The organism is Bacillus sp. 0209A (assembly GCF_036765095.1).
Classification (GTDB): Bacteria; Bacillota; Bacilli; order Bacillales; family Bacillaceae; genus Bacillus; species Bacillus subtilis_G.
In genome coordinates, this window is sequence record NZ_JBAIZV010000002.1 from 345,431 (window position 1) to 576,116 (window position 230,686).

A 230,686-nucleotide genomic window follows, 5' to 3' on the forward strand; every position below is an offset into this window, starting at 1 on the left:
GGCTTCATCGGGCTCACGTTTACAAAGCTCATGCTGAAGGAAACGGATGCGCGCATTACCGTTTTAGATAAACTGACGTACGCCAGCCACTTGGAGGAAATGGAAAAATTAAAGGAAAACAGCCGATTTCGCTTTGTGAAAGGGGATATCAGTGTTCAGGAGGATATCGACCGCGCGTTTGATGAGACGTATGACGGCGTGATTCACTTCGCTGCGGAATCGCATGTAGACAGAAGCATTTCCCAAGCAGAGCCGTTTATCACCACAAATGTCATGGGAACATACCGATTGGCGGAAGCGGTTTTGCAGGGAAAAGCCAAGAAGCTGATTCATATTTCAACAGATGAGGTGTACGGGGATTTAGAAGCGGAAGATCCCGCGTTTACTGAAACGACGCCGCTTTCTCCTAATAACCCATATTCAGCCAGCAAGGCAAGCTCTGATTTGCTTGTGTTATCTTATGTCAAAACCCACAAGCTTCCGGCCATTATTACACGATGCAGCAACAATTACGGCCCTTACCAGCACAGCGAAAAAATGATTCCGACGATTATCCGCCATGCGAAGCAAGGACTTCCAGTTCCGCTGTACGGCGATGGGCTCCAGATCCGAGATTGGCTGTTTGCGGAGGATCATTGCCGCGCCATCAAGCTGATTTTAGAAAAAGGAACAGATGGTGAGGTGTATAACATCGGCGGCGGGAATGAACGCACAAATAAAGAGCTGGCGAGCATCATCATGAAGCATTTGGGCTGTGAGGAATTGTTCGCACACGTGGAAGACCGAAAAGGGCATGACCGGCGCTATGCGATCAATGCATCAAAGCTGAAAAACGAACTGGGCTGGCGGCAGGAAGTGCCGTTTGAAAAAGGCATTGCGCGTACGATTCGCTGGTATACCGACAATGACCGATGAGAAGGTGATCCGATTGACAAAGGTATTGGTGACTGGTGCGGGAGGACAGCTTGGCCGGGAACTGTGCCGCCAGCTGAAGCAAACTGGATATGAGGTCATTGCATTAACAAAGAAGATGATGAACATTGCTGACCAGCGCTCAGTACGGCATTCGTTTGGCCATTATCAGCCGGATATCGTGGTTAATGCGGCCGCGTTTACATCGGTTGATCAATGCGAGACAGAACTTGATAAAGCGTACTTGATTAACGGAATCGGCGCTTATTATACAGCTCTTGAGGCAACCCGCATCGGCGCTCAATATGTTCATATCAGCACGGACTATGTATTCGACGGGAAAGGAACCCAGCCATACAGGGAAGACGATCCTCCAAATCCAAATACCATCTACGGCAAAAGCAAAAAGCTCGGAGAAGAACTGATTCGATTAGCGACAAAAGACAGCACGATCATCAGAACGTCGTGGGTGTACGGACACGGCGGCAGCAATTTCGTTCAAACCATGCTGAAGCTTGCTGAAACGAAACAAGAGCTGCGGGTTGTAAGCGATCAAATGGGTTCGCCGACCTATACAAAGGATTTAGCGGAAGCGGTCATCAAGCTGTTCAGCCATCCGCCGGGCATTTATCATGTCAGCAATTCAGGCATATGCAGCTGGTATGAATTTGCGAAGGCCATTATGGAAGAAAGCGGGCTGGCCACAGTCATTTTGCCTGTCACGACTGAAGAATACGGAAACAAAACGCCCCGTCCGGCTTATTCTGTTCTGAGCCATCAGGCCATTGAAGAAGCCGGCATTCGCCCTCGCCATTGGCGAGAAGCGTTACGGGCATATTTGCGGGAAAGGAGCAGTGCACGTGATTGATGGAGTCAAGGTGAAAAAATTGACGAAGCACAGTGATGACAGAGGATTTTTTGCCGAGTTGGTTCGGGATGATGAGAACCTTCTTGAGCATTTCGGGCAGGCCTCTTGGTCGAAAAGCTATCCAGGTGTGATTAAGGCATTCCATTATCATGAGAAGCAAGATGATCTTTGGTTCTTCCCAACCGGCCATGCTCAGGTTGTCCTTTACGATCTTCGAGAGGACTCAAAGACAAAAGGAGAAACTGGCGTTTATTACATGGGCGAAGATAACCCGATGCTATTATTGATCCCTAAAGGGGTTGCCCACGGATACAGAGTGCTGGGAGAGAAGCCGCTGACGATTATCTACTTCACGACCATGTCGTATAACGCGGATCAACCTGATGAAAAAAGAATTCCGTGGAATGATGAGACGATCGGTTTTAACTGGAATACCGAATTCAGATAAAGATAGGAACGTGATCAATCGAAGAGCGGAGGCATCTTCGCTTTTTTTTGTCCTTTTTCAAAATAGGATAAAAGATAGAGATCAACAGGCGGGTGTAGCTAGAAAACGAGAGAAAAAATAGTCTGTAGGAACCTTGTATAAATAGGATGGAACTCACAAAAAAAACCAAGTTCTAATATTCCTGAAAAAGCATTTACTTCCATATGGATTGGTGTTAGATTAATTTTTAAGAAAAAGAATTGGAAATTCGCGAATGACAGAAACATACTTTTTCTGCAGAGGACGCTCTGGCCAAATATTAACTGTGATTTGAGGGGGAAATGTCATGTTAAAAAGAACTTCATTCGTATCTTCACTATTCATCAGTTCAGCTGTTTTACTATCAATCTTGCTTCCTTCAGGCCAAGCTCATGCGCAGTCTGCATCAATTGAAGCTAAAACGATCAACAGCACAAAAGAGTGGACCACTTCCGATATTGAAGTGACGTATAAACCAAACGCGGTACTTTCTCTAGGAGCGGTAGAATTCCGATTTCCTGACGGGTTCCATGCCACGACAAGAGATTCAGTGAATGGAAGAACACTGAAAGAAACACAGATTTTAAACGATGGAAAAACAGTTAGACTCCCGCTTACGCTTGATTTATTAGGCGCAACTGAATTTGACCTCGTCATGGTGCGCAAAACCCTTCCGCGCGCAGGCACTTACACGATTAAAGGCGATGTTGTGAACGGTTTGGGAATCGGCAGTTTTTACGCTGAAACGCAGCTGGTGATTGACCCTCGTTAACTCGTTAATGAATAGATGTGATCAGAGGCTGAGATATTTTCAGTCTCTTTTTTGTTGATTTAAAAAACTGGTACGGATCTTGCATGATGATAAGGGTGAATCCAATGAAGAAAGGAATTGACCGGCGGAAAATTTTTAAAGCGCTTACATTTTAAGCCGGTCAAAAAATAATGAGGTGAAAAAGATGTCAGAAAAGCAAGTCAAGAAAGACGAGGAAAAAGAAGCTCTTAATTTATTTCTGTCTACCCAAACGATCATTAAGGAAGCCCTGCGGAAGCTGGGCTATCCGGGCGATATGTATGAACTCATGAAAGAGCCGCAGAGAATGCTCACCGTCCGTATTCCGGTAAAAATGGATAACGGCAGTGTCAAAGTGTATACAGGCTACCGGTCGCAGCACAATGATGCTGTCGGTCCGACAAAGGGGGGCGTGCGTTTCCATCCTGAAGTCAGCGAAGAGGAGGTAAAGGCATTATCCATTTGGATGACGCTCAAGTGCGGGATTGCCAATCTTCCTTATGGCGGCGGAAAGGGCGGTATTATTTGTGATCCGCGGACAATGTCATTTGGAGAACTGGAAAGGCTGAGCAGGGGGTATGTCCGTGCCATCAGCCAGATCGTCGGCCCGACAAAGGATATTCCGGCTCCCGATGTGTACACCAACTCGCAAATTATGGCGTGGATGATGGATGAGTACAGCCGGCTCCGGGAATTCGATTCTCCAGGCTTTATTACAGGGAAACCAATCGTTTTAGGCGGATCGCAAGGCCGGGAAACGGCAACGGCACAGGGCGTCACGATTTGTATTGAAGAGGCGGTTAAGAAAAAAGGGATCAAGCTGCAAAACGCGCGCATCATCATACAGGGCTTTGGAAACGCGGGGAGCTTTCTGGCCAAATTCATGCATGATGCCGGCGCGAAGGTGATCGGGATTTCGGATGCCCACGGCGGGCTCTACAACCCGGACGGCCTTGATATCCCTTATTTGCTCGATAAGCGGGACAGCTTCGGCATGGTCACCAATTTATTTACAGATGTCATCACAAATGAGGAACTGCTTGAAAAGGATTGCGATATTTTAGTGCCCGCGGCGATCGCCAATCAAATCACAGCCAAAAACGCACATCACATTCAGGCGTCAATTGTCGTTGAAGCGGCGAATGGCCCGACAACCATTGATGCCACGAAGATCTTGAACGAAAGAGGCGTGCTCCTCGTGCCTGATATTCTGGCGAGTGCCGGCGGCGTCACGGTTTCTTATTTTGAATGGGTGCAAAACAACCAAGGATACTATTGGCCGGAAGAAGAGGTTGCGGAAAAACTGAGAAACGTCATGGTTAATTCGTTCGAAACGATTTATCAGACAGCGGCCGCACATAAAGTAGACATGCGTTTGGCGGCTTACATGACGGGCATCAGAAAATCGGCAGAAGCATCGCGATTCCGCGGGTGGGTGTGAATTCGGAAGGAGAATCTTTCAGATGCAAACAAATTTTGCATTTTACCCTTTTCGGAAAAGTAGAATGCGCAAAATAAATTTGCATTTCGTGATCGGAAAAAGAGCTAGGTGATCTCCTGTTAGACAAATTTCTGTACAATTCAACAAGTTTTTTCAGCAAAAGACAAGATATTGGTATGATTCTTGCATTTTTAATTTATGCCAAGGCATTTTTTAGGACATGAGGGGGATTACATATGACAGTTTCATACGCGCACGAACCATTTACTGATTTTACGGAGGCAAAGAATCGAACAGCATTTCAAGAATCATTGGCCTTTGTAAACACTCAGCTCGGCAAGCATTATCCGCTTGTCATCAATGGAGAAAAAATCGAAACAGACCGCAAAATGGTTTCAATAAACCCGGCCAATAAAGAAGAGGTCATTGGGTACGCGTCTACAGCGGATCAAGAGCTTGCTGAAAAAGCGATGCAAGCCGCATTGCAGGCATTTGTATCCTGGAAAAAACAAAGACCGGAGCACCGCGCCAATATCCTCTTTAAAGCAGCAACTATTTTACGCAGAAGAAAGCATGAATTTTCAGGCTATCTTGTAAAGGAAGCGGGAAAACCGTGGAAGGAAGCAGATGCGGACACGGCTGAAGCGATAGACTTTTTAGAGTTTTACGCGCGCCAAATGTTAAACCTTAAGGAAGGGGCTCCGGTAAAGAGCCGTGCTGGCGAATTCAATCAATATCATTACGAAGCGCTTGGCGTCGGCATCGTCATTTCTCCATTTAATTTCCCGCTTGCGATTATGGCAGGTACTGCGGCGGCAGCGATTGTGACAGGAAATACGATTCTCTTAAAACCGGCTGACGCGGCGCCGGTCGTGGCTGCAAAATTTGTTGAGGTCATGGAGGAAGCCGGTTTGCCAAACGGTGTGCTGAATTATATTCCGGGAGATGGAGCGGAGATCGGCGATTTCTTAGTAGAGCATCCGAAAACGCGGTTTGTCTCATTTACAGGTTCCCGAGCGGTTGGCTGCCGGATTTATGAGCGCGCCGCCAAAGTGCAGCCGGGCCAAAAATGGCTGAAACGGGTCATTGCAGAGATGGGCGGCAAAGACACGGTGCTAATCGACAAGGATGCTGATCTAGACCTTGCTGCATCCTCTATCGTGTATTCAGCGTTTGGATTTTCAGGACAGAAGTGTTCAGCAGGGTCTCGCGCAGTCATCCATCAGGATGTTTATGATGAAGTAGTGGAGAAAGCTGTGGCACTTACCAAAACGCTGACTGCCGGCAATCCGGAGGATCCTGATACGTATATGGGCCCAGTCATTCATGAAGCGTCCTACAACAAAGTCATGTCATATATTGGAATCGGCAAATCTGAAGGCAAACTGTTGACCGGCGGCGAAGGCGATGATTCAAAAGGCTACTTTATTCAGCCGACGATCTTTGCAGACGTTGATGAAAACGCGCGCCTGATGCAGGAAGAAATTTTCGGCCCGGTTGTTGCGATCTGCAAAGCGCGTGATTTCGATCATATGCTGGAGATTGCAAATAACACGGAATACGGATTAACAGGCGCACTGCTGACGAAAAACCGTGCGCACATTGAACGGGCGCGAGAAGATTTCCATGTCGGAAACTTATACTTCAACAGAGGCTGTACCGGAGCGATTGTCGGGTATCAGCCGTTCGGCGGTTTTAATATGTCCGGAACAGACTCAAAAGCAGGCGGCCCGGATTATTTAATTCTTCATATGCAAGCCAAAACAACGTCCGAAGCTTTTTGATTTGAGAGAAACAAAACCGTGCGTTCTGTAGCTGACCGCACGATTTAAACAGGCAGAGGCGCAATAGAAAAAGCTCTCCGGAGAATCGGAGAGCTTTTTTACGGTGTCGTCTGATCATCCGAGTAAACTAAATGCCATTGGCTTTCCATAAGTAGCGTTAACGTTTCTCGTAATTTTTAAATGAAATATTAAAATCTGTATTAAAATTTAAATGAAAACAATAAAAATAATAAAGATTACGTTCGAATTGTAAATTGCGAAAAAACAATGCTAAAATGAATTCAACTTTATGAAGATTATGGAAGAGGTGTTTGAGGGAGAATGAACAGTAAACAAAACAATGACATCAAAACAAAACATCATTTTCCGCTATTGTTAGCACTGGCTTTAACGATGGGGGTATTTGCGGCCGGATCTGAAGAACTTGTGATCTCACCGCTGCTGCCGGATTTAGCAAAAGCCTTCAACTCAGATGTCAGTGTCCTTGCGTTATCTATCAGTATTTACGGCGTGATGATTTTTATCGGTGCGCCGCTTCTGGTTCCTTTAGGCGATAAATATTCGAGAGAACTTAGTTTAATGGCAAGTCTTATCATTTTTATCATAGGAACAGTAATATGCGCTTTAGCCCAAAATATCTTATTCTTCTTTTTGGGCCGGGCGCTGTCGGGATTGGCTGCGGGAGCGTTTGTGCCGACCGCTTACGCAGTTGTCGGGGATCGTGTTCCTTATACATACCGGGGCAAGGTGATGGGACTGATCGTTTCAAGCTGGTCGCTGGCACTGATTTTCGGTGTGCCGCTCGGATCATTTATCGGCGGCGTCCTGCATTGGAGATGGACATTTTGGATATTCGCCTTAATGGGCGTTCTGGTTGTTTTGCTGACCCTTCTTGAAATACGCCGTCATGCCGAGCAAAAAAACAGCGGCAAGGAAGAAAAAGAAGAGCCGGCTGGAACATTCCGGGACGCGCTGAAAGTCCCGCGCGTACCCGTTTATATCACGATAACCTTTTGTAATATGATTGGTTTTTACGGTATGTATTCATTTTTAGGCTCCTATCTTCAGGACATTTTTACCGGAGGAAATACAGCTGCGGGCTTATTTATCATGATTTACGGCATTGGGTTTTCCATGAGTGTGATTACAGGAAAGATAGCCGACCGCATCGGAAAAATGCGCTCCCTGTTGATTGCGCTGGGGGTCATCAGCGTGCTGCTGGCCTGTTTAGCCTATGCGCCGGCTTCAATGATTCTGTTAATCGTCAGCCTATTTATTTGGGGGTTAATGCAAAGCTTGACGGTGACGCTGCTCAGCACCATTTTGAGTGACTGCTCAGAGCATCATCGCGGGAAAATCATGGTGTTTTACAGCCTTGCCTCGAATCTGGCTGTGACATTAGGATCTGCTTTGATGGGACCTGTATATGTGGGATACGGTTATGCAGCTGTCGGATTGATTTGCGCCGCCATCACCGTACTCGGATTTGTGCTCAGTGTATTCGCATATAAAAAGTACGGCAAACATGAGCAGAAAGCCGATCATTCCTTATGCCAATAAAGAAAGTTTCTAAATGCCTATAATAAAAAACCCTTTTTTAAGGGTTTTTCTGTTTGTACGGGAATAATTATCAGTATTTTCAAAAAATGTTGACAGTTCGATTTTCTCTGGATAAAATTTACTTAAAATTTTAAAAGATTGGTTGGTGCTCATGATAATATTGGATAATAGCATTCAGATAAAAAACAGAACTGATTCAATATCCAAATTGATTACAGTCAACACGCTCGGCCCTGAGGGGACAAGCAGTGAGTACGCAGCAAAGCATTTCATCTCCAATTTTACTCTTCTGCAGGGGCTGAACAGTAAATTGTCCTTGCATGATACATTTGAATCATGCATCGAAAGGACGCTTCAAAGCCCGCTGGAATATACCATCGTCCCACACGCTTACGACGGCATTAAGCATTTCTACATGAGGCCAGATTTGCAGCTTTTGCAAATCTTCAGGTGCGATACACCGATGTACGGCCTGGCTGTTCGTCCTGACTTTGAATTCAGCGACGATATGCTTGATTTATCTGTTATTGTTTCACATCCTTCACCCATTAATTTAATCAAATATTTTACCCGCAAAGAAGTACGTTTCAAATTGGTCAATTCGACCAGTCAAGCTGCAAGAAAAGTAAAAGAAGGCTTGTATGACATTGCTTTAACGAATGAGCTTGCACGGCAAAAGTACGGGCTTACATTTGTGAAAACATTTAAAAGCATTCCTATGAGTTGGTCATTATTCGGAAAAGGAGACGTTGATTATGAAAACTAAAGAAGATATGCAGGAGCTTTATTTCCCAACACCGAAATTAATAGAATGGGAAAACGGTGTGAGACAGTATTCAACCGTGCGCGGCGACACTGAGGTATTAATGTCTTACGTTCCGCCGCATACGAACGTTGAACCCCATCAGCATAAGGAAGTCCAAATCGGCATGGTCGTTTCAGGCGAGCTGATGATGACTGTCGGAGATGTGACGAGAAAAATGACGGCTTTGGAATCTGCCTACATCGCGCCGCCGGATGTGCCTCACGGGGCTAGAAACGACACAGACCAAGAAGTCATTGCGATTGATATCAAGCGGCTGAAAGCTGATGAAACATATACAAGTCCTGAGGACTATTTTTTGAATATTTTCAAAACAAGAGACCTATTGCCCGGCATGGAAGTCACGTTCTTTGTAGAGGACTGGGTGGAAATCATGCTGGCCAAAATCCCTGGAAACGGCGGAGAAATGCCTTTCCATAAACATCGGAATGAACAAATCGGCATCTGCATCGGCGGCGGTTACGACATGACGGTCGAAGGCTGCACGGTGGACATGAAATTCGGTACAGCCTATTTCTGTGAGCCTCGGGAAGATCACGGCGCCATCAACCGCTCAGAAAAAGAATCAAAATCCATTAACATCTTCTTCCCGCCGCGCTACAACAGGGCAAAAGCAAAAAAAATAAAGGCGGATGAGTGATTATGAACCTCACCGATAAAACCGTCCTTATAACAGGAGGCGCATCAGGCATTGGTTATGCTGCGGTTCAGGCTTTTTTGAACCAGCAGGCCAATGTGGTTGTGGCGGATATTGACGAGGCGCAGGGAGAAGCAATGGTCCGGAAAGAAAATCATGACAGGCTGCACTTTGTGCAAACGGACATCACAGACGAAGCTGCCTGTCAGCACGCTGTTCAATCGGCGGTCGATACATTTGGAGGGTTGGATGTATTGATTAATAACGCGGGAATCGAAATCGTGGCTCCCATTCACGAAATGGAGCTAAGCGATTGGAATAAGGTGCTTCAAGTCAATTTGACCGGCACGTTTTTAATGAGCAAGTACGCACTCAAGCATATGCTGGCTGCCGGCAAGGGCAACATTATTAATACATGCTCAGTCGGCGGACTCGTGGCATGGCCTGATATTCCTGCCTATAACGCCAGCAAAGGAGGCGTTTTGCAGCTGACGCGGTCAATGGCCGTTGATTATGCGAAACATCAAATTCGCGTCAACTGCGTATGCCCGGGGATTATCGACACACCGCTAAATGAAAAATCATTCCTTGAAAATAATGAAGGCACACTTGAAGAGATCAAAAAAGAAAAGGCAAAGGTAAATCCGCTGCTGAGGCTCGGGAAACCCGAAGAAATCGCAAACGTGATGCTGTTTTTAGCCTCAGATTTATCAAGCTATATGACCGGAAGCGCCCTCACCGCAGACGGAGGATACACCGCACAATAGATAAGGAGTGTTTTACATATGGAGAGAAAAACAGTATTGGTCATCGCTGATCTTGGAGGCTGCCCGCCGCACATGTTTTATAAAAGCGCTGCTGAAAAGTATAATCTGGTCAGCTTTATTCCAAGGCCTTTTGCAATTACAGCCTCTCATGCAGCACTGATTGAAAAATACTCGGTCGCGGTTATAAAAGATAAAGACTATTTTCAGAGCTTAGCTGATTTTGAGCATCCCGATTCAATTTATTGGGCGCATGAGGATCATGACAAGCCTGAAGAAGAGGTCGTCGAGCAAATCGTCAAGGTTGCCGAAATGTTTGAAGCGGATGCCATCACCACAAACAATGAATTATTCATTGCCCCGATGGCGAAAGCCTGTGAACGTCTGGGCCTAAGGGGCGCCGGAGTGCAGGCTGCCGAAAATGCCAGAGATAAAAATAAAATGAGAGACGCTTTTAATAAAGCGGGAGTGAAATCGATCAAAAACAAACGGGTCACAACTCTTGAAGATTTCCGTGCCGCACTTGAAGAGATCGGCACACCCCTTATTTTAAAGCCTACATACTTAGCGAGTTCAATCGGCGTAACGCTGATTACGGACACTGAGACGGCAGAAGCTGAATTTAACAGAGTCAATGACTACCTGAAATCGATTAACGTGCCGAAGGCGGTCACATTTGAAGCGCCGTTTATTGCTGAAGAATTTTTACAGGGTGAGTACGGAGACTGGTATCAAACAGAAGGCTACTCCGACTATATCAGCATAGAAGGCATCATGGCGGACGGTGAGTATTTCCCGATCGCCATTCATGACAAAACGCCGCAAATCGGATTTACAGAAACATCACATATTACGCCGTCCATTCTTGATGAAGAGGCGAAAAAGAAAATTGTTGAAGCCGCCAAAAAGGCAAATGAAGGGCTTGGACTGCAAAATTGCGCCACACATACAGAAATCAAGCTAATGAAAAATAGAGAACCAGGTTTAATAGAGTCGGCGGCCAGATTCGCCGGCTGGAATATGATTCCTAACATTAAAAAGGTTTTCGGTCTTGATATGGCGCAATTATTATTAGATGTTCTCTGTTTCGGAAAAGACGCCGATCTGCCGGACGGATTATTAGATCAAGAGCCTTACTATGTCGCTGACTGCCATTTATATCCTCAGCATTTCAAACAAAATGGCCAGATTCCTGAAACTGCAGAGGATTTGGTGATTGAAGCGATCGATATTCCGGACGGGCTATTGAAGGGTGATACAGAAATCGTTTCTTTTTCGGCTGCGGCACCAGGCACATCAGTTGATTTGACACTGTTTGAAGCCTTCAATTCCATTGTTGCCTTTGAACTGAGAGGCAGCAATTCACAGGATGTGGCTGATTCAATCAGACAAATTCAACTGTATGCGAAGCTGACGGCAAAGTATGTGCTGCCAGTATGAAACAGTTGAAGCCCAATTCTAAATACTTGCTTTACGGGCAGGCGCTATCGTTTATGGGAGACTATTGTGTTCTCCCGGCCCTGCTCATTTTGTCTACATATTATCATGACTATTGGGTGACGTCGGGGGTCATCGTGGTCAGAAGCATTCCGATGGTGTTCCAGCCGTTTTTGGGGGTTCTGGTCGACCGGTTAGACAGAATTAAGATCATGCTGTGGACGGATATCATCAGGGGTTTGATCTTTTTGGGGCTCATGTTTCTTCCAAAAGGCGAGTATCCGCTGATTTTTCTGGCCCTTCTGTTTATTTCTTATGGAAGCGGCGTGTTTTTTAATCCGGCCCGTCTCGCTGTCATGTCATCATTGGAATCAGATATTAAAAACATCAACACGTTATTCGCAAAAGCGACGACCATCTCCATTATCGTCGGGGCGGCTGCAGGAGGGCTTTTTCTGTTAGGCGGTTCTGTAGAGCTGGCTGTTGCCTTTAATGGTGTGACATACTTGATTTCGGCATTTTTTATCAGCCGCATCCAGCTGCAATATGTCCCGATTCAGTCGGAAAACGTAAGGGAAGCCTTTCAGTCGTTTAAAGAAGGCCTGAAAGAAATCAAAACAAACGCGTTCGTGTTAAACGCTATGTTTACGATGGTTACGATGGCGCTTTTATGGGGCATCGTCTACAGCTATTTTCCGATTGTCAGCCGCTTTCTGGGTGATGGGGAAATCGGCAACTTTATTCTCACGTTCTGCATCGGCTTCGGCGGCTTTATCGGAGCGGTGCTTGTCAGCAAGTGGGGTTTTAACAACAATAAAGGCCTGACGTACTTTACCGTACTATCCATTGTCTCGCTGGCGCTGTTTTTATTCACGCCGATTTTCGCTGTCTCTGTCATCGCCGCAATTCTCTTTTTCATCGCGATGGAATACGGGGAAGTGCTTGCAAAGGTGAAGGTTCAGGAGAACGCGGCGAACCAGATTCAGGGGCGCATTTTTTCGGTGGCGGAAGCGTCTATCGGATTATGCATTTCTGTTGGTTCAATGTTAATCAACGTCTTCAACGCTCCGGTCATTATGGGGCTGATTGTTGTTATGGTAAGCGGATTGTTTTTGCATACGAAGCTCGTCAACAAATCGTTTTTGGAACGGGATCACAAAACGGAGCAAAAAGGAGTCTATTAGATGGAAATAACACCGTCCGACGTCATCAAGACACTTCCAAGGCAAGAGTTTTCGCTCGTTTTTCAAAAGGTGAAGGAATTGGAAAAAACGGGGGCCCATATCATTAATCTCGGACAGGGAAACCCTGATCTTCCCACTCCGCCTCATATTGTGGAGGCTTTGCGGGAGGCGTCTCTGAATCCGTCGTTTCACGGATACGGCCCATTCAGAGGCTATCCTTTTTTGAAGGAAGCCATCGCTGCTTTCTATAAAAGAGAATACGGAGTCTCAATCAATCCTGAAACGGAAGTTGCGCTCTTCGGCGGCGGGAAAGCCGGCTTGTATGTGCTGACACAATGCCTGCTCAACCCGGGAGACATCGCTTTGGTCCCGAATCCAGGCTATCCTGAATACTTGTCAGGGATTACGATGGCGCGAGCTGAGCTGCACGAAATGCCGCTGTATGAAGAAAATGGCTATCTGCCCGATTTTGAAAAGATCGATCCCGCCGTGCTGGAAAAAGCGAAGCTCATGTTTTTAAACTATCCGAATAACCCGACGGGAGCCGTAGCCGATGCGGCTTTTTATGCAAAAGCGGCTGCTTTTGCGAAAGAGCACAAGATCCACTTGATCCATGATTTTGCGTACGGAGCGTTTGAATTTGATAACAAACCGGCCAGCTTTCTAGGGGCAGAAGATGCCAAAGCAGTCGGGGCGGAGCTTTATTCATTTTCAAAAACATTTAATATGGCCGGCTGGAGAATGGCGTTTGCGGTCGGGAATGAAAAGATCATTCAGGCCGTCAATGAATTTCAGGATCATGTATTTGTCGGCATGTTCGGCGGGCTGCAGCAGGCGGCAAGCGCGGCGCTTTCAGGAGATCCTGAGCAAACGGAATCCTTGAAAAGAATCTACGAGGAACGAATTGACTTTTTTACGGGGCTGTGTGAAAAGGAATTGGGCTGGAAGATGGAAAAGCCAAAAGGAACATTTTACGTATGGGCTGAGATTCCGAAAATGTTTGAGACATCTCACCAATTCTCTGATTACTTGTTGGAGCATGCCCATGTCGTTGTCACACCGGGCGAAATATTCGGAAGCAACGGAAAAAGGCATGTCAGAATATCAATGGTGTCAAAGCAGGAGGATCTGCGGGAATTTGTCATGCGGATTCAAAAGCTGAACCTGCCGTTTGCATCATTACAAGAAGTATCCCGCTAAAAAGCAGGATTTCAGCGTGTCGGCAAATCCTCGCATTCGTTGTCAGGCTTGCGCATCGGTGCTCACGAATGACGAAAGGAACAGCGGCTAAATGCTTAGGCGTCCTGCTTAAACGCCGCCGTCATCACATCCTGTGAAAGTCTGCTCCGATGCTCGTCCTTCCTAGACTTCAAAGGTTTTCAATCACGCTGAAAAGATGACAAAATCCTAAAACGAAAGTCGTTATAGGATTTTGTCAACAATCTGGTATCCCGCTAAAAAGCGGGATTTTTTATATGCTTTTCATGCTGCCTCCGTCCGCGGAAATTTGCTGTCCGGTGATATAGGAGGCTTCCTCAGATGCGAGAAACGCGGCGAGCGCTGCGGTTTCTTCTGCTGATCCGACACGTTTCATCGGAATTCCGCAAGCAATCTGTTCCTCTGCTTCCCGTTTGGATATGCTGTTTTTTTTCATTACATTTTCCACAAATTGATGGTAACGGTCTGTAGCGATAAAACCAGGATTCAGGCAGTTGACAGTAATGTTGTGAGGAGCAAGCTGGATGGAAATATTTTTACTGGCGTTAATTAGAGCGGCATTCAACATACTGTTTGTGAACATATTGGCGCCGGGTTCTTTCCACAAATTTCCGACAATGTTGATGATTCTGCCAAACTCGTTTTGCTTCATCAGTGAGGAGGCACGTTTGATCGCGTCAATATAAGCGACGGTTTTCTGTGTGAACGTGGCTGTCATATCCTCTATATGACAGTTATCAAATGTGTCAGGCGCGCCGCCCGGAATATTATTAATCAGAACATCAAGCCGACCGCATTGAGATTCGATTTTTTGGAAAATGCCGGCTCTCGTATGCTGGTCAGACATATCACCCGCCAAAACAATGACACTCGCTTCAGGATGTTTGGCCAAAATGTTTTCTTTGACAGGTTCAATATTATCCAAGTTTCGCGAATTAATGACGACGGAAAATTGCTGGTCTGCTAATTTCAGAGCGATTGCTTTTCCGATCCCTTGACTGGCTCCCATAATAAATGCGGTTCGTTTTGACAAATAACTGCACCCCTTTGAAAAAATTGGATTATTAACTACATCGTAAGAAAAAACAGAGAAAATAGCAAATTTTATTTAAATTCTGATAAGAGGGAATCAAAAAAACTCCCGCCGTCTAGGGCGGGAACAGATATTATACATATAGGAATTGAGGAAGTGTCTCAAGCGAAAGGCGATTGCCGACAAAGAATGAACCGAATTCTCCGTAGCGGGCACTGACTTCGTCAAAACGCATTTCATACACAAGCTTTTTGAATTGAAGCACATCATCACTGAATAATGTAACGCCCCACTCGTAATCGTCAAAGCCGACGGAGCCGGTGATGATTTGTTTGACTTTGCCCGCATAGCTGCGGCCGATTAAGCCGTGGCTTCTCATCAAGTTTCTGCGTTCTTCCATTGAAAGCATGTACCAGTTGTCATTGCCGGATCTTCTTTTATCCATTGGATAGAAGCATACATATTTAAATTCCGGCAGTTCAGGGTAAAGGCGCGCACGCACATGCGGATTTTCGTAAGGGTCGCCGTCGCCGCTTGCCAAGTAGTTGCTCAGCTCTACCACTGATACGTAGGAGTAAGCCGGAATAGTGAACTCAGCAAGTCTTGATTTGTTGAATTCGAGCTCAATTTCATTTAATTCTTCCATTGTAGGACGAAGAATCATCAGCATAAAATCAGCTTTTTGGCCGACGATGCTGTAAAGCGCTTGCGACCCTTTTCCTTCTTTTTGTGCCACGCCCCATTTTTCAAGCAATCCTGTGAATTCATGTATAATAGATTGGCGCTCATCACTGGACAGCAGCTTCCAGGAAGTCCAGTCCATTGTGCGGAAATCATGAAGCGCATACCAGCCGTCAAGCGTTTTCGCCGCTTCATTCGTCATTTGCTGTTCACTCATTTATCTTCACTCCTATTACCATTTCATGATTGCCTTCACTATACCATAGTTTATCCGTTTCTACTGTGGAGAAACCTTGAACATCCCTTTTGTATAAATCCATAAAAATAAGAGAAACTATAAGGGGAAAATGAGTCAGTTAAATTAGTTAGAAAAATAAGATTTTTTTGTGAAAGCGCTATAATGAAAGTTGGCTGTTTGAATTTGGTTGGAAGAAGAGTATGCTAGTAAAAGAAAGCGTTTTTGTAACTTTTTGAGGAGGTTTTATTGTGGCAGATTTATTTTCAACAGTGCAAGAAAAAGTAGCTGGAAAAGACGTTAAAATTGTATTTCCTGAAGGTTTAGACGAGCGTATTTTAGAAGCTGTCAGCAAGCTTGCAGGAAACAAGGTGCTGAATCCGATTGTGGTCGGCAATGAAAATGAAATTCAAGCAAAAGCGAAAGAACTGAATCTGGCACTGGATGGCGTTCAGATTTATGATCCACATACATATGAAGGCATGGAAGACCTTGTACAAGCATTCGTTGAACGCCGTAAAGGCAAAGCGACAGAAGAACAGGCTCGAAAAGCGTTATTAGACGAGAACTACTTCGGTACAATGCTGGTGTACAAAGGGCTTGCACACGGACTTGTTAGCGGAGCGGCTCATTCAACAGCCGACACTGTCCGCCCGGCTCTTCAAATCATCAAAACAAAAGAAGGCGTGAAAAAGACTTCCGGCGTCTTCATCATGGCTCGCGGAGAAGAGCAATACGTATTCGCGGATTGCGCGATCAACATTGCGCCTGACAGCCAAGATCTTGCCGAAATTGCGATCGAAAGTGCCAATACGGCAAAAATGTTCGACATTGAGCCTCGCGTGGCAATGCTCAGCTTCTCTACAAAAGGCTCAGCTAAATCTGATGAAACAGAAAAAGTAACGGATGCTGTGAAAATCGCCAAAGAAAAAGCGCCTGAGCTGACACTTGACGGCGAATTCCAATTTGATGCTGCATTTGTTCCATCTGTAGCTGAGAAAAAAGCGCCGGATTCCGAGATCAAAGGGGACGCTAACGTATTCGTATTCCCAAGTCTTGAAGCAGGCAACATCGGCTATAAAATCGCTCAGCGTTTGGGCAACTTTGAAGCGGTAGGGCCAATTCTGCAAGGCTTAAATATGCCTGTAAACGACCTTTCAAGAGGTTGTAACGCTGAAGATGTTTACAACCTCGCATTAATTACAGCTGTACAAGCACTGTAATAAATGAAGACGATGGCAGCTCTCTTCCGGAGGGCTGCTTTTTTTGCGCCTTCGCATAGCCTTCTTTACCAAGTCAGATGATATGAGTACAATAAAGAAAACTGATCATAACTATATATTTTATTAATGACAGGGGTGGGGTTTTTGTATTACGACGTACTAAAAACGTTTATAGCGGTAGTAGAAGAAAAAAACTTCACGAAAGCGGCGGAAAAGCTGATGATCTCCCAGCCCAGCGTCAGTCTGCATATCAAAAATCTTGAGAAAGAATTTCAAACGGCCCTCCTGAACCGGTCGCCAAAACACTTTACGACAACGCCGACAGGAGACATTTTGTATCAAAGAGCAAAGCAAATGGTATTTCTCTACGAGCAAGCCAAGGCCGAAATCTATGCGCATCACCATTACGTGAAAGGCGAATTGAGAATAGCTGCCAGCTTTACGATCGGAGAGTATATTCTTCCGCCGCTTCTGGCCCAGCTGCAAAAGTTGTATCCAGAGCTGAACCTCGATGTCATGATTGGCAATACAGAGGAGGTCAGCGAACGTGTGCGGATGCTTCAGGCTGATATCGGACTGATTGAAGGACATACAAACGAGAATGAACTGGAAATTGAACCGTTCATGGAGGATGAAATGTGCATTGCCGCGCCGAATCAGCACCCGTTGGCCGGACGGAGAGATATTTCAATCAGCGATTTGCAAAACGAAGCATGGGTGACAAGAGAGAAAGGCTCCGGGACAAGAGAATATCTCGATCATGTGCTCAGCTCAAACGGACTGCGGCCGAAGTCGATGTTCACCATCAGCAGCAATCAAGGGGTAAAAGAAGCGGTGATCAGCGGCATGGGTCTGTCGGTTTTATCCAGAAGCGTGCTGCATAAGGATTTGATCCACCGTGAAATTTCCATTCTCCATATGAAGGATCTCTCATTAAAGCGCAAGCTGTCTTATATTCATTCTCCTCTCATGGAGAATACGAAAAATAAGGAAATTTTTATTACGATGCTGAAAAGCAATTATCAATCACAGCGGCTGAAATGATATAATAGTTTTCGTTCATAAGCCTAAAATGAAAGGGTTTTACATAGATGGCAAACCAACCGATTGATTTACTGATGCAGCCGACATGGAGAATCATTGACCAATCCAGTCTCGGCCCTTTATTTGATGCGAAGCAGTCCTTCGCAATAGATGATACGCTGTGCATGTCCGTCGGAAAAGGCGTGTCGCCGGCGACAGCGCGCTCATGGGTGCACCATAATACGATTGTCCTTGGAATACAGGATACGCGTCTGCCGTTTTTGCAGGATGGCATCGCTCTGCTGGAGAACGAAGGGTACCGTGTGATCGTACGCAATTCCGGCGGTCTGGCAGTCGTTTTGGACGAAGGCGTTTTAAATATCTCTCTCATATTCGAGGACGAAAAGAAAGGCATCGATATAGACAAAGGATATGAAGCGATGGTTGAGTTGATGAGACGGATGCTAAACCCATACAACGCAAATATCGAAGCCTATGAAATTGAAGGATCATATTGCCCCGGCAGCTATGACCTCAGCATAAATGGAAAAAAATTCGCCGGCATCTCTCAAAGACGCGTTCGCGGCGGAGTCGCTGTTCAGATTTATCTTTGCGCGGATAAAAGCGGCAGTCAAAGAGCCGATTTGATCAGAAGGTTCTACCAAGCGGCGCTGAAGGACAAACGAAATGATAAAAAAGGCGTTTATCCGGAGATATGTCCGGAAACGATGGCGTCCTTAAGCGAGCTTCTGCAAACAGACATCTCCGTACAAGACTTAATGTTCGCTTTACTGACGGAATTAAAAGCGTTAAGCACACACCTTTACTCAGCCGGACTGTCCGTTGATGAGGAAATGGAATTTGAGAAAAACCTCGTTCGGATGACTGAGCGGAATGCAAAGGTATTTGGGTGAATGTTCTTCGCATGCCAGCCGTATCGGCTGGCATGCATTTTTTATTTCATCTTGTTTTCAGATAAATCATTCTTACATGCAGATAACCATGAACAAAAGAAAAACGATAAAATGAGATCAGCATCCATATACAAAGGGGAGAGGGCAGATGAAAGGGAATGTTTACAGCCTGTTTGTACTGATTGCGGCTTTTTTCTGGGGAACCACGGGAACCGTTCAGGCGATGGCTCCAGAAAGCTCCACACCGCTGGCATTCGGAGCATTCCGATTATTAATAGGAGGAAGTGCCATGCTGCTTGCGGTTTGGATCAGCCGGGAGCTTCTCGTGAAAAATTGGTCATGGCCGCTCGTGTTATCAGCAGCGGTTTGTATGGCGTGTTACCAGCCGCTGTTTTTTACTGCCGTTAAAGAAACGGGAATTGCTGTAGGGACTGTGATTGCGATCGGCAGTGCGCCTATCATTGCCGGAAGCCTAGAGTGGGCCGTTTTGAAAAAACGCCCGCGAAACGCCTGGTGGATCGCGACCGTGCTGGCCTTATCAGGCTGCTGGCTTCTGTTTTCCGACGGTTCCAATGTTCGGATTGATGTGGCTGGTGTTCTTATGGCCTTTGGAGCGGGTGCTTCTTTTGCTGGCTATACGCTCATCAGTAAAGCGATGGTGAAAAACCAGCCTCCGCTAGCAACTTCCGCCGTTGTTTTTATGATCAGCGCCATCTTGCTGACGCCGCTTTTATGGCAGTCGGATATCTCGTGGATACTGACCCCGAGAGGACTGGGAACGAGCCTTTACATCGGGTTAATTGCAACGTGCGCCGCATACTTTTTGTTTGTGAAAGGCCTTACCGGGGTTCCGGCCTCGGCGGCGGTCACGCTGTCTTTAGCTGAACCGCTGACGGCCTCATTGCTGGGCGTGTTTGTCATAGGGGAAATGCTTTCACTCTCCTCTTGGTTCGGCATTGCCCTTATGATGCTCGGGCTTCTGGTCATCTCCGCTTCGCCTCGAAAACAAAAAACGGCCGAGGCAGTTCACATGTCTTAATAGATTCACATAAGCTTAGCCTCATTTTACAAGAATAGCGGAGCCGGCTGCAAAATGATGAAATCCTCTTTTCTCAATGGAAAAGGAGATTTTGCACATGGCGAAAATCCCAAAACCATCTGCTGTTTTGGGATTTTTCCAACTTATTCTGCCATTTTTTCTAAATTGCCGTTCCGGTCCATTTTGAAGGATGGAGATGCATGTTCATCTTCTTCAAATAAAACTAGTTTTCTGGCTCTATTCATAATTTTCACTAAGGTTTCGTAATCTTCTTGGATCGTTTTTTGATCTTTTTCAAGCTTTTGAACTTCTGCCTCAAGCTGTTCCGTTTTGCTTTGCAATTCCTGATTTTCTTTCTTTAAACGTTCATTTTCCATTCTTAATGCCGATGACTGCTCGTTATTTCCTTCATAACTCTGCAGGAAGCGGATCACATCATTCATCGTCATCTCAGGCGCAGCTGCAGGCGTTTGAGGAGACAATAAGTGTGATAGACTAGCTAACTCTTCCTTAAAGCTTTCATCGACAAAAGGCATGTGTTCGCCTGACATTAAAGGCTGCAGCTCATTTTCGGCTGATGGCGCGTCTGTTTTAACCGTCTCCTCTGCATCGGTTTCTTGAATGATTTCAGGATCAACCGCGGGAGGCTGATATAATAGCCTTTTTTTCGCAGGCTGCCCGTTTCCGAGCGCTCTCATCCGCTGTTTTCGCTGTTTTTTCGCAAGCTGAAGCGCTTTTTCATATTGATGGCGGACGACCGCGTTCCATCTGAATCCGCAGGCTGCGGATGTCCGGTTTAATTGATCTCCGACTTCTTCAAAGGCGTTCAGCTGAGTGCTGCCCTCCCTCACATGCCGAAGCACTGTTTCGGCTAAAAGCAGATCATCTTCTTTTGACCAAGCGTCTTGTCGCTGTTTTGTCATTTATCTCAACTCCCATTTTCTTTTCATGGTATTAGAATGTCCAGTTTGGAAAATATTTATACAAATTGGCTGAAAGAATAGAAGATACGAAGGTTGGAGCAGCTTGCAGGAACAGTCGAATCCTTGTAAAATAAAGAGTGATGTGATTTTTTTGAAAAGCGTATTTTAGGTTTATTCACATAGATGAACATAGAAATGAAGGGAAGCGTACATCATGGCTAATGAATTTCGAGTGTGTGATGATTGCCAAGCCACTAATATCAAAACATTGCTGCCGCGTTTAAAAGAAGTGGACCCGGACGCAAAGGTTGAGGTAGGGTGCCAATCTTATTGCGGGCCCGGACGCAAAAAATCATTTGCTTTTGTGAACAATCGCCCGCTGTCAGCTCCGACAGAGGATGAGCTGATTGACAAAGTACAAAAGAAAATAAAAAAGTAAAAACATATTTTTCATAGCCTCGGCCCTCAGGTCAGGCTTTTTTGCTTCACAAGATCTGTTTTTCGTGAAGATGGAACAAATCGCCGGGCAAATTCAAGGATGTTTTCAAAGAATAGAGTCGATATAATAGAAACACGGCTAAAAAAAAGAGGGAATGACGATGGCGTATCCAAATGGAAAATTATCAGAAGAAAAAGTGTTTAAAGATCCGGTGCACCGCTATGTTCATGTTCGGGACAAGCTGATATGGGATTTGATCGGAACCCGCGAATTTCAGCGTCTCCGCAGAATTAAGCAGCTCGGCACGACGTATTTGACGTTCCATGGCGCTGAGCACAGCCGGTTCAACCATTCTCTCGGTGTCTATGAAATTGTCAGGAGAATGGTTGATGACGTCTTTAAAGGCCGCCCTGAATGGGATGACAGTGAGCGCGAACTCTGTTTGGCCGCGGCGCTGCTTCATGATCTCGGGCACGGACCATTCTCGCATTCATTTGAAAAAGTCTTTCACCTTGACCACGAAGATTTTACAAGAGATATCATTTTGGGAGACACAGAGGTCAATCAGGTGCTCAGAAAGGTGAGCCCGCGTTTCCCACAGGATGTTGCTGAAGTCATTGCCAAAACATATAAAAACAAGCAAGTGGTCAGCCTGATTTCGAGTCAGATTGACGCAGACCGCATGGATTACCTGCAGCGCGACGCTTATTATACGGGCGTCAGCTACGGCCATTTTGATATGGAGCGGATTCTTCGGGTGATGCGCCCGCGCGAGGATCAGATCGTCATTAAAGAAAGCGGGATGCACGCTGTCGAAGACTATATCATGAGCCGCTACCAAATGTACTGGCAGGTGTATTTCCATCCTGTGACAAGAAGCGCAGAGGTTATTTTAACGAAGATTCTTCACAGGGCGAAGCAGCTGCACGATGAAGGCTATGTCTTCACTCACGCCCCGGTTCATTTCTATTCTATTTTTGAAGGTAAATTGACACTGGAGGATTATGTGAAGCTGGATGAATCTATTATTTTGTATTACTTCCAGGCCTGGGAGGATGAAGAAGACGCGATTTTATCCGATTTGTGCCGCAGATTCATTAACCGCCAGCTGTTCCAATACGTTGAATTCAATCCGAATGAAGAAATGTCGGCTTATTTTGAGCTGACTTCATTGTTCAAAGAGGCGGGAATCGATCCGAGCTATTATTTGGTCGTTGATTCTTCTTCCGATCTTCCATACGATTTTTACCGTCCTGGAGAGGAAGAGGAGCGTCTGCCGATCCATCTCTTGACGCAAAACGGCCAAATTAAAGAGCTGTCCAGACAGTCGGCTATTGTGGAATCCATCTCCGGAAAACGGCGGACGGACCACAAGCTGTACTATCCGAAGGACCTGATTTGTGACGGCTCTGAACACCCGGAAGCGAAAATGAAAATCCGGCAGCTGCTGGGACTGACATAGAAATTGGAAAGAAGGAAAAAGGAGATGTCGGGAATTTGTTGAAAGAACATGCAAAACTGATGAAGGTGTTCTCGGATTCTGGAGAAATCATCGGGCGGAAGAAGATGCAGAAAATGATTTATATCGCAAAAAAAATGCAGTTTCCTTTCTATGAGAAATATGATTTTCACTTTTACGGACCGTATTCAGAGGAACTGACGCTCCAGATTGAAGAGCTGTGCAACCTTGGATTTCTGCATGAGGTGAAGGAAAAAAAGGGCGGCTACTTTCAATACCGTTATTCGCTGACTGAGACAGGCTCCGCATTTTTAGACCATGCTGATCTGGATATGCCAGACATTAAGGGCTATATCGACAGTGTGAACAGCCGTTCATCGCGGTTTTTAGAGCTGGTTTCCACGATCCTTTACTTTGACGGGCTTGAGGCCGAGGAAAAGAAAGAAAAAGTCTTTACAATCAAAAGCAAGCAAAAATATACAAATGAAGAATATGACGAAGCGCTTCAATACATAGAGGAATTGAAGCAGATTTGTTAACCATACAAAGCAAAAGAAATGATCCGTTTCTTTTGCTTTTTTTATTGACAAAAGCTGCTAAGGAATCTATTGTGGATATTAGTTATCTATAATTTATCGGGAGTGAATTGGATGAAAATGAAATCAGGGATGGAGCAGGCGGTTTCTGTGCTGCTGTTACTGTCAAGGCTGCCCGTACAGTCTTCTTTAACGTCAGAGGCAATCAGCCAGCGTTTGCGCGTGTCTCCGTCTTATTTGAAGAAGTTGATGAGGACATTGGTTCAGGCCGGTTTGGCAGAATCCATACCGGGGACGAAGGGCGGTTTTACCCTTACGAAGCCTTTGACAGACATTACGCTCTATGATGTTTATCAAGCGGTTGAAGGCAGAGGTTCGATCTATCAGGGGAAAGGCTTGCTGCAATCCGTATTCGAGGGTGAAAGCAGCTGTGTGCTGGAGACAGTCATGGGGGAAATCGAGGATAAATGGGCCAATCTCATGAGAGAAGAATCCTTGCAGCAGGTTATGGACAGAGTCGGGGAATTGTACGATCTTGAAAAAATAGATGATTGGGTAAACAAGCAAATGAAAGGGCAATTGCAATGAAAAACAGCGGATCTTTACAAAAGTCAGAATCATCAACTGGCATATCTGTACTGATCGTGCTCGCTCTCGGTTTTCTCATGGCTACTCTTGATGTAACCGTTGTGAATGTGGCGATGGCTGATATGAAAAGCGCTCTTTCGATGTCACTTTCAGGTGTGACGTGGGTTGTGGACGGGTACATCCTTACTTTTGCTTCGCTTCTGCTGGCGGGCGGAGCCTTGGCTGACCGTTTCGGCTCGAAGGCGATATATATACTCGGCTTGGCCGTTTTTGTCTTGGCCTCTAGTCTATGCGCTGTATCCATTAATGGCCAGATGTTGATTGCCGGACGCCTCATACAGGGAATTGGCGCGGCTTTGTTTATGCCGAGCTCACTCAGCCTTTTGGCTGCTTCTTACCCTGATGAGCGTGTGCGGGCGAGAATGTTTGGATTGTGGGCCGCTCTTGTTTCCGCCGCTTCTGGCCTTGGGCCCTTTATCGGCGGTGTGCTGGTACAGGCGGCAGGCTGGCAGAGTATTTTTCTGATCAATGTGCCGTTAGGGGCTGTTGCGCTCATTTCAGCTTATCGAATACTCGGCCGCGTGCCGGGAAAAAGCAGCTGCGTAAATATTACAGGGCATCTGCTTGGAGTGGCGGCTCTCGGATTTCTCTCCTTTGCATTGATACAGGGGCCTTCAGCTGGCTGGCGCTCGCCTGTGATTCTTGGTGCATTCGCGGCGGCGGTTTTGGCATTTGTGCTGTTTTTGCTGCGGGAAATCTCTGCGGAAACATCGATTCTGCCGGCGTCCTTATATAAAAACGGCCGATTCTCAGCTGCTCAATTCGTCGGGTTTTTGCTGAATTTTGCCCTTTTCGGCGGCATGTTTATGCTGAGCCTTTTTTTGCAGGAGGCAAGAGGCGCAAGCTCCTTTATGGCTGGAGTTGAGCTGCTGCCGATGATGGCGGTCTTCGTGATTGGCAATCTGTTGTTTGCCCGTCTGGTGAATCGGTTTGAAGCAGGACAGCTTATGTTTGTATCAATGGCGGTCGGCTGTATCGTTGCATTGCTGTTGTTTATGCTTGTTTCTCCGGATTTTCCTTATTGGCAGCTGGCGGTTTTGATGTCTGTCATGAACCTTGGCACCGGCATTACAGTTCCTGCCATGACAACTGTGATCATGCAGGCTGCCGGACAAAAGCATGCGAATATCGCCGGCGCGGCCTTGAATGCCAACCGGCAAATCGGAGCCTTGGTCGGCGTAGCGGTATCCGGGGTGATTATTCATCTGTCCGCCACTTGGTATGCAGGCGCCGGATTTACGTTTTTGATGATGGGAGCGGCGTACAGCCTCGCCGCATTGCTTGTATGGCTGTTTCTGGCTGTCCATAACGGCACTGCCGCGTCAGAAAAAATGTAAATCACTGATTGCGTTTTGTGGGAATATATAGTAAGATATAAAAAATTATTGAAACGACAGGCACTGATAAGGACATGAGATGCTTTTTACGGTTTCCAGAGAGGGAAGAACAGCTGAGATCTTCCTAACGCAGGGAAAGCAGCTTACCGCCTTTGAGCCGTATCGGAGAAATCAAGTATCTGATACCGTCATGCTGCGTTACAGCACCTTAAAGCCGATACACCATGTGTGTTGATCGGGAATTTGGGTGGAACCACGGATGATAAACACATTCGTCCCTTTTATAGGGATGAATGTGTTTTTTTATATGAATTGAATACATGCGAAGAAAAGGACATGAATGATCGTTACGGTTTTCAGAGAGGGAAGGAAAGGTGAGAGCTTCCCAGCTTAGGGCTGTCATTTACCGCCTTGGAGCAGCATTGGGGAACGAAAGTATCCAATGCCGTCTATGCTGCGTTACAGCACCAAGCCGACAAACAAATAGCGTTTGTCGGGAATTTGGGTGGAACCACGGGTTAATCACACACTCGTCCCTTTTATAGGGATGGGTGTGTTTTTTTATGAATTGAATACATGCGAAGAAAAGGACATGAATGGTCGTTACGGTTTTCAGAGAGGGAAGGAAAGGTGAGAGCTTCCCAGCTTAGGATGATCATTTACCGCCTTGGAGCAGCATTGGGGAACGAAAGTATCCAATGCCGTCTATGCTGCGTTACAGCACCAAGCCGACAACATAGCGTTTGTCGGGAATTTGGGTGGAACCACGGGTTAATCACACACTCGTCCCTTTCAGAGGGATGGGTGTGTTTTTTTATATACAACAATAATGAAGGAGTGTTTAAAAATGAGTAAACATGTACACATTCAGCATCCAGACGGACAGATCAAGGAATATCCGAAAGGCATTACAATCAAAGAAGCGGCTGGTTCTATCAGTTCCAGTCTGCAAAAGAAGGCGGCTGCGGGTCAGGTCAACGGCAAGCTCGTTGATCTCGGCTTCAAGCTGGAGGAGGATGCTGAGCTTTCGATTGTCACACTTGATTCACAAGAAGGCTTGCAAGTGCTCCGCCACACATCAGCGCACGTGCTGGCCCAAGCGGTGAAACGGCTGTATGGCGAAGTGTCATTGGGGGTGGGGCCTGTGATAGAAGACGGCTTCTACTATGACATGAAGCTGGAGCACAGTTTGACATCGGATGACTTAGAAGCCATCGAAAAAGAAATGAAGAACATTATAAATGAAAACCTTGAAATGAAAAGAATTGAGGTTTCTTACGAAGAGGCTGAAGAACTGTTTGCCAAAAAAGGCGAGCCGTTTAAGCTGGAGATTTTGAAGGATATTCCGCGCGGAGAGGATATCACGCTGTATCAGCAGGGAGAATTCGTTGACCTGTGCCGGGGGCCGCACCTTCCTTCTACAGGGATGATCAAGGCGTTCAAACTGACAAGAGTATCGGGCGCTTATTGGCGCGGAGACAATGAAAATGAAGTCCTGCAGCGGGTGTACGGGGTTGCGTTTCACAAGAAAAAAGATTTGGATGCGCATCTGCATATGCTGGAAGAAGCGGCAAAACGTGACCACCGCAAGCTTGGCAAACAGTTAGAGCTGTTTATGTTTTCTGAAGAAGCGCCGGGGATGCCGTTTTATTTGCCGAAAGGGCAGATTGTCCGCAATGAACTGGAACGCTTCTCGCGTGAGCTGCAAACAAATGCCGGCTATGATGAGGTGCGTACGCCGTTTATGATGAATCAGCGGTTATGGGAGCAGTCAGGCCACTGGGATCATTATCGCGACAATATGTATTTTTCAGAAGTGGATGAGACAAGATTCGCAATGAAGCCGATGAATTGTCCTGGACATATGCTCATATTTAAAAACAACCTGTATTCGTATCGTGATCTGCCGATTCGTATGGCGGAGTTCGGCCAGGTCCATCGCCATGAATACAGCGGCGCTTTAAATGGAATGCTTCGCGTCCGGACGTTCTGTCAGGATGACGCGCATATCTTCGTTCGGGAGGATCAGATTGAGAGCGAGATCAAAGAAGCGATTGGGCTGATTGACGAGGTATATCGTACATTTGGTTTTGAGTATTCGGTTGAGCTTTCGACTCGCCCGGAGGATTCATTGGGCGATGATAGCCTTTGGGAAGCATCGGAACGCGCCTTAGCACATGTCCTTGAGGAACTCGGCCTGCCTTATGAGGTGAATGAAGGCGATGGGGCGTTTTATGGACCGAAAATTGATTTTCACATAAAAGATGCCCTGAAACGAAGCCACCAATGTGCGACAATTCAGCTTGATTTTCAAATGCCGGAAAAATTCGATTTAACATATATCAATGAACACAATGAAAAGGTTCGTCCTGTTGTCATACACAGAGCGGTATTCGGCTCGATCGACCGTTTCTTTGGTATTTTGATCGAGCATTTCGGCGGGGCGTTCCCAGTCTGGCTCGCACCGATTCAGGTTCAAATCATACCGGTTTCACACGTTCACTTGGACTATTGCAGAAAGGTGCAGGCAGAGCTGAAACAGGTGGGGATAAGAGTCGGCATTGATGAGCGCAATGAGAAGCTTGGATACAAAATCAGAGAGTCGCAGGTACAGAAAATCCCATACGTGCTTGTGCTAGGAGATCATGAAGAGCAGCAGGATGCGGTAAACGTCCGCCAATTCGGGCATCAAGAGAATAAACACGTTCCTTTTCAAACTTTTAAAGATAAACTTGTCAAACAGGTGAAAAATCGAGGCATGTAGGAGAAAAGCTGCGGATTCTCATTTTGCTTTTTTGACTTTCCCTATCCGGAATCAGTAAAATAATAAGTAAATCATATCGTTCGTATGTTATGAATGCATCTCGAAATGGGGAAATTGACATGGACCATGACAAACTGGAAGCAAATTTGCTGGATCACGCACTTACAAAATACTTGAAAACCACGAAGCAAATAGATGAAGCTACCGTTCCGAAACACGTAAATAATATAAGAGGATTTATTCTGCGGATCATATACAGACATGGGAGCTGCACCATAAAGGATATACTAAAAGAGGTCACACTGTCTCCCTCTGCGACAACCACCGCCCTCAATCATTTAGAGCAGGAGGGTTTTATTGAGAGATCGAGAAATAAAAATGACCGCCGCACTGTATGGATTACGCTTTCCGAGTCGGGCCGGGGAGCGGCTGAGCAAATGATTGAAAACCGCCAGCAGCTGATTGACGGCATGTTTGAACGTGTAACAGCCGAAGAGAAAAAGACGTTCTTAGCGATTGTTGCGAAGCTGACCCAATAGGGATAGAAAAAGCCGGTGCGCGAAGCGCCGGCTTTATAGAGATTATTCCATATCGCTCAGACGTTTGCCTGCGACGGCATAATGGTCTTTTCTCATTTCTTCTATAAACACAACAATTTTTTCTTCAGAAGCACCGGTTGTTTCCTTTACCGCTTCTGTTACTTTCTCGACAAGATTGCGTTTTTGCTCGTCTGTACGGCCTTCGAGCATTTTGACGGTTACGTATGGCATGGGTGCTGAATCCTCCTTTATCTCGTTTCCTCTCTTTAGAAAAAGAGGCTTCTTATAGTATACTGAATAAAGTAAATTCTTGCATTTTTAGAAAGAGGGATATCTCACTTGGACCGTTTTTTATATTATCCGTTATCTTTAATGCCATACCTCGTCATCACGTTAATTGTGTCGTTTACGATACACGAGCTTGCCCATGCTTATGTCGCATACAAATTCGGTGACGATACGGCGAAAAGACAAGGAAGACTGACACTGAATCCTATTAAACACCTTGATCCGTTCGGAACCATTTTGATTCTGGTGGCCGGCTTCGGATGGGCGCGCCCTATTCCTGTCAATCGCCGCTTCTTTAAGAAACCTCGGCTTGCCGGCGTGCTCGTATCTATTGCCGGACCCGTCAGTAACCTGATTCTTGCGTTTATCGGTTTCTTTTTGTTAGTGTTGATGCATGCATACGGAATGGAGCAGCTTGCGGCATTCAGCACGGGACTTGATCAGTTCTTTTCCATTTGGATTCAGCTGAATCTTGTCTTGTTTTTATTTAATCTGCTGCCGCTGCCGCCGCTCGATGGCTATCGAATCATTGAAGATCTCGTCCCGCCGGGGGTTCGTGCCAAGATGACGCAGGCGGAGAGCTACGGCTTTATTGTCTTTTTGGTTCTGTTTGTGACACCGCTCGGATCTTACGTGCTTTGGCCGATGCTCAATGCCGGAAGAGATCAGATTTTAGAGCTGTTTTCAGCGATATTTCAACCGCTTTTGTAGGAGGTAGAACTTATGGAAGAAAAAAAGAAAAAATCAATCGGGTTTAATATTATTAAAAGTGATCCGACAGACGGACACGGCGGTTTTGGCGTAGGGGCACTCAGCTTAGATAACATTTCCCCCGTATTCGTCGATGTAGAGGAAAAAGAAGCGTTCGTTGACATCGGTGCTATGCACGCCCGCAGCACCGTTGAAAAAGGAATTAAATTTCTGCCGAACAAAGAAGAAGTTCCGAACGGCAAACCATACTGGCTTGTCTGGGTGACGATTGACAGAAGAGAAGAGGGGCCTTATTACGCTGGTGTGACAGCCTGTGAACTGACGGTCGACAGAAGCATCAGAAGAGGCTACAAATCGCTGCCTGAGCATGTGAATCTGATGGATAAATCCATGAAACGGAACATTATCATTGATAAAATGGACGACAGCTCGAAGCGTGTGCTCGGCGAGTTTCTGAAAAATCATGATCAGGGCCTATGGGACCGGTCACCAGATGAATTAAAAACAGGCCTGCTTCCGGAAGACCATTAGTTTGTGAACGTTCTGTGAACTTTTAGAAAATTTGTACTATTTTCCGTAAACTTTGAGTAAACTGGTGATACAGAAATAGGACATGGAAAATCCCGAGCCGAACCAAGACTCGGGGTTTTTCATTTTTAGGGTGATAGGATGTACGAAACCATTCGAGTCGGTGATTGGGTGATTAAAGCCGACGTGGAAGAAACGAGAAAGCAATATGAGAAAGAACTAGAGGATATGTGTGGATGCGGTAACTGTCTAAACTACTATGAAGCAGTGAATGAATTGCCGGTCAGAAAATCTCGTGTCTTAGAAGGTTTTGGTCTTATTCCGTCGAAATGCCCGGATATTAGTTATCATGGGATTAAAGATCATTTGCACTTTTATATAGCCAGTTATTTTATCGTTGGCCGTATTGTAGAAGGAAATCAAGAATTGAACCCGGAAAGGATTGATTTGTCGTGGCATGTTTCATTTTCAGTGCCCCAACACAAAATTTACATTCCTAAGGGGTTTCCAAAACCAATTATTCAACTCGATTGCGTTACGCTGCTTCCATGGATTATAGACGAACCATACGAATAACCCGGCCTCCGAGGAGCCGGGTTATTTTTAATGATTCCGCCCTAGCCATTTGTCCCACCACTTTTTAGGGGAAGCGGGGTTTTCTTTGGCTGGAAGCCGGTCTTTTGTTGGTTTTGCGGGTTTTGCCCCATAACACACGTTCGACGGTTCAGTGCCTTTCACAAAATACGTGTAGTGCTTGGCTGCGCAGCCGGGGCCGGACGTGTAGCCTGTTGCCGGATCAATGTACACGCCGGTTACGCCTTTTGGCGGTTTGAAAGCAGTTTCCGGTTCTCCTTTGAGCGCATCCTCCATGAAGTCAGCCCAAATCGTTTTGGCATAGCTTTTTTCTTCGACCGAGTCGATGGTGCTGTTTTTGTCATAGCCCGTCCAAACACCTGCGGCCAGCTGTGGATTAAAGCCGATCATCCAGCTGTCTGCGCTGGTGGTTCCTGATTTTCCCGCATACGTTCTTGTCAGGCGGTTGGCGATCGTCCGTCCGGTTACCGACGTATAGCCGTTTAAATCCGTATCAAACATGCCTGTCATCATACTTGCCGTGACAAAAGCGGCTTTTTCATCAAGCACCTGTTTATGCTGATTCGGGTTTTCGTATAGCACATGTCCCGCCGCGTCCGTGACCCTCGAAATAAAAGTCGGTTCGATTTGCTTCCCGCCATTTGCGAGCATGGCATAGGCGTTGACCATCTCAATCGGGCGCACGGGTTCGGTGCCGAGTGCCAGGGACGGCAGTTTTTGAAAATGAGCAGTGATGCCGAACTCATTTGCCGCCTGTACGAGCTTGTTCATGCCGAGAAAGAGATGTGTTTTCACAGCGTAAATGTTGTCGGAAAGCGCCAGCGCCTGCAGAAGCGTAATCGGCTTGTTGGCATAGTATCCGTTATAGTTGCTTGGAGAATACGTTTCTCCCTGTGCATCAATTTGAAACTCGGTTTCTTCGCTTTTCATTAAGGTGACTGGCGTAAATCCGCTCTGAATCGCTTTGTAGTACAGCAATGGCTTAATCGTCGAAGCAGGCTGGCGTTTCGCCTGTGTCGTCCGGTCAAACGGGCTTTTTTGATAATCCCTGCCGCCGACAAGGGCGAGAACACTTCCTGTGCGGGGATCAATGGCTGAAAACCCGACTTGAATGTCAGAGCCGGCGTTAACTGTTTCGGTAATGGTCTCCTCGGCGATGCGCTGCATCCGTTTATCTACCGTTGTATAGACGTTTAACCCGCTCGTTTCAATTTGCTCCCGCGTCATGCCGAGCTTTTTCTCCACTTCTCTCATCGCATTGTCATAGAAATAAGGGGCTTTTCTCTTGGAAACTTGTTTATTCAAAGGCTGATAGGAAAGAGGTTCCTTGATCAGTTCATTCGCTTTTTTCTGGCTGATCATCCGCTGCTTTTCCATCATTCGCACAATCGTTTTCTGGCGCTCCTTGGCCTTCGTTTCATTGATATACGGCGAATAGCCGGAAGGGCCTTTTGGGATCCCCGCCAATAAAGCGGCCTCCGCATCCGTCAGGTTTTTCGCATGCTTGCCGAAATACAGGCGGGAAGCGGCTTCAATGCCGTAGGCGCCGTGGCCGTAGTAAATCGTATTTAAATAGCCTTCTAAAATCTCTTCCTTAGAATAGTTCTGTTCCAAACGGATCGTGTAGAACGCCTCATTCCATTTTCGTTTCCACGTTTTATCGTGTTCAAGGTATAAATTTCTCGCATATTGCTGGGTGATGGTGCTTGCGCCCTGAACCTTGGCAAATGCTTTCAGATCAGCTAGCGCCGCACCGGCCATTCGTTTATAATCAAAGCCGTGATGATCGTAGAAATTCTGGTCTTCAACCGCCACTGTCGCTTTTACAATTGTCGGATTCATGTCCTTTAAGGGGACCCAATAGCGCTTTTCGCCGTAATTCGTTTCCCCGAGCTTTGAGCCGTCACTCGCATACAAAATCGTGGATTGCGGCACTTGCACGGAGGGAGCGCCTTGGTATTTGGCTATCAAAATGACAGTCATAAACACAGCAGCTGCCGCTAAGGCCGCAAGAGCCCCTAAAAAGATACAGGCGCGGACGGTTTTCAGCGTCAGTCTCAGCCGTTTATTTGTCATTGCATCCACAATGGGTTCCCCCTTTTTTTATGTTTCTACTATTATGAGGAAAAAAGACCGTTTTTAAACATCGCAGAACAGGACGCATCTTTACTTTTTTCCCGCCATCCTCTATACTTTTTCCTTAGGTGAAAAAGAGATTTCAACCGGGAATAAAAGCTGAAAAGACGCTTACAATACATGAATACAGCCTTGAAAGGGAGATGACAATTGAGCGAACTTTGGTACACAGAGAAGCAGACGAAAAACTTTGGCATTACGATGAAGGTTAATAAAACATTACATACAGAACAAACGGAGTTTCAGCATTTAGAAATGGTGGAAACGGAAGAGTTCGGCAACATGCTGTTTTTGGACGGCATGGTTATGACATCTGAAAAAGACGAATTCGTTTATCATGAAATGGTGGCGCATGTCCCATTATTTACGCACCCAAATCCGGAGCACGTTCTTGTTGTCGGCGGCGGTGACGGCGGCGTCATTAGAGAAATCCTGAAGCATCCGAGCGTGAAAAAAGCGACACTTGTTGATATTGACGGCAAGGTTATCGAATACTCTAAAAAGTTCCTTCCTTCTATCGCGGGCAAACTGGATGATCCGCGCGTTGACGTGCAGGTGGATGACGGATTTATGCACATTGCGAAATCTGAAAATCAATACGACGTGATCATGGTGGATTCAACTGAACCTGTCGGACCGGCTGTAAACCTGTTTACAAAAGGATTCTACGCAGGAATCGCAAAAGCGCTGAAAGAAGACGGAATTTTCGTCGCTCAGACGGACAACCCATGGTTTACGCCGGAATTAATCACAAATGTACAGCGCGACGTGAAGGAAATTTTCCCGATTACGAAGCTGTATACAGCGAACATTCCGACATATCCAAGCGGTTTGTGGACATTTACAATCGGATCGAAAAAATATGATCCGCTTGCAGTCGAAGACAGCCGTTTCTTCGAAATTGATACGAAATATTACACAAAAGATATTCATAAAGCGGCGTTTGTTCTGCCGAAATTTGTGAGTGACCTGATTAAATAATGAGGGTATGGCGCAGGAGCGAATCTTGCGCTTTTTTACAGGAAAGCGAGGGTATTATAGATGAGATTTGATGAAGCATATTCAGGAAAAGTATTTATCGCGAGCCGCCCCGAGTGGGAAGGGGCGGACGCCATCCTTTACGGCATGCCGATGGACTGGACGGTCAGCTATCGCCCGGGCTCACGCTTTGGCCCGAGCAGAATCCGCGAAGTGTCAATCGGCCTTGAAGAATACAGCCCGTATTTAGACCGTGATCTGGCTGATCTGAACTTCTTTGACGCCGGCGACATTCCGCTGCCGTTCGGAAATCCGCAGAAAAGCCTTGATATGATTGAGGAATATGTAGACAGCATTTTAGAAAAAGGGAAATTCCCAATGGGTATGGGCGGGGAGCACCTCGTGTCATGGCCTGTCATGAAAGCGATGTATAAGAAGTATCCAGACCTTGCGATTATCCATTTTGACGCACATACAGATCTTCGCGTTGATTATGAGGGAGAACCGCTTTCTCACTCCACGCCGATCCGCAAAGCGGCAGAATTGATCGGACCGCAAAATGTGTATTCTTTCGGAATCCGTTCCGGCATGAAGGAAGAGTTTGAATGGGCGAAAGAAAACGGCATGCACATCTCAAAATTTGAAGTGCTTGAACCGCTGAAGGAAGTGCTTCCGAAGCTTGCGGGCCGTCCGGTATATGTCACAATCGACATTGACGTATTAGACCCTGCGCACGCACCGGGAACAGGAACGGTTGACGCCGGCGGCATCACGTCTAAAGAACTGCTTGCATCCGTCCATGAAATCGCGCGTTCAGAGGTAAACGTGAAGGGCGCTGATTTAGTGGAAGTCGCACCGGTGTACGACCACTCAGAACAAACGGCAAACACAGCCAGTAAAGTCATCCGTGAAATGCTGCTTGGGTTTGTGAAATAACGAAGGGAAAAAACCGCCGATGGACGGCGGTTTTTTATCTTATATCATGGCTCGTTCAGCAATCTCGGTGTCATGTATAAACATGGATGTTACCCCACTCCAAAATAATGCAGCAGCACTTATTGTCAAACAACCGATTAGTAACTTATACTTCAATTTCATACAAATTCACTCCTCCTTGGATGTGCTGTCTGATATCTTCAACTTTCAAAAAATAAGCGGAGGCTTTTTTAAAATCCTCTAATTTATAGTAGTATTTAGCTGCATCAAGGGCTAAATCTTCCATATCAGCGTACATCAATTTACTTTCAAGGAAAAGAAAACATTTATTAATTTGTTCTTCATCAGGACCGGATAAGTGTAAAGATTTTAAAAATTCGAACTTGTGTAGATAAACAGTGTCCTCAGCTTTTAGAGAATGAGCCAATCCCCTATTATAATATTCTTCTGCTTTTAACACATTACCTAAATTATAATATATTTGTGTAATTAAGAAGTATGGCTGAGGAAGGGAATTTATGATTTCTGCATTCTCAAATACAGTTATAGCTCTTACCAAGTGATCCACAGCATTTTGAAAGTCTTTTTGGTTATTATGACAAAGCGCAACATTATATAGAGTTCTTCCCATTAATTGAGGCTGCTGTTCCGCATCAGCCATCGAGAAAGCTTTTTGAAAATGAGATATCGCATGTTCATATTGTTTTAGATCCAAGAAATTTGCTCCAAACAAGGAGTGACACTGAGTAAGCCTTATGTCATATGCAGTCTGATCATTATAAATTTCATACGCTTGTCTAGCATAATCCATTGATACATAAGTTTGTTTCATATAATAGTAAACCTCAGACATCTTAAAGAAAAACTCTGCCTTCTCTATTCGATCCTTAACGAATATCAACTTGCTTTCGGCCTTTTTGAAAAATTTAATGGCCGACAGATATTCCCGCTGGTCAAGCTCATACATGCCCCTGAAGAAATTAAAGTAATAATCAAGGACTCCAGTCAAACGAGCCTGTTTTTTATCAATCTCAACCAGCAAATCAGACAGCCGCGGCTGTTCCTCGATCCGCATTTTCTCTAGTGGTTCAAGGTACTCAAGCATCAGGTTGTGCCGGAATTCCATCAGTGAATAGTACAAATGAAGATCCTGATCTTCTTCCATTTGGTCCAGCTCTTGTTTGATTTCTCTTCGTAAATACTCTGCATCGGGTATGCTGAATCGGCGTATGTACATATACCATTCATTAATCTTTTCTCCGACGGAAGAAGAAGATATGACACCTGTCACGTTTGCAAATCCCTCCCTTCATTATTCTATATATGTCATATTTTATCATCATCATTCTTATGAGAAGCGCAAAAAAACCGCAATCTTTTCTTTCGTTACCCCGCATGTTGGGGATATATTTCAAAAAGAAGCTTTTATCCTCGGCAATTTGTACAAGCAAACACAACACCCTTCCATATTCTGTTATATCTGCGTGAGCAGTGTATTTCTAAAAAGGAAGTGAAGGTATGAGAAAAAACAAGCTTTCCTTTAAAGAAAAAGCAGGAGCCGCACAAGAAGAATGTTTATGTTTTTGTGAGGGAGAAACAAGCCGCGAAGCAATGTTTCAAGCACCGATTGAATTGCCTGAGGGGTTTATCGTTGATCCGGCTGAAGCTGTCGCCAATGTTACGTGGAATGCAGACAGCCTTTCTTGTGTCAGTGAACGTTGCTTAATTGAGAAGGGGCCTGAGCCTGATGAAATCGCTGTTCAATTTGCAGTACGCCTGCAGGGAACTGTTACGCTTCTTGTCAGTGTGTCGCCTGTGCGAAATCAATATGGACAAGGGGACGGGGCTGTTTCCGTCATTCACAATGCGGAGATCAACCAAATCGTCTATTACTCTGATGAACCGGAGGATTGCCCGGATTTCAGTGACATCACGATCGAGAACCTTGTTGTTGTTCCGCCCTTTTACGGCAGTCCTTTATCTGTGACGGGAACGATTGTGCTTGTACCGGAATCGGAACCCGAACCCGTTTATGCGTTTACAGCGAATCCAAGTGATCAATCAGTTTCTGTGATTGATACAAACACTCATACTGTTGTGACGACGATTGCTCTTCCGTACCGGCCGACAGGTATTGAAATAACTCCAGATAAAAGCTCTGTGTTTGTCTTACATCCCAACAATAATGTGATTTCTGTCATCGATTATGACACATTAACAGTAACAGCATCTATTTTGCTGGATCAGCCGCCTCGATCGATTAGATTTATCCCTAATCATGAATTTGCTTATGTTTTCGCCGGTACTGTGATTTATGTGATTGGAATTGATACGTTAGCTGTGGATAGGTCGATTCCTGTGGAAGGGTATGATGTTGCAATTGATCCCAATGGGTTATTCGCCTATGTTCTTGATTTTGGTATAGTGCAAAAAGTGGACCTATCCACCGGTGAACTCATAGGAACGATTGAACGAGAGCTTATCGTATCATCCATAGAAACAGATTCTCCGGAGCGGTATGCGTATGTATTAGAACAAGAATTCTTATTCAATTATCTGACGGTTATTGATTTAAATTCGTTTACGCTCAGCAATACCCAAGAGCTGGAGCCTGACGGCCAATATGTAATGTTTACGAGTGGATCAGAGGTGTATTTACATGACAGCTTCACTGGCAATTTATATTCTGTCAGTCCGAATGGAGCAGGCGTAATAGGAAATCTTCAGCAATCAGCAAGTGACTATGCGTTTACTCCGAATGGCGAATTTCTGTATGCAACTCATGTTTTAGAGCAGAGCATCACTGTTTACAACACGGATGATTACTCTGTGGAGACTGTCATATCTCTTGGGGTTTCACCGGGAGCTATTGCGATTTAATCAACTGCATGCTGTGCATTTCTAAAAGGACGTGAAATCATGAAAAAGAATGATCTTTCTGCTTTACAGGAAAATTGTTTCTGTTTTTGTGATGAGGAAATCAGCCGAGAAGCGCCGTTTCAAGTGCCGATTGACATTCCCGAGGGGTTCACTGTTGATTCTGCCGAAGCAGCTGCGGCGGTTACATGGAGTACAGATCATTTATCATGTATCAGTGAGCCTTGCTTAATCCAGACTGGACCGGAAACAGAAGATATCGGTGTTCGATATGCTGTGAGAATACAAGGGGCCGTTACGCTTCTTGTCAGTGTGTCGCCTGTACGAAATCAATATGGACAAGGGAATGGGTCGGTTTCTGTGATTCATACTGAAGAGATTGATCAGATTGTTTATTATGCAGCACAGTCTGACCGCTGTCCTGATTTCAGTCAAATGACAGTGGAAGATCTTCTCATTGTTCCGCCATTCTACGGTAGTCCGCTTACGGTGACCGGGACAATCGTTTTCCCACCATCGCCAGGTTCTCAATCGTATGTCTTTACAGCCAATTCAGGGGACAGCACAGTTTCGGTCATTGATGCGGCAGCAAACCTTGTTGTTGCAACTATTCCTTTTACGTCTGTGCCAACTGATCTGGGGGTCACGAAAGATAAAGCCTATACGTATGTCCTTCATGGCAATACCAATCTTATTTCTGTAGTTGATAATCAAACATTAACCGTGGCAAATACGATAACCGTCGGCACTGGGCCGAGAAAGATTCAATTTGATCCTGCAGGAGAATTGGCATATGTGATGGCTGCCGGCTCTATTTATACGATTGATCTTGCGCTTCAGGCAGTCAGTGATGTTTTTTCAGTACCCGACGCCGCAGACTTTGCCCTGGATCCGAACGGGCAATTTGTCTTTACTGCTAATACAATTTTCTGGTCAATTGATCAATATGATGTGAATACAGGCCAGCTTGTTGACAGCCTCGTGAATGAGTTTGAATATCCAAGTTTAATTGAAACGCCATATGCCGGAGACTTTGCGTATGTGATGACTGGTGAATTATGGCCGAAGGGTGTAGCGGAGATTAGTTTGTCACCCTTGAGCAGAGAAGGTGACTTTAATCGTTTATTTGAAACTTTGAGGACAATTGTATTTTCATTTGACAATACACGAGCTTATTTTCTAGAACCATATATTGATCCGTCTCTCATTCATAATCTCACTGTCGTCAATACAGCCACAAACGCAATTATTGCGAGTGTTTCTGTGCCCGGCGCCTTTGACCTCGCAGTAACGCCGGACAATCAGTATATTTATGCGGCACAGCCCAACGACAATACTGTGACTGTGTACCGCACGAGTGATTATGCAGCCGTGACGGTGATTCCGGTTGGTACGGGTCCGTCTGCGATTGCGATGTAGCTATTTTATAGATCAAGAGAAGCGGTGCTGCGATAAGAGAATCGGTTATAAATAAATGATCCGATCTGCTGAATCGCAGCCAGAATGATCAGAAACAACAGTTCACTTATGGTAAAACTGAGCATCCACCAAATCCCGGCTCCTGTCAGCACTCCCGCAAGCATTTTTCTGAACAGGGTGCCGTGCTGGAAAAGCTGCACCAAGTACGTTCGCATATAAAACAATAAATACAAAATCAGCAACACCGCAAGTCCTATTGAAACAGCGGGGGGCGTGTGAAGGCGGAAAGGGACGGCTTTGACGATTTCGAACATACAGCCGAATATGATGACTTGGCATAATACAGCAGCCATCACATATGTTTGGCGGACGTTTTTATAGCTGTCACGCAGCGTTTTGACATCTTCTGCATAGCGGCTGCACAATCTGTGATGCTGGAAGTCGCAGCAGCTTTGATGGGACTGTGTGAGTTTCTGAAAAGCTGCTGTCATGTTTTTTACGGATTGGGTGACATAGTGTAGATAGAGAAAAGCGGGCAGCATCAGGACGGAAGCGGTTAAAGCCAGCAGTCCGAGCCGCAAAGCATCATTGTCGATCATCTGTACATATTGGGCCGCGGCTTTGGCGAGGGCCTGAACCCAGCCGAAGGAATAAGCCGCCATACCTACGAGCAGCAACATCACGGTAAAGACAGTGCTTTTTTTCATTGTCCGATCGCCTCTTTCTGTGAAACGTGAATGATCGCTTTTTTAGAAGATGACAATGCATCAATGAGAGACAAGAAATCCTGACTATTCATATCGCGAATGATGCGGTAAACGTCGAGAAACGTGCAATCGCACCTGTCACACTCGGCCGCCCATTCGAAGCATTTACGCGCATAATCGCTGTCATAGATGATCGCATCCGTCAAAGAGCCCTTGCCGTATTGAAGCCAGGCCGCAATCTGTTCTTTCTGCTGTGTGACGTAGTAGGAAGCGACATCGATATAAGCTGAAGAATGAACCCCTTGACTGTGTAGCATCAAAAAACCGCCATCCTCATACAGGTGAGCCTCGGCTGACAAACGATTGATTTCCAGACGATACGTCTGCTGAATCTCTTGAAAAAACGGTGAATCTAATTGAAATAGAATTCGAGACGCAATGTCCCAATAAAGCTTTACCGTCAACAGATCGTTTTGCCCGGGAAGTGCGCCGATCTGCAAGCCGGTCCATGTGTCTTCCATCCGCTCCTCATCACCCAGCACCACTTTTTGTGAGAGGGTTGGAGGGCACGCGGGAATCATTTTCCTTTCTGCTTTATGAACTGGACGTTTTTTCAGCCCAAGGTGAGAAGGCAAAAGGTCTTCCGTATCTTCTGAGCCTCCAATCAAAAACAACGTCATCCGCTCGGGCTGGTAAGCGGCATTGTAGGCTTTCTGTAAATCACGGATGGTCATCGCCTCAATGTCCTCGATTCTGCCTGCGGGATAGACGGCAGCAGGTGAGGCGGGAGAAAGCATGCTGATCAGCTGATAACGGTAAGAGAGTTGATGATTGAGGTGTGCTGTTTCAATTTCGCTTGTAATCACAGCTTTTTCCTGAGTGACAATCCTCTTGTCAAATGAGTGGTTCCATAACGCATCAAGCAGGATGGGGACCGTCTGCGTGAGCCGATCCGGCAATGAGGTAAACATGAAATTAGTATCAGTGTAGGTGGTGAACGCATTTAAAAGCGCGCCGTGCGCAAAAAAATCACTGTACAGATTGCGGCCGTTATGCCAGAAGAGAAGATGCTCTAAAAAATGCGCTGTGCCATACGGGAGCAGCTTGTCGCCAGAATCTTCTTGTAAGCAGACATCACGGCTTCCAAAATCAATTTTCACATTGCACAGCCGCAGATGGGCGCGGGGGAATTTCAATCTGAATATTTTCAGCCCGCTGTCTGTGTATCTGATATCGGTTTGTTCATCCAGCTGTTGAAAGAATGCTTTCTTTTCCATCTCTTCATCCCCTTACTACATGAGCTCCGATATAATTGATATTTGCTATGAATTGTAATAGATCGCGGCACGTAACCGCGGAGATGCCATCCAGCAAGTCTTCTTTTTCACAGGAGAAGCGGCGCAGGATCTCCATATAGGCCAAGAGCCCTTCGGGAGAATCGAATTGCAGCAGCATTTCATTGCGTAAAAATTGTTTTGCCTGTTCCAGTTCCCGCTCATCCATTTGAAAATGTGAGACAGCTTCCAAAACGCGCGGGGGAATTTCTTTTTCATGAAGCTGGTTCGTACATATTGAAACAAGCAGCAGATTGTTCATGATGTCGTAACGGGTAATGACATGATAGACAGCCAGATCCTTCTCGCGGAAATGCTTGAATAAAGCGGAATGCCCGTACTTTCCGAGCAATCCGTCTAGCAGCTGAATGTTGATATAATCGCTCTTATCTTTCATCTCCCCGCAGTTAAATCCGAGTGTCAAGACGGAAGGACCTGCTGCGCTGCGTGTTTCTGTTTCAAAAACATGCCGGTTCACGGGTATTCTTCCGGCTGTCACGGCAGACGCTTGCGGGGCATGTCCCGGAATATCACAATCTTGTATATCTCCCAATATGTTCAGCTGTTTTTGCTGGGACAATAAATTAATGATGAAGTCCGTTGTGTCGAGAAACCGTTTAGGATGGATTGCCTGTATCTTGTCTTTCCTGCCAAACATGCCTGTGCCGTACATCGGGTTTCCGAAGGCCTCCTCGACCAAACGGGCCGCCGAGTAGGAGAAGGGATCTGCGAATTTATTTTCGATTTTCAGCAGCAGCTCACTCTTTGCCTTTTCAACGCCGGCGGCTGAAAGGGAAGAGGGGAGGGACATGTCTGCAAATGTTTTCAACAGGGCATCAACATGAAGATTCCTGTTATATAGCGGGTGAATGAAACGGGTTCCGCAGGTTTTCAGCTGCTGATCAAAAAAGAGATTTGCTGAATACATAAAGCGGCTTCCGGCAGCATAACCGAAAGCGTCAATGATTTGCTGCTTCAGGTGTCCGGCGGCGCCGTAAAAATAAATCGTTTCTTCTTCAGGTTCCGCCGCGCTTTCGATCGGTTTCAGAAAGCTTGCGGCGATTGAGATTGTTGAAAATTGATGAGTCTTCAGCAAATTAACTTCCAAGCCGTTCTCTTTTGCTTGTATCAAAGAAACCACCATCCTGTTTTTGCAGGTAATAGACTATGATCAGCCCGGCAATCGGAATGACCGCCAAGGAGACAGCGGTGCCGGCTAATGTGGCTAAGAAAAGGGGAAGACAAAATAGATAAGACCGGTATTTTGAGAATCCGCTCCAGAGCTGCTGCTCCGTTTGCCAGCCGAAGAACGGCCTTTTTTCATCAGCGGTTAACCGGATCAATGCTCCAGCTAGCAACAATTCAATACACTGCATAAAAGTGAGGGCTGAAATCGGGCGGCCGCTGATGAAGCCCACAATCATAGCGACAAGGAGAAATCCGCCTGCCAATAGGCCTGAGTAAAAGCGATATTTTGCCCAAAACATCGTTCTCCGTTTAATCGGAAGCGTGATCAGCAGCATCCGATCGTTTTTTTCAATAGAGTACAAAAGGGCGATCGGCGAGCAGATCAGCAGAAGGGCGGAAATCACAATATAAATCACCTGCTGATCGAAGATGCCGGTGTTCAACATCTGGAACGAAAAGAAGCCGCTGAACGCCGCCATCACCACGTAATTTAACAGCATTGCTTTAGTAGACATAAATCGGTTCCATTCTCTCTTGTAAAACGAAAATTCAGATCTCCGCATAAAAGAATGCATCTTGCTCTGTTGCGGAGGCGCCTGCAGAAAGACAGGAAAATCAATGATCACCGCCCATAGCATGTGAACCGCGCATAGCGGGATCGTGACGGCCGGCATAAAAGCGGCGCTGAGGCATACACAGGCGAATACCGCCGCATGCAGGAGAAACATCCAGTTCTTCTTTTTGACGAAATGGTTGCTCAGCACAACACCGAATAGAATCGAATAAACGGTAAAAAACGAAAATCTGCCGAGCCAAAACAATGTTTGCGCCCCTGACAGCGTTCCGTTTCCAAATAAGAACAGCGGTAAAATAAAAAAGAATAACGTTCTTCTCAAACAGGTGTCCACAAACAGAACGACACTCTGGGCGAGCCAAAAGCTTCGTGAAGAAATCGGCAGCAGGCAGCTCAGCTTCATATAAGATTCCTTCCATTGAGATGCCACGGAAAGAAACACCATATATGTGTTCATCAAGAGAAGCGCGAGTATGATATATGTTTTTTCCAATACCGATTCGTCAATACCGGCCTGGCGGATCAGCCCGATTTCAAACACAGCCAGAATCACAAGCCCTGCGGCAATGCGGATGACGTCCTTTTTCCCTTGCCGGCTATACAGCTGTTTGAACAGCAAAGACATGATGGGGAATATGTTATTCATGTCCGATCACCTCGAAAAATTCCCGCCGCAGATCGGTCTCCTCTCCAATCGGAATGACCTTTTGGATCTGTTTGTTGTGCAGAATGGCCGCATAATCACAAAATCTCTGCACAACATCGAGCAGATGGGAAGAAAACAAAATGGTTCCGCCTGCCTCACAGTACTCGCGCATTTTCTGATAAAAGACCTCTATCGATTCCACATCCAAACCGACGAGCGGCTCATCCAAAATAAACAGGGGAGCCCGCAGCAATAAGCCTGTCATCAACACAACCTTTTGCCTGTTCCCCAAGGACAGCTCCGAAATTCTCCTGTTGATGTATTTTGAAAAATGAAAGGCTTCAGCCAAATTGGTGAACTGCTGCTCTGAAAAATCCTTTTGATAAAGCGAATGGACGAAAGACACATAGTCCTTCGCCGTAATTTCTGTAAACAGCAGCGGATAATCGGCGGCGAAGTAACGGTGAATCTTCAGTTGATCTGATATTTTCTGCGGCATACCGGCCTCCGCTTCAATGCCGCACAGCGTAAAGCCCCCGCTGTAATTGCGGTTCACTCCTGTAAGTGTATTGATCAGTGTTGTTTTGCCGGCGCCGTTTACCCCAAGCAATCCGTAAACGGCGCCTTTTTCTAAGTGTAAATCCACGTGTTCTAAGATGACGTTGTCCCGTTCATACCAAACGGATACATCGTGTATATCCAAAATGCTCATCGCGAATCAGCCTTCCGCGCGCGCATCCCGAAAAGAATGGCAATCGCAATGAAGATCACCGTAAATAGATAATCGCTTTTGACAAAATAGACGACTGCGCCGATGACAAAGATAAATGAAAGGATATACAGTAAAATTCTTCTTTGTGCTGGTGACAAATCGTTTCCCTCCTAAATAAGCTGGACCACGTCTTCTAATTGTTCATTTTTCGCCCAAGAGCAAATGTTTTTCCGGTGATATTTGTTAGCGTTCAGCCCTTTTAAGTAACAGCCTCCGCAATAGCCGCTAAACGGGCATTTGTCTTTCATGCAATGCTCGCTGAACCGCGGCGCCTGCGCTTGCCACAGTTTATGGACGAGAGGGGAGTTAAAGATGCTTTCATATGAATCATGAAAAATATTTCCCAATGAAAATTCCTTCGGAAAGAGCGCGCACGGACGTACTTCTCCGAACGGGCTGATCACAATGGACTTCCAGCCAGCACCGCAATTTGCCGCTCGTTTTCTCTCATAAGGAATAATCGGAATCAGATCTTTAAACTCATCAATGACATGTTGCTCGTATTCCATAAATTTGCGGTGCTGCTCGGCATCTTTTGTGGGGTGGACAATATCTCTGCCTCTTCCGAAATCATCAACCCAATTGTAAGAAAACGCCTTCGCCCCGAGATCCCGAACCTTTTGGGCCATATCGTGGATTTCCCACATGTTTTTTTCGAAAACGGACATGGCGACTCTGACAAATATACCGTGGTCACTCAACAATTTTATCGTTTTACAAGTTTGGGCAAAAGAGCCTTTTCTCCCTCTAAAGGAGTCATGGACCTCGGAGTTCACACTATCGAGAGAAATGCCGACAATGATTTTTTGCTTATACGCTTTCAAAAGCTCGAGGCTTTCTTTTCGCATGAGTGTTCCGTTCGTTAAGACAGCGACCTTTTTGAACCTTTTGCACACATAGTCAAGGATCTCATTGGCGTTCGGATGGACAAAAATTTCTCCGCCCGTGATTTCGCATGTCAATACACCGTTGTCAAACAGCATATCAGCCGTTTTCTTGAATTGCTCAATCGACACGGTGCCGAGCGCTTCCGGAGAGCTTTCCAAATAACAGTGGGCGCATTTCAAATTACAGCGGTGCGTCAGCTCAAAGGTGGCGTGCAGCGGCATCGGAAATTCGTTGCTTCCGCTCGTGGTGATGGTTTGGCTGCTGGGCCGATTTCCAAGCTGGATGACTTGCTTATTGAGGAGCATGTTGAGCATGTCGTAATACCAGTCCTTATGGTCTTCCGGTGATTCATCGTACACTGCGCATTGATCAGCCAAAATCTGAGCAGCTGTTTTTTGCCCCTCCATTCGCATGCAAAGCTCGTAAGCTGTTTTGTTAAGATCCAAATATTCAAAGTCAGAAATGGAGACATTAGCCCGCAAGTAGTCGATTTCTAGCACGCCGCCCTCAGGAAGCTGGTGAACTCTTACACTTTCATTAATAAATGGAAACATTTGCTCTGTAAACAAAATACCATCCCCTATACATATGATTCAAATGAAAAACGATTGTGTATGTATAACTAAGAGGTAGATTTTAGTTAAAAATTGTAATTTACTTAAAAAGGGCATAGCAGAAAGACTATGCCCTTTTGGAGAACCTTATCCCCATAGACCGAATAGACCTGTAGCACCGGCAATTTCAAAATCAGGGATAGGACCGTCCACTAGACAAACGGCTCCGATCGAGCATGTCGCACAACCTTTGTTTTCTACAATGACTGCTTTTTTCATCATTGGATCCTCCCTTTTTGTTTTTCTAGCAGATCTATGTTGTGCTTTTATCATAAAACTAATAAATTACCAATTCAATACATATATATTGAAGAAAATGTGAAATAGAAACGGTAGATTTCGGAAAAGTGTAACATTTCCTGAAGGTAACTAATAATATGATTTTCTCTTCTATTAAGGAAATGCTTTTATGAGGTTTATCTTCAAATCTGATGAGCAATGATGGTAAGATAGAAGCAGTTGAAGTTTACAAACCGAATGATTATACTATTCAAGTCAAAGTGGAATGATGAAAAGGACGTGTCAAAATGAAGCAAGAGACACCGATAACACTCCATGTGAAGTCTGTGATCGGGGATGACGGAAACCAGGAAGTCATCGAATTCCGCACCGCCGGATTTTACTATGTTAAACAAAATAAAGTGTATCTATCTTATTATGAAGAACACGACTTAGGCAAAGTAAAAACGATTGTGAAAGTAAGCGAAGGCGAAGTGCTGGTCATGAGATCAGGCGCTGTTAAAATGAATCAGCGTTTCGTAACGGGAGCTTCCACAATTGCCAAATATAAAATGTCATTTGGTGAGCTTGAGCTGAAAACAAGCACAAAATCGATTGAATCTGATCTCGGTGAAGAAAAAGGCCGTATCAGCATCGCATATGACATGCATGTCGGAGACGAGCAGCAGCATTTACATCATATGACGATCACGTATGAGGGAGGAACTCACGCATGAACATTGCGGAACAAATGAAGGACGTGCTGAAAGAAGAAATCAAAGCGGCCGTTCTGAAAGCGGGGCTGGCTGAAGAAAGCCAGATTCCGAATGTCGTTTTAGAAACACCAAAAGATAAAACACACGGCGATTATTCAACAAATATGGCGATGCAGCTGGCGAGAGTCGCAAAAAAAGCGCCGCGCCAAATCGCTGAAGAGATTGTCGCTCATTTTGATAAAGGAAAGGCTTCGATTGAAAAACTGGATATCGCCGGCCCGGGTTTTATCAATTTCTATATGAACAATCACTATTTAACGAAGCTGATCCCGTCTGTGTTAAAAGCGGGAGAAGCGTACGGGGAAACGAATATCGGAAACGGTGAGCGAGTTCAGGTAGAATTCGTATCAGCGAATCCGACGGGAGACCTTCACCTTGGCCATGCGCGCGGTGCGGCTGTCGGCGATTCTTTGTGCAATGTGCTTTCAAAAGCGGGTTACGATGTGAGCCGCGAATACTACATTAACGATGCGGGAAACCAAATCAACAACCTTGCGCTTTCTGTTGAAGTCCGTTACTTTGAAGCGCTCGGCTTGGAAAAAACGATGCCGGAGGACGGCTACCGCGGCGAGGATATCATTGCGATCGGAAAGCGTCTCGCTGAGGAATACGGCGACCGTTTCGTCAACGAAGAGGAAAGCGAACGCCTCGCATTTTTCCGGGAATACGGCCTGAAATACGAGCTGGAAAAGCTTCGCAAGGACTTGGAAAACTTCCGTGTGCCGTTTGATGTGTGGTATTCCGAAACGTCACTGTACCAAAACGGAAAAATCGACAAGGCGCTTGAAGCGATCCGCGAAAAAGGCCATGTTTATGAAGAAGACGGCGCGACTTGGTTCCGCTCTACGACATTTGGCGATGATAAAGACCGCGTATTGATCAAGAAGGACGGCACGTACACGTACCTTCTGCCTGATATCGCATACCATAAGGACAAGCTTGATCGCGGCTTTGATAAGCTGATCAACGTTTGGGGCGCCGATCACCACGGCTATATCCCGCGTATGAAAGCGGCAATCGAAGCGCTGGGCTATGAAAAAGGTACGCTTGAAGTAGAAATCATTCAGCTCGTTCACCTTTACAAAAACGGCGAGAAAATGAAAATGAGCAAACGGACGGGTAAAGCGGTAACGATGCGCGACCTGATTGAAGAAGTCGGCTTGGATGCCGTGCGTTACTTCTTTGCGATGCGCAGTGCGGATACGCATATGGATTTTGACTTAGATCTTGCTGTATCAACATCTAACGAAAACCCTGTGTATTACGCGCAATACGCACATGCCCGTATTTGCAGCATGCTTCGCCAAGGGGAAGAGCAGGGACTAAAGCCGGCGACGGATCTGGATTTCAGCCATATTCAATCAGAAAAAGAATATGACCTGCTGAAAACGATCGGCGGCTTCCCAGAGGCAGTGGCGGAAGCGGCGGAAAAACGAATTCCGCACCGCGTCACAAATTATATTTATGATCTGGCTTCTGCTTTGCACAGTTTCTACAACGCGGAGAAAGTCATCGATCCTGAAAATGAAGAGAAAAGCCGCGAGCGCCTGGCATTAATGAAGGCCACGCAAATTACGCTGAACAATGCGCTTCAGCTGATCGGCGTATCGGCTCCGGAAAAAATGTAATCATGATGAAAAGACAAAGTCTTCGGGCTTTGTCTTTTTTTTATATGTAAAACGTGTGATGTAATTCACAATCTTGTTTGCCGAGTTTTTGTATGATAGGACTGATTATTGAATCATTGAAAGGAGCAAGCCGAATGTTCAACCGTCAACATATTCAATTATCGTTACAGTCATTAAGCTTGGTGGCAGGATTTATGGTTTGGGTGCTGATTTCATCACTCATTAGCCAAATCACATTAGATATTCATTTAAGCAAAGGCGAGATTTCTATAGTGACGGCGATTCCCGTGATCCTCGGGTCGCTTCTCCGCATTCCTTTAGGGTATTTAACGAACAGGTTTGGCGCGCGGCTGATGTTTATGATCAGCTTCATCCTGCTTTTGTTTCCGGTGTTTTGGATCAGTATCGCGGATTCTTTGTTTGATTTAATCGCAGGCGGTTTTTTCTTAGGGATCGGGGGGGCAGTATTCTCCATTGGGGTGACATCCCTTCCGAAGTATTATCCGAAAGAAAAGCACGGTTTCGTCAATGGAATTTACGGGGCCGGAAACATCGGAACCGCGATTACCACATTTGCGGCGCCGGTTATCGCCCAGACTGCGGGATGGAAAGCAACCGTGCAAATGTATATGGTTCTGCTGGCTGTTTTCGCGTTGCTGCACGTTTTGTTTGGCGATCGGCATGAGAAGAAAGTAAATGTTTCCGTAAAAGCTCAAATCAAAACCGTTTACCGAAATCACGTCCTCTGGTTTCTAAGCCTGTTTTATTTTATTACGTTTGGCGCCTTTGTCGCCTTCACCATCTATCTCCCGAACTTTCTGGTAGCGCACTTTGGTCTTAATCCTGCGGACGCCGGTTTGCGGACGGCCGGCTTTATTGCCGTCTCCACGCTGCTCAGGCCTGCGGGCGGATTCTTGGCTGACAAATTGAGCCCGCTCCGCATCCTGATGTTCGTTTTTGCGGGACTTACATTATCAGGCATTATCTTATCGTTCTCGCCGACGATCGGCCTTTATACGTTTGGGTCAATAACGGTGGCGGTCTGCTCAGGTATAGGAAACGGAACCGTTTTTAAACTGGTGCCTTTCTATTTTTCAAAGCAAGCGGGGATTGCCAATGGTATTGTGTCTGCCATGGGGGGATTAGGCGGTTTTTTCCCTCCGTTGATATTGGCGAGTGTATTTCAGGCAACAGGCCAATACGCGATCGGCTTTATGGCGCTTTCGGAAGTAGCGTTAGCCAGCTTTGTCCTTGTCATTTGGATGTATTGGCAAGAAAGAATGAAAATGCACACGGAGAGAAACAGCCAGAGCGTCAGCTAACACTGGTCATTCACAAGATTGTTAGTTTTTTCTCGATGGGTGCAAAACAATTCACGTTACAATAAACATACGCAACGTGACTTTCTTCGAGGTGAGCTCATGAATTTTCTCTCTGTCCGACCATCTGATAGTGATCTTCTTTCCAGCGATCTGCATGAATTGCTGGAATCGATCAGTACGAAAAGAAAAATGGAAAAACACACGTATTTGTTTCGGGAAGGAATGGATGCAGAAGAGCTATATCTTATTCAATCAGGACTCATTGAAATCGGCAAACTGACATCTGACGGAAAAGATCTGACCCTTAGAATCTGCCAAAAAAATGATATTGTCGGGGAATTAACACTTTTCACTGAAGAACCGAGATATATGCTCAGTGCAAAGGTGCTAGAGGATGGCGAGGTGCTCGTCATTAATAAAAACAAGCTGGAAAAGGAATTAATCCAAAACGGTGCTTTGACATTTGAATTTATGAAATGGATGAGCACCCACCTTCGGAAAATCCAGTCTAAAATCAGGGATCTGCTTCTTCACGGCAAAAAGGGGGCGCTCTACTCCACTCTTATCCGTTTATCGAACAGCTACGGGGTGGAACGAAGCGACGGCATTCTGATTAACATCGCGCTGACAAATCAAGACTTGGCAAAGTTTTGCGCGGCGGCAAGGGAAAGCGTCAATCGTATGCTCGGAGACCTCCGCAAACAAGGGGTGATTTCGATAGACGAATCCGGAAAAATTATTTTGCACAAGCGGGACTATTTACGATGCGAGATCGAGTGTGAAAATTGTCCGCTGGAGATTTGCAATATTGACTGAAAAAACCAAGGACCGCCGGCGGTCCTTGGTTTTTTATCTAGTGATAAACAAACACATAACAGCAAAAAAGAAGCAGGCATTCACGATTTCCAGAATGCCGATCGTTTTCGCGGGCCAATCCCTTCCGTGAAAAAACCATGCCCGCAAACTGCTTGGGATAAAAGCAAGAAATGCCCATCCTGCTCCGAGAAGAGCGGATAAAAAGGGGAGCAGCAGGTGATATCCCCATGAATAGTATGCAAAAAACCTGTTCTTTCTCTCCCGGATCACCGACTTTACATAAAAAGAACTCCCGATAAAAAATAAAGCAGATTGCAAGAAAATAAACCAAGCCCAGCCGTCAAGGGTTCCCGCCCCCAGCCAGCAGCTCGCAAGCCCGCCTGAACAAAAGAACAAGACACCCGCAATATCATTCACTAGGGCTCGTTCGTTTTTTCGGCGGGCATAATACGTATGAATGAGAAAAAGCGGAAATAGAGAAACGCCAACCCAGATGAGCGCAGGCTTATAAAAGACAGGGATCATCAAAAAGCAGCAGGCCGGAACACCGTAATAACATATCCACTTTTGATAGGATTTAATCTGTTTCTTCTTCATGGCGAGTGTGATGGGGCAGACCATCAAGTAAAGGAAAAGCAAGCCTAGGAAAAGCGGAAGATGCCAGAAAACGGGACCTCCCTTGACCATCCCAAGCAAAAATGGAATCAGCAGCATCGCCCATGCGCCGTGCTGCTTCGGAATCAGCGCCTTCATCGAAATCCTCCTTTTTTATTTCATTATAAATGCAGTCACTCTCCCGATAAGTGACATACATCATACAGGCTGTGAAATACATCACTGCCGTACAGGCTCAATCGAGCTACACTAAAGCTATCCTTAGCACAGGAGGCTTTCCTATGAATCAGTGTGACTATTTATTGTTTCTGAAACAACTCCCTATGTTTAATGAAGTGCCTCTATCCATTGTCGAAACTTTGCTGAAAAACGGGACGTTTATCGGCGGCTCATCTGATCATGCTTCATCCTTTCTTCATTCTCAATCCGTTTATATTGTATTAAAAGGCAGTGTCCGTTTGATGGACAGCAGGCTCCCTGAAGGATCGAAAACCGTTGCGCTGTGGGAAAAAGGCGATGTGTTTCCGATTGATGAAAAAGGCGGGCTGTATTTATCGCCTTTTATTTCAGTCAATGCCTCTTCGGACATTCTTATTCTCAAAATCCCTTTTTATATATTTAAAAAAATGATGACTTACAACCCACAGCTGCAAATGAATTTTTTGGCGGTACTTCAGCAAAATGTCTTTTGTTCCTATCAACTATTTTTGCGTTATCTGCATACATCACAAGATAAAAACGCCGAGCCCGGTTCTTAAATAGAACCGGTTTTTTTGATCTTTGAATGAAAAGCGGCTAATGACTCAGGTGTCCTGCCTGAACGCCGCCCTCATCACTTCCTGTGAAAGTCTGTTCCTTCTTCTCAGTGTGAACATTTTGTGAAAAAAGCAGAGTGTGTGACATAGTTCACAAGAAAACACGCTGTCTCTGTTTATAGTGAACTTAGCATCACCTGTGACTCGGAAGGAGTGAACGCTCATGAAGAAAAAGAAAATGAGTCCGTTGTTTAGGAGATTAAACTATTTCTCTCCTATTGAACACCATTCAAATAAACATAGCCAAACGACCCGCGAAGATCGCGATTGGGAGAATGTATACAGAAACAGATGGCAGTACGACAAAGTCGTGCGCTCCACCCACGGTGTCAACTGCACGGGGTCATGCAGCTGGAATATATATGTGAAAAACGGAATTGTCACGTGGGAAGGACAAAACTTGAATTATCCATCAACAGGCCCTGATATGCCTGATTTTGAACCGAGAGGCTGTCCGCGGGGGGCCAGTTTTTCTTGGTATATCTACAGCCCGCTCCGTGTGAAATATCCATACGTGCGCGGTGTGCTGATCAATTTATGGCGTGAAGCTCTGCAGGCTCATCAAAATCCATTGGAAGCCTGGAAATCAATCGTTGAAAACCCTGAAAAAGCGAAGTCTTATAAAAAAGCAAGAGGGAAAGGCGGTTTTGTGCGCGCTGAATGGCCGGAGGTACTGAAGCTGATTTCAGCCTCTCTGCTCTATACAGTCATGAAATACGGTCCAGATCGGAATGTCGGCTTTTCTCCGATTCCGGCCATGTCCATGCTCAGCCACGCCTCAGGCTCCCGATTTATGTCTTTAATCGGCGGCCCTATGCTCAGTTTTTATGATTGGTATGCGGATCTTCCTCCGGCATCCCCGCAAATTTGGGGTGACCAGACAGACGTTCCGGAAAGCAGTGATTGGTACAATTCAGGCTATATCATCACATGGGGCTCCAACGTTCCGTTAACAAGAACACCTGACGCGCATTTTTTGGCTGAGGCCCGCTATAAAGGCGCGAAGGTCATTTCGATCAGTCCGGATTTTGCGGAATCCTCAAAGTTCGCGGATGACTGGCTGAGTATCCGCCAAGGGACTGACGGGGCGCTTGCAATGGCCATGGGTCACGTCATTTTGCAGGAATTTTACGTGAACCAAGAGACGGAACGTTTCATTGACTATGCGAAGCAATACACGGATTTTCCATTTTTCGTCACCCTGTCGAAAGAAAATGGCGCATACACAGCGGGGCGGTTTCTGCATGCGAAGGACATTGGCCGCAAGACAGAGCATGACCAGTGGAAGCCTGCGGTCTGGAATGAACAGACAAACACATTTGCCATACCGCAAGGAACAATGGGCTCCCGCTGGGACGGGCAGCAGAAATGGAACCTGCACATGATCGATGAAGAAACCGGGGAACCGATAGAACCCCGTCTCTCTGTACTCGGAATAGAGGACGAAATCGGCACGGTGCGCATCCCGTATTTTTCAGATGACGGAAACAAAGTGCTTGAGCGGGATCTTCCTTTAAAAAAACTGAACCTGAACGGCGAAGAGGTTTGTGTCACGACCGTGTTTGACTTGATACTGGCCAACTATGGCGTGAACCGGGGCATCGGCGAACAATCAGCTGTCTCCTATGATGATCCTGAGCCTTTCACGCCTGCCTGGCAGGAAAAGATGACAGGAATCAAAAAAGAAGCCGTCATGAAGATTGCCAGAGAGTTTGCCCAAAATGCGATCGATACAGACGGCCGGTCCATGATTATCGTAGGAGCGGGGATTAACCACTGGTTCAACTCCGATACGATTTACCGGGCGGTGTTAAATCTTGTTTTACTGGTAGGCGCCCAAGGTGTAAACGGCGGAGGCTGGGCTCACTATGTGGGGCAGGAAAAGCTCCGCCCTGCTGAAGGGTGGCAGACGATTGCAAATGCAAAGGACTGGGAGGGCGTGCCCAAGCTGCAAAACGGCACCTCATTTTTCTACTTTGCAACAGACCAGTGGCGATACGAGGACCAGCCGATCAGTGACTTGGCTTCGCCGATCGCTGCGTCATCCCGCTACAAGCATCATGCCGATTACAATGTGCTGGCAGCGCGATTAGGGTGGCTGCCGTCTTATCCGACATTCAATCAAAACGGAATTGACCTATACAAAGAAGCTGAAAGAGCAGGAGCAGCAACACCTGAAGACGTTGGTGCGTACGTGGCCTCACAGCTTCAAGAGAAAAAGCTGAAATTCGCGATTGAAGATCCAGACAATGAAGCCAATTTCCCGAGGAATCTCTTCGTATGGCGGGCAAATCTGATTTCGAGTTCAGGAAAAGGGCATGAATATTTTCTCAAGCATCTGCTGGGGACGACAAATGGATTAATGAATGACGACAGCGACAGCATCCGCCCTGAAGAAATCAAATGGCGGGAGCAGGCACCGGAAGGTAAACTCGACTTGTTAATCAATCTCGATTTTCGAATGGCCGGTACGGCACTCTATTCCGATATCGTGCTTCCGGCGGCGACATGGTATGAAAAACATGATCTCAGCAGCACAGATATGCATCCGTTTATTCATCCTTTTGCTCCGGCCATCTCGGCCCCGTGGGAATCGAAGTCAGACTGGGATATTTTCAAAGCACTGTCAAAAGCCGTTTCCGATTTGGCAGAAGAAGTCGATATGGAGCCGGTGAAAGAAGTGGTCGCCACGCCGCTCCTTCACGACACCATGCAGGAACTGGCCCAGCCGTTCGGCAAAATCAAAGACTGGAGCAAGGGCGAATGCGAAGCCATTCCGGGAAAAACGATGCCGAACATCCATGTTGTTGAGCGGGACTATAAACAAATTTTCGCCAAAATGACAGCGCTGGGTCCTCAAGCCGCCCTAAAACCGAGCGGAACAAAAGGGATGAGCTGGTCGATAGCCGATGAATATGAATCACTCAAAAAGAGACTGGGAGAAATCACAACGGACAGCGTTGCCAAGGGATGTCCGAATATAAGTGAAGCGAAGCAGGCGGCAGAGGCAGTTTTAACCTTATCGTCCACTTCAAATGGAAAAGTCGCTGTGAAAGCCTGGGAATCACTTGAAAACATCACAAACCTGAAGCTGAAAGACCTGGCGGAAGAGCGGGAGGAAGAATGCTTTACGTTCGAACAAATTACAGCCCAGCCAAAAACAGTCATCACGTCTCCGGCATTTACCGGCTCGGAAAAAGGGGGACGCAGGTACTCGCCGTTTACGACGAACGTAGAAAAATTAATCCCGTGGCGAACACTGACCGGCAGACAATCTTATTATGTCGATCATGAACTGATGATGGAATTCGGTGAAACGATGGCAACATTTAAACCGATCCTCCAGCATCGTCCGTTTCTAAGCAAGCGGCCAGATCAAGAGGGCAAAGAAATCGTCCTTAATTATTTGACACCGCATAATAAATGGTCCGTCCACAGCATGTATTTCGATTCTTTACCGATGCTGACGCTGTTCCGCGGCGGGCCGACCGTGTGGATGAATAAAGATGATGCTGAGGACACGGATATCAAGGACAACGATTGGATTGAATGCTTCAACCGAAATGGCGTTGTCGTCGCGAGAGCGGTTCTGTCTCACCGGATTCCTAAAGGAATGGCGTTTATGCACCATGCCCAGGACCGCCACATCAACGTACCCGGCACAAAACTGACGAATAACCGCGGAGGCACCCACAACAGCCCGACAAGGATTCACGTCAAGCCGACACAGATGATCGGGGGCTATGCCCAGCTCAGCTACGGCTTTAACTATTACGGTCCAACAGGGAATCAGCGCGACCTGAACGTCGTCATCCGCAAGCTGAAGGAGGTCGATTGGCTTGAAGATTAAAGCGCAAATCGGTATGGTCATGAACTTGGATAAATGCATCGGCTGCCACACGTGCAGCGTCACCTGCAAAAACACGTGGACAAACCGTGCCGGTGCGGAATATATGTACTTCAATAATGTAGAAACAAAGCCGGGCATCGGCTACCCGAAGCAATGGGAGGATCAGGACAAATATAAAGGCGGCTGGACATTGAAAAAAGGAAAGCTCGAGCTGAAATCCGGCCCGAAAACGAATCGGCTTGCAGGCCTTTTCTATAACCCAAACCAGCCGTCGATTGATGATTACTATGAACCTTGGAACTATGATTATGAAACATTAACAAACAGCCCGCAGAAAAAACACCAGCCGGTGGCGCGCCCGAAATCGTCGCTGACGGGGGATTTCATGAATATCGAATGGGGCCCGAACTGGGAGGATGACCTCGCAGGCGGCCATATTACAGGGCTTGAAGATCCAAACGTGCAAAAGATGGAGGAATCAATCAAAACAGAATTCGATGAGGTCTTTATGATGTATCTGCCGCGTATTTGTGAGCACTGCATCAACCCGGCGTGCGTTTCCTCTTGTCCGTCAGGCGCCATGTACAAACGCGAGGAGGACGGCATTGTGCTTGTGGATCAAAACGCGTGCCGTTCATGGCGATATTGCGTCTCATCCTGCCCTTATAAAAAAGTCTATTTTAACTGGCAAACGAACAAAGCGGAAAAATGCACCCTCTGCTTTCCGCGTCTGGAGGCTGGACTGCCGACCATCTGCTCCGAGACGTGTGTAGGCAGAATCCGCTACCTCGGCGTCATGCTGTATGACGCGGACAAAGTGGAGGAAGCGGCATCTGTTGAAAATGAAAAGGATCTCTACCATTCCCAATTGGACGTTTTTCTTGATCCGAATGATCCTGAGGTTGCCAAGCTGGCAAAAGAACAAGGCATCCCGGCTGAATGGATAGAGGCTGCTCAGCAATCGCCGATCTATAAAATGATCATTGACTGGAAGATTGCGCTGCCGCTTCACCCTGAGTACCGCACACTGCCGATGGTTTGGTACATTCCGCCGCTGAGCCCGATTATGAATCTCTTTGAAGGAAAAGGCAGCCAGCAATCTGCGGAAGATATTTTTCCGGCTATCGACCAAATGAGAATTCCGATTGACTATTTGGCGCAGCTTTTAACGGCTGGTGATACGGATCATATTCGGTCAACGTTAAAGAAAATGTCTGTCATGCGCCAGTATATGAGAGCGGTCCAGACGAATAAATCCATCGACCCGGCACTGATCTCCAGCGTCGGCTTAACAGAACAGCAAATTGAAGACATGTATCGGCTGCTTGCGATTGCAAAATATGATGATCGCTTTGTGATTCCAAGCAGCCACCGAGAAGAAGTGTCTGATTTATACGCTGAACAAGGGAGCTGCGGCTTATCATTTTCAGGCGGCCCCGGCTCTTGTTTTTAATTTTTGATAAATGAGGTGTAACAAGATGAACACCACAGACCGGCAAATCACGTTCTCCGCTCTTTCCTGTCTTCTGTCTTATCCAGACGAAGAGTGGAGAGCCGAGCTTCCCGATTGGAAGGCTCTTACCCATGAAATCGGCAACCGGCAAATCCGGGAGCTGCTGCTGCACTTTTTCGAGGCGTCAGCCAGCTTTTCCCATAAAGCGCTGATTGAACACTATGTCTATACGTTCGACTTCGGGAAAAAAACGAATATGTACGTCACCTACTTTAACTCAGGCGAGCAAAGGGAACGCGGCATTGAATTGCTGCATTTAAAAAACACCTACCAGCAATCCGGTTTCCTGCCGACAGACAAAGAGCTGCCTGATTATCTCCCGCTTATGCTGGAATTTGCCGCGGTTGCGGAGATTGAAGCTGCGAATAGCGTGTTTGAAAAGTATTTGTCCAATGTGAGGGAACTGGCATCCCGCCTCGAAAAAAATGCCAGTATCTATGCGGAGCTGCTGCACGTGCTACTGGCCGCGCTGGAAAATATCGGCGTGCGTGAAAGCGTTGAAGGGGCTGTTCAGCCATGAGCGGGCAGATCCTGTGGGGCGTGATGCCATACATTGTCATGACGTTCTTCATCGGCGGCCATATTTACCGCTATCAGCATGACCAATTTGGCTGGACCGCGAAATCAAGCGAGCTGTTAGAAAAGAAAAAACTTGCGGCAGGCAGCACCCTTTTTCACTGGGGCATGCTGTGCGTTATCGGCGGGCATGTCATGGGCATTCTGATCCCGGAAGCCGTGTACGCTTCCATTGGCATTTCAGAGCATGTGTATCACAAAATGGCGATTGGCGCGGGCCTGCCTGCCGGAATCGCGGCATGTACCGGACTTTTCATCCTGACGTACAGAAGGCTGTTTGACAAAAGAATCCGCAAAACCAGCTCGCCATCGGATATCCTTACGCTTATTCTGCTGCTGTTTATGATGCTGTCGGGCCTTGCCGCCACATTTCTCAACATTGATTCGAAAGGATTTGACTACCGGACAACAGTCGGACCGTGGTTCAGGGAGATTTTTTTGTTCAGGCCTGACGCCTCTTTGATGGAGAATGTCCCGCTATGGTTTAAGCTTCATATCATAATCGGATACGTCGTTTTTATCCTGTGGCCGTTTACGAGACTGGTTCACGTGTTCAGTCTCCCACTCAAATATCTGACACGAAGCTATGTCGTGTATCGGAAACGCTCGTGAAAATCCCCCTTGCAAGAGGGGGATTTTTTGAAAACATAAGATATTTTCTGCCAAGGCAATGGCTGGGCGGCCGGGTATCCTGTTATGTTTGTAGGTGGAAATGACATCATCTAAAAAAGGAGAGTGAAGAATGAAACGAATTTTACTCATTTTAACTGCTTGTCTTATCACAAGCGCCGGAGTTCTGACACTCAGACATTCTCACGTATTAACCGGCGGCACAGCCGGATTGTCACTAAGCCTGTCATACTTGTTTCATTCCTCGTTTGCCATGATCTTCTTTCTGATCAATATTCCGTTTTATGTATTTTCTCTCATCAGAATGGGCATCACATTCACCTTATCCACTGTATTTGCAGTCACAGCGCTGACTCTGTTTACAAGCGCGGATCATTGGCTGCCGTCTGTCTCATTTTCACCGCTTGCCGGGGCGATTTGCGGCGGGACGCTGATCGGGTTTGGCTTGTCACTCATGTTTTATCATCAGGCATCGCTCGGGGGCGCCAATATTCTCGCTTTATTTCTGCAAAAGCGCTACGGATGGAATCCGGGTACAGTTAATTTTCTCTTCGATTTTGGCGTAGTGCTGGCCGGCATTTTCTCCGTCGGATTGCTGAAAGGCCTCTTCTCCCTAGTGTCGATTGCAGCGACGGGTTTGATCGTCGGCTTCTTCAAAAATAAAATCAAAAGCAGCTATTCACTCAAGCCCGGGTTACTCCGGAACATCACACCCGGCCAATCACAGGAAGCATCATCTTAAGCCTTTCCGCCTCGTGCGGAGGGGATTTTTTTGAAAGGTTTACAGACTAGGGAAAAGAGGTATAAGGAGGTAATTGAATCAGATTGGAGAGAGTGAGGATGCTGAAAAGGAAACTGGAATTTTTCTTTTTATATATCATGCTCATCGGGGCATATGTCATATGGTTTTTTCCGGTTTCCAGGCTTGAGTTTTACGGAGGATTGCTTTGCTATGTCAGCATTATTTTGTTTAGCATCTATTCGTTAATTCTTGAAAACCGCACCTCGCAGCACACGCTGTTATGGATCCACATTCTCGTCTTTTTTCCTATCATCGGCTACATGTTTTATCTGTTTTCCGGACAGCTTTATGTGAAGGGAAAGCTTTTTAAAACAAAACGAATGTACAACCGGGAAAAGCTCAGGAAGCTGTTTGACAGGGAGGAAACGCCTGAAGTGACAGGTCTTAAGGACAATCAGGAAAGGTTCTTTACGTATTCCATCAGGGCTGCCCATATGAATATCAATACGCAAAGCGATATCAAAGTGCTGAAAAACGGCGAAGAAACCTTTCCCGATATTTTCAAAGCGATGCGGAAAGCGGAATCTTATATACATATTGAATACTACATGTTCAAGTCGGACATGCTCGGCCGCGGCATGATGGACATTATGATGGAAAAAGCGCGTCAAGGTGTCGAGGTGCGGTTTTTATACGACGCCGCAGGAAGCATCAAGCTGGCAAGAAGAGATATCATGAAAATGAAACAAGCGGGAGTGGACATCGTTCCGTTTTCTCCGCTGAAATACGGGTTTTTCAACCAAAAATTGAATTTCAGAAATCACCGGAAAATCGTAGTCATCGACGGGAAAATCGGTTTTGTGGGCGGATTAAATGTCGGGAAGGAGTATATCAGCAGAGATCCGTATATCGGGTTTTGGAGAGACACTCACCTCCGGCTGGAAGGAGAAATTGTGCAAACGCTTCACGCCATCTTTATGTTGGATTGGGAATACGTCTCCAGTGAAGTGTTAATAGATCAAGAGAAGTACAATATGCCTGTTCCCGTGGAGGGAGGGGGCATATATCAAATTGTCGCGACAGGCCCCGACATGAAGGAAAGCATGAGCGACCTCTATTATGAAATGATTACTTCAGCCCAAAAATCAATCTGGATCGCCACGCCTTATTTTGTCCCGAATGAGTCCATTCGCACGGCGCTGAAAGCGGCGGCGACAAAAGGAGTAGAAGTAAGGGTCATGGTGCCGGAGACGAACGACAGCTTTTTGACGCAATACGCGTCGAGATCCTATTTCCCGGAGCTGCTTCTTGAGGGCATTGAAGTGTACTCCTACCAAAAAGGCTTCATGCATCAAAAGGTGATGATTGTTGATGGTGATCTCGCCTCGGTCGGCACAGCGAATATGGACATGCGCAGCTTCCAGCTCAACTTTGAAGTGAACGTGTTCTTCACGGATGCCGAAGCGATACGCACCCTTGAAGATCATTTTGAAGAGGATATGCTGGACAGTGAAAAACTCACCCCTGTCGCCTTTTACAAAAGAGGGGTGACCGACCGGACAAAAGAATCCTTTGCCCGTCTATTTTCAGGCGTTCTGTAAGAAAAAGAAATCTGATCTTTAAATACAGACAGTGTATAGTATAATTGAGAAAAATTATCAGTTATTTATGCATTGGAGGAAGATAGGGTGCTGCGGCAATTTTTTTCATACTATAAACCATATAAAACGTTGTTCTTTCTCGACTTTTTTTCGGCGATCGCGGGAGGCTTAATGGAGCTGAGTTTTCCTTTGATCGTCAATTATTTTATTGATACCTTGCTTCCGGGCAGGGACTGGGGCCTGATCATTGCAACTTCAATCGGATTATTTGCGGTGTACGCGCTCAGCTCGGCTCTCCAGTATATCGTGACATACTGGGGGCATATGCTCGGGATCAATATCGAGACCGATATGAGAAAATCGCTTTTTGACCATTTGCAAAAGCTCTCATTCAAATTTTACGACAACAACAAGACGGGAACGCTCATGTCGAAGCTGACGAACGATTTAATGTACATCGGCGAAGTTGCCCATCACGGCCCGGAAGATTTATTCATTGCCATCATGACCATTCTCGGGGCGTTCGGGGTGATGCTGTTTATTAACTGGCAGCTGGCATTACTAACGTTTATCATCATGCCGATTGTCATATGGCTCGCGCTTTATTTCAACAAAAAAATGACCAAAGCGTTTACCGCGCTGAACAAAGATATCGGAGCCTTCAGCGCGCGTGTGGAAAATAATATCGGCGGCATCCGGCTCGTGCAGGCGTTCGGCAATGAAGCGTTTGAAAAAGAACGCTTCGCCGTCAACAATCAGCGTTTCCGTATCACAAAGCTTTCCTCATACAAAATTATGGCGAAAAACGGTTCAATCAGCTACATGCTGACTCGGTTTGTCACATTGTTTGTCCTTTTGTGCGGAACGTGGTTTGTCATTCGCGGTTCCTTATCGTACGGGGAATTCGTGGCGTTTGTGCTCCTGACGAACGTGCTGTTCAGGCCTATTGACAAAATTAACGCCATTATCGAAATGTATCCAAGGGGAATCGCCGGTTTCAAAAGCTATATGGAACTGATGGAGACAGAGCCGGATATTCAGGATTCTCCTGATGCGAGAGATGTTTCCGCTCTGGGGGGCAATATCCGCTATGAACATGTTTCGTTTGGCTATGACGACCATCACAGTGTTTTCGATGACATAAACCTATCCATTCAAGCGGGGGAAACAGTTGCGTTCGTCGGTCCGTCAGGCGCGGGAAAATCAACGCTTTGCAGTCTGCTTCCGCGCTTTTATGAAGCATCAGGGGGCGACATTACGATCGACGGCATCAGCATAAAAGACATGACGCTGTCTTCACTGCGGGGGCAGATTGGCGTCGTGCAGCAGGATGTTTTCTTGTTCTCGGGCACGCTTAGAGAGAATATTGCATATGGCCGTCTGGACGCATCAGAAGAGGAAATCTGGCAGGCTGTGAAGCGGGCGCATCTGGAAGAGCTCGTCCATCACATGCCGGATGGATTGGATACCATCATCGGTGAAAGGGGCGTGAAGCTTTCCGGCGGGCAAAAGCAGCGTCTGTCAATTGCGCGGATGTTCTTGAAAAATCCGTCGATCTTGATTCTCGACGAAGCGACTTCTGCCCTTGATACAGAAACAGAAGCGGCGATCCAAAAGGCGCTGCAAGAATTGTCCGAGGGGCGCACCACGCTCGTGATCGCCCACAGGCTGGCGACGATCAAAGACGCGGACAGAATTGTGGTCGTCACAAAGAACGGAATTGAAGAGCAAGGGCGCCATCAAGACCTGATTGAAGCCGGCGGTCTTTACAGCAGGCTGCATCAGGCGCAATTCGGGCAAATGGTGCAGGGTTAGAAAATATTATTCCAGTCTAGGCATCCCGCTGTTTCACGAGTTAACATATGAAAAAAAGTTGCGGTTAAAAGGGCTGAAACAATTTGGACAGGCGGTTCAGCTTCATTATGTAAGATCATAAGAAAAAGGATAGACATCGACGTCTATCCTTTTTATATGTAAGTCAGAGCGCTTCTTTTTCAGCAGGTTCGATGATATTTTGAAACTTTTCAACCAGCTGGGACGCTTTTGTGCCTTCCACTACAATGAGATATTCTTTCTCATCATGAGCCATGCGGAACGTCTCAAGCTCAATTAAGTTTTTGATTTTGCACATCGTTTTCTTCGAATAAATATAGACCTCGTGGCTGCCGGAATGGCACATTTTATAAAGATGAATCAAATTTCTTAAAGTAAATGCCTGTGCGGCTACTTTTAGAGACTTGATATTTTTCATGTTCTTTCTCCTCCATCATTGTTGTCTTATATAGCGTATGTTCCCAGGGCGGACGAACCTTAAACCTGATAATGCACATTTATGATTTCCATTGCAGTGTGCCTCCGCCGATGCGTTTGACACCGCGGATGGAGCTTAATTCATCCATCAGGCGGAGAAGCGCTTTGTCTTTCTGTTTTGCTTCAATCATGAAATCAATATTGGTTTCCCATTGCCTAAAGCGTTCCAACAGCGGCAGCAAAAAGTTGGCGTCAACATAATCGGCATGGCTGCGTATGGCTTGCTCCGATTTTGGAGAGGACAGGTGAACTTTCGGCTGCAGCCCAATCCGCTCCCACGTTTTGATCATCCGGGGCAGTGCTTCATTCAGGTCAGCTTGATCATCTGGATTGGCGTAAAAATGATGAAAGTCAAAGACGAATGGAGCGTCCTCTTGTTCGCAAACCTGAAGCGTTTCTTCCGTCGTATATGTTTTATCGTCATTCTCAAGCGTCATCCGCTGTTTGATTTCCTTAGGCAGCTGCTTTATATTTTGATGAAATTGTGCAATGGCAGTTTCTTTATTTCCGTAAGCGCCGCCGATATGAATGTTGATAACAGAGCGGTCAGCAATGCCCATGGCATCAAGCATGCGGTAGTGATACGCCATATCGGTTACCGCATTTTTTGTGACATTTTCCTTCGGGCTAGTAAACAGGGTGAATTGGTTTGGATGGAAGCTTGTTCTCAGATGATGTGTTTTGACAAGCTCCCCGATCTCCCGAAACTCTTTTTGAAACGGTGTTACAAAATCCCACATGACATCGGGATGCGTGGCCAGCGGAACAATCGAACTGGAAAAACGGTACAAAGGAATGCTGTGGCCGATGATATAGTGAAGAGTTCTCAGTGTATTTTGCAAATTGGCTTTTGTTACGGACAGCAGGGCTTCTTGTCTTTCATCCTTTGCAAGCTTGGAATAACGCGCGAATGTCAGTGTTTTAGCGGGAGACGCATCCCAAAGGCTCATCGCGTTTGAAACGAACCCGAATCTGAAAATCATAGGAACTCTCCTTTATAAAAAATAAGATAATGCTCTGCCAAGCCATTCCGCCGGACGCTGCCTGAACGTGCGCTTTTTGAAATTTTCCTTTGTCAGCAGCTCCGACCTTTTCATATCCTCTTCAATCGTGGCATAGACTTCTTTTGTAAATGCCTCATTATCGATTTCAACATTCACTTCTTCATTTAAAAAAAAGCTTCGCTGATCAAAATTGGCGGTTCCGATGATACTGAAATGATCGTCAATGATCAGGGCTTTCACATGATAAAACCCCTGATAAAAACGGTAGATCAGGCAGCCGGCATCCAAGAGCTCCGAATAATAGGTATAAGCTGCTTCTCGGACCAGCGGATGATCTGATTTCATCGGCACGATGATCGTAACAGCTACACCGTTTTTTCTGGCTTTGACCAAGGCCTGCTGAAGCGGTTTTGTCGGAATATAATACGGTGTACAAATGGTAATGCGTTTTTTTGCCTGCACGATATTTGCCAAATACGTTTTTTCAAGAGAATAACCGTCAGTCGCATAAATCTTATGAGAGATATTCCCTTGCGGACGATCCGGGCAAACATCCGTGCCAAGTTCGATTCCGGTATTTCGTTTCAGATCGGAAGCGAAAAGCGTTTGAAGATCATGCACCCCTTCTCCTTTCATACGCAGATGATAATCCTCCCAATTGCCGAACTTCGCCTTCTTTCCAAGGTATTCCTCAGCGATGTTAAACCCGCCGATATAACCGATTTTTCCGTCTATCACAGCGATTTTCCGGTGATTCCGTTTCTGCATATGAAAAAAGAAAAAAGGAAAACGAGGTTTGTTCAGAAAATGCACATGAACCCCGGCATTTTTCATCGTCTCCAGCGCCGGTTTTTTGATTTTTTGGCAGCCGGACCAGTCCAGCAGCAAATAAACTGAAACACCGGCTTGGGCTTTTGTTTTCAGCAGCGTAAACATATTGTGGCTGACCTCATCGTTTTTCATAATAAAAAACATCACGTGAACAGAGGAAGCGGCCTGGCTGATATCTTTCATCATCCGTTCCACAAGATCAGCACCGCAGTGGATCAATTCGATATCACTCTTCTTTTTTGAAAAAACAGGCTCGTACGCGTTTTTTTTGTAAACGGCACGCCCCATGAAGATATCAAACAGTATGAAAGCCAATAGTATAATGCCAATGATAAGAATCACGAAAAATATCTTCATCCCGGCACTCCTTTCTGTAGTAAGGGTAGTGTGCCCTAACAGCGGGAATTTAATTATTGACTGAACACTCATTCATTATTTATCATAAAGGTAATCTTATACAGATTCGGAGGTAGGGGATCGCGGTCTTTATCAGTAAAAAGGGGGAATTGGAATGAGCGGCTTTCTCATCGCAAATGCATTGTTATTTCTGGTTGTAACCGCTTACGCTGTTTATTTGTTTGTCTACTTGGTCAAAACGAGACTGGCCTACATCGGACTCGGGCAGAAAGAACATTTTGATAATCGGATCAGGGAACGGCTTCGCGCCATATGGGTGAATGTATTCGGACAGAAAAAACTGCTGAAGGACAAGAAAAGCGGAATCATTCACGTCATGTTTTTCTACGGGTTTATATTGGTTCAGTTCGGAGCAATTGACTTTATTATTAAAGGACTGGCTCCCGATCGGAATCTGCCGCTTGGCCCTGTCTATCCCGCCTTCACCTTTTTTCAGGAAATCGTTACGTTTCTCATTTTAATCGCTGTGGTCTGGGCATTCTACAGACGTTATATTGAAAAACTCGTCAGGCTGAAACGCGGCTTCAAAGCAGGACTTGTTCTCATTTTTATCGGAGGATTAATGCTGACGGTTCTGCTTGGAAACGGGATGAATCTGATCTGGCATGGGCATGGGCTTTCATCGAGCGAGCCGATTGCATCAGGTATTGCGTTTTTGCTTGGCGGAGTAGGAGAAACAGGGGCGGCGGTGATTTTCTATATCGCATGGTGGATGCATCTTCTATTTTTGCTGAGTTTTTTGGTATACGTGCCGCAGTCAAAGCATGCCCATTTAATCGCCGGCCCTGCCAATGTCTTTTTCAATAGGATGGAATCTGCCGGAAAGCTTGAAAAAATAGATTTTACCGATGAAACGAAAGAAAGCTACGGCGCGGGAAAAATTGAAGATTTCAGGCAGTCCCAGCTGCTTGATCTGTACGCGTGTGTTGAGTGCGGCCGCTGTACCAATATGTGTCCGGCAACAGGCACCGGAAAAATGCTGTCGCCGATGGACTTGATTTTGCGTCTCAGGGATCATCTCACAGAAAAAGGCGCCGCCGTCACCTCACGCTCGCCATGGGTGCCCGCGGCAGCATTTCGGCATACGAAAGGCAATCAGCTGGCGGCGACCTCATCAGGAAGCGGATCGCAGGAAGCCGCCGCCGCGCTTGAATACCATCCGAGCTTGATCGGCGATGTCATCACAGAGGAAGAAATTTGGGCGTGCACGACTTGCAGAAACTGTGAGGATCAATGCCCGGTCATGAACGAACATGTGGATAAAATCATTGACCTCCGCCGCTACCTTGTGCTGACAGAAGGGAAAATGGACAGTGACGCACAGCGCGCTATGACCAGTATCGAGCGGCAGGGAAATCCGTGGGGACTCAACCGCAAGGAACGTGAAAATTGGCGTGACGCGGCGCCGGATACCGAGATTCCGACCGTAAAAGAAATGAAAAAAGAGGGAAAGGAATTTGAGTACCTTTTCTGGGTCGGTTCCATGGGGTCTTACGACAACAGAAGCCAGAAAATCGCGGTCTCCTTTGCCAAGCTGCTCAATCACGCGGGCGTGTCCTTCGCGATCCTCGGCAATAAAGAAAAAAATTCAGGGGATACGCCGCGCCGCCTCGGTAATGAATTTTTGTTCCAAGAGCTGGCTGAAAAGAATATCTCTGAATTTGAAAAAAATCATGTTAAAAAAATCGTTACGATTGACCCACACGCATACAATTTATTTAAAAACGAATATCCGGATTTCGGATTTGAAGGCGAGGTTTTTCATCATACAGAAGTATTGGCTGAGCTGGTGAAGAACGGGAAATTAAAACCGCAGCACCCTCTTCAAGAGACGATTACCTTCCATGATTCGTGCTACTTGGGACGGTACAACGAAGTCTATGATCCGCCGAGGGAGATTTTGAAAGCCATTCCGGGCGTGCAGCTGATTGAAATGGAGAGAAACCGGGAAACCGGCATGTGCTGCGGCGCCGGCGGAGGGTTAATGTGGATGGAGGAAGAAACGGGTAACAGGATTAACGTCGCCAGAACAGAGCAAGCGCTCGCGGTCACCCCATCGGTGATCAGCTCCGGCTGTCCGTACTGTCTCACGATGCTTGGGGACGGCACAAAGGCAAAAGAAGCCGAAGACCGGGTCAAAACGTATGATGTCGCAGAGCTTCTGGCCCAATCTGCCTTAGGCGCTGATAAGAAAATGGGGGAGAAGCAATGAATTTTTCATTGTCAGAAGAACACGAGATGATAAGGAAATTGGTGCGCGATTTTGCGAAGCATGAGGTGGCCCCGTCAGCAGCAGAACGCGACGAACAAGAACGCTTCGATCACGAGCTGTTTCGGGAGATGGCGAATTTAGGGCTGACGGGAATTCCATGGCCTGAAGAATACGGAGGAATCGGAAGTGACTATCTGGCCTACGTCATCGCGGTGGAGGAGCTGTCAAAAGTGTGCGCCTCCACCGGTGTGACGCTTTCCGCCCATATCTCTCTTTGCAGCTGGCCGATCTTTGCCTTTGGGACGGAAGAACAGAAGGCAGAGCACTTAACACAGCTGGCCCTCGGAGAGAAGATCGGCGCTTTCGCTTTGACTGAAGCGGGGTCCGGTTCTGACGCCGGCGGCATGAAAACAACTGCTGAACGAATCGGTGATGACTATGTGTTAAATGGCTCCAAAGTGTTTATTACAAACGGCGGGATCGCGGATATTTACATTGTTTTTGCAGTCACGGATCCCGTGAAAAAGAAAAAAGGCATCTCCGCTTTTATTGTAGAAAAGGATTTCGAAGGATTTTCTGCAGGCAAGAAAGAAAAGAAAATGGGCATCCGTTCGTCTACGACAACGGAAATCACATTCGAAGATTGTGTTGTGCCCGCAGCAAACCGTCTAGGAGAAGAAGGGGAAGGCTTCAAAATCGCCATGAAGACGCTTGACGGAGGCAGAAACGGCATTGCCGCTCAAGCCGTAGGCATCGCTCAGGGGGCGCTTGATGCGGCGGTTCAATATGCAAAAGAGAGAAAGCAATTCGGCAAATCAATCGCCGAGCATCAGGGCATCGCTTTTAAACTCGCGGATATGGCTACAATGACAGAAGCTTCAAGGCTATTGACCTATCAGGCGGCATGGCTTGAATCGTCAGGCCTTCCATATGGAAAAGCTTCCGCCATGTCCAAACTGCTGGCGGGGGATACGGCGATGAAGGTGACGACCGAAGCCGTGCAGATCTTCGGCGGCTACGGCTATACAAAAGATTATCCGGTTGAACGTTATATGCGTGATGCGAAGATCACGCAAATCTATGAAGGCACTCAAGAAATTCAAAGACTAGTCATCTCCAGAATGCTCGCGGATTGACGCAAAACATCTGTCAGGCGGATCACTCTTGTAAAATTATTTAAATTAACGCTGTTAAGGGTAGCATATTCTGTTTTATTTTGTTTATAATGAGAGGTATGGTTTGTATAAGAACGATACAAAAACGCTTTCATTATTGATAAAACAGATACATATAAGTAATAGAAAGGGAGTGTCCGACCTTGGGTATCAAACAATATTCACAGGAAGAGCTAAAGGAAATGGCTTTAGTCGAAATCGCTCACGAATTATTTGAAGAACATAAAAAACCAGTTCCTTTTCAGGAGCTTTTAAATGAAATTGCATCTTTGCTCGGCGTGACAAAAGAAGATCTTGGAGACCGCATCGCTCAATTTTATACAGATTTAAACATTGACGGCCGCTTCCTCGCGCTTTCTGACCAGACTTGGGGGCTTCGCAGCTGGTATCCGTATGATCAGCTTGACGAAGAAACGCAGCCGACCGTAAAAGCGAAAAAGAAAAAAGCGAAGAAAGCAGTCGAAGAAGATCTTGATCTTGACGAGTTTGAAGAGATCGACGAAGACGACATTGATTTGGATGAAGTCGAGGAACAACTTGATCTTGATACCGATGATTTTGACGATGAAGATCTTGATGAAGACGACGACGAACTTGAGATCGAAGAAGACCTGGTTGATGAAGATGAAGAAGACGAAGAAGACGACGACGATAAGGATCTCAAATCGTAAAAGCTCATCTTTAAAACAATCTTGACTTTCAAAGTCGAACTATGTAGTATGTATTTTGGGCTCTTCAAAAACGAAGAGAGAACATAGTGCGTTTATGCTCCCTTTCAAGAAATTGAAAGGGAGCTTTCTTATTTTCACCCCTCATTTTTCTTAATAAATCATTTAAAAGGCTAAATGATTTTCTATAAAACAGTACATTTTAAAAATGTAGCCAAGAGCGAAGAGAGGAGCAAACGAAATGACGAAATATATTTTTGTAACAGGGGGAGTCGTATCCTCACTTGGAAAGGGTATTGTAGCAGCTTCATTAGGACGTTTGCTGAAAAACCGCGGAATGAACGTGACAATTCAAAAATTCGATCCATACATCAACGTCGACCCGGGAACAATGAGCCCGTATCAGCACGGTGAAGTATTCGTAACGGATGACGGCGCTGAAACAGATCTGGACCTTGGTCACTATGAGCGTTTTATCGATATCAACCTGAATAAATTCAGCAACGTGACAACAGGTAAAATTTATTCAACAGTTCTTAAAAAAGAACGACGCGGAGACTACCTTGGCGGAACAGTACAAGTTATCCCGCACATCACAAACGAGCTGAAAGACCGTGTTTACCGCGCAGGGAAAGAAACAAACGCAGATGTCGTTATTACAGAAATCGGCGGAACTGTCGGGGACATCGAATCACTGCCATTCCTTGAAGCGATCCGCCAAATGAAGAGCGACATCGGCCGTGAAAATGTCATGTACATCCACTGTACGCTTGTACCTTACATTAAAGCTGCGGGCGAATTGAAAACAAAACCGACACAGCACAGTGTAAAAGAATTGCGCAGCTTGGGCATTCAGCCAAACATCATCGTCGTTCGTACAGAAATGCCGATTTCTCAAGATATGAAAGATAAAATCGCGCTATTCTGCGACATTGATACAAAAGCGGTTATCGAGTGTGAGGATGCGGACAACCTTTACTCCATTCCGCTTGAGCTTCAAAAACAAGGGCTTGATAAGCTTGTTTGCGAGCACATGCGATTGGAATGCAAAGAAGCGGAAATGTCCGAGTGGAAAGAGCTTGTTAACAAGGTCAGCAATCTGTCTCAAACGATCACGATCGGCCTTGTCGGTAAATACGTTGAGCTTCCTGACGCGTACATCTCTGTCGTTGAATCACTCCGCCATGCGGGCTATGCGTTCGACACAGATGTAAAAGTGAAATGGATCAACGCTGAAGAAGTAACAGAAAGCAACATTGAAGAGCTTACAAGCGGAACGGACGGCATCATCGTGCCGGGCGGATTCGGAGATCGCGGTGTTGAAGGCAAAATTGTCGCAACAAAATACGCGCGCGAAAACAACATTCCGTTCTTGGGCATTTGTCTGGGCATGCAGGTTGCGTCTATTGAATACGCGCGAAACGTATTGGGCTTAAAAGGCGCTCACTCAGCTGAAATTGATCCGTCAACTCAATACCCGATCATCGACCTTCTACCTGAACAGAAGGATGTTGAGGATCTCGGCGGAACGCTTCGTCTCGGCCTTTACCCTTGTAAGCTTGAAGAAGGCACAAAAGCCTTTGAAGTGTATCAGGATGAAGTGGTGTACGAGCGCCACCGTCACCGCTATGAATTCAACAACGAATTCAGACAGCAAATGGAAGAACAAGGCTTCGTTTTCTCAGGCACAAGCCCTGACGGACGTCTTGTTGAAATCATCGAGCTGAAAGACCACCCTTGGTTCGTGGCTTCTCAGTTCCACCCAGAGTTCAAATCAAGACCGACAAGACCTCAGCCTCTATTCAAAGGCTTTATCGGAGCGTCTGTCGAAGCTGCAAATCAGAAGTAATAAAAAAGACTTGCCGTTTTTATTAAAAGCGGGCAAGTCTTTTTTATTTGTTTCCTGCAAGATACAGCATGTACAATAAGGTATTATGCATACTCTTGCAAAATTTCTTTTAATGTAAACGATAAAGCATGGTAAACATACAGTGCCGTCATTAAAGAGGGAAATCCGTAACGGGTGCCGTTTTCATCGGGAACGAGCGGCATTTTTAATTTAGAATCAATATGCACATCACAATATTGTTCAATTCCCGCGCTGTCTTTAGCTGCCGGCGATACGCATACGATTCCCGCACCCTTTTCATAAAGCTCTTTCGCGAGCGCCTGCTCTTCGGCAGTGCCCGTCCCTGAGCAAAACATCAGCACCCTGTCGCTTTCTGTCACTTCATCAGCGCTTTCTGGAAAGGGTTTGACGGAAGGCAGCGGCTCTGTGCTTTCGGCAGCCTCATATAAGACGCCCTGAAGCTCATTTGCTCCGTATATATATATGGAATGCCCGCTGATCACCGCTTGAGCAAGCAGCCGTGCCCCATCTTCAATCGCGTCAGATTCCTTATCCTGAATGCGGGAAAAAATACCTGTTAACTGCGTCGTAAATATTTTCAACATAAGTGAATCCTCCTTTATAACGTACAATATCATTATACAACAAAAGAGAAAATGCTCAGAAAATGTCGTAAAGTAGACTATTATAATTAAAGGAAATAGGAAAATCAAACAGAATACATACACTACTGCTTACTTTTGACGAAAATCATAATATTGGGGTGTAAAATGATGAATGAAAAAATTTTAATCGTTGATGATCAATACGGCATACGTATTTTGCTTAACGAAGTATTCAATAAAGAAGGTTACCAGACGTTTCAGGCTGCAAACGGCCTGCAGGCGCTTGACATCGTGACAAAAGAACGGCCCGACCTTGTGCTTCTGGACATGAAAATTCCCGGCATGGACGGAATTGAAATTTTAAAACGGATGAAGGTCATTGACGAAAACATTCGGGTGATCATCATGACGGCATACGGAGAACTCGATATGATCCAGGAATCAAAGGAACTGGGCGCTTTGACGCATTTTGCGAAGCCTTTTGATATCGATGAAATCAGAGATGCCGTGAAAAAATATCTGCCCCTGAAGTCTAATTAACAAAGAAGATACAAATGAATGATGTCATTGTGTTGCCCATTTGTCGAAAAGTTGGTATTCTAGTTATGGAGAAAAAGCGATCTGAGTATTTACATATGACAGCAATATATGGGTCATGCTAGGGTGGAAAGCTTTTTTCGCTAGAAGACAATCAGGCTACATAAGGAGGACATTCGACATGCCTTTAGTTTCTATGACGGAAATGTTGAATACAGCTAAAGAAAAAGGGTACGCTGTAGGACAATTTAACTTAAACAACCTTGAGTTTACTCAAGCGATTTTACAAGCAGCTGAAGAAGAAAAATCTCCAGTGATCCTTGGTGTTTCCGAAGGTGCGGGACGCTACATGGGCGGCTTCAAAACAGTCGTAGCTATGGTAAAAGCACTTATGGAAGAGTACAAAGTGACAGTTCCTGTTGCGATTCACTTAGACCACGGTTCAAGCTTTGAATCTTGTGCGAAAGCGATTCATGCAGGTTTCACATCTGTCATGATCGACGCTTCTCACCATCCATTTGAAGAAAACGTTGAAACAACTTCTAAAGTTGTTGAGCTTGCTCATTTCCACGGAGTATCTGTAGAAGCTGAGCTTGGAACAGTCGGCGGACAAGAAGATGACGTTATCGCTGAAGGCGTAATCTACGCTGACCCTAAAGAGTGCCAAGAACTTGTTGAGCGCACTGGCATCGACTGCCTTGCACCTGCATTAGGTTCTGTTCACGGCCCTTACAAAGGCGAACCAAACCTTGGTTTCAAGGAAATGGAAGCTATCGGTAAAACAACTGGTCTGCCATTAGTTCTTCACGGCGGTACTGGAATTCCGACTGCTGACATCAAAAAATCAATTTCACTTGGTACAGCTAAAATCAACGTAAATACTGAAAACCAAATTTCTTCTGCAAAAGCTGTTCGCGATACATTGGCAGCTAAGCCTAACGAATACGATCCTCGTAAATACCTTGGACCTGCTCGTGAAGCGATTAAAGAAACAGTTATCGGTAAAATGCGTGAATTTGGTTCTTCAAACCAAGCTTAATTTAATTGGAACTTTTATAGCCGCCTGACAGCTTGACAGGCGGTTTTCCGTCTATCTTTAGAAAGCGCAATCATATACGCAATTCAGAAAAATTCTTACTCAAGGAGGCTTTTGAACATGTTATTTTTTATTGATACAGCCAATATCGATGAAATTAGAGAAGCGAATGAATTAGGAGTTCTTGCCGGTGTTACGACGAACCCTAGTTTAGTAGCAAAAGAAGCTAACGTATCATTCCACGACCGTCTTCGCGAGATTACAGACGTCGTGAAAGGTTCTGTAAGCGCTGAGGTTATTTCTTTAAAAGCTGAAGAGATGATCGAGGAAGGAAAAGAACTGGCGAAAATCGCTCCGAACATCACGGTGAAAATCCCGATGACGTCTGACGGTCTAAAAGCTGTAAGAGCCCTTACTGAATTAGGCATCAAAACAAACGTCACATTGATCTTCAATGCAAACCAGGCGCTTCTTGCTGCCAGAGCAGGGGCAACGTATGTATCTCCTTTCCTGGGACGTTTAGATGACATCGGCCACAACGGACTTGACCTGATTTCAGACGTCAAAGCCATTTTTGACATTCACGGTCTTGACACGCAAATCATTGCGGCGTCAATCCGCCATCCGCAACACGTGACAGAAGCCGCTCTAAGAGGGGCCCATATCGGCACCATGCCGCTGAAAGTCATTCATTCACTCACTAAGCATCCGTTAACAGACAAAGGAATCGAACAATTCCTGGCAGACTGGAATAAATAATTCAAAGGGCGGCAAACAGCTTATGCCTGTTTGCCGCAGCCTTTGTTTTTCACCGTCCTGATACAGCGGACCTTCAGATGCTGACGCCGCTTTACAGAGAAGGAATCATTGGGCTGCAGAAGCTGATATCGGAATGAAGTGTTTGCGTACTGCTTTTGCCGGATGACGACGTTGTTTCTCAAGCCGGCGGGTCTCTGTGCATTTTCGAAACCTGTGCCCCGCAAAGCTTCGCTATTTTCTTCCTGATATTTTACAATGTGTTGTATTCTTTCTCTTCGAATTGGCTAGATTTTGGACATGAGCTTTATTTGCAGAGACAGAATAAAATGACATTTTATTTAGCTCCGCAGCTATCTTCTTATGGAAGGAGACTATCATGGAAAAGTTGAATATTGCCGGCGGTGACTCGTTAAACGGTACAGTACATATCAGCGGCGCTAAAAACAGTGCCGTTGCATTAATACCTGCAACCATTTTGGCAAATTCCGAGGTGACAATTGAAGGGCTTCCAGAGATTTCAGATATTGAAACGCTGCGTGACCTGTTAAAGGAAATCGGCGGCAACGTGCATTTCGAGAATGGGGAGATGGTTGTTGACCCCACGTCGATGATCAGCATGCCGCTTCCTAACGGAAAAGTAAAAAAGCTTCGCGCGTCTTATTATTTAATGGGGGCGATGCTCGGCCGCTTCAAGCAGGCCGTCATCGGATTGCCCGGCGGCTGCCACTTGGGCCCCAGGCCGATTGATCAGCATATCAAAGGCTTTGAAGCGCTTGGAGCTGAAGTGACCAATGAACAAGGCGCCATTTATTTGCGTGCTGAAAGGCTGAGAGGCGCACGCATTTATTTAGATGTCGTGAGTGTAGGGGCAACCATTAACATTATGCTTGCCGCTGTCTTGGCAGAAGGGAAAACGCTCATCGAAAACGCTGCGAAGGAACCTGAGATTATTGATGTTGCGACACTGCTTACGAGCATGGGCGCCAAAATCAAAGGTGCGGGAACCAATGTGATCCGAATCGACGGCGTGAAGGAACTGCACGGCTGCAAACACACAATCATTCCGGACAGAATTGAGGCAGGTACATTTATGATTGCGGCTGCTGCAATGGGCAAGGAAGTCATGATCGATAATGTGATTCCCACTCATCTGGAGTCGTTAACAGCAAAGCTGAGAGAAATGGGCTATCATATTGAAACAAGCGATGACCAGCTTCTCATTGTCGGCGGGCAGAAGCACTTAAAGCCGGTTGATGTCAAAACCCTCGTATATCCGGGCTTTCCGACTGATTTGCAGCAGCCGATGACGGCGCTCCTGACAAGAGCAAAAGGGACAAGCGTCGTAACGGACACCATTTACTCGGCAAGATTCAAGCACATTGATGAGCTGAGACGGATGGGTGCCAATATGAAAGTAGAAGGCAGATCCGCCATCATCACAGGTCCTGTCGAGCTTCAAGGCGCAAAAGTCAAGGCGAGCGACCTGCGTGCCGGAGCCTGTCTGGTGGTAGCCGGCCTGATGGCTGACGGCGTCACGGAAATTACGGGCCTGGAGCACATTGACCGCGGATACAGCACCCTTGAGAAGAAGCTTGAGGGGCTTGGAGCGACAATCTGGCGTGAAAGAATGACAGACGAAGAAATAGAACAGCTTCAAAATTCATAATGGTTTCTTGTGAGAGGAGATCGTGTTGAAATGGAAAGAAGTTTATCAATGGAATTGGTACGTGTGACCGAAGCTGCGGCATTGGCATCTGCAAGATGGATGGGCCGGGGAAAAAAAGACGAGGCTGATGAAGCCGCAACAAGCGCAATGAGAGATGTTTTTGATACAGTTCCGATGAAAGGAACCGTTGTGATCGGTGAAGGGGAAATGGACGAAGCGCCGATGCTGTATATCGGGGAAAAACTCGGAAACGGGTACGGTCCTCGCGTGGATGTCGCAGTTGACCCTCTTGAAGGCACAAACATCTTGGCAAGCGGCGGCTGGAACGCGCTGACGGTTATTGCGGTCGCAGACCACGGCACGCTTCTGAACGCCCCTGACATGTATATGGAAAAAATCGCAGTCGGCCCGGAAGCGGTGGGCTGCATTGACATCGAAGCACCTGCCATTGATAACCTTAAAGCGGTGGCAAAAGCGAAAAACAAGGACGTTGAGGACGTTGTTGCCACTATCTTAAACCGTGAAAGACACTCGAAAATTATTTCTGAGCTTCGTGAGGCAGGCGCCAGAATCAAATTGATCAATGATGGCGATGTCGCAGGCGCCATCAATACGGCTTTCGACCACACGGGCGTTGACATCCTGTTCGGATCAGGCGGAGCTCCTGAGGGTGTGCTTTCTGCTGTTGCGCTAAAAGCGCTGGGCGGAGAAATAATTGGTAAACTCCTTCCGCAAAATGAAGAAGAAATCACGCGCTGCAACAAGATGGGCCTTGATTTAAGCAAAGTCCTTCGTATGGAAGACCTTGTGAAGGGTGATGACGCTATTTTTGCAGCTACCGGCGTAACTGACGGCGAGCTGTTAAAAGGTGTTCAATTTAAAGGTTCTGTCGGCACAACTGAAAGCATAGTGATCCGTGCAAAATCAGGTACTGTCCGCTTTGTTGACGGCAGACACAGCTTGAAAAAGAAACCAAATCTTGTAATCCGTCCATAACAAACAGAAAAAGCGGGTGTGAGCCTGCTTTTCTTTTGCAAAAAAGAGTCAACTCTATCAATTCAGTGTCAAAACCTTATTTCAGTTGAATAATTTTCTGAAATAAGGTAAAAATAAAGAGTGCTGCGAATTTTACTGCGTAATTCCTTCTTTTAAGCACTAGGAAAGTTTTAATTTCTACCGCATACAGACGATATAAGTATTGATCTTCTCATGTTTTTGTCCTCGCTTCCTTCAAAACTCATTAAGACAATCCTTTTAACAAAAGCGCCGATCATGGGTGGAAGTGTTACCGATAGAAGTTCCTTTATGTTAAAAAAAGAATGTGCTTTGGCGGATGTTGTGCAAAAGCAGCAGGTTATATGTACAGAGTAAGATATTGACTATGAAAAGCGTGGTGTTTTTATGAAAAACGTATCTATTTCCTCTTTGGAAAATATGAAATTGAAAGAGCTTTATGAACTTGCAAGACATTATAAAATCTCCTATTACAGCAAACTGACAAAAAAAGAACTCATTTTCGCCATTCTGAAAGCAAATGCAGAACAGGAAGATCTGCTGTTTATGGAAGGCGTTCTTGAGATCATCCAGTCTGAAGGTTTCGGCTTCCTGAGACCGATCAACTACTCTCCAAGCTCAGAAGACATTTACATCTCAGCTTCTCAAATCCGCCGTTTCGATTTGCGAAACGGAGACAAAGTATCAGGCAAGGTTCGTCCGCCAAAAGAAAATGAGCGTTACTATGGACTTTTGCACGTTGAAGCAGTAAACGGGGATGATCCTGAATCTGCAAAAGAGCGTGTGCATTTCCCGGCTCTTACACCTCTTTATCCAGACCGTCAAATGGTGCTAGAAACAAAACCTAACTTCTTGTCTACAAGAATTATGGACATGATGGCGCCGGTCGGATTTGGACAGCGCGGTTTGATTGTTGCACCGCCAAAAGCCGGAAAAACGATGCTGCTGAAGGAAATTGCCAACAGTATTACAGCGAACCAGCCAGAAGCAGAGCTCATCGTGCTTTTGATTGACGAAAGACCGGAAGAAGTAACTGATATCGAGCGTTCTGTGGCTGGGGATGTCGTCAGTTCAACGTTTGATGAAGTGCCGGAAAACCATATCAAAGTGGCCGAGCTTGTACTTGAGCGCGCGATGCGTCTTGTAGAACACAAAAAAGACGTCATCATTCTGATGGACAGCATCACACGCCTTGCCCGCGCCTACAACTTAGTGATTCCGCCGAGCGGAAGAACGCTTTCCGGGGGGATTGACCCTGCGGCGTTCCACCGTCCGAAACGCTTCTTCGGGGCTGCGAGAAATATCGAAGAGGGCGGCAGCTTAACTATCCTTGCTACGGCTCTGGTCGATACCGGCTCACGTATGGATGATGTTATTTATGAAGAATTCAAGGGAACAGGCAACATGGAGCTTCACCTTGACCGCTCTTTGGCCGAGCGCCGCATTTTCCCGGCCATCGATATCCGCCGTTCAGGAACGCGCAAGGAAGAGCTGCTTGTGCCTAAAGAGCATCTTGATCGTTTATGGTCGATCCGCAAAACGATGTCTGATTCACCTGATTTTGCGGAAAAATTCATGAGAAAAATGAAAAAAACCAAAACAAACCAGGAATTTTTCGACATTCTCAATCAAGAATGGAAACAGGCAAATCTATCATCTGCAAGAAGGTAAATAGTATTTGCAAAAGAAGTAAATCACTGATATAATTTTCTTATATGCGTTTCGGACAATGCTCCGAAATAATAACTCTGTTTCCACACTGGATTCAGGGCGGAAGGAGATGGATACAATGAAGGCAGGAATTCATCCTAATTTCAAAAAAGCAACAGTTAAATGCGCTTGTGGAAATGAATTTGAAACAGGCTCAGTAAAAGAAGAGGTACGCGTTGAGATTTGCTCTGAGTGCCACCCATTCTACACTGGCCGCCAAAAATTCGCTTCTGCTGATGGTCGTGTTGATCGCTTTAACAAAAAATACGGTCTTAAGTAATAATAGATTTTTCAACAGGCAAGCAATCTTGCCTGTTTTTTATATTGTCTAAAACACAGCTGGCAGAAAGAGGGGAACAGAGCCTATGTACATAATGAAACAAAGCGGTTGGCTTGAGCTGATTTGCGGCAGCATGTTCTCGGGGAAATCTGAAGAGCTGATCAGAAGAGTGAAGAGAGCGACTTACGCCAAGCAGGAAGTCAGGGTATTTAAGCCTGTGATTGATAATCGATACAGTGAAGATGCTGTTGTCTCCCATAATGGAACATCCATGAAGAGCTATGCCATTTCTTCTGCTGCAGATATTTGGGACCATATCAGTGAGCGTACGGATGTGATTGCGGTTGATGAAGTGCAGTTTTTTGACCAGGAAATTGTTGAGGTTTTATCATCCCTTGCCGATAAAGGCTACCGTGTGATTGCAGCCGGTCTTGATATGGATTTTAGAGGAGAGCCGTTCGGTGTCGTCCCGGATATTATGGCGATTGCGGAAAGTGTGACGAAGCTGCAAGCCGTCTGTTCCGTCTGCGGATCGCCGGCGAGCAGAACACAGCGCCTGATTGACGGCAAACCTGCTTCCTACGATGATCCGGTCATTTTGGTGGGCGCATCCGAATCGTATGAAGCGAGATGCAGACACCATCACGAAGTTCCAGGGAAATCTAAAAAATAGCCCGAAGCATGGGTATAAAGATAGAAAACACCGGCTAAAAACACCGGTGTTTTTTTTATATTCTGATAATAATTAATTAAAAAATTTAATTAAGTGTATTAAAAAATTAAGTAATTTTCTTCCCTTGAATTTTGATTTTCACAGGCATACAATAGCTTACGTAATGTAAATAGTTTTTAGACATTGTTCGAATAATTGTCATAAAGTCGCATAAAGATCATGATCGGATTTTCAAGATGGGTTATTACTTAACTTTGTTAACTATTTCAAGAAAGAAGGAGATTTGCTTGAATAACATAAAAAAAACGAAGGAAGGCCATTTAGAAACAACTCTTAGAGGAAAAGAAGTTTTATCTATTCCTACTTTAAATAAAGGTGTTGCTTTCTCATTAGAGGAAAGACAAGAACTTGGCTTAGAAGGACTTCTTCCGCCAACTGTACTTTCTCTAGATCAACAAGCAAAACGCGCATATGAGCAGTTTAAAGCTCAGCCAGACCGCCTCCGTCAAAATGTTTACTTAAATGATTTGGCAAACCGTAACGAAGTTCTTTTCTATAAATTGCTGAAAAACCATCTTCGCGAAATGCTTCCTGTTGTATACACACCGACAGTCGGCGAAGCGATTCAAGAATACAGCCATGAGTACAGAAGACCTCAAGGTATCTACTTGTCAATCGACAATATTGAGGGTATTGAAAAAGCTTTTGAAAACCTTCATGCGACAGCAGGCGATATTGATCTTATCGTTGCAACTGACTCTGAAAGCATCCTCGGAATCGGTGACTGGGGTGTAGGCGGTATTAACATCGCGATCGGTAAATTGGCTGTTTACACTGCAGCAGCTGGTATTGATCCAAGCCGTGTTATCCCGGTTGTGCTTGATGTCGGTACGAACAACGAAAAACTTTTAAATGATCCTTTATATATCGGTAACCATCATGAGCGTATTTCAGATGAACGTTATGAAGAATTCGTTGATGCGTATGTAAAAGCTGCGCTGAAATTCTTCCCTAAAGCACTTCTTCACTGGGAAGACTTTGGTAATAAAAACGCGCGTAATATCATGAAGAAATACAACAACGACATTCTGACATTCAACGATGATATTCAAGGTACAGGCGCGATTACACTTGCTGGTGTGCTTGCTGCTATGAAGAAAACAGGCGCATCTATTAAAGATCAGCGTGTTGTTGTCTTCGGTGCAGGTTCCGCAGGTATCGGAATCGCCGACCAAATCCGTGACACAATGGTGCTTGCGGGATTATCTGAAGAAGAAGCGAACAAACGCTTCTGCACAATTGATTACAGAGGCTTGCTGACTGAAGAAATCGAAGGCATCCTTGATTTCCAAAAACCTTACCTTCGCAGTGTAGATGAAGTGAAAGATTGGAAACGCGATGAAAAAGGCCAAATCCCATTCGATGAAGTGGTTCGCCAAGCGAAACCAACGATCTTAATCGGTACTTCAGGTGTATCAGGCGCGTTTACAGAGGAAATTATAAAAGAAATGGCATCTCACGTAGACCGTCCGGTAATCATGCCGATGTCAAACCCGACTCACCTTGCGGAAGCGACTCCTGAAGATCTATTCAAATGGACTGACGGAAAAGTGCTTGTAGCAACAGGAAGCCCGTTTGAAAATGTGGAATACAACGGTGTTTCTTATGAAATCGGACAATCTAACAACGCATTTGCATTCCCTGGTCTTGGACTTGGTTCAATTGTAGCTGAAGCGCGTGTGATTACGCCTGCTATGTTTGCTGCAACTGCTGATGCGATTGCTGAAATGGTTGATTTTGAAACACCTGGAGCAGGATTGCTTCCAAGCATTGATAAGCTTCAAGAAGTTTCTATTCAAGTTGCGATTGCCGTTGCTGAAGCAGCTATTAAAGAAGGCGTAGCAAATCGTCAGCCTGAAGATGTGAAACAAGCGGTTCTTGATGCCATGTGGACACCGGAATACAAAAAAGTCATCGCAAAATAATTAGCGATTAAATACATCGTCCGAGGGAAAGCTTTTTGGAAAGCTAAAGTATACGGACATAGGATTTGGAGGAGAATATTTTGAGCATCTTAGATATCTTAATCCTTCTGGCACCGATCTTCTTTGTTATCGTGCTGGGATGGTTTGCAGGACATTTTGGAAGTTATGATGCCAAGTCGGCAAAAGGGGTAAGTACGTTAGTAACGAAATACGCACTTCCAGCTCACTTTATCGCTGGTATTTTGACTACTTCCAGAAGTGAATTTTTATCTCAAATTCCGTTAATGGTTTCTTTAATTATTGGGATTGTTGGTTTCTATATTGTTATTTTATTGCTTTGCAGATTTGTGTTTAAATATAATTTAACGAACTCATCCATATTTTCTTTGAACTCTGCACAGCCGACATTCGCATTTATGGGTATTCCTGTACTGGGAAGCTTGTTCGGCGCGCAAGAGGTTGCGATTCCGATCGCGGTTACAGGTATCGTTGTTAATGCGATTCTTGATCCGCTTGCGATTATTGTCGCTACTGTCGGTGTGTCTTCTAAGAAAAACGAAGAGGGCGGCGACAGCTTCTGGAAGATGACAGGAAAATCAATCCTGCACGGTCTTTCTGAGCCGCTTGCAGCTGCTCCATTAATCAGTATGATCTTAGTGCTTTGCGGTGTGACTCTACCTGAGCTGGGTGTTAAAATGCTTGACCAGATTGGAAGCACAACATCTGGTGTGGCTCTCTTTGCTGTCGGTGTTACTGTTGGTATCCGCAGTATCAAACTCAGCGTACCAGCATTTGGTATTGCGCTGCTCAAAGTTGCGGTTCAGCCTGCGTTAATGTTCTTGATTGCTCTTGCAGTCGGACTTCCAGCTGACCAAATGACAAAAGCGATCCTTCTTGTTGCATTCCCTGGTTCTGCCGTAGCAGCCATGATTGCAACTCGTTTCGAAAAACAAGAGGAAGAAACTGCTTCTGCATTTGTAATCAGTGCGATTCTGTCATTGATTTCACTTCCAATTATTATTGCGCTTACTGCGTAAATCAAAAAAGCTCCCTTTACGGGGAGCTTTTTATATTAGGTTTGAAATTTGAACAGTGACAGCAGCGGTTTTTTTCTTGTTTTGTTTTTTTCGGAAGCGGCAGCGGTCTCGGGGATCGGCTGGGCGGTGAATTCTTTCATTTGTGAGGTCAGTGATTGCATGTCTGCAAGGATGTCATCAATTTCCCTGCGGTGCTGAAGCAGCTGATAAGATACACCCTCATCCGCTTTTTGCTTCAGCTGGCGTTCCAGTTCCTCGAACCTTGCCAGCAGTTCGTTTTCGTCCTGCTTTTGCAGTAATAGGGTGTTCAGCTTCTGTTCGAGCTGCTCGATTCTTCGTTCTGTGTCGCCATTTGTATTTTGGACAAGGAAGCCTGCGCGCTTTTTAGTGCTTTGAGGCACATGAATATCCTGAATCGCCTTGCCTTCAGAGATTTGTTTCTGTACAGATTTTAGAATCTTCACGTCTTCTGCCGTGAACGAATAGTGCCCGAGCTCATTGCGTTCGGCCGGAAGATTCAGCTGCTTCACCCACCGCTGCACCGTTTTTGCGGAGACGCCGAGTTCACTTGCTACCATATTTGTATTCATGATCCCATACCTCCTTTTTAGCTAGGTATTCGACCATAGAATGCGGTTCCCTTCCTGTTAGACAAAACAAGAAAAGATTCGGCAAAGAAAGTGGGTATCTTCTTTTTTTCTTCAAAAACCGTTATTGTTCATACAGTTCTAAAGGAAGCTGGTCAGGATCAAAAAAGAAGGTGAAACGCTTGCCAGTCAGTGGATCTGTTCTGATGGGCTCTGTTTCGATTCCTTTTTTATGAAGCTCCTGAACCGCTTCATCCAAGCTGCTGACTGTAAAGGCGAGATGGCGCAGGCCTGCCGCTTCAGGCTCGGTTTGGCGTGCGGGTGGATCGGGAAACGAAAACAGCTCAATAGCATACGTGCCGTTAAGTGACAAATCAAGCTTATAGGAGCCCCGCTCTTCTCGATACGTTTCTTGAATGACTTGAAGACCAAGCTTATGTACGTAGAAAGCTTTCGACTTTTCATAATCCGAACATATGATTGCAATATGATGTATGGATTTCAGCATGATGATCCCTCCTCGATTCCCAGTATAGCAGAGGAGGCATTTCCAACTCGGATTGAAATGCTTTTGACTGGGGTTAATCACTATACTATAATGAGAATGTTACGCACAGGAAAACAGAGGTGAAGACCGTGTTAGACCGATTAAAGTCAATCGAAGAACGATACGAAAAATTAAATGAGCTTTTAAGCGATCCAGAAGTAGTCAACGATCCGAAAAAGCTAAGAGAATATTCAAAAGAGCAATCTGATATACAAGAAACAGTTGACGTATATAGACAATACAGAGATGCGTCAGAACAGCTGACTGATGCAAAAGCGATGCTTGAAGAGAAGCTGGACGCTGAAATGCGCGAGATGGTGAAGGAAGAGATTTCTGAACTCCAGAAGGAAACGGAAACACTGTCTGAACGCCTCAAAGTGCTTCTGATCCCGAAAGATCCTAATGATGACAAAAACGTTATTATGGAGATCCGCGGAGCTGCGGGAGGCGAAGAAGCCGCTTTATTCGCGGGCAGCCTGTACAGAATGTATTCCCGTTACGCTGAGCTTCAAGGCTGGAAAACAGAGGTCATGGAAGCGAGTGTAACCGGAACGGGCGGCTACAAAGAGATCATCTTTATGATTACGGGGAGCGGCGCATATTCTAAACTCAAATATGAAAACGGCGCCCATCGCGTACAGCGTGTTCCGGAAACAGAATCAGGCGGCCGTATCCATACATCGACTGCAACAGTAGCGTGTCTTCCTGAGGCGGAAGAGGTAGAGGTTGACATCCATGAGAAGGATATCCGAGTTGATACGTTTGCTTCAAGCGGACCGGGCGGACAAAGCGTGAACACCACAATGTCTGCCGTTCGTCTGACGCACTTGCCGACAGGTGTTGTGGTATCATGCCAGGATGAAAAATCTCAAATCAAGAACAAAGAAAAAGCAATGAAGGTTCTCCGTGCCAGAATCTATGATAAATTTCAGCAGGAAGCCCAGGCTGAATATGATCAAACACGGAAATCAGCAGTTGGATCAGGTGATCGCTCTGAGCGTATCCGCACATACAACTTCCCGCAAAACCGTGTGACGGATCACAGAATCGGCCTGACGATTCAAAAGCTTGATCAGATTCTTGAAGGAAAACTTGACGAAGTGGTTGAAACACTGATCGTTGAAGATCAGGCAAGCAAGCTTCAACAGTCGGAAGGTTAAGATGAAGACGATATTTGAAGCCCTGAAATGGGCTTCTTCTTATTTAACCGAAGCGGGAAGAGAAGAAAACGCTGCCGAGCTTCTTTTGCTTTATGATACCGGAATGGACAGAAGCAAGCTGCTCGCCAGCTTACAGGAACCGATTGGCGAAGACGAACTGTATCGCTTTCAGCGTCACGTTGAGATGCATAAAGAGGGCGTGCCGGTTCAGTACATTATAGGAAAAGAGTTTTTTTACGGGCGGGAATTTATGGTGAATGATGATGTACTGATTCCGCGGCCGGAAACAGAAGAGGTTGTCTATCATTTGCTTGAAAAATATCGGCGTGTCTTTTCGGAAGACGGCCGGGTTGATGTCGTTGACGTCGGTACAGGGAGCGGTGCGATAGCCGTCACGCTTGCGCTTGAAAACAAAAATTTTTCTGTGTCGGCGGTCGATATTTCAAAAGAGGCGCTGCAAGTCGCCTCTGCTAATGCGGAAAAGCTTGGAGCTGATGTGCACTTTTATCAGGGCGATCTGCTAGAGCCTTTTATTATGGCTGGAAAAAAAGCGGATATTATCGTCTCGAATCCTCCTTATATTTCAGAAGAAGAGATGGCTGATCTATCAGAGATTGTCCGTTTTCATGAGCCGCTTCACGCTCTCACTGATGGCGGAGACGGGCTCAAATTTTATAAGCGGTTTATGGAAGACATCCCGCTTGTCATGAAGAATAAAGTGTTTGTCGTTTTTGAAATCGGATGGAATCAGGGAGCGGCGGTCAAAGAACTGATCCTCAAGACGTTTAAGGGTGCGGAAGTGGAAGTGCTGAAAGATATTAATGGAAAAGACAGAACCATATGCGCTGTGATTCATAAAAATATATAAGCAGCTTGCTGGCGAGTTGATGAATCAAGCTGTTTTAACACCAGCAAAGGGGATGTGAAAGATGAAAAAGGCCCTGGCAGCAGGAATCTTGCTCATTGCGATTGAAAGTATGATCGGCACCATTGTTCCGCAGGCACTTCCATTTGAGTCGATTTTTGGCATTGCGTCTCTTATTTTGATTGGGCTCGCGATCATCACATCGGGTTTGGCCGTAAGCGGAAGCGATCAGCGGGCAAACTACCATTCAGAAACGAAAGAAGGCCGTACATCCCGCATGAAAATGGCGGCAGCTTTCTTTGTTGCGGGGATACCCTCTATTCTTTGTTATTTGCTGACGATTTTGTTTTAATGAAAAAGGAAGCCCCCTAGGCTTCCTTTTTTTGCAGTAACACAGAATCCCATATCCAATAGACAAGAGCTGTTAATACAGCGAAAAGATAGAAGGCTTTATTTTGAAACAGGGATTGTCCCGAAGGCTGCAGCAAGCCGAAAATAATCGCGTTGGCAACAATAGACGCGGCAAAGTAATACAGCAGATACAAAGGGTTGAACCGCTTCGGCTTTTTATTCATCATGAACTGAAGCGGAAGTGCGAATATCAAATAAGGAAATAGAAAATAAAATGCCATCGTTACGAGAGCGGCAATGATAAATGAATGAATATAAATCATCGAATAAAGAACCGACATCGTGAATGCTGATAACAGCACTGTATAATTATATTTCATCTTAAACCTCCTAAAACACTATCGTACCATAAATAAGATTAACAGCTTGCTAGATTTTTTTCACCCTGCACGTTTACCCCAGGCTCTCCTTGTCCATAATAGGGCTAGAAACAAAGCACGGAGAGGAACGGTGGGGACCGATGAAAAAAACAGTAATCATTTGTATATATATCTTTCTTTTATTATCCGGTGCGCTTGTAGGGCTGGCAAAAGAAGAGACGGCACAGCAATCAGAAAATCAGCCGGTGGTCATTCCGGACGAGGCGATCCGCCTGAGAATATTGGCAAACAGCGATAGGGATCAGGACCAGCAATTAAAACGGCATATCAGAGACGCGGTCAATAAAGAAATCACGACTTGGGTAGAGGATATTACTTCTATAGAAGAAGCGCGGCGTGTGATTCGCTCAAAGCTGCCCGAAATCAAAGAAATTGCAAAGGAAACAATGGAGAAAGAAGGAGCGAACCAGTCGATTTCCGTTGATTTTGACAAAATCTCATTTCCGACAAAGCTTTATGGCAACATGGTATATCCTGCTGGTGAATATGAAGCGATTCTGATTACGCTTGGAAACGGCGACGGCGCCAATTGGTGGTGTGTGCTGTTCCCGCCGCTCTGTTTTCTCGATTTTTCTAACGGGGAAGCCGTAAAAGAACAAGAAGATAAAGAAGCTTCAAAAAAGCAGACTGAAAAAGTGCTTGAGGACGTAACCGCTAAAGCGGAAAAAGCCACAAAAGAAGAGAAAGAAGAGAAGGAAGACGGCGGCACAGAAGTGAAATTCTTTTTAGTCGAATGGATTTCCGGCCTTTTTTCCTAATCACCTGGTCTAAAAATAGATTTGCCTCATAGATTGGAAGAAAGAATGCAAAAACGGGGTGAACGGATGTTTTATCAACTGCGGGTGGCAAGGGAAAAAGACGGAGACGTGCTCGAGGAATTTTTAAAACAGGCGAAAACCAATCATGAAGGCGTGAAAGAAGGCTTCACCCAGTTTCTGATGCTGGAGGACAGTGAGAAAAACATTGCCGGCTGTCTCGGAATTGAAAAAATAAGCTGTGACCAAGGGCTGCTGCGATCACTTGTGATATCGGACAAGCTTCACCAAGGCCATATTGTGACGCTCTTTCAGAGTATGGAGCTGCTGTGTGAAAAGCATCAGATCAAAACAGTATATTTAATTGCGAATCAGCATTCTTCTGCCGATTTCCTGACGGCTATGGGGTTTGAACCAGCTGAAAGTGTACCTGAAGAGCTGTTTTCTTCCGACCATTTCCGTGAATCCCGGCAAACAGAAGGGGCTGTCTTGATGAAAAAAGCGTCTGGATAAATGTGATTTATACACATACTTATCCACTTCTTCATTAGCGTTGTCCACAATTTGTGGATAACGCTTGTTTTATTACAGGACATCTTTTATACTTTCAAAAGGATTACACGCGTAAAACAATCGTTTTATTGTTGTGAATAAGGAGTTTGGTCAGAAAATGAAAACGAAAAGATGGTTTGTGGACGCAACTGACGAGTTATCCACAAATGATCCACAAATTGCACAAGCAGCCGCTTTGCTCCGGGAAAATGAGGTCGTTGCGTTCCCGACAGAAACGGTATACGGCCTCGGCGCAAATGCGAAAGACACAGATGCTGTCAAAAAAATATATGAAGCAAAAGGGCGTCCAAGTGATAATCCCCTGATTGTCCACATTGCGGACATCAGCCAGCTAGACGATTTAACAGGACCGGCGCCAGAAAAGGCGAAAACACTGATGAACCGGTTTTGGCCGGGGGCACTTACGCTCATCCTGCCTTGCAAACCTAGTGCGCTCTCACCTCGTGTAACGGCAGGGCTTGAAACGGTTGCCATTAGGATGCCGGATCATCCGCTTGCCCTTGCATTGATTCGCGCGTCGGGGTTGCCGATTGCGGCACCGAGCGCCAATCTGTCAGGTAAGCCAAGTCCGACAAAGGCCGAGCATGTGGCTCACGACTTGGATGGCCGCATAGCTGGAATGATGGACGGAGGCCCTACCGGGATTGGGGTCGAATCGACCGTCCTTTCATGTGAGGGAGACATCCCCGTTCTCCTGCGCCCGGGCGGCATTACGAAAGAACAAATTGAAGCGGAGATTGGACCGATCCTTGTGGATAAAGGGCTCAGTGATCAAAATGAGAAGCCGATTTCTCCAGGGATGAAATATACACATTATGCGCCGACAGCGCCGCTTGCCATTTGCGAAGGCAGCCCTGAGCGCATTCAGCACCTCATTCAAGAATATCAACAGGACGGAAGACGAGTCGGTGTCCTGACGACAGAAGAAAATGCGGACGTGTATTCCGCTGATTACGTGAAGAGCTGCGGCAGACGGGCTCAGCTTGAGACTGTTGCGGCAGGGCTGTATGATGCTTTACGCAGCTTTGATGAGAAGAAGGTGGATTTTATTATCGCGGAATCCTTTCCGGACACGGGCGTCGGACTCGCCATTATGAACAGGCTGATGAAAGCCGCTGGAGGAAAAGTGATTCGCTGAACGCAGTCAGATGTTCTAACCCTTTTTGGACACGCATAGGCTAAAAAAGCGGGGCGTGTCCAAGGGGGTTATTCATGTATGTCGGATTTGTTTATAGGCGAACTGATTACATTAAGCATCATGGCGTTTGCTTTAGGGATGGATGCTTTTTCTGTCGGTCTCGGAATGGGCATGATCAAACTCACAAAAAAGCAGATATTCTATATTGGTTTCATCATCGGCCTCTTTCACGTCATCATGCCTCTCGGAGGGATGGCGGCCGGTAACATGCTGTCAGGGCTCCTCGGCGTGTTAGCGGTTTATATCGGGGGGGCGCTGCTTTTTGTTCTTGGTGTTCAAATGCTTATGTCTTCTTTTAAACAGTCAGAAGAACGACTCATGTCGCCGGCAGGACCGGGCTTATTGCTGTTTGCCGTCGGCGTCAGCCTTGACAGCTTCTCCGTCGGCTTGAGCTTGGGGATATACGGCTCGCATCCGCTCCTCACCATTACCCTGTTCGGGCTGTTCAGCATGATGTTGACATGGCTGGGCCTGCTGATCGGAAAACAAGTACAGTCGTGGCTTGGCACATACAGTGAAGCGCTCGGGGGCATCATATTAATCGCATTCGGTCTAAAGCTGCTTTTGCCAATTTAATATACCAATAAAAGAAACGAAGTCGCCGTTTCTTTTTTCTTCATATATAATAGAGAAAATAAGGGGTGACTGACATGAACATTATTTTTGTCTGTACTGGAAATACGTGCCGCAGCCCCATGGCTGAGGCGCTTTTTAAATCAATTGCAGAAACGGAAGGGCTGAATGTCAGTGTCCGCTCGGCAGGTGTGTTTGCTTCGCCTAATGGGAGAGCGACGCCTCATGCTGTCGAAGCGCTGTTTGAAAAACACATTGCCCTTAATCATTTGTCTTCTCCATTGACTGAAGAACATATGATATCGGCTGATTTGGTTCTGGCTATGACCCAGCAGCACAAACAGATCATTGCCAGCCAATTCGGACGTTATCGTGATAAAGTGTTTACGCTAAAAGAATATGTCACAGACAGCCGCGGGGATGTCATCGATCCGTTCGGCGGCACAATTGATATCTATAAACAAACGAGAGATGAGCTTGAAGAGCTTCTTCAGCAGCTGGCAAAACAACTGAAAAAAGACGGCAGGTAAGTTGTCAGAAAATCTGCAAACAGGTCATTTGCAAATCCTTCGTGAAGGAGTAGAATATAGTGAAAAGCACATCATATGGTGTGAATCTAAGAGCGGACAGGCTGCGCGGTCAACAAAGCGGGCGGGCGCCGCATCACACACACTGGGAGGAAAAGCTGATGAAAGTAGCCATAGCATCGGATCATGGCGGCGTTCACATTCGAAATGAAATCAAAGAGTTAATGGACGAATTGCAAATTGAATATATTGATATGGGCTGTGACTGCGGAAGCGGATCTGTCGATTATCCGGATTATGCTTTCCCGGTGGCCGAAAAAGTGGTTAGCGGCGAAGTTGACAGAGGCATTTTAATTTGCGGGACAGGCATCGGTATGAGTATTTCCGCTAATAAGGTCAAAGGCATTCGCTGCGCGCTGGCGCACGATACATTCAGCGCACAGGCAACGAGAGAGCATAATGACACAAACATCCTCGCGATGGGTGAACGGGTCATCGGCCCCGGTTTGGCGCGTGAAATCGCGAAAATCTGGCTGACCACTGAGTTTACCGGCGGAAGACATCAAACCCGTATTGGAAAAATCTCAGATTATGAAGGGAAAAACCTGTAGGGGTGCTGTTCAATGAATGAGATCAAGCAAACGTGGAATACGATGTTGTCTGAGTTTCAGGAACAAGCGGGATTGAAACAGGATCAGTTCTTTGTTCTTGGATGCAGCACGAGCGAAGTGGCCGGCAGCCGGATCGGAACATCGGGCAGTACAGACATCGCCGAAAGCATCTACAGCGGACTTGCCGAGCTTAAGGGAAAAACGGGAATCCATCTCGCGTTTCAATGCTGTGAGCATTTGAACAGAGCGCTTGTCGTCGAGGAAGAAACGGCCCGGCTGTTCAGGCTTCCAACTGTTTCTGCCGTACCCGTTTCAAAAGCGGGCGGGGCGATGGCTGCTTATGCGTTTAAGCAGATGAAGTCTCCTGTTCTTGTCGAAACCATTCAGGCTGATGCCGGAATAGACATCGGTGATACGTTTATCGGCATGCATCTGAAGCCGGTAGCTGTACCTGTGCGTGTGTCTCAAAACAGTCTCGGGGCAGCACATGTGACATTAGCGCATACGCGGCCGAAACTGATCGGCGGAGTGCGGGCGGTTTATGAGTGTGAATGAAAGGACTGCGTGGCCAGTCTTTTCTTTTATTTTTAAGACAGTAAAATAAATCCCGAACTTTAATTTAAATTTAAGTTATCAATATTCGTTTTTACCAATAAAAATTTTGATTTTTTAAAAATAATCTTTTACATCGGCCTAAAAAACCATGTACAATAGTGATGGTAAAAACAAAGAACAGGATACGGATAGGAGAGGATCTCGCTGATGAAACATTTACCTGCGCAAGACGAACACGTGTTTAACGCTATTAAAAATGAGCGTGAACGCCAACAGACTAAGATCGAATTGATTGCTTCTGAGAACTTTGTAAGTGAAGCGGTTATGGAAGCACAAGGATCTGTTTTGACAAATAAATACGCTGAAGGATATCCGGGCAAACGCTACTACGGCGGATGTGAGCACGTCGATGTCGTTGAAGATATCGCTCGTGACCGCGCGAAGGAGATCTTTGGAGCGGAGCATGTAAACGTTCAGCCACATTCAGGCGCACAAGCAAACATGGCAGTGTACTTCACGATTTTGGAGCAAGGCGATACTGTACTTGGGATGAACCTCTCCCACGGCGGCCATTTAACACACGGAAGTCCAGTCAACTTCAGCGGTGTTCAATATAACTTTGTTGAGTACGGCGTAGATAAAGAAACTCAATATATTGATTACGATGACGTGCGTGAAAAAGCCCTTGCTCATAAGCCGAAGCTTATCGTAGCAGGAGCAAGTGCGTATCCTCGTACAATCGACTTTAAGAAATTCCGTGAAATTGCTGATGAAGTCAGCGCTTACTTCATGGTGGATATGGCGCATATCGCAGGACTTGTTGCGGCAGGCCTTCATCCAAACCCGGTTCCTTACGCTGATTTCGTGACAACAACAACACATAAAACACTTCGCGGACCTCGCGGCGGTATGATCCTTTGCCGTGAAGAGTTCGGCAAGAAAATTGATAAATCGATCTTCCCTGGAATTCAAGGCGGCCCGCTGATGCACGTTATTGCCGCAAAAGCTGTTTCATTCGGCGAAGTATTGCAGGACGATTTCAAAACATATGCACAAAACGTCATTTCAAATGCAAAACGTCTGGCTGAAGCGTTAACGAAAGAGGGCATCCAGCTCGTTTCCGGCGGAACTGACAACCACCTGATCCTTGTTGACCTTCGTTCTCTCGGACTGACAGGTAAGGTTGCGGAGCACGTGCTTGATGAAATCGGTATTACGTCTAACAAAAACGCGATTCCATACGATCCGGAAAAACCTTTCGTGACAAGCGGTATCCGTCTTGGTACAGCTGCTGTGACAAGCCGCGGTTTTGACGGAGATGCATTGGATGAAGTCGGTTCCATCATTGCGCTTGCATTGAAGAACCACGAAGATGAAGGAAAACTTGAAGAAGCAAGACAGCGTATAGCTGCTCTGACTGATCAATTTCCTTTATATAAAGAATTAGATTACTAAGATCCTAAAAATCCGCTCGGCTTATGGCCGGCGGGTTTTTTGACGATGTTCTTGAAACTCAATGTCTTTTTTTGTAGAATCAATAGAAGTGTGTAATTGTTGATGGGACAATAAAAAAGGAGCTGAAACACAGTATGGGAAAGGTTTATGTATTTGATCATCCTTTAATTCAGCATAAGCTGACATATATACGGAATGAAAATACAGGTACGAAAGATTTTAGAGAGCTTGTAGACGAAGTAGCCACTCTTATGGCGTTTGAAATTACCCGCGATCTTCCTTTAGAAGAAGTGGATATCAATACACCGGTTCAGGCTGCGAAATCGAAAGTCATCTCAGGAAAAAAACTTGGAGTGGTTCCTATCCTCAGAGCGGGATTGGGAATGGTTGACGGCATTTTAAAGCTGATTCCTGCAGCGAAAGTGGGACATGTCGGCCTGTACCGTGATCCTGAAACCTTAAAACCCGTGGAATACTATGTCAAGCTTCCTTCTGACGTGGAAGAGCGTGAATTCATCGTGGTTGACCCGATGCTGGCTACAGGCGGCTCTGCTGTAGAAGCGATTCACAGCCTCAAAAAACGCGGTGCGAAAAATATCCGTTTCATGTGCCTTGTAGCGGCGCCGGAGGGTGTGGAAGAATTGCAGAAGCATCATGCGGACGTGGATATTTACATCGCGGCGCTTGATGAAAAATTAAATGAAAAAGGTTATATCGTTCCAGGTCTCGGAGACGCGGGAGACCGTATGTTTGGAACAAAATAAAAGGAATCCCGAAAGGGGTTTCCTTTTTTTATCCAGTTATTTGCTATTCGGTCAATTTGTATACAATTATAGGTGAAAATGTGAACATTCTGTGGAGGCTCACAGTATAAAAAGTTTTTTAACTTTAAACAGATTGACACTTGTTAGGGGCTATTGTATGCTAAACGAGGGTATTATGAGAAGGTTTTCATAGCTTTCATTATAGTCCTCATCCTCAATATAAATCCTCTCAGTAAACCCGTATTATGAGGATTTATTTAAGCGAATGAAACAGCATCCTTGCAAGGCTTGCGGATGAATGATTTTTTCGAACAGGCCCGTTTTGTCGGTCAAAAAAGGTCTTCTACTAGGGTTAACCGCTGATTTTGCCGTATCTAAGAAATACATTATTTTTTCATCAGGAGACAGATAGTTGATGGACGATCCCAAGCTTACATTTAGCAGACAACGAAAATATCTATTATGCATTTTGGCAGTGTATGTACTGGGTTATGGTTTAACAGCGTATAAAACCGTTTTTTTAGGCCTTATTCTGGGAACTGTTTTCAGTTTGTTTAATTTGTTACTGCTCATCAGAAGAATGAACGCTTTTGACAGAGCTGTTGAGAAAGGAAAGTCCATACGATCTCTGGGGAGCGCAGCGCGGTGGTGCAATGCGATTCTTGCTGTGGCTGTCGCCTATAAATATCCCGAGCATTTTCATATGGCAAGTACAATTATTGGATTAATGACAATATATCCTGTCATTATGATAGATTCTATTATCCAGCTTAAACGTTCATCAATGGAAGAGAGGTGAAAACCCTTTGAATCATGAATACAGAACTATTGAATTTCTAGGTCTTACTTTTAATCTGACAAACATTCTGATGATTACTGTGGCGAGTGTGATTGTTTTATTGATTGCGATATTAACGACAAGAACGCTTTCGATTCGTCCCGGAAAAGCCCAGAATTTTATGGAATGGGTTGTGGATTTCGTCCGCAATATTATCGGCAGTACAATGGATTTGAAAACAGGGGCTAACTTCTTGGCACTTGGTGTCACATTGCTGATGTACATATTTGTGTCGAATATGCTGGGGCTGCCGTTCTCTATTACAATCGGACATGAGCTCTGGTGGAAATCTCCGACAGCCGACCCTGCCATTACATTAACGCTAGCCGTGATGGTTGTCGCTTTAACCCACTACTATGGTGTGAAGATGAAAGGGCTCAAGGAATATTCCAAAGACTTTTTAAGACCTGTTCCACTCATGTTCCCGATGAAAATTATCGAAGAGTTTGCGAATACGCTGACTCTCGGATTGCGGCTTTATGGTAACATCTTCGCCGGTGAGATTCTTCTCGGCCTGCTTGCGGGTTTAGCGACAAGCCATTATTCGCAAAGCGTGGCTCTCGGTCTTGTCGGTACAATCGGCGCTATTCTGCCGATGCTGGCATGGCAAGCATTCAGTTTATTTATAGGTGCCATCCAAGCGTTTATCTTTACAATGCTCACGATGGTGTACATGTCTCATAAAATCAGTCATGATCATTAAAACATTATATCCAAACGGATAACATTTAAAAGGAGGAACTTTTTCATGAATTTAATAGCAGCTGCAATTGCAATTGGTTTAGGCGCACTTGGTGCAGGTATTGGTAACGGTTTGATTGTTTCACGTACGGTAGAGGGGATTGCCCGTCAGCCGGAAGCAGGTAAAGAACTTAGAACTCTTATGTTCATGGGTATCGCATTAGTTGAAGCCCTTCCAATTATCGCTGTCGTTATCGCATTCTTAGCGTTCTTTGGCTAAGCATAAAAGCCTTATATGAACTAAAAATGGCGAAGATCATTCCAAGAGAACCTTCGCCATTGCTTTATGTCTGATAAGCATCCCGCCTTGCCGGCTGAAAAGAGACAAGTGCGGCTGCTGGATCAGCAAAGAAAAACCTGCAGAAGGGAGTTGCCGTAGTAGATGTCTCAATTACCACTTGAACTAGGATTGTCGTTTAACGGCGGAGATATTCTGTTCCAACTGTTAGCTATGTTAATCTTATTAGCGCTTCTGAAGAAATACGCTTTAGGGCCGCTATTAAACATAATGAAACAGCGTGAAGACCACATCGCTGGAGAAATTACGTCTGCTGAAGAAAAAAATAAAGAAGCGCAGCAGCTGATTGAAGAGCAGCGCGTTCTTTTAAAAGAAGCAAGACAGGAATCCCAAACTCTTATCGAAAACGCAAAGAAACTGGGAGATAAGCAAAAAGAAGAGATTATTCAGGCTGCACGTGCAGAATCTGAACGTCTGAAAGAAGCAGCAAGAACTGAAATTGTGAAGGAGAAAGAACAGGCGGTTTCTGCTCTCCGTGAGCAAGTAGCGTCTCTATCTGTCATGATTGCGTCGAAAGTGATCGAAAAAGAACTGGATGAACAGGCTCAAGAGAAATTGATTCAGGACTATCTTAAAGAGGTAGGAGAAAGCCGATGAGTGGATCAGCTGTCTCTAAACGATATGCGTCAGCTCTTTTTGATATTGCCAATGAGTCCGCTCAGCTGAATCAAGTAGAAGAAGAGCTAATCGTTGTAAAAGAAGTATTCCAAAATGAAAAAGCGCTTAATGATGTGTTAAACCATCCGAAGGTGCCGGCTGCGAAGAAAAAAGAGTTGATTCAAAATGTATTTGGCTCTTTGTCACAGACCGTGCTCAATACGATTTTTCTTTTGATTGACCGCCATCGGGCAGCGATTGTGCCTGATCTCACAGATGAGTTTATCAAACTCGCAAATGAGGCCCGTCAAACAGAAGACGCAATCGTATATTCAGTGAAACCGCTGACGGATACGGAAATTTCATCATTATCACAAGTGTTTGCACAAAAAGCCGGAGTCGCTTCACTGAGAATCAAAAATGAAGTGCAGACGGATTTAATAGGCGGCATTAAAGTCCGCATTGGAAACCGGATTTTTGACGGCAGCGTAAGCGGAAAGCTTCAGCGCATTGAACGTCAACTAGCCGGGGAAAATCGATAGAAGGGGTGAAACCTAAGTGAGCATCAAAGCTGAAGAGATTAGCACGCTGATAAAACAGCAAATACAAAATTATCAATCTGATATTGAAGTTCAAGACGTAGGTACAGTCATCCAAGTCGGTGACGGTATTGCGCGTGTGCACGGTCTTGACAACTGTATGGCCGGTGAACTTGTCGAATTTTCAAACGGCGTTCTGGGTATGGCCCAAAACCTTGAGGAATCAAACGTAGGTATCGTTATCTTAGGGCCTTTCAGTGAGATCCGTGAGGGAGACGAAGTAAAAAGAACAGGCCGCATCATGGAGGTTCCTGTCGGTGAGGAACTAATCGGCCGTATTGTGAACCCATTAGGTCAGCCGGTAGACGGACTTGGCCCGATCCTCACAAGCAAAACACGTCCGATCGAAAGCCCTGCACCAGGCGTTATGGACCGTAAATCCGTTCATGAACCGCTTCAAACGGGTATTAAAGCGATCGACGCACTGATCCCAATCGGCCGCGGCCAGCGTGAGCTGATCATCGGTGACCGTCAAACAGGTAAAACTTCTGTTGCGATCGACTCGATCCTGAACCAAAAAGACCAAGACATGATCTGCGTATACGTTGCGATCGGTCAAAAAGAATCAACAGTCCGCGGCGTAGTAGAAACATTGCGTAAGCACGGCGCGCTTGATTATACAATCGTTGTAACGGCGTCTGCGTCACAGCCGGCACCGCTTCTGTACCTGGCTCCGTATGCAGGGGTTACAATGGCAGAAGAATTTATGTACAACGGCAAGCACGTTCTTGTTGTATACGATGATCTTTCTAAACAAGCGGCTGCTTACCGTGAGCTGTCCTTGCTTCTACGCCGTCCGCCGGGCCGTGAAGCGTTCCCTGGGGATGTATTCTACCTTCATTCCCGCCTGCTTGAGCGTGCAGCAAAGCTTAGCGACGCGAAAGGCGCAGGATCAATTACAGCTCTGCCGTTCGTAGAAACACAAGCCGGAGATATCTCTGCCTATATTCCGACGAACGTTATCTCTATCACCGACGGACAAATCTTCCTGCAATCTGATTTGTTCTTCTCAGGCGTACGTCCAGCGATCAACGCCGGATTGTCTGTATCCCGTGTCGGCGGTTCAGCGCAAATCAAAGCGATGAAAAAAGTATCAGGAACGTTGCGTCTTGACCTTGCGTCATACCGTGAACTGGAAGCATTCGCTCAATTCGGATCTGACCTCGACCAAGCGACTCAGGCGAAACTGAACCGCGGTGCGCGTACAGTTGAAGTGCTGAAGCAGGACCTGAACAAGCCGCTTCCGGTTGAAAAGCAAGTAGCCATTCTTTATGCGCTGACAAAAGGACATCTTGATGATATTCCTGTAGCGGACATCAGACGTTTTGAAGAAGAGTACTACATGTACCTTGACCAAAACCATAAAGAACTGCTTGATGGAATTGCGAAAACAGGAAACCTTCCTGCTGATGAAGACTTCAAAGCTGCAATCGAAGGCTTCAAACGCACATTTGCACCAAGCAACTAACTCGAATGCTGATGAGAGAAAAAGGTTCTCTTTTTCTCTCTTTTTACGCAGATGAAGAGAAAAGGTGGTGAAATCTTTGGCCTCATTACGCGATATTAAGTCAAGGATCACGTCAACGAAAAAAACGAGCCAGATTACAAAAGCCATGCAGATGGTATCTGCGGCTAAGCTGAATCGTGCTGAAAACAATGCAAAATCATTTGTGCCATATATGGATAAGATCCAAGAGGTTGTGTCAAACGTCGGAAGAGTTTCCGGCAACGTGAAGCATCCGATGCTTCTCAGCAGAGAAGTGAAAAAGACAGCATACCTAGTCATTACGTCTGACCGCGGCCTTGCCGGCGCTTTTAACAGTTCGGTTTTACGAAGTGCTTATCAGGCCATGCAAGAACGTCATCAGTCTAAGGATGAGTACGCGGTGATCGTCATCGGAAGAGTGGGCCGTGATTTCTTTAAGAAACGTGAGATTCCGATCATTTCCGAGTTAACAGGGCTTGGAGATGAAGTAACGTTTACACAAATTAAGGATCTTGCCCGACAAACGATCCAAATGTTTACAGATGGTGCGTATGATGAATTGCACCTTGTTTATAACCATTTTGTCAGCGCCATTTCTCAAGAAGTAACGGAGAAAAAACTTCTGCCGTTATCTGATTTGGGCAGCGGCGGCGGTAAAAGAACGGCGTCTTATGAATTTGAACCGTCTGAAGAGGAGGTTCTGGAGGTTTTGCTTCCTCAATACGCGGAAAGCTTAATTTTCGGTGCGCTTCTTGACAGTAAAGCAAGTGAGCACGCTGCAAGAATGACGGCGATGAAAAACGCGACAGACAACGCGAAGGAACTTATCGATTCACTTTCGCTTTCTTACAACCGCGCTCGCCAAGCAGCCATCACACAAGAAATTACGGAAATTGTCGGCGGAGCAGCCGCTTTAGAATAGAAAGATTTTGTCAGGAGGGATAGCGATGAAGAAAGGACGCGTTAGCCAGGTATTAGGGCCGGTCGTCGACGTGCGTTTTGAAGACGGTCACTTGCCTGAAATTTATAATGCGATTAAAGTTTCACAGCCAGCAAGTGAAAACGAAGTAGGTATTGATTTAACGCTTGAGGTCGCTCTTCATTTAGGCGATGATACAGTCCGTACAATCGCAATGGCATCTACGGACGGTGTTCAGCGCGGAATGGAAGCTATTGATACAGGAGCGCCAATCTCAGTACCAGTTGGTGATGTAACACTCGGCCGTGTATTTAACGTACTCGGAGAAAATATTGATTTGAATGAGCCGCTTTCCGCGGATGCGAAAAAGGATCCGATTCACAGACAGGCGCCTTCGTTTGATCAGCTTTCAACAGAAGTTGAAATTCTTGAAACAGGTATTAAAGTTGTTGACTTGCTTGCTCCATACATCAAGGGCGGTAAGATCGGTTTGTTCGGCGGTGCAGGTGTAGGTAAAACCGTATTAATCCAGGAATTAATCAACAACATCGCGCAAGAGCACGGCGGTATCTCTGTATTCGCCGGTGTAGGGGAGCGTACTCGTGAAGGGAACGACCTGTTCTACGAAATGAGCGACTCTGGCGTAATCAACAAAACAGCCATGGTATTCGGCCAAATGAACGAGCCGCCGGGCGCCCGTATGCGTGTTGCTTTGACAGGCCTTACAATGGCTGAGCACTTCCGTGATGAACAAGGACAGGACGTACTGTTCTTCATCGATAACATTTTCCGTTTCACACAAGCGGGTTCAGAGGTTTCAGCCCTTCTTGGCCGTATGCCTTCAGCGGTTGGTTATCAGCCGACGCTTGCGACTGAAATGGGTCAGCTTCAAGAGCGTATCACGTCTACAAACGTTGGATCAGTTACATCTATCCAGGCGATCTACGTGCCTGCCGATGACTACACTGACCCGGCGCCGGCAACAACGTTCGCTCACTTGGATGCGACAACAAACCTTGAGCGTAAGTTAACAGAAATGGGTATTTACCCCGCGGTTGATCCGTTGGCTTCTACATCACGCGCCCTTGCTCCTGAAATTGTCGGAGAAGAGCATTATGCAGTTGCCCGTGAAGTACAATCAACGCTTCAGCGTTACAAAGAGCTTCAAGATATCATTGCGATTCTCGGTATGGATGAATTGAGTGATGAAGACAAGCTTGTCGTTCAACGCGCACGCCGCATTCAGTTCTTCCTTTCTCAAAACTTCCACGTGGCTGAACAGTTCACTGGACAAAAAGGTTCTTACGTGCCTGTAAAAGAAACGGTTCAAGGTTTCAAAGAAATCTTAGCCGGCAAATACGACCATCTTCCTGAAGATGCGTTCCGTCTTGTAGGCCGTATCGAAGAAGTTGTTGAGAAAGCAAAAGAAATGGGTGTAGAAGTTTAATCTGGTCCTAGGAGGGTAAAAGCATGAAGACCGTTAAAGTCAATATCGTTACTCCCGACGGCCCAGTATACGATGCGGATATTGAAATGGTGAGTGTGAGAGCCGAAAGCGGCGATCTCGGTATTTTGCCAGGTCATATTCCAACCGTGGCTCCTCTTAAAATTGGCGCTGTCCGTCTGAAAAAAGACGGACAGACTGAATTGGTTGCTGTCAGCGGCGGGTTTGTAGAAGTCCGTCCTGATCATGTGACCATCCTTGCCCAAACTGCGGAGACAGCGGAAGGCATCGATAAAGAGCGCGCTGAAGCTGCACGCCAGCGGGCGCAGGAGCGTTTGAATTCTCAATCAGGTGATACTGACATTCGTCGGGCTGAGTTTGCGTTACAGCGGGCTTTGAACAGATTGGATGTAGCAGGGAAATAGAAAAAATCCTTCTCTTTATGAGAAGGATTTTTTTATGATCGCATAAGAGAATCAAACAGCGACAGCAGCGGCTGACTCTCTTTTTGCCGCAAGTATAAACGATCACAGCAATTCACGGTATGCCATGATTTACGATGTCTTCTGAAACCCATTGTATAAGCGCCGTCTGTGTATGGGTAAGGCTTTACGATCCATTCCGCATCTTCATGATGGGCAATCACGCAATCTATAAGATACACACTGATCATTTTCTCGAATTCTTCAATAGGAAGATTCCAATCAGCAAGCAAAAGCTCTTGTATACTTTGAAAATAAAGGTTTTCAAGCTCTTCAAGGCTTTCTCTCGTATAGGTAAGAGAAATGTTATAAAACTGACACAATTCATTCAGTTCTTCAATCTGTGACTGTCTATAATCATAATAGAATGCAATTGCTTCCCATTCCTGTTCAAAAATTGGCAAATCCTCACCGTATTGCTTTTCAGGCTGAAAAAAAGAATGATTCACGTTTGCCAGCTCCTTTCCAACAAAGTATACCATGTAAGAGAATCGTACTTTAAGCGGGGATTAACCCTAGATTTGGCTGATTATTCCGTTCTGTATAAAAGGTATCATCTTTATCTGTGCTTCTTATATAATAAGAAAGGGTAAAAACGCGGATAAAGGATGAAAGGAGTGGAATAGATGAGTGTATTGGGACAGCAGGCTGCAATCGGCATTGTCGTTCACTTGATTTTTATAGCGGTGACTTGGTGGGCACTGCAAGCCGTCAATATCGATCCGTTAATCAAAAAAGGCAAAGTTGTGCAAGCTAGACTCCTGATGATTTTGCTGACAATCGCTATTGGAACGGCCGTTGCAAATTTCTTTTTAGATTACCTCAATTATTCACAGCAGCTTCCCTATCTATTTTAATAGGTTTTGAACATCATAATCACGGGAATGGTTGGGGAAGGGGTATAAGCGAATAGCTCGAGTTTTGACGAAGATTTTTACGTATGGCGCCTCTCGCCTCCGGTAAAACTGGGGATAAGGGGGAGAGATGAATATGTACAAAAAACAAGTAAGCCGCGCCATTATCATTTCCGTGATGTTAAGCTTCGTCATAGCTTTTTTTCATACCATTCATGCGAGTGAGTTAACGCCGTTAGCGCAAATCGCTGAGGGGATGAAACGCCAAGATGTGTTAATAGATAAATGGACATTGCATGCCAAACAAAACATGTCGCTGACCGAAAAAGAATTTTATCAAAAAGTGCAACGTTTAAAAACAAAATATCGTCAATATGATTGGGTACTTGCACAGGAAGATAAGGTCGTAAAGGCAATGGGCACATATACTGACAAAAAAAATCGCACTTCTTTTAGGCTGCAGCTTGTCACAACCCTCAAAAAACACAACCCAACTTCGTATTTATTATATGAGCAAATGAGTCTTGAGACACCGAATAGCTGGAATGATACATATGAACAGTTTGAACGTGAGTCACTCGGGATATTCCAAGAAAAAGTAGTTATTTTTACTTGTCTAAATGGTCATTTAGATGATAATATGAGTATTGTTTTGCAAAAAAAAGCAAATCAGTTATTAAATGAATTTCAAGCAAGAACTGTAGAACATGTAGTTGAGCCAAATTTCGTTTCTATTTCTGCGTTTACAGATGAGTGGAAAGAGTCCATCATGACCTCAAAACATAAAATGAATTTGCAAATTGCACTTAGAAGTGCAGGAATGGGCGGAAAACATACCGTTACGGTTGGCACACCAATCGTTACGACTGAATATTAATATAGAGAATTTAGGGACGCGGAGGGGAATACCTTGGAAAAAATCATCGTCCGCGGCGGTCAAAAGTTAAACGGCACAGTCAAAGTTGAAGGCGCTAAAAATGCCGTTTTACCTGTTATCGCTGCATCTTTATTAGCAAGTGAAGAAAAAAGCGTAATTTGTGATGTACCTACGCTCTCCGATGTATATACAATTAACGAAGTGTTGCGTCATTTAGGAGCAGATGTGCATTTTGAAAATAATGAAGTGACTGTAAATGCTTCATACGCTTTGCAAACTGAAGCACCTTTTGAATATGTTCGTAAAATGCGTGCGTCCGTGCTTGTTATGGGGCCGCTTCTTGCGCGTACAGGTCATGCAAGAGTTGCGCTTCCGGGCGGATGCGCAATTGGTTCCAGACCGATCGATCAGCATTTAAAAGGTTTTGAAGCAATGGGCGCAGAAATCAAAGTCGGCAACGGCTTCATCGAAGCTGAAGTAAACGGCCGTCTGCAAGGCGCAAAAATCTATCTGGACTTCCCAAGTGTAGGAGCTACAGAGAATCTGATTATGGCAGCCGCTCTGGCTGATGGAACAACAACGCTAGAGAACGTGGCGAAAGAACCCGAAATCGTTGATTTAGCAAACTATATCAACGGCATGGGCGGAAAAATCCGCGGAGCTGGCACCGGCACCATCAAAATTGAAGGTGTCGAAAAGCTTTACGGCGTAAAACACCATATTATTCCTGACCGCATTGAAGCGGGCACATTTATGGTTGCTGCTGCAATCACTGAAGGAAACGTATTAGTTAAAGGAGCGGTTCCTGAACACCTCACCTCTTTAATTGCAAAAATGGAAGAGATGGGTGTAACGATTAAGGATGAAGGTGAAGGCCTGCGTGTCATCGGCCCGAAAGAACTCAAACCGATTGACATTAAAACGATGCCTCATCCGGGCTTCCCGACTGATATGCAGTCACAAATGATGGCGCTTCTGCTTCGTGCAAGCGGCACAAGCATGATTACAGAAACTGTTTTTGAAAACCGTTTTATGCATGCGGAAGAATTCCGCCGTATGAATGGTGATATCAAGATTGAAGGACGTTCTGTCATCATTAACGGTCCTGTACAGCTTCAGGGAGCTGAAGTTGCAGCGACTGACTTGCGTGCAGGTGCAGCGCTGATTCTTGCGGGGTTAGTGGCTGAAGGTCATACGCGTGTTACTGAATTGAAGCACTTAGACCGCGGTTACGTTGATTTCCATAAGAAGCTTGAAGGTATTGGCGCAGACATCGAACGTGTAAATGATGAGTCTGCTTCTGAGCAAGAGAACAAAGAAGTCGTTTCTGACTTAAACGCATAAACTTACCTAAAAACCAGTATGTCACTTTGGCATACTGGTTTTTTATTTTCGTGTATTATCATCATTATGCGCAAAATAGCAAAAAAGAATACGTAAATGACAAATAAAGTTTCTGTCCAAAACGAGGGTCATATTAGCTTGTCCCTGCCCATAGACTAGACTAGAGTCGAATTCCGAGCAGGAGGCAGCTGAATATGAAACAATTCGTAATCACACTATCTGTACTATGTGCATTGATTCTCTTGGTTCCCACACTCTTGGTCATACCATTCCAGCATAACAAAGAGGCGGGGGCCAGTGTAGAATCAGGAAAGACAGCAGTCAGCACGAAATCGGCATCAAAAGGAGCGGAAACGTTGAAAGCATCGCCTGTTTCTATTCCCGTCTATCGAACCGCAAATCAATCCGTAGAAAACATTCCGCTTGAAGAGTATGTGATTGGAGTCGTCGCCTCCGAAATGCCGGCAACCTTTGAATCTGAAGCGCTGAAAGCTCAGGCTCTCGCCGCCAGAACGTTTATTGTCAGACTGATGGTCTCAAATTCAGCGGTAGAGGCTCCTAAAGGCTCACTGGTGGATGATACACAGATGTTTCAGGTGTATAAAAGCAAAGCGGAGCTGAAAAAACAGTGGGGCGCGAGCTACGAGCGGGATTTGAAGAAAATCACAGATGCGGTTGCCAGCACGCAAGGCAAAATCCTAACGTACAACAACCAGCCGATTGAAGCCTCCTTTTTCTCCACAAGCAACGGCTACACAGAAAATGCTGAAGCCTATTGGACAAGTGCCATACCATATTTAAAAAGCGTCAAAAGCGCTTGGGATAAAAAGTCTCCGAAATATAAGGCAACGAAAACCTTTACAGCCTCAGAATTTGAACAAAAGCTTGGCGTCAAGCTGGATGGGTCTGGCACAGTCGGACAGATTACCGGAGAAACACCGGGCCGCCAGGTCGCAACGGCCGTTATTAACGGCAAGACGCTGAAAGGAAGAGACATACGCGAAAAACTGGGCCTCAATTCAGCCGATTTTGAATGGAAGCGAAGCGGAGACTCGATTACAGTCACGACGAGAGGATTTGGCCACGGTGTCGGGATGAGCCAATATGGCGCGAATTTTATGGCGAAAGAAGGAAAAACGGTTGATGACATTGTGAAGTACTATTACCAAGGTACACAAATTTCTGAAGCAGATTCGTTTTTGAATAAATATATGGCGAAGAAGTAGAAAAAGACGCTCATTGAGCGTCTTTTTCTGTTCTTAAATGTCTTTTATCTAAGAGCGGTTGAAATGTTTTAGAGAAGCTCCTGACAGCCTTTAGGGCGACAAGGGAATCAGTTCCTTTTTCCTGATTGCTCACTTTGAGATTGTGGTAAAGTAATCCACATATATCGACAGACTTCGACAGACTCATATAACGAAAGCCGAAAGGCCGACAATCTTCTTTTTTCTTAATAGTGTTAGGCGGAAATCACTAATAAAAACAAAGGTTTCTATGCAAAAGTAAACAACAGCAATGGGGAAGCCCGCCCTATTTATTTCTCTGTTTTTGTCGATTACGATTAATGATGTTCAGCGTTGAACATCTGCACGCAGAAACAAACTTGTAAAGGGGTACGAGCATGAAGAAAAGATTTTCACTGATCATGATGACAGGCTTGTTATTTGGATTAACCTCACCTGCTTTTGCAGCTGAAAAGAAAGAAGCGGAGGCTGAAGATCCGGCAAACGTGGCAGTTTTGCTTGATGCCAGCGGAAGTATGGCGAAAAGAATAGACAGTGTATCTAAATTTAATTCAGCTAAAAAAGAAATTTCAAAGTTTGCAAGCTCACTGCCGGAAGGCACTCAGGTGAAAATGAGCGTGTTTGGTTCAGAAGGAAACAATAAAAACTCCGGAAAGGTTCAGTCATGTGAATCTATCCGCAACGTATACGGCTTCCAAAGCTTTAACGAACAAAGCTTCCTCAATTCTCTTAATGCAATCGGGCCGACTGGCTGGACGCCAATTGCCAAAGCGCTGAACGAGGCGAAATCTTCTTTTGATCAGCTTGATACTAAAGGAGAAAAAGTAGTGTATCTGCTGACAGACGGTGAGGAAACGTGCGGAGGAAATCCGATTAAAACAGCAAAAGAACTGCACAAAGACAATATCACTGTGAATGTGATCGGTTTTGATTATAAAGAGGGATACAAAGGCCAGCTGAACGCGATTGCGAAAGTAGGCGGCGGTGAATACTTCCCTGCGTATACTCAAAAAGATGTTGAGAAAATCTTCACTCAGCAATCATTGATGTTATCTGAATAAGAAAAAAAGAGAGGCTGATAATGGTCAGCCTCTTTTTTGTATGTAACAAAATGTTCAAAAGTGATTCGCTGTCAGCCTGTAGCATAGTAGCAGATTTTCGTTTCTCTGTCTTGACCAAGGAGAAAAAAGAATGAATGGTGTTACAGTCTGTATATACTTTATGGGCGAAAATAGCTAAAAATCACCGGCATATCAAGCGATTTTGTACAGAAAGTGAAAGCGGTACAAAAGGCAGCTTGCCCTATATCTTTTTGCAATTTCATATTCTAGCATAAAGGATAATCCAACATAAAGTTGGAAAATATGATAGAGAAAGGAAGATTAAACGTGAAAAAATTGCTGGCTGCCGGTATCATTGGATTGCTGACTGTCTCCTTTGCCTCCCCGTCTTTTGCCGCTGAGAAACAGGCGGACACAAATGTGGCTGTTTTGTTTGACGGAAGCGGAAGCATGGTTCAAAAAACAGGAGGAGAGCGCAAAATAGATATTGCCAAAAATTCCGTCAAGTCTTTTGCCGAGCTGCTTCCGAAGGATACAAATCTCATGCTTCGCGTTTTCGGACATGCTGGAAACAATAAACTGTCCGGAAAAGCTCTTTCATGCAGCACGACGGAAACCATTTACGGCCTTCATCCATATGAAGGATCACTGTTTGACAATTCATTGAGCGAGATCAAGCCGACTGGCTGGACACCGATTGCCAAAGCACTTTCAGATACAAGAAAAGAACTTGAAGCATTCGACGCAGACGGAAAAAACGTGGTGTATTTAATCACTGACGGTGAAGAAACGTGCGGCGGAGATCCAGCGGCTGAAATTGAAAAGCTTCGTGAAGCGAATGTGGATACGATTGTAAACATTATCGGATTTAACTTTGATGTGAAAGGAAACGAAGAGATGAAACAGGCGGCTGTTGCTGGCGGCGGAGAATATATTTCAGCGAACAGCGCGGATGAGTTCGAACAGACTTGGGAAAAAGAAGCACAAAAATTTACTGAGTAATCGCTTGTATGAAGGCGCTCCCCCAGGCGCCTTTTTCTATTGGTTTAAAAACGATCTGTGCGGGAAAGATACCCTTAAAAGGGGTTGAACATATGAGATTATTAGGAATGATTTTTCTTATAGCCGCCGTGGCGTTTGTCTTGCTCGGTGTTTTTCTAAAACTGGCAGCCTTCTTTTTTGTCAGCATTCTCACCTTGATCGCAGCTGTTGTGCTGTTTGTGATCGTGAAAAAGAATCAGCATAATCAAACATAGAGCCCTTTATATAGAGGGCTCTCAGCGTGTCGACAAACCCCGCATTATTGTCAATGCACCTTGGTGCTCACGTGTTATGAAACGAACGGCGGCTAAATCCTTAGGCGTCCTGCCTAACACCGCCGTCATCACATCCTGTGAAAGCCCTTTATACAGAGGGCTCTTTTTATGTCTCAGAATTCGACAAAATCCGGGGATTATGAAAAAATATAAAGGCAGGAACATTGCGGAGGGGAAGAGAAATTGAATGATAAACTAACTGCGGTCAGGGATGTATGGCGCTATGAACAAGGGGAAATAAGCAAAATTGAAGACCGGATAGTGACGGAATATCCTTTGACAGTGATACTGAACGGGAGTGAATTTGTGACACTCGTTTGTACGCCGGAGCATATCAAAGAGCTTGTCATCGGATTTCTCGCATCAGAGGGTGTTATACGATTTCAAAAAGAGATTAAAAGGTTTACAATAGATGAAAGTCTCGGTTTTGTTTATGTCGATCTCATTCATCCTGAGGCATTGGATCAAAAGGATTATACAAAACGGGTGATCGGCTCATGCTGCGGAAAGGGCCGCCATTTTTATTTTCAGCAGGATGTCAAAACCGCAAAAACGGCTGTCAGCCAAATGAAAATATCGCCTGAAGCATGTCTGGCGCTTATGAAAGATTTACAGAAAGGGAGCGAAACGTTTCAGGATACGGGAGGCGTCCACAATGCGGCGCTTTGCGACACAGAGAAGCTGCTCCTGATGCGCGCAGATATCGGCCGGCACAACGCGCTTGATAAATTATACGGACACTGCCTGCTGAACGGGATATCTGTCCGCGACAAACTGATTGTGTTTAGCGGCAGAATCTCATCAGAAGTCCTGTTAAAAGCGGCAAAAATCGGCGTGTCGATTGTGATTTCCAAATCGGCCCCGACGGAGCTTGCGATTCAAATGGCGGAAGAATTAAATATCACAGCGATCGGATTCGTCAGAAACGGATCATTTAATGTATATACACACCCTGAGAGAATCGGGGGATAGGAAGGGGCTGTAGCTATGAATACAGAATCGCGTCAGATGTTGGATAAAAGGAACAGGCCGCTGAGAGACCTTCGCATTTCTGTTACAGACCGCTGCAACTTCCGATGCACGTACTGTATGCCCGCCGAATTATTCGGCCCGGATTATCCTTTTTTAAAGAAAGAGGAACTGCTTTCATTTGAGGAGCTGGAACGGCTTGCGACGCTGTTTGTCACAAGGTTCGGCGTTGAAAAAATCCGCTTAACCGGCGGAGAGCCTCTCATGAGAAAGGATATGCCCGAATTAATCAAAAAACTGGCCCGTATTCCGGGTGTCCGTGATATTGCGATGACGACAAATGGATCACTGCTGCCTGTTTATGCGGAGAGGCTCAAGGAAGCCGGGCTGAAAAGGGTCACGATCAGCCTTGATTCCTTAGAGGACGAGCGGTTTAAAAAGATAAACGGGCGCGGGGTTTCTGTCAGCAAGGTGCTTGAAGGCATTGAAGCGGCGAAGCAAGCGGGGCTCGGTGTTAAAATCAACATGGTCGTCCAAAAGGGCGTCAATGAAAAAGATATAATGCCTATGGCGCGTTATTTTAAAGAAAAAGGGCATATCCTGAGATTCATCGAATTTATGGATGTTGGGAACACCAACCAATGGGAAAAGAAGGACGTCATGACAAAGGCGGAAATCATTGATTTGATCAATGAACACATGCCGGTAGAACCGATAGCGCCTAATTATATAGGCGAAGTGGCTTCCAGATTCCGCTACTTGGACGGATCAGGGGAAATCGGCGTCATATCATCTGTATCTGATGCGTTCTGCGGATCATGCAACAGGGCCCGTCTTTCTGCGAGAGGGGAGCTGTTTACCTGCTTATTCGCTGCAGGCGGGTTTGACCTCAGAGCGCCGGTACGGCAGGAGTTAAGTGATGACGAACTGGCGGAGATGATCGGCACAGTATGGAAAAATCGGATCGATCAGTATTCGGTCGATCGTACTCTATCAAAAGCATTAGGCAAAAAGAAAGTGGAAATGTCTTATATTGGCGGCTGAATTTCATGTAAAAAGCTTATCGGCACTGTCCGGTAAGCTTTTTTTATAAGAGTCCAAGGGCAAAAAATAGTTACAAACACCGAAATATATAAGGATAGGCATAAAGAAGGAATCATTGTAAGAATTTTTAATTCCAATGCCATACATTATGATAAAATATAACCAATTAGAAAATAGAAAGGGTTGGAGGGGCATGGCCGCGTACGAGATCCCGTCATCTCAAGTAGGAGTGAAAATCAATAAGTGGTATAAGCACATTTTAGCATTTCAAGTGGCTGATGCCGTTAAGCTGAAGAAAGAGATTGATCAGAACATCGAACATATGGAAGAGGATCAGCTGCTTCTGCTGTATTACCAGCTGATCAGTTACCGTCACCAAATTATGCTGGATTATGTAAAACCTGACCTGCACGAGGAATCTCAGCTTCAATATCGTGAATTGATCAAAACGCTGGAAAGCAATCAGAACAGCATCTCCGGGTTATCTGAGTATTATTTTCACTTGTTCAGAGGAATGTACGAATTTGAACAGAACAATTATATTTCAGCCATATCCTTTTATCGGAAAGCTGAAAAGATGCTTGCGTTTGTGGAAGATGAAATTGAAAGAGCGGAATATCATTTTAAAGTGGCTGAAGTTTTTTATGTCATGAAGCAGACACACTTTTCCATGAACCATGCCATACAGGCGCTTGAGACATACAAGGATCACGATTTTTACAGAGTCAGAAGAATTCAATGCCATTTCGTGATATCAGGAAACTACATTGACTACAGAAATTATGAAAAGGCGCTTGAGCATTTGGATGACGCGTATCGCCTGGCTTTATTGGAAGGACAGCCCCGTTTGATCGGATCTGCCCTCTACAATATGGGGAATTGCTATGACGATAAAGGCGAGCTGGATCAAGCTGCGGCATACTTTGAAAAAGCGCTGCCTGTCTTTGAGGAGCATCAGCTGGAACAGCTTCCGAAAGCGCTCTTCAGCCTGACTCGCGTTCTTTTCAAAAAAGAAGATGCCCAAGCCGCGACGCGGTACTATGAAAAAGGGATTGCCATCGCTCAAAAACGAAACGATTTCTTCAGTCTGGCAAAATATAAATTTCTGCAGGCTTTATATGTGGAATGTGTCAATGTAGATATGATTCAAGAAGTATTTGACTATATGGAAGAAAAATCCCTGTATGTATATATTGAAGAATTCGCTTTGGATGCTGCCGCCTATTGCAGTCATCGTGAACAATACAAAGAAGCGGTGTATTTTTATGAAAAAGCGGTCAGCATGAGAGAGATGATCCAAAGGAACGACTGTTTATATCAAGTGTAAGACGAAACCATCTGCTGCCAGATGGTTTTTTTATATACAAAAAAAGGAGAGTATCGCAACGTTTATTTCCGGACGAAACAGGAAAAATCGCTACATATGCTTTTGAACAACTTAACATGGCCGGGTTCAGAAGGTGCCTGAGTCATTGACAAGCGTGAGGGGGGAATTCGATGTTTGGTTTCAATGATATTGTGAAGTTTTTATGGTCTTTCCTCATTGTTCTGCCGCTTGTACAGATCATACATGTTTCAGGGCACAGCTTTATGGCTTTAATTTTTGGCGGAAAAGGATCATTGGATATTGGGATGGGCAAAACGCTGTTTAAGATTGGGCCGATACGGATCAGAGCGATTTATTTCATCGATTCTTTTTGCAGGTTTGGTGAGCTGAAAACCGACAATCGGTTCTCACATGCACTCGTGTATGCCGGGGGCAGCCTGTTTAACCTGATAACGATTTTCGCGGTCAATTTGCTGATTATACACAGTGTATTAAAACCGAATTTGTTTTTCTATCAGTTTGTCTATTTTTCTACGTATTATGTGTTCTTCGCCCTGCTGCCGGTTCGATATTCTGAGAAAAAGACATCAGACGGGCTGGCGATTTATAAGGTGCTTCGCTACGGAGAACGCTATGAGATCGATAATTAACATTCAAATGTTTACCGCCTCTTAGATCGGGAAGGTAACAAGTACACAGATATGAAGGGAGAGAATCAACATGGGTAACGATAGTGTAAAAGATAAAATGAAAGGCGGCTTCAATAAAGCCAAAGGAGAAGCGAAGGATAAAGTCGGAGATATGACCGATAAAGCGGATATGCAGGCTGAAGGCAAAAAAGATAAGGCAAAAGGCGAGATCCAAAAGGATATCGGGGAAGCGAAGGATAAATTCAATAAAGATTAATCGTACGGAAGAGGCGGGAAACGATATGTTTCTTGCCTTTTTTTGTGCGCTTGTTTGGATGTGTTAATAAATGTAACAAAAAAAGCAGTCGATTTGGTTAAAGTATCTAAATTTTTAAAATATTATATGAAATATTGGCTCTCTTCTATATAATGATGACATAAGATGTTAACTTTTATTACATAAGCTAGTGGAATCACAAAAGGGAGGTTTTGAATGAAAAACAAAGGGGTTGGAATACAGGTTGTTTTTCTGTTGTTTCTGCTCATGGTTCTGATGACGGGATGCGCTGCGCCGAAGAAAGTGTCGGAAGCCAGCGGGGATGCGAAAAAAACAGTTGATATCGACACAAGCGGTGATTCAGTGAAGGTTGGGATTCTTCACTCGTTAAGCGGAACTATGGCGATCAGCGAAGTGTCCGTACATGATGCGGAGTTAATGGCGATTCAAGAAATCAACCAAAAAGGCGGAGTTCTCGGCAAAAAGCTTGAACCCGTCGTGGAAGACGGCGCTTCAGACTGGCCTGTTTATGCGGAAAAAATGAGAAAACTGCTTCAGCAGGATAAAGCCGCTGCTATTTTTGGCGGATGGACATCAGCGAGCCGCAAAGCCATGCTTCCGGTTGTGGAGCAAAACAACGGGCTGCTGTTCTATCCGGTGCAGTACGAGGGAATGGAGTCATCACCTCATATTTTTTATACCGGAGCAACGACGAATCAGCAAATTGTTCCGGCTGTTGATTGGCTGCTGAAGAATAAAGGTAAGAAGTTCTTTCTGATCGGATCAGATTACGTGTTCCCGAGAACAGCCAATAAAATCATTAAAGCGCAGGTGAAAGCGGCCGGAGGAGAAATTGCCGGTGAAGAGTATACGCCGCTCGGCCACACGAACTACAGTACGCTCGTCAGCAAAATCAAAGAAAAACAGCCTGATGTCATTTTTAATACATTAAACGGCGACAGCAACGTGGCGTTTTTCAAACAGCTGAAAGATGCGGGCATCTCGGCTGACGATATGCCTGTGATGTCGGCAAGTGTCGCTGAGGAAGAAATTCGGGGGATCGGCCCTGATGTGCTAAAAGGACATTATGCGGTGTGGAATTACTTTCAGACAACCAATACGAGCGAAAATCAAACATTCGTGAAGAACTATAAAAAGATGAACGGCGATAACAGGGTGACGAGCGACCCGATTGAAGCTGGCTATAATGCGGTCTATCTCTGGGCAGCAGCTGTTGAAAAAGCGAAGTCCTTTGATGTCGATAAGGTGAAGAAAGCGGCTGACGGGATTGCATTCAAAGCCCCGGGCGGCACAGTGAAAATCGACGGAGATACACAGCATCTGTACAAAACGGTCAGAATCGGGCAAATCACGGGGGATGGACAGTTTAAAGAAGTATGGAACTCAGGTGACCCGGTAAAACCTGATCCGTATTTAAAATCGTACGATTGGGCAAAGGGGTTATCTAAATAAATCAAAGCCGTTTGCGGGAGAGGAGGCGGAACATGTCTGTCGTCATGACTCAATTATTTAACGGGATCAGTCTCGGATCTATTTTGATTCTCATTGCGATTGGGTTGGCCGTTACATTCGGTTTGATGAACATTATTAATATGGCGCACGGTGAGCTGATTATGGCAGGAGCCTACACGACATATGTCGTTCAGCAGCTATTTATCAGCTATTTGCCGGCTTCCCTGTTTTCTTACTATTTTTTAATCGCAATCATCATGGCGTTTGCGGTTGCGGCGCTTATTGGGATTGTCATTGAAAAAGTGATCGTCAGGCGATTATATGACCGTCCGCTCGACAGCCTTTTGGCGACGTGGGGAGTGAGCTTGATTCTGCAGCAGGCGGCCAGATCGATTTTTGGCGCGCCGAATGTGGCCGTCAAGTCTCCTGAGTGGCTGACGGGTGGGGTGACGCTGTTTTCCGTTACCTTTCCGTATAAAAGGCTGTTTATTTTGGCGCTCGTTTTTTTTACGCTGGCGCTGCTCGGTTTCTATTTATTTAAAACCTCTGCGGGGCGGCGGATGCAGGCTGTTACGCTGAACCGGAGCATGGCATCGTGTCTCGGCGTATCTGTGAGAAAAACCGATACGTTGGCTTTCGCGCTCGGAAGCGGGCTGGCCGGTATCGCGGGGAGTTCACTCACATTGCTTGGCTCAATTGGGCCTACTCTCGGTTCATCTTACCTAGTCGATGCTTTCATGATCGTTATTTTAGGAGGAATCGGAAAATTGAAAGGCACCATTATAGGCGCGGTGGCCGTCGGTTTGCTGAGCACATTCGTTGAGTATTCCACAAGTGCTACGATTGCCAAGGTTGTCGTGTTTGCATTTATTATTCTCTTTCTGCAATGGCGGCCTTCAGGTCTTGCGAGTGTCAGAACGAGATTACTTGATTAGGAGGGAACCGGATGAAGCGGTTTTCACAATTCAGTCCGTATCTGGTGATGTTTGCTCTTCTTATCGCCGCTCCGTTCTTGCTGCAGGAGTTTCGATTAGGGCTGTTGGCAAAGTTTTTGTGCTTTGCGATTGTAGCGGTCGGCATTTGCCTGATTTGGGGATATACAGGCATTTTGAGTTTGGGACATGGCGTCTTTTTCGGATTGGGTGCTTACTGCATGGCTATGTATTTAAAAATAGAAGCCTCGCCGTCAGGCATTCCTGACTTTATGGAGTGGACAGGGGTCACTGAACTGCCGTGGATCTGGGCAATGTTCAGGAACCCTTTAGCTGCGATTGCCGCGGCAGTCACTGTGCCTGTCTTTCTGGCCTTTTTACTCGGTTACTTTACCTTCCGCAACAACATAAAGGGCGTTTATTTTTCGTTGATCTCTCAGGCTGTTGTTGTGGTGGTTGTCACATTGTTCATCGGCAGCCAGGGAATCACAGGCGGCACGAATGGCCTCACGAATTTCTATTCCATTTTCCAGTATTCTCTGGCCGATCCCGCAATGAAGCGGATTTTGTATTTTACGGCACTCTTTTTCCTCGGTGCTTCTGTCGTGCTCGCTTTGTTTCTGACGAGAAGCCGTTTTGGGCGGCTATTGCAGGCGGTGCGCGACGGAGAAAACAGAGTCCGTTTTTTCGGGTATCATTCCACCGTTTTTAAAGTGTTTATTTATTGTGTATCCGCTGCGATGGCCGGGATTGCCGGGATGCTGTTTGTGCTTCAGGACGGGATGATCTCGCCGGAAATGATGGGCATCATTCCTTCGGTGGAAATGGTGCTGTGGGTGGCGATCGGCGGCAGGCACTCCATTTTCGGGGCGGTGCTTGGCGCACTTCTAACGAACGGAATGAAAAGCTATTTAAGCGAATATTATCCTGACATTTGGCTGTACTTCCTCGGCGCACTGTTTATCATCGTTGTGCTCTATATGCCAAAAGGGATTGTCGGGCTGTTCGAGAAGCTTATAAACCAGCTTTCCTCCTCAAAAAAGAAAGGAGCGGCTGCTTATGAAACCGATACTTACCTGCCGTGACGTGAAGGTTAAGTTTGACGGGTTTTGGGCTTTGCGGGGCGCTGATATCAGTGTGCAGGAACGTGATATCCATTTTCTGATTGGGCCGAACGGCGCCGGAAAAACGACTTTGCTGGACATCATTTGCGGAAAAACAAAGCCGCATTCGGGTGAAGTTCTTTTTCAGGAAGCGGATGAATTGACAAAGACTCGGGAATATCAGATCGCGAAACTGGGGGTCGCCAGAAAGTTTCAGGCCCCGAGTGTCTTTACGCGGCTGACAGTGTTTGAAAACCTCGAACTTGCCATGAAACAGAAAAAAACGATTCTTTCATTGCTGACAGCGCGTATGACAAAAGAGCAAAGTGACAAGATGATAGACATCCTGAGGCTGATAGGGTTAGATGACAAACGGGATCTAACAGCCGGAAGCCTGTCACACGGACAGAAGCAATGGCTTGAAATCGGCATGCAGCTCGCCATGGAGCCAAAGCTTTTGCTGCTGGATGAACCGATTGCCGGCATGACGGGAAAGGAGCGGGAAAAAACCGGAGCCTTGCTTGAAGAGATCGCGAAAACGTGCTCTGTTCTGATTGTCGAGCACGATATGGATTTTGTGCGTTCGTTTTCAAGAAAAGTCACGGTCATGCATGAAGGCAAAGTGCTTTGTGAAGGGTCGATGGATGACATCACAAGCAATGAAGAGGTGGAAGCGGTGTATTTAGGAAGGAGAAGTGTGTCATGATTACCGTCAGCAATGTAACGTCCGGTTACGATCAATCGATGGTTTTGCACAGCCTCAGCATGATGGTTCGTCCGGGGCAGATTGTCGCTGTATTAGGCCGAAACGGAGTCGGCAAATCCACTTTGCTGAAAACAATCATAGGCCTGCTTCCGGCTAAACAGGGGGATATTTGTTTTAATCAAACGTTTGTTCAAAACGAAAAGGCGGAAACACGGGCAAGAGCGGGGATTGCGTACGTTCCGCAGGGAAGAGATATCTTTTCCTCCTTAACCGTTCGTGACAACCTGCTGCTCGGGGAGGAGCCGCTTCCGAAGAAAAAGCGGACGGGGCAGATCAAGGAAGAAATTTTTCAGTGGTTTCCCGTTTTAAAGGAGATGCTTGACCGCAAAGGCGGCGATTTAAGCGGAGGGCAGCAGCAGCAGCTTGCAATTGCCAGAGCGCTGATGGGAAATCCGAAAATTATTTTACTTGATGAACCAATGGAAGGAATCCAGCCGTCAATTGTCGAACTAATCAGACAAGTTATCGTGGAAATTGCCAGAAAAAAGGACATTTCCGTTATGTTAGTCGAGCACAGTCTGGAAAAAGCGTTAACATGTGCTGACCACCTTTATGTGATCGACAGGGGAACGGTTATTGATGATGGGAAGGCCGATGAAGAAACGGCACGCCGCTTTGAAAGGCATCTTACTGTATGATTTTTATGCTGAAGTAAGGGAGGTGATGTCCCGCCTGCATGTTCCGTAAATTCGTAGTAACCACATCTGCTTTATATGAAAAAAGAAGGAGGACTACAGATGAAACTGACACCGGTTGAACAAGAGAAATTGCTCATTTTTGCAGCGGGAGAACTAGCCAAACAGCGAAAGGAGCGCGGCGTTCTGCTGAATTATCCCGAGGCCGCCGCTTATATCACCTGCTTTATCATGGAAGGCGCACGTGACGGAAAGAGAGTGGCGGAGCTGATGGAAACCGGCCGCCATGTGTTAACGGAAAAAGACGTGATGGAGGGTGTGCCTGAGATGCTCGACAGCATTCAGGTGGAAGCCACATTCCCTGACGGAGTAAAGCTTGTCACCGTACACCAGCCGATTTCTGCGGAGGTGACGTCATGAAGCCGGGAACATTTCAAATTGCTGAGGGAACGATTACGATTAACGAAGGCCGCCAGACACGGGAGGTAACGGTGAAAAACACCGGATCACGCTCCATTCAAGTCGGCTCGCATTTTCATTTTGCGGAAGCCAATCGTGCATTATCATTTGATCGTGAACAAACCATCGGCATGCGTATCGACATTCCGTCAGGCACATCGGTCCGTTTTGAGCCAGGTGAGGAGAAAACCGTCACGCTTGTTGAATTCAGCGGACGAAAAACAGTACGGGGACTGAACGGAATGGCCGATACATATATCGATGGACGCGGCAAAGAAAAGACGTTAGCCAACTTAAAACAAGCCGGCTGGATGGAGGGTGTAATCCGATGAAGATGTCACGGGAGCAATATGCGGAGCTGTTTGGCCCGACAACGGGCGATAAAATCAGATTGGGCGATACGGATTTATGGATCGAGGTTGAACAGGATTTCACAGTATACGGTGAAGAAATGGTCTTTGGCGGCGGAAAAACGATCCGTGACGGCATGGGTCAAAACGGCAGAATCACAGGGAAAGATGGCGCTTTGGATTTGGTCATTACCAACGTCGTGCTCTTGGATTACTCAGGCATTGTTAAAGCGGATGTCGGTGTTAAGGACGGACGGATTGTCGGCGTCGGAAAAAGCGGAAACCCTGATATCATGGATGGAGTCGATCCGCATATGGTCATTGGCGCGGGTACAGAGGTGATTTCCGGTGAAGGTAAAATCTTAACAGCCGGAGGAGTGGATACGCACATTCATTTTATTTGCCCTCAGCAGATGGAAGTTGCGCTTTCTTCAGGTGTGACGACCCTTTTGGGAGGCGGGACAGGACCCGCTACAGGAAGCAAAGCGACAACATGTACGTCTGGCGCGTGGTATATGGCAAGGATGCTGGAAGCGGCCGAGGCGTTTCCGATCAATGTCGGCTTCTTAGGAAAAGGGAATGCATCCGATAAAGCGCCGCTGGTCGAACAGGTGGAAGCAGGCGCCATCGGCCTTAAGCTTCATGAAGACTGGGGCACGACGCCAAGCGCCATCAAAACGTGTATGGAAGTTGTGGATGAGGCTGATATTCAAGTCGCCATCCATACCGATACGATTAACGAAGCGGGCTTCCTGGAAAACACGCTCGACGCGATCGGGGACCGGGTCATTCATACCTATCACATTGAAGGAGCAGGCGGCGGCCACGCTCCGGATATTATGAAACTCGCCTCTTACGCAAACATTCTGCCGTCATCCACAACGCCAACCATTCCTTATACTGTTAATACGATGGAGGAGCATCTTGACATGATGATGGTCTGCCACCATTTAGATGCGAAAGTGCCTGAAGATGTGGCATTCAGCCATTCCAGAATCAGGGCTGCGACCATTGCGGCAGAGGATATTCTCCATGATATCGGCGCGATCAGCATGACATCATCGGATTCCCAAGCAATGGGGCGGGTCGGTGAAGTGATCATCCGAACGTGGCAGGTAGCCGACAAAATGAAAAAACAGCGCGGCGCTCTTGCTGGCGAAAACGGAAACGACAATGTGCGAGCAAAACGCTACATTGCCAAATACACGATTAATCCGGCAATTACTCACGGGCTCAGCCATGAAGTCGGCTCGGTGGAAAAAGGGAAGCTTGCTGATCTCGTTTTGTGGGACCCGGTATTTTTCGGCGTTAAGCCGGAACTTGTCTTAAAGGGCGGCATGATTGCACGTGCGCAAATGGGAGATCCGAACGCGTCCATTCCGACGCCTGAGCCGGTATTTATGCGCCAAATGTATGCGTCATACGGAAAAGCCAACCGTTCAACATCCATTACATTTATGTCTCAGGCAAGCATTGAGCGGGGTGTGGCGGAAAGTTTAGGGCTGGAAAAAAGAATTTCTCCTGTCAAAAATATCAGAAAGCTGAGCAAGCTGGATATGAAATTGAACTCAGCTTTGCCGAAGATCGAAGTTGATCCAAAAACCTATCAGGTCTTTGCTGACGGAGAGGAACTGTCTTGCCAGCCTGTCGATTATGTTCCGCTTGGACAAAGATATTTCTTATTCTGACAAGACACGGCCGGGGTGCATCCGGCCGTTCTATTGACTAAAAACGGTGCACACGAACCCCGTAATTAGTGTATATTAGATGTTGACAAACGAATCAAATGTAACTATTATAGTTACAACGGTGGTGAAAAACATGATTAACAGCCGTCTTGCTGTTGCCATTCATATTTTATCCCTCATTTCGATGGATGAAAAAGAGTCTTCAGAAATCATCGCTGGCAGCGTCAACACCAATCCGGTTGTCGTGCGAAGAATGATCAGCCTGCTGAAAAAAGCGGATATTCTCACATCACGCGCCGGGGTGCCGGGTGCAAGACTCAAAAAAGATCCGGCTGATATTTCTCTTTTAGAAGTATATCGGGCTGTCCAAAAGCAAGATGAACTCTTTGCGGTTCATGAAAACCCGAATCCGAACTGTCCGGTAGGGAAAAAAATTCAGAACGCACTGGATGAAACTTTTGAAAGTGTGCAAAAAGCGATGGAGAATGAACTGGCAAGCAAGTCATTAAAAGATGTTATGAATCATCTCTTTTAATCAAAAGGGATGACTTCTCACCGCCAACATGTAACTAAAATTGTTACAATAGGGAGGGCATGAAAAATGAAAATTGGAATTATCGGTGCAAGCGGAAAAGCAGGGAACGAGATTTTGAAAGAAGCGAAAACAAGAGGGCATGAAGTAACTGCCATCGTTCGAAACGCTTCAAAAGTGAAGGAACAGGATATAGCGATTTTGGAGAAAGATGTGTTTGAACTGACTGCAGAAGACATCAAGCCTTTCGATGCGGTCGTCAACGCTTTTGGAGCTGCGGCTGGTGAGGAACATCTTCATGTTGAGGCAGGCAGAAAACTAATCAGCATCTTAAAGGACGCGAAAAACATAAGATTGCTTGTCGTTGGCGGAGCAGGAAGCCTGTTTGTTGATGAAGCGAAAAAAACCCGTTTAATGGATACACCGGAATTCCCGAAAGAATATGTGCCGACTGCATCAAACCAAGGGGAGAACCTGAAAGATTTGCAGCAGACAGACTCCGTTTCATGGACGTTCCTCAGCCCTGCGGCATTTTTTGATCCGGCAGGAAAACGGACGGGTTCTTATCAAAAAGGAAAAGACAATGTCATCGTTAACGCGAAAGGCGATAGCTATATCAGCTATGCGGATTATGCCATTGCTGCAGTGGATGAGCTTGAACATCCTGCACACAAAAATGAACGCTTTACAGTGGTAAGCGAAGCAGAATAATAATAAAAAACCCGGAGCTTCCTCCGGGTTTTTCTGATTAATAAGTGCTGTACGTATCATAATCGCTGAAAAGGCCGTCAGCAATCCCAAGCATTAAGAAGACGAAGAAGGCGATAATCGCAAGAATAGATACAGCAATGCTTACGATTAAATAAATCCCTTGCATCTTCACAAACTTAGCGTAATTCTCCAGCATTAAGTCTTCAGACTGTCCGCTGTTGTGGTCAGCCATTTGTCCTGCTTCTTTAGCTGACCGCATCAAAAAGATTCCAGCAATAATTTGCAGTACGCCTGGCACGGCACCGATTAGAAAAAAGAACGCGCCTGAAAGCGCGGTAAGAGCGCCCATAATAATAAATAAAATGCCTGTTGCTTTCCCCCATTTCGAAATGCTAACGAGGGTTTTGTTCATTGTTTCAGGATTCATGTACACTGGCTCCCCTTTACAAAAAAAATACTCACTTTTCTTTTATACACTATTTGTGAGAAGTTTTGTATATCAAAATTAACAATTTTGGGGTTGACCCTGACGCTGCGTGATTGTTTACGATAAAAGACGAGGAGGCGGCAAATATGAAATATCAGGTCAAACAAGTGGCGGATATAGCGGACGTCAGCATTCGGACTCTTCATCACTATGACGATATTCAGCTTCTTAATCCTTCAACGGTTACTGACGCGGGATACCGTTTATACAGTGATTCAGATCTAGAAAGACTGCAGCAGATTTTATTTTTTAAGGAAATAGGTTTTCGTTTGGATGATATTAAAAAGTTGCTGGATCATCCGAATTTTGACCGGAAAGAAGCGCTTCAATCGCAAAAGGATATGTTGATGAAGAAAAAACAAAGAATGGAAGAGATGATTCAAACGATTGACAGGACGATTCAGTCCATTGAGGGAGGAGAACAAATGAATAAGCGGGATTTATTTGCCGGATTAAGCATAAAAGACATTGAAGAGCACCAGCAGACATACGCTGATGAAGTCAGAAAGCTCTATGGAAAGGAAATCGCGGAAGAAACAGAGAAGAAGACATCCGCATACTCGGCAGACGATTGGCGTACGATCATGGCTGACTTTGATTCGATTTACAGGAGAATCGCGGCGCGAATGGAGCACGGTCCCGATGATGCAGAGGTTCAGGCCGCTGTGGGAGCATTTCGCGACCATATTTGTCAATATCATTACGATTGCACGCTAGACATTTTCAGAGGGCTTGGAGAAGTGTATATCACTGACGAACGATTTACCGATTCGATCAACCAATATGGAGATGGCCTTGCCGCTTTTTTGCGGGAAGCGATGATCATCTACTGTGACTATCAGGAAAAACCCCGGCCGTAAAAGCCGGGGTTTTGGCGCATCTTATAAAATCGGCGACAACAGCCGCGAGATGGATTCTTTCATTCGAATCCATAAGGGGCGCTGCAGGTATTCTTCATAGGTGTATTTTCTGGATACGAGCAAATCTTCTTTAAATGTAGAAACCAGTTTTTTCGCAATGGAGATATCGTAAATAAATGCATTAACCTCAAAATTCAGCCTGAAGCTTCGAACGTCGATATTCGCTGTCCCGACTGATGCAATTTCGTCATCCACTACGATGGTTTTCGCGTGGATAAAGCCGTTATCATATATATAGACAGTGGCCCCGGCTTTCAACAGATCGCCGATGTACGAAAGTGTCGCCCAGTATACAAAGGCATGATCAGGCTTGTTCGGGATCATGATGTTGACATCAATGCCTGACAGGCACGCGATCCTTAAAGCATCGAGCAAGCTTGCGTCAGGGATAAAATAAGGCGTCTGAATTAAAATAGAACGCTTGGCATTCGAAATCATTTTAATGTAGCCGTTTTTAATTTGTTCCCATTCGGAATCCGGGCCGCTTGTGACAATCTGCATCCCGACGTTGCCTTTTGGGCCGTGATCAGGAAAGTGATTCGGAATATATGTCAGCGTATGGCGATGGGAAGCCTGATTCCAGTCAAGGATGAAACGTGTCTGGATGGCGTGCACGGCGGTTCCTTGCAGCCGAATATGCGTATCACGCCAATAGCCGAATTTCGGATTAAGCCCGAGGTACTCATCTCCGACGTTAAATCCTCCGACATAACCGATCACTCCGTCTACGATGACAAGCTTTCGGTGGTTCCGATAATTCAGCCGCAAGTTAATCGGCCTGAGTTTTGAAGGGAAAAAGACCTCCACATGCCCGCCGGCTTCGCGGAGCTCTTTAAAAAACTTTTTTCTCAGTGTTCTGGACCCGAGTTCATCATATAGCACCCTGACCTGAACGCCTTCTTTCGCTTTTTGGATGAGAGCGTCCCGTAATTTTTTTCCTAATTCATCACCTTTATAAATATAATATTGTAAGTGGATATGATCCTTAGCCTTTGAGATGTCATGCAGCAGCCGCTGAAACTTATCCCGGCCGTCTGTAATCACGTCAACTGAATTATCCTCTGTAAACACAGCATGATTATTCATAATAAGCATATAAATTAAATCTTTATTATCAAATGTTGCCCGGTTGTTGAACTGAAATTGCCTGGTTTCTAAGTCTTCAAGCTGATGCTTCAGCAGCTTTTCGATTCCGATCTTTTTTCGGTCCTCCCATTGAAACAATTGCTTGCGCCTGAGATTATGGCCGAATAATAAGTATAAAATAAAGCCTAAAACGGGAATAAAGAAAAGAACAAGCAGCCAAGCCCAAGATGCGCTGGCATCGCGCCGTTCTTTGAAAATGACAATGATGGCCAAAAGAATATTCAAAATGAAAAAAAGTGATAAAAGGATGGAAGAAATACTCAATTTGTAACCCCGCTCATTCAATATTTATCAAGAAGATTGCCATTAGTATTCCATGATTAACAGCGATCTGATTCCCATTACAAATTATAACACTCCCATTTTAAAAGAATAAAGAGCGGCGCTCCAGATTCTTCGCCGAAAAGTCGGGCAGATTTCTTTAAAACCAGCTTGCACCTGCGTTAAAATAACACATATGATAACGTTCGTGAAGCTTTGCAACATCAAATAAAGGGGGAGGATTACATGAACTTTTACAGAGTCGAACAAATGCCGGGGTTCATTAAAACAGAAATGCAAAAAATTCAAAAGGCCGTACAGCCATTTATGAAGAAAACCGTCATTTACCGTTTTCTTGCTTTTCCGCTTGCAGCATTCTCTCTCTTTAATTTGGTCGCTTTTCTATTTCACGCTTCAGCAGACAGGGAGTCCTTGATCAGCGCAGGAATATTCGCCCTTCTGGCGGCGCTTGGATTGGCATTTTTCAAAGAAGCAGGCTACCAGCATAAACAGGTCCAAAAAACGGTTCGCATCTATATGCTGAACAGGATCAAAAAGAGCGACATCCTTTCAGAAGAGCGGAAAGACTCCTATACGCGCCAGATTAAGGAAGAACCGTTTGCGATGCGGAGTTTTGTGGAATTTTTGACTGAGGAAGACAGACGCAAGAAATTGTATTAAATAAGAACTGCACCCGGAATGTTAGGATTTTCCTGACAATCGGGTGTTTTTTTAGACACTAGGGATGATGTGGACAATCGAAATTAAAATGCACGCTTTCGGAATGATTCCGAACTCATGCACAGTTTTTTTGGCGAGATGTTATTTGTTTTCTGATGGCAACAGCGTTGCTTTGTTGATTTCTTCTACTAGAGATGTCTGATCGATCCATTTGGTCGACACATCTTGATTTATTTTTGAAACGTGCCGGTTTTCTGATAAATAATCCCTTATTCGGCTGAAATAGAGCGGTTCGTGTTTGACATCCAAGTTTCGATATATTTGTTCAAACAACTCTAAGTCTTTAGGTTCATCAAGTGTTAAACGCCAAGATGGATAATCGAGTTCTTCTGGCAGGCTGACTTGATTGATGTAAAATAGAGAAGGGTTGTTTAAAAAATAAAAAGAAAGGTATTCTGTATGGGTTAATGGTTTTGGCTGCTGCACAAGCCGCTGAAGGGCTTCAACAGTAATGACATTACAGGATATTCCTGCTGAACTTGAGATTTCCTGAGTATAATCTGCTCCTTTTTGCAAGTGCCGGTCAATTAAATATTGAAGCACTTCAGGTGAAACTGCCGGGCAATCACCTGTCACCCGGATAATAATATCGGCTTTTGTTAACGCTGCGGCTTCAAGCATTCTTTCTGCCACATTTTCGGGGGAGTCTCTCACGATTCTGACCTTTCCGTTTAGAGTAAAAGCTTCAAGCGGATCGTCTTCTGGAAGATTTGACGTTGCCAGCACAACTTCATGAACAGAAGGGACAGCCAGACAATTGATTAAACAGCGCTCAACAGATGGAATACCGTAAATCGGGAGCAGCGCTTTTTTCGGCAAACGAGTCGATTTTAGCCGGCATATCACTGCAATCGCAATTCTTGGACTTTTTATTTCGTTGGGTGTAATTGGCTGGTTTAACGATAAATCAGCAGTTACTACTTGAGGAAATGCGTCCTCGGCTTGTAAAGGCATTAATGCATTCTCATTTCCGCATCTTTTGTAGCTCGTTTTATCCAGTGTAATGATTTCTCCTTTTTTTATATCCTGGTTGGCTGTTGTACGTAATGATGAATCATACAAATACTTTCTTTCGGATTCATTTACTTCAGGTGAGCCAGCTGCAATTTGGGCCTGCTGGAGCTTTTCCGTCATTACTTTGAATTCGTTCAGCTCTAGTGAAGAATAATAATCAAACCCTTTAGCTGCCCGATTTAGGGTAATATGTTTTTCGATAACAGCTGCCCCTGAGAAAAATGCATAGACAGGAAGGTCGGCTGCAAGCGGATGATCTGCGTCGATGTGATCCGCAAATCCTATTTGAACCTTGTATCTTTTTTGTAGATGTTGTATCCGTTTTAGGTTAATATCCTCTAATTTTGTCGGATACCCTTGAAATCCGTGCATGAGAATGAGCTGATTTGCCATATGTTGTTTTACAAGCGACATCATCTGATCGATCTCTTCTTCGTACCATCCCCCAACTCCAATGAGTACAGGCTTCTCGGTCATACCGATCGTTTTCATGATTTCCGTGGATTGAAGGATGGTTGTTGGAAGCTTTATGCCATCAATGTCATGCTGCAGGTGCAAAAAGAGCTCTGCCCCCCATGAATCGAAAATATCCACCCAAATTTCTAATCCATGTCTTTTTCCATAAGCGACACAATTTTTCCATACATCTTCATTCAAAAACAGCTCAATATACGACTCATAAGCAAAAAAACACGGTGTTGCAATACGGTCATACTTGAACCACTGAAATTTCACACCATCTGCTCCGCTTTCTGCGGCAACCTTGATCAGTGCTTTGAGGTTCTCCTCTTTTCCTTGATGGGCGTTTGCAATTTCAGCAATGACTTTTACTTTTTCCGAAATGCTGTTGCTTTCCAAATGCCCCACTCCTTTATTTTTATTGGGACAATCCTGCTGTGATGTGGCAGGTGCCACTTTTGAAAGTTGTTTTCTACCAAGTCGTTTTATTAGATTGTATGCTTCCATAAGAACTTGGTGTTTGCACCTGCCTGCTTTTATAGGCACATATCCGTCAAATTGAGGTAAATGATGAAAAATAGACAAATAAAAAAGGCACGGTTCCGTTTTATCTGGAACTCATGCCCGGTACTGTCTCTTCATTTGATGCTTTTATTCAAACACCGGATCATCCTCATAGTAATAAGAATCCGTATCTTCATACGTATCGGTGCTTTCATAAGCGGCAATGCCGATAATCACCAGTATGAAAATGACCATAACGATCCCGATCAGGCCCGAAATAATACTGGATGCAGCGTAGAACAACTGCATTTTTATAAACTTTCCGTAATTCTCAAGCATGCTTTCACCAGCGCTGCCGGCAAGATTTCCTTCGGCTTCCGCGGCTGCTTTTGCTGAACGCATCAGAAAGACACCCGAAATAATGAGCAGCACGCCCGGAATCGCGCCGATCACTGTCATCAAAGCAGACAGAGTGACCAGCGATCCCATAATGATCAGTAAAATGCCTGACATTTTGCCCCACTTGGCAATGTCTGATAGCGACTTGACAGCAGCGGCGCTCAGCTGGCGGTTCTCACTTTCCTCAGCCGCAAGCTCCTGTTCAACGGCATCATTTCCTTCATTATGATTTTCAATCTCGTTTTCATCTTTATCCAGACTAATCATGATAGTTCTCTCCCTAGAATTTTTAAATCGTATCTTTTGCCGTCCATTTCGGCGATGCCGGGGAACAATCCCCATTCTGCAAACCCATGCTTTTCAAACAGCTTCAGGCTTGGTTTATTATGTCCGAAAATGAAGGCCATAAGTGAGCGGATGCCAAGTTCCGGCGCAATGCGAAGCGCTTCCTGGAGCAAATACGATCCGACGCCTTTGCCGCGGCATGTTTCGTCAATGTATATGCTGACCTCCGCTGTTTTATTATAGGCGGGCCTTCCGTAAAATGTTTCAAAGCTGATCCAGGCGGCAACGTTCCCGCTTCCGTCTTCGGCAACATAGAGCGGCCGTGACTCTGTATGTCGCATAAACCACTCCATCCGGTCTTCAAGTGTTACCGGTTCAGTATCGGCTGTTACCATTCGCGAAGCAATCGTTGAATTATAAATCGCGACAACAGCCTCCAGATCTTTATGTTCAGCAAGACGCAATGTCATGTCCATACGTATTTGGCACTCCTCTCAAAAAAAATCACATATTTTCGTATCAGCCTGCGCAAACTACATTTAAAAAAAGTTTTTTTGTATAGGTGTATATATTTTCAGAAAAGTGTTCAGAATGTTGCTGAGGTGATGAAACAATGAGAGAGGAAGAAAAGAAAACTTCTCAAGTCAAAAAACTTCAGCAGTTTTTTCGTAAACGCTGGGTGTTCCCTGCAATTTACTTAGTCAGTGCGGCCGTCATTTTAACAGCTGTCCTTTGGTATCAATCTGTATCAAATGATGAAGTAAAGGATCAGTTGGCTGATAACGGCGGAAACTCCGCATATGACAACAACGACGATGCAGTTGAAGTAGGAAAGTCAATGGAAAATGTCGCTATGCCGGTTATTGATTCTGAAAACGTATCTGTTGTGAAAAAGTTCTATGAAACCGATGCCGCAAAAGAAGAGAAAGAAGCAGCACTCGTTACCTATAATAACACGTACAGCCTAAGCAAAGGAATTGACTTAGCTGAGAAAGACGGAAAAGATTTCGATGTTTCTGCTTCTCTGAGTGGTACGGTTGTCAAAGCTGAAAAAGATCCAGTGCTGGGATACGTGATTGAAGTTGAACATGCAGACGGCTTATCAACTGTGTATCAATCTCTTTCTGAAGTAAGTGTTGAGCAAGGTGACAAGGTAAAACAAAACCAAGTGATTGGAAAGTCTGGCAAGAACCTTTACAGTGAAGACAGCGGAAACCACGTGCATTTTGAAATCCGTAAAGACGGAGTCGCAATGAACCCGCTGAACTTTATGGACAAGCCGGTTTCTTCTATTGAAAAAGCTGCAGCAGCTGAAGAAAAAGCTGCCACTGAAGAAACAGAAGAATCCATTCAGCAATCTTCCGAGAAAAAGGACGGATCAACTGATAAAGGAACAGAAGAAAAATCCGGTGAAAAAACGGATGATTCAACTGACAAATCTGGTTCTAAAGAAAGCAGCACAACAGAAGACACTGAGCAGTCTTAATGAAGAAAACGTCTATCCGTGTGATGGGCGTTTTTTTCTGTTACTTTTTGCTTTGTTTCACCGTCTATGTCGTTACACATTGACATGTACGCTATAAAGGAGGTTATGTCATGAACCGTCTATTACTTGGAGGCTGGACCCTTTTTATTCTCCTTTCTGTCTGTACGGAAAGCTTCAGCGGTATGGTCGTATCTCAAACGGTAGCTTTTCATTTTCAGCCGCATCCCGATCTGTCTCAATTCTTAGTGATGGATTTTGCTGAGCTTGCTGTACCTGAAGCGTTTATTCAAAAAATCGGGCACGCGTTTTCCTTCTTTGTCATGACCTATTTGCTGTGGAAACAGCGGGGCAGCATAAAAGCAGCTGCAGCCGGCTCTTTCGCGTTTGCGTTTTTCACAGAAGTTCTTCAGCTCTTCTTCAGCAGGAACGGATGTATTCGGGATGTGCTCATTGATACTGTTGGAATTGTATTGTTTTGTGGTTTATATGTGTTGGCGAAGCGGAGAAAACATGAGATGTATGAAAAATATTAAAGCCGGCTGTCTTGGATTCAGACGCCGGCTTTTATCGTGTTTAGAAATTTTGATCGGTTGGTTTTTTCGTCAGCTTATTAATGATGGCTTCATAGATTCTTACAATCAAATCGACGAATGGGCGAAGCAGATCTGAAAACCTAAAGAATAGGAACCCGATAATGATAGAGACAACGAGGCTGCCCAATACATCTGCCGGATAGTGATGCCCTACCCAAATTCTCGAAAAGCCTGTCAAAAGCCCGAAAATGACAAGCGGCCAGCCGATTTTGCGGTTTCTGAAAAGCATCGCAATAGAAATCGCTAACGCGCCTGTCGTGTGGTCACTCGGAAATGATGCATCCGCATCATGCGGAATCAGCGTATGCACTGTGTGCGCGACAAATGGGCGCGGTTCGAAATGAACTTGCGAAATCAAATAGTTGATGATAAGACCCGCAATTCCTGTAAGGCCTGCGTAAAGCACATTTTTTCTGCTTTGCGTGTTCCCGAACACCCAGATTGCCAGCAGGATAAGGGCGTAAGCGACAATAGCATATTCCGTTATGAAGACCATAATGGAATCGAGAACCGAATTGTGATGAGATAGTCCATGGATGGCTTTAAATAGTTCGTAATTCAAATAATCACCTTTTGCATTTTTAATAGTAGACTCATTATACTCGTAAAAAGTTTCAAATCAAAAAAAGTTTGCCGGAAAGCGTGATGCTTGAAGAGGATTCGAAGGGGAGACAGTCTTTCTGGGGGGATTCTATGTGCAAAAAAAGAGATCCGGAATTCCGAATCTCTTCACAACGATTACAGTGCTTCAGGTCCTTCCTCGCCGGTGCGGATGTTGATCGTATTGCTGATTTCGTAGACAAATATTTTTCCGTCGCCGGGTGATCCTGTTTTCAGGACCCTTTTAGCGATCTCAGTCACTTGATCAACAGGAACCTTGCTGACCACGATCTCAATTTTTAAACGCTCATATACATTGCTTTCTATTTTGACCCCTCGATAGAGCTCCGTATGTGCTTTTTGAAGACCGCAGCCGTGAACATTAGAGAAGGTCAGAGAGGTCACTCCGATTTTTCCGAGTTCCTGCTTCAGCTTTTCGAAATTTGCCGGACGCGTTACAATTTCCACCTTGAACATTTGACCGCTCATAGCGTCACTCCTCACATAGAATCTTGATATGCCTTTTCCCCGTGCATCGTTAAGTCAAGCCCAAGTGACTCTTCTTCTTCGGTTGCGCGAAGGGGAAGGAAGAGGCCTACAATTTTAATAATAACGAAAGTGACTACAAATACAAAAACGTAAGTGGCAACGATGGCTACGATTTGTTTCCAGATTAAGCTGGCATCACCGTAGAATAATCCGTCCGCACCCGCCGAGTTAACAGAGGTAGTCGCGAATAATCCTGTTGCGATTCCGCCCCATGTGCCGCCGATGCCGTGCAGGCCAAAGGCGTCAAGTGCGTCATCGTATCCGAATTTCTTTTTGAGCGAGAAAACGCCCCAGAAACAAACCGCTCCGCCAATAATGCCGATCAAAATGGATGCAAATGGTGTGACAAATCCAGCTGCCGGTGTAATCGCCACAAGCCCGGCGATTGCGCCGGATACCGCTCCGAGCATCGTCGGTTTCTTGTTAATGATCCATTCTACTAAAATCCAGCCGGCAATCCCGGCAGCTGCGGCAGTGTTTGTGTTGATGAAGGCGTACATGGCCACGCCATCTAAGGTCAGGGCGCTGCCGACGTTAAAACCGAACCAGCCGAACCAAATCAAAGCCCCGCCTAAGAAGGTGTAAATGAGATTGTGCGGAGAAGGCGCTGTGCCTTCTTTCCGTTTTCCGAGCACAATAGCGAGAACAAGGCCTGCCACACCGGAGGAAATATGAACAACGTTGCCGCCGGCGAAATCGAGCGCGCCAAGCTGGCCGATCCAGCCGCCGCCCCATACCCAGTGCGCAACCGGCGTGTAAACTAAGGAAACCCATAAAACAGAGAATAAAAGAAAAGCGCCGAATCGCATCCGCTCTGCGAAAGCGCCGGAAATAATGGCTGTTGTCAGAACAGCGAACGTCATTTGGAACATCATAAATAATGAATGTGGAATGGTATCACTGTAATCTCCCGGGTCAAATCCAACCCCTTTCAGACCGGCCCACTCCAGTCCGCCAATGATTGAATTGCCTGGTGCGAAGGCGAGTGTATATCCGAACAGCACCCAAACGATGGAAACGATGGCAATGGAAGAGAAACTGTGCATAGCGGTGCTCAGCACATTTTTGCTTTTTACCATTCCTCCATAAAATAACGCTAATCCCGGGGTCATCAGCCACACGAGTAAAGCGCAAAAGAACATAAAAACTGTATCGCCCATTTGCATGTCTCATTCCTCCGTATTTTTCAGAATAAAAGAATTATTATATTTCCTCATTATAGAGAAAAAAGAATGATAAAACATTTTCATGTAAGATTTCCTTACATGATTTTTTAGGGAATGATATCGAGGGTGTAAAGAATGGGAAATGGCATTTTTTACGATTATAAGACTTTGTATCTATAAAAGATGCTGTCTATATGAGCGGAAAAGGGAATTGACAATAATTAGAATGTTTTATAGTGTATTAATTGTACTAACTTGATTAATACACTAAGAGGAGGGTTCGTTATGAACAAAGGCGGCAGGCTCAGGAGAGCGATAAGTAAATCGATTCCAGCGACGTTCCGATTGTTTTTAGCCTTTAATTTTTTCGTATACGGCCTGGCGAAAGTAGTGATCGGCCAGTTTGGTGAGGTAACGCCTGAAATCGAGGCAGCTGCTGGGAAAGGGTTTACTATTGCGTGGACATTTTTCGGGTATTCTCATGTTTATGAACTGTTCATAGGTTTCGGTGAAATCATTGCAGCTGTTTTATTGCTGATCCCGCGAACAGCTGCGTTAGGGGCGGTTGTATTTATGCCGATTATTATGAACATCGCCTTGATTAACTATTGTTTTGACATTGGCGTGCAGGATCTTAGCACGATATTAATGGTGATGTGTCTCGTCCTGCTTTGGGTGGACCGCAGTAAATTCATGGGCATTTTCAGGCAGGAACCGTTAAACGGCGGGCAGGTGATGAAGCGATGACACCCTTTATGATGACAGTGCTTGCCGGTCTATTCGTATGCACGACCTGCTACTTTTACATAAAAGAAAAATCATGAGAAAAACGTTCCTTCTGGGTATTTCACAAGCATCTTATTGGGCATATGTTCCCCGAAAGATCAGAAAACAGAGGTAGAACTCAAAACGATTATCCAGCAGCTCGACATTCTGGGAATTTGGGTATAGGCTGCGGACTTGGAAGTGTCGCGCTTCAAGCGGCAATGCTGGAAACAAGTCCTTCCAACATGGCGGGGGCGACTTCAGGGCTGTTTCAAACCTGCCGTTATTTAGAGTCGACTTTGTCTTCGGTGATCCTTGGTCTTCTTTTTTGGAAAAAATTTACGGCAGCCCATTTTGATAGGATGGGCATCATCATGATCATTGCGAGCGGAGCGAGCCTGTTTATAGCTGAGGGATTTGCGCCATGAATGAAAACTGCATCGTGAGAAAAGAGACAGGCGCTGTGGCTGTCTCTTTTTCTTGTTTAAGCTGTTCAAATAGAAACAGGAAAATTGTATATCATAGCCAATGTTATTGTCTGACTTTTCAGTTATATTAAGTGACATCGAATGTCAGAAAACTGCACATGTAACGAAAAACAGACAATATTGAAAGGGGAGCCGGCTATGACATTAGAAGAGAGCCAGCATCAATCCAACAGACTGAGCAATGAAGATCTGTTGCCTTTAGGACAGGAAAAACGAACGTGGAAAGCAATGAACTTTGCCTCCATTTGGATGGGATGTATACATAATATACCGACCTACGCGACGGTGGGCGGATTAATTGCGATCGGCCTCTCGCCTTGGCAGGTGCTGGCAATCATTATTACGGCATCGCTTATCTTGTTTGGCGCTTTGGCTTTAAACGGTCATGCGGGGACAAAATATGGGCTGCCGTTTCCGGTGATCATCCGGGCTTCTTATGGAATATACGGCGCGAATATTCCGGCGCTTCTAAGGGCGTTTACAGCGATCATGTGGCTCGGCATTCAGACCTTTGCTGGAAGCACGGCGCTGAACATTTTGCTTTTAAATATGTGGCCGGGCTGGGGAGAAATTGGCGGCGGGTGGAACCTTCTCGGCATTCACTTGTCTGGTTTGCTTTCATTTGTATTCTTTTGGACCATTCATTTACTCGTATTGCACCACGGCATGGAATCGATTAAACGCTTTGAGGTATGGGCTGGTCCTTTAGTGTATCTGGTATTTGGCGGCATGGTATGGTGGGCCGTTGATATTGCCGGAGGATTGGGGCCAATCTATTCCCAGCCGGGAAAGTTCCATACGTTTTCAGAAACGTTCTGGCCGTTTGCTGCCGGGGTTACCGGCATTATCGGCATCTGGGCGACATTGATCTTAAATATACCTGATTTCACACGATTTGCTGAAACGCAAAAAGAGCAAATCAAAGGGCAATTTTACGGTTTGCCGGGAACCTTCGCGCTGTTTGCGTTTGCCAGTATTACAGTGACCTCCGGTTCACAGGTTGCTTTCGGTGAGCCGATTTGGGACGTTGTCGATATTTTGGCGAGATTTGATAACCCATACATTATTGTATTGTCCGTGATTACGCTCTGCATCGCCACGATCTCTGTAAACGTCGCCGCGAACATCGTATCGCCGGCTTATGATATAGCGAATGCCCTGCCGAAATATATTAATTTCAAACGCGGCAGTTTTATCACTGCGTTGCTCGCTTTATTTACGGTTCCGTGGAAGCTGATGGAGAGCGCGACAAGCGTATATGCGTTTCTCGGCTTAATAGGCGGCATGCTTGGTCCGGTGGCTGGCGTGATGATGGCTGATTACTTTATCATTCGCAAACGGGAGCTCTCGGTAGATGACCTGTATTCTGAAACAGGGCGTTATGTGTATTTTAAAGGCTACAATTACCGTGCGTTTGCAGCCACGATTTTGGGTGCACTGATCTCACTGATTGGTATGTATGTTCCTGTATTGAAGAGCTTATACGATATTTCCTGGTTTGTAGGTGTGCTGATTTCATTTCTTTTCTATATTGTTCTGATGCGTGTTCACCCGCCGGCTTCGTCGACGATTGAGACGTTTGAATCTGGGCAGGTTCGTCGGGCTGAATAAGATCTATCTCACGGTATATTTTCATATTTTTGAAATGGTTTTCCATAAATAGAACATTTATAATGGTTTTAGAAATCTATTCTAAAACGAAATGGGAATCGAATATGAGAAAATGGTATTTTATTCTTTTGGCAGGTGTGTTAACGTCCGTCATCCTTGCCTTTGTTTTTGATAAGACAAAAGCGAATGGGGAGGAGCAAGGGAACTGCATCTATGTTTCGCCAAATGGCAGTGATCAAAATGAAGGAACAAAAGACAAGCCGTTTCGTACACTGGCACATGCTTCCGAGGAGGCTGCCGCCGGCACAACCGTGATGATTCGGGGAGGCACGTATCATGAAACCCTTGAGGTAAAGCACAGCGGTACAGATGGAAAACCGATCACGTTCCGAAACTATGAAAATGAAAAAGTCGTGATCAGCGGAGAATCCATTGCGGACGCAGAATATGAAACACCGCTCATTCATATTCACGATAAACATGACATTGCCATCAGCGGTTTAACGATTCAAGATCTTTCTGTTTCATCTGAGGAAGCAACTGCTATGGGGATTTATGTATCGGGCTCCAGCGGTCATATTGCGATTCAGAACAATCATGTCCGGGACATTAAGACAACAGCGGATGAAGGAAATGCCCACGGAATCGCAGTCTATGGGACTGGCAGCATGAAAGACATTCAAATCGAGGACAATACTGTAGAGAATCTGACGCTTGGAGCGAGTGAAGCGGTTGTGCTGAACGGAAATATTGACGGCTTCACCGTTGCGGGCAATGTGGTCCGCAACAATAACAACATCGGGATCGACCTTATCGGGTATGAGGGAACCGCGGCGAAAAACGATTACGTGCGAAACGGAGTCGTAGAAAACAATACGGTTTATCAAAACTCAACTTACAGAAATCCTGCTTATGGAGATGATTACTCAGCGGGCGGGATATATGTCGATGGGGGGCACAGTATCGAGATTAAGAAAAACACAGTTTACCATAATGATATTGGGATTGAAGCAACGTCTGAACACAAAGGGAAATACGCAACCGCTATTCAGATAACAGACAACAAAGTGTACAACAATGCGTATACCGGTATTTCAATCGGAGGGTATGACAAAAAGCGGGGCGGCACCAGCAATTCTCTGATTGCCCGCAACATGATGTACCGGAATGACACAAAGGGGCTGTATGGCGGCCAGCTGCTGCTGCAGTACGACACAAAAAACAACACAATCGAAAAGAATATATTGACGGCCAGCGATTCAAGATTATTTATCGGAAACGATTTTACGGCAAATGAAGGCAATACGGTCAATCATAACGTGTACCATAAGGAAACGGATCAAGACGGTATATGGATGTGGAAAAAGAATGAATACGATTCGTTTGCAGCGTATCGAAAAGCGACAAATAACGATCAGCAATCCATTTATGCCGATCCGATGTATCGTAATGAAGAGTCCTATGACTTTACGTTAGATCCTGATTCACCTGCGCGGCCGGTCATTGAATAACATACAAACATCGGCGTCCTCTTCCATTCAACGGAGCAGGACGCCGATTTTTATATGCAAAAAAAGACTGCCGGATTTTTCGGCAGTCTCAGAGTTATTCCGCAATAGACACTTTCCCTTCAGCCTCAGCAGGTTTCTGGCTCCACGCGTAGAGAAGCAGAGCAATCAGAACGAACAGCCCCGCTGATAAATAAATGGCAGAGAAGCCGGCGGACGCTACAAACAATCCGAACACATACGAACCTACAGCAATTCCGCTGTCAAAGAAGGTAAAGAACGTTGCCGTCGCAAAACCAGAGCGGTGAGCCGGAGATTTCTGGATCGCCAATGTTTGCATGCAAGGAACAATTGAACCGTATCCGAGACCGATAACCGCTCCTGAAAGCAGAAGCATCATGCCGCTATGTGTAAAGGACAGCATGCAGAGCCCTACTGAGAAAATCATGATTGATGGATAAATGACAATGCCCGGTCCGACTTTGTCGAACAATTTCCCTGTGAACGGGCGTGCAATCATCATTGTCACCGCGAAGCAAACAAAGAAATATCCGCTGACATTCGAAAGATCAACTGATTTGGCGAATACAGACAAATACGCTGTGACAGTTGAATAACAGAAAGAAATAAATAAACCGACCGTCGCGATCTTAAGTGCGCCTTTTTCGAACATATCCGCGAAGGAAAAACGGAATACAGTCGTGCCGCTGTCTTGGTTTTGAGGCACCTTTATCAAGAACGAAACAAGCAAGCCTGCAACCATAAACAGCGCAAAGGCTGTAAAGAATACAGAAAAGTTTACGACCTTCATCAAGTTCAGCCCAAGGAAAGGCCCGATTGCCATGGCGAGGTTCATAGACATGGCAAAGTATCCAAGCCCTTCACCGCGGCGTTTGGCCGGGATAATGTCGGCTGCGATTGCACCTGTAACAGTCGTTAAAATGCTGAACCAAATCCCTTGGAAGAAACGCAATCCGAGCAGCAGGTAAAAGTTATGAATCGGCATATACAGAAAAGACGAAAGGGCGAATAACGCCATAGAGACGATCGCCATTCTTTTCTTCCCGAAACGCTCAACAATGGCTCCGGAGAAAGGCCGTGTAATGATCGCAGACAGAAGGAACAGGCTGATTAAAAGCCCGCCCTGTGATTCTGTGCCGCCAAGCTCTTGAATCGTATAAATCGGCAAGACAGTTAAAAATGTATAAAAGAACACAAACACAAATAAATTGACAAGCAGGACCATAATAAAATCCTTGGTCCATATCGCATCCGCTTTTTTCAAATGTATGTCACTTCCTTATTTTCATTGTTGTAAAAACATGCGAAATAAATGAGAAAAAGCTTCCTTATCTTCATCCGGGAAATCCGCAAGCAGCTCTTCCTCGAATTTCAGCATTTTCACATTGATTTCTTCGTATTTTTTCTCAGCTGCTTTTGTGAGGACAACAAGTTTCTCCCGTTTGTCTTCACCTTGCCGTCTCTGTACCCAGCCGTTTTCTTCCAGGCGTTTGATCGTCCGTGTCACAGTCGGCGCTTCCACATTTAAATAGGACCAAATCTCTTTTTGAGTCATTGGTCCGATCGTACGCAAACAATATAAAACTGACCATTGAGAGGAATAAAGGCCGAATGGCTCCAGCTGTTCATTGGCTTTCTTGGCAATCAGGCGGGCGCTTTGGTTGATTTGATGAATGAGGTGTCTGTTGACGTAGGTCATTTTGGTCTCCTTCTAAAAAACTTACCTAAGTAACTAATCGCTTTTTTAATTCTACAGGAGCGGAGAAGGGATGTAAAGGTAAAAATGTAGTGACACGAAATAGTTTGCTGAAGCTGAAAAAGTTTGTTTCACCCCTTGTCCTTATTGAGTTTTTAGCATATTCCCAAAAGAATGCTAATACACTGTTACAAACCTAACAAAGAGAGTGTTTGAGGTGAGGGATCGTGGGCATATTTCATAAACTTACTTTTAAAACCATACAACGAAGAAGCGGCATACTGAACGACTCTTTACAGAATACGGATCTCATTTCACACTTCTCACATCCATTTTAGGGAGGTCGAGTGGTGTGCACGATTACATCAAAGAGCGAACAATCAAGATAGGAAAGTACATCGTGGAGACAAAGAAAACCGTTCGTGTCATTGCGAAGGAATTTGGTGTTTCCAAAAGTACAGTACACAAGGATTTAACAGAGCGTCTGCCTGAAATTAATCCTGACTTGGCAAACGAAGTGAAAGAAATACTCGATTATCATAAATCCATCAGGCATTTAAGAGGAGGAGAAGCGACAAAACTGAAATATAAAAAAGACGATATTCTCGAAGGAGAACCTGTTCAGCAATCGTAATCACCTGCTGTCATCAGCCAGCAGTGTCTTCCCTGAAATCGTTCATAAAACATCCGCAAAAATTTGTAAAGAACTTAATGTGCTTCCAACTTTTTTTCTATATTTTATGATAATATATATAATTAGGGCACAATGTGGATATTTACTGTGAAACAGATTTTCAAGGAGGATATAAATAGATGTTTGCAAGGGATATTGGTATTGACCTCGGTACTGCAAATGTACTGATCCATGTTAAAGGTAAAGGAATTGTTTTGAATGAACCTTCCGTAGTTGCACTTGATAAAAACAGCGGCAAAGTGCTGGCGGTTGGCGAAGAGGCAAGACGAATGGTTGGACGTACACCTGGGAATATTGTTGCGATTCGCCCGCTGAAAGACGGAGTTATCGCTGATTTTGAAGTAACAGAAGCAATGCTCAAGCATTTTATTAACAAGCTGAATGTAAAAGGCCTGTTCTCAAAACCGCGCATGCTCATTTGCTGCCCGACGAATATCACATCCGTTGAGCAGAAAGCAATCAAAGAAGCTGCAGAAAAAAGCGGCGGTAAACATGTGTACCTTGAAGAAGAACCTAAAGTTGCCGCTATCGGCGCGGGTATGGAAATATTCCAGCCAAGCGGTAACATGGTTGTAGACATCGGAGGCGGGACGACGGATATCGCGGTTATTTCAATGGGCGATATTGTCACCTCCTCTTCTATTAAAATGGCTGGGGACAAGTTTGACATGGAAATCTTAAATTACATCAAACGCGAGTACAAGCTGCTGATCGGCGAACGTACTGCGGAAGATATTAAGGTTAAAGTCGCAACGGTTTTCCCAGACGCACGTCACGAGGAAATTTCCATTCGCGGGCGGGACATGGTTTCCGGTCTTCCAAGAACAATTACAGTAAACAGTAAAGAAGTTGAAGAAGCCCTTCGTGAATCTGTCGCTGTTATTGTGCAGGCTGCGAAACAAGTGCTTGAAAGAACACCGCCTGAACTTTCCGCTGATATTATTGACCGCGGTGTTATCATTACCGGCGGAGGCGCGCTCTTAAACGGCCTTGACCAGCTGCTTGCAGAAGAGCTGAAGGTACCGGTCCTCGTCGCTGAAAATCCTATGGATTGCGTAGCCATCGGCACAGGTGTCATGCTTGATAATATGGACAAGCTTCCTAAACGCAAACTAAGCTGATTTCACAAACCTCATTCTGAAAAAGAATGAGGTTTTTTTATGGAAAAGCCTTCACGAATGGATGATAAATGACGATAATAGGATAAAATACTGATTTTTATTATAGAACGAACGTTCCTATATGACAACTGGAAAATATGCCATTTTAGAGGTGGGAAATTTGTTAAAAGGATTATATACAGCAACATCCGCAATGATTGCCCAGCAGCGCAGAACGGAAATGCTTTCAAATAATATCGCAAACGCCAATACATCAGGATATAAAGCAGAACAAGGCTCCATGCGCGCCTTTCCTGAAATGCTGCTCAGCAGAATAGAATCAAAATCTCCGGCCGGAACATCGAAGACAGAAATCGGTTCTGTGAATACCGGTGTGTATATGCAGGAACTTAAGCCTCTTTTCACACAGGGAAGCCTTAAGTCCACAGATCAGCCTACAGACATCACATTGGTCGAAAATCAAGTGCCGGTTCATGCGGAAACCAATGAAAACGCGGCCCTTTTTTATCCGGTTCAGACAGCGGACGGAATCCGTTATTCAAAAAGCAGCACATTTTCACTAAATGAGAATAATCAGCTGACGATCAATGGAAATCCTATTTTATCAACGGATGGCCAGCCAATCACTGTTGATAATGAGAATTTCACTGTGTCTGAAAACGGTACTGTGACAACGAACGGGCGGACAGCCGGCCAGATTGATGTCAGAATGGCGGAGGATGTCCGCGATCTGAAACGGGACGGAAATGATTTGTACAGCACGGCGGACGGGAATGATCTGCCAAGCGCAGCTGGAAATAACCAGGTCTCCTATTCATTAAACCAAGGCGTCTCTGAGCTTTCAAACGTGGATGTGACAAGCGCCTATACAGAAATGACTGAAGCGTACAGATCGTTTGAGGCCAATCAGAAGGTGATTCAGGCTTACGATAAAAGTATGGATAAAGCAGCCAATGAAATCGGAAAAATCTAAGATAACGGAAGAAAAAACGGGGGACATCAACTATGCTCAGGTCAATGCTAACGGCATCAACAACCTTAAACCAGCTGCAGCAGCAAATTGACACAATCAGCAGCAACCTTTCAAACAGCAACACAACCGGCTATAAGGCAAAAGATACGAATTTTTCTGAGCTTGTCAGACAGCAATTCGATCAGGTTGATGAAAAAAATGAGGACGTGGCAAAAGCCCGAAAAACACCGCCCGGCTTGCGCCTTGGCGTTGGGGCGATGATGAATTCACGCCTTGTGTCTGATCAGGGAAGCATTCAGAAGACGGATCGCGACCTGGATATCGCGTTTACGTCTCCATACCAATATCTTCAGGTGAACGTAAATGGAAACCGCCAGTACACGAGGGACGGAGCACTGTATGTAACGCCTTCAGCTGCGAATGCCAACCAGCTTCAGCTCGTAACTGGAAATGGGCATCCGGTGCTTGATGAAAACGGCAATACAGTGAACATCGACAGCTCAATGAAAAATATCACCATCAATGAAACCGGCACCTTAACCGCATCTGACGGAAACGCGGTCCAGCGGTTTAATCTCGGAGTTGTCCAAGTGAATAACCCTCAAGAGCTGAAATCGGAAGGGAATAACCTTTTCTCTATTGATAATGCGGCAGCTTTTGAAGAGCTGAATGGCGCTAATAGACAGGACATCGGCATGCAGCAGGGTTCGCTTGAGATGTCCAATGTTGATATTTCAGAACAAATGACAGATTTGATCACGTCCCAGCGTTCCTATCAGCTGAACAGCAGAACGATTACAATGGGAGATCAAATGCTCGGTTTAATTAATTCAGTCAGATAATAAGAAATGGGCGTTTTCAATCAGCCGCGCATGATAAAAAAAGCGGCTTTTTCGAAATCGTCCTTTTTTTTGTAGTATTCCGTGATGTCTTCTAAAAGCACTTCTAAATCCACCCAAGCTTCAATTTTTTCTAACTCAAGCACATATTCGAGCAGCAGATCATAGGGGTCTTCAACTGATGTATAGAGCGCCTCAAGCGTTTTTAATTTTAAATAAATGGTTTGAATGTCTACCTTTTCAGATAATTCTTTCCCTTTTTGCAGGATGGCTTTCGCTTCTGTGATCTGTCCTGTTTTAAAAAGCGCTCTGACAGATTCGTACACACAGTGCAGATACGAGACTGGAGAATTCGTTTCAAATTCTTGATTCTTTAATACTTTTGTAAAGTAAAGAAGCGCTTCCTGGTCTTTTTTTTCGGTCGCTTTTAAAAAGCCAAGATTATAATAAGCGTGGCATAGCAGGTTTTCGTCATGTAATTGCCGGGTTTTCCTAATGATTTCTTCGAAAAGCTGCTCAGCTTTTTCATACCGTTCTTGATCAATATAATTAACGGCAAGCAAAAGCTTGCAGGTGATCACCTTTTTGATATAGCCGAATTGTTGTAAATAGATGTCTAATGCTTTTTTGACGTATTGGATGGAAAGCGGCGGTGATTTCATCAAGTAGTAGGCGCCGGCAGTTTGATAATATAAATCAGCGGCTTCAAACGTGTTTTGGATGGCGGCCAGGTACTGTTCAGCTTTTTTAAAATGATTCACTGCATGTTTCGGAGCTGTTTTTACCATTTCGTATAATCCTGAGAAAAAATACAGATAATATTTCAATTCATCATCCATTTTGTCTTCCAGACCGTATAGATCATCGAACAATGCATTAAGTCCGTTCTGGTTTTCGAAAAGCAGCTGATGGCGGGCCTGAAACAATTGATAACGCATCCAAAGTTTTGTGTTCTTTTTGAACTTCGGAAGGTGCTGGTCAATTTTTTCTTTCACTGAGCAAACGTGATTCATTTTGCGTTTGCTTATTGCGGAATACCACTCGTTTAACATGTTTTGCATCCTTTTTTCAATAAACTTCGAAATCATTTTCCTACCTCTTTGCTATTGGTAAAATCTATAATTATCATATCATAACTATTGACGGCTCTCATTGACAGTTGGTTACATCTTAGCGCCTGTTGAAAAAGAGTTTAATTCATAATATACTTTTCAAATGTACAGAATGGATCTTTGATGATTGCTATACATACTAATGCAGATGAAGGAGATGTCAAGAGAATGCTTGATACTCAGCAAATTAAAGAAATTATTCCTCACCGTTATCCGTTTTTGCTTGTAGACCGGATTACGGAAGTTGAAGAGGGCAAACGGGCAAAAGGCTATAAAAATGTAACCGCAAATGAAGAGTTCTTTAACGGACATTTTCCTCAGTATCCGGTCATGCCCGGCGTGTTAATCGTAGAAGCGCTTGCTCAAGTCGGAGCTGTTGCGATGCTGATTAAAGAAGAAAACCGCGGCAGACTGGCATTCTTTGCAGGCATTGATAATTGCCGGTTTAAAAAACAAGTCAAGCCTGGTGATCAGCTTCATCTCGAAGTGGAAATCACTCGTGCGCGCGGAACAATCGGGCGCGGAAAAGGCGTTGCTACAGTCGATGGCGAAGTCGTTTGCGAAGTCGAACTGACTTTTGCTCTCGGAGAGTAAATGAAAAAAGGCAGATGGGCAGCGGCACATTTGTCTTTTTTCTTTCAAAACATGAGAAAGCAGGTGATTGTATGTGGAATGAATTTAAGGCTTTTGCTATGCGCGGAAACATCGTTGACCTCGCGATTGGTGTTGTAATAGGAGGCGCATTCGGAAAGATCGTCACATCTCTAGTAAATGATATCATCATGCCTTTGGTGGGCTTGCTGCTGGGAGGGCTTGATTTTTCAAACCTTTCGTTTACATTTGGCGATGCTGTAGTGAAGTACGGCAGCTTTATACAAACGATTGTGAATTTCTTAATCATATCGTTTTCCATTTTTATTGTGATTCGGATTTTAAATGGATTAAGGCGCAAAAAAGAAGCAGAAGAAGAAGAAGCGGCGGAAGCGCCGGATGCTCAAGAGGAGCTGCTGAAAGAAATCAGAGATCTGCTGAAGCAGCAAACAAGGTCGCCGGAATAAAGAAAACCGCCGTTCAAACGGCGGTTTTTTAATGAAGAACATACTTCTTCAAAATGTCCATAGTGGTGCTTTTTGCTTCTGTTCCGGTTCCGTCAATGTTCGTCACGAAACTGTACGCCCCGTGCTCGGTTTTGACAAAGCCTGTATACCAGCCGATGCCAGAGCCAGAGCCAGTTTTTCCATAAAGAATATAGTGATCTTCATCTTCCTGAACCATCATCCGTTTTACCGTCTTCATGACGTTTTTGTCAAATGGGAGTTTTTCTTTGTATAACGATTCCATAAAATCTGTTTGTTCTAAAGGAGAGATTTTGAGAGTGCTGCTTAGCCAGAATTGGTCAATTCCGCCGCTGATGTCTTGGTTGCCGTAACTTATTTTTTCAACCCATTCTTTCATTCGCTTTTCTCCGATGTCCCGGGCCATTGCTTGGTAATACCAAACAACTGAATATCTCATAGCGGAGCCAAGCGTGTGGTCTTGGTTCCAAACGTCGAGTTCCCGTTTGACGCCGTCCCAGTATTTGATGTCATATTCATCTTTAACAGCGCCTGTTTGTAATCCGATAAGCGCATTAGGAACTTTAAATGTCGACTGCGGCGCAAATCTTTGTTTTGCGCGCTGATCGTTGTAGACAAAGGTTTTTTCGTTTTTTAGATCCCGCAATATAAAAGTGCCGTCGTAATCTGTGAAGAATTCATCAACCTTCAGCTTTTTCGAATTTGTGTTTTTCTCAGCAGCTTCTGCTTCTGTAGGTGTCTGTAGACTTGATGTCATGAGGAGAGCCGCACCGATAAGTGATAAAAAGATTGCTTGCATCTTTCGCTTACTCATATTTTCACCTCTGCACCTGAAGAGGGGACATGTCCCTCTCATTTATATTTTTTGCTTAAACGCCTCAATCAGTTTTGTTCCTGTATAGCCCTCTTTTACAAGGGATTCCAGAAGGGTTTCAGTGCCATGCTGTTTTCTTGTGACCATTTGTCCGTAGATTAAAACCTGTATGCTTTCTTCCAGTTTGACAATATTTTTCACTGCCGCTGTCAGCTGGGCGGGGCGATTGCTTTTTTTCGTGATCGTTACAAATACTGTGGCTTCAGTTTGGCTGTTTTGAAGCTGTTCAAAAAAAGACAGGTGCTCTTTCGCTACAAGCGCTTCAATCAGCCAGTGATTTTCACCGTCTTCTTTATTTATAATCAGTCCGTCAATAAGGGGAAACTGTTCAATTGATTTCTCTTCCTTGTCCACTCGTTCCACATTCAGGTCAACTAGTTTAAAGGTTTTCATTTCTATTCTCACCCCGATTACTTCCAAAGATTTCTTGCCTTCCATTATAACATAAACGTTTTAGAGGAAAAAACGTGCAATGCCGGGACTAAAGAACTTTGTATTGGCGAAACATTTAATAATTTCAATTTTTTCATTATACTGTAACTGACTATGGATTACGGAGAGATGTGTATGAATCAATTTCGCTTAAAAGAAATTTATATTGACGGCACTCCTTCTGAAAACTGTTTAATTCAAAAGGAAGTAACATATATGTTAAGCCGTAAAGAAGTTTTTGAGGTCCATCTGAACAAAAAAAGAAGGATAAGCTTTTTATACGAAACGCAAGACGGCATGGAGCAATATAAAATCGAGCTGTCAATGCCGGAAAAAAAACTGAGCTTTCAGTGGTTTGCGTGGGATGGCTCTTCCTATGTGTGTATGAATACGCAAAATTGGCTGACAAAGCAAATATTTTTCCGGTTTTTAAAAAGTACATATTTCTTTAAAGGGAAAAAACAAAAGATGTTTTTAGCTGAAGGAAAAATGAAAACAAAAGATAAAAACAGAGGCTGAAAGTCATTTTTAAGCGTTTTTCTTTTCTCATTGCATCATCTACAATACATATAAGCGCAAGGAGAGGAGGAATCGCATGTTCAATCAGGTTATGCTTGTCGGACGTCTTACAAAAGATCCTGAGCTTCGCTACACTTCCGCCGGTGCGGCAGTCGCACACGTTACGCTCGCGGTAAACCGCAGCTTCAAGAATGCTTCAGGTGAAATCGAGGCCGATTACGTCAATTGCACGCTTTGGAGAAAAACCGCTGAAAACACAGCGTTATATTGCCAAAAAGGTTCTCTCGTCGGCGTTAGCGGACGGATTCAGACAAGGAGCTATGAAAACGCAGAAGGCGTTAACGTGTATGTAACAGAAGTGTTGGCTGACACTGTTCGTTTTATGGACCCTAAACCCCGTGAAAAAGCTGCCGATTGACAAACCCCTGATCCTCCCGTTTTCTATCCTTTCACGATTATTAGAATCTCCGCATCATCCCCTCAAAATTGACCAGTCGACCAGGCTGGTCTTTCTTTTTATGATATTTAGGATAAATTGGTTCTTATGATGCATTTTTGCTTAAAATCACTTAAAATCATTGATTGTATTTCTCGGAAAACTTATAATCACTTAAAGATGATAGATCAGAAAAGGAATGAGGGCGTGTACCAAGAAGAAAGATTAGTAGCGATTTTGGATTTTTTAAAACAGCATAACCGAATTACAACGGAGCAGATCTGTACGCTTCTTCAAGTCTCAAGAGATACAGCCAGACGGGATCTTGTGAAGCTGGAGGAACAGAATGCCATCATCCGCACAAGGGGCGGTGCCATTTTGCCGACTGTGCATCAGAAAATTCAAAGTTATTCCGGCCGCCTGAATACAGTGTCCGAGGAAAAAAGCGAGATTGGCAGGCTTGCCGCATCGCTCATTCATAATGGTGACCGGGTGATTTTAGATGCCTCTACAACCGTTCAGGCATGTGCAGAACATATGAATGCGGATGATTGCACGGTGATTACCAACTCGATTAATCTGGCCGAAGTGCTGTCCGATAAAGAAGGAATTGAAATCTACCTGTTGGGGGGCAAACTGGAAAAGGAGCACCGCTTTCTGTACGGTGCCTCTGTGATTGAAAAGCTCTCAAGTTATCACGTCGATAAAGCGCTGATCGGTGTGGTCGGCATTTCTGAGCATGGCATTACAATTGCACATGAAGAAGATGGCATGGTGAAGCGAAAAATGATTCAGCAGGCAAAGCAGGTGATCGCGCTTGCAGATCATTCGAAACTGGGAAGTACCAGTTTTTATCAGTATGCGGAGCTGAGCGAAATCGATCTCTTGGTCACAGACAGGCTGCCGAATCAGGCATTTTGTGATTTGCTTGACCGTAACGGGGTGGAACTTCTCGTAACAGAGCAGGATGAAGAAAGGGCTGACAAACGTGAAATTAATTGCGATTGACTTAGATGGAACCTTACTCAACAGCAAGCATCAAGTAAGCTTGGCAAATGAAAACGCGCTGCGGCAGGCGCAGCGGGACGGCATTGAAGTGGTGGTGTCAACTGGGCGCGCTCATTTTGACGTCATGTCGATTTTTGAGCCGCTCGGGATCAAAACGTGGGTCATCAGCGCGAACGGCGCCGTCATTCACGATCCTGACGGCAGGCTTTATCATCAGGAAACCATTGAGAAACAACGGGCGTATGACATTCTCTCATGGCTTGCGTCGGAAAACTATTACTACGAGGTATTCACAGATTCAGCCATTTATACGCCGCAAAACGGCAGAGAGCTTCTTGAAGTTGAACTGGACCGATTCAGAAGCGCAAATCCGGAGGCGGATCTTTCTGTCCTTATGCAGGCGGCCGAAGTGCAATACAGCCAATCGGGCTTCGCTTACATTGGCTCGTTTCAAGAGCTGTTTGAAACTGATCAGCAGATCGATTTTTATAATATTCTCGGTTTTTCTTTCTTCAAAGAGAAGCTTGAGGCAGGCTGGAAAAGATATGAACATGCTGAAGATTTAACACTTGTCAGTTCGGCTGAGCATAACTTTGAGCTTTCTTCCTGCAAAGCTTCCAAGGGGCAGGCACTGGCGCGGCTTGCGGAACGGCTGAATATTCCGATCGAAGAAACCGCGGCTGTCGGTGACAGCTTAAATGACAAATCGATGCTGGAGGCTGCGGGAAAAGGTGTAGCGATGGGCAATGCGCGGGAAGATATCAAAGCGATGGCCGACGCTGTAACCTTGACCAATGACGAACACGGCGTCGCACATATGATTAAACATTTACTGTAGGTTTATATGCTGCATCAAAAGTGCATCCTATTAATAACCGGCGTAACGGATTCTCTGGACATTCCGGCGTGACGGCTACGAACGGAAAAAAGCTGGCTCTTTCAAAGAGCCAGCTTTTTTATAGTCGTGATCATCGCGCTGAGGCGCTTAATGTAAACAATTCTTCGAGTGCCTGTGTGGAAAGCTCGGTAATCCAGTTTTCACTTTGGATAATTTGGTCGTTCAGGGTTTGTTTCGATTCAAGCATGACATCAATTTTTTCTTCGATTGTTCCCGTCGTAATCATTTTATGAACGTGGACAAAGCGCTCTTGGCCAATGCGGTATGCCCGGTCAGTGGCCTGGTTTTCAACCGCCGGGTTCCACCATCTGTCATAATGGATGACGTGATTGGCGGCGGTCAAATTGAGCCCGGTGCCTCCAGCTTTTAATGAAAGAATCAGTGTCGGGTATTCTTTCTTCTGGAATTTCTCAACGAGTGTATCCCGCTCCTGCTTGGAGAGACTCCCGTTCAAAAATTGCACGGGTTCGCCGAACGTTTTTTCAAGCAGCCGTTTCATCATGTTCCCCATCTGAATGTATTGCGTGAAAATGAGGCAGCTTTCGTTTTGGGCGCGGATCGCCGTCATGAGTTCCAGCAATTTTTCGAGCTTAACTGATCTGCCGGCCAACAATTCGGTCTGATCTTCCTTTAAATAAAGCGCGGGATGATCGCATATTTGTTTAAGCCGTCCGAGCATGCTGAGGATCAGCGCTTTTCGCTGCATGCCGGTCAGTGATGTCATATGGTCAAATGTGTCTTTGACAAGCTGCTCATAAAGTGACGCTTGTTCGGCTGACAGCGGGATAAATTCTTTTTCTTCCAGCTTTTCAGGAAGATTAAGCGCGACCTCTTCATCCCGTTTCGTCCGCCTAAGAAGGAATGGCCGGATTAATTGTTGAAGCTGTCCGATTCTTTTTTCGTCCCGGTCTTTTTCGATCGGCAGCACATAGCGTTTATGGAAGCCCGTCAGACTGCCGAGGTAGCCTTTATTCATGAAGTCAAAAATGGACCACAGCTCGGTCAAACGGTTTTCCATTGGCGTTCCGCTCAGCGCGATATGGTGAAGCCCTTTAAGCTTTCTGATTGCGCGTGATTGCTTCGTATGCGCGTTTTTAATATTTTGCGCTTCATCAAGACAGATTGTGTTCCATGTCACAGAAGACAGCTCTTCCGAATCGGCATGAGACAGTCCGTATGAAGTGAGTACCACATCTGCGTTTTCGTAATGCGCGTCGAAATCATCACCTTTTGGCCGGCGCGGCCCATAATGGAGCGCTACAGTCAGGTCAGGAGCAAAGGTTTGAAGCTCCCGCTGCCAGTTGCCGAGTACGGATGTCGGCGCGATAATCAAATTCGGCGTTTTTTGCCGGCCGCTTTCCTTCACGTGAAGGAAATAGGCGATCATTTGAATCGTTTTTCCAAGGCCCATGTCGTCAGCCAGACAGGAGCCAAAACCGCTTTCCCGCAGAAACAGCAGCCAGTTCATGCCGTATTTCTGATAGGGGCGGAGCGTGCCTTTGAAAGAAGGACTGACTTCGTGATCCGGCAGGTTTTCAGCGGCAGTAAGCTTCCGAATCAGTGACCGGAGCTGTTTGGACAGATCGAATTGAATGCCGGCAAAAGCGGATGTATCAATCAGATCTGAATCCTCAAGCCCGCCTTCCTCTTGATCCATTAGTTCTCGCGACAGAATATCAGACATGTGGAGTCCTTCTGATTCCGCTTTTTCCATCAGGCGTTTCATCTGTTTGATAAACTGCGGATCAATTTTGACCCATTGCCCGCGGATATTAACAAGGCGCCTGTTGCTGGCGACAAGCTCATTAAATTCGGCCTCAGTCAGCTCAATTCCATTTGTTGCAAACCGCCAGTTGAAATCAAGCAGCGCATTCATGCCGACAAATGACTCGCCGCGTGGGGCGGATGACACCTTTGCCTTCAGCATCATGTTGCTGTCTCTGACAATTTGCCACCAGGACGGCAGGAGGATTTCAACGCCCATATCGACAAGCGTTTCACTCGCTTCTGACAGAAAGATCCAGGCTTCTTCCTCCGAAATCAGAGTGGTCCCGGAATCAAATGACAGCCACGGAACCGTTCTGTGAAAGCGGTCTTGCTCACGCGCGATTTTATCGCTGTGCGCCTGCCATGATTTTTTGAGGCTTTTCAGCCCGTCAAAGAATTCAACAGCGCCGTTCTTTTTATCGCGTAAAAACAGTTCGATTTTCCAATCGTCTCCGTCAAAATCCGGCTCATTTAAGCGCAGGCCGACTGTAAATGGAGATCGATCGTCAATCCAGCCGATGCCTTCAAGAAAATCCTCTTCATCAAGAAAATGTCCGCGGAATGACGTGACCGCAGGCGATTTCTCCTTGATGTGCTCCCATTTCTCCTGCAGGTCATCGTCGTATTGGACGTAATCCTGCACTGCGGCGGAAAACCAATCCGCCGTAAAGCCATCCAGCATATTATCGCGGTCCTTCCAGCGAAAAACACCGTTTGTCCATGCTTCATAGTCAGGCAGATAATCACCGTCTGCGATAAATTCATAGATGGTTGATGCCGCCTCAATCAGCGGCTCCGTTTCTTCTGTAAGCTGCACGGAGCTGAATGAGTTGAACGAGTTTTTGCCGAGAAGCTCTACAGTCATCCATGGAGAAAGCAAAACAGCGGTTGTCCCGATGAAGCTGACATCCTCAAGAAAGGTTCCGTAAAATGAGGATTCATGCCATTGGAACAAATGCCTCTTCATATGGCTGTAGGGAAGGGGCTGCTCATTCTCATCAAAGGCTGAGAGCGTAAATGACCCATCTTCCATTTGTTCGACGTGAATGAGTATTTCTTTAAGACTCGCCATCAATCAACTTTCCTTTCTGCAGTTCTTCTTGAAGCGCGCGCAGGCGCTTATAATGCGAGCTCAGCTGCTGAATATACCGCTCCCACACCTTCAATTTCTTCGCTTTTCTGTACAGGGTGCGCAGTTTTTTTAAATGCCGGGCGGCTTCCTTGTACGAGCTGCGGTTTTTCTGATCGATAAAAAAGGCCACTTCTCTGTGGTAAGCCGGGATAAGCGCCTCCGGGTCGCCCGCTGCAATTTCTTTCAGCATCATTTTATCCATTTCATAGATGGAAAAGCCGACAAGGCTGTGAATTTCGATCCACTCGGCATATCGTTTTTGCTCATATAAATGATGGCTGTATTCTGTGAACGTATACGGCAGGCAGCCTGCAGCATAGCGTTCAAACAGCGCTTGGTCATTGGTTTGCTTCACATAGGCATTCAGCAGAAGAAACAGCTCGCCGATCACGTCGCGAATTTCTTTAAACGGCTTATCGAGTTTCGTATAACCCATCGCAATCGATTCAATTCGCTGATACCATGTTTTCAGCCTTTTCCAATCTTTTTTGGCAGTGATTTCACTCAGCCATTGAAACGTATATGGCAGCGCATCCGGCGGGAATTGACCAGCTTCCGCAAAAATAACATCATCATTCTTTTGCAGGAATTCCAAATGCAGGCGCCCGAATTGCAATTCAGGAGAAAAGCGCCGTCCAGCCTCTTTTTTCAAAATGTCCTGTTCACGTGCCACCCATTTTGGCCGCGACAGCAACGCGCTCCAAATTTCACCGAAAATGCGGATGCGTTCATATTGGAAAATATCTTCTTTCAAGAGCAAATGCCGGATAACATCGGGTGTTCTCTCCAAAAACGGATCAAGCGCGAATGACAGCGCGTATGTTTTTAATTTATCAATAGAGCTGTAGATCGTATCCATCAGCTGTTCAACATACGGATTGAGGGAATAAAAGTCTTGATCGGGGTTCAGTTTGCCCGCTTCAATCAATGTAAACATGCGAAGCCACACCGCAATCGCGGAATGAATCTGGTACAGGTTTTTTAGCTCCGGCTTGTTTGGCGTGTGCTTTTTTAAAGCGGACAGGTAGCCGTAATAGAGGCCCTGCATATTTTGGCTGCCTTCCGGCGTGCGCGCCTGCCAGAGAGAGAACTCTGAATCAAAAAAAGCAAGCCAGCTAGAAAGCGATTCTTCATTAGGAAGCACTTTTTCCTGAAATTGCCGGCGGACGAGTTCTTTGCTTTCCTCGAGCTTTTCCCTCTCCAGCCAATGCTCTGTAAAGGTACCCACTCGCTCGAACATTGCATATACATATAAAAAAACAGCCAGCATATGGCGGCAGATTCTTCTGGACGGACATGAACAGCCGCTTTTGGCTATGGCAAACAAGTTCAATGTGACCCGCACAGGCACAACATCCTGCACGTAAGCCGTAACTTCCGTCGGACTCACTGCTTGTAAACGATAGACTGAATCCTGCCGATATAAAATAAGTGCTTTTTTAATCAGCTGAACATGTTCCTCATTGTAAGGAAGCAGTTCTTTCAACTGTTCAGCGGATGCCAGCACATCGTCTTTGGAAATCATATTCTGAAGCATGATTATCGCTCCTAACCGAGTCACGTAATAAAAAGATCCAATTTCTCTATTATATCGCAACACATCGGCCTGAAAAAGTTTTTCCTAAAAAAGGACATAAAAAATGGGATGTGTCGAATGATGTATTAGAGATTGCAAATTGAGAATCAGCATCATATAATAATCGTGTTTTCAACTTAATGGAAGCTGAAAGGAACAAGAAGATGAGTGAAAAGAAATTGAATCAAGAGGAATTTCTGAAAATTTTGATGCATGCACATGAGATTGGTGAACGGTCATCTGAGATGACGACGAAGGAAATGCTTGAAAATTTAATTTCTCATATTAAAAATGGATATGCAACATAAGAATCCCGCACGCCTGATGCGGGGTTTTTTTATGCGAGAAGACGTGAACGCCTGAATGGAAGAAAAAGGGCATCTTTGTCAAGGTAGAAAATAGAGCGCTTTCATAAACGATCGCAACATAAGGTTTTGTAAAAAAATGTCGAATAATGTCACGTGAAAATCTGGAGAAATGCGGTTTCTACGTTGTATAATCGTATATGGAAAAGGATGCTATAAGAGATTTGGAGGTATCATGGGAGAATCTACTAGTTTAAAAGAGATATTATCAACGTTAAGAAAACGCATGCTTTTGATTATGATTGTAACCGCAGCTGCCACTGCTGCCGGCGGACTTATCAGTTTCTTCGCACTTACACCCATCTATGAAAAATCAACTCAGATTCTGGTCAATCAATCGAAAAACGACCGAAAAGAAGTCCAATTTAATGATGTCCAAACCAATCTTCAGTTAATCAATACGTATAACGTCATCATTAAGAGCCCTGCCATCTTAGACGAAGTCATTAAAGAGATGGGCCTGTCGATGACCTCTCAAGAGCTGAATGACAAAATTACCGTATCCAGCGAGCAGGACTCCCAAGTGGTCAACATATCAGTCAAGGATGTAAATGCGGAAACAGCGGCTCATATTGCCAATACCATCGCATCTGTCTTTCAAGACAAAATCACAACCATTATGAATGTTGACAATGTCAGCATTTTGTCAAAAGCCGAGGTTTCAGGACATCCGTCACCTGTATCGCCAAAGCCGCTCCTAAACATTGCTATCGCGTTCGCGGCGGGATTGGCGGGAAGCATCGGACTGGCGTTCCTGCTTGAGTATTTGGACAATACGATCAAATCGGAAGAACAGCTCGAATCCTTGCTGGACATACCTGTTTTAGGGACGGTTTCCACCATTGCAAATGAGCAGAAAAAAGCGGCAAGCTTACACGGTATCCAATCTGAAAAAGCGGGGAGTGGGCATTTTGGCGCTTAAAAAAAGCAGAGGCTCTTGGATGCGCAGGAATGTCATTGCGATGACAGAGCCGAAATCCTTGAACTCTGAACAATATAGGACGATTCGTACGAATATAGAATTTGCTTCAGTGGATCGTCAAATGAAATCAGTGATGATTACATCGGCCTGTCCCGGAGAAGGAAAATCAACAACGGCCGCTAATCTTGCTGTCGTATTTGCCCAGCAGGGAAAAAAAGTGCTCCTGATTGACGCTGATTTGCGAAGACCAACAGTACATACAGCCTTTCATCTTGAAAATATAATAGGTTTAACATCTGTTTTATTAAAGAAAAGTTCACTGGAACAGGCTGTACAAACATCTAATGAAAAACAGCTTGACGTGCTGACGAGCGGCCCGATCCCGCCAAACCCGGCCGAGCTTCTCTCCTCAAAGTGGATGAAAGAACTTGCCGACGAGGCGTGTGCGGCATATGACATGGTCATTTTTGATACGCCGCCTATTCTCGCTGTAGCGGATGCACAGATTTTAGGGAGCGTGGCAGACGGTTCTATTTTGGTTATTTCAAGCGGTAAAACAGAAAAAGAACAAGCCGCAAAAGCGAAAGAGGCACTTGAATCGTGCAATAGCAAGCTCCTTGGGGCGATTATGAACGGCAAAAAGTTTTCGAGGGATTCTGCATATGGATACTACGGAAACAAGGATAACTTCATACAAAATAAATAACGTGCATCTTGCCCGTTATTTATTTTTGCGGAAAAAGGGGGCTAAGACATGATAGATATCCACTGTCACATTCTTCCTGGAATGGATGACGGGGCAAGCGTTTCAGCTGACAGCATAGAAATGGCAAGAGCCGCTGTTCGTCAGGGAATCCGGACGATTGTAGCGACACCGCATCATAAGAACGGTGTGTATGAAAACGAGCCGGCGGCAGTCAGAGAAGCGGCAGATCAGTTAAACAAACGTTTAATCAAAGAAAATATCCCTTTAACCGTGCTTCCGGGGCAGGAAATCAGAATCTACGGCGATTTAGAGCGGGGCCTTGCTGAACGGCAGCTGCTCTCGCTGAATGATACAAAATACATCCTGATTGAGTTTCCGTTTGATCAGGTTCCCCGCTATGCGGAGCGGCTCTTTTATGAGTTGCAGCTGAAAGGATATATTCCGGTTATCGCCCATCCTGAACGCAACAGGGAAATTCGCGAAAACCCATCCTTGCTGTATCATCTTGTGGAGAAAGGAGCGGTATCTCAGATTACTTCAGGAAGTCTTGCGGGGACTTTCGGAAAACAGATGAAAGCATTTTCTCTCCGGCTGGCTGAAGCCAATTTGATTCATTTCGTAGCCTCAGATGCTCATAATCTGAAAACAAGAGACTTTCGCTGCCGGGAAGCCCTTGATGTTCTTGAGAAAGAATTCGGTCGGGAATTTCCTTATATACTGACGGAAAACGCTGAGCTTCTCCTGCAGAATCAGACGATCTTCAGACAGCCTCCGCGGCCGGTCAAGAGAAGAAAATTATTTGGGCTCTTTTAAACAGCCGGTTCTCATTTCACCACTTCCTTTCTGTGCGCGATATAATAGTATATTGTATGATTGAATCACATTTCAGAAATCTGTACAGGCTGAACCCGACAGGCTATGCGGGAGATCATCCGCATTCATGATAGGATGTTCTCATACGATATTATGGAAGCTGCAAAGCAGCAATTTAACTGTTGGAGGGAAACAATGAATATAACAGTCATCGGAACAGGCTATGTCGGTCTTGTGACAGGTGTTTCTCTTTCTGAGATTGGATATCATGTAACCTGCATTGATATTGACGCTCACAAGATTGATGAAATGAGAAAGGGCATTTCCCCCATATTTGAACCGGGTCTTGAAGAGCTGATGAGGAAAAATACAGCTGATGGACGGCTGAACTTTGAAATGAGCTATGAGAAAGGCTTGGCACAGGCAGACATTATTTTTATAGCGGTCGGTACACCGCAGAAAAGCGACGGGCACGCGAATCTGGAGCATATTACAGATGCGGCCAAACGCATCGCCCGGCATGTCAAACAGGATGCCATCGTGGTAACGAAAAGCACAGTGCCCGTCGGGACAAACGATTTGATTAAGGGGCTGATCACTGAACATCTTGCGGCGCCTGTCAGCATTTCGGTCGCGTCCAATCCGGAATTTTTACGTGAAGGGTCAGCGATCTCTGACACGTTTCATGGCGATAGGATCGTGATCGGAACAGCGGATCAGACAACAGCCAAGACGCTTGAGGAGCTTTTCCGCCCGTTCCAAATTCCGATTTATCAAACGGATATCAGAAGCGCCGAGATGATCAAATATGCCTCAAATGCTTTTCTGGCCACTAAAATCAGTTTTATAAATGAAATTTCAAATATATGTGAAAAGGTCGGCGCCGATATTGAAGCAGTCGCGTACGGCATGGGACAGGATAAGCGGATCGGGAGCCAGTTTTTAAAAGCGGGCATAGGTTACGGCGGCTCTTGTTTTCCGAAGGACACAAACGCCCTCGTGCAAATTGCCGGCAATGTCGAGCATGATTTTGAGCTGCTGAAATCGGTCATCAAAGTCAACAACAATCAGCAGGCGATCCTGGTAGATAAAGCGCTGAACAGGCTCGGCGGGGTGACGGGAAAAACGATTGCCCTTTTGGGACTGTCATTTAAACCGAATACAGATGATTTGAGGGAAGCGCCGTCGATTGTCATCGCAGACCGTCTCGCTGCGCTCGACGCCCATATGAAAGCCTATGATCCGATTGCCGCGGACCATGCAAAGCGTGTTCTGCCAGAAGCCGTTGAATATAAAGAGACAATCGAGGAAGCTGTCAAAGGCTCTGACGCCGTCATGATTTTAACCGACTGGGCCGACATTAAACAATTCCCGTTAGCGGCCTATCAGAACTTGATGGAAACGCCGCTCATCTTTGACGGCAGAAACTGCTACACATTGGATGAAGCAGCCGCTGCAGGGGTGGAATATTATTCTGTGGGACGGAAGGCGGTTGTTCCAGCAGGTGCAATTCAATAGTTGGAAAAGAGAAAACTGGCTGGGAGCCGGTTTTTTTCTTTTCTGCTAAGGTCTAAAACGAAAAATAACAAAAGCAGAATGTACTCTTACAACAAGAGATAGATCATCAATATCTGTCTCTTTCAAGTGCCTTTATAACTATGACTTTAGGTGCTTCAATATCATAAAGCGCTTTCATTAGCTGTATAACGAACAAAAACAAGATCATAGACCTACACATAGAGAGTGTTATACGCCTAAATTAAGCCATTTACCCTATTTATGCCGCCTTCTGGCTATTTTAAAATATAATATATGGAAATAAAGTATGGAAAAGTCTATCTTCATCAGCTCCTCCATACGACTTTTTGAGTATTAAGAGGTGATTCAGATGGGTTATGAAAGTAAGCTGGCGGATATCAAAAGTTCGCTCAACGGAAAAATTTCCGATATCGAAGACAAGATCGAAAAGCTGAAAAAAGCAAAAAAGGACATAGACACACTGCAAGAAGAGGCCATTACAGAAATCAAAGACATTGTGAAACCGGAATTGGGCAAGCACTGGACGGGAACAAAAGCGGATGATTTCGACAAGGGCAGAGAAGAGGCGAAATCGGAAGCTTCCAAGATTGTGAATGATAAGTATAACGAGTATATGGCTTCGATTAGTGGTGAAATTATTAGTCTAGAATTAAATAAAGCCACTTATGCGACGGAATTGTTCATAGCAAATGGTGCAGCAGATCTTCTTAAAAAGGGAGAAGAATTCGCGGAAGAAGTCGGAAATACAATTAGACAACTAAAATGGTGGTGATCTTTTTTTATGTCAGAAATTAAGCTGAAATACGATACTGTTATTAAAACATTGGATTCTGTCAAAGATGCGCTGGCTGGTGTATCAATCGGCGCCGCCGGATCCAATGGCAAGAACAACCTGGAATATACAAAAAAGTACCATGAGCGCGAGGCAAGCATTAAAACCATGCTGGGCGATTATAAAAAAGCTGTCCAAAAAAACATAGAAGACACGAAAGACAATGTTGATTCACTGAAGGAGCAGGACGAGGCAATTGGCGCAAAATAGCATAGAAAGGGCTGTGCAATGAGTAAAGTATTTGAATCAAAGACTTTAATCGAAGAAGCGAAGAGCAGAAAAAAGCAATATGAAACGCTTGAAGAGCAGTTAGAAACCCTAAAAAAAGCGTTTCAGGCTGTAGCCAATCTAGGCCAAGATTTTACAGGGAAAGGCGCAGACAACATCAAAGATTTTTTTCAAGGACAGGCTGATATTGTAGACACGTGGCTGAAACTTGTCTCAGCCCAAATCGCTTTTTTAAAAGGGATTTCAGGGGATATCAAAGAAAAAGAATTGAAAGATCATTATGTGGAAACGTCATATCTGGAAAATGAGCTGACAAACGGGAGTTTGAAAGCGTCTGAAATCGTCTCCGCGCACAAATTGGAGATTGATAACATTCTCGCCGATCTTGTCGGCATTTTGGATTTATCCTCTTATTCTCTTAACGATTACGCAGACAAGATGTACGACGCACAAAAAATCCGGCGCGATACGATTACAGCGGTTGATGAACTGGACGAGTCACTGACCACAGAATATCAAAATCTGCAGTCGCTCGATAATGCCGTGCTTGCTAAGTACACCGCTTTAATGCAAGCAACAAGCAAAGGAAAAAGCGCCTCTCCCATTCACTACAACAAAAAAGCATTCACCTCAAGCGAAGTGTATAAAGGTACGATAGAAGCGGAAAAACAAGCGACTTCTTATATTGAGGCGAAAGAACAGCAAGCAGAAGCAAGACGCCTTCAAGAAAAAGCGGAAGAAGAAGCGAATAAACCATGGTACGAAAAAACATGGGATGGCGTCTGCACCTTCACAGGCGAAGTCACCGGCTATTATGATACGATAAGAGCAACCGAAGGCTACGATCCTGTCACAGGAGAAAAACTTTCCACAGCCGAACGCGTCACAGCCGGCGCCATGGCAGCCGCAGGATACATCCCGGTCGTCGGCTGGGCAGGCCGCGCCTTCAAAGGCGGAAAAGCCATCTACAAAACCGGAAAAGCGGCTATCGCAGCCGAACACGCATTAGATGCCTACAAAACCGGAAAATCCCTAGATATTCTTAAAATGTCAGAAATGGGCGCATACGGCCTTGTTGCTTCTAACGGATTCTCAGAAGCTGTTACTGGACGGGATATGTTTGGCAACGAAGTGTCAGAGGAGAAGCGGAAGCAAGGTGGGCTGGAAGCGGCTTTGAGTTTAGTTGGTGCAGGTGCGCTGGCGAAACATGTAGATAAAGGCATACCGCTTGCAACTCATTCAAAAGTCCAAAAAGCTAACAAGACATTAGAAAAAGTAAAACAATTCAAAGTCCCAACAAACGTCCGCGTGTACGCAGAACGCCCTGTAACTCCGGATGGCTCCACGTTCGGAATCCCGTCAGTCCGTGTAGATGTAGAAAAGACGGCTGTGAAGGATCTTGGGATTGTGAAGATGGCTAGTGGTGGTAAAGGTAGTAAGGGTACGGGTAAATCTACTAAAGATGTAGATAAAATTGATTACGGTGCTTATTTGAAAAAGAATATAGGAAATCCACCAAGCGACATGTATGATCCCCATGCACATCATATTGTATTTAAGAAAGGAAATGGGAAAGCACAAAAGGAACTAGTGAAAGAAGGTCAAGATATATTAAGAGAATATGACATTGACCCGATTTTGGGACTTGAAAACTTAGTTTGGGCTCCAAATAGAGTTAAAGGTCAACATGGGATTGAAGCACTTAGGAATGTTGTAGAGAATATTAAAAAAGTAAGGGATGCTGGTGGAGACAGAGATGATATGGTGGAAATGCTTGAGAAACTTGGTGATATTGCAAAAAGGAGGAAATAGTTAAAAAATGGATAGTAAACAAGTTGCAAAAGAAATTCGTTCTGCTATAAAAGAAGGCAACGTTGAAAAGGTAGTTGAACTAATCGGTTCTAATTCTGATCTTTTAAATATGATGACTCCTTTCGGATCGTGGCTTCATGTCGCAGCTTCTAGAGGAGAGTTAGGGATAGTTAAAAAACTAGTAGAGCTTGGTGCAAATATTAATATGCAAGGCGGAGTATATGGTGGTGGAGCATTGAACGAAGCTGCTTCTGCAGGGTATATTGATATAGTTAGATACTTATTATCCTGTGGAGCTGATATGGACGTTAGTGAACCGGAAAGAAATCCATTGTTCGGTGCAATTAGTAATGGTTATATAGATATTGCAAAACTATTAATTGAAAAAGGTATAGATATAGATATTAGGTATAGTGGAGAAGCTATGAAAAATATAGATGCACTGGCTTTTGCAAGGGAACAAGGACAAAAAGAAATCGTTAAGTTGTTGGAAAGTCAAAGAGAAGAAGTTACTACTATAATTGAATCAAACGATAATAATCAAGATCATCATCATGAGATTCTAGAGCGTGTGGTTAAACACTTTGGTCCTGTGAAAAACAGTATAAGTGAAACTTTTCCTGGTAGTAGAGTATCTGTAAATATTCACATAATTCCTCCATCTCTGAATCAAAATTTTGTAACGCTTGTTACAACAGGTATGAGCGATGAACCTATGGACTATTCAAAAGAGGAAAGCATGTTCAAATATGCAGAATTGCTACTAAAATTGCCTTCAAGTTGGAAAGTTGAGGAAGACAATATGAAAAATGAAGACCACTATTGGCCTATTGGTTGGCTAAGAAAAGTGGCTCATATTCCTCATATTTATGACGGATGGCTTGACGAAGGTGTTATTCTTCCAAATGGAGAACCCCCTCAGTCATTTGCATCAAATACAAAGTTATCATGTATAATGGTATGTCGCCCTCAAGAATTGGGTCTAGATAAAGTCCATACTAAACAGGGAGATATAAAAATTTTTTCGCTCGTTCCTATTTATGAAGAAGAAAGAATTCTTGCTTTAGAAAAAGGATATGAGTATCTACTTAAAAAAATGAGTGAGCAAGGGATTACCGATGTTTTGGACATACACAGAATAAATGTCGGCATATAGCAATAATAAACTAAGTAAAAATCATGACGCATGGAAACTCCATGCGTTTTTTATATCCTAATTTGCAAGAAACTTAAGTACGAACCAGTTCAGTAATATTTGGGAGTATGTTAAAGAATTAACTATAAGCACTTAATTGCACTATTATAAAACAGGTTTTTGTTTTCTGTAGAGATTTAAACTTCGGACGACATTGGATAATGCTTTTCTGAAATTCATAGCTCTTGAAGGTAGTACCATTATGGAGTAGCGTTTTAGTACTATGGAACTGAACCAGAAAGAGTATTGTAAGATGGCATTTTATATGGCTAGGGTACTTATGATACTACAAGACCACCAACTAAACAGAATGACATAGTTCGAAGCGATAAACAGTAAGTTGCATAAGAAGAATCCTTGTTCAGCAAAAGGAGTGATAAAATTGGGTTTTATTTCATAGAGCCGATCGTACAATACTCGATATTCGTTTAAAAAGAGTTGCGAAATCAAAATTTATGTTATGTGAACGTTCCCACAAAACTGTGACACCGGATGGAGCAAATTTCCCAATTGTTCACGCTGATGTGAAAAAGAAAGCTGTTAAAGATTTTGGTATTGTGAAGAAGGCGAGGAATGATGTCGGAAATAATAAGAAACTGTTCGGTCAGAATGGAACTTAAATTGCAAGTAAGATAACATGGCAAGACAGAAAAAATAGACATTGAAAATCCAAATCCATGGCAAAGAGAAGGTCAAATTCACTATCATGAGCCTAATAATAAAAGGTACTTTGATGTTGAAACAAAGAAGTTTTATGACCAAAAAACAGGTGAAGATGCACCTAACAAAATTCAAAAAGTACTTAAAGAACAAGAATGTTCAGGAAGCAATAAATAAGGGATTGAAATTTTTAGGGAAGGATTCTGTATTTTTGTTTAGGAGTGTAGATTATATAAATATGAAAAGATTAAAAGAACGGCTTGAAGATCTGAGCAATACAAAGAAAGTTGATCTAACTAATTTAAAGGATATTATTTCACCTAATATAGTTAAAGTAGACGATTGCTTTATTTTAGATCTAGAGATTGAGTTAACTGATAATCCAACTATAAATTGGAATAGAATTTTAAAAATGTATGGGGATAAAACTGGGTATGAAGCATCGTGTAATGAGCTCCGCATAAACGATTATTTAGACTGCAGTGATTTATTCGATGAAGAGATTTTACTTTATGCGTTTCAGGTAATGGCCGGTTGGGAACATCATTTAAAAGAAAAATTTCCTGATCATAAATTTGTTGTGATTCTAAGTATCGATGAAGGTTTTGCTACCATTAGATTTTATAAATATAGAGAAGAGGAAAGTAGTTGGCTAAAGGCGGACATTGAAGAGTACGGAAACGAAGCTATTCTTGTGAAAGAAATTAACTGAGATCATAAAATTTAATCGTAAAAGCAGGTGTGGTAAACTACCTGCATTTATAGCTTTATTATAATTTACGAAAGCAAGAGAATATTACATTCGATCAATGTACAGATGTTGAAAAGCCTGTGATAGGAACAGATTTTGGTTAAATCATGGAACATGGAATAAGATTTACTGTTGAAACCCGGAGATAGGTGATTGATGCATCGTCTTTTAGTGAATAGGGAATTAGACGAATGGTACAAAAACAAATGTGCAGAGAAAATTAAGAGTGCCTGATGAATTTAATCAAATAAAAGGTTTGAAAAAAATTGAAGTTAGAGATTTAAACAATCCTTCAGGAGAAATCAATATCTACTTGCAAGATCTTTCTGGAGAAAATGAATTTCATTTAGAACAGCAAATCAATATGAAAGTATCTAAATTGGTTCCTGTTTATGTTACTAGATTATAGTTATTCCCTAAGACACGATTTAATTGATGGCGCTTATGATATTGTAGGGACCGCTGAATCTTTAGAATTCATTCAGGGAACGAACTATATCAATAAAATAATGCAAGAGAAAGGGTTTATCGAACTCAGTTATTTTTATGATTACTACGATACTGTATATGAGTGGAGTGAATTGCCACATATACAGCCTTTCAACAGGAGATTAACACTTGTTTACTAATGTATTAGAATTGCTATAGTTTAGAACTTGCCGTGCTGTCATCGGCAAGTTTTTTTATAGATAGTATAACAATGTGGAGTACAAGGAGAAGCGGGATGGGCAGAGATCATATTTCTCAATTGCAGCCATTAAAAATCTGTGATGGCTGGTCTGTAGTACTGAACAATTTAAATTTCGAAAAAAGAATGGAAGAAAAATATGAATTACTAATACTGCAAAATGAAAAACGTAATGCCTTTATTGAAGTAATTTATGGAAGTAATCAATACCATATCAAAGTAGTTGGCTTAAAAACAGATAAAATTTATGAAGAAGCATCTTTTGATGAAATAGAACATTTATTAGGAGAATTAGAATATCAAATCTGGAGTGTGGGAAGTGGAGTTTTAGAGGATTTGCAGCCACTAAGCCAACAGGTTCCTAATTTTTTATGGCTTAAGATACCGGCTGGTTGGACTGTTGATTATATTACATTAAAAGATACTGATCCTAAGTCTCTAGAGGCAAATGATGATGCTTGGTTATTTGACTTTAATCAAGATCTCCTGCAAATTTCTCATGAGACAAAAAATTTGTTGCTTGATGTAGGGTGGTACCCAGAAGGGGATCCAACCGGTAGCTATGGGATTGAACTGATAAAAAACGGAGATTGGGAAAATCCTGTAGAGGATATTATGTGCACTGAACTTAAAGAATTAATTAAACAATTTGATCATATTTTTATGAAAGAAATTAAAAATGAATATTAATAAAGAGCAGGTAGCACTATCTGTTTTCAATTTAACCGTAAAAGAAAGAACGGAAAAAGATACTGGGGAGAAGTGGTAACGCTACAGTTGTTCTTTAGGTAAGGTGGTATAATAATTAATGAAATACGGACATCATCATAATCAGGTAAAAGAAGTTATTGATTTTTCAAAAACCTTTAAAGTAGTTACATCAGATGATATTTCTTATTTTACTACAATTATTAATGATAAAGAAAAAGCTAAATACTATGATTATGAAGATGTATTTGGTGAAGATGAATATACGTGGAATGATCTAAGAGAAAATGAAATGAGTGAAGTATGGGATAAATATTACGAATTAGTCGATGATCAAAAACCACAGAATTTAGACACAGTACTAGATGTTTTTTCTGAAAATGTGAGAAGTGCTACGACTGAACTTAATACTTTTTTTGAAGAGATCGTAGTAGACCTAAATAATTGTGCGATAAATAGAGCAGTAAACGGAAAACAGACAATTTTTTTGAAAAGCTTTTTAAAATTTATAAAGCGGGTTATTTTCCATGTGGTTGGGATGGAGATTATCCTAATGGGAATTTTATCGCCTTGAAAAAAGGTTAAAAGAATAAAGAATGTCAGTCTATCGAAAATGCAGGACGATTGAGCGAGAAGACTACTTTAAGAGAGGAAAACCATTGAAATGATAATACATCAAATTCACGATTTTCATCTAAAAGATGAATTGGATTTTGTCCAAACACAACAATCCCTTATACATAAAATCAACCTATCCCCCACTATCCATCCAGACTCCATCAACACCTGTGCGGGCGTCGACCTCGCTTATTGGGATCAGGATGGCGAACCGTATGGGGTGTGCAGCATTATCGTGATTGACGTTGATACAAAAGAAGTCATTGAAAAAGTGCACAGTATGGGGAAAATCAGCGTGCCGTATGTTTCCGGTTTTCTTGCGTTCCGCGAGCTGCCGCTGATCATCGAGGCGGCCAAAAAGCTGGAAACGGAGCCGGATGTGTTTTTGTTTGATGGCAACGGGTACCTGCATTACAACCACATGGGGGTTGCCACCCATGCGGCTTTTTTTCTTAATAAGCCGACAATTGGGATTGCGAAAACCTATCTCAAAATCAAAGGCTGTGATTTCGTGATGCCTGAAAATGAAGTTGGTGCATATACCGATATTATCATTGACGGCGAGGTATATGGACGGGCGCTGCGGACGCGGCGGGACGTGAAGCCTATTTTCTTGTCTTGCGGAAATCATATTGATTTAGAAAGCAGCTATCACATCGCGATGAGCCTGATCAATCAAGAAAGTCGGCTGCCAATCCCTGTCCGCCTTGCTGACCTTGAAACACACGTCTTGCGAACATTTTATCAAAAAAATCACGTGTAACACTTGCAGACCGAGAACTGCAAGTGTTTTTTATTGGTTCCTGTATATCTCGCTTATATATACAGACGGGGCTACTCCTGTGACCCGTTTGAACACTCTGCTGAAGTAATAAGGATTAGAAAAGCCTAATGTGCTGCTGACTTCGGTTACGTTTAAGTTGCTTGTTTTGAATAGATCAATTGCTTGTGCGATCAGCAGTTCATTTTTATAAGCTGTGATGCTTTTCCCGGTTTGCTTTTTGAAAAGGGAAGAAAGATAGGCATAATTCATTTCTAAAGCGTCCTCAAAATCTCTACTAACCAGCTTTGCATGCTTGTTTTGGTGAAGAAATTCAATAATTCGGCTGATGATCCTTGAAGAGCGGGTGCCTGCCTGACTATGTATCGCATTGCTATACAGGTCAATAAAAAATTGATAAGTGAGCGAACACGCTTGGAGCGCTCTGAAAGCACTTGGTGATTCAAAAGCATGAATAATGCTGCTTAGCTGTTTTTCTGTGTACTCACGATGAGAGACAGAACCGCTTTTCGGAAAGGTTAATTTCGATGAATAGATGCTGTCGAGAAGGATTGGTGAATTGTGAAATGGAGAAAACTCTTCCTCCTGATCCAAGGAAGGTTCGGCATAAAAATGAAAGTAGTACCATTCGGTTCCGGGTGTATAAAGATCGCCTCCCCAATGCGGTGTATTGTTCTTAAGAAAAAGATATCCCCCCGCTTGAATGCGGTACTCGTTTTCGTTCTCAAATACATGGATCGAGCCTTGTTTTACGTAAAAAAATACACTGATTCCATCCATCGTCCTGTCAGGGTGCCGTAAAGTCCCTTCTATATCCTTCATATGTCCGGCCTCACGGATCTTAGGCAAATGATTGGCTTGGAGTTTTACTTTATACATGGCTTCACCATCTTTCTCTTGTCTTATCTCCAGTGTAACGGTTCAATCTAAAAAAAGGATATGTTTTTGATAAATATTGAATTCACATCCCTTATGATCATTTGGATAATAAAAGCATCACTATGAATGATGAAACATGATAGGGGGAGATCAAGATGGAAAATGTAACATTATTAAAAGGCATGTTTTATGATTCTCAGATGAAAGGGAAGGAATATTTGCTTTTTTTGGATGTAGACCGTCTTTTGGCTCCGTGTTATGAGGCTGTATCTCAGTTGCCTAAAAAACCGCGCTACGGCGGGTGGGAGGCAAAGGAAATTGCCGGGCATTCAATTGGTCACTGGCTGTCCGCCGCATCAGCTATGTACCAGGCTTCCGGGGATGAGGAGCTAAAAAAGAAAGCAGAGTACGCAGTGAATGAACTGATCCATATCCAGCGATTTGATGTAGAGGGATATGTAAGCGGTTTCTCCAGGGCGTGTTTTGATGAGGTGTTCAGCGGTGATTTTCGAGTGGACCACTTTAGTCTGGGGGGGTCTTGGGTGCCGTGGTACAGCCTCCACAAACTGTTTGCGGGATTAATAGATACGTATCGGCTAACCGGCAATCAGACGGCTTTACGAGTCGTCGTCAAGCTGGCTGACTGGGCAAAAAAGGGGCTGGATCGCCTGACGGACGAGCAATTTCAGCGAATGCTGATATGCGAGCATGGCGGAATGAATGAGGCGATGGCGGATCTATATATGCTGACGAAAAACAAAGAATTTCTTGAACTTTCAGAACGTTTCTGTCATCGCGCCATTCTTCAGCCTCTGGCAGAGGGGAAGGATGAACTTGAAGGAAAGCATGCCAATACCCAAATTCCAAAGGTGATTGGAGCCGCTAAGCTGTATGATATAACGGGTAAACAAGCATATAGAAAAGCCGCACTCTTCTTTTGGGAACAGGTTGTCTATCAGCGTTCCTACGCAATTGGCGGCAACAGTATCGGAGAGCATTTCGGAGCAAAAGGCAGCGAGGAGTTAGGGGTAACGACCGCGGAAACGTGCAATACGTATAACATGCTGAAATTGACGAAGCATTTGTTCCGGTGGTTTCACGAAGCGAGATTTATGGATTACTATGAAAACGCGCTTTATAATCATATTCTTACTTCCCAAGATCCCGATTCGGGCATGAAAACCTATTTTGTTTCCACACAGCCGGGCCATTTTAAGGTGTATTGTTCGCCGGAAGATTCTTTTTGGTGTTGTACCGGCACGGGAATGGAAAACCCCGCTCGCTATACGCAGCATATTTATCATATAGACCAAGACGATCTGTATGTGAATTTATTTATTCCTTCACAAATAAACATGCAAGAAAAACAACTGATCATCTCACAGGAAACCTCTTTTCCAGCGTCGGAAAAAACCAGGCTGATTGTGAAAAAAGCTGACGATGTGCCTATGACGCTGCATATTCGCATGCCTTATTGGGCAAATGGCGGCCTTAAAGCTTGTGTCAATGGGAGGCGAATTCAGCCGGTTGAGAAAAATGGGTACCTGGCTATTCACAAACATTGGAACATAGGAGATTGTATTGATATTGATTTGCCGATGAAACTCCACATCTATCAAGCGAAGGATGATCCTAAAAAAAGCGTCCTGATGTATGGGCCGGTTGTATTGGCAGGAGCACTGGGGAGAGAGGAATTCCCTGACACAGATATACTTGCTGACCATCTCGCCCTTAATAATCATCCATTAATTGATGTCCCTGTGTTGGTTGCGGATCAGCGTCAATTGGATCAATGGGTGAAGCGGATAGATGAAACATCACTCATATTTCGAACAAAACCGATTGGCCAGCCGGGTAATAAAGAAATCACATTAATGCCGTTCTACAATGTGCATCATCAGCGGTATTCCGTTTATTGGGATGTGATGACCGAGAAAGAATATCTTGATTATACAGATGAAGAAAAAGAAAAGGAGGAGATCATCAGACGCATAACAGTTGATGCCGTTCAGCCGCATGAGCAGCAGCAGGAGATCGAACATCACCTAAAGAAAGAAAACTCTTACTCCGGTTACGCGGATATTGTTCACAGAGGCTGGCGAGACAGCAGAGGAGATGGTTTTTTTAGTTATGAGATGAAAACAGAGCCGAGTCAACCCATGTATTTGCTGGTCACATATTTTGGAAGTGATGATACCTTTCAAGCAGAAGGACAAACTTACGAAAGACATTTTGAGATTATGATAGATGATCAATTACTCGCCAGACAGCAGCTGAAGGCAAATCATCCGGGAAAGCTTTTTGATGTATGTTATGACATTCCAGTTGCATGGACGAAAGGAAAAGAGAGCGTAACTGTCACGTTCAAATCAAAAGAGGGAACAGCAGCGGGCGGAGTATTTGGGGTAAGGATGATAAATGAGAAAATGGTTTAACAATGAATGCCTAGCGATATGAATTGCTTGTTCATTCAAAAACTTGCGGCACATGGGCCGCAAGTTTTTTATTTGAATGTTTTCCTCGTCAAATCGATAAAAGCCTTTAATGGCGCAGACATCCATTTGTCCTTGTGCCATGCTAATTGAGTAAAAACGGGGCAATCGTTCTGCCAATTGAGTTCTTTCATCCGGCCTGCTGCGATATCATCTTTTACTGTCATTTCAGGCAATAGTCCAATTCCAAGTCCCGCCATCACGCATTGTTTGATGGCTTCTATGCTGACAAATTCTAATTTGTCAGGGTAGACAGCGGCGTCATGTAAAGTGTTTTCAAAGAGCGTGCGGTAAGAGCAGCCGTCTTCTGTCAGCAGAAGGGTTTCGTTTTGAAGGTCCTTCAATGTTACTGGTGAATGTGCAGGAAAAGGATGGTCGTTGGCAGCTACTATTTTAATCTCATCCTGAACCAGAGATTCAACGTGCAGTGCGTCGTCCGCCCGGCTTACATCCAAGATAAAGGTGATATCAAGCTGGCCCTGTAAGAGCTGTTCTTTCGCTTGCTCATTGGAAATATACGGTTTGAAGATGAGCTTTACTTGGGGAAAAGCCTGTTTAAATGCTTTTATGATAGGCGGAAGACGGTATGTGCACTGGCTTTCCGTCGCCCCGATTTTTAAGGTTCCTGTTGTTTCTCTAACTTGATTTGCGGCCATTTTTGCCTCTTCTGTTAAAGTAATGATCTTCTCTGCATAGGCTTTGAACGTTTTGCCGGCTTCTGTCAGGATGAGCCGCTTGCCGAGCCGCTCAAATAAAGGCGTCCCGATTTCTTCTTCAAGTGATTTGATCTGAGAGGTAACACTTGATTGTGCATAATTAAGCATCTTGGCGGTTAGGGTGAAGTTTACCTGTTCTGCTGCCGTAATAAACGTTATCAGCTGCTTCAATTCCACCTGTTCTCTTCCTTTCTAAATCGATTTAATCGATTGTGTTAATCGAAATAATCATCTGTATTGATTAATGAATTCATTATATGATGAAGAAAATCATTCGTAAACAAAGGAGCAGATGCATCATGAAAATTGCGGTTATTAATGGCGGCACGCGGTCTGGCGGAAATACGGATATTCTTGCGGAGAAAACTGTTCAAGGATTCGATACGGAACACATTCATTTGCGTAAATATCATATCCAGCCAATTGAAGATTTGCGCCATGCTGAAGGCGGCTTTGGCCCGGTTCAAGATGACTACGATTCAATCATTGAACGGACATTGCCATGCGATATTCTCATATTCGCTACCCCCATTTATTGGTTCGGCATGTCAGGAACGTTAAAGCTGTTTATTGATCGCTGGTCTCAGACATTGAAAGATCCCCGATTTCCTGATTTTCAACAGCAAATGTCGATGAAGCAGGCATATGTGGCAGCAGTGGGCGGAGACAACCCTAAAATAAAGGGGCTGCCGTTGATTCAGCAATTTGAGCATATTTTTGCATTCATGAGGATGCCTTTTAAAGGCTATGTATTGGGAGAAGGCAATCGTCCCGGCGATATTCTTGATGATCATCAGGCGCTGTCCGCTGCGAGCCGATTATTGAAAAGACATGATGCGATATGAAATTTCTGCTGTCGGTCATTGCTGGTATGCTGATGCTGGCATTCTTTTTCATTTGGAAGGCGCCGCCTGCTGATTGGATTCAGATTGAAACCAATTCGCATCAGATTAAGCAATCTGTGAGAATAGCAGGGACCATGCTGCAAATCAAGCACATTAAGAAGAATGATGCAGGCGAAGAACAAATTGTCATATCGAACGGCATTTCGGGACCAAAATAAAAAAGCACCTGTCCGGGTACTTTTTTCTACAAATGAGGAATCACAAGACCGCCATACAAAAATGCCGCGATAATCAGAAATGCCGGATGCATCTTGAATTTTGTCATGGCAAGAAGGGAAATCCCCGCAATCACGATAGATTGGATCCAGCCGATCGCTTTGATGCCATCGGCGCCGATTTGCCAGGTAAGAATGAGCATCATGACCGCGATGACAGGCTGAACGGATAGCGTCATGCCCTTGATGACGGGTGATTGGCGGAAGCGCTGAATGATGCGCAGCAGGACGATCAATGCGAGCGCCGACGGTACAATGGTTGCGATCAGCGCAACCAGAAAGCCGGGCCACCCGCCGGCGCTGTACCCGACATAGGCGGCGATTTTGGTTGCGATCGGTCCCGGCAATGCGTTCGCAAGCGCGAGCATATTTGAGAATTGGTCGTTTGAAAGCCAGCTGTATCTGTTGACAACTTCTTCAAACATCAGCGGGATAGACGCAGGTCCGCCACCGTATCCGAGTAGGTTTGCGATAAAAAACGCCATAAATAAATAAATCATAATCATGAGGCCGACATTCCTTTATCTTTTGAATGTTTATTTGTGATTTTGTCTTTTAATCTAAAATGAAACGCTCCGTACGCTAGGAAAATGATAATGACAAGGCCCGGATTGATCTGTAGCGTTTGCAGGCCGATAAAAGCAATGATAAAAAACAGGATGCCTGTAACCCAGCCGAAACCTTTAAGCGCTTTTTGGCCAAACTCGTATGCCATGATACCGAGCATTACCGCAATGACCGGTGTTACAGCACCAATCATGCCGGCAACAACTGCTGAATGGCTTAAGACATTTACAGCGGCAAACAAGCCCACCATAGCAAGACAAGTAGGCAGAATATGGGCCAGGGTTGCGACAATCGCGCCTAATGTGCCTTTTAGCTTGAAGCCCAAATACGCAGCCATTTTTGTGGCAATCGGTCCGGGAAGCGCATTAGCGATCGCTAATATTTCTCCGAACTCATCATCGTCAATCCATTTATATTTATTGACCGCTTCATGGCGGATCAGCGGAATCACGGAAGGTCCGCCCCCGAACCCTAAAATTCCGGTACGCACCATTGCGGCTGTCATATCCCGATAAGGATGATTTTTCATTCGTTTCTCTCCTTTTACAGCTTCATTCCCATACGGCTTTTGTATCGTTTGATCAGCATCTGGCAATCAACGCTGACGACGCCTCGCAGCGGATACAGCCGTTTTGTTAAAAACTCTTCCATTTCTTGATCGTTGGCAAAGATCCCGTGCATATGCAGCTTGCTCGGGCCTGTCATGTGATAAAGGCTGGTGACCGCAGGCTCTTCCTCAAGCTTAAGAGCGACCTCTTCTAAAAACTGCGGCTCGACCTCGACATTGAAAAACACGGATACATGAATGCCGATTTTAGCGGGATTGATGACAGCGGTGAATTTTTCAATAACACCGGCTTCGATTAATTGGTTGATACGAGCCTGTACGGCGACCCGTGATAAATCAACTCTTTTGCCAAGATCCGTATAAGATATCCTGCCTTCCTCGTGTAAAATGGTGAGAATTTGTTTGTCGATCTCATCAAGAACAAGGTTGGGGATTTGATATTCATGACTCAATTGCTCCACCTGCTTTCGTTGCCTTTTAGACTTCATTTTATCATAAAAGTTACGTTTCGAAAGAAAATTTTTATATTTGTTTTCAAAATGAATAAAATAATGTTTTGTTGTTTTCGATAGGGAGAAAGTTCGTCAGTTTTTCTGCCGCATCAGTAGATGTGGAAAATCAGGCTCCATATACTAAAGAAAATCTCTTGAAAAAGGGGACTTGTGATGAACAAATCTGTCATCGGTACAAAGCAAATGGTCGTCAGCCCGCATTATCTTGCTTCTCAAGCTGGAAATCGCATACTGGACAAGGGAGGTAACGCGTTTGATGCCGCTGTGGCTGTAAGTGCTTGTCTGGCAGTTGTGTATCCGCATATGACAGGGCTTGGCGGGGATTCCTTTTGGCTGACCTTTCACCAGGAAACAAAGGCGGTAAGAGTCTACAATGGCAGCGGCCGTTCAGGGAAAAATGTGACGAGAGATGTTTATAAGGGAAAAAGCACGATTCCGCTGCGGGGGATCGAAAGTGCCATTACCGTTCCGGGGATGGTTGATAGCTGGGATGCGGTACTGAAGGAGTACGGACATATGTCTCTTGCGGATGTGCTGGAACCCGCACGAGACTATGCCCAAAATGGGTTTCCAGTATCAGCTGATCAGTGCCGTCACACAGAAACAAATCTTGAACTGCTGGCCTCCGCGCCTTACACGGCCGACATCTTCACAAGAAGCGGCAAAGCGCCTGTCCCGGGAGAGCGGTTTGTGCAAAAAGAACTTGCAGACAGTTTGAACATGCTTGCCGAAAAAGGAAGAAGCGCATTTTATGAAGGAGATATCGCTCAACGAATTGTCTCGTATTTACAGCAAAACGGCAGCTGCATGACACTTGATGATTTTAAAGCGCACCGGGGCGAGTGGACGGAGCCTGTATCAAGTGATTACCGAGGGTACAGCATGTACCAGGCGCCGCCGAATTCTCAGGGATTTACCGGTTTATTGACGCTGAACATTTTGGAAAACTATGATTTCCACAAAATTGAGCACGGCACTTTTGAGTATTATCATGTGTTAGTGGAGGCGCTGAAAAAGAGTTTCCTAGATCGAAATGCCGTCTTGACTGATCCGGCGTTTGCTGACATTCCAATTGAAAAGCTTTTGGACAAAAAGTATGCAAAACAATTGGCGGAAGAAATCGGTTATCTGGCAGAACCGGCAGAAAGCAGGCCAGTGGGAAGTGACACTGCATATGCGGCCGTCTTCGATGCGGATGGCAATGCAGTGTCATTCATTCAAAGCCTGTACTTTGAATTTGGCTCGGCTGTCACTGCTGGTGATACAGGCATATTACTGCAAAATCGCGGGTCATTTTTCTCATTGGATCAAGATCATGTCAATACGCTTGAACCGAGAAAGCGCAGCTTCCATACCCTGATGCCGGCTATGGCCTGCAAAGGCGGGAAACCGAAAATCCTGTACGGCACACAAGGCGGAGAAGGCCAGCCGCAAACCCAGACGGCCATGATAACCCGAATGCTGGACTACGGAATGCATCCGCAGCAGGCAATAAGCGAACCGCGCTGGGTATGGGGCAGAACGTGGGGAGAGGAATATGAAGGTCTCAGAGTCGAGGGCAGATTCTCAGAGGAAACCATCGAAAAGCTGAAAGACAGCGGGCATCTCGTGGAGGTTGTCGGTGACTATGATCCGCTGATGGGGCATGCGGCAGCAATCAAAGTGGATGAGGAAGGCTTCCTCCAAGGCGGAGCCGACCCGCGGGGGGATGGGGCGGCTGTGGGGGTTTGAGGTATTAGATGAAAATACAAATATAAATAAAAATGACTAGAGAAAGGAAAGTACTAAATAAGTAGTGTACGTATTGTTTATTTTCACGCTCATATTTCCATTCCATAAATGTACGGAAACCATTTATCACGAATAGATAGAAAATAAGCATAATCTCTGGAGGAAAGCGTAATAAAGAAAACCCTAATAAAATGAGCAAGACGACTTCCACCAGCCCTTGTGTGCTATTTACAGGTTTATACCACCAAGGCGGTTTAGAGATGCCTAGTTTTTTTCGGGCATAGACATAAAAAACAGTATTGATAAAAGCTGCGACCAGTATCACAATCAAAAAATGAGTGCCTGACATATAAATCCCTCCTAATCAACCTTTTATACGAAGAGAAAGGAAAAATGTTCCATAAAAGAACACCCGGTTTTCTCCGGGTGTTCTTTTCATAGGCAACTCTTTGTGATCACGAGGTCTTTTTGACTAGTTTCTTCTATTTAAATAGTCCTTTTGTTCAACTGGGACGAACCAGCGTAAATTCTTCGCCGAGCTTCGCATAGTGGTTGCCCGCCAATCTTGAGGCAGGCTTTAATTCATCTGTTAAAACATATCCTTTTTCTGCATCATACACCTTTTCATCGAGGTGGAAGCAGATGACTCTGCCAATGAGCAGATCAGCTGTGGTCACGCCTTGATCATTGTCGAACGTCATATGCTGCTCTAATGTGCATTCAAAGCGAATGCGGGCTTCCTTAATGCCTGGAACCGAAACAGATTTGCTTTCGACAGGATGAAGCGAGGTGCGGGTGAGTTCGCTTTCGTCCGGCCCTAAGCTTGCCGCCGTTTCATTGATGTCTTCAATGATGGCTTCATCACTGACATGTACGACAAATTCTCCGTTCTCCACCGCGTTTCGGGCTGTATCTTTTTGGCGTCCTCCCGCTCGGTTAACAGAAATACTGAGAAGCGGAGGATCTGAGCTGACAACGTTATAAAAACTAAAAGGCGCGGCATTTATCGCTCCGCTTGAAGAAAGTGTGGTTACAAAGGCGATGGGGCGGGGGATGACGGTACCTGACAATAGCTTGTATGTGTCTTTGGAACTAAGTTGATCAGCTTGAAATATGTACATAGCAACAACCGCCTTTATCGTTAGGATACTTTGATTATAACGAAATGGTTTCAAAGAAACCAAATGATGAGGGTTGCATATCTTATGTCATGACATATATCTAATACAGGGGAAATTGAAAAATAGGCTCCGTACGTCAGCCGGCAGCCTATGGATTGATGAAATTTTAAATTTATTTGTATTTCTTTTTGACTACCCAGCAATTGCCGTCTTTCCAGAATTCTTTTTTGCTGTGATAATCATCGTCTTTTTTGTGGCGATGGTGGTGGTGCGGTTTTTTGTAGTGCTTTTTGTGAGATTTTTTCTTATGGGAACAATATGGTTTTTTGTGTGTCCGATGTGACTTTTTGTAGCTGCGAGATTTTCTTTTGTGAGAACAGTATGACTTTTTGTAGCTGCGAGATTTTCTTTTGTGAGAACAGTATGACTTTTTGTAGCTGCGTGATCTCTTGTGAGAGCAGTACGATTTTTTATGGCTGCGTGATCTCTTGTGAGAACAATACGATTTTTTGTGGCTGCGTGATCTCTTGTGAGAGCAGTACGATTTTTTGTGGCTGCGAGATTTCTTGTGAGAACAATACGATTTTTTGTGGCTGCGAGATTTCTTGTGAGAGCAATACGATTTTTTATGGCTGCGAGATTTCTTGTGAGAGCAGTACGATTTTTTGTGAGAGCGGCACGACTTTTTATGGCTGCGCTTTTTTCCATGAGGCTCTTGGTATAAATAGTCTTTTAAACCTTCTTTTTTTGCGGATTTCACCGCTTCTTTGATGTCAGAATGGGAATAGTGGCCCAATTCGAAATCCTCCTTTTTAAAAATGATGTTAAGGATGAAGATCCTTACTACCCACATAATACGCACGGGTTTAAAAAGTGTATAAGTGTTCCGCTGAGATCTCACAAAAATAAAAGCCTAAAATTTGTAAGGGGGATTATGGATGAAGAACCAATCTCATTTACCGCTTTATCAGCTGTTTGTTCATCCAAAAGATTTGCGTGAATTAAAAAAAGATATATGGGACGATGAACCGGTGCCGGCTGTCATGAAAGTCAATCAAAAAAGGCTGGATATTGACATTGCTTACCGGGGATCACATATCAGAGACTTCAAAAAGAAGTCATACCATGTTTCTTTTTATCAGCCGAAAACATTCCGCGGTGCACGAGAGATTCATTTGAATGCGGAGTATAAAGATCCTTCCATGATGAGAAACAAATTGTCTCTGGATTTTTTCTCAGAGCTTGGGACGCTGTCACCAAAGGCAGAGTTTGTGTTTTTAAAAGTGAATGGGAAAAATGAAGGGGTTTATCTTGAACTTGAATCCGTCGATGAGTTTTATTTAGCGAAAAGGAAGCTGGCGGACGGGGCGGTTTTTTACGCGGTTGATGATGACGCTAATTTCTCGTTGATGAGCGATTTGGAAAGGGAAACGAAGACGTCACTTGAACATGGGTATGAAAAGAAGACAGGGACTGAGGAAGACGACTTTTATTTGCAGGATATGATCTTTAAAATTAATACTGTCCCTAAAGCTCAATTTAAATCAGAAGTGACAAGGCATGTGGATATCGATAAGTATTTGCGCTGGCTCGCCGGCATTGTATTCACCTCAAACTATGACGGGTTTGTCCACAACTACTCGTTGTACAGAAACAGTGAAACCGGATTATTTGAGGTGATTCCTTGGGATTATGATGCGACCTGGGGCAGGGATATCCATGGAGAGCGGATGGCTGCCGATTACGTAAGAATTCAAGGATTTAATACACTAACCGCCCGGATTTTGGATGAACCCGATTTTCGCAGGTCCTACAAGCACTTGTTAGAAAAAACGCTCCACTCTCTTTTTACAATAGAGTATATGAAACCGAAAATAATGGAGATGTATGAACAGATTAGGCCGTTTGTCCTGATGGACCCATATAAAAAGAACGATATTGAACGTTTTGACCGAGAGCCAAATGTGATATGTGAATATATTATAAAACGAGCTGATTACCTCAAAAGTGAGCTTGATTTTTTATCCTGACGATAAACGGGCGGATTCCGGAGAACGGAGCGCCTTTTTTTATTTCCGTTTATTTAACGATTTGCATATATCCACAAATTGTCCCAGTACAGGGTTTTGACTGTCTTTGCGATATGCGATGATCCATTCTGCTTTAAGCTGAAAATGATCAACGCTTCGATATGTGACGTCAAGGTTAAACAGCCGTCTGGCCGAGGATGGGACAATGGTAATGCCGATGCCCGCTGTCACCAGTCCGATCACCATTTGATATTCTGTCGCTTCCTGAACGATATTCGGCACAAAACCCGCGTTTTCACAGAGCTGAATAAAGTCGGTATATAACGTTGGCCACGCTTCTTTGGAAAGGGTGATGATCGGTTCGTTTTCCAAGTCTGTAATGTCGATTGATTCTTTTAATGCAAGCGGATGCTGTTTTGGCAATGCGAGGATGCATGGACTGCTTTGGGTTGTCTCAATTTGCAGCTCCGGATGCTCTAACGGCGGATGGAGAATCCCGATGTCGATATGTCCCTTGAGCAATTCCTCCTGCTGCCTGTAAGAAGCGATCTCTTTCAGTTCAATTTTCACAGAGGGGAATTTTTTACGGTATTCCCGGATGATCGGCGGCAAAAATTCATATGTAGCTGATCCGACAAAACCAATGACGAGATGGCCGTGCTCGCCGCGAGCCGTTCGCTGGGCCAGTTCAATCGCTTGATCAATTTGCATCAATGCAGTACGGCAGTGATTTAAAAATATTTCTCCTGCTGCGGTAAGCTCCACAAATCTTTTTGTCCTCTTGAGAAGCGTCACCCCGACTTCTTTTTCCAGCTGTTTGATCTGCTGGCTGAGAGGAGGCTGTGTCATGTTCAGCCGAAGCGCAGCTTTTCCGAAATGAAGCTCTTCGGCTACTGCGATAAAGTATTGAAGATGGCGAAGCTCCATTCATATGCATTCCTTTCCTTAGGTTAATAATTCGCAATACATATTAATCATAAGGCGAATCGATATTGGAGGTCAATTTCCAAAGAGTGTATAGTGAAACGTATCACAAGAAATATTTAAAATTTAATGTTTAAAATGCATAATAAGGAGTGAGGGTGTTGACAAAAGCAACAAAAGAACAAAAATCCCTTGTGAAAAACAGAGGGGCGGAGCTTGTTGTTGATTGCTTAGCGGAGCAAGGTGTCACACATGTATTTGGCATTCCAGGTGCAAAAATTGATGCGGTATTTGACGCTTTACAAGATAAAGGGCCAGAAATTATCGTTGCGCGGCACGAACAAAATGCAGCATTTATGGCGCAAGCAGTCGGCCGTTTAACTGGAAAACCGGGAGTTGTGTTAGTCACATCAGGACCAGGCGCTTCTAACTTGGCAACAGGACTGCTGACAGCCAACACTGAAGGTGACCCTGTCGTTGCGCTTGCTGGGAACGTGATCCGTGCCGATCGTTTAAAACGGACACATCAATCTTTGGATAATGCGGCGTTGTTTCAGCCGATTACAAAATACAGTGTAGAAGTTCAAGATGTGAAAAATATACCGGAAGCTGTTACAAATGCATTTAGGATAGCGTCAGCAGGTCAGGCTGGAGCCGCTTTTGTGAGCTTTCCGCAAGATGTTGTGAATGAAGTCACAAACACAAAAAGCGTGCGTGCTGTCGCAGCGCCAAAACTTGGTCCTGCAGCAGATGATGCAATCAGTGCGGCCATTGCAAAAATACAAACAGCGAAACTTCCTGTCGTTTTAGTCGGCATGAAGGGCGGAAGACCGGAAGCGATTAAAGCAGTCCGCAAGCTTTTGAAAAAAGTTCAGCTTCCATTCGTCGAAACATATCAAGCAGCCGGGACTCTTACAAGAGACTTAGAGGATCAGTATTTTGGCCGTATCGGTTTGTTCCACAACCAGCCTGGCGATTTACTGATTGAACAGGCTGATGTTGTTCTGACAATCGGTTATGACCCAATTGAATACGATCCGAAATTCTGGAATGTCAATGGTGACCGGACGATTATCCATTTAGATGAAATACTGGCTGACATTGATCATGCTTACCAGCCGGAGCTTGAATTGATCGGAGATATTCCATCTACAATCAATCACATCGAACACGATGCTGTGAAAGTGGAGTTTGCTGAACGTGAGCAGAAAATCCTGTCTGATTTAAAACAATATATGCATGAGGGTGAGCAGGTTCCTGCAGATTGGAAATCAGACAGAGTGCATCCTCTTGAAATCGTAAAAGAATTGCGAAACGCAGTCGATGATCATGTGACAGTGACTTGCGATATTGGTTCACACGCGATTTGGATGTCACGTTATTTCCGCAGCTACGAGCCGTTAACATTAATGATCAGTAACGGTATGCAAACACTCGGCGTTGCACTTCCTTGGGCAATCGGCGCCTCATTGGTGAAACCGGGAGAAAAAGTGGTATCCGTCTCTGGTGACGGCGGTTTCTTATTCTCAGCGATGGAATTAGAGACAGCAGTTCGTTTAAAAGCGCCAATTGTACACATTGTATGGAACGACAGCACATATGACATGGTTGCATTCCAGCAATTGAAAAAATATAACCGTACATCTGCGGTCGATTTCGGAAATATCGATATCGTGAAATATGCGGAAAGCTTCGGAGCAACCGGCTTGCGCGTAGAATCACCAGACCAGCTGGCAGATGTTCTGCGTCAAGGTATGAACGCAGAGGGTCCTGTCATCATTGATGTCCCGGTTGACTACAGTGATAACATTAATTTAGCAAGTGACAAGCTTCCGAAAGAATTCGGGGAACTCTTGAAAATGAAAGCTCTCTAGCACTCTGCGCATCACGACACTGTTTGATACAGCACTAAACAAAAGGAGTGAAGGGAATTATGAAACGCGAAAGCAACATACAAGTGCTCAGCCGCGGCCAAAAAGAGCAGCCTGTGAGCCAGATTTATCAAGTATCAACAATGACTTCTCTATTAGACGGGGTATATGACGGGGATTTTGAACTGTCAGAGATCCCAAAATACGGAGACTTCGGTATCGGAACCTTTAACAAGCTTGACGGAGAGCTGATTGGGTTTGACGGCGAATTTTACCGTCTCCGTTCAGACGGAACTGCGACACCGGTCCAAAACGGGGACCGTTCTCCGTTCTGTTCATTTACGTTCTTTACACCGGACATAACGCACAAAATTGATGCGAAAATGACACGTGAAGAATTTGAAAAAGAGATCAACAGCATTCTGCCAAGCAAAAACTTATTTTATGCGATCCGCATTGACGGATTGTTTAAAAAAGTGCAGACAAGAACGGTAGAATTGCAAGAAAAACCTTACGTGCCGATGGTTGAAGCGGTCAAAACACAGCCGATTTTCAACTTCGACAATGTAAGAGGAACAATCGTAGGTTTCCTGACACCAGCTTATGCAAATGGAATCGCCGTTTCTGGCTATCACCTGCACTTCATTGACGAAGGACGAAATTCAGGCGGACACGTTTTTGACTATGTGCTTGAGGATTGCACGGTTACGATTTCACAAAAAATGAACATGAACCTGAGACTTCCGAATACAGCGGATTTCTTTAATGCGAATCTGGATAACCCTGATTTTGCTAAAGATATTGAAACAACTGAAGGAAGCCCGGAATAACAGAAAAAAGAAAGCCTCTTTGTACAGGGCTTTCTTTTTATTTGGCTCTTTTCCTGATTTTAGATAAAATAACGTCAAAACGGTAAAGGTGTGGTCTAATGAAAATATTGGTTTTGGCAGTTCATCCTCATATGGAAACCTCGGTTGTTAATAAGGCATGGGCAGAGGAATTGAGTAAACATGACAATATCACAGTACGGGAGCTTTATAAGGAATACCCGGATGAAGCGATAGATGTTGCGAAGGAGCAGCAGATGTGCGAGGAATACGATCGGATTGTCTTCCAATTTCCGCTTTATTGGTACAGCTCTCCGCCGCTCTTAAAAAAATGGCAGGATCTTGTGCTGACTTTCGGCTGGGCCTTTGGTTCAGAAGGAAAAGCCCTGCATGGCAAAGAGCTGATGCTAGCTGTATCAACGGGGAGCGAAGCGGAAAAATATCAAGCGGGCGGAGCAAATCATTACTCAATCAGTGAGCTATTGAAACCGTTTCAGGCCACAAGCAATCTAATCGGCATGAAATATCTGCCGCCATATGTGTTCTATGGCGTGAAATATGCAAACGGAGAGGATATTTCCCTCAGTGCAAAACGGTTAGCCGAATACATCCAGCAGCCTTTTGCTTAAAAGAAAGCCCTGTCCAGCGTGCGACAGGGCTCTTTTAAAATTAAAAATCCGGCAGCTCGGACAGGTTGTTTTCTCTTATACCGTCCGGTTCACTTCGCAATATGTCTCGTCCGTATTTATGGAAAACATCAACATGAGCGAGTTTTTTTCCCGCTTTTGCTTCTGACAGTGCAGAGGGATAGTCGAGCTCTCTTCCTGTGTTCGTTTTTACTGCGATTATATTGTCTTCCTCATTTCTTCTGACTGCAATAATTTCTTCTTTTCCAGATGGAACAGCTTGCTGCTCCGCGGTTGTTTGCCGGTCTTTATACGTTTCATATGCTGCTTTAAATTGATCCATACTTACACCTCCATCTTTTAGCGTGAACAAAAATACCGGTGATCATGTATGATTTCGATACGGCATACGACAATATTTCCTGAGAAATATCTTGGGAATGTGACAAATCTATCCTTGATCTGCGAAGAAAAAAGGGATTCCGCATGAAAAACGGAATCCCTTTCAGTTATTTTGTCATGTGTAAATCCTTTGTTTTCATATAGCCTGTCGCACCGCCGTAATCAACGAATACCCAATTAAAATCAAAACCGCCTTTTTTCGTTTTACTCCACCCTAAAAAAGAAACGCTTGTGTCTGCCGGAAGAGTCTTGATGCTTTTTCCTTCAGCGGATGTATATACTTTCGTTTTTGTTTCCGTTTTTACTGTTGTAGCTGCTTTTACAATGTAATGAGTGGAAACAAAGCCTGTTTTGCCGTTTTTATAATGAACCTTTGCCCAGTCAGCGTTTGCGAAGGAAATCAGCTTTAAGCTGTCGCCCAAGTGCAGTATGGCTGCTTTATGGCTTGATGCGGAAGGCTTCGTTCTGACATTTAGAGCCTCTGTTGACACCAAATAAGAATCAATCGGATAGCTGTATAAATCATCAATGCTTACAGTTGTTTCTGGCTGTTGTGCATGGATCGTGCTTGCGCCCCCTGCAGAAGCCGCAGTCATTCCAGCTGCAAGTGCGAGAGTTGATAATACTTTTGTCGTTTTGTTCATTTCGTTCCTCTCCTCACGTAGAGAAATAATTCATTCTATTTCGCTATTCACGTTTTCACAGATTCCTAAACATGAAAAAGGACCAGATAAAGATCTGGTCCGCGGCAATTATTTTTGTGTTTCAAGTTTGAGAGGCGCGGATATCATTTTTTCCACCTTTTTTCCGTGTAAAATATCATCTGCCGCTTCTGTAGCCAGTTTACCGATCAAGTCAGGCTGCTGAGCGACAGTGGCTGAGAGCTTTCCATCTTTAATCGAAGCGAGTGCATCTTTATTGCCGTCAAAACCGATCACTACAATATCTTTTCCCGAGCTGTTAATTGCCTCGAGAGCCCCGAGCGCCATTTCATCATTGTGAGCAAAAACAGCTTGGATTTCCGGATGTCCCTGCAGCAGGTTTTCCATGACAGTCAGGCCTTTGGTGCGGTCAAAGTCAGCTGATTGTTTTGTGACAATGTCGAGCTTTTGATCTGCAATGTTATGAAATCCTGAACCGCGTTCCCGCGTGGCAGAAGCGCCGGGCACGCCTTCAAGTTCTGCCACCTTTGCACCTTTTCCAAGCTTGTCGGCGATAAATTCCGCGGCCATTTCACCGCCTTTTACATTATCGGAAGCAACGAGGGTTTCTACTTTTCCTTGTTCCGCGGAACGATCGATTGTTACGACGGGTACATCGACTGAATTTGCATATTCTACTGCCGTTGAGATCGCCGAAGAATCAGTCGGATTGATTAACAATGCATCGACACCTTGCTGAATTAAATCTTCCACATCACTCGTCTGTTTCGATGAATCATTTTGTGCATCGACAATGATGATTTTCATTTCCCGTTTTTCAGCTTCTTTTTCGATGCCCTTTTTTAATGAGACAAAAAAGGGATTATTAAGCGTTGAGACGGATAAACCGATGGTGAATTCCTTTTTGTTCCCCGAGTTTGCCGGCTTTGCCCAATGGGGAGGTTCAAGCGAACAGGCAGTTAATAAAAACAATGATAACGTTAAAATGACGGATACAGCCTTTTTCATATAAAAAACCCTCCTATGCTGACTTCTTGCGGTCTAATAATACCGCAATTAAGATGACAATCCCTTTGACAACCAGCTGATAAAACGATGAGACACCAAGCAGGTTGAGCCCGTTATTCAGTGTGCCGATAATCAGCACTCCGATGAATGTGCCGATAATGCGCCCGCGGCCGCCGGAGAGGCTGGTCCCGCCTAAGACGACCGCCGCGATTGCATCCAGTTCATACGATTCTCCGGCAGTCGGCTGTGCTGAATGCAGACGGGAGGTCAATATGGCGCCGGCAAGGGCGGATAAAAGCCCGGCTAATGAATAGATCAGTACTTTCACGCGTGTTACTTTAATGCCCGAAATGAGCGCGGCTTTTTCATTGCCTCCAATTGCGTACGTTCGGCGTCCGAACGGTGTTTTATGAAGAAGAACCCAAAGGATGACAAAGGCGAGAACCATTGTAATGGCCGGTACAGGGATGCCTAAAAAATAACCGCGTCCGAACAGCTGAAAAGCGTAGTTTGTGCCAAGTCCGGTTATCGGGTTTCCGTCTGTATACACAAGCGTCAGCCCGCGAAACACAGTCATGGTCGCAAGCGTGGCGATAAAGGGCGCCATTTTTCCTTTTGTGATCAATAGTCCGTTGATCATGCCGAGTACGGCACCAATGATACAGCCGAGAATGATCGCAAGAACCGGATCGACACCGGATACAATCATCCCTGCGACTAAAGCGCTGGACAGGGCAAGAATAGCGCCGACAGAAAGATCAATGCCGCCTGTTAAAATCACAAAAGTCATGCCGAACGCGATTAATCCGTTAATGGCGACCTGGCGAAGCAGGTTTAAAATATTCAGCGGTTCAAGAAAGCTGGGATTTAAAATAGATACAATGATAACGAGAATAAATAAACCGAGAAACGGGCCGAGTTTTTGCATGACTCCGTCGAAGTGAATCCGTTTTTGTTCTGTTTGCAGCTGTTCCATTTTCATATTACCGCCCTCCCGTGGCAAGTGTCATAATTCGTTCTTGTGTTGCTTCCTGCGCGTCGATTTCTCCGCTTATTCTGCCTTCATGGACAACGATAACGCGATCGCTCATCCCGAGAATTTCCGGCAGCTCTGATGACACCATAATGATGGCGACGCCGCGCTCAGTCAGCTCATTCATCAGCGAATAAATCTCCCGTTTCGCGCCAACATCCACACCTCTGGTCGGCTCATCCAAGATGAGCACTTTCGGTCCGATCCCGATCCACTTGGCAATCACAACTTTTTGCTGGTTGCCTCCTGATAAATGACGTGCGTGCGTTTCCGGTGATGCCGTTTTGATGGTCAGGCGTTTGATTAAAAGATCGACAAATTCAGCTTCCCGCTTGTGATCAATGAGGCCTTTAGGAGAAAAACTGGACAGATTGGGCAGGGCGATATTCTCGCGAATTGAAGTGTCGAGCAGCAGCCCTTCATCTTTGCGGTTCTCTGTAATAAAGCCGAGCCCTTTTTTCACCGCATCCTGCGGGTTCTTAATGACCGTCTTTTTTCCAGCGATCCATATCTCACCCGAGTCCAGCCTGTCAACGCCGAATAGCGCTCTCATGATTTCTGTCCGGCCGGCCCCCATCAATCCGGAAATACCGACGATCTCACCGGAACGAACATAAAAGCTGACATCTTCAAAACGTCCTTTTACGGAGGCGTTTTTCACCTCGAATATATTGTCACCGAGTGAAGGAGCCCGTTTTGGATATCGTTCAGTCAGCTCGCGTCCAACCATTTTTTTGACGACTTCATCAAAATCGGTTTCAGAGATGTTTGTTGTATCTACCGTTTTTCCGTCACGCATGATGGTGATTCTGTCGCAAATCGCAAAGATTTCTTCCATGCGATGTGAAATGTATACGATGGATACGCCGTTCTTTTTTAACGCTGTAATGACCTCAAAGAGTTTGCTGATTTCCCGTTCCGTCAAAGCAGCGGTAGGCTCATCCATAATGATCACCTCGGCATTTGTCATGAGCGCTTTTGCGATTTCGACCATTTGCTGCTGTCCGACGGAACACTCGCCAGCTTCTTGATCAAGAGAAAGAGAGACAGACAGTTTGTCAAATTGCTCTTTTGCTAGCGCTTTCATTTTTCTTGTTTGTAAAACGCCCAGCTTGGAGGCTATCTCTTTCCCGATAAATAAATTCTCAAGAACGGTCATTTCCGGCCAGATATTCAATTCCTGATGGATAAAGGCTATTCCATGCTGTTCCGCTTCTTTCGGATTGGAAAAATACATTTCGTTTCCGTTTATGCGGATTTGCCCTTGATCCGATCTATGCAGGCCTGTCAGAATGTTCATAAGCGTGGACTTGCCGGCGCCGTTCTCTCCCATTAATGCGTGAACCTCGCCAGGCACGAGCTGAAAGGAAACGCCTGACAGTACTTGGTTTTTTCCGAATGCTTTATGAATGTCTTTCATTTCAATCTGCATGTTCCATCCTCCTTTCTAGAAAAGCACACCCGCCTGCAGGATGCAGTTGGCATATGGTGTGAATTCGCCTGTTCTTATAATGGCTTTTGCTTCTTTTGTCAGCTGCTTAAATTCCTCGTGAGAAAGGTATTCAATCTCCTGTTCAGAAAAAAGGTTCTCTAGAAATCTGGCATTCTCCTGATTAGCAGTTTTTATTTCAGATGCAGCAATGACTTTTTCGACCGCCATTTCTTCTGCGAGCACCGTCGCGGTATCTTGAAAAGCCGGAAGACCCGGCTTCAGTGAAAGATCAATTTTCAAAACGCCGTCAGGAACAGGCAGCCCCGCATCTGCAATGACAATTTTATCAGTGTGGCCAAGGTCGGCTAAAAGCTTGGCAAGATGGCTGTTCAGTATTCCGTGTTTTTTCATGACAACAGCTCCTCTACTTCTTTTCTTGTCGGCATTCCGCCTTGGGCACCGAAGGAACAGACAGAAAGGGAAGCGGCGCGATTGGCAAACCGCAATGCGGCTTCAATGTCTTTTCCCTCTGCCAGAGCCACGGCGAAGGCTGCGTTAAACGTATCACCGGCTCCGGTTGTATCAACGGGCTCAACGGGGAAGGAAGGGATAAGCCGTTCTTTACTTCCGGCTGAATAACGGACGCCCTGTTTTCCTTCCGTAATAAAGAGCTTTGCCGGATACAGCGCCAAGGCTTCAGAAACGGTAAGCCCGGGGAATAATATTGACGCCTCGTGTTCATTTGGCGTGAGATAGGTGGCGTGGTCAATTGTTTCCTGTCTCAGCGGTCGGGACGGTGCGGGATTGAGCATAATCGGGATATCGAGAGAATGGCAGTATCTGCACACCTCATCAACTGTTTCCTCGGGGATTTCCTGCTGAATCAGGACCATATCAGCTTCAATTTGTTCAAGGGCGTCTATCGCATACGATGGAGTGATATCATCATTCGCACCTTTGACGACAACAATGCTGTTATCACCTTCGGCAAGCACTATGTGGGCGGTTCCGCTATCTTTGTGTGTAACCGGTTCCATATAGTCGGTGCGAACGCCGTTTGCTTTTAAATTATCCAAAATGGCTGTGCCATAATGATCATCTCCGACCTTACCGACCATAAACACGTGAGCCCCAAGTCTGGCAGCAGCAACGGCCTGATTGGCTCCTTTACCGCCCGGCACAGTCTGAAACGACGTGCCAAGTACTGTTTCACCGGCTTTTGGGCGTTTGTCCGAGGTGACCACTAAATCCATAGAACAGCTACCAATTACACAAATATTACGCATCGTGATCTTCCTTTCTTGTCGTCTTTCTTCTTATATAGGTGACGGACATTTGAATTGCCGTTTCTGTCAGGGGCTGTTTTTTGATGATACGCAAAAGCAGTTTGGCCGCTTCTTTTCCCATATCATATGCGGGCTGTTTAATTGTAGACAGGGGCGGGAACAGCAGCTCGCTTTGCGGAATGTCATCATAGCCGATAATTTGAATATCCTCCGGCACCTTTCTTCCGCGCCGCAAAGCTTCATGTAAAACCGCAGCGGCTTGAATATCATTACTCGCTATCACACCGTCTGTCTCTGGATAAGCGGCAAACAGCTCCTTCGCCATCGATTGCGCATCCTTGAAAGAAAATGAAGCCGTCTCGATGACCTGAAAATCAACTGCAGCCTGATTTAAGATCTCTAAAGCGCCGTGAAAGCGATCTTGAGCGGTCGGCAGGTGAGCGGGGCCTCTCAAGAGCGTAATGCGCTGGCTTTTTCCGTGAATGATGGCTTCGGCCGCTAATTTTCCCCCAGTGCGGCCGTCACTGGACACAGAAGGAGCGCCTTCAGGTGTTCTGTCCAGAAAAACGACTGGGTGATTCATGCCGTTGTATTCCTCAAGGTCCGGGTAATTCGTTGCGGCAATAATGCCTGCGACATGATTTTGCTTAAAGGTTTGAAGGTACTCAAGTTCTTTTTTCAATTCCTCGTCACTGTTACCGAAAATAAGGCGATAGCCTTCCCCGTTCAATTCATCCTCAGCACCGCGGGCAAGCTGGGGGAAGAAAGGGTTTGTGATATCCGGGAGCAAAAGCCCGATCAGCCGGGATTCTCTTTTGTAAAGAGATCGGGCGACTTCATTTGGGTAATAGTTCAGCCGCTCCATCGCCGCTATGACACGCGTTCGCGTTTCTTCGTGTACATAGCCGCTGTCATTTAGGACGCGGGAAACCGTTGCAACAGAAACGCCCGCCGCTCCGGCAACATCTTTAATTGTAGCCAAAACAGCTCCTCCTTGTTTGTGTAACCGTTTACATAGATAGATTATCATGAGCCGTCCGAGGTTGGCAATAAAAATATCAAAAGAAATCTATTGTAAATTGTATATATAATTGTGAAATTTAAGGTTTTCACTCTTTTTTTGACAAAGTCTTCACAAATCTGGATGAAGTTTTCTTGAACAAATATTAAGTTTTATTAAAAATGTTTCAAAGTCATGCGTTTAGACCTGTAAATGAGAAGAAAGAGAATAGACTATCCGCCCAGAAAATGTTTAATAATGTTAGAGAATTCAGACCCGTATATTTAACATTTTCATTGATGACCCCAATAGTCTTTTTGGAATAGGCCTCATATTGCCTCTTCCATGCAGAAAGGATGACATGATGGCCTTATCCTTAAGAAATAGAATAAAACCATTTTGTGTTCATAAGAACCGGAAATACGCATGATAACAGGAAAAGCTTGATATCACACGCTGAAAAAAAGATTGATTTGAAATACATATTAAATGCGAACAGCGGGGGGTGACTATACGTCCATAAGGATATCAGGAGGAAAATGAAAGCGCATTCCTTTTGATTTTTAAAAAAAGAGATAAGATGTAAGTCCTGCCGTTTTCCAAATTTAGAAAGCAGTTTGTAGGTACAAAATCTCTTTCAAAAGAGAAGTTTGGCTTAGTGGGTTAGGGAAGATTATGCTACATAATGCCGATTGAGAATTCATAGTGATTCTATATACTGATGAATGAATTTACAACAATATAGAAGGAGATGTCGAAAAGCAATGTGGTTACTCATTATAGCCTGTGCTGTCATACTGGTCATCGGAATATTAGAAAAACGACGACATCAGAAAAACATTGATGCCCTCCCTGTTCGAGTGAATATTAACGGCATCAGAGGAAAGTCCACTGTGACAAGGCTGACAACCGGAATATTAATAGAAGCCGGTTACAAAACTGTCGGGAAAACGACAGGAACGGACGCAAGAATGATTTACTGGGATACTCCGGAGGAAAAGCCGATCAAACGGAAACCTCAGGGGCCGAATATCGGTGAACAAAAAGAAGTCATGAAAGAAACAGTAGAAAGAGGGGCCAACGCTATTGTCAGTGAATGCATGGCGGTTAACCCGGATTATCAGATTATCTTTCAGGACGAACTGCTGCAAGCCAATATCGGCGTGATTGTCAACGTTTTAGAAGACCATATGGATGTCATGGGGCCAACGCTCGATGAAATTGCGGAAGCGTTTACTGCTACTATTCCTTATAATGGCCATCTTGTCATTACAGATAGTGAATATACCGAGTTCTTTAAACAAAAAGCAAAAGAACGAAACACAAAAGTCATCATTGCTGATAACTCAAAAATTACAGATGAATATTTGCGTAAATTTGAATACATGGTATTTCCTGATAATGCTTCACTGGCACTGGGTGTGGCTCAAGCACTCGGCATTGACGAAGAAACAGCGTTTAAAGGAATGCTGAATGCGCCGCCAGATCCGGGAGCAATGAGAATTCTCCCGCTGATCAGTCCGAGCAAGCCTGGGCACTTTGTTAATGGGTTTGCCGCAAACGACGCTTCTTCTACTTTGAATATATGGAAACGTGTAAAAGAAATCGGTTACCCAACTGATGATCCAATCATTATTATGAACTGCCGGGCAGACCGTGTCGATCGGACACAGCAATTCGCAAATGACGTATTGCCTTATATTGAAGCAAGTGAACTGATCTTAATCGGTGAAACAACAGAGCCAATCGTAAAAGCCTATGAAGAAGGCAAAATTCCTGCAGACAAATTGCATGATTTAGAGTACAAGTCTACAGAAGAAATTATGGAATTGTTAAAGAAAAGAATGCACAACCGTGTCATATATGGCGTCGGCAATATTCATGGCGCCGCAGAGCCTTTAATTGAAAAAATCCACGAATACAAGGTTAAGCAGCTCGTAAGCTAGGAGGAAATGCAGACATGTTCGGATCAGATTTATACATCGCACTCATTTTAGGTGTACTACTCAGTTTAATTTTTGCGGAAAAAACAGGGATTGTGCCGGCAGGACTTGTTGTACCGGGATATTTAGGACTTGTGTTTAATCAGCCGGTCTTTATATTACTTGTTTTGCTAGTGAGCCTGCTCACTTATGTGATTGTGAAATACGGTTTATCGAAATTTATGATTTTGTACGGACGCAGAAAATTCGCTGCCATGCTGATAACAGGGATCGTCCTGAAAATCGCGTTTGATTTTCTATACCCGATTGTACCATTTGAAATCGCGGAATTTCGAGGAATCGGCATCATCGTGCCAGGTTTAATTGCCAATACCATTCAGAAACAAGGATTAACGATTACGTTCGGAAGCACGCTGCTATTGAGCGGAGCGACCTTTGCTATCATGTTTGTTTACTACTTAATTTAATGTAAGGTGTGTCAAACGATGAAAAAAGAACTGAGCTTTCATGAAAAGCTGCTGAAGCTGACAAAACAGCAAAAAAAGAAAACCAATAAGCACGTATTTATTGCCATTCCGATCGTTTTTGTACTTATGTTCGCGTTTATGTGGGCGGGAAAAGCAGAAACGCCGAAAGTCAAAACGTATTCTGACGACGTTCTCACAGCCTCATTTGTCGGGGATATTATGATGGGGCGCTATGTTGAAAAAGTAACGGATCAAAAAGGGGCAGACAGTATTTTTCAGTATGTTGAACCGCTCTTTAAAGCCTCTGATTATGTAGCCGGAAACTTTGAAAATCCGGTAACCTATGAAAAGAATTATAAACAAGCAGAAAAAGAAATTCATTTGCAGACGAATAGGGAATCAGTGAAAGTCTTGAAGGATATGAACTTTACGGTTCTCAACAGCGCAAACAACCACGCAATGGATTACGGCGCTCAGGGCATGAAAGATACACTAGGAGAATTTGCGAAGCAAAACCTTGATATCGTTGGAGCGGGATACAGCTTTAGCGATGCGAAGAAGAATATCTCGTACCAGGAAGTCAATGGAGTAACCATTGCGACGCTTGGCTTTACCGACGTGTCTGGAAAAGGCTTCGCGGCTAAAAAGAATACGCCGGGCGTACTGCCCGCAGATCCTGAAATCTTTATCCCTATGATTTCAGAAGCGAAAAAACATGCAGACATCGTTGTTGTGCAGTCACACTGGGGACAAGAGTATGACAACGATCCAAACGACCGTCAGCGCCAGCTTGCAAGAGCTATGTCTGATGCGGGAGCTGATATCATTGTAGGACATCACCCGCACGTCCTAGAACCGATAGAAGTTTATAACGGAACCGTGATTTTCTACAGCCTCGGAAACTTTGTCTTTGATCAGGGCTGGACGAGAACGAGAGACAGCGCATTGGTTCAGTATCACCTGAAGAAAAACGGAACAGGCCGATTTGAAGTGATGCCGATTGATATCCATGAAGCGACGCCTGCGCCGGTGAAAAAAGGAAGCCTTAAACAAAAAACGATTATTCGCGAACTCACGAAAGATTCTAATTTCGCATGGAAAGTAGAAGATGGAAAATTGACGTTTGATGTTGATCATAGCGACAAACTAAAATCTAAATAATAGGAGTGATAAAAATGAAATTTGTCAAAGTTATCTGGCCGTTTGTTGCCGTAGCTATCGTATTCATGTTTATGTCAGCGTTTAAATTCAATGATCATCTGACAGATCAGGAAAAGCAGAAAATTGATACGGAAATGCACAAAATCCAACAGCAGGAAGAACCGGCAAACGCCAATAAATAATTCAAAAAAGAGAGTGTCTCATGAGGCATTCTCTTTTTATTTGCCCAGCATATTCATTCTGTAAAAATATCAAAAAGTCTCTTAACATATTGAAAAAATTACCGATGATAAAACTGCAAAAAGAGGAGGAGATAATAAAAGTGAACACACTGGCAAACTGGAAGAAGTTTTTGCTTGTGGCGGTTATCATTTGTTTTTTGGGTTCAATTATCACAAAAGCGGGGATTGCGGAGGCTGATACGTCATCTGAACTGATGATCAGCGAAGCGAAAAAACTGCTTGGATATCAGTATAAATACGGCGGTGAAACGCCGGAAGAGGGATTCGATCCTTCGGGATTGATTCAATATGTTTTCAGTAAGGCTGATATTCATCTGCCGAGATCTGTGAACGACCAGTATAAAGTCGGAACGGCCGTAAAACCGGAAAATCTGCAGCCGGGCGATGTTTTGTTTTTCAAGAAAGAGGGAAGCAGCGGGACTGCTCCGACACACGTTGCTCTTTACATTGGAGACGGCCAAATGATTCACAGTACGCAATCAAAAGGGGTTATCATCACCAATTACAAAACGAGCAGCTATTGGAGCGGATCTTATATCGGGGCGAAACGAATCGCAGCCGATCCGGCAACTGCTGATGTCCCTGTTGTTCAGGAGGCCGAGAAATATATCGGCATTCCATATGTATTTGGCGGAAGCACACCGTCAGAGGGCTTTGATTGCTCAGGACTCGTGCAATATGTGTTTCAACAGGCACTCGGCATTTATCTGCCGCGATCAGCCGAACAGCAGTGGGCAGTGGGCGAGAAGGTAGCCCCTCAGAACATACAGCCGGGTGATGTCGTCTATTTCAGCAATACGTATAAAACGGGAATTTCACATGCAGGCATTTATGCTGGCAGAGGAAGATTTATTCAGGCAAGCCGGTCAGAAAAAGTAACCATTTCCTACTTGTCAGAGGATTATTGGATATCGAAGATGACAGGCATTCGCCGATTTGACAATCTGGCAATCACGAAAGAAAATCCGATTGTGTCCGAGGCAACGCTTTATGTCGGAGAAGTTCCCTACAAAAAGGGCGGAGTTTCTCCAGAGACAGGATTTGATACAGCCGGATTTGTCCAGTATGTATATCAGAAAGCAGCCGGTATTTCCCTGCCTCGATACGCAACAAGCCAGTTCAAAGCCGGAAGTATGATTGAGAAGGCGGATCTGAAACCGGGAGACATTGTGTTCTTCCAATCAACAAGCTTAAATCCCGCCATCTATATCGGAAACGGACAAGTTGTTCATGTCACATTATCAAACGGCGTGACCATCACCAATATGAACACGAGCACGTATTGGAAAGATAAATATGCGGGAAGCATACGGGTGCAATAAAAGGACAAAGACTCCAGAATCTCTGGAGTCTTTTCTTTATGCGTATTGGCCGGAAAGAAGCTGGTCAATAAAGTAAGCCACACCATTTTCGTCATTGCTTTTTGTGACGAAGGTGCTTTTTTCTTTTAATTCATCGATCGCGTTTTCCATAGCGATACGGTGTCCGGCGACTTCAAACATGGACAAATCGTTCGGACTGTCGCCGATCGCATAGATATCCTGTGTTTCAATTCCGTATATTTTAGCCAGCTCTGTCAGCGCGCGTCCTTTTCCAGAAGAGGCCGGCAGGATTTCGATAATATGTTTTCCAGAAGAGGTTTGTGCCAGTTTTTTATGATGCTTCAGCTCTTCCTTCGCTTGTTTCAGCTTGTCCATATCAAAGGAGAAGCAAAGAAGCTTATAAATGTTTTCGCTGCCGTCAAAAACCGATTCAATATGAGGGATCCGTTTAATGCCAAACTGCTTGAACTGAGTCATGGCTCCTTGCCACAATTCATCGGTCTTTTCGCTTGGATTTGCGCTCTTTAGAATATCAAGCTCCGCATGCAGCTTATCCTCGCCATCAAAAGGAGAAAGCAGATGGTCATCTGTATATACCTCAAAGTAAATGTTTTTCGACAGTAAGTAATCAGCGATAGCCTTACCGGCCTCCTGATCCATTAATGTCCGGCTGATCAGGCGGTAGCCTTTGTCATGAACCGTACCGCCATTTGCCGCAATGATAGGGATATCCAGATCTTCCAGCAGCGCTTTTACATCAAACGTTGCTCTTCCCGTGCAAATGGTGACGAGGATGCCGGCATCAATGGCCCGCTTGATCGCCGCTCTGTTTTCAGCAGAAATGACGCTTTCCTTATTCAGTAATGTTCCGTCTAAATCAATCGCAATACATTTCATATGTAGGGTACCTCCTTAAAAATGAAGCTGCTTCGAGTAGTATGTTCAGCTTTCCTGCGAAACATTAACCATATCTATCAGGCTAAACGTTACTTTGAAAATTTTCAACAAGGAAATATGTAAAAAACGGGATGGCAATTACGCCATCCCGTTTTTTATACACCTAAATCGTTTTGCAGCTCTTCTTTGACTTCCTGCAGTTTTTGCTGATTCAATTTTAAATAATATACTCCGGCAGGTTTATAATCATAACCCGTCAGCTGAATAGAATCAACCGATTTCAATGAAGTGAGAAACGGGAACAGGCCGATGGCATCTTTAAGTGATAAGTTCATTTTCAGATTTTTCCCCATCGTATCCACAATGTCATCATAAGCCGGGATTGAGCTCAGTGATTTTGACTTTTCCAAAATAGCGCTCAGCACTTCCATTTGTCTTTGTCCCCGCAAAAGATCACTGTCCGCTTTACGTGTTCTTACGTAAGCGAGTGCTTCTTCTCCATCAAGCGTATGAGTTCCCTCTTGAAGAACGACTTTTCCCTTTGTATCTTTTTTGATTTGCTTAATGACTTTATCGCTTTTTACTGTTACTTTGACGCCATTCAGCTGGTTCACGACGTCTTCAAAAGCTGTGAAATTGCTTTCGACGACATAATCGACGGGAATATCCAGCATCTCCTCAACTGTTTTCACAGTGAGGTCAACGCCGCCGTAGGCATGAGCATGTGTAAACTTATCATAGCCATGGCCTGGGATATTTACATAGGCGTCACGCGGAATGCTCAGCATTTTAGCTGTTTTTTCTTTCCGGTTAAATGTAACCAGAACATTCGCGTCACTTCTTGCCTGGTCGACAGTCTCGCCGTTTTCTTCTCTGGCATCAATTCCCAAGAGCAATACAGAGAAAGAATCTTTTCCGGGATTAAATTCTTTAATCCGTTTTACTGATTGTTCTCCGCGCGCAAGGCTGACATGAGCTTCTTTAGAAGCATTGCTCAGCTTGACATAAGCATAGGCGCCGACAGATCCTGCCGCAATGACTAGAAAAGCCATCAAACCGGCAACGATTTTCACCCATTTTCTAAGTCGTCTCTTTTTCTTTCTGCGGTGCGTTCGTTCTTCCATATCAATACCCTCTCGTTTCTTTAATATTTGAAGAGTACCATTTATTTTGCCATGGGACAACTCTTCAAAAGACATTTTTCGATAAATATTCCTATATTTATAAGTTCCTGTTCTTGAAAGTTGATATTTTAAATGTGATGAATCACCTTATATTGGACGCTCTAGCAGATAAAATGTTTCGGTGACGTTGAAAAAAATGCAAGTAAATGATTGGAAACTTAGGGGCTGCAAGAACGAAAAGGTTTAATGGCCGGAAAAAGAGGCTAAAAGATTTCTAATAAACTTCGCAACAATGTCATTGAAGCTGAATGGAGAAAGGGAGTCATTGTTATGAAAAAGCAGTCGAATATATGGCTTTATTTTTTCGGCGCTCTTGGAGGCGCGTTATACGGTTATGACACCGGAGTGATTTCCGGCGCTATTTTATTTATGAAAAAGGATTTAGGATTGAATGCGTTTACAGAAGGACTTGTTGTCAGCTCTTTATTGGTTGGGGCGATATTAGGTTCAGGAACGGCCGGTAAGCTGACCGACCGTTTCGGAAGAAAAAAAGCGATTATGGCGGCCGCGCTGCTATTTTGTATAGGCGGTCTGGGTGTGGCACTCGCCCCGAATACGGGAGTCATGGTGCTGTTTCGCATTATATTAGGACTTGCAGTGGGGACTTCGACGACGATCGTGCCGCTCTATTTATCTGAACTGGCGCCAAAGCATAAGCGGGGGGCGCTGTCATCGCTGAATCAGCTGATGATCACGGTCGGCATTCTGCTTTCTTACATTGTCAATTACATATTTGCTGATGCCGAAGCGTGGCGCTGGATGCTTGGATTGGCTGCTGTGCCGTCTCTGCTCCTGCTTATTGGCATTTTGTTCATGCCGGAGAGCCCGCGCTGGCTGTTTACGAATGGCGAAGAAGGCAAAGCGAAAAAGATTCTTGAAAAATTGCGTGGCACAAAAGATATTGATCAGGAAATACATGATATTCAAGAGGCGGAAAAGCAGGATGAAGGCGGTCTGAAGGAGCTGTTCGATCCATGGGTTCGCCCCGCCCTGATTGCCGGCTTGGGACTGGCGTTTTTACAGCAATTTATCGGAACGAATACGATCATCTATTATGCGCCAAAGACCTTTACAAACGTCGGATTTGGAAACTCCGCTTCGATTTTAGGAACGGTCGGAATCGGCACAGTTAATGTGCTCATGACATTAGTAGCGATAAAAATTATCGACAAGATCGGGAGAAAGCCGCTATTGTTATTCGGGAATGCCGGGATGGTGATCAGCTTGATCGTTCTCGCTCTGGTGAATCTCTTTTTCGATAACACCGCGGCTGCCTCATGGACGACAGTCATTTGCTTAGGCGTGTTCATCGTTGTTTTTGCGGTCAGCTGGGGACCGGTTGTCTGGGTGATGCTTCCTGAATTGTTTCCGCTCCATGTCAGAGGAATCGGCACTGGGGTATCGACCTTGATGCTGCACGTTGGGACACTGATTGTTTCACTAACCTATCCAATATTAATGGAGGCAATCGGCATCAGTTATTTATTCCTGATCTATGCCGCGATCGGCATCATGGCGTTCTTGTTTGTCCGGTTTAAAGTGACAGAGACGAAGGGGAAAAGCCTTGAAGAAATTGAGCAGGATTTACGGGATAAAAACGGACAGGGGGGATCGGCTGGGAAACAGCAGACGACCGAAACAACATAAAAAAGGGTGCGCGATCATGCGCACCCTTTTGATTGCTCACTTTCCTACTGTGCCGAAGTTAATGATTTTGAAAGAAATATCGTATGTGAAATCAGCCTCTGAAAATAGGTCATCCCAATGTCCTTTTACTTTATGCCAATATTCTGGGTATTGAACCCGAATGTGTTCGGATAAAAAGACCGGATCGGTTTTATAATCATGCTGCAGTTTATCCATGACCTTCTTTATATCGCGTTCAAGCTTTTTCTCAAAAATGTTCTCCAGCCTGCTCAAATAGCTCTTACTAAAGGAGTTTTCATTCGGATTTTGGTCTTCTGTCAAGAAGCCCTTTGTTTTGACAGAAATTCGAAAGACAGGTTTTCCGTTTTCAATGGACGGCTTAATTTTCGTTTTTGACTTTTTAATCTCAAACGTAATCGGATGTCCTTTATCTGTCGTCGGCATCACGCCTCCTTGGATCGTCCCCACGACCCATGTCAGCGTTTGTGTTTCATTTGGTGAAAGAAATCCAACGAGTTTATTGCTCCCGCTTTTGATAATGCCCGCCCCGTCATACGTTGCTTTTCCCTTTTGGTTTTTCACGGCTTGAATGAGAAAGCTGTAGCCATTTTGGCAATAGATAGAAGCCCTGCCGATGCGAAGCGGCCTCATAATCTTACCGTTATATCCTCTATGAGTTGTCAAATCAATCAGTTTTTCGGTGGGCATCGGCTGCTGCTGGCTGGGGCTTCCTTTTGTAAAGATATCAGCCGCTTTCCCTCTGGCTGCCATCAAAAAGCTGCTGCGCCGCAGCTCGTCATCCCGAATAAAATGGTTAAAGACTTGATCTATGTTTTGATTCCTCATCAGTTTTTCTCCCAAAAGAATCACTTTTAAATGATCGCTATAAATAGGAGGGTCCTTGACAGATACATCACTGACTGCTTCCAGAATGGTTTTCCCGTGGGATGTCACATGAACAAATTCGGGTTTTCCGGATGCTTGGCTGTCTTCACTTTGGGGAAGAAGGTTTTGGTATGTTAATTTATACTGATGATCATCTGTCTCATCGATTGCCAGTCCTCTTGCGAAGGATAATTTCTCAATATTTTTGACATCCCAACATCCCGAGAGAACCTGCAGCATCAGAAACATAACTGCGAGTTTTGTTATGATCTTCATCCAAGCTGCCCCCTCCCCAGTTTTTTCTGTACCCAGCTTAAAAACCAGGTAAAGAATGGGATTGCAATCACAAATAAAAATACATATCCGAGAAGTGTTCCATAATAAAATACCTCATTCAGGTCCTTGGGATACATCGTTACGAAAAACGTCCCAGCCAGCATTGCAGCCAAGAGCCATGGATTGTTTTTATTTTTTAGATGAAAAATTTCTGTTAATCCAATATGGGCGCCTTTGAAGGACCCGAGCATACAGGCAAATTGCTGGGCTGTCCAGGTCAGCTGTAAAAACAGATCGAATCGTTCAATAAAAATACCCGGAACCTCTAATGCGTGAATGAGGGAAATGGTCGGCCAAGTCACTGTTTTTGCCTCTGCCACAGTCATACAGCCAATCACAATGAACAACGTAATGCTGTAAAACACTGTGGAAGTCGCGATGCCCAAAGCAACAGCCTTTTTCGCTTGCTTCGGATCTCTCATAAAAGGGACGAGATAAAATATGATTTCAAATCCTGAGAAATATAAAAGCGTCTTTGGGAATAAAGAGAAAAAACTTTGATAGCCTCCTTCAAAAACAGGCCGGAGAAAATCAAGCTGAAATAAGCGAAAGCTGAACAACAGGAGCATCATAAAAATAATAAGAGTCATAGGAAAAATATAAGCGTATACCTTTGCAATGGGATAAACGCCTCCGCCCACATGATAGATGGCAACTGCGAGAAATATAAAAACGACAACTGACATTGGCGTATTTTTCAACAGAAAGAATCCGACGACCTCTCCCAAAATCCGTGCTTGATAGCAAACAACTCCCATGAAATATAGACAGATAAACAAATTCAATAGTGGGCCGATGAATTTTCCAGCCGTGATGCTGTTGAGCTTGAAAAGAGTTTTTCCGCTGTTTTTTTGAAGGAAAGGCAAAAAAAGCAGAGCGATCATAATAAAAATAACGCCCTGCAGCAGGATCATAATCCATCCGCTTGGACTGCCGGTTTCAGCAGCTGAGCGGGGAAGGGTTAGGACCCCGGCACCGATCAGTGTGCTGCTTATCATAATAAGCGTCTGCATAAAAGTCAGTTTATGCTCTGATTTTTTCATAGCCATCACCTTTGTCTGATGTTATCTTCGGGATCGTTTCGTGTCGGTCTTCTTTTAAAAAACTTCGTGGGAATACGGATGACGGTGTCCTTCAAATCCTGTCCGGGCTGTGCCATGATCGGAATGATGTAATCTTGCCCGAAGCTTTTCAGGCGCATCAAGTGGCCGATCACAAACAGGAAAACCATAACGACGCCATACATACCAAGTACTGCTGCACTTATCATTGCAGCAATGCGTATCAGCCGCAGGGGAAAGTTATAGGCGTATGAAGGAACGGTAAAAGACGCCAGTGCTGTGACAGAAACGACAATGACCATAAGGGCGCTGACAATTTGCGCCTGAACAGCCGCCTGTCCGATGACAACTCCGCCGATAAGGCCAATGGTCTGACCGATCGGCTTTGGCAGTCTCAACCCGGCTTCTCTGATCAGCTCGATCGTAAAGATCATAAAAAAAGCTTCTACAAAAGGCGGGAATGGCACATTAAGCCTGCTGCCTGCAATGGAGATCGCCATTCGGGTCGGCAACAGCCCAGTGTGGAAAGAAACGAGAGAAATATACAGACCGGGCAAATAAATGGTGATCAGAACGCTGGAATACCGAAGAAGGCGTATAAGTGACATCGGAATCCAGCGCTGGCTGTAATCATCGGGCGAATGAATGAATTCATCAACCGTAGCCGGCACAATCAAAGCGAACGGGGTGCCATCTACCAATATGGCTACCCGTCCTTCTAATAGAGAAGCTTCTGTCCGATCAGGCCGTTCAGTGCTTAATATCGTGGGAAAGATCGAAAACGGTTCATCTTCAATCAGCTGTTCAAGTGTACCCGATTCCGGCAGATCATCGATTTTGACTGAGTTCAGCCTTTTAAACACTTCCTTGACGACATAATCAGGAGCAATATCTTGAATATAAGCGACAGCGATTTTCTTTTTCGTCCTTTTTCCGAGTATCATTTCCTTTATGACGAGGTTAGGATCACTTGTCCGTTCACGCAAAAGCGCTGTGTTTGTCCGCAGCTTTTCAATAAATCCTATTTTCGCACCGCGTTCCACGATTTCGGAGGAGGGCTCTTCAAGACTGCGTGTTTTTAATGTTTTCGTGTCAAAAGCTAATCCTTCGCGATAGCCATCAGCGAGCAAAACGGCATGCCCTGTAAAAACGAGCTGTTCTATTTCTTTCATTTCAGAGACAACGCTATGGTGAAAACCGAAAAAAAAGGCGGATAAGTCTTCAATCGAGCCTTCCTTATGGGCTAACGCCTCTCTTTGTAAAGGAGAAATGACGTATTGCGCCAGCATTTTATTCTCTGTCAGACCGTCAATATACAGTAAACACGCCTTCCGTCTGCTGTCTCCAAAAGCAAATGAATAAAACATCATATCGTCGTTTTGTCCCCATTTTTTTTTTAATGCATCTAAGTTGTTCTGGAGATCAGAGTCGATGTGCATAGTTTTTCTCCTTCGTAAACAGATTGACGGTTTTTATTAATTTGTATCAAAAAAGGAGAATTATTCTTCTCAAGGAAAAGGCTGAAACAAAGCTTCTTTTCGACGTGATATAATATAAAGGAAGCGTTTTCTTAAAGGGGTTGTCAAAAGATGATGCTTTATACATATGTTGTCTTAGGAATAAGACAGCTTATACGGGCGTTTGTAAGGGGGGCGCACCGGGAAAATAATGATCAGCTATTTACAGGGGAGGGGTACGGATCATGACGCAATCACCGATTTTTCTAACGCCTGTTTTTAAAGAAAAAATCTGGGGCGGCACCGCTTTACGAGATATATTTGGATACGGTATTCCTTCCGAAACGACGGGGGAATGCTGGGCCATTTCCGGTCATCCAAAAGGACCGAGCACTGTAGTGAATGGCCCGTATAGAGGAAAGACATTGATCGAGCTTTGGGAAGAGCACCGTGAAGTATTCGGCGGCGTGGCGGGGGACCGATTTCCGCTTCTGACAAAACTCCTGGACGTGAAGGAAGATATGTCGATAAAAGTTCACCCTGATGATTATTATGCCGGAGAAAACGAAGAGGGAGAACTCGGCAAGACGGAATGCTGGTACATCATTGACTGTAAAGAAAACGCGGAGATTATTTATGGGCATACAGCCCGCTCAAAAACAGAACTTGTCACAATGATCAACAGCGGTGACTGGGAAGGCCTGCTGCGAAGAATCAAAATTAAACCTGGTGATTTCTATTATGTGCCGAGCGGAACGCTGCACGCATTGTGTAAAGGGGCACTGGTGTTAGAAACACAGCAAAATTCAGATGCCACATACCGGGTGTACGACTATGACCGGCTTGATCACAACGGGAGTCAGAGAGAGCTTCATTTTGCCAAAGCGGTCAATGCGGCCACAGTTCCTCACGTGGACGGGTATATAGATGAATCGACCGAATCAAGAAAAGGAATTACCATTAAAACGTTTGTCCAAGGGGAATATTTTTCGGTATATAAATGGGACATAAATGGCGAGGCTGAGCTGTCTCAGGATGAAGCCTTCTTGCTTTGCAGCGTGATTGAAGGAAGCGGTTCACTGATGTATGAAGACGAAACATGTCCGCTCAAAAAAGGCAATCACTTGATCTTGCCCGCTCAAATGCCCGATTTTACGATTAAAGGAACTTGTACACTGATCGTGTCTCATATGTAAACTTAATCTCACTTCGAGATTAAGTTTTTTTTTATGAAAAAATGGAAGGGATTCACCTGTAAATGAAGTGTACGCGTGCCGATAAATAAACTAGTTTTATATACTCATTGAATATGAAAGAGGAGAAGGAATGAAAAAGAGATTAATCGCACCGATGCTTCTGTCCGCCGCGTCCCTTGCCTTTTTTTCCATATCCGGTTCTGCCGCACAGGCTGCAGCCTATAAGGACTACTCGATATATGAGATAGAACCGGCTAAAACGTTCAGTACAGAAAGCCAAGCCGCACAGGCAGCCGCCAAGCTGGAAAAAGACACTGGCTGGGATGCTTCTTATCAGGCTTCGGGCACAACAACGACCTACCAAATTTCCGCTGCTGGCATTCATAGCGAAGCAGAAGCGAAAGCAATACTGAGCGGACTCGCCAAACAGACAGCGATTTCAGGCAAGTCAAGTCCTGTCGGAAGCAAACAGCCGTATGTCACCATCACCTCAGGCGCCATTTCGGGTGAAAAGCAGGCAAACACATTGCTGGCCAAGCTTAAACAAGAGACGGGAGTGTCTGGCACTGTAAAAGCATCCGGAACAGCCCAGCCCTATGTGAACGTCATAACATCAGAAATCCCTGATGAGACAAAAGTGAAGGCGCTTATCCAGAGTCTGGCTAAGCAAACGGGAATTAAAAGCTCGTATCAGCCCGTCTCACATACGGTGTCTGTCACAACCATTCAGTCAGGCGCAATCGTTGGAGACAGCAAAGCAGAGCAGATCAAAAATGCCTTCCAAAAGGAATCGGGGCTTAAGGCTTCATTAAAAGAAACGGTGAAAGGACAAGCCTATTATACATTCACTACAGCCGCCGTATCAGGCGAAGCGAATGCCAAGAATCTATTAACTCAATTGAAACAAACCACCGGTATTACAGGAAGCTACAAGCCAATCAATCAAAAAACAACTGCTGAGACATATAATGTCCAATCAGCTTATTTCAAAGGGCTGAATACAGTCAAGGACGCCATCAGCCAAATCAAGAAAAACACCGGCGTATCCGGCAGTTATCAAAAGGTTGGCACAAGCACATCATATATTGTGAATATGAAGGGTTTAACGAAACAGCAGCTGCAAAAAGTGGACACCTTCTTTAAAAAGAAAAAGTGGCGCTGTACATCATCCAGCATCAAAAAAACGACAACATCTACAGCCTATCAAATAACGACAGCAAAAATTTTAGGCGAGAAGCAGGCAAACAAAGCCGCAGCCTTTTTTGTTCAGAAAAAAGTAAAGGCAGCGAAAAAAGCAACTGGAACAACAGCAGAAAACCAATATCAGCTCATCTCAGAAGAAACATCAGATCAAGTAAAAGTGACAAAGGGCTTGAACATATTAAAAAAACATCAGCTGAGTGTATCTGCGAAAACAATCAAAAAACAAATCGCTAACACGTTTACAATCACAACTGAATCTCTGCTTGGTACAGCCAAAGCCAATCAAGCACTTACATTCTTTCAATCGAATCACATATCAGCAACAAGCCAGAAAACCGGTCAGACCACAGCGAGCAGCTATCAAATGATAACTGAAGCCATCATCAGCCAAGAAGATATTGACCGTGTTTTAGCGTTTTTCAAACAAAATAATGCCGCCGGCACAACAGCTAAAACAGGCGAGACGGCATATACACAATACAAAATCGTAACAGCCCAGATCAGCAGCAAAACAGCATTAAACAATGGGGTAACCTATCTGAAAGCCCAAAGCTTAAGCCCGAGTTACACAACCAAGACCAATCGCCTTTATAAAATCAGCTTAAACGAACCGTTCACAGGTAACGATGCAGCTGCTGCGGCAGCAGCGAAGCTGAAACAATTATACGGATGGACATCATCTATCGTAAAAATCAAAAACGGGCCGCAAATCATGAAAACAAATTACAATCTCTCGCTTCGTGATATGGTCCAAAAACAAATGACAGTAAGCCCGCAAACAGACGGGGCGGCTTACGTATCGCTCACTTATATTCATACAGCAACTTCAACAGTCACAGCTGACGTACTGAATATCCGGTCAACGCCGGCAGTCATCCCGACGAACGTAATTGGCCAATTTAAAAAAGGCGATAAGGTGAAAATCATCGGCCAGACAAACGGCTGGGCCAAAATCAATTTGGGCTGGCGAAACGCAAGCAGTGATGAAGTGGTTCAATACGTGGATCCGAATAAATTTTCCAGAGACAGCAAATACTATTTCCAATTTCTCAAGCTGTCACAGGCAGCCGGGCTCAGCATCACTGAAGTCAATCAGAAAGTGCTTGCGGGTAAAGGCGTTCTGACAGGGAAAGCAAAGGCATTTATCGATGCCGCCAAACAATACGGCATCAACGAGCTCTATTTAATCTCACACGCTCTTCTTGAAACAGGAAACGGAACATCCGATTTAGCCAACGGCTTAACCTATAACGGAAAAACTGTATATAACATGTACGGAATAGGCGCATACGACAGAAATCCGAATTACTACGGCGCTAAATACGCGTACGAACAAGGCTGGTTCACACCAGAAGCGGCCATTATCGGCGGGGCCAAATTCATAGGCTCTTCATATATTCACAACACAGCCTACAACCAGGACACACTATACAAAATGAGATGGTCAGCCACAGCGGCACACCAATACGCAACCGACATCGGCTGGGCGTACAAACAAGTAAACCGCATGTACAGCCTGTATTCATTGCTGGACGGTTATACGCTTTACTTTGATGTTCCGGAATACCAATAAAAAAACCACCTTTTGCGTTTGCAAAAGGTGGTTTTGCTTATCTTTTAAGGACTTTATCGTCTAATGGCTCCTCTTCCTGAGGAAAGACAATTTGATCGATCACACGTTCACTTGCTTTTCCGTCAAGATCGTCGAAGAAATAATGAACAAATGAATCAATTTGCTCAAAGTTATACTTCTCTTCCTTTATGATCGAAATCATTTGATCAGACGTTTTCGCAAGCGGACCAGGAATAAAGTCAAAGTAATCGTAATAGAAATCACGTTTGCGAATATAATCATCTACATCATAGCTAAAGAAGATCATCGGTTTATTTAATAAAGCATACTCAAAGCACACAGAAGAGTAATCTGTAATCAGAACATCTGTTACGAGCAATAGCTCATTGATTTCCCTAAACGAAGAGAAATCATAAAAGAAATCACTGTACTGATAAGGAATATTGGCATCGTTTCGAACGAATGGATGAATCTTAAATAAGAAGATATACTCATCCTTTAACTCATGATACAGACGGTCAAAATCAAGCACTTCAAAAGGATAATGAGCGGATTGCTGACCGTTTCCGCGGAAGGTTGGTGCAAAAAGAATGACCTTCTTGTCCTTCAGAAACGGATATTCCGTATAAAGACGTTCTTTTACAAATGCCTTCTTCGCTTCATCAAAGAAAAAGTCTGTTCGCGGTACGCCTGTAGCGATGACGTTCTCTATATCTACGCCGAAGCCCTCTGCATAATGTTTTCGTATATTCTCAGAGCTGACAATCACCTTGGTGTAGTTTCTATGGTTTTTCGAATGCGGCGACGGTCCTCCTGGCAACCCGATTCGGCTGTAGCCGAATGTCTTAAAGGCGCCGACAGCATGCCATAGCTGGACAAGATCCGCATTTTTACGGATTTTTAGCGGATAAATAATCGGATAAAAATCATCTATAAAAATGATTTTGCTTGTCGCAAAATGATAGGCCATTGACATTAATTCAGACAGGCTTTTTCTGTCTCGAATGCTGCTCTTTAAGAAAAATTTGAAATCAAAATTTTCTTCGCGCTTTAGCAGTTCTTCATAAACAAATTCGAAGTTGCCTGTCAAATCAAGCCGGCTGTCAGAAGCAAAGACGATCTTATTGGACTTAATCGGCAGCAGGCGGAACACATCATAAGCAAAATGAAATAAGCTCGTATTCAGCTTGCGTAAAAATCGGTTCGCTTCTTTTCCAGTATCCAGCTCCAAAAGGCTCGGATCAATTTCCTGCAGCTTGTTGCAAGACAAGTTAATCGTCTTTTCGCCCTCATCATAGTTAACAATTAAATTGAATTTCATCAGCTTTTTAGCAGAATGAAATTCCATTTTTGTGGCATATACATCATTAGAGAGGAAATTGCTGACGTTTCCGACCGTATGCACTTCCTGGTGTTTTACATTTTGGTCATCTACAGCTTCAATTTCCAGAAACAGCTTATACTCGCCCTGCGGAAGCGGCTTGTCATTCATCAGCTTAGAAAAGTTAATCTGCTGTGAAAATCCTGCCCACTTATAGCCCCCAGGCACATTTGAAGTATCAATCGACAGCTGATCTACCGGAACATCCCGCAGTGAAACAGCTGTAAATAAAACACCGTTGTTCACCAATAATAAACGTTTTCGAACCTGATCCTCTTTTTGAAGAGGCAGGCCCTTGATGTACATATAACCCGCAATTTTAAGAATTGATCCATTCCAAGAAAACTCAGAAATTTTTCTGACAGGGACTTGCTGGTTTTCTTCAATTCGCTTGGTTTTATCGAAAAGAGAAAAAACCCTGTTATCTGTCGAATGGACAATGACAGATGTATCTTCTGTTTTCGTTCTCTTTTTTGATCTGAAAAGTCTGTTCTTAATCTTTCTGGCCAGCTTCACTTTGTACCTCACTTTCTCCTAATCGGCACCAGATGTTAAAAATGATGAAATAAAATCGGCTACTCGCTCTGAAGATTTGCCGTCCTGATGGGTAATAAATGTTTGCGAAAAAGCCTCAATCCGCTTCGTATCAGCCTCGTGATCACTCTCGATATCGTGTACAAGCGATGGAACATCTTTCGAAATCGGCCCGGGAACAAACGATTCAAACGGATAGTAGAAATCACGTTCTTCCAAGTAGTCTTCTAAATCCGGGCAGTAAAAATACATCGGACGTTTCAGCAGGCTGTATTCGAAAATGACTGAAGAATAATCGGTTATCAGCCCATCGGAGATTGCCATCAAATCGTACAAAGAGTACGAATCGGTTAAATCCAGCACAAAATCATCCTCTTCCGTGTGCGCATGCTTGCGCATATACGGATGAAGATGGAGCATCACGACATAATCTTTATGGTTTAGCGCCGATTTTAATTGTAGCAGATCAAGCGGGGTAGCGTCACCCTCTTGATGATGTCCGCTGCCTCTAAAAGTAGGAGCATACAAAAGCTTTTTCTTATGCTTAAGTTCCGGATAAACCCGATGAAACTCATCCAGTACATGGCGAATATGATCCTTATGATAAAAATAATCCGTTCTTGGAATGCCAAGCGGCAAAATCTGCTTTTGCTCCATTTGAAAAGCTTCGGCAAAATGCGGCACGGCATCAGGTGCACTGACAACAGCATAATCATAGTTAGAATGCACGGGAACAATCTTCAGGTAATCAGAAGAAGGACCAAACGGCTTGTCCACAATGCTGTAGCCGAATTTTTTAAACGCGCCGCAAGCATGCCAAAGCTGGATGGCGACAGTTTCCTTTCGTTTTGGCACAACATACAAAGGAAAATAATAATCATCTAACAAAAGCACACGACATGTGGCAAGGTGATATAACGAGCTGAAAAGATGAAGCAAATATGCAGCTCGTCCGATCAGCCCCTTATCCATCTTGCGTAAAAGCAGGGTGATGCGAAGAGACGGATCTTGCTTCAGCTTTTCATAAACACCTTTAAAATTATCACTTAAATGATCTTCACGATAGGAAGCGATGACAACTTTGTTGTGCTGTACTGGCAATAAGGCGCTCAATAGTTTATAAGAGGTGCTGAATACTCCTTTTACGATTCGTGTAAGGAATGTTTTCACTGTTTAAATGTCCCATTCAATAACAGTTTTTCCCCAAGATGAAGTCAAATCTGCTTCAAACGCGTTAGTAATTTCCTCAATACTGCGTACTGGGAAGCGTCCGCCTACTAATGTTTCTAAATAATCAACGACTTCAGGGTATTGAGCTAAAAAGTCGACAGTACGGGCAAAATCCTCGCGTCCGCTGCGGCTGCTGCCGATCAGCGTAATTCCTTTTTCAAGCACCATTCTCGTTTCAATTTCAACAGGGTATTCTGACACGCCTAAGAGCGCTACACACGCTTCGGGATGAACTTGGGCAATGATCTGATCAATTGCGCTTTCACTGCCGCGTCCGCCTACACATTCAAAGGCATGGTCGATTTTGACATCCTCAGGAATGTCGTTAATTTGATATGCTGCGTCAACAAAAGAAAAATGATCAAGCTTGTAAGGCGTTTTTCCGAAAATAAACACTTTGCTGTCTGGATATTTCTTCTTCAGAAGAAGCGTCATGATAAATCCGAGATTTCCGTCTCCCCATACACCGAATGTGTCACGCTTCTTATGCGCCATACGCTCAAATCGGGAAAGCGCATGAACTGCAATCGTAATAAGCTCAGTAAAAGCTGCGACATGCGGATTAATGCTGTCCGGAAGTTCAACGAGCCGATCCGGCGCCATGAACATATAATCCTGCATAAATCCATCATAGCCGCTTGAACGGAACCTGCTGGAACGCAGGTAATTCTCCGCAATGACCTCATGCTCTTCAACCGGTGTATTCGGCACCATAACAACCCGGGTTCCGACTTTAAATGTGCCTGTCGGATCAAACATGACTTTTCCGATTCCTTCATGGATGAGAGCCATCGGCAATTTTTTATCCATGGCTTCTTTGCCGCGTGAACCAGTATAATAGCGCTGGTCGGCAGCACAGATGGATAAATGGGTGGGCCGGATGACGACCTTATCTGAGTGGACAACTTTATCTTTATACGTCACTTCAAATTGTCGGGCAGAAACTAAACGATACGTTTGATTAATCATTGTGAAATTCGCTCCTGTAAAATGGCATTAGCCACTTTTAAGTCATATGGTGTCGTTACTTTAATATTAAAGACTTCACCGCGGACCAGCTTCACTTTTTCACCTGCTAACGAACAGATCTTACATGCGTCAGTCAGGACAGCTTTTTGTTCATCTGACAGCTTGTTATAAAGCTCGACCAATTTGCTGATCCGAAAGCTTTGCGGGGTTTGCCCTTGGTACATGTTATCGCGGACAGGGATATCAGAAATGAATTCCTGGTCTTCTGAAGCAATAATCGTATCAATGGCAGAGATCACAGTATCCACCGCACCGTATTGAAGAACCGCATCAATATTTTCATCAATAATGCGATGAGTCAGAAATGGACGCACAGAATCATGAGTAATGATCACGTCATCATCCTGAATGCCGAATTCTTTTTCAATATAGCGGATGCCGCTCATAATAGACTCATTACGGTCGCTGCCGCCTTCAACGACAACCAGGCGATCATTAGGCCCCATGAATTTTTTTAAAATGTCTTTTGTATGGTTAATCCACTCTTTAGGTGAAACGATTAAAATCTTATCAAAACGGTCATTTAATAAAAACTTTTCAACCGTATGAATGATAATAGGGCGTTTATTTAACGGCAAAAACTGTTTTGGCATATTGACGTTCCCCATGCGGGAACCTTTTCCACCGGCTAGAATCTCAGCATAAATCATAAAATGACTCCTTCCTTACTACAACTCATAATGTTTTATAAAAGGTTTTCATATTATTTGCAATACCGATCTCTATTATATATAGGGATCAGTATAATTTCTCGTTTATATAGCTTAAAAGCTGTTTACTGGCATTCCCTCTAGAGTATTCATTCCATTCACGTGAAAAGCGCTCTACTTCTGATTGGAGCTTGTCCATATCTTTCAGCTGGTCCAAGAGCATTCCAGAATCACAGCAAGGAACCCCGGGGATCACCTCTGCATAATTCCGAATTAAACCGCGGGTTCTGTTGTAATCCTCCAAATCATACGTATAAAACAAAATGGGTTTGTCCAGCAATGCGAATTCAAAAGGGACAGAAGAATAATCCGATATTAACAGATCGCTCATTTTCAAAAGGTCTGCAAGAGGGAGAGCTGACACATCTTTTATCCACGCACTATCTTCAGGTAATTCAGCAGATTGCTTCATAACAGGATGAAGTTTTACCGCAAGTAAATATTCTTCTTTTAATTCATGCTGCAGCTGCTTTTCTGAAAACGGCAGAGAAAAGCTTTCGAACTGTCGGTCCCTAAAGGTCGGCGCATACAGTATAATTTTTTTCTCCGCCGGCAGATGATATTTGCTTTTAAGATCATTGCTGCTTTCCCGCGTCTCATTGTAAGCATCAGTTAAAGGCACACCAAACCGAAGAAATGGATCACCTTTTATGTCGAAAGATTCCTTGAATATGTCAGCCATATGTTCAGAACCGACGACAATCCGGTCAAATGAAGCATACACTTTGCGAAAGCGGCTTATATCAGACCGCGAACGGTTCTGTGTGTTGATGTCCTTTAACCCAAATCTCTTAAATGCCCCGTTTGCATGCCAAACTTGGATACACTCGATCTCAGACCTGCTGGCCAGAACGGTCGTCAAAATAAAATAGTTATCAACAATCACAGTCTTACTGCTCAGCATAGAAAAGACCGCTTTACATATATGAAGCGGGTGTTTTTCGTTAATAACCGAAACAGTAAGTGAAGGAAATTCTTTTTCCAGCGACTTGGCATGCTGGGTCAGCAGCACATGAATGGGAAATGAAAAGTGTCCCTTCTGGTATTCCTTTAATAGTGCACGGGCATTATCAGGAAAGGAAACCAGAAGCGTCACTTCATTGCCCGGTTTGACCCAAAACAGCAATGTGCCAATGGTTTTGATGAACAAATAATAAAATAACGCAATCCAGGATTTCAATCTGTCATCACTTCAAAAGGGCTGTCACAGATTGTCCTCGAGCTCAGCGAAAGATTCATGCATTTCATTACATACCATAGCTCCTTTAAGCCGATTACAGATGGCGTGACTGATCTTTGACCTGCCCCGTATATTGCGGCTTTGCTGCAGCTCGTTCATGCTTCAGCACGGCTGTAACATACTTAGGAATGCTCAGCATTCTTCTCCAGCGCGCAGGATTGGTGATCAGCCTGTACATCCATTCAAGATGGAAACGGATAAAAAATGACGGCGCTCTTTTGACATTGCCGCTGAACACATCAAAGCTTCCGCCCAGCCCTGCAGCAACAGCCTGAGGGAATAAATGGCGGTATTGATGGATAAAGAACTCCTGATTAGGATAACCTAACGCAACAAATACCATATCTGGATTTGCGGCCGCAATCTGGTCCGCCACCTCACGTTGATCCTTCACATAGCCGTCAGAGTATCCGGCAATTTCAATCCCTGGATAATCACGTTCGACGCGCTCAATTGTCTGTGCAATGACATGCTTAGCCGCACCGTAAAAGAAAACCCGCTTTTTCTTTTGATTTGCTTTATCCAACAGCGACGTAAACAAATCATAACCGGCAATTCTGGATTGAAGCGGCTTCCCGATTAACTTCGAAACCATCACAACACCAATGCCATCCGGCAAAATAAAATCAGCAGACGAAAGAACCGCTTCATAACGCGGATTCTGCATCGCTTCAAATCCGATTTCAGGATTCGCTGTTACGATGAACGCACCTCTATTTTGGTCCAAATATGACGTTTCTAAATGTGATACAAATGAAGTTAGTTCACCGTCTACAAAATCTAATTGATTAATGGGTTTTGTTTGCATCGTAACCAACCCTCCTTTTCATCTATATGTCTATAAAAAACACGTGCCATTCGTATAGTTTCATTAAAGCCTCTTTGCCTGAAAACATCTTACTCTATCTTACCACAAAAATCTTTAGGAACTTTTAACATTCACATTACAATTCCTTCACGTTTTGACGATGAATTAATATGAGGAGGGCGTACAGAATAAATGACGCAGCAGAAAGAAAATCGTTTCGTTTAAAAACGTGACAAAAGAATCAATTTTTCCGCAAAAGAAAACTTGTTATAATGGGGATAGTTGAGACAATAGTCCTGTGAATTTTATACATCAATACAACGGTAATACCAAAAAATGCTGGTGATTGACATTTTTAAAGTGCCTTAACTTTTATAGGAACTTATGCTATTATTGTTCAATATTAAAGGTACGTGAAAATTATGTCGAAATTATAAACAATCTGTTAAAGGTTTTGGTTTTTTTCTGTTACTCTCAGTTGAAAACGCTTGGAAGGTGATGTTATCTAATGAAGAAAGTGATAACGTACGGAACATTTGATTTATTTCACTACGGACATATGAAGCTGCTGGAAAGAGCAAGAGATCTGGGTGACTATTTAATTGTAGGATTATCTACAGATGAATTTAATCTTCAAAAACAAAAAAAATCGCATCATTCATTTGAACATCGAAAGTTCATTTTAGAAACGATCGATTTTGTTAACGAAGTCATTCCCGAAAAAAACTGGGAACAAAAAATCTCAGATATCCAAAAGTATAAAATCGACACATTTGTCATCGGCGATGACTGGGAAGGGAAGTTTGACTTCTTAAAGGAATATTGTGAGGTCGTTTACCTTCCAAGAACAGAAGGCATTTCAACTACCCAGATCAAAAAAGACATGGCTAGTTTATAGAAGTACTAACTAAAAGAGGCTTGAAGTAAATTTCAGTTGCTTCTTTTTTTCTTGTTTGCGCAAAGGATAAATTTTTCACTCTTTAAGGAGTTCATGATGAAATCTTTTATTTTAAAAAAATGCAGAAGTTCATTAATTAGGGTCTATTCAGTCCTTTTTAAGATTTTTGCTCTTCTGCCAAGAAACAACAAACTCATTTTATTTGAAAGCTATTCTGGAAAACAGTTTAGCTGCAACCCCCGAGCAATCTACGAATATTTACAGGAAAATAAAGATCAATATGATTATAAATTGATATGGAGTATTGATAAACGGTATTTATCGGCATTAGACGGCGTTGATGCTCCATATATCAAAAGGTTTTCTCTTAAGTGGACTTGGTACATGGCTACAGCGAAATATTGGATTACAAACAGCCGGCTTCCTTTATGGATTCCAAAACCCAAAAACACACTGTATATACAAACGTGGCACGGCACTCCGTTAAAAAAACTTGCCAATGATATGGACGAAGTGCACATGCCCGGAACGACAACTGAAAAGTATAAACAGAATTTTCTGCAGGAAGCAAATAAATGGGATTTTTTAATTTCTCCTAATGCCTATTCGACTGAAATTTTTAAACGAGCATTTCAATTTAAAAAACAAATCTTAGAAACTGGTTATCCGAGAAATGATTATTTATTTTCGCCAAAAACAAATGACGAGAAAAATGATATAAAACAAAAGCTTGGTATGGATATAAATAAAAAAGTTATTTTATATGCGCCTACTTGGCGGGATAATTTATATCATAAAAAAGGCGCTTATAAGTTCGATATACATTTGAATTTGAAAAAACTAAAAGAACATCTAGGTGAAGAATATGTTGTCATACTTCGAATGCATTATTTAGTAGCTGATGTTATTGACTTAGAGGGCTTAGAAAACTTTGCATATGACCTGTCTATGTATAAGGATATCCGTGAACTATATTTTGTTTCAGATATCTTAATTACTGATTACTCTTCTGTATTTTTTGATTTTGGGTCACTTAAGAAACCTATTATCTTTTTTGTTCCCGATATTGATATATACAGAGATAAATTAAGAGGGTTTTATTATAATTTTGAAAGTGAAGCTCCTGGACCGTTATTGATGACCACAGAGGAAGTTATTAAATCTGTTGATGATGTGGGAAATTTCGCTTACAGTACTAACGATAAATATCAGAAATTTCATAGCAAGTTTTGTTATTTAGAAGCAGGCGAGTCAACAAAGAGAGTTGTAAAAACGCTTTTTGGATAAAAGATAATTCAGCAAGCACAGAAAGGCGAGACTTAATGGACTACGGCATATATTTAATAAAGGTGAAAGTTGAAAATGAAAATATCTTATTTGATCTGAAGTGTGAAAAAAAAGATTTTTATGATCACTTTTTCAGTAGGATAGAGAATGTTGTTCTTGCAACTTCTAACAGGCATATAGATCTCTTATCGAACATCTCTTTACTTAGCGATGAAGGCATTATGAAAGTTGTTATCCCATTAGATGAGCTTAAGTCTTGTTCTGATAAAACAGTTTTTAAATTAAAACTTATTTTAGATAGAGATGAAATTTTTATTGATATCCTAAATCAGTTAAATGATACTTTTAAACTGGTTATTGACGGGTCTGTGCTAGAGTTGGCTCCTCAAGTGGATGGAAATTTAATCGTAAATAAAACAAGCCTTTCCGAATCGGCTTTTGTAATAGAAAATGTCGAAATGTCAGCAAATTGCACGACTTTTATTGGATCTCATACATTTTTGTTTTTAAATAGCACAGTCAAATCCATAAATTGTTATTTAGAAAACGAAGCAACAAAAGAACAATTAATAATACCGAAGAGCTCTTTAGTACTTTCAGAAGACTCAAGTTTTGAAATATCCTTAACACTGAAGGATTATCCTTTATATCAAGGGAATTGGTATTTTTATACTGAAGTTAAGGTAGGTAAATATCAGTTTGCAGTTAAAATAAAAACTGATATTAATACTGCATTACAAACAAAAGAGATGTTTACTGAAAATGGCCAACTCTTTGTTCATAATGTTTTCCAGACTCAAAATAAAGAATTGCTAATTCACATTTCTCAATTTGATGAACAGTTAATTCAGACTAAAATTCATCATTTAAGCATCGATAATAATGATCTTCATTTAAATTGTAAGATTACCCCAAATGAAGACGAACAGATTTTTATTAAACAGTTAGTTTTTCTCAATAGAAAAACTGAAGATAAGCACATAATTCGTCTGCAGGAAAAAGATTATAATAACGGCTTTTTACAGGTAAGTGTTCCTTTATTAACACAACGCTTTTTTGAAACTGATGGAATATGGGATGTTTATCTAGAGTTCGATACAAATGGATTAACAGTAAGTCAAAGATTATCATTTGATTCAGAAATTGATAAATCTACGGGTAAATTTATCAGTCTGCCAAAAACCATTTACAATTCTAATGGATTCATAAAAAGAGCACGTATGTATGCTACTTTAGATAACAACTTAGCGGTTCTAATAAAAGATTCAGCAATTTATGGAGAAATATCTTATATACATCATGATGGTGTTGATTTAATAGTTAAAGGTTCTATAGAGGTTTTAGATAAGGAATTTGAAATTAAAAACGTTTTTTTAGCTAATGAAAGTGAGCAGAAAATTCATTTTATTAATAACCTAGAAAAAACTTCTTCTTGTTGGCATTTTGAGAGCAGGCTTAACATAAAGAAAACAGATATAGAGGCAATGAATCATTATTTTATTTTTGATTTTTATATTTCAATTCTTGTAAAGGATCAAGAATATGCTGTAAAACTGAAGTCGAACTTAGACGATATTTTAGACAAATCACAATCTCATGTTTATCCGGAGTTTGTAATTAAAGATATAAAACCGTTCTCAATACAGCCCAAATTTAATCAATTAAATGAATTATCATTTGTTTTTTCTTCATATATTAACGCTGAATGCACAGATATAATCAGCAAAAATAAAGAAATAGAAATTCATTTGGCTATTGAAAAAAAGAATTTGATATACGAAAAAATATATTTGAAGTTAAAAGATAAGAATAGCCGCTCTGTTCTGCTTGAACCTTCGTTAAAACGGGAGCAGCAAGACTATAAAGAATTTGTGTTTTTATTAAGTGAAAACGAAGTTGAAAGTTATGGCTTGGAAAAACAAATGCAATACGATATCGGTCTGTGTTTATTAATTAATAATAAGTATGTTGAGTCATCAATAAAAATAAAAGATTTAAAACTAATAAATAGTAAGTCAACATTTAAATCTGGTGCAATTAAAATTAATAAGTCTCTCTTTTTGTCTGCTTTTATTGATAAAAGAAACGCTCTTTTAAAGCTAGAAATGAGAGATATAAAGGCTACTGAAAAGAAATCGGAAAAAATAAGGTTTCTAATTGCAGGACTAATTGCAAAAGTTTTAAAACCTTTTGTTAATAAACCAGTGTGGTTTGTTGGAGAGAATTTAGGAGAAGTCGCGCAGGATAATGGGTTTGCATTTTTTGAATACTGTGTTCGAAATAAAAATCAAGAAAAATACTATTATGTAAGTAAGAAAGATAATAAAAATCCTGATAACATTTCGAAATATCCGAAAAACATTTTAACCTATGACAGCTTTAAACATCTCGTATTTTATCATTTAAGTAAATATTTAATTGTAAGTCATGGTATAAGAGATGTTATTCCCAGTGTCATTCATAATAAAATGAGTGAAAACCCAAAAGAAGTCATCTATTTGCAGCATGGCATAATTGCAATGAAAAAATTGAGCTTTAATAGAAAATCATATAACAGTAAAATTAGAAAGTTTGTCGTTTCATCTGATCACGAAAAGCACATTTTAGTAAAGGAAATGAATTTTAAAAAAGATCAAATAATGGTTACAGGACTATCGAGATTTGATACATTGATTGACAACAGTAAAATGGTGAATTCCAAACAAATACTCCTTATTCCGACTTGGAGAGAGTGGATTGATGACTTTACAAGTTCCGAATTCTATCTCAATTACAGTGGATTTTTAAATAATAAGAAATTGCATAAACTTTTAGAAGACAAGAATATTATATTGAAGTTTTTTATGCATATAGAACTGCAGAAAAAATATAGTAATTATTTTAAAGATCTGCATAAAAACATAAAATTAGTAAAAGTCGGAGAAGAGAGCGTTAAAAGTCTTGTAAGTGAAAGCTCTTTAATGATAACGGATTATTCAAGCGTAGCTTTTGATTTTAATTATCTGGAAAAGCCTGTTGTCTTCTATCAATTTGATTTACCTGACTATTTACATTACAGAGGGTCTTATGTCAATTTAAAAACAGATCTATTCGGTCAAACAGCTTATACAGATGAAAGCTTATTGGAAATCGTTCAAAAGCAAATTGAAAATGATTTTAAGTATGAGAAAAAATATAAAGTGAAATCAAAGAAATTCTATAAGTATCAGGATAAACAAAATTCAGAACGTATTTATAACCAAATAAAAATGCTTAAATAGGAAAGGAGGAAAATATAGTGAAAATTACTTTTTTGGTTTACAATATTTATGGCATGGGTGGTACAGTGAGGACTGTTGCCAACACAGCTAATTATTTAGCTGCCCAAAACTATGATGTTGAAATTATAAGTGTTAGAAGAACTAGGGGTAAACCTATGTTTGATATAGACAAGAGGATTAAACTAAACCCAATATTTGATGCTAGAAGAGGAAAGCTCTTTGGTAAAAACACTCCTTTATACAAGAAAATCATTAAAAGAATTTTAATGAAGATACCAAGTGTGTTTATTGATAAAAATGAAGATCTATATCATATGTTTAATTTATTTGTAGATCTTAAAATTCTAAAAAAACTTTCAGAAATTAATCAAGGTGTACTTATAACGACTATTCCATCTTTTAATTTCTTGGCTGCTAAATTTGTTAATCGTAATGTCATTAAAATTGGCCAAGAGCATAAGTACTTTGGCGGGTATGAAAAGTCAATTCAAACGAAAATCAGAAAGTATTATAAACAGCTGGATGCTCTAACATGTTTAACTGATGCAGAGATTAATGATTATAAGCGCCTTCTAAATAACCATTCCACAGATTTATATAAAATAGAGAATGCAACACACATGCCAAAAGAGAGCTCAAACCTTGTCGAAAAAACAGTCATTGCTGCTGGGAGATTTGTTCATGAAAAAGGGTTTGACCTATTGATTGAAGCATTTGAAAAAGTGGCCCAAGAATATCCAGAATGGAAATTAAAGATTTTTGGTGATGGTGTGGAGAAGGATTCATTACGTCAAATGATATTTGATAAGAAGTTGTATAATAATGTTTTTTTAATGCCAAAAACAGATAATATTATCAAGGAGATGTCCAATTCCTCAATATATGCATTGAGTTCAAGAAATGAATCATTTGGGATGGTTATCATTGAAGCTATGTCGGTAGGGGTTCCTTGTGTTAGTTATTCTTGTATTGGTCCTGCTGAAATTATCAAAGATGGTGAAGATGGGGTATTAGTCAAAAGAAACGATGTAGACAAGCTAGCCGAATCTTTAACTACTATAATAAAAGAAGATAGTTTGAGGAAATCAATGGGCAGGAATGCTAAGGAAAATGTGAAAAGATACTCATTTGAAGTTGTAGGATCAAAGTGGGAAAATCTTTTGCATGAGCAAGAATTTAAAAAAAACAAAACTCCTTTAAAAAAGGTCTATTCTCAAATTGAGGTACAATAAAGCAGTAGTTAGTATTTCGAGACAAATATCTCGAAATACTTTTTTGTTTACTATAGCTATAATTAAATGAAAATGAAATGTGAATTTTTTTACTGACCTTAAACCTGCTATGATGTGAAAAAAAACTTATTATCTGTTACAATATTCACCGGTGCTTTCAAATTTCTTTAACCGAAAGATCCAAAAAATCATTTAAGTCTAAGGAAGATAAATAATGAATGCATTAGTAAGAATCGTAAAAGAGCAAGTGACATCGTTTCCTTTAATTTTGCGCCTGGCTTCGTATGAGACAAAGTCTCAGTATCAGATGAATTATCTTGGTGTATTATGGCAGTTTTTAAATCCTCTCATTCAAATGCTGGCGTACTGGTTTGTATTTGGTATGGGGATTCGCAACAGTAAGCCAATTTTAACGGGTGTCGGAGAAGTGCCTTTTATTGTTTGGATGCTGGCTGGTTTGATTCCATGGTTTTTTATTAGCCCAACTATACTTGATGGATCAAACAGTGTGTTTAAACGGATTAATATGGTCGCGAAGATGAATTTTCCGATCAGTTCACTGCCTTCTGTTGTGATTGCTTCAAATTTATTTAGTTATTTTGTGATGATGGGCATCTTTTTGATCGTACTTTTGACTAACGGAATTTATCCAAGTTTACATTGGATACAATATATTTACTACTTAGCCTGTATGATCATTTTTATGTTTTCATTCAGTTTGTTTAACTCGACGATAAGTGTACTGGTACGCGACTACCAATTTTTGCTGCAATCCGTAACAAGATTGTTGTTCTTTTTACTTCCGGTTTTTTGGAATATCTCGGAGCAGCTTGGGAAAAATCACCCGAACCTTCTGCCAGTGCTTAAGCTGAACCCGATTTATTATCTGATAGAAGGGTTCCGGAATACATTTTTAGACGGGCAATGGTTCTTCCAAGACATGAAATACACACTTTATTTCTGGCTGTTCACCTTCCTTTTATTGTTAGTAGGTTCTATCCTGCATATGAAATTCAGAGACAAGTTTGTTGACTTTCTTTAATACGTAAGGAGATTGTACGATGAAACTAAAAGTTTCGTTTCGAAATGTTTCAAAGCAGTATCATTTATATAAAAAACAATCGGACAAGATAAAAGGATTGTTTTTTCCGGCTAAGGATAATGGTTTTTTTGCTGTGCGGAATGTCTCCTTTGACGTGTATGAGGGAGAGACAATCGGCTTTGTAGGGATAAACGGGTCAGGAAAATCGACCATGTCTAACCTGCTGGCTAAAATTATTCCGCCGACCAGCGGTGAAATTGAAATGAACGGCCAACCGTCGCTGATTGCGATTGCGGCCGGTTTAAATAATCAATTGACGGGCCGGGATAATGTCCGGCTCAAGTGTTTGATGATGGGGTTAACCAATAAAGAAATTGATGATATGTATGACAGTATTGTGGAATTTGCCGAGATTGGCGATTTTATTAATCAGCCGGTTAAAAACTATTCCAGCGGTATGAAATCGCGTCTTGGTTTCGCGATCTCCGTGCATATCGACCCTGACATTTTAATTATTGACGAAGCGCTCTCCGTAGGGGACCAAACGTTTTATCAGAAGTGTGTAGATCGAATCAATGAGTTTAAAAAGCAAGGAAAAACCATTTTCTTTGTCAGCCATTCCATCGGCCAGATTGAAAAGATGTGTGACCGCGTCGCTTGGATGCACTACGGCGAGCTTCGTATGTTTGATGAGACAAAAACGGTTGTCAAAGAGTATAAAGCGTTTATTGACTGGTTTAATAAGCTGTCGAAAAAAGAAAAAGAAACATATAAAAAAGAGCAAACGGAAGAGCGGAAGAAAGAAGATCCTGAAGCGTTTGCCCGTTTCCGCAAAAAGAAGAAAAAGCCGAAATCACTAGCTAATGCAGTTCAAATTGCTATTTTGTCTATCTTGACGGTCTTTACTGCAGGAACAATGTTTTTTAACACCCCGCTTCGTACCATTGCTTCGTTTGGCGCTATTCCGCAAAACGAAGTGAAGAACCATCATGGTGATGCAAAGGGCAAGACAGAGAAACAATTAACCGCAGTCAATAAACAAGGGTTTATTGCAGATGAAAAAGCGTCGGTTTATAAGGATCAACCTTTGAAACAGAAGGCTGACATTACACTGCCATTCGGTACCGAGGTGAAGGTAGCTGCAAAAGGAAAACAAGCAGTGAAAATAAAGTTTAACGGGCAGCCTTATTTTGTAAAGCAGAGCGCTGTTGCAACAAACGTAAAACATGCTGAGTTGCAGGCAGCGGCCTTTACGCCTTATGTTCCGCAAAATGCGGCTTCTTCCTATGAATACTTCCTGAAATTCCTGGGAGACAGCAGCACCAACATCCAATCGAAATTGAATGGATATACTGTAGGAGATACGGCTGACGGCAGAAAGACGCTGGATTTTGATTATGAAAAAATCAGCTATGTGCTGGAGAATGATAAAGCATCTGAGCTTATCTTTCACAACATTTCTCCTGTTACTCCGGCGTCACTATCTTTAAGTGACAGTGATGTATTGTATGACAGCAGCAAAAATCGTTTTCTTGTGAATACAGATGACCAGGTTTTTGCAGTTGATAACGAAGAGCGTACGCTGACACTGATGTCGAAATGAAAAAAGGCTATTGGATGAATGTCCAATAGCCTTTTTGCTTAAATTTCTTCTTTGTTTAATAAACCTTCCATAAATGGAACGAGCTGATCGCGAAGCTCTTTATCCTGCATCGCAAACTCAAGAGTTGTTGTGATAAAGCCAAGCTTTTCACCAACATCATAACGCTTGCCTTCAAAATCGTAAGCAAACACTCTTTGAATTTCATTCAGTTTTTGAATGGCGTCTGTCAGCTGGATTTCTCCGCCGGCACCAACTTGCTGCTCTTCTAAGTACATGAAAATCTCAGGTGTGAATACGTAACGGCCTAAGATGGCAAGGTTAGAAGGTGCTGTGCCTTTAGGCGGCTTCTCAACGAAGTTTTTCACCTGATAACGGCGGCCTTCGCTTGTCAGCGGGTCGATAATGCCGTAGCGGTGTGTTTCTTCTTCAGGCACCTGCTGAACACCGATAATAGAAGAAAGTGTCTTATCGTATTCGTCCATTAACTGACGCAATCCTGGTGTTTCTGCCTGAACAATATCGTCTCCGAGTAGGACCGCAAACGGCTCATCGCCGATAAAGTTGCGCGCGCACCATACAGCGTGTCCGAGTCCTTTAGGCTCTTTTTGGCGGATATAGTGGATATCAGCCAGATTAGTAGCTTTTTTCACTTTTTCAAGGAGTTCCGTTTTGCCTTTTTCTTCCAGGTTTCTTTCGAGCTCAGGAGAGTAATCAAAATGATCCTCAATCGCACGCTTGCTTTTTCCTGTTACGATAATAATATCCTCAATACCGGCTTCAACAGCTTCTTCAATTATATATTGAATGGTAGGCTTATCAACGATAGGAAGCATTTCTTTCGGCATTGCTTTCGTAGCCGGCAAGAATCTCGTTCCGAGACCCGCGGCAGGGATGATGGCTTTACGTACTTTTTTCAATTTCAAAGCACCTTCCTTAAGAACAGATTTAGGGTTCAGCTTTTTTGAATGCTGAGTATTTAAAAGGTTTGAGTTTCTTTTCTCATGAATACCCTATTTTCATTCTGTTAAACACATTTAATCATATAAGAAAAACCAATATTAAACAAGAGTCAATTCAGTGACTTTGAGGTCAAATAAATACAAAAAATAACATTAATTGGTATATAAAACAGTTTACGCTGATCCGAATAAGTCAAGAAATATAACAGCTTCTCCATCTCTAGAGCCTGCTCAGCAAAAATGATATAATGTAGTTCTGAAATTGTAACTGTACGAATTTTTTCGAAAGGTAATAATAGAGATGACGATTAAGGTTTCTACCCCACAATTAGCATATGTTTGTTCAGGACTTCATACTGCAAAAAAGTTCAATATCAATACAATTGATTGGAATTGTCCAATGGAAATTGTCACTTTGCATCATGATCCTAATGGGCCTTCTTCTTTTAAAGATGCTGCTGTTATTAATTTGTACAGCTACTTTAAAGGACCAGAACCTGAGAAAGTTAAAATAAAGCATCCGATAGAACAAGAAGGTTTCACATATATTCAAGAACCGAACAAGCCCATTTACCGCTATTACGACAATGGACGTTATATCAAATATCAAAGGTTTACAGCAACAGGAGAACTTGCTGTCATTGATTACTTTAATGAAAACAGGCAAAGGTTTAAAAGGGAAGAATACGATTTATTCGGCTATGTACACAGCTTAATATACATGGATCTGGAAACGAACAAACCGAAACAGCATCTTTATTTAAGAAAAGACGGCACCTGTTATATGACCAAATGGTATAAGAATAACGGAACAACTGAAAAAATTATTATTTTTGACGAAAAAGACAATATAGTCAAAGTATTGTACTCAGAAAATGAACTCTATTATGAATTTTTGAGCCGCTTGATAAAAGAGACGGAATATTTATTCTTAACCTCAGAAGTGGGCGTATATAAAACATTGAAGTCTATTTCTGCTGAATATTCTTCCATGTATTTAGGTTTTATAGAGACGAATGAGGTATTGGACAATCCTGAAAAGGAAATAAGCTGCCTTCATGCTTTCGTGGTTCCTTCTTTGAAGAGGTATCATGACACAATTGAAAAAACGGGGCCTCGCACAACTATTTATAACGTTTCTGAAGGCTCATTTACTTGGAAAGGCTTTGTGGACAAACTTATTGATCAGGTGCCTTTTCATAATCAATTGAAAGATATGCATGTTAAGCTGTTAGCTGCAGAGTGGCAATCAAAATCCGACTTATATTTGTCAGCCAAGGTCGAATGTAAAGGCGAAGTTCCTGCCCATTCTGTTGGCCGTCATAAAATGTATTGGAAATTAAAAAATAAGAAGAGCGGCACTGAAATTACGTTTAACGCAAATGTAAACAGCGAGGAAGAGCTGATATTTACTGTAAGCGGTACGCTCCATGTGCTTTCTGTAGTAGATCAGCTATCAGCGTTAGAGTTGTATCTCTGTTGCGAGTGGGATAATAGCTTCTTTGCATCGAGTGTAGAAGTAACCGATCCGAAGAAACTTCCAGCAGCAGAACAAAGCATTTCAGGCTGGCGATTGAAATTGGAAGAAGAAAAAAATCATTTGTGTGTTCATACAGCCGAGGGATTTCGGAGAAAATTAATGAAGCGGCTGTTTGTGAAAAAATAGGCGAGAAAGTTTTACCAGAAGAAGGAGCTTGAAAATGAGAAGGATCTTTTCACTAATATATGAAATAGACATTGAAAAAGGCGGCATTACAAGTTCTATGATGTCAAGATCTTTTACATTTGCGGAGCGCGGCCATAAAATCGATTTGGTCACACTTGATTATAAAGAGAATTATGATCAGATTGAGAAAGAGCTGAAGAACGCTGGAAGACTGCATGCTGATGTAAATATCCTCAATATTTATGACGACTATAAAAACCAGCATAATCATATAAAAGTCGGGGATACACAGCAAAGCTATTATGAACAAAATCGCAATCGCTTTGAAGAACCATATGCTGTTTATCATAATGAGGAAAAATTAGAGACCGAATACTTCAAGAATGGTTTATATATGAAAAAGAAGAAGTGGGATGAATCGAGTAACCTTTTATATGTAGATCATTTCAATGAAAATATGCAGATGACAAAGCGTGAATTCTTTCATGGCGATTATGTAAATAAAACGGTGTTATTCGATACGAGAAGCGGAAAAATCAATCAAATTCACTACACAGCACCGGACGGTTTTTGTTATTTAACAGAATGGTACCATTTTAATACGGGAGCCAGTCAGGGAGTTATGCTGTTTGAACGAGAGGAAAAAGAAGCTGTCTTTTTCAAAAACAGGCACAAGTTTCATACACATTGGCTTGAGAAGCTATGTGAAAAAGAAATGGCCCCGATTATCATCTGTGATGGTGTCGGAAGTGCTTCAAAAGTGAATGAAATGCGTGGTGGATTGGCAAAACGATATTACTGTGTTCATTCAAATCATTTAGATTATCCCTACATGTTAGGCAGCAATGTCCGGAAAAATCATCAATACGCGATGGAGCATATTAAAGATTATGACGGGCTGATCGTATTAACGAATGAACAAAAAGAAGATATTATGAAGGATTTTGAGTCGGATCAAAATATTTTTGTTATTCCCCATGCTCCAAGAAGGCTTGAAAAGCTAAAAACGTATGAAAAAAAGAAAAACGAATTTGTCATGGTGGCCAGATATCATGAGGAAAAAGGGATCGATAAGGTTATAAAAGCAATGGAAATTGTAAAAAAATCGCGCCCTGAAATTGTCCTTAATATTTATGGCAGCGGTCCCGGCCACGAGCAATACCAGCAATTGATCAATGATCTTAAGCTGGATAATGTACATTTAAAAGGTTATATCGCAAATCCTGCTCCGTTTTATCAGCAGGCGCTTGCGACGTTATTAACATCAAAATTTGAGGGGTTCAGCCTTGCTATTTGTGAATCGTTTTCATGCGCAACCCCGGTTATCAGTTTTGATGTGAAATACAGCCCAAGAGAGCTCATAAAAGAACACGAAACGGGCATGCTTGTAGAGCCTGATCATATTGAAATGCTTGCTGAGAGTATCATTTATTTGTACGACAACCCTGAGAAAGCCATTCAATATGGAAAAAATGCAAAGAACTTAATGAATACAGAATATAGTGAAGACCGATTGTTTGAAAGATGGGAAGAAGTATTTGAAATGACGAAATAGTACATTTTTATACCATGTTTGTTCATTATATGAGCTTTTGTGAAAAAATAGAAGCGGATAAGGATAGAGGTGTCAGGTTGAAAATTACGGCAGCAGTACCCACATACAACTCAGAACAGTTTATCTCCCGCTGTCTGGATAGTCTGGTTCAACAAACCATGCCGAATCATGAGTACGAAATTATTTGTGTAGATGATTGTTCTCAGGATGCCACGGTTTCCATATTGAAAAAATACAGTGAACAGTATTCTAATATAACGGTTATTGAACGCAAGAAAAACTCGGGAGGGCCAGGCGAACCAAGAAACCAAGCCATATGTGCTGCTCATGGTGAATACATTTTTTTTATTGATTCCGATGATTATTTAGGAATTGAAGCGTTTGAGAGAATGTATCAATTTGCACAGCAGCACGATTCAGATATTGTGCTTGGGAAAATGGTCGGTGTAAACGGCAGAGCGGTTCCGCAAGCTATTTTTAAAGAAACAAAACCTGAGGCCGATCTTGTTAAATCTCCGCTTGTCTACTCAATTGGCCCGACAAAACTTTTTAAAGTTTCACTGCTTAGAAAACATGACATATATTTTCCTTCAAATATACAGGCCACAGAGGACCAGGTGTTTGTCATGAAAGCTTATTTAGAAGCGGACAAAATTTCTGTCTTGGCCGACTATGATTATTACTACGCTGTACAGCATGACGGCGAGCACATGACATTTGCATATGTGGCGCCCCAAAGCTACTACGGTGCTATGAAGGTAATCATAGATATGATTTGTGAGAGCCGTCTATCCCATACCGGCAAAAAGCAGTTTATGGCCAAGTTTTTAAATCGCCATTTTGACTTTTCCAGAACAACGGACTTTACCGTAACAATAGAAGATGAGCAGGAACAACAAGATTGGATGACAGAGCTTCATCATTTTGTAGAACGAAATATTCCGCTCGAAATTGACAGACTTGTTCATTCTCATACACGGCTAAAATTATATTTTGTACGTCGTAATGATCTAAAGGGTTTGAAGCAATTTGAAGCTGATAAAGAAAATATGACTCAATTTACGTCTGTTCAAAATGGTCATATCATAGCAAACTACCCAAGCCTTATACGGTATCATTTAACAGAGAACGAACGGATCATTGATGACAGAAATAAAATCAGTCATTACGTGAGCGAATTTCAAATGAAGAACAACACTTTATTATTAAAAGGAACGGTTACCCACTCGGCTTTAAAACAAGAGCATCAAGATATGCAAACTTTATCTGGCATCTGGGTGCATCGTGCTAGAAAAACTGAAAAAATCATTTCTCCGTTGTATGCTAAGGACGGCGAATTTGAATTTCTCACGAAGTTTACTGATTTGGCAGTTCATGAAGAAGATATGGGTGTTTGGGACTTCTTTATTGAATCAGAGATTGACGGATATAAAAAACGCGCCCGAATTGGCAGCAACAGAGAAAAGTATCCCTATCCAAAGCATGCTAAATATATTGGGAATAACGGAAAATATGCTTTTAGCGCAAGGCCTTATTTTACAAAAACATACGATAATCTGTCAGTCGATATCAGAGAACAGGAAGATTTGAAAGTCGAAATCAGAACGAGTGATTCTGATGGGGATCTAACGCTCGTATTCCCTGGAAGCCAATTGTTTTTCCCAAATCAGTCTTTATTATTGCTGGAATTCAATAACCAAGAGTTTTTAATTCCAATTAAAAAACAAATCAGTTCCGCTGATGGAACAGTGATCCAGGTAGACCGGAATCTTGTTGAACAAAAATTTGCCCCTGCTCATTTACACAACACCAATATCGTTTTATCCATTAACTCATATAAGACGACATTGGTTCCAAAAAAGGATGTCAGCGTATACTTTTGCAGTAAAAATATTGAAAAAAAGCTATGGTGCTTTAAAATAAAGAAGAAAGTAGATCTATATATACAATCAGACCAATCAAAATTTTATCTGACAGCCCGTTAAACAAAGAAACAAGGTGACAAATATGAAAAAACTAAAAGTCATGACCGTCTTCGGGACCAGGCCTGAAGCGATAAAGATGGCACCGCTTGTACTTGAATTGAGAAAATATCCTGAAATAGACTCCTATGTGACGGTCACTGCCCAGCATAGACAGATGCTCGATCAGGTTTTAGATGCGTTTCACATCAAGCCTGATTTCGATTTGAACATCATGAAGGAGCTGCAGACACTGGCAGAGATTACGTCCAACGCGCTTGTGAAATTGGATGAACTGTTCAAAGACATCAAGCCTGATATTGTGCTTGTCCATGGTGATACGACAACGACCTTTGCCGGAAGCCTTGCCGCTTTTTATCATCAAATTGCTGTCGGCCATGTGGAGGCCGGGCTCCGTACAGGGAATAAGTATTCCCCGTTTCCGGAAGAGCTCAACCGCCAGATGACAGGGGCGATTGCTGATTTGCATTTTGCGCCGACATGCCGGGCGAAAGAGAATTTATTAAAAGAAAATAAAAATGCAGACGCGATTTTTGTAACGGGCAATACAGCGATTGACGCACTTCGCACAACGGTGAGGGACGGTTATTCACATCCTGTCCTCGATCAGGTGGGCGAGGATAAAATGATTCTGCTGACCGCGCATCGCCGGGAAAATCTGGGCGAGCCAATGGAAAACATGTTCAAGGCTATCCGCAGAATTGTTGAGGAATTTAAAAATGTACAAGTCGTTTACCCTGTGCACCTGAATCCTGTTGTCAGGGAAGCGGCTCAGAAGCATTTTGGCGATTCTGACAGAGTACATCTGATTGACCCTTTAGAAGTCATTGATTTCCATAACTTTGCGGCAAAATCACATTTCTTTTTGACAGATTCGGGCGGCGTTCAGGAGGAAGCACCTTCTCTCGGGAAACCGGTGCTTGTGCTGCGCGATACGACGGAACGCCCTGAAGGAGTGGAAGCAGGAACGCTGAAACTTGCAGGGACGGATGAAGAAAACATTTATCAGCTGGCAAAACAGCTGTTAACTGATGATGATGAGTACAAGAAAATGTCCTACGCTTCTAATCCGTATGGCGATGGAGAGGCTTCCCGCCGGATTGTGGAAGAATTGCTGTTTCATTACGGATACCGGAAAGAGCAACCGGATTCATTTACAGGCAAATAAAAAAGAAGCTTTGCACACTGTGCGAAGCTTCTTTTTGTTTTAGCTATCGAGGTTTTCCTTCAGCTCTTTTGTGATATTGGAAAGGGCAGTTTCATCAGCTTGGTAGTAGTAGATTCCATTGATTTTTGTGCCTTGACCTTTCAGTTCGTGCTGCTCAATTTTTTTACGCGCGCCCTTGTAGTCGGACTGAATATCCCACATGTCATCAAAGGTCAAGTTCGTTTTCACATTATCTTCAACCACTTTGAACATATCTCCAAATTTCGTAATGGAAGAGATATTCGCGCCTTTATTAATGATTCCTTGGATGACTTGGCGCTGGCGGTCCTGACGGCCAAAATCGCCTCTTGGATCTTCTTTTCTCATCCGGCTATAGGCGAGCGCCTCTTTGCCGTTCAGCGTGATTTCACCTTTTCCGAATGAATAACCGTCATAGCTGAACGCGAATGTGCTGTTAACTGTTATGCCGCCAAGTGTGTCAACAACGTCTCTAAAGCTTTCCATGTTCACTTTTATGAAATAATCAACCGGAACATCGAGGAAGTTTTCAACCGTATCAACTGTCATCTGTGTACCGCCGTATGCGTATGAATGGTTGATTTTATCCATTGTGCCTTTTCCGATAATTTTTGTATATGTGTCTCGCGGAATGCTGACCATGTCAGTTGTATTCGTTTTTGGGTTAACGGTCATATAAATGAGCGTATCGGCACGGCCTACATCTCCGTCGCGTTCATCCACACCCATAATTAAGACGGAAAACGGATCTTTTTTATTGATGTTGACCTCTTTATCCCTTTTTTTAGATTTATCAATACTCTCATGAATACTTGCCACAGTTGAAGCAGCTTTATGCCATAAGTAGTAGGCATAGCCGCCTGTTCCGAGCACTAAAACGGCCACAATGGCTAAAATGACAAGTAATGCCTTTCTTTTTTTCTTTCTTTTTTCAGCTCTCATAATAAAGTCCTCGCTTTTTTGTAATCTAGTACGATTATAAGTTTCTTAATATTTGAAAACAACTAATATTTGTCTGATTCTTTACAATAGACGGCTGCTTGTAACAAATGTTTCGGTATTTTAAGAAAATCCGCAAAAACTTTTCGTTGTTTTGATAGAAATCTTAAAATAAGCTTAAAATTGTCGATAAAAACAGGAGAGGTGATATAGGAATGAAAAAACTTGCTATTCTAATGTTCTCAATGCTGCTACTTTTATCTGCATGCGGCACAGCTGAGAACTCATCAGGTTCAGAAACAAATACAGACAGCCAGGATGCTGCTGCTGAAGAGAGTGTAACGAAGGAAGGCACGTTTGCCGGTTTGGCGGACAGCCATACGATTGCCGTCGATATTGATGGTGACGAGACTATGATTCAGGTTGGTTCAGACCTTCAGGACAAAATGAACAGCATTTCAGAAGGACAAAAAGTGGTTGTTGAATACACAAAAGATTCAAATGGCGTCTTAACGCTAAAGAATCTTGAGACGAAGTAATAAAAACTTCTTAGGGGGTTCTATGTTTTGAAAAAAATGAAGCTCTTGCTTCTTACGTCAGTCACTGCGGCGGCTCTTGCATGCCCGGCGTTTATGCAGTCTGCGAAAGCCGCTGATAAAACCATTTCGGTGAAGCTGAGCAATTATGTAGGCAACAAATCAAGCTTGAATGTCGATATTACAGGCGGCTATGAAATTCCGGGTTCAAGAATTGCGGATACAGAGCGATACGGAGGGGCAACCCGTTTTGATGTTGCCAATAATGTAGCTTCAGCCGGCTGGACAAATCCAACGACTGTGGTCATTGTGAATCGAGACGCTTTTGCAGATGCGCTCTCAGCAACACCGCTTGCCAAAAAATACGACGCACCGATTTTATTAACAGACGCAGGTTCGCTAACACCAAAAACAGAAAGTGAAATAGCAAAACTAAATCCTGACAATATTCTCATTATTGGCGGAACGATCAGTGTTTCTAAAAATGTAGAAAATACATTGAAAAAATATGGTTCTATCGATCGGATTGGCGGTGCAACCCGTTACGAGGTTTCCAAAAACATAGCCGACCGAATGGGGAATTACAGCCAGGCAGTAGTGGCTACAGGCATGGTCTTTACAGATGCCCTGTCAATCGCGCCATATGCTGCAATGAACGGTTATCCGATTTTACTTGCGGGAGACAATAACATCCGCAGCGATTACAGAATTCCGAGCAACGTTACAATTGTCGGAGGTCCGTTGAGTGTCAGCACTGGTGTAGAAGCCACTTTAAAAAAGCAGGCAGTTGTAAAACGGATTGGCGGGGTTTCCCGGTATGAGGTATCTGCCAACATCGTCAAACAATTAAATATGAAAGCGACAAAGGTCTTCATGTCAAATGGCAAAACCTTTGCGGATGCTTTGACAGGATCTGTTCTTGCAGCGAAGCAGGGAAGTCCTTTACTGTTGGTTGAATCCGACAGCCTCCCGTCACCAGTCGCTGATGTGGTGACATCAAAAGGAACTCAGTCATTTGCACTGCTTGGAGGAAGCATCTCCGTGAGTGATACGCTAAAGAACAAACTGGCAGATACTTTTTCAGGATCTGGCTATTCAGTTAAGTTATCCGGCGGAAACCTGGTGCTTTATAAAAACAGCACTGCTATCAAGACGCTTGGAACTTCTTTCACAGCAAATCCTAAAAAATATGCAACGACAAATTCTATCAGTCTCAATGGAACGCCGTATCTTGGAAATATGAAATTCACGATTGAGTCAGGCAAATATGTTCGTCCGATTAATGTGGATATCCCTTTTGAAGATTATTTGAAGGGTGTTGTACCCCATGAGATGCCGGCTAGCTGGCAAAAAGAAGCGCTTAAAGCTCAAGCTGTCGCTGCCAGAACTTATTCCATCAGATCGGCCGGAAAAGAAGTACAAGACACCACCGCTTTTCAGGTATATGGCGGATATGACTGGAATTCGAGAACTTCAGAGGTTGTAGAAGCCACAAAAGGAAAAGTTTTAAAATACAATGGCAATTTGATTTCAGCTACATATTCCTCAAGTAACGGCGGCTACACGGAAGCGAGCGGTGAGGTATGGAGCAGCCAGCTTCCTTATTTAATCGCAAAAAAAGACTCCTATGACCCGCAGAGAAGCTGGTCTCTGTCATTAAATAAAACCCAGCTCGATAAAAGCAGCTTGAATCTCAAAAGTCCGGGATCTTGGTGGAGCACTAAAAATGAAATCAACTCCGTATATTTGAACGGTTTGAA

General features: G+C 44.1%; 227 protein-coding genes, 6 pseudogenes and 2 other annotated features (2 of these 235 cut by a window edge). Of the genes and pseudogenes, 164 read left to right on the forward strand and 69 right to left on the reverse strand.

Going from position 1 to position 230,686, the window contains the following annotated elements; translation table 11 throughout:
- The 13 genes from rfbB to bacF form a co-directional block, all read left to right on the forward strand.
- Positions 1-915: the 3' portion of a dTDP-glucose 4,6-dehydratase gene (gene rfbB, locus V6D44_RS06965; protein WP_087992776.1), read on the forward strand. Its footprint begins 33 nt before the window's first position; 915 of the gene's 948 nt are visible here — the last part of the coding sequence; the start codon falls outside the window, past its left edge; it ends in the stop codon at positions 913-915.
- 13 nt (positions 916-928) lie between these two features.
- Positions 929-1,780 (forward strand): dTDP-4-dehydrorhamnose reductase, encoded by an 852-nt coding sequence (gene rfbD, locus V6D44_RS06970; protein WP_087992775.1) that lies wholly within the window; start codon positions 929-931, stop codon positions 1,778-1,780.
- Entirely contained in the window at positions 1,773-2,228 is a 456-nt protein-coding gene (locus V6D44_RS06975) for a dTDP-4-dehydrorhamnose 3,5-epimerase family protein (protein ID WP_087992774.1), read from the forward strand. Before rfbD ends, V6D44_RS06975 begins: the two co-directional genes overlap by 8 nt.
- A 325-nt stretch (positions 2,229-2,553) precedes the next feature.
- Entirely contained in the window at positions 2,554-3,018 is a 465-nt protein-coding gene (gene bslB / locus V6D44_RS06980; RefSeq protein ID WP_003222098.1) for a biofilm surface layer hydrophobin BslB, read from the forward strand.
- Positions 3,019-3,202: 184 nt separating this feature from the next.
- Positions 3,203-4,477 (forward strand): glutamate dehydrogenase, encoded by a 1,275-nt coding sequence (rocG, locus tag V6D44_RS06985; RefSeq protein ID WP_253268653.1) that lies wholly within the window; start codon positions 3,203-3,205, stop codon positions 4,475-4,477.
- Positions 4,478-4,713: 236 nt separating this feature from the next.
- Entirely contained in the window at positions 4,714-6,261 is a 1,548-nt protein-coding gene (gene pruA, locus V6D44_RS06990) for an L-glutamate gamma-semialdehyde dehydrogenase (RefSeq protein WP_087992772.1), read from the forward strand.
- A 321-nt stretch (positions 6,262-6,582) separates the two neighbouring features.
- A complete protein-coding gene (locus tag V6D44_RS06995) occupies positions 6,583-7,821 on the forward strand; it encodes an MFS transporter (protein ID WP_087992771.1) in 1,239 nt (412 codons plus the stop codon).
- Positions 7,822-7,972: 151 nt separating this feature from the next.
- A complete protein-coding gene (bacA, locus tag V6D44_RS07000) occupies positions 7,973-8,587 on the forward strand; it encodes a prephenate decarboxylase (RefSeq protein ID WP_087992770.1) in 615 nt (204 codons plus the stop codon).
- Positions 8,577-9,284, forward strand: coding sequence for a 3-((4R)-4-hydroxycyclohexa-1,5-dien-1-yl)-2-oxopropanoate isomerase (gene bacB, locus V6D44_RS07005; protein ID WP_087992769.1), 708 nt, complete (start codon positions 8,577-8,579; stop codon positions 9,282-9,284). The genes bacA and bacB overlap by 11 nt, the downstream gene beginning before the upstream one ends.
- Positions 9,285-9,286: 2 nt before the next feature.
- On the forward strand, positions 9,287-10,048 hold the full coding sequence (gene bacC / locus V6D44_RS07010; protein WP_141113420.1) for a dihydroanticapsin 7-dehydrogenase: 762 nt from the start codon (positions 9,287-9,289) through the stop codon (positions 10,046-10,048).
- Between the two features lie 18 nt (positions 10,049-10,066).
- Positions 10,067-11,485: an alanine--anticapsin ligase gene (bacD, locus tag V6D44_RS07015; protein WP_087992767.1), complete on the forward strand. Its 1,419-nt coding sequence runs from the start codon at positions 10,067-10,069 to the stop codon at positions 11,483-11,485.
- Positions 11,482-12,666: a bacilysin exporter BacE gene (gene bacE, locus V6D44_RS07020; protein WP_087992766.1), complete on the forward strand. Its 1,185-nt coding sequence runs from the start codon at positions 11,482-11,484 to the stop codon at positions 12,664-12,666. Before bacD ends, bacE begins: the two co-directional genes overlap by 4 nt.
- Entirely contained in the window at positions 12,667-13,866 is a 1,200-nt protein-coding gene (bacF, locus tag V6D44_RS07025) for a transaminase BacF (protein WP_087992765.1), read from the forward strand.
- 271 nt (positions 13,867-14,137) lie between these two features.
- On the opposite strand, the gene bacG is transcribed toward bacF, so the two are convergent.
- Positions 14,138-14,917, reverse strand: a complete 780-nt coding sequence (gene bacG / locus V6D44_RS07030) for an NADPH-dependent reductase BacG (protein ID WP_087992764.1) — start codon at positions 14,915-14,917, stop codon at positions 14,138-14,140.
- 133 nt (positions 14,918-15,050) lie between these two features.
- The gene (hemQ, locus tag V6D44_RS07035) at positions 15,051-15,815 is read right to left on the reverse strand and encodes a hydrogen peroxide-dependent heme synthase (protein ID WP_141113419.1); all 765 of its coding nucleotides are present in this window, start codon (positions 15,813-15,815) and stop codon (positions 15,051-15,053) included.
- 269 nt (positions 15,816-16,084) lie between these two features.
- On the opposite strand from hemQ, the gene pta reads away from it, so the two are divergent.
- The 4 genes from pta (at position 16,085) to V6D44_RS07055 (ending at position 20,032) form a co-directional block, all read left to right on the forward strand.
- Positions 16,085-17,056: a phosphate acetyltransferase gene (gene pta, locus V6D44_RS07040; RefSeq protein WP_333516377.1), complete on the forward strand. Its 972-nt coding sequence runs from the start codon at positions 16,085-16,087 to the stop codon at positions 17,054-17,056.
- Between the two features lie 144 nt (positions 17,057-17,200).
- On the forward strand, positions 17,201-18,100 hold the full coding sequence (gene cysL, locus V6D44_RS07045) for a cysJI operon transcriptional regulator CysL (protein ID WP_289348610.1): 900 nt from the start codon (positions 17,201-17,203) through the stop codon (positions 18,098-18,100).
- A 47-nt stretch (positions 18,101-18,147) separates the two neighbouring features.
- The gene (gene ywfL, locus V6D44_RS07050; RefSeq protein ID WP_087992761.1) at positions 18,148-18,993 is read left to right on the forward strand and encodes an octanoyl-[GcvH]:protein N-octanoyltransferase; all 846 of its coding nucleotides are present in this window, start codon (positions 18,148-18,150) and stop codon (positions 18,991-18,993) included.
- A gap of 148 nt (positions 18,994-19,141) precedes the next feature.
- Positions 19,142-20,032, forward strand: coding sequence for a carboxylate/amino acid/amine transporter (locus V6D44_RS07055; RefSeq protein WP_087992760.1), 891 nt, complete (start codon positions 19,142-19,144; stop codon positions 20,030-20,032).
- A 143-nt stretch (positions 20,033-20,175) separates the two neighbouring features.
- Here the strand turns inward: V6D44_RS07055 and rsfA are convergent, their stop codons facing one another.
- The gene (gene rsfA, locus V6D44_RS07060) at positions 20,176-20,955 is read right to left on the reverse strand and encodes a prespore-specific transcription regulator RsfA (RefSeq protein ID WP_087992759.1); all 780 of its coding nucleotides are present in this window, start codon (positions 20,953-20,955) and stop codon (positions 20,176-20,178) included.
- 214 nt (positions 20,956-21,169) lie between these two features.
- On the opposite strand from rsfA, the gene V6D44_RS07065 reads away from it, so the two are divergent.
- From V6D44_RS07065 to V6D44_RS07100, 8 genes are all read left to right on the forward strand, one after another.
- Positions 21,170-21,394: a DUF1450 domain-containing protein gene (locus tag V6D44_RS07065; protein WP_087992758.1), complete on the forward strand. Its 225-nt coding sequence runs from the start codon at positions 21,170-21,172 to the stop codon at positions 21,392-21,394.
- 160 nt (positions 21,395-21,554) lie between these two features.
- Entirely contained in the window at positions 21,555-22,856 is a 1,302-nt protein-coding gene (locus tag V6D44_RS07070) for an HD domain-containing protein (protein ID WP_019716089.1), read from the forward strand.
- Between the two features lie 35 nt (positions 22,857-22,891).
- Positions 22,892-23,392 carry a YwgA family protein gene (locus V6D44_RS07075; protein WP_087992757.1) on the forward strand — a complete coding sequence of 167 codons (501 nt, stop codon included), beginning with the start codon at positions 22,892-22,894 and terminating at the stop codon, positions 23,390-23,392.
- Positions 23,393-23,503: 111 nt separating this feature from the next.
- On the forward strand, positions 23,504-23,977 hold the full coding sequence (locus V6D44_RS07080; RefSeq protein WP_087992756.1) for an Rrf2 family transcriptional regulator: 474 nt from the start codon (positions 23,504-23,506) through the stop codon (positions 23,975-23,977).
- Complete coding sequence (locus V6D44_RS07085; RefSeq protein ID WP_087992755.1) at positions 23,974-25,374, forward strand: MFS transporter; 1,401 nt, start codon at positions 23,974-23,976, stop codon at positions 25,372-25,374. The genes V6D44_RS07080 and V6D44_RS07085 overlap by 4 nt, the downstream gene beginning before the upstream one ends.
- Positions 25,375-25,453: 79 nt before the next feature.
- Positions 25,454-25,609 carry a hypothetical protein gene (locus V6D44_RS07090; protein WP_141113418.1) on the forward strand — a complete coding sequence of 52 codons (156 nt, stop codon included), beginning with the start codon at positions 25,454-25,456 and terminating at the stop codon, positions 25,607-25,609.
- A gap of 81 nt (positions 25,610-25,690) precedes the next feature.
- Positions 25,691-25,915: a binding site (T-box leader), on the forward strand.
- A 31-nt stretch (positions 25,916-25,946) separates the two neighbouring features.
- Positions 25,947-26,168, forward strand: a binding site (T-box leader).
- A 53-nt stretch (positions 26,169-26,221) separates the two neighbouring features.
- On the forward strand, positions 26,222-28,138 hold the full coding sequence (thrS, locus tag V6D44_RS07095) for a threonine--tRNA ligase (protein ID WP_087992754.1): 1,917 nt from the start codon (positions 26,222-26,224) through the stop codon (positions 28,136-28,138).
- A gap of 119 nt (positions 28,139-28,257) precedes the next feature.
- On the forward strand, positions 28,258-28,677 hold the full coding sequence (locus V6D44_RS07100) for a MarR family transcriptional regulator (protein ID WP_087992753.1): 420 nt from the start codon (positions 28,258-28,260) through the stop codon (positions 28,675-28,677).
- A gap of 42 nt (positions 28,678-28,719) precedes the next feature.
- Here the strand turns inward: V6D44_RS07100 and V6D44_RS07105 are convergent, their stop codons facing one another.
- The gene (locus tag V6D44_RS07105) at positions 28,720-28,908 is read right to left on the reverse strand and encodes a 2-hydroxymuconate tautomerase (RefSeq protein ID WP_003222038.1); all 189 of its coding nucleotides are present in this window, start codon (positions 28,906-28,908) and stop codon (positions 28,720-28,722) included.
- 108 nt (positions 28,909-29,016) lie between these two features.
- Here V6D44_RS07105 and V6D44_RS07110 point away from each other — a divergent pair, with 108 nt between their 5' ends.
- The 3 genes from V6D44_RS07110 to V6D44_RS07120 all read left to right on the forward strand — a co-directional run bounded on the left by V6D44_RS07110 (position 29,017) and on the right by V6D44_RS07120 (position 30,780).
- Positions 29,017-29,676, forward strand: a complete 660-nt coding sequence (locus V6D44_RS07110; protein ID WP_087992752.1) for a site-2 protease family protein — start codon at positions 29,017-29,019, stop codon at positions 29,674-29,676.
- Between the two features lie 12 nt (positions 29,677-29,688).
- Positions 29,689-30,207: a YwhD family protein gene (locus V6D44_RS07115; RefSeq protein ID WP_087992751.1), complete on the forward strand. Its 519-nt coding sequence runs from the start codon at positions 29,689-29,691 to the stop codon at positions 30,205-30,207.
- Positions 30,208-30,345: 138 nt separating this feature from the next.
- Positions 30,346-30,780, forward strand: a complete 435-nt coding sequence (locus tag V6D44_RS07120; RefSeq protein WP_087992750.1) for a hypothetical protein — start codon at positions 30,346-30,348, stop codon at positions 30,778-30,780.
- Between the two features lie 27 nt (positions 30,781-30,807).
- On the opposite strand, the gene V6D44_RS07125 is transcribed toward V6D44_RS07120, so the two are convergent.
- Positions 30,808-32,883 (reverse strand): transglycosylase domain-containing protein, encoded by a 2,076-nt coding sequence (locus tag V6D44_RS07125; RefSeq protein ID WP_202327903.1) that lies wholly within the window; start codon positions 32,881-32,883, stop codon positions 30,808-30,810.
- Between the two features lie 201 nt (positions 32,884-33,084).
- Between V6D44_RS07125 and speE the strand changes: the two genes are divergently transcribed.
- Together speE and speB are read left to right on the forward strand one after the other, a co-directional pair.
- Positions 33,085-33,915 carry a spermidine synthase gene (gene speE / locus V6D44_RS07130; protein ID WP_003222027.1) on the forward strand — a complete coding sequence of 277 codons (831 nt, stop codon included), beginning with the start codon at positions 33,085-33,087 and terminating at the stop codon, positions 33,913-33,915.
- Positions 33,916-33,975: 60 nt separating this feature from the next.
- Positions 33,976-34,848, forward strand: coding sequence for an agmatinase (gene speB / locus V6D44_RS07135; RefSeq protein ID WP_202327904.1), 873 nt, complete (start codon positions 33,976-33,978; stop codon positions 34,846-34,848).
- A gap of 145 nt (positions 34,849-34,993) precedes the next feature.
- On the opposite strand, the gene V6D44_RS07140 is transcribed toward speB, so the two are convergent.
- The gene (locus tag V6D44_RS07140; protein ID WP_087992747.1) at positions 34,994-36,139 is read right to left on the reverse strand and encodes a response regulator aspartate phosphatase; all 1,146 of its coding nucleotides are present in this window, start codon (positions 36,137-36,139) and stop codon (positions 34,994-34,996) included.
- 227 nt (positions 36,140-36,366) lie between these two features.
- Between V6D44_RS07140 and V6D44_RS07145 the strand changes: the two genes are divergently transcribed.
- Both V6D44_RS07145 and V6D44_RS07150 read left to right on the forward strand, forming a co-directional pair.
- A complete protein-coding gene (locus V6D44_RS07145; RefSeq protein ID WP_087992746.1) occupies positions 36,367-37,728 on the forward strand; it encodes a YncE family protein in 1,362 nt (453 codons plus the stop codon).
- A 39-nt stretch (positions 37,729-37,767) separates the two neighbouring features.
- On the forward strand, positions 37,768-39,144 hold the full coding sequence (locus tag V6D44_RS07150) for a YncE family protein (RefSeq protein WP_087992745.1): 1,377 nt from the start codon (positions 37,768-37,770) through the stop codon (positions 39,142-39,144).
- Positions 39,145-39,149: 5 nt separating this feature from the next.
- On the opposite strand, the gene V6D44_RS07155 is transcribed toward V6D44_RS07150, so the two are convergent.
- The 9 genes and pseudogenes from V6D44_RS07155 to sboA all read right to left on the reverse strand — a co-directional run bounded on the left by V6D44_RS07155 (position 39,150) and on the right by sboA (position 46,086).
- Positions 39,150-39,851: a bacteriocin biosynthesis protein AlbG gene (locus tag V6D44_RS07155; RefSeq protein ID WP_087992744.1), complete on the reverse strand. Its 702-nt coding sequence runs from the start codon at positions 39,849-39,851 to the stop codon at positions 39,150-39,152.
- Entirely contained in the window at positions 39,848-41,128 is a 1,281-nt protein-coding gene (locus tag V6D44_RS07160; protein WP_087992743.1) for a M16 family metallopeptidase, read from the reverse strand. The genes V6D44_RS07155 and V6D44_RS07160 overlap by 4 nt, the downstream gene beginning before the upstream one ends.
- A gap of 4 nt (positions 41,129-41,132) precedes the next feature.
- Entirely contained in the window at positions 41,133-42,293 is a 1,161-nt protein-coding gene (locus tag V6D44_RS07165) for an insulinase family protein (RefSeq protein WP_087992812.1), read from the reverse strand.
- Entirely contained in the window at positions 42,283-43,593 is a 1,311-nt protein-coding gene (gene albD, locus V6D44_RS07170; RefSeq protein ID WP_333516378.1) for an antilisterial bacteriocin subtilosin biosynthesis protein AlbD, read from the reverse strand. Before albD ends, V6D44_RS07165 begins: the two co-directional genes overlap by 11 nt.
- On the reverse strand, positions 43,586-44,305 hold the full coding sequence (locus tag V6D44_RS07175) for an ATP-binding cassette domain-containing protein (RefSeq protein WP_253268645.1): 720 nt from the start codon (positions 44,303-44,305) through the stop codon (positions 43,586-43,588). The genes albD and V6D44_RS07175 overlap by 8 nt, the downstream gene beginning before the upstream one ends.
- Entirely contained in the window at positions 44,302-44,463 is a 162-nt protein-coding gene (gene albB / locus V6D44_RS07180) for an antilisterial bacteriocin subtilosin biosynthesis protein AlbB (RefSeq protein ID WP_087992740.1), read from the reverse strand. The genes V6D44_RS07175 and albB overlap by 4 nt, the downstream gene beginning before the upstream one ends.
- Positions 44,464-44,475: 12 nt before the next feature.
- Positions 44,476-45,822 (reverse strand): subtilosin maturase AlbA, encoded by a 1,347-nt coding sequence (gene albA, locus V6D44_RS07185; protein WP_087992739.1) that lies wholly within the window; start codon positions 45,820-45,822, stop codon positions 44,476-44,478.
- A 24-nt stretch (positions 45,823-45,846) separates the two neighbouring features.
- Positions 45,847-45,998: pseudogene (locus V6D44_RS07190) on the reverse strand (bacteriocin-like protein SboX).
- The gene (gene sboA, locus V6D44_RS07195) at positions 45,955-46,086 is read right to left on the reverse strand and encodes a subtilosin A (protein ID WP_087992738.1); all 132 of its coding nucleotides are present in this window, start codon (positions 46,084-46,086) and stop codon (positions 45,955-45,957) included. Before sboA ends, V6D44_RS07190 begins: the two are co-directional and overlap by 44 nt.
- Before the next feature lie 308 nt (positions 46,087-46,394).
- On the opposite strand from sboA, the gene V6D44_RS07200 reads away from it, so the two are divergent.
- The 4 genes from V6D44_RS07200 to fnr all read left to right on the forward strand — a co-directional run bounded on the left by V6D44_RS07200 (position 46,395) and on the right by fnr (position 50,628).
- The gene (locus V6D44_RS07200) at positions 46,395-46,823 is read left to right on the forward strand and encodes a DUF1934 domain-containing protein (RefSeq protein WP_253268644.1); all 429 of its coding nucleotides are present in this window, start codon (positions 46,395-46,397) and stop codon (positions 46,821-46,823) included.
- Positions 46,820-48,490 (forward strand): arginine--tRNA ligase, encoded by a 1,671-nt coding sequence (gene argS / locus V6D44_RS07205; protein ID WP_333516379.1) that lies wholly within the window; start codon positions 46,820-46,822, stop codon positions 48,488-48,490. Before V6D44_RS07200 ends, argS begins: the two co-directional genes overlap by 4 nt.
- 134 nt (positions 48,491-48,624) lie before the next feature.
- Positions 48,625-49,812 carry a nitrate transporter NarK gene (narK, locus tag V6D44_RS07210; RefSeq protein ID WP_333516380.1) on the forward strand — a complete coding sequence of 396 codons (1,188 nt, stop codon included), beginning with the start codon at positions 48,625-48,627 and terminating at the stop codon, positions 49,810-49,812.
- A 99-nt stretch (positions 49,813-49,911) separates the two neighbouring features.
- Entirely contained in the window at positions 49,912-50,628 is a 717-nt protein-coding gene (gene fnr / locus V6D44_RS07215) for a fumarate/nitrate reduction transcriptional regulator Fnr (protein ID WP_333516381.1), read from the forward strand.
- Positions 50,629-50,661: 33 nt separating this feature from the next.
- Here the strand turns inward: fnr and V6D44_RS07220 are convergent, their stop codons facing one another.
- Entirely contained in the window at positions 50,662-51,381 is a 720-nt protein-coding gene (locus tag V6D44_RS07220; RefSeq protein ID WP_253268642.1) for a YwiC-like family protein, read from the reverse strand.
- 143 nt (positions 51,382-51,524) lie between these two features.
- Between V6D44_RS07220 and V6D44_RS07225 the strand changes: the two genes are divergently transcribed.
- The 9 genes and pseudogenes from V6D44_RS07225 to V6D44_RS07265 form a co-directional block, all read left to right on the forward strand.
- The gene (locus tag V6D44_RS07225; protein ID WP_202327914.1) at positions 51,525-52,001 is read left to right on the forward strand and encodes a Crp/Fnr family transcriptional regulator; all 477 of its coding nucleotides are present in this window, start codon (positions 51,525-51,527) and stop codon (positions 51,999-52,001) included.
- Between the two features lie 220 nt (positions 52,002-52,221).
- On the forward strand, positions 52,222-55,908 hold the full coding sequence (locus tag V6D44_RS07230) for a nitrate reductase subunit alpha (RefSeq protein WP_333516382.1): 3,687 nt from the start codon (positions 52,222-52,224) through the stop codon (positions 55,906-55,908).
- Positions 55,898-57,361: a nitrate reductase subunit beta gene (gene narH, locus V6D44_RS07235; RefSeq protein WP_087992730.1), complete on the forward strand. Its 1,464-nt coding sequence runs from the start codon at positions 55,898-55,900 to the stop codon at positions 57,359-57,361. The genes V6D44_RS07230 and narH overlap by 11 nt, the downstream gene beginning before the upstream one ends.
- A gap of 25 nt (positions 57,362-57,386) precedes the next feature.
- On the forward strand, positions 57,387-57,941 hold the full coding sequence (narJ, locus tag V6D44_RS07240) for a nitrate reductase molybdenum cofactor assembly chaperone (RefSeq protein WP_087992729.1): 555 nt from the start codon (positions 57,387-57,389) through the stop codon (positions 57,939-57,941).
- A complete protein-coding gene (narI, locus tag V6D44_RS07245; protein WP_087992728.1) occupies positions 57,938-58,609 on the forward strand; it encodes a respiratory nitrate reductase subunit gamma in 672 nt (223 codons plus the stop codon). The genes narJ and narI overlap by 4 nt, the downstream gene beginning before the upstream one ends.
- A 130-nt stretch (positions 58,610-58,739) precedes the next feature.
- A complete protein-coding gene (locus V6D44_RS07250) occupies positions 58,740-59,369 on the forward strand; it encodes a YitT family protein (protein WP_087992727.1) in 630 nt (209 codons plus the stop codon).
- Between the two features lie 98 nt (positions 59,370-59,467).
- A complete protein-coding gene (gene cls / locus V6D44_RS07255; protein ID WP_087992726.1) occupies positions 59,468-60,970 on the forward strand; it encodes a cardiolipin synthase in 1,503 nt (500 codons plus the stop codon).
- 87 nt (positions 60,971-61,057) lie between these two features.
- Positions 61,058-62,785 (forward strand): ABC transporter ATP-binding protein, encoded by a 1,728-nt coding sequence (locus V6D44_RS07260; RefSeq protein ID WP_202327918.1) that lies wholly within the window; start codon positions 61,058-61,060, stop codon positions 62,783-62,785.
- Positions 62,786-62,804: 19 nt separating this feature from the next.
- Positions 62,805-62,906 (forward strand): annotated as a pseudogene (locus tag V6D44_RS07265) (dihydrofolate reductase); the annotation flags it as partial.
- A 42-nt stretch (positions 62,907-62,948) separates the two neighbouring features.
- On the opposite strand, the gene V6D44_RS07270 reads toward V6D44_RS07265, so the two are convergent.
- The 3 genes from V6D44_RS07270 to cls (V6D44_RS07280) all read right to left on the reverse strand — a co-directional run bounded on the left by V6D44_RS07270 (position 62,949) and on the right by cls (V6D44_RS07280) (position 65,472).
- A complete protein-coding gene (locus tag V6D44_RS07270; RefSeq protein ID WP_010328953.1) occupies positions 62,949-63,221 on the reverse strand; it encodes a hypothetical protein in 273 nt (90 codons plus the stop codon).
- A 79-nt stretch (positions 63,222-63,300) separates the two neighbouring features.
- A complete protein-coding gene (gene uvsE, locus V6D44_RS07275; protein ID WP_333516383.1) occupies positions 63,301-64,263 on the reverse strand; it encodes a UV DNA damage repair endonuclease UvsE in 963 nt (320 codons plus the stop codon).
- Between the two features lie 12 nt (positions 64,264-64,275).
- Positions 64,276-65,472 (reverse strand): cardiolipin synthase, encoded by a 1,197-nt coding sequence (gene cls, locus V6D44_RS07280; RefSeq protein ID WP_087992723.1) that lies wholly within the window; start codon positions 65,470-65,472, stop codon positions 64,276-64,278.
- A gap of 154 nt (positions 65,473-65,626) precedes the next feature.
- Here cls (V6D44_RS07280) and V6D44_RS07285 point away from each other — a divergent pair, with 154 nt between their 5' ends.
- The 4 genes from V6D44_RS07285 (at position 65,627) to pyrG (ending at position 71,436) form a co-directional block, all read left to right on the forward strand.
- Positions 65,627-67,744, forward strand: coding sequence for a heterodisulfide reductase-related iron-sulfur binding cluster (locus tag V6D44_RS07285; protein ID WP_333516384.1), 2,118 nt, complete (start codon positions 65,627-65,629; stop codon positions 67,742-67,744).
- Positions 67,741-68,880 (forward strand): acyl-CoA dehydrogenase AcdA, encoded by a 1,140-nt coding sequence (gene acdA / locus V6D44_RS07290; RefSeq protein ID WP_253268636.1) that lies wholly within the window; start codon positions 67,741-67,743, stop codon positions 68,878-68,880. The genes V6D44_RS07285 and acdA overlap by 4 nt, the downstream gene beginning before the upstream one ends.
- Positions 68,881-69,062: 182 nt before the next feature.
- The gene (gene rpoE / locus V6D44_RS07295; protein WP_202327921.1) at positions 69,063-69,590 is read left to right on the forward strand and encodes a DNA-directed RNA polymerase subunit delta; all 528 of its coding nucleotides are present in this window, start codon (positions 69,063-69,065) and stop codon (positions 69,588-69,590) included.
- Between the two features lie 238 nt (positions 69,591-69,828).
- Entirely contained in the window at positions 69,829-71,436 is a 1,608-nt protein-coding gene (gene pyrG, locus V6D44_RS07300) for a glutamine hydrolyzing CTP synthase (protein WP_289348564.1), read from the forward strand.
- 83 nt (positions 71,437-71,519) lie between these two features.
- On the opposite strand, the gene V6D44_RS07305 is transcribed toward pyrG, so the two are convergent.
- Positions 71,520-72,041, reverse strand: coding sequence for a DUF2529 domain-containing protein (locus V6D44_RS07305; protein WP_333516385.1), 522 nt, complete (start codon positions 72,039-72,041; stop codon positions 71,520-71,522).
- A gap of 165 nt (positions 72,042-72,206) precedes the next feature.
- On the opposite strand from V6D44_RS07305, the gene spo0F reads away from it, so the two are divergent.
- The 11 genes from spo0F (at position 72,207) to V6D44_RS07360 (ending at position 82,738) form a co-directional block, all read left to right on the forward strand.
- Positions 72,207-72,581 carry a sporulation initiation phosphotransferase Spo0F gene (gene spo0F, locus V6D44_RS07310; RefSeq protein ID WP_003227621.1) on the forward strand — a complete coding sequence of 125 codons (375 nt, stop codon included), beginning with the start codon at positions 72,207-72,209 and terminating at the stop codon, positions 72,579-72,581.
- Between the two features lie 178 nt (positions 72,582-72,759).
- On the forward strand, positions 72,760-73,617 hold the full coding sequence (locus V6D44_RS07315) for a class II fructose-bisphosphate aldolase (protein ID WP_087992717.1): 858 nt from the start codon (positions 72,760-72,762) through the stop codon (positions 73,615-73,617).
- A gap of 117 nt (positions 73,618-73,734) precedes the next feature.
- Positions 73,735-74,373, forward strand: coding sequence for a fructose-6-phosphate aldolase (fsa, locus tag V6D44_RS07320; RefSeq protein WP_087992716.1), 639 nt, complete (start codon positions 73,735-73,737; stop codon positions 74,371-74,373).
- A 376-nt stretch (positions 74,374-74,749) separates the two neighbouring features.
- Positions 74,750-76,039 carry a UDP-N-acetylglucosamine 1-carboxyvinyltransferase gene (locus V6D44_RS07325; RefSeq protein WP_087992715.1) on the forward strand — a complete coding sequence of 430 codons (1,290 nt, stop codon included), beginning with the start codon at positions 74,750-74,752 and terminating at the stop codon, positions 76,037-76,039.
- Positions 76,040-76,069: 30 nt separating this feature from the next.
- A complete protein-coding gene (gene glpX, locus V6D44_RS07330; protein WP_333516386.1) occupies positions 76,070-77,035 on the forward strand; it encodes a class II fructose-bisphosphatase in 966 nt (321 codons plus the stop codon).
- Positions 77,036-77,248: 213 nt separating this feature from the next.
- On the forward strand, positions 77,249-77,410 hold the full coding sequence (locus tag V6D44_RS07335) for a hypothetical protein (protein ID WP_141113417.1): 162 nt from the start codon (positions 77,249-77,251) through the stop codon (positions 77,408-77,410).
- Between the two features lie 30 nt (positions 77,411-77,440).
- Positions 77,441-78,724, forward strand: coding sequence for a transcription termination factor Rho (gene rho / locus V6D44_RS07340; protein ID WP_010328939.1), 1,284 nt, complete (start codon positions 77,441-77,443; stop codon positions 78,722-78,724).
- A gap of 118 nt (positions 78,725-78,842) precedes the next feature.
- Positions 78,843-79,043 carry a 50S ribosomal protein L31 gene (rpmE, locus tag V6D44_RS07345; RefSeq protein ID WP_003151132.1) on the forward strand — a complete coding sequence of 67 codons (201 nt, stop codon included), beginning with the start codon at positions 78,843-78,845 and terminating at the stop codon, positions 79,041-79,043.
- A gap of 85 nt (positions 79,044-79,128) precedes the next feature.
- A complete protein-coding gene (locus V6D44_RS07350) occupies positions 79,129-79,716 on the forward strand; it encodes a thymidine kinase (RefSeq protein WP_087992712.1) in 588 nt (195 codons plus the stop codon).
- A gap of 287 nt (positions 79,717-80,003) precedes the next feature.
- Positions 80,004-81,701, forward strand: a complete 1,698-nt coding sequence (gene malS, locus V6D44_RS07355; RefSeq protein WP_187441503.1) for an oxaloacetate-decarboxylating malate dehydrogenase — start codon at positions 80,004-80,006, stop codon at positions 81,699-81,701.
- Positions 81,702-81,781: 80 nt separating this feature from the next.
- Positions 81,782-82,738 (forward strand): AEC family transporter, encoded by a 957-nt coding sequence (locus V6D44_RS07360; RefSeq protein WP_333516387.1) that lies wholly within the window; start codon positions 81,782-81,784, stop codon positions 82,736-82,738.
- A gap of 35 nt (positions 82,739-82,773) precedes the next feature.
- On the opposite strand, the gene racA is transcribed toward V6D44_RS07360, so the two are convergent.
- Positions 82,774-83,328, reverse strand: coding sequence for a chromosome-anchoring protein RacA (racA, locus tag V6D44_RS07365; RefSeq protein WP_253268630.1), 555 nt, complete (start codon positions 83,326-83,328; stop codon positions 82,774-82,776).
- 121 nt (positions 83,329-83,449) lie between these two features.
- The gene (gloA2, locus tag V6D44_RS07370) at positions 83,450-83,836 is read right to left on the reverse strand and encodes an SMU1112c/YaeR family gloxylase I-like metalloprotein (protein ID WP_333516480.1); all 387 of its coding nucleotides are present in this window, start codon (positions 83,834-83,836) and stop codon (positions 83,450-83,452) included.
- Between the two features lie 125 nt (positions 83,837-83,961).
- Here gloA2 and prfA point away from each other — a divergent pair, with 125 nt between their 5' ends.
- The 3 genes from prfA to V6D44_RS07385 all read left to right on the forward strand — a co-directional run bounded on the left by prfA (position 83,962) and on the right by V6D44_RS07385 (position 86,249).
- On the forward strand, positions 83,962-85,032 hold the full coding sequence (gene prfA / locus V6D44_RS07375) for a peptide chain release factor 1 (protein ID WP_087992708.1): 1,071 nt from the start codon (positions 83,962-83,964) through the stop codon (positions 85,030-85,032).
- Between the two features lies 1 nt (position 85,033).
- Positions 85,034-85,900: a peptide chain release factor N(5)-glutamine methyltransferase gene (prmC, locus tag V6D44_RS07380; protein ID WP_087992707.1), complete on the forward strand. Its 867-nt coding sequence runs from the start codon at positions 85,034-85,036 to the stop codon at positions 85,898-85,900.
- 61 nt (positions 85,901-85,961) lie between these two features.
- The gene (locus V6D44_RS07385; RefSeq protein ID WP_087992706.1) at positions 85,962-86,249 is read left to right on the forward strand and encodes a DUF5316 family protein; all 288 of its coding nucleotides are present in this window, start codon (positions 85,962-85,964) and stop codon (positions 86,247-86,249) included.
- A gap of 16 nt (positions 86,250-86,265) precedes the next feature.
- On the opposite strand, the gene V6D44_RS07390 is transcribed toward V6D44_RS07385, so the two are convergent.
- Complete coding sequence (locus V6D44_RS07390; RefSeq protein ID WP_087992705.1) at positions 86,266-86,628, reverse strand: UPF0715 family protein; 363 nt, start codon at positions 86,626-86,628, stop codon at positions 86,266-86,268.
- A gap of 140 nt (positions 86,629-86,768) precedes the next feature.
- Between V6D44_RS07390 and spoIIR the strand changes: the two genes are divergently transcribed.
- The 18 genes from spoIIR (at position 86,769) to V6D44_RS07480 (ending at position 101,046) form a co-directional block, all read left to right on the forward strand.
- Positions 86,769-87,446 (forward strand): stage II sporulation protein R, encoded by a 678-nt coding sequence (spoIIR, locus tag V6D44_RS07395; RefSeq protein ID WP_087992704.1) that lies wholly within the window; start codon positions 86,769-86,771, stop codon positions 87,444-87,446.
- Between the two features lie 66 nt (positions 87,447-87,512).
- Positions 87,513-87,956, forward strand: coding sequence for a GNAT family N-acetyltransferase (locus tag V6D44_RS07400; RefSeq protein WP_333516481.1), 444 nt, complete (start codon positions 87,513-87,515; stop codon positions 87,954-87,956).
- Positions 87,957-88,113: 157 nt separating this feature from the next.
- On the forward strand, positions 88,114-89,154 hold the full coding sequence (locus tag V6D44_RS07405; RefSeq protein WP_087992703.1) for an L-threonylcarbamoyladenylate synthase: 1,041 nt from the start codon (positions 88,114-88,116) through the stop codon (positions 89,152-89,154).
- Positions 89,155-89,232: 78 nt separating this feature from the next.
- A complete protein-coding gene (locus tag V6D44_RS07410; RefSeq protein ID WP_202327923.1) occupies positions 89,233-89,790 on the forward strand; it encodes a manganese efflux pump MntP in 558 nt (185 codons plus the stop codon).
- A 74-nt stretch (positions 89,791-89,864) separates the two neighbouring features.
- The gene (locus V6D44_RS07415; protein WP_087992701.1) at positions 89,865-90,317 is read left to right on the forward strand and encodes a low molecular weight protein arginine phosphatase; all 453 of its coding nucleotides are present in this window, start codon (positions 89,865-89,867) and stop codon (positions 90,315-90,317) included.
- Positions 90,318-90,475: 158 nt separating this feature from the next.
- The gene (gene rpiB / locus V6D44_RS07420; protein WP_087992700.1) at positions 90,476-90,925 is read left to right on the forward strand and encodes a ribose 5-phosphate isomerase B; all 450 of its coding nucleotides are present in this window, start codon (positions 90,476-90,478) and stop codon (positions 90,923-90,925) included.
- Between the two features lie 12 nt (positions 90,926-90,937).
- Entirely contained in the window at positions 90,938-91,480 is a 543-nt protein-coding gene (locus V6D44_RS07425; RefSeq protein WP_333516388.1) for a TIGR01440 family protein, read from the forward strand.
- Positions 91,481-91,687: 207 nt separating this feature from the next.
- The gene (gene glyA / locus V6D44_RS07430) at positions 91,688-92,935 is read left to right on the forward strand and encodes a serine hydroxymethyltransferase (RefSeq protein ID WP_333516389.1); all 1,248 of its coding nucleotides are present in this window, start codon (positions 91,688-91,690) and stop codon (positions 92,933-92,935) included.
- Positions 92,936-93,069: 134 nt separating this feature from the next.
- Positions 93,070-93,699 (forward strand): uracil phosphoribosyltransferase, encoded by a 630-nt coding sequence (upp, locus tag V6D44_RS07435; protein ID WP_087992697.1) that lies wholly within the window; start codon positions 93,070-93,072, stop codon positions 93,697-93,699.
- A 415-nt stretch (positions 93,700-94,114) separates the two neighbouring features.
- Complete coding sequence (atpI, locus tag V6D44_RS07440) at positions 94,115-94,498, forward strand: ATP synthase subunit I (RefSeq protein ID WP_148962516.1); 384 nt, start codon at positions 94,115-94,117, stop codon at positions 94,496-94,498.
- 7 nt (positions 94,499-94,505) lie between these two features.
- Positions 94,506-95,240: a F0F1 ATP synthase subunit A gene (gene atpB, locus V6D44_RS07445; protein ID WP_333516390.1), complete on the forward strand. Its 735-nt coding sequence runs from the start codon at positions 94,506-94,508 to the stop codon at positions 95,238-95,240.
- Positions 95,241-95,285: 45 nt separating this feature from the next.
- Entirely contained in the window at positions 95,286-95,498 is a 213-nt protein-coding gene (gene atpE / locus V6D44_RS07450; protein WP_003151167.1) for a F0F1 ATP synthase subunit C, read from the forward strand.
- 162 nt (positions 95,499-95,660) lie between these two features.
- Positions 95,661-96,173 (forward strand): F0F1 ATP synthase subunit B, encoded by a 513-nt coding sequence (gene atpF / locus V6D44_RS07455; RefSeq protein ID WP_003221894.1) that lies wholly within the window; start codon positions 95,661-95,663, stop codon positions 96,171-96,173.
- On the forward strand, positions 96,170-96,715 hold the full coding sequence (locus tag V6D44_RS07460) for a F0F1 ATP synthase subunit delta (protein ID WP_087992695.1): 546 nt from the start codon (positions 96,170-96,172) through the stop codon (positions 96,713-96,715). The genes atpF and V6D44_RS07460 overlap by 4 nt, the downstream gene beginning before the upstream one ends.
- A gap of 16 nt (positions 96,716-96,731) precedes the next feature.
- Complete coding sequence (gene atpA, locus V6D44_RS07465) at positions 96,732-98,240, forward strand: F0F1 ATP synthase subunit alpha (RefSeq protein WP_010328920.1); 1,509 nt, start codon at positions 96,732-96,734, stop codon at positions 98,238-98,240.
- A gap of 76 nt (positions 98,241-98,316) precedes the next feature.
- A complete protein-coding gene (gene atpG, locus V6D44_RS07470) occupies positions 98,317-99,180 on the forward strand; it encodes an ATP synthase F1 subunit gamma (protein ID WP_087992694.1) in 864 nt (287 codons plus the stop codon).
- 25 nt (positions 99,181-99,205) lie between these two features.
- A complete protein-coding gene (gene atpD, locus V6D44_RS07475) occupies positions 99,206-100,624 on the forward strand; it encodes a F0F1 ATP synthase subunit beta (protein WP_010328918.1) in 1,419 nt (472 codons plus the stop codon).
- Between the two features lie 23 nt (positions 100,625-100,647).
- Positions 100,648-101,046 carry a F0F1 ATP synthase subunit epsilon gene (locus V6D44_RS07480; RefSeq protein WP_087992693.1) on the forward strand — a complete coding sequence of 133 codons (399 nt, stop codon included), beginning with the start codon at positions 100,648-100,650 and terminating at the stop codon, positions 101,044-101,046.
- Between the two features lie 32 nt (positions 101,047-101,078).
- On the opposite strand, the gene V6D44_RS07485 is transcribed toward V6D44_RS07480, so the two are convergent.
- Entirely contained in the window at positions 101,079-101,552 is a 474-nt protein-coding gene (locus V6D44_RS07485) for a hypothetical protein (protein ID WP_087992692.1), read from the reverse strand.
- A gap of 177 nt (positions 101,553-101,729) precedes the next feature.
- Here V6D44_RS07485 and V6D44_RS07490 point away from each other — a divergent pair, with 177 nt between their 5' ends.
- The 22 genes from V6D44_RS07490 to V6D44_RS07595 all read left to right on the forward strand — a co-directional run bounded on the left by V6D44_RS07490 (position 101,730) and on the right by V6D44_RS07595 (position 120,694).
- Positions 101,730-101,960 (forward strand): DUF1146 family protein, encoded by a 231-nt coding sequence (locus V6D44_RS07490; RefSeq protein WP_003227691.1) that lies wholly within the window; start codon positions 101,730-101,732, stop codon positions 101,958-101,960.
- Positions 101,961-102,093: 133 nt separating this feature from the next.
- Positions 102,094-102,834 carry a YwmB family TATA-box binding protein gene (locus V6D44_RS07495; RefSeq protein WP_087992691.1) on the forward strand — a complete coding sequence of 247 codons (741 nt, stop codon included), beginning with the start codon at positions 102,094-102,096 and terminating at the stop codon, positions 102,832-102,834.
- A gap of 33 nt (positions 102,835-102,867) precedes the next feature.
- Positions 102,868-104,178, forward strand: coding sequence for a UDP-N-acetylglucosamine 1-carboxyvinyltransferase (gene murA, locus V6D44_RS07500; RefSeq protein WP_087992690.1), 1,311 nt, complete (start codon positions 102,868-102,870; stop codon positions 104,176-104,178).
- Positions 104,179-104,372: 194 nt separating this feature from the next.
- Entirely contained in the window at positions 104,373-105,404 is a 1,032-nt protein-coding gene (gene spoIID / locus V6D44_RS07505) for a stage II sporulation protein D (protein WP_087992689.1), read from the forward strand.
- Between the two features lie 395 nt (positions 105,405-105,799).
- Positions 105,800-106,483 carry a vWA domain-containing protein gene (locus V6D44_RS07510; protein ID WP_087992688.1) on the forward strand — a complete coding sequence of 228 codons (684 nt, stop codon included), beginning with the start codon at positions 105,800-105,802 and terminating at the stop codon, positions 106,481-106,483.
- 327 nt (positions 106,484-106,810) lie between these two features.
- Positions 106,811-107,485, forward strand: coding sequence for a vWA domain-containing protein (locus V6D44_RS07515; protein ID WP_087992687.1), 675 nt, complete (start codon positions 106,811-106,813; stop codon positions 107,483-107,485).
- 92 nt (positions 107,486-107,577) lie between these two features.
- Positions 107,578-107,739: a hypothetical protein gene (locus V6D44_RS07520; RefSeq protein ID WP_087992686.1), complete on the forward strand. Its 162-nt coding sequence runs from the start codon at positions 107,578-107,580 to the stop codon at positions 107,737-107,739.
- A gap of 243 nt (positions 107,740-107,982) precedes the next feature.
- Positions 107,983-108,771, forward strand: a complete 789-nt coding sequence (gene fdhD, locus V6D44_RS07525) for a formate dehydrogenase accessory sulfurtransferase FdhD (protein ID WP_087992685.1) — start codon at positions 107,983-107,985, stop codon at positions 108,769-108,771.
- 15 nt (positions 108,772-108,786) lie between these two features.
- Positions 108,787-109,812: a GTP 3',8-cyclase MoaA gene (gene moaA, locus V6D44_RS07530; protein WP_202327924.1), complete on the forward strand. Its 1,026-nt coding sequence runs from the start codon at positions 108,787-108,789 to the stop codon at positions 109,810-109,812.
- A 193-nt stretch (positions 109,813-110,005) separates the two neighbouring features.
- Complete coding sequence (locus tag V6D44_RS07535; protein WP_087992683.1) at positions 110,006-111,139, forward strand: response regulator aspartate phosphatase; 1,134 nt, start codon at positions 110,006-110,008, stop codon at positions 111,137-111,139.
- A 170-nt stretch (positions 111,140-111,309) separates the two neighbouring features.
- Positions 111,310-111,789, forward strand: coding sequence for a hypothetical protein (locus V6D44_RS07540; RefSeq protein WP_087992682.1), 480 nt, complete (start codon positions 111,310-111,312; stop codon positions 111,787-111,789).
- Positions 111,790-111,859: 70 nt separating this feature from the next.
- Positions 111,860-112,045, forward strand: coding sequence for a CsbD family protein (locus V6D44_RS07545; RefSeq protein ID WP_087992681.1), 186 nt, complete (start codon positions 111,860-111,862; stop codon positions 112,043-112,045).
- A gap of 216 nt (positions 112,046-112,261) precedes the next feature.
- The gene (gene urtA / locus V6D44_RS07550) at positions 112,262-113,518 is read left to right on the forward strand and encodes an urea ABC transporter substrate-binding protein (RefSeq protein ID WP_087992680.1); all 1,257 of its coding nucleotides are present in this window, start codon (positions 112,262-112,264) and stop codon (positions 113,516-113,518) included.
- Positions 113,519-113,550: 32 nt separating this feature from the next.
- Positions 113,551-114,453, forward strand: coding sequence for an urea ABC transporter permease subunit UrtB (urtB, locus tag V6D44_RS07555; protein WP_087992679.1), 903 nt, complete (start codon positions 113,551-113,553; stop codon positions 114,451-114,453).
- An 11-nt stretch (positions 114,454-114,464) separates the two neighbouring features.
- Positions 114,465-115,535, forward strand: coding sequence for an urea ABC transporter permease subunit UrtC (gene urtC / locus V6D44_RS07560; protein WP_087992678.1), 1,071 nt, complete (start codon positions 114,465-114,467; stop codon positions 115,533-115,535).
- Positions 115,510-116,259: an urea ABC transporter ATP-binding protein UrtD gene (gene urtD / locus V6D44_RS07565; RefSeq protein WP_087992677.1), complete on the forward strand. Its 750-nt coding sequence runs from the start codon at positions 115,510-115,512 to the stop codon at positions 116,257-116,259. The genes urtC and urtD overlap by 26 nt, the downstream gene beginning before the upstream one ends.
- On the forward strand, positions 116,256-116,957 hold the full coding sequence (gene urtE / locus V6D44_RS07570) for an urea ABC transporter ATP-binding subunit UrtE (protein ID WP_087992676.1): 702 nt from the start codon (positions 116,256-116,258) through the stop codon (positions 116,955-116,957). The genes urtD and urtE overlap by 4 nt, the downstream gene beginning before the upstream one ends.
- 99 nt (positions 116,958-117,056) lie before the next feature.
- Positions 117,057-117,374 carry an urease subunit gamma gene (gene ureA / locus V6D44_RS07575; protein ID WP_087992675.1) on the forward strand — a complete coding sequence of 106 codons (318 nt, stop codon included), beginning with the start codon at positions 117,057-117,059 and terminating at the stop codon, positions 117,372-117,374.
- Entirely contained in the window at positions 117,371-117,745 is a 375-nt protein-coding gene (ureB, locus tag V6D44_RS07580) for an urease subunit beta (protein ID WP_087992674.1), read from the forward strand. Before ureA ends, ureB begins: the two co-directional genes overlap by 4 nt.
- A complete protein-coding gene (ureC, locus tag V6D44_RS07585; RefSeq protein ID WP_087992673.1) occupies positions 117,742-119,451 on the forward strand; it encodes an urease subunit alpha in 1,710 nt (569 codons plus the stop codon). The genes ureB and ureC overlap by 4 nt, the downstream gene beginning before the upstream one ends.
- A 133-nt stretch (positions 119,452-119,584) precedes the next feature.
- Entirely contained in the window at positions 119,585-119,986 is a 402-nt protein-coding gene (locus V6D44_RS07590) for an Rrf2 family transcriptional regulator (protein ID WP_087992672.1), read from the forward strand.
- A gap of 66 nt (positions 119,987-120,052) precedes the next feature.
- On the forward strand, positions 120,053-120,694 hold the full coding sequence (locus tag V6D44_RS07595) for an NAD(P)-dependent oxidoreductase (RefSeq protein WP_202327926.1): 642 nt from the start codon (positions 120,053-120,055) through the stop codon (positions 120,692-120,694).
- A gap of 37 nt (positions 120,695-120,731) precedes the next feature.
- Here the strand turns inward: V6D44_RS07595 and V6D44_RS07600 are convergent, their stop codons facing one another.
- On the reverse strand, positions 120,732-121,121 hold the full coding sequence (locus V6D44_RS07600) for a DUF5362 family protein (protein WP_087992670.1): 390 nt from the start codon (positions 121,119-121,121) through the stop codon (positions 120,732-120,734).
- Positions 121,122-121,267: 146 nt separating this feature from the next.
- On the opposite strand from V6D44_RS07600, the gene V6D44_RS07605 reads away from it, so the two are divergent.
- The gene (locus V6D44_RS07605; RefSeq protein WP_087992669.1) at positions 121,268-122,041 is read left to right on the forward strand and encodes a MerR family transcriptional regulator; all 774 of its coding nucleotides are present in this window, start codon (positions 121,268-121,270) and stop codon (positions 122,039-122,041) included.
- Positions 122,042-122,062: 21 nt separating this feature from the next.
- Here the strand turns inward: V6D44_RS07605 and cls (V6D44_RS07610) are convergent, their stop codons facing one another.
- The gene (gene cls / locus V6D44_RS07610) at positions 122,063-123,511 is read right to left on the reverse strand and encodes a cardiolipin synthase (protein ID WP_087992668.1); all 1,449 of its coding nucleotides are present in this window, start codon (positions 123,509-123,511) and stop codon (positions 122,063-122,065) included.
- A 243-nt stretch (positions 123,512-123,754) separates the two neighbouring features.
- Here cls (V6D44_RS07610) and V6D44_RS07615 point away from each other — a divergent pair, with 243 nt between their 5' ends.
- Positions 123,755-124,189, forward strand: coding sequence for a DUF5392 family protein (locus V6D44_RS07615; RefSeq protein ID WP_087992667.1), 435 nt, complete (start codon positions 123,755-123,757; stop codon positions 124,187-124,189).
- Positions 124,190-124,330: 141 nt separating this feature from the next.
- On the opposite strand, the gene V6D44_RS07620 is transcribed toward V6D44_RS07615, so the two are convergent.
- From V6D44_RS07620 to V6D44_RS07630, 3 genes are all read right to left on the reverse strand, one after another.
- Positions 124,331-126,121, reverse strand: a complete 1,791-nt coding sequence (locus V6D44_RS07620) for an N-acetylneuraminate synthase family protein (protein WP_087992666.1) — start codon at positions 126,119-126,121, stop codon at positions 124,331-124,333.
- Positions 126,122-126,373: 252 nt separating this feature from the next.
- Entirely contained in the window at positions 126,374-126,892 is a 519-nt protein-coding gene (locus V6D44_RS07625) for a DUF5362 family protein (RefSeq protein ID WP_202327928.1), read from the reverse strand.
- Positions 126,889-127,380: a GNAT family N-acetyltransferase gene (locus V6D44_RS07630; RefSeq protein WP_333516483.1), complete on the reverse strand. Its 492-nt coding sequence runs from the start codon at positions 127,378-127,380 to the stop codon at positions 126,889-126,891. The genes V6D44_RS07625 and V6D44_RS07630 overlap by 4 nt, the downstream gene beginning before the upstream one ends.
- 143 nt (positions 127,381-127,523) lie before the next feature.
- Here V6D44_RS07630 and spoIIQ point away from each other — a divergent pair, with 143 nt between their 5' ends.
- Positions 127,524-128,396 carry a stage II sporulation protein spoIIQ gene (spoIIQ, locus tag V6D44_RS07635; protein ID WP_333516391.1) on the forward strand — a complete coding sequence of 291 codons (873 nt, stop codon included), beginning with the start codon at positions 127,524-127,526 and terminating at the stop codon, positions 128,394-128,396.
- Between the two features lie 110 nt (positions 128,397-128,506).
- Positions 128,507-128,929, forward strand: a complete 423-nt coding sequence (locus tag V6D44_RS07640; protein WP_087992663.1) for a VanZ family protein — start codon at positions 128,507-128,509, stop codon at positions 128,927-128,929.
- 40 nt (positions 128,930-128,969) lie between these two features.
- On the opposite strand, the gene V6D44_RS07645 is transcribed toward V6D44_RS07640, so the two are convergent.
- The 3 genes from V6D44_RS07645 to amtB form a co-directional block, all read right to left on the reverse strand.
- On the reverse strand, positions 128,970-129,551 hold the full coding sequence (locus V6D44_RS07645; protein ID WP_087992662.1) for an undecaprenyl-diphosphatase: 582 nt from the start codon (positions 129,549-129,551) through the stop codon (positions 128,970-128,972).
- 176 nt (positions 129,552-129,727) lie between these two features.
- Positions 129,728-130,078, reverse strand: a complete 351-nt coding sequence (locus tag V6D44_RS07650; RefSeq protein WP_014665678.1) for a P-II family nitrogen regulator — start codon at positions 130,076-130,078, stop codon at positions 129,728-129,730.
- Between the two features lie 11 nt (positions 130,079-130,089).
- Positions 130,090-131,304: an ammonium transporter AmtB gene (amtB, locus tag V6D44_RS07655; protein WP_202327929.1), complete on the reverse strand. Its 1,215-nt coding sequence runs from the start codon at positions 131,302-131,304 to the stop codon at positions 130,090-130,092.
- A gap of 285 nt (positions 131,305-131,589) precedes the next feature.
- Between amtB and V6D44_RS07660 the strand changes: the two genes are divergently transcribed.
- The 4 genes and pseudogenes from V6D44_RS07660 (at position 131,590) to V6D44_RS07675 (ending at position 135,679) form a co-directional block, all read left to right on the forward strand.
- Complete coding sequence (locus tag V6D44_RS07660) at positions 131,590-132,051, forward strand: hypothetical protein (RefSeq protein WP_087992660.1); 462 nt, start codon at positions 131,590-131,592, stop codon at positions 132,049-132,051.
- A gap of 194 nt (positions 132,052-132,245) precedes the next feature.
- Positions 132,246-132,497: pseudogene (locus V6D44_RS07665) on the forward strand (MFS transporter); the annotation flags it as partial.
- Positions 132,498-132,695: 198 nt separating this feature from the next.
- Positions 132,696-134,168: an allantoin permease gene (gene pucI / locus V6D44_RS07670; RefSeq protein ID WP_087992659.1), complete on the forward strand. Its 1,473-nt coding sequence runs from the start codon at positions 132,696-132,698 to the stop codon at positions 134,166-134,168.
- 104 nt (positions 134,169-134,272) lie between these two features.
- On the forward strand, positions 134,273-135,679 hold the full coding sequence (locus V6D44_RS07675) for a right-handed parallel beta-helix repeat-containing protein (RefSeq protein WP_087992658.1): 1,407 nt from the start codon (positions 134,273-134,275) through the stop codon (positions 135,677-135,679).
- A 94-nt stretch (positions 135,680-135,773) separates the two neighbouring features.
- Here V6D44_RS07675 and V6D44_RS07680 read toward each other — a convergent pair whose 3' ends face one another.
- Positions 135,774-136,961, reverse strand: a complete 1,188-nt coding sequence (locus V6D44_RS07680; RefSeq protein WP_087992657.1) for an MFS transporter — start codon at positions 136,959-136,961, stop codon at positions 135,774-135,776.
- Between the two features lie 21 nt (positions 136,962-136,982).
- Positions 136,983-137,396, reverse strand: a complete 414-nt coding sequence (locus V6D44_RS07685) for a MarR family winged helix-turn-helix transcriptional regulator (protein WP_087992656.1) — start codon at positions 137,394-137,396, stop codon at positions 136,983-136,985.
- Positions 137,397-137,620: 224 nt separating this feature from the next.
- Between V6D44_RS07685 and V6D44_RS07690 the strand changes: the two genes are divergently transcribed.
- From V6D44_RS07690 to flhP, 5 genes are all read left to right on the forward strand, one after another.
- Positions 137,621-137,731, forward strand: coding sequence for a protein usd (locus V6D44_RS07690; RefSeq protein WP_087992655.1), 111 nt, complete (start codon positions 137,621-137,623; stop codon positions 137,729-137,731).
- A gap of 14 nt (positions 137,732-137,745) precedes the next feature.
- Complete coding sequence (spoIIID, locus tag V6D44_RS07695) at positions 137,746-138,027, forward strand: sporulation transcriptional regulator SpoIIID (RefSeq protein ID WP_019715977.1); 282 nt, start codon at positions 137,746-137,748, stop codon at positions 138,025-138,027.
- A 179-nt stretch (positions 138,028-138,206) separates the two neighbouring features.
- Positions 138,207-139,208 (forward strand): cell shape-determining protein Mbl, encoded by a 1,002-nt coding sequence (gene mbl, locus V6D44_RS07700; RefSeq protein WP_003221803.1) that lies wholly within the window; start codon positions 138,207-138,209, stop codon positions 139,206-139,208.
- Positions 139,209-139,368: 160 nt separating this feature from the next.
- Positions 139,369-140,181: a flagellar hook-basal body complex protein FlhO gene (gene flhO / locus V6D44_RS07705; protein ID WP_289348493.1), complete on the forward strand. Its 813-nt coding sequence runs from the start codon at positions 139,369-139,371 to the stop codon at positions 140,179-140,181.
- Positions 140,182-140,213: 32 nt separating this feature from the next.
- A complete protein-coding gene (gene flhP, locus V6D44_RS07710; protein WP_289348491.1) occupies positions 140,214-141,023 on the forward strand; it encodes a flagellar hook-basal body complex protein FlhP in 810 nt (269 codons plus the stop codon).
- A 20-nt stretch (positions 141,024-141,043) separates the two neighbouring features.
- On the opposite strand, the gene V6D44_RS07715 is transcribed toward flhP, so the two are convergent.
- Positions 141,044-142,108: a response regulator aspartate phosphatase gene (locus V6D44_RS07715; RefSeq protein WP_087992652.1), complete on the reverse strand. Its 1,065-nt coding sequence runs from the start codon at positions 142,106-142,108 to the stop codon at positions 141,044-141,046.
- A 192-nt stretch (positions 142,109-142,300) separates the two neighbouring features.
- Here V6D44_RS07715 and fabZ point away from each other — a divergent pair, with 192 nt between their 5' ends.
- Both fabZ and mscL read left to right on the forward strand, forming a co-directional pair.
- Positions 142,301-142,726, forward strand: coding sequence for a 3-hydroxyacyl-ACP dehydratase FabZ (fabZ, locus tag V6D44_RS07720; protein ID WP_003235662.1), 426 nt, complete (start codon positions 142,301-142,303; stop codon positions 142,724-142,726).
- A gap of 71 nt (positions 142,727-142,797) precedes the next feature.
- The gene (mscL, locus tag V6D44_RS07725; RefSeq protein WP_087992808.1) at positions 142,798-143,190 is read left to right on the forward strand and encodes a large conductance mechanosensitive channel protein MscL; all 393 of its coding nucleotides are present in this window, start codon (positions 142,798-142,800) and stop codon (positions 143,188-143,190) included.
- Positions 143,191-143,218: 28 nt separating this feature from the next.
- On the opposite strand, the gene blaOXA is transcribed toward mscL, so the two are convergent.
- Both blaOXA and V6D44_RS07735 read right to left on the reverse strand, forming a co-directional pair.
- On the reverse strand, positions 143,219-144,022 hold the full coding sequence (gene blaOXA / locus V6D44_RS07730; RefSeq protein WP_087992651.1) for a class D beta-lactamase: 804 nt from the start codon (positions 144,020-144,022) through the stop codon (positions 143,219-143,221).
- 42 nt (positions 144,023-144,064) lie between these two features.
- Positions 144,065-144,475: a YwpF-like family protein gene (locus V6D44_RS07735; protein WP_087992807.1), complete on the reverse strand. Its 411-nt coding sequence runs from the start codon at positions 144,473-144,475 to the stop codon at positions 144,065-144,067.
- A gap of 174 nt (positions 144,476-144,649) precedes the next feature.
- Here V6D44_RS07735 and ywpG point away from each other — a divergent pair, with 174 nt between their 5' ends.
- From ywpG to V6D44_RS07755, 4 genes are all read left to right on the forward strand, one after another.
- Positions 144,650-145,033, forward strand: a complete 384-nt coding sequence (ywpG, locus tag V6D44_RS07740) for a DynA interaction protein YwpG (protein WP_087992650.1) — start codon at positions 144,650-144,652, stop codon at positions 145,031-145,033.
- A 76-nt stretch (positions 145,034-145,109) separates the two neighbouring features.
- On the forward strand, positions 145,110-145,451 hold the full coding sequence (gene ssbB / locus V6D44_RS07745) for a single-stranded DNA-binding protein SsbB (protein WP_014665657.1): 342 nt from the start codon (positions 145,110-145,112) through the stop codon (positions 145,449-145,451).
- Positions 145,452-145,676: 225 nt separating this feature from the next.
- Complete coding sequence (gene glcR, locus V6D44_RS07750) at positions 145,677-146,477, forward strand: transcriptional regulator GlcR (RefSeq protein ID WP_087992806.1); 801 nt, start codon at positions 145,677-145,679, stop codon at positions 146,475-146,477.
- Entirely contained in the window at positions 146,458-147,315 is an 858-nt protein-coding gene (locus V6D44_RS07755; protein WP_333516484.1) for a Cof-type HAD-IIB family hydrolase, read from the forward strand. The genes glcR and V6D44_RS07755 overlap by 20 nt, the downstream gene beginning before the upstream one ends.
- Before the next feature lie 130 nt (positions 147,316-147,445).
- Here V6D44_RS07755 and V6D44_RS07760 read toward each other — a convergent pair whose 3' ends face one another.
- The gene (locus tag V6D44_RS07760) at positions 147,446-150,214 is read right to left on the reverse strand and encodes a DEAD/DEAH box helicase (protein WP_087992649.1); all 2,769 of its coding nucleotides are present in this window, start codon (positions 150,212-150,214) and stop codon (positions 147,446-147,448) included.
- Positions 150,201-151,811, reverse strand: a complete 1,611-nt coding sequence (locus tag V6D44_RS07765; protein WP_087992648.1) for an SWIM zinc finger family protein — start codon at positions 151,809-151,811, stop codon at positions 150,201-150,203. The genes V6D44_RS07760 and V6D44_RS07765 overlap by 14 nt, the downstream gene beginning before the upstream one ends.
- A 203-nt stretch (positions 151,812-152,014) precedes the next feature.
- Here V6D44_RS07765 and V6D44_RS07770 point away from each other — a divergent pair, with 203 nt between their 5' ends.
- The 14 genes and pseudogenes from V6D44_RS07770 to V6D44_RS07840 all read left to right on the forward strand — a co-directional run bounded on the left by V6D44_RS07770 (position 152,015) and on the right by V6D44_RS07840 (position 164,450).
- A complete protein-coding gene (locus tag V6D44_RS07770) occupies positions 152,015-152,158 on the forward strand; it encodes a hypothetical protein (protein WP_003221769.1) in 144 nt (47 codons plus the stop codon).
- A gap of 232 nt (positions 152,159-152,390) precedes the next feature.
- Positions 152,391-153,137 carry a YveK family protein gene (locus V6D44_RS07775; protein ID WP_087992647.1) on the forward strand — a complete coding sequence of 249 codons (747 nt, stop codon included), beginning with the start codon at positions 152,391-152,393 and terminating at the stop codon, positions 153,135-153,137.
- Positions 153,127-153,843, forward strand: a complete 717-nt coding sequence (locus V6D44_RS07780; RefSeq protein WP_087992646.1) for a CpsD/CapB family tyrosine-protein kinase — start codon at positions 153,127-153,129, stop codon at positions 153,841-153,843. Before V6D44_RS07775 ends, V6D44_RS07780 begins: the two co-directional genes overlap by 11 nt.
- Positions 153,844-153,891: 48 nt before the next feature.
- Complete coding sequence (locus V6D44_RS07785) at positions 153,892-154,656, forward strand: tyrosine-protein phosphatase (protein WP_087992645.1); 765 nt, start codon at positions 153,892-153,894, stop codon at positions 154,654-154,656.
- 195 nt (positions 154,657-154,851) lie between these two features.
- The gene (gene uglF / locus V6D44_RS07790; RefSeq protein ID WP_202327930.1) at positions 154,852-156,174 is read left to right on the forward strand and encodes a UDP-glucose 6-dehydrogenase UglF; all 1,323 of its coding nucleotides are present in this window, start codon (positions 154,852-154,854) and stop codon (positions 156,172-156,174) included.
- Between the two features lie 370 nt (positions 156,175-156,544).
- Positions 156,545-156,967, forward strand: a complete 423-nt coding sequence (locus V6D44_RS07795; protein WP_087992643.1) for a YwqH-like family protein — start codon at positions 156,545-156,547, stop codon at positions 156,965-156,967.
- A 9-nt stretch (positions 156,968-156,976) separates the two neighbouring features.
- Positions 156,977-157,237, forward strand: coding sequence for a YwqI/YxiC family protein (locus V6D44_RS07800; protein WP_087992642.1), 261 nt, complete (start codon positions 156,977-156,979; stop codon positions 157,235-157,237).
- A gap of 18 nt (positions 157,238-157,255) precedes the next feature.
- Positions 157,256-158,473, forward strand: a pseudogene (locus V6D44_RS07805) (ribonuclease YeeF family protein); the annotation flags it as partial.
- 601 nt (positions 158,474-159,074) lie between these two features.
- Positions 159,075-160,223 carry an ankyrin repeat domain-containing protein gene (locus V6D44_RS07815; RefSeq protein ID WP_333516392.1) on the forward strand — a complete coding sequence of 383 codons (1,149 nt, stop codon included), beginning with the start codon at positions 159,075-159,077 and terminating at the stop codon, positions 160,221-160,223.
- A gap of 772 nt (positions 160,224-160,995) precedes the next feature.
- Positions 160,996-161,634: a hypothetical protein gene (locus V6D44_RS07820; protein ID WP_333516393.1), complete on the forward strand. Its 639-nt coding sequence runs from the start codon at positions 160,996-160,998 to the stop codon at positions 161,632-161,634.
- A 146-nt stretch (positions 161,635-161,780) separates the two neighbouring features.
- A pseudogene (locus V6D44_RS07825) lies at positions 161,781-162,321 on the forward strand (hypothetical protein).
- A gap of 76 nt (positions 162,322-162,397) precedes the next feature.
- A complete protein-coding gene (locus V6D44_RS07830; RefSeq protein WP_333516394.1) occupies positions 162,398-163,051 on the forward strand; it encodes a hypothetical protein in 654 nt (217 codons plus the stop codon).
- A 118-nt stretch (positions 163,052-163,169) separates the two neighbouring features.
- Positions 163,170-163,654: pseudogene (locus V6D44_RS07835) on the forward strand (hypothetical protein).
- A 79-nt stretch (positions 163,655-163,733) separates the two neighbouring features.
- Positions 163,734-164,450, forward strand: coding sequence for an endonuclease V (locus tag V6D44_RS07840; RefSeq protein ID WP_333516396.1), 717 nt, complete (start codon positions 163,734-163,736; stop codon positions 164,448-164,450).
- Positions 164,451-164,480: 30 nt separating this feature from the next.
- Here V6D44_RS07840 and V6D44_RS07845 read toward each other — a convergent pair whose 3' ends face one another.
- Positions 164,481-165,347 carry an AraC family transcriptional regulator gene (locus V6D44_RS07845; RefSeq protein WP_202327933.1) on the reverse strand — a complete coding sequence of 289 codons (867 nt, stop codon included), beginning with the start codon at positions 165,345-165,347 and terminating at the stop codon, positions 164,481-164,483.
- A 155-nt stretch (positions 165,348-165,502) separates the two neighbouring features.
- On the opposite strand from V6D44_RS07845, the gene V6D44_RS07850 reads away from it, so the two are divergent.
- A complete protein-coding gene (locus V6D44_RS07850) occupies positions 165,503-167,782 on the forward strand; it encodes a beta-L-arabinofuranosidase domain-containing protein (protein WP_087991758.1) in 2,280 nt (759 codons plus the stop codon).
- A gap of 68 nt (positions 167,783-167,850) precedes the next feature.
- Here the strand turns inward: V6D44_RS07850 and V6D44_RS07855 are convergent, their stop codons facing one another.
- A complete protein-coding gene (locus tag V6D44_RS07855) occupies positions 167,851-168,732 on the reverse strand; it encodes a LysR family transcriptional regulator (RefSeq protein WP_148962574.1) in 882 nt (293 codons plus the stop codon).
- Positions 168,733-168,854: 122 nt separating this feature from the next.
- On the opposite strand from V6D44_RS07855, the gene V6D44_RS07860 reads away from it, so the two are divergent.
- A complete protein-coding gene (locus tag V6D44_RS07860) occupies positions 168,855-169,400 on the forward strand; it encodes a flavodoxin family protein (RefSeq protein WP_202327935.1) in 546 nt (181 codons plus the stop codon).
- Positions 169,397-169,618 carry a hypothetical protein gene (locus tag V6D44_RS07865; RefSeq protein WP_087991755.1) on the forward strand — a complete coding sequence of 74 codons (222 nt, stop codon included), beginning with the start codon at positions 169,397-169,399 and terminating at the stop codon, positions 169,616-169,618. The genes V6D44_RS07860 and V6D44_RS07865 overlap by 4 nt, the downstream gene beginning before the upstream one ends.
- Before the next feature lie 26 nt (positions 169,619-169,644).
- On the opposite strand, the gene chrA is transcribed toward V6D44_RS07865, so the two are convergent.
- The 3 genes from chrA to chrS are packed head-to-tail and all read right to left on the reverse strand — an operon-like array spanning position 169,645 to position 171,262.
- Positions 169,645-170,181, reverse strand: coding sequence for a chromate resistance efflux protein ChrA (chrA, locus tag V6D44_RS07870; RefSeq protein WP_087991754.1), 537 nt, complete (start codon positions 170,179-170,181; stop codon positions 169,645-169,647).
- The gene (gene chrB / locus V6D44_RS07875) at positions 170,178-170,771 is read right to left on the reverse strand and encodes a chromate efflux transporter subunit ChrB (RefSeq protein ID WP_087991753.1); all 594 of its coding nucleotides are present in this window, start codon (positions 170,769-170,771) and stop codon (positions 170,178-170,180) included. The genes chrA and chrB overlap by 4 nt, the downstream gene beginning before the upstream one ends.
- 14 nt (positions 170,772-170,785) lie before the next feature.
- Positions 170,786-171,262 carry a chromate efflux transcriptional regulator ChrS gene (chrS, locus tag V6D44_RS07880; RefSeq protein ID WP_003235604.1) on the reverse strand — a complete coding sequence of 159 codons (477 nt, stop codon included), beginning with the start codon at positions 171,260-171,262 and terminating at the stop codon, positions 170,786-170,788.
- Positions 171,263-171,475: 213 nt separating this feature from the next.
- Between chrS and ggt the strand changes: the two genes are divergently transcribed.
- Positions 171,476-173,053 (forward strand): gamma-glutamyltransferase, encoded by a 1,578-nt coding sequence (gene ggt / locus V6D44_RS07885; RefSeq protein ID WP_202327936.1) that lies wholly within the window; start codon positions 171,476-171,478, stop codon positions 173,051-173,053.
- Positions 173,054-173,057: 4 nt separating this feature from the next.
- On the opposite strand, the gene V6D44_RS07890 is transcribed toward ggt, so the two are convergent.
- The 3 genes from V6D44_RS07890 to cotG form a co-directional block, all read right to left on the reverse strand.
- A complete protein-coding gene (locus tag V6D44_RS07890) occupies positions 173,058-173,402 on the reverse strand; it encodes a DUF4181 domain-containing protein (RefSeq protein ID WP_087991751.1) in 345 nt (114 codons plus the stop codon).
- Between the two features lie 154 nt (positions 173,403-173,556).
- A complete protein-coding gene (locus V6D44_RS07895) occupies positions 173,557-174,174 on the reverse strand; it encodes a flavin reductase family protein (RefSeq protein WP_253268615.1) in 618 nt (205 codons plus the stop codon).
- 172 nt (positions 174,175-174,346) lie between these two features.
- On the reverse strand, positions 174,347-174,970 hold the full coding sequence (gene cotG / locus V6D44_RS07900; protein WP_253268614.1) for a spore coat protein CotG: 624 nt from the start codon (positions 174,968-174,970) through the stop codon (positions 174,347-174,349).
- A gap of 142 nt (positions 174,971-175,112) precedes the next feature.
- Here cotG and cotH point away from each other — a divergent pair, with 142 nt between their 5' ends.
- Positions 175,113-176,204, forward strand: coding sequence for a spore coat protein CotH (gene cotH, locus V6D44_RS07905; protein WP_087991748.1), 1,092 nt, complete (start codon positions 175,113-175,115; stop codon positions 176,202-176,204).
- 39 nt (positions 176,205-176,243) lie between these two features.
- On the opposite strand, the gene alsR is transcribed toward cotH, so the two are convergent.
- The gene (gene alsR / locus V6D44_RS07910) at positions 176,244-177,131 is read right to left on the reverse strand and encodes an acetoin biosynthesis transcriptional regulator AlsR (protein ID WP_087991747.1); all 888 of its coding nucleotides are present in this window, start codon (positions 177,129-177,131) and stop codon (positions 176,244-176,246) included.
- Between the two features lie 158 nt (positions 177,132-177,289).
- Here alsR and alsS point away from each other — a divergent pair, with 158 nt between their 5' ends.
- The 3 genes from alsS (at position 177,290) to V6D44_RS07925 (ending at position 180,455) form a co-directional block, all read left to right on the forward strand.
- The gene (gene alsS / locus V6D44_RS07915; RefSeq protein WP_087991746.1) at positions 177,290-179,002 is read left to right on the forward strand and encodes an acetolactate synthase AlsS; all 1,713 of its coding nucleotides are present in this window, start codon (positions 177,290-177,292) and stop codon (positions 179,000-179,002) included.
- Positions 179,003-179,061: 59 nt separating this feature from the next.
- Positions 179,062-179,829 (forward strand): acetolactate decarboxylase, encoded by a 768-nt coding sequence (gene budA / locus V6D44_RS07920; protein WP_202327938.1) that lies wholly within the window; start codon positions 179,062-179,064, stop codon positions 179,827-179,829.
- A 98-nt stretch (positions 179,830-179,927) separates the two neighbouring features.
- Positions 179,928-180,455: an NAD(P)H-dependent oxidoreductase gene (locus V6D44_RS07925; RefSeq protein ID WP_148962585.1), complete on the forward strand. Its 528-nt coding sequence runs from the start codon at positions 179,928-179,930 to the stop codon at positions 180,453-180,455.
- Between the two features lie 40 nt (positions 180,456-180,495).
- Here V6D44_RS07925 and V6D44_RS07930 read toward each other — a convergent pair whose 3' ends face one another.
- From V6D44_RS07930 to V6D44_RS07965, 8 genes are all read right to left on the reverse strand, one after another.
- Positions 180,496-180,795, reverse strand: a complete 300-nt coding sequence (locus V6D44_RS07930; RefSeq protein WP_202327939.1) for a DUF3892 domain-containing protein — start codon at positions 180,793-180,795, stop codon at positions 180,496-180,498.
- Positions 180,796-180,961: 166 nt separating this feature from the next.
- Entirely contained in the window at positions 180,962-181,498 is a 537-nt protein-coding gene (locus V6D44_RS07935) for an SH3 domain-containing protein (RefSeq protein WP_087991742.1), read from the reverse strand.
- 108 nt (positions 181,499-181,606) lie between these two features.
- Entirely contained in the window at positions 181,607-182,524 is a 918-nt protein-coding gene (gene rbsB / locus V6D44_RS07940; RefSeq protein ID WP_087991741.1) for a ribose ABC transporter substrate-binding protein RbsB, read from the reverse strand.
- A gap of 13 nt (positions 182,525-182,537) precedes the next feature.
- Positions 182,538-183,506: a ribose ABC transporter permease RbsC gene (gene rbsC / locus V6D44_RS07945; RefSeq protein ID WP_087991740.1), complete on the reverse strand. Its 969-nt coding sequence runs from the start codon at positions 183,504-183,506 to the stop codon at positions 182,538-182,540.
- Between the two features lies 1 nt (position 183,507).
- Positions 183,508-184,989, reverse strand: coding sequence for a ribose ABC transporter ATP-binding protein RbsA (gene rbsA, locus V6D44_RS07950; RefSeq protein WP_202327941.1), 1,482 nt, complete (start codon positions 184,987-184,989; stop codon positions 183,508-183,510).
- Between the two features lie 15 nt (positions 184,990-185,004).
- Positions 185,005-185,400 (reverse strand): D-ribose pyranase, encoded by a 396-nt coding sequence (gene rbsD / locus V6D44_RS07955; protein WP_087991738.1) that lies wholly within the window; start codon positions 185,398-185,400, stop codon positions 185,005-185,007.
- Positions 185,397-186,275, reverse strand: coding sequence for a ribokinase (rbsK, locus tag V6D44_RS07960; protein WP_087991737.1), 879 nt, complete (start codon positions 186,273-186,275; stop codon positions 185,397-185,399). Before rbsK ends, rbsD begins: the two co-directional genes overlap by 4 nt.
- A complete protein-coding gene (locus tag V6D44_RS07965; protein ID WP_202327942.1) occupies positions 186,268-187,257 on the reverse strand; it encodes a LacI family DNA-binding transcriptional regulator in 990 nt (329 codons plus the stop codon). Before V6D44_RS07965 ends, rbsK begins: the two co-directional genes overlap by 8 nt.
- A gap of 782 nt (positions 187,258-188,039) precedes the next feature.
- On the opposite strand from V6D44_RS07965, the gene pgsB reads away from it, so the two are divergent.
- The 5 genes from pgsB to V6D44_RS07990 all read left to right on the forward strand — a co-directional run bounded on the left by pgsB (position 188,040) and on the right by V6D44_RS07990 (position 192,410).
- Positions 188,040-189,221, forward strand: a complete 1,182-nt coding sequence (gene pgsB, locus V6D44_RS07970; protein WP_087991735.1) for a poly-gamma-glutamate synthase PgsB — start codon at positions 188,040-188,042, stop codon at positions 189,219-189,221.
- Between the two features lie 14 nt (positions 189,222-189,235).
- Positions 189,236-189,685, forward strand: a complete 450-nt coding sequence (gene pgsC, locus V6D44_RS07975) for a poly-gamma-glutamate biosynthesis protein PgsC (RefSeq protein ID WP_003227889.1) — start codon at positions 189,236-189,238, stop codon at positions 189,683-189,685.
- Between the two features lie 18 nt (positions 189,686-189,703).
- Positions 189,704-190,846, forward strand: coding sequence for a capsular polyglutamate synthetase PgsA (gene pgsA / locus V6D44_RS07980; protein ID WP_202327943.1), 1,143 nt, complete (start codon positions 189,704-189,706; stop codon positions 190,844-190,846).
- Between the two features lie 14 nt (positions 190,847-190,860).
- Entirely contained in the window at positions 190,861-191,028 is a 168-nt protein-coding gene (gene edmS, locus V6D44_RS07985; RefSeq protein ID WP_087991733.1) for an extrachromosomal elements maintenance protein EdmS, read from the forward strand.
- A 140-nt stretch (positions 191,029-191,168) separates the two neighbouring features.
- Positions 191,169-192,410: a C40 family peptidase gene (locus V6D44_RS07990; RefSeq protein WP_253268612.1), complete on the forward strand. Its 1,242-nt coding sequence runs from the start codon at positions 191,169-191,171 to the stop codon at positions 192,408-192,410.
- 36 nt (positions 192,411-192,446) lie between these two features.
- Here V6D44_RS07990 and ywtE read toward each other — a convergent pair whose 3' ends face one another.
- Together ywtE and V6D44_RS08000 are read right to left on the reverse strand one after the other, a co-directional pair.
- Positions 192,447-193,307, reverse strand: coding sequence for a 5-amino-6-(5-phospho-D-ribitylamino)uracil phosphatase YwtE (gene ywtE / locus V6D44_RS07995; protein WP_087991732.1), 861 nt, complete (start codon positions 193,305-193,307; stop codon positions 192,447-192,449).
- Between the two features lie 155 nt (positions 193,308-193,462).
- Positions 193,463-194,431 carry an LCP family protein gene (locus tag V6D44_RS08000; protein ID WP_087991731.1) on the reverse strand — a complete coding sequence of 323 codons (969 nt, stop codon included), beginning with the start codon at positions 194,429-194,431 and terminating at the stop codon, positions 193,463-193,465.
- A gap of 324 nt (positions 194,432-194,755) precedes the next feature.
- On the opposite strand from V6D44_RS08000, the gene V6D44_RS08005 reads away from it, so the two are divergent.
- On the forward strand, positions 194,756-196,138 hold the full coding sequence (locus V6D44_RS08005) for a sugar porter family MFS transporter (RefSeq protein ID WP_301272163.1): 1,383 nt from the start codon (positions 194,756-194,758) through the stop codon (positions 196,136-196,138).
- Between the two features lie 36 nt (positions 196,139-196,174).
- On the opposite strand, the gene V6D44_RS08010 is transcribed toward V6D44_RS08005, so the two are convergent.
- Genes V6D44_RS08010 through V6D44_RS08020 form a run of 3 tightly spaced genes read right to left on the reverse strand, consistent with a single transcriptional unit; the run spans position 196,175 to position 199,859 of the window.
- Complete coding sequence (locus V6D44_RS08010) at positions 196,175-197,299, reverse strand: Ger(x)C family spore germination protein (RefSeq protein ID WP_087991729.1); 1,125 nt, start codon at positions 197,297-197,299, stop codon at positions 196,175-196,177.
- Positions 197,296-198,402, reverse strand: a complete 1,107-nt coding sequence (locus tag V6D44_RS08015; RefSeq protein ID WP_087991728.1) for a spore germination protein — start codon at positions 198,400-198,402, stop codon at positions 197,296-197,298. Before V6D44_RS08015 ends, V6D44_RS08010 begins: the two co-directional genes overlap by 4 nt.
- Positions 198,403-198,407: 5 nt before the next feature.
- Complete coding sequence (locus tag V6D44_RS08020; protein WP_087991727.1) at positions 198,408-199,859, reverse strand: spore germination protein; 1,452 nt, start codon at positions 199,857-199,859, stop codon at positions 198,408-198,410.
- Between the two features lie 263 nt (positions 199,860-200,122).
- Here V6D44_RS08020 and manA point away from each other — a divergent pair, with 263 nt between their 5' ends.
- On the forward strand, positions 200,123-201,073 hold the full coding sequence (gene manA, locus V6D44_RS08025) for a mannose-6-phosphate isomerase, class I (RefSeq protein WP_087991726.1): 951 nt from the start codon (positions 200,123-200,125) through the stop codon (positions 201,071-201,073).
- A 130-nt stretch (positions 201,074-201,203) separates the two neighbouring features.
- On the forward strand, positions 201,204-203,849 hold the full coding sequence (locus tag V6D44_RS08030) for an SPOR domain-containing protein (protein ID WP_333516397.1): 2,646 nt from the start codon (positions 201,204-201,206) through the stop codon (positions 203,847-203,849).
- A 37-nt stretch (positions 203,850-203,886) separates the two neighbouring features.
- Here V6D44_RS08030 and V6D44_RS08035 read toward each other — a convergent pair whose 3' ends face one another.
- The 6 genes from V6D44_RS08035 to V6D44_RS08060 form a co-directional block, all read right to left on the reverse strand.
- Positions 203,887-205,746: a CDP-glycerol glycerophosphotransferase family protein gene (locus V6D44_RS08035; RefSeq protein WP_202328231.1), complete on the reverse strand. Its 1,860-nt coding sequence runs from the start codon at positions 205,744-205,746 to the stop codon at positions 203,887-203,889.
- Between the two features lie 18 nt (positions 205,747-205,764).
- Positions 205,765-206,934 carry a CDP-glycerol glycerophosphotransferase family protein gene (locus V6D44_RS08040; RefSeq protein ID WP_087991724.1) on the reverse strand — a complete coding sequence of 390 codons (1,170 nt, stop codon included), beginning with the start codon at positions 206,932-206,934 and terminating at the stop codon, positions 205,765-205,767.
- Positions 206,935-206,937: 3 nt separating this feature from the next.
- Positions 206,938-207,963 (reverse strand): ribitol-5-phosphate dehydrogenase, encoded by a 1,026-nt coding sequence (locus V6D44_RS08045; protein WP_087991723.1) that lies wholly within the window; start codon positions 207,961-207,963, stop codon positions 206,938-206,940.
- Positions 207,960-208,673 (reverse strand): IspD/TarI family cytidylyltransferase, encoded by a 714-nt coding sequence (locus V6D44_RS08050; RefSeq protein ID WP_087991722.1) that lies wholly within the window; start codon positions 208,671-208,673, stop codon positions 207,960-207,962. The genes V6D44_RS08045 and V6D44_RS08050 overlap by 4 nt, the downstream gene beginning before the upstream one ends.
- Before the next feature lie 88 nt (positions 208,674-208,761).
- The gene (locus V6D44_RS08055) at positions 208,762-209,913 is read right to left on the reverse strand and encodes a CDP-glycerol glycerophosphotransferase family protein (protein WP_087991721.1); all 1,152 of its coding nucleotides are present in this window, start codon (positions 209,911-209,913) and stop codon (positions 208,762-208,764) included.
- A gap of 94 nt (positions 209,914-210,007) precedes the next feature.
- Entirely contained in the window at positions 210,008-210,781 is a 774-nt protein-coding gene (locus V6D44_RS08060) for a WecB/TagA/CpsF family glycosyltransferase (RefSeq protein WP_087991720.1), read from the reverse strand.
- Positions 210,782-211,289: 508 nt separating this feature from the next.
- Here V6D44_RS08060 and tagD point away from each other — a divergent pair.
- The 6 genes from tagD to tagH all read left to right on the forward strand — a co-directional run bounded on the left by tagD (position 211,290) and on the right by tagH (position 220,103).
- Positions 211,290-211,679, forward strand: a complete 390-nt coding sequence (gene tagD, locus V6D44_RS08065; RefSeq protein ID WP_087991719.1) for a glycerol-3-phosphate cytidylyltransferase — start codon at positions 211,290-211,292, stop codon at positions 211,677-211,679.
- Positions 211,680-211,775: 96 nt separating this feature from the next.
- On the forward strand, positions 211,776-212,966 hold the full coding sequence (locus V6D44_RS08070) for a CDP-glycerol glycerophosphotransferase family protein (RefSeq protein ID WP_087991718.1): 1,191 nt from the start codon (positions 211,776-211,778) through the stop codon (positions 212,964-212,966).
- Positions 212,967-213,001: 35 nt separating this feature from the next.
- A complete protein-coding gene (locus V6D44_RS08075; RefSeq protein WP_202327946.1) occupies positions 213,002-216,226 on the forward strand; it encodes a CDP-glycerol glycerophosphotransferase family protein in 3,225 nt (1,074 codons plus the stop codon).
- Positions 216,227-216,243: 17 nt separating this feature from the next.
- The gene (locus V6D44_RS08080) at positions 216,244-217,458 is read left to right on the forward strand and encodes a glycosyltransferase family 4 protein (RefSeq protein WP_202327947.1); all 1,215 of its coding nucleotides are present in this window, start codon (positions 216,244-216,246) and stop codon (positions 217,456-217,458) included.
- Between the two features lie 214 nt (positions 217,459-217,672).
- Positions 217,673-218,500, forward strand: coding sequence for a teichoic acids export ABC transporter permease subunit TagG (tagG, locus tag V6D44_RS08085; RefSeq protein ID WP_010328803.1), 828 nt, complete (start codon positions 217,673-217,675; stop codon positions 218,498-218,500).
- 19 nt (positions 218,501-218,519) lie between these two features.
- Positions 218,520-220,103 carry a teichoic acids export ABC transporter ATP-binding subunit TagH gene (gene tagH, locus V6D44_RS08090; protein WP_087991578.1) on the forward strand — a complete coding sequence of 528 codons (1,584 nt, stop codon included), beginning with the start codon at positions 218,520-218,522 and terminating at the stop codon, positions 220,101-220,103.
- Positions 220,104-220,141: 38 nt separating this feature from the next.
- On the opposite strand, the gene galU is transcribed toward tagH, so the two are convergent.
- Positions 220,142-221,020 (reverse strand): UTP--glucose-1-phosphate uridylyltransferase GalU, encoded by an 879-nt coding sequence (gene galU, locus V6D44_RS08095; protein ID WP_202327949.1) that lies wholly within the window; start codon positions 221,018-221,020, stop codon positions 220,142-220,144.
- Positions 221,021-221,363: 343 nt separating this feature from the next.
- Between galU and V6D44_RS08100 the strand changes: the two genes are divergently transcribed.
- Genes V6D44_RS08100 through wecB form a run of 4 tightly spaced genes read left to right on the forward strand, consistent with a single transcriptional unit; the run spans position 221,364 to position 227,433 of the window.
- Positions 221,364-222,728, forward strand: a complete 1,365-nt coding sequence (locus V6D44_RS08100; RefSeq protein WP_333516398.1) for an alpha-glucosyltransferase N-terminal domain-containing protein — start codon at positions 221,364-221,366, stop codon at positions 222,726-222,728.
- Positions 222,729-222,762: 34 nt separating this feature from the next.
- A complete protein-coding gene (locus tag V6D44_RS08105; protein ID WP_087991576.1) occupies positions 222,763-224,283 on the forward strand; it encodes a glycosyltransferase in 1,521 nt (506 codons plus the stop codon).
- A gap of 29 nt (positions 224,284-224,312) precedes the next feature.
- Complete coding sequence (locus V6D44_RS08110) at positions 224,313-226,268, forward strand: glycosyltransferase (protein ID WP_202328232.1); 1,956 nt, start codon at positions 224,313-224,315, stop codon at positions 226,266-226,268.
- Between the two features lie 22 nt (positions 226,269-226,290).
- On the forward strand, positions 226,291-227,433 hold the full coding sequence (wecB, locus tag V6D44_RS08115) for a non-hydrolyzing UDP-N-acetylglucosamine 2-epimerase (RefSeq protein WP_333516399.1): 1,143 nt from the start codon (positions 226,291-226,293) through the stop codon (positions 227,431-227,433).
- 39 nt (positions 227,434-227,472) lie between these two features.
- Here wecB and tagU read toward each other — a convergent pair whose 3' ends face one another.
- On the reverse strand, positions 227,473-228,393 hold the full coding sequence (gene tagU / locus V6D44_RS08120; protein WP_087991574.1) for a polyisoprenyl-teichoic acid--peptidoglycan teichoic acid transferase TagU: 921 nt from the start codon (positions 228,391-228,393) through the stop codon (positions 227,473-227,475).
- Positions 228,394-228,605: 212 nt separating this feature from the next.
- Between tagU and V6D44_RS08125 the strand changes: the two genes are divergently transcribed.
- On the forward strand, positions 228,606-228,929 hold the full coding sequence (locus V6D44_RS08125) for a hypothetical protein (protein ID WP_087991573.1): 324 nt from the start codon (positions 228,606-228,608) through the stop codon (positions 228,927-228,929).
- Positions 228,930-228,956: 27 nt separating this feature from the next.
- Positions 228,957-230,686, forward strand: the 5' portion of a protein-coding gene (locus V6D44_RS08130; RefSeq protein WP_087991572.1) for a SpoIID/LytB domain-containing protein. The gene runs 424 nt beyond the window's last position; 1,730 of the gene's 2,154 nt are visible here — the first part of the coding sequence; the start codon lies at positions 228,957-228,959; its stop codon lies beyond the right edge, outside the window.

Excerpts from the sequence above, each read along its gene's own strand:
- bslB (WP_003222098.1), top strand. The coding sequence starts at position 2,554 with ATGTTAAAAAGAACTTCATTCGTATCTTCACTATTCATCAGTTCAGCT.
- rocG (WP_253268653.1), top strand. The coding sequence starts at position 3,203 with ATGTCAGAAAAGCAAGTCAAGAAAGACGAGGAAAAAGAAGCTCTTAAT.
- pruA (WP_087992772.1), top strand. The coding sequence starts at position 4,714 with ATGACAGTTTCATACGCGCACGAACCATTTACTGATTTTACGGAGGCA.
- V6D44_RS06995 (WP_087992771.1), top strand. The coding sequence starts at position 6,583 with ATGAACAGTAAACAAAACAATGACATCAAAACAAAACATCATTTTCCG.
- bacA (WP_087992770.1), top strand. The coding sequence starts at position 7,973 with ATGATAATATTGGATAATAGCATTCAGATAAAAAACAGAACTGATTCA.
- bacB (WP_087992769.1), top strand. The coding sequence starts at position 8,577 with ATGAAAACTAAAGAAGATATGCAGGAGCTTTATTTCCCAACACCGAAA.
- bacC (WP_141113420.1), top strand. The coding sequence starts at position 9,287 with ATGAACCTCACCGATAAAACCGTCCTTATAACAGGAGGCGCATCAGGC.
- bacD (WP_087992767.1), top strand. The coding sequence starts at position 10,067 with ATGGAGAGAAAAACAGTATTGGTCATCGCTGATCTTGGAGGCTGCCCG.
- bacE (WP_087992766.1), top strand. The coding sequence starts at position 11,482 with ATGAAACAGTTGAAGCCCAATTCTAAATACTTGCTTTACGGGCAGGCG.
- bacF (WP_087992765.1), top strand. The coding sequence starts at position 12,667 with ATGGAAATAACACCGTCCGACGTCATCAAGACACTTCCAAGGCAAGAG.
- hemQ (WP_141113419.1), bottom strand. The coding sequence starts at position 15,815 with ATGAGTGAACAGCAAATGACGAATGAAGCGGCGAAAACGCTTGACGGC.
- ywfL (WP_087992761.1), top strand. The coding sequence starts at position 18,148 with ATGGCAAACCAACCGATTGATTTACTGATGCAGCCGACATGGAGAATC.
- V6D44_RS07055 (WP_087992760.1), top strand. The coding sequence starts at position 19,142 with ATGAAAGGGAATGTTTACAGCCTGTTTGTACTGATTGCGGCTTTTTTC.
- rsfA (WP_087992759.1), bottom strand. The coding sequence starts at position 20,955 with ATGACAAAACAGCGACAAGACGCTTGGTCAAAAGAAGATGATCTGCTT.
- V6D44_RS07065 (WP_087992758.1), top strand. The coding sequence starts at position 21,170 with ATGGCTAATGAATTTCGAGTGTGTGATGATTGCCAAGCCACTAATATC.
- V6D44_RS07070 (WP_019716089.1), top strand. The coding sequence starts at position 21,555 with ATGGCGTATCCAAATGGAAAATTATCAGAAGAAAAAGTGTTTAAAGAT.
- V6D44_RS07080 (WP_087992756.1), top strand. The coding sequence starts at position 23,504 with ATGAAAATGAAATCAGGGATGGAGCAGGCGGTTTCTGTGCTGCTGTTA.
- V6D44_RS07085 (WP_087992755.1), top strand. The coding sequence starts at position 23,974 with ATGAAAAACAGCGGATCTTTACAAAAGTCAGAATCATCAACTGGCATA.
- V6D44_RS07090 (WP_141113418.1), top strand. The coding sequence starts at position 25,454 with ATGCTTTTTACGGTTTCCAGAGAGGGAAGAACAGCTGAGATCTTCCTA.
- thrS (WP_087992754.1), top strand. The coding sequence starts at position 26,222 with ATGAGTAAACATGTACACATTCAGCATCCAGACGGACAGATCAAGGAA.
- V6D44_RS07100 (WP_087992753.1), top strand. The coding sequence starts at position 28,258 with ATGGACCATGACAAACTGGAAGCAAATTTGCTGGATCACGCACTTACA.
- V6D44_RS07105 (WP_003222038.1), bottom strand. The coding sequence starts at position 28,908 with ATGCCATACGTAACCGTCAAAATGCTCGAAGGCCGTACAGACGAGCAA.
- V6D44_RS07115 (WP_087992751.1), top strand. The coding sequence starts at position 29,689 with ATGGAAGAAAAAAAGAAAAAATCAATCGGGTTTAATATTATTAAAAGT.
- V6D44_RS07120 (WP_087992750.1), top strand. The coding sequence starts at position 30,346 with ATGTACGAAACCATTCGAGTCGGTGATTGGGTGATTAAAGCCGACGTG.
- speB (WP_202327904.1), top strand. The coding sequence starts at position 33,976 with ATGAGATTTGATGAAGCATATTCAGGAAAAGTATTTATCGCGAGCCGC.
- V6D44_RS07145 (WP_087992746.1), top strand. The coding sequence starts at position 36,367 with ATGAGAAAAAACAAGCTTTCCTTTAAAGAAAAAGCAGGAGCCGCACAA.
- V6D44_RS07150 (WP_087992745.1), top strand. The coding sequence starts at position 37,768 with ATGAAAAAGAATGATCTTTCTGCTTTACAGGAAAATTGTTTCTGTTTT.
- V6D44_RS07155 (WP_087992744.1), bottom strand. The coding sequence starts at position 39,851 with ATGAAAAAAAGCACTGTCTTTACCGTGATGTTGCTGCTCGTAGGTATG.
- V6D44_RS07160 (WP_087992743.1), bottom strand. The coding sequence starts at position 41,128 with ATGGAAAAGAAAGCATTCTTTCAACAGCTGGATGAACAAACCGATATC.
- albD (WP_333516378.1), bottom strand. The coding sequence starts at position 43,593 with ATGAATAACATATTCCCCATCATGTCTTTGCTGTTCAAACAGCTGTAT.
- V6D44_RS07175 (WP_253268645.1), bottom strand. The coding sequence starts at position 44,305 with ATGAGCATTTTGGATATACACGATGTATCCGTTTGGTATGAACGGGAC.
- sboA (WP_087992738.1), bottom strand. The coding sequence starts at position 46,086 with ATGAAAAAAGCAGTCATTGTAGAAAACAAAGGTTGTGCGACATGCTCG.
- V6D44_RS07200 (WP_253268644.1), top strand. The coding sequence starts at position 46,395 with ATGAAGCAAGAGACACCGATAACACTCCATGTGAAGTCTGTGATCGGG.
- argS (WP_333516379.1), top strand. The coding sequence starts at position 46,820 with ATGAACATTGCGGAACAAATGAAGGACGTGCTGAAAGAAGAAATCAAA.
- narK (WP_333516380.1), top strand. The coding sequence starts at position 48,625 with ATGTTCAACCGTCAACATATTCAATTATCGTTACAGTCATTAAGCTTG.
- fnr (WP_333516381.1), top strand. The coding sequence starts at position 49,912 with ATGAATTTTCTCTCTGTCCGACCATCTGATAGTGATCTTCTTTCCAGC.
- V6D44_RS07220 (WP_253268642.1), bottom strand. The coding sequence starts at position 51,381 with ATGAAGGCGCTGATTCCGAAGCAGCACGGCGCATGGGCGATGCTGCTG.
- V6D44_RS07225 (WP_202327914.1), top strand. The coding sequence starts at position 51,525 with ATGAATCAGTGTGACTATTTATTGTTTCTGAAACAACTCCCTATGTTT.
- V6D44_RS07230 (WP_333516382.1), top strand. The coding sequence starts at position 52,222 with ATGAAGAAAAAGAAAATGAGTCCGTTGTTTAGGAGATTAAACTATTTC.
- narJ (WP_087992729.1), top strand. The coding sequence starts at position 57,387 with ATGAACACCACAGACCGGCAAATCACGTTCTCCGCTCTTTCCTGTCTT.
- narI (WP_087992728.1), top strand. The coding sequence starts at position 57,938 with ATGAGCGGGCAGATCCTGTGGGGCGTGATGCCATACATTGTCATGACG.
- V6D44_RS07250 (WP_087992727.1), top strand. The coding sequence starts at position 58,740 with ATGAAACGAATTTTACTCATTTTAACTGCTTGTCTTATCACAAGCGCC.
- cls (WP_087992726.1), top strand. The coding sequence starts at position 59,468 with ATGCTGAAAAGGAAACTGGAATTTTTCTTTTTATATATCATGCTCATC.
- V6D44_RS07270 (WP_010328953.1), bottom strand. The coding sequence starts at position 63,221 with ATGAAAAATATCAAGTCTCTAAAAGTAGCCGCACAGGCATTTACTTTA.
- uvsE (WP_333516383.1), bottom strand. The coding sequence starts at position 64,263 with ATGATTTTCAGATTCGGGTTCGTTTCAAACGCGATGAGCCTTTGGGAT.
- cls (WP_087992723.1), bottom strand. The coding sequence starts at position 65,472 with ATGAAGATATTTTTCGTGATTCTTATCATTGGCATTATACTATTGGCT.
- V6D44_RS07285 (WP_333516384.1), top strand. The coding sequence starts at position 65,627 with ATGAGCGGCTTTCTCATCGCAAATGCATTGTTATTTCTGGTTGTAACC.
- acdA (WP_253268636.1), top strand. The coding sequence starts at position 67,741 with ATGAATTTTTCATTGTCAGAAGAACACGAGATGATAAGGAAATTGGTG.
- pyrG (WP_289348564.1), top strand. The coding sequence starts at position 69,829 with ATGACGAAATATATTTTTGTAACAGGGGGAGTCGTATCCTCACTTGGA.
- V6D44_RS07305 (WP_333516385.1), bottom strand. The coding sequence starts at position 72,041 with ATGTTGAAAATATTTACGACGCAGTTAACAGGTATTTTTTCCCGCATT.
- spo0F (WP_003227621.1), top strand. The coding sequence starts at position 72,207 with ATGATGAATGAAAAAATTTTAATCGTTGATGATCAATACGGCATACGT.
- V6D44_RS07315 (WP_087992717.1), top strand. The coding sequence starts at position 72,760 with ATGCCTTTAGTTTCTATGACGGAAATGTTGAATACAGCTAAAGAAAAA.
- fsa (WP_087992716.1), top strand. The coding sequence starts at position 73,735 with ATGTTATTTTTTATTGATACAGCCAATATCGATGAAATTAGAGAAGCG.
- V6D44_RS07325 (WP_087992715.1), top strand. The coding sequence starts at position 74,750 with ATGGAAAAGTTGAATATTGCCGGCGGTGACTCGTTAAACGGTACAGTA.
- glpX (WP_333516386.1), top strand. The coding sequence starts at position 76,070 with ATGGAAAGAAGTTTATCAATGGAATTGGTACGTGTGACCGAAGCTGCG.
- V6D44_RS07335 (WP_141113417.1), top strand. The coding sequence starts at position 77,249 with ATGTTTTTGTCCTCGCTTCCTTCAAAACTCATTAAGACAATCCTTTTA.
- rho (WP_010328939.1), top strand. The coding sequence starts at position 77,441 with ATGAAAAACGTATCTATTTCCTCTTTGGAAAATATGAAATTGAAAGAG.
- rpmE (WP_003151132.1), top strand. The coding sequence starts at position 78,843 with ATGAAGGCAGGAATTCATCCTAATTTCAAAAAAGCAACAGTTAAATGC.
- V6D44_RS07350 (WP_087992712.1), top strand. The coding sequence starts at position 79,129 with ATGTACATAATGAAACAAAGCGGTTGGCTTGAGCTGATTTGCGGCAGC.
- racA (WP_253268630.1), bottom strand. The coding sequence starts at position 83,328 with ATGAATACAAATATGGTAGCAAGTGAACTCGGCGTCTCCGCAAAAACG.
- prmC (WP_087992707.1), top strand. The coding sequence starts at position 85,034 with ATGAAGACGATATTTGAAGCCCTGAAATGGGCTTCTTCTTATTTAACC.
- V6D44_RS07385 (WP_087992706.1), top strand. The coding sequence starts at position 85,962 with ATGAAAAAGGCCCTGGCAGCAGGAATCTTGCTCATTGCGATTGAAAGT.
- V6D44_RS07390 (WP_087992705.1), bottom strand. The coding sequence starts at position 86,628 with ATGAAATATAATTATACAGTGCTGTTATCAGCATTCACGATGTCGGTT.
- spoIIR (WP_087992704.1), top strand. The coding sequence starts at position 86,769 with ATGAAAAAAACAGTAATCATTTGTATATATATCTTTCTTTTATTATCC.
- V6D44_RS07400 (WP_333516481.1), top strand. The coding sequence starts at position 87,513 with ATGTTTTATCAACTGCGGGTGGCAAGGGAAAAAGACGGAGACGTGCTC.
- V6D44_RS07405 (WP_087992703.1), top strand. The coding sequence starts at position 88,114 with ATGAAAACGAAAAGATGGTTTGTGGACGCAACTGACGAGTTATCCACA.
- V6D44_RS07410 (WP_202327923.1), top strand. The coding sequence starts at position 89,233 with ATGTCGGATTTGTTTATAGGCGAACTGATTACATTAAGCATCATGGCG.
- V6D44_RS07415 (WP_087992701.1), top strand. The coding sequence starts at position 89,865 with ATGAACATTATTTTTGTCTGTACTGGAAATACGTGCCGCAGCCCCATG.
- rpiB (WP_087992700.1), top strand. The coding sequence starts at position 90,476 with ATGAAAGTAGCCATAGCATCGGATCATGGCGGCGTTCACATTCGAAAT.
- V6D44_RS07425 (WP_333516388.1), top strand. The coding sequence starts at position 90,938 with ATGAATGAGATCAAGCAAACGTGGAATACGATGTTGTCTGAGTTTCAG.
- glyA (WP_333516389.1), top strand. The coding sequence starts at position 91,688 with ATGAAACATTTACCTGCGCAAGACGAACACGTGTTTAACGCTATTAAA.
- upp (WP_087992697.1), top strand. The coding sequence starts at position 93,070 with ATGGGAAAGGTTTATGTATTTGATCATCCTTTAATTCAGCATAAGCTG.
- atpI (WP_148962516.1), top strand. The coding sequence starts at position 94,115 with ATGGACGATCCCAAGCTTACATTTAGCAGACAACGAAAATATCTATTA.
- atpE (WP_003151167.1), top strand. The coding sequence starts at position 95,286 with ATGAATTTAATAGCAGCTGCAATTGCAATTGGTTTAGGCGCACTTGGT.
- atpF (WP_003221894.1), top strand. The coding sequence starts at position 95,661 with ATGTCTCAATTACCACTTGAACTAGGATTGTCGTTTAACGGCGGAGAT.
- V6D44_RS07460 (WP_087992695.1), top strand. The coding sequence starts at position 96,170 with ATGAGTGGATCAGCTGTCTCTAAACGATATGCGTCAGCTCTTTTTGAT.
- atpD (WP_010328918.1), top strand. The coding sequence starts at position 99,206 with ATGAAGAAAGGACGCGTTAGCCAGGTATTAGGGCCGGTCGTCGACGTG.
- V6D44_RS07480 (WP_087992693.1), top strand. The coding sequence starts at position 100,648 with ATGAAGACCGTTAAAGTCAATATCGTTACTCCCGACGGCCCAGTATAC.
- V6D44_RS07490 (WP_003227691.1), top strand. The coding sequence starts at position 101,730 with ATGAGTGTATTGGGACAGCAGGCTGCAATCGGCATTGTCGTTCACTTG.
- V6D44_RS07495 (WP_087992691.1), top strand. The coding sequence starts at position 102,094 with ATGTACAAAAAACAAGTAAGCCGCGCCATTATCATTTCCGTGATGTTA.
- spoIID (WP_087992689.1), top strand. The coding sequence starts at position 104,373 with ATGAAACAATTCGTAATCACACTATCTGTACTATGTGCATTGATTCTC.
- V6D44_RS07510 (WP_087992688.1), top strand. The coding sequence starts at position 105,800 with ATGAAGAAAAGATTTTCACTGATCATGATGACAGGCTTGTTATTTGGA.
- V6D44_RS07520 (WP_087992686.1), top strand. The coding sequence starts at position 107,578 with ATGAGATTATTAGGAATGATTTTTCTTATAGCCGCCGTGGCGTTTGTC.
- moaA (WP_202327924.1), top strand. The coding sequence starts at position 108,787 with ATGAATACAGAATCGCGTCAGATGTTGGATAAAAGGAACAGGCCGCTG.
- V6D44_RS07535 (WP_087992683.1), top strand. The coding sequence starts at position 110,006 with ATGGCCGCGTACGAGATCCCGTCATCTCAAGTAGGAGTGAAAATCAAT.
- V6D44_RS07540 (WP_087992682.1), top strand. The coding sequence starts at position 111,310 with ATGTTTGGTTTCAATGATATTGTGAAGTTTTTATGGTCTTTCCTCATT.
- V6D44_RS07545 (WP_087992681.1), top strand. The coding sequence starts at position 111,860 with ATGGGTAACGATAGTGTAAAAGATAAAATGAAAGGCGGCTTCAATAAA.
- urtA (WP_087992680.1), top strand. The coding sequence starts at position 112,262 with ATGAAAAACAAAGGGGTTGGAATACAGGTTGTTTTTCTGTTGTTTCTG.
- urtB (WP_087992679.1), top strand. The coding sequence starts at position 113,551 with ATGTCTGTCGTCATGACTCAATTATTTAACGGGATCAGTCTCGGATCT.
- urtC (WP_087992678.1), top strand. The coding sequence starts at position 114,465 with ATGAAGCGGTTTTCACAATTCAGTCCGTATCTGGTGATGTTTGCTCTT.
- urtD (WP_087992677.1), top strand. The coding sequence starts at position 115,510 with ATGAAACCGATACTTACCTGCCGTGACGTGAAGGTTAAGTTTGACGGG.
- urtE (WP_087992676.1), top strand. The coding sequence starts at position 116,256 with ATGATTACCGTCAGCAATGTAACGTCCGGTTACGATCAATCGATGGTT.
- ureA (WP_087992675.1), top strand. The coding sequence starts at position 117,057 with ATGAAACTGACACCGGTTGAACAAGAGAAATTGCTCATTTTTGCAGCG.
- ureB (WP_087992674.1), top strand. The coding sequence starts at position 117,371 with ATGAAGCCGGGAACATTTCAAATTGCTGAGGGAACGATTACGATTAAC.
- ureC (WP_087992673.1), top strand. The coding sequence starts at position 117,742 with ATGAAGATGTCACGGGAGCAATATGCGGAGCTGTTTGGCCCGACAACG.
- V6D44_RS07590 (WP_087992672.1), top strand. The coding sequence starts at position 119,585 with ATGATTAACAGCCGTCTTGCTGTTGCCATTCATATTTTATCCCTCATT.
- V6D44_RS07595 (WP_202327926.1), top strand. The coding sequence starts at position 120,053 with ATGAAAATTGGAATTATCGGTGCAAGCGGAAAAGCAGGGAACGAGATT.
- V6D44_RS07600 (WP_087992670.1), bottom strand. The coding sequence starts at position 121,121 with ATGAATCCTGAAACAATGAACAAAACCCTCGTTAGCATTTCGAAATGG.
- V6D44_RS07605 (WP_087992669.1), top strand. The coding sequence starts at position 121,268 with ATGAAATATCAGGTCAAACAAGTGGCGGATATAGCGGACGTCAGCATT.
- V6D44_RS07615 (WP_087992667.1), top strand. The coding sequence starts at position 123,755 with ATGAACTTTTACAGAGTCGAACAAATGCCGGGGTTCATTAAAACAGAA.
- V6D44_RS07625 (WP_202327928.1), bottom strand. The coding sequence starts at position 126,892 with ATGATTAGTCTGGATAAAGATGAAAACGAGATTGAAAATCATAATGAA.
- V6D44_RS07630 (WP_333516483.1), bottom strand. The coding sequence starts at position 127,380 with ATGACATTGCGTCTTGCTGAACATAAAGATCTGGAGGCTGTTGTCGCG.
- spoIIQ (WP_333516391.1), top strand. The coding sequence starts at position 127,524 with ATGAGAGAGGAAGAAAAGAAAACTTCTCAAGTCAAAAAACTTCAGCAG.
- V6D44_RS07640 (WP_087992663.1), top strand. The coding sequence starts at position 128,507 with ATGAACCGTCTATTACTTGGAGGCTGGACCCTTTTTATTCTCCTTTCT.
- V6D44_RS07650 (WP_014665678.1), bottom strand. The coding sequence starts at position 130,078 with ATGAGCGGTCAAATGTTCAAGGTGGAAATTGTAACGCGTCCGGCAAAT.
- amtB (WP_202327929.1), bottom strand. The coding sequence starts at position 131,304 with ATGCAAATGGGCGATACAGTTTTTATGTTCTTTTGCGCTTTACTCGTG.
- V6D44_RS07660 (WP_087992660.1), top strand. The coding sequence starts at position 131,590 with ATGAACAAAGGCGGCAGGCTCAGGAGAGCGATAAGTAAATCGATTCCA.
- pucI (WP_087992659.1), top strand. The coding sequence starts at position 132,696 with ATGACATTAGAAGAGAGCCAGCATCAATCCAACAGACTGAGCAATGAA.
- V6D44_RS07675 (WP_087992658.1), top strand. The coding sequence starts at position 134,273 with ATGAGAAAATGGTATTTTATTCTTTTGGCAGGTGTGTTAACGTCCGTC.
- V6D44_RS07685 (WP_087992656.1), bottom strand. The coding sequence starts at position 137,396 with ATGACCTACGTCAACAGACACCTCATTCATCAAATCAACCAAAGCGCC.
- mbl (WP_003221803.1), top strand. The coding sequence starts at position 138,207 with ATGTTTGCAAGGGATATTGGTATTGACCTCGGTACTGCAAATGTACTG.
- flhP (WP_289348491.1), top strand. The coding sequence starts at position 140,214 with ATGCTCAGGTCAATGCTAACGGCATCAACAACCTTAAACCAGCTGCAG.
- V6D44_RS07715 (WP_087992652.1), bottom strand. The coding sequence starts at position 142,108 with ATGATTTCGAAGTTTATTGAAAAAAGGATGCAAAACATGTTAAACGAG.
- fabZ (WP_003235662.1), top strand. The coding sequence starts at position 142,301 with ATGCTTGATACTCAGCAAATTAAAGAAATTATTCCTCACCGTTATCCG.
- mscL (WP_087992808.1), top strand. The coding sequence starts at position 142,798 with ATGTGGAATGAATTTAAGGCTTTTGCTATGCGCGGAAACATCGTTGAC.
- blaOXA (WP_087992651.1), bottom strand. The coding sequence starts at position 144,022 with ATGAGTAAGCGAAAGATGCAAGCAATCTTTTTATCACTTATCGGTGCG.
- V6D44_RS07735 (WP_087992807.1), bottom strand. The coding sequence starts at position 144,475 with ATGAAAACCTTTAAACTAGTTGACCTGAATGTGGAACGAGTGGACAAG.
- ywpG (WP_087992650.1), top strand. The coding sequence starts at position 144,650 with ATGAATCAATTTCGCTTAAAAGAAATTTATATTGACGGCACTCCTTCT.
- ssbB (WP_014665657.1), top strand. The coding sequence starts at position 145,110 with ATGTTCAATCAGGTTATGCTTGTCGGACGTCTTACAAAAGATCCTGAG.
- V6D44_RS07760 (WP_087992649.1), bottom strand. The coding sequence starts at position 150,214 with ATGGCGAGTCTTAAAGAAATACTCATTCACGTCGAACAAATGGAAGAT.
- V6D44_RS07765 (WP_087992648.1), bottom strand. The coding sequence starts at position 151,811 with ATGCTTCAGAATATGATTTCCAAAGACGATGTGCTGGCATCCGCTGAA.
- V6D44_RS07770 (WP_003221769.1), top strand. The coding sequence starts at position 152,015 with ATGAGTGAAAAGAAATTGAATCAAGAGGAATTTCTGAAAATTTTGATG.
- V6D44_RS07775 (WP_087992647.1), top strand. The coding sequence starts at position 152,391 with ATGGGAGAATCTACTAGTTTAAAAGAGATATTATCAACGTTAAGAAAA.
- V6D44_RS07785 (WP_087992645.1), top strand. The coding sequence starts at position 153,892 with ATGATAGATATCCACTGTCACATTCTTCCTGGAATGGATGACGGGGCA.
- uglF (WP_202327930.1), top strand. The coding sequence starts at position 154,852 with ATGAATATAACAGTCATCGGAACAGGCTATGTCGGTCTTGTGACAGGT.
- V6D44_RS07795 (WP_087992643.1), top strand. The coding sequence starts at position 156,545 with ATGGGTTATGAAAGTAAGCTGGCGGATATCAAAAGTTCGCTCAACGGA.
- V6D44_RS07800 (WP_087992642.1), top strand. The coding sequence starts at position 156,977 with ATGTCAGAAATTAAGCTGAAATACGATACTGTTATTAAAACATTGGAT.
- V6D44_RS07815 (WP_333516392.1), top strand. The coding sequence starts at position 159,075 with ATGGATAGTAAACAAGTTGCAAAAGAAATTCGTTCTGCTATAAAAGAA.
- V6D44_RS07820 (WP_333516393.1), top strand. The coding sequence starts at position 160,996 with ATGTTGAAACAAAGAAGTTTTATGACCAAAAAACAGGTGAAGATGCAC.
- V6D44_RS07830 (WP_333516394.1), top strand. The coding sequence starts at position 162,398 with ATGGGCAGAGATCATATTTCTCAATTGCAGCCATTAAAAATCTGTGAT.
- V6D44_RS07840 (WP_333516396.1), top strand. The coding sequence starts at position 163,734 with ATGATAATACATCAAATTCACGATTTTCATCTAAAAGATGAATTGGAT.
- V6D44_RS07845 (WP_202327933.1), bottom strand. The coding sequence starts at position 165,347 with ATGTATAAAGTAAAACTCCAAGCCAATCATTTGCCTAAGATCCGTGAG.
- V6D44_RS07850 (WP_087991758.1), top strand. The coding sequence starts at position 165,503 with ATGGAAAATGTAACATTATTAAAAGGCATGTTTTATGATTCTCAGATG.
- V6D44_RS07860 (WP_202327935.1), top strand. The coding sequence starts at position 168,855 with ATGAAAATTGCGGTTATTAATGGCGGCACGCGGTCTGGCGGAAATACG.
- V6D44_RS07865 (WP_087991755.1), top strand. The coding sequence starts at position 169,397 with ATGAAATTTCTGCTGTCGGTCATTGCTGGTATGCTGATGCTGGCATTC.
- chrA (WP_087991754.1), bottom strand. The coding sequence starts at position 170,181 with ATGATTATGATTTATTTATTTATGGCGTTTTTTATCGCAAACCTACTC.
- chrB (WP_087991753.1), bottom strand. The coding sequence starts at position 170,771 with ATGAAAAATCATCCTTATCGGGATATGACAGCCGCAATGGTGCGTACC.
- ggt (WP_202327936.1), top strand. The coding sequence starts at position 171,476 with ATGAACAAATCTGTCATCGGTACAAAGCAAATGGTCGTCAGCCCGCAT.
- V6D44_RS07890 (WP_087991751.1), bottom strand. The coding sequence starts at position 173,402 with ATGTCAGGCACTCATTTTTTGATTGTGATACTGGTCGCAGCTTTTATC.
- V6D44_RS07895 (WP_253268615.1), bottom strand. The coding sequence starts at position 174,174 with ATGTACATATTTCAAGCTGATCAACTTAGTTCCAAAGACACATACAAG.
- cotH (WP_087991748.1), top strand. The coding sequence starts at position 175,113 with ATGAAGAACCAATCTCATTTACCGCTTTATCAGCTGTTTGTTCATCCA.
- alsR (WP_087991747.1), bottom strand. The coding sequence starts at position 177,131 with ATGGAGCTTCGCCATCTTCAATACTTTATCGCAGTAGCCGAAGAGCTT.
- budA (WP_202327938.1), top strand. The coding sequence starts at position 179,062 with ATGAAACGCGAAAGCAACATACAAGTGCTCAGCCGCGGCCAAAAAGAG.
- V6D44_RS07925 (WP_148962585.1), top strand. The coding sequence starts at position 179,928 with ATGAAAATATTGGTTTTGGCAGTTCATCCTCATATGGAAACCTCGGTT.
- V6D44_RS07930 (WP_202327939.1), bottom strand. The coding sequence starts at position 180,795 with ATGGATCAATTTAAAGCAGCATATGAAACGTATAAAGACCGGCAAACA.
- V6D44_RS07935 (WP_087991742.1), bottom strand. The coding sequence starts at position 181,498 with ATGAACAAAACGACAAAAGTATTATCAACTCTCGCACTTGCAGCTGGA.
- rbsB (WP_087991741.1), bottom strand. The coding sequence starts at position 182,524 with ATGAAAAAGGCTGTATCCGTCATTTTAACGTTATCATTGTTTTTATTA.
- rbsC (WP_087991740.1), bottom strand. The coding sequence starts at position 183,506 with ATGAAAATGGAACAGCTGCAAACAGAACAAAAACGGATTCACTTCGAC.
- rbsA (WP_202327941.1), bottom strand. The coding sequence starts at position 184,989 with ATGCAGATTGAAATGAAAGACATTCATAAAGCATTCGGAAAAAACCAA.
- rbsD (WP_087991738.1), bottom strand. The coding sequence starts at position 185,400 with ATGAAAAAACACGGAATACTGAACAGCCATCTTGCCAAGCTTTTAGCC.
- rbsK (WP_087991737.1), bottom strand. The coding sequence starts at position 186,275 with ATGCGTAATATTTGTGTAATTGGTAGCTGTTCTATGGATTTAGTGGTC.
- pgsB (WP_087991735.1), top strand. The coding sequence starts at position 188,040 with ATGTGGTTACTCATTATAGCCTGTGCTGTCATACTGGTCATCGGAATA.
- pgsC (WP_003227889.1), top strand. The coding sequence starts at position 189,236 with ATGTTCGGATCAGATTTATACATCGCACTCATTTTAGGTGTACTACTC.
- pgsA (WP_202327943.1), top strand. The coding sequence starts at position 189,704 with ATGAAAAAAGAACTGAGCTTTCATGAAAAGCTGCTGAAGCTGACAAAA.
- edmS (WP_087991733.1), top strand. The coding sequence starts at position 190,861 with ATGAAATTTGTCAAAGTTATCTGGCCGTTTGTTGCCGTAGCTATCGTA.
- ywtE (WP_087991732.1), bottom strand. The coding sequence starts at position 193,307 with ATGAAATGTATTGCGATTGATTTAGACGGAACATTACTGAATAAGGAA.
- V6D44_RS08000 (WP_087991731.1), bottom strand. The coding sequence starts at position 194,431 with ATGGAAGAACGAACGCACCGCAGAAAGAAAAAGAGACGACTTAGAAAA.
- V6D44_RS08010 (WP_087991729.1), bottom strand. The coding sequence starts at position 197,299 with ATGAAGATCATAACAAAACTCGCAGTTATGTTTCTGATGCTGCAGGTT.
- V6D44_RS08015 (WP_087991728.1), bottom strand. The coding sequence starts at position 198,402 with ATGAAAAAATCAGAGCATAAACTGACTTTTATGCAGACGCTTATTATG.
- V6D44_RS08020 (WP_087991727.1), bottom strand. The coding sequence starts at position 199,859 with ATGCACATCGACTCTGATCTCCAGAACAACTTAGATGCATTAAAAAAA.
- manA (WP_087991726.1), top strand. The coding sequence starts at position 200,123 with ATGACGCAATCACCGATTTTTCTAACGCCTGTTTTTAAAGAAAAAATC.
- V6D44_RS08030 (WP_333516397.1), top strand. The coding sequence starts at position 201,204 with ATGAAAAAGAGATTAATCGCACCGATGCTTCTGTCCGCCGCGTCCCTT.
- V6D44_RS08045 (WP_087991723.1), bottom strand. The coding sequence starts at position 207,963 with ATGATTAATCAAACGTATCGTTTAGTTTCTGCCCGACAATTTGAAGTG.
- V6D44_RS08050 (WP_087991722.1), bottom strand. The coding sequence starts at position 208,673 with ATGATTTATGCTGAGATTCTAGCCGGTGGAAAAGGTTCCCGCATGGGG.
- V6D44_RS08060 (WP_087991720.1), bottom strand. The coding sequence starts at position 210,781 with ATGCAAACAAAACCCATTAATCAATTAGATTTTGTAGACGGTGAACTA.
- tagD (WP_087991719.1), top strand. The coding sequence starts at position 211,290 with ATGAAGAAAGTGATAACGTACGGAACATTTGATTTATTTCACTACGGA.
- V6D44_RS08070 (WP_087991718.1), top strand. The coding sequence starts at position 211,776 with ATGAAATCTTTTATTTTAAAAAAATGCAGAAGTTCATTAATTAGGGTC.
- V6D44_RS08075 (WP_202327946.1), top strand. The coding sequence starts at position 213,002 with ATGGACTACGGCATATATTTAATAAAGGTGAAAGTTGAAAATGAAAAT.
- tagG (WP_010328803.1), top strand. The coding sequence starts at position 217,673 with ATGAATGCATTAGTAAGAATCGTAAAAGAGCAAGTGACATCGTTTCCT.
- tagH (WP_087991578.1), top strand. The coding sequence starts at position 218,520 with ATGAAACTAAAAGTTTCGTTTCGAAATGTTTCAAAGCAGTATCATTTA.
- V6D44_RS08100 (WP_333516398.1), top strand. The coding sequence starts at position 221,364 with ATGACGATTAAGGTTTCTACCCCACAATTAGCATATGTTTGTTCAGGA.
- V6D44_RS08105 (WP_087991576.1), top strand. The coding sequence starts at position 222,763 with ATGAGAAGGATCTTTTCACTAATATATGAAATAGACATTGAAAAAGGC.
- V6D44_RS08110 (WP_202328232.1), top strand. The coding sequence starts at position 224,313 with ATGAGCTTTTGTGAAAAAATAGAAGCGGATAAGGATAGAGGTGTCAGG.
- wecB (WP_333516399.1), top strand. The coding sequence starts at position 226,291 with ATGAAAAAACTAAAAGTCATGACCGTCTTCGGGACCAGGCCTGAAGCG.
- tagU (WP_087991574.1), bottom strand. The coding sequence starts at position 228,393 with ATGAGAGCTGAAAAAAGAAAGAAAAAAAGAAAGGCATTACTTGTCATT.
- V6D44_RS08125 (WP_087991573.1), top strand. The coding sequence starts at position 228,606 with ATGAAAAAACTTGCTATTCTAATGTTCTCAATGCTGCTACTTTTATCT.